171 protein-coding genes, 2 tRNA genes, 1 other RNA gene and 1 pseudogene (2 of these 175 only partly in view) are annotated in these 230,686 nt (G+C 40.8%); 78 read left to right on the top strand and 97 right to left on the bottom strand.

From position 1 onward, the window contains the following. Together HG267_RS01330 and HG267_RS01325 are read left to right on the top strand one after the other, a co-directional pair. Positions 1 to 164, top strand: the 3' portion of a protein-coding gene (locus HG267_RS01330) for a hypothetical protein (protein ID WP_045869735.1). Its footprint begins 109 nt before the window's first position; the window shows 164 of its 273 coding nt (coding positions 110–273); the start codon falls outside the window, past its left edge; its stop codon occupies positions 162 to 164. A 359-nt stretch (positions 165 to 523) separates the two neighbouring features. Then, positions 524 to 1,405, top strand: a complete 882-nt coding sequence (locus HG267_RS01325; RefSeq protein ID WP_045869734.1) for a phosphodiester glycosidase family protein — start codon at positions 524 to 526, stop codon at positions 1,403 to 1,405. Positions 1,406 to 1,868: 463 nt separating this feature from the next. Here the strand turns inward: HG267_RS01325 and HG267_RS01320 are convergent. Beyond that, positions 1,869 to 1,941: transfer RNA gene (locus HG267_RS01320), tRNA-His, on the bottom strand. Between the two features lie 118 nt (positions 1,942 to 2,059). Here HG267_RS01320 and HG267_RS01315 point away from each other — a divergent pair. From HG267_RS01315 to cobA, 4 genes are all read left to right on the top strand, one after another. After that, positions 2,060 to 2,440: a DUF4359 domain-containing protein gene (locus HG267_RS01315; RefSeq protein ID WP_045869733.1), complete on the top strand. Its 381-nt coding sequence runs from the start codon at positions 2,060 to 2,062 to the stop codon at positions 2,438 to 2,440. Between the two features lie 179 nt (positions 2,441 to 2,619). Continuing rightward, positions 2,620 to 4,035, top strand: a complete 1,416-nt coding sequence (locus HG267_RS01310; protein WP_052335145.1) for a serine/threonine-protein kinase — start codon at positions 2,620 to 2,622, stop codon at positions 4,033 to 4,035. 99 nt (positions 4,036 to 4,134) lie between these two features. Continuing rightward, positions 4,135 to 4,857, top strand: coding sequence for a sirohydrochlorin chelatase (locus HG267_RS01305; protein WP_045869732.1), 723 nt, complete (start codon positions 4,135 to 4,137; stop codon positions 4,855 to 4,857). Beyond that, the gene (gene cobA / locus HG267_RS01300) at positions 4,854 to 5,636 is read left to right on the top strand and encodes a uroporphyrinogen-III C-methyltransferase (RefSeq protein WP_045869731.1); all 783 of its coding nucleotides are present in this window, start codon (positions 4,854 to 4,856) and stop codon (positions 5,634 to 5,636) included. Before HG267_RS01305 ends, cobA begins: the two co-directional genes overlap by 4 nt. A 418-nt stretch (positions 5,637 to 6,054) precedes the next feature. Here the strand turns inward: cobA and HG267_RS01295 are convergent, their stop codons facing one another. From HG267_RS01295 to HG267_RS01275, 5 genes are all read right to left on the bottom strand, one after another. Further along, entirely contained in the window at positions 6,055 to 6,741 is a 687-nt protein-coding gene (locus tag HG267_RS01295; protein ID WP_045869730.1) for a hypothetical protein, read from the bottom strand. A 235-nt stretch (positions 6,742 to 6,976) separates the two neighbouring features. Further along, on the bottom strand, positions 6,977 to 7,102 hold the full coding sequence (locus HG267_RS01290) for a hypothetical protein (RefSeq protein ID WP_255325182.1): 126 nt from the start codon (positions 7,100 to 7,102) through the stop codon (positions 6,977 to 6,979). A 6-nt stretch (positions 7,103 to 7,108) separates the two neighbouring features. Next, positions 7,109 to 9,139: a heavy metal translocating P-type ATPase gene (locus HG267_RS01285; protein WP_045869729.1), complete on the bottom strand. Its 2,031-nt coding sequence runs from the start codon at positions 9,137 to 9,139 to the stop codon at positions 7,109 to 7,111. Positions 9,140 to 10,044: 905 nt separating this feature from the next. Further along, positions 10,045 to 11,190 (bottom strand): hypothetical protein, encoded by a 1,146-nt coding sequence (locus tag HG267_RS01280; RefSeq protein ID WP_228045722.1) that lies wholly within the window; start codon positions 11,188 to 11,190, stop codon positions 10,045 to 10,047. A gap of 103 nt (positions 11,191 to 11,293) precedes the next feature. Then, positions 11,294 to 11,488 (bottom strand): CbtB-domain containing protein, encoded by a 195-nt coding sequence (locus HG267_RS01275; protein WP_228045723.1) that lies wholly within the window; start codon positions 11,486 to 11,488, stop codon positions 11,294 to 11,296. Between the two features lie 716 nt (positions 11,489 to 12,204). Between HG267_RS01275 and HG267_RS01270 the strand changes: the two genes are divergently transcribed. Continuing rightward, complete coding sequence (locus HG267_RS01270; RefSeq protein ID WP_045870096.1) at positions 12,205 to 12,870, top strand: NIL domain-containing protein; 666 nt, start codon at positions 12,205 to 12,207, stop codon at positions 12,868 to 12,870. Between the two features lie 19 nt (positions 12,871 to 12,889). Then, positions 12,890 to 13,228 (top strand): NIL domain-containing protein, encoded by a 339-nt coding sequence (locus HG267_RS01265; protein ID WP_045869727.1) that lies wholly within the window; start codon positions 12,890 to 12,892, stop codon positions 13,226 to 13,228. Positions 13,229 to 13,345: 117 nt separating this feature from the next. Here the strand turns inward: HG267_RS01265 and HG267_RS01260 are convergent, their stop codons facing one another. Further along, on the bottom strand, positions 13,346 to 13,933 hold the full coding sequence (locus HG267_RS01260) for a Crp/Fnr family transcriptional regulator (protein ID WP_045869726.1): 588 nt from the start codon (positions 13,931 to 13,933) through the stop codon (positions 13,346 to 13,348). A 381-nt stretch (positions 13,934 to 14,314) separates the two neighbouring features. Between HG267_RS01260 and HG267_RS01255 the strand changes: the two genes are divergently transcribed. Next, a complete protein-coding gene (locus tag HG267_RS01255) occupies positions 14,315 to 18,319 on the top strand; it encodes a hypothetical protein (RefSeq protein ID WP_045869725.1) in 4,005 nt (1,334 codons plus the stop codon). A 539-nt stretch (positions 18,320 to 18,858) separates the two neighbouring features. Here HG267_RS01255 and HG267_RS01250 read toward each other — a convergent pair. Continuing rightward, positions 18,859 to 19,287: a fasciclin domain-containing protein gene (locus HG267_RS01250; protein WP_045869724.1), complete on the bottom strand. Its 429-nt coding sequence runs from the start codon at positions 19,285 to 19,287 to the stop codon at positions 18,859 to 18,861. A 241-nt stretch (positions 19,288 to 19,528) separates the two neighbouring features. Here HG267_RS01250 and HG267_RS01245 point away from each other — a divergent pair, with 241 nt between their 5' ends. The 4 genes from HG267_RS01245 (at position 19,529) to HG267_RS01230 (ending at position 21,046) form a co-directional block, all read left to right on the top strand. Then, a complete protein-coding gene (locus tag HG267_RS01245; RefSeq protein ID WP_045869723.1) occupies positions 19,529 to 19,765 on the top strand; it encodes a DNA-directed RNA polymerase subunit omega in 237 nt (78 codons plus the stop codon). A gap of 180 nt (positions 19,766 to 19,945) precedes the next feature. After that, the gene (locus HG267_RS01240) at positions 19,946 to 20,437 is read left to right on the top strand and encodes a hypothetical protein (RefSeq protein ID WP_045869722.1); all 492 of its coding nucleotides are present in this window, start codon (positions 19,946 to 19,948) and stop codon (positions 20,435 to 20,437) included. A gap of 119 nt (positions 20,438 to 20,556) precedes the next feature. Next, positions 20,557 to 20,922, top strand: coding sequence for a DUF1818 family protein (locus tag HG267_RS01235; RefSeq protein ID WP_045869721.1), 366 nt, complete (start codon positions 20,557 to 20,559; stop codon positions 20,920 to 20,922). A gap of 50 nt (positions 20,923 to 20,972) precedes the next feature. Further along, positions 20,973 to 21,046 (top strand) — tRNA-Pro (locus tag HG267_RS01230). A 271-nt stretch (positions 21,047 to 21,317) separates the two neighbouring features. On the opposite strand, the gene HG267_RS01225 is transcribed toward HG267_RS01230, so the two are convergent. The 4 genes from HG267_RS01225 to HG267_RS01210 all read right to left on the bottom strand — a co-directional run bounded on the left by HG267_RS01225 (position 21,318) and on the right by HG267_RS01210 (position 25,847). Next, complete coding sequence (locus HG267_RS01225) at positions 21,318 to 22,544, bottom strand: bifunctional cobalt-precorrin-7 (C(5))-methyltransferase/cobalt-precorrin-6B (C(15))-methyltransferase (protein ID WP_045869720.1); 1,227 nt, start codon at positions 22,542 to 22,544, stop codon at positions 21,318 to 21,320. Between the two features lie 21 nt (positions 22,545 to 22,565). Continuing rightward, a complete protein-coding gene (locus tag HG267_RS01220; protein WP_045869719.1) occupies positions 22,566 to 23,345 on the bottom strand; it encodes a class I SAM-dependent methyltransferase in 780 nt (259 codons plus the stop codon). A 477-nt stretch (positions 23,346 to 23,822) separates the two neighbouring features. Next, the gene (gene ilvC, locus HG267_RS01215; RefSeq protein ID WP_045867362.1) at positions 23,823 to 24,818 is read right to left on the bottom strand and encodes a ketol-acid reductoisomerase; all 996 of its coding nucleotides are present in this window, start codon (positions 24,816 to 24,818) and stop codon (positions 23,823 to 23,825) included. 162 nt (positions 24,819 to 24,980) lie between these two features. Then, positions 24,981 to 25,847 (bottom strand): aldo/keto reductase, encoded by an 867-nt coding sequence (locus tag HG267_RS01210; protein WP_045867363.1) that lies wholly within the window; start codon positions 25,845 to 25,847, stop codon positions 24,981 to 24,983. Positions 25,848 to 26,450: 603 nt separating this feature from the next. Here HG267_RS01210 and HG267_RS01205 point away from each other — a divergent pair. From HG267_RS01205 to HG267_RS01190, 4 genes are all read left to right on the top strand, one after another. Further along, the gene (locus tag HG267_RS01205) at positions 26,451 to 26,732 is read left to right on the top strand and encodes a CTB family bacteriocin (protein ID WP_045867364.1); all 282 of its coding nucleotides are present in this window, start codon (positions 26,451 to 26,453) and stop codon (positions 26,730 to 26,732) included. Positions 26,733 to 26,826: 94 nt separating this feature from the next. Beyond that, positions 26,827 to 27,924, top strand: coding sequence for a cyclic nucleotide-binding domain-containing protein (locus HG267_RS01200; protein ID WP_045867365.1), 1,098 nt, complete (start codon positions 26,827 to 26,829; stop codon positions 27,922 to 27,924). Between the two features lie 187 nt (positions 27,925 to 28,111). Continuing rightward, entirely contained in the window at positions 28,112 to 29,563 is a 1,452-nt protein-coding gene (locus HG267_RS01195; protein ID WP_045867366.1) for an NHLP bacteriocin system secretion protein, read from the top strand. Positions 29,564 to 30,206: 643 nt separating this feature from the next. Further along, a complete protein-coding gene (locus tag HG267_RS01190) occupies positions 30,207 to 30,335 on the top strand; it encodes a hypothetical protein (RefSeq protein ID WP_255325122.1) in 129 nt (42 codons plus the stop codon). Between the two features lie 52 nt (positions 30,336 to 30,387). On the opposite strand, the gene HG267_RS01185 is transcribed toward HG267_RS01190, so the two are convergent. The 3 genes from HG267_RS01185 to HG267_RS01175 form a co-directional block, all read right to left on the bottom strand. Next, positions 30,388 to 32,028: a caspase, EACC1-associated type gene (locus HG267_RS01185; protein WP_228045570.1), complete on the bottom strand. Its 1,641-nt coding sequence runs from the start codon at positions 32,026 to 32,028 to the stop codon at positions 30,388 to 30,390. Between the two features lie 8 nt (positions 32,029 to 32,036). Continuing rightward, positions 32,037 to 32,429, bottom strand: a complete 393-nt coding sequence (locus tag HG267_RS01180; RefSeq protein WP_045867368.1) for a hypothetical protein — start codon at positions 32,427 to 32,429, stop codon at positions 32,037 to 32,039. 378 nt (positions 32,430 to 32,807) lie between these two features. After that, positions 32,808 to 33,029 carry a BrnA antitoxin family protein gene (locus HG267_RS01175; RefSeq protein WP_045867369.1) on the bottom strand — a complete coding sequence of 74 codons (222 nt, stop codon included), beginning with the start codon at positions 33,027 to 33,029 and terminating at the stop codon, positions 32,808 to 32,810. 161 nt (positions 33,030 to 33,190) lie between these two features. On the opposite strand from HG267_RS01175, the gene HG267_RS01170 reads away from it, so the two are divergent. Together HG267_RS01170 and HG267_RS01165 are read left to right on the top strand one after the other, a co-directional pair. Further along, complete coding sequence (locus HG267_RS01170) at positions 33,191 to 33,850, top strand: leucine-rich repeat domain-containing protein (protein WP_052335018.1); 660 nt, start codon at positions 33,191 to 33,193, stop codon at positions 33,848 to 33,850. 163 nt (positions 33,851 to 34,013) lie between these two features. Continuing rightward, positions 34,014 to 38,141 (top strand): COR domain-containing protein, encoded by a 4,128-nt coding sequence (locus HG267_RS01165; RefSeq protein ID WP_081583858.1) that lies wholly within the window; start codon positions 34,014 to 34,016, stop codon positions 38,139 to 38,141. Positions 38,142 to 38,407: 266 nt separating this feature from the next. Here the strand turns inward: HG267_RS01165 and HG267_RS01160 are convergent, their stop codons facing one another. Both HG267_RS01160 and HG267_RS01155 read right to left on the bottom strand, forming a co-directional pair. Further along, positions 38,408 to 38,737 (bottom strand): hypothetical protein, encoded by a 330-nt coding sequence (locus HG267_RS01160; RefSeq protein WP_045867370.1) that lies wholly within the window; start codon positions 38,735 to 38,737, stop codon positions 38,408 to 38,410. 189 nt (positions 38,738 to 38,926) lie between these two features. Continuing rightward, entirely contained in the window at positions 38,927 to 39,328 is a 402-nt protein-coding gene (locus HG267_RS01155; protein WP_045867371.1) for a fasciclin domain-containing protein, read from the bottom strand. A gap of 171 nt (positions 39,329 to 39,499) precedes the next feature. Here HG267_RS01155 and HG267_RS01150 point away from each other — a divergent pair, with 171 nt between their 5' ends. After that, positions 39,500 to 40,435 (top strand): putative 2-dehydropantoate 2-reductase, encoded by a 936-nt coding sequence (locus HG267_RS01150; RefSeq protein WP_045867372.1) that lies wholly within the window; start codon positions 39,500 to 39,502, stop codon positions 40,433 to 40,435. Positions 40,436 to 40,558: 123 nt separating this feature from the next. Here the strand turns inward: HG267_RS01150 and HG267_RS01145 are convergent, their stop codons facing one another. The 3 genes from HG267_RS01145 to treZ all read right to left on the bottom strand — a co-directional run bounded on the left by HG267_RS01145 (position 40,559) and on the right by treZ (position 47,217). Then, the gene (locus HG267_RS01145) at positions 40,559 to 42,079 is read right to left on the bottom strand and encodes a trehalase family glycosidase (RefSeq protein WP_045867373.1); all 1,521 of its coding nucleotides are present in this window, start codon (positions 42,077 to 42,079) and stop codon (positions 40,559 to 40,561) included. Positions 42,080 to 42,360: 281 nt separating this feature from the next. Further along, positions 42,361 to 45,156, bottom strand: coding sequence for a malto-oligosyltrehalose synthase (gene treY / locus HG267_RS01140; RefSeq protein WP_045867374.1), 2,796 nt, complete (start codon positions 45,154 to 45,156; stop codon positions 42,361 to 42,363). A gap of 210 nt (positions 45,157 to 45,366) precedes the next feature. Next, the gene (gene treZ, locus HG267_RS01135; protein ID WP_045867375.1) at positions 45,367 to 47,217 is read right to left on the bottom strand and encodes a malto-oligosyltrehalose trehalohydrolase; all 1,851 of its coding nucleotides are present in this window, start codon (positions 47,215 to 47,217) and stop codon (positions 45,367 to 45,369) included. A 384-nt stretch (positions 47,218 to 47,601) separates the two neighbouring features. Between treZ and HG267_RS01130 the strand changes: the two genes are divergently transcribed. Together HG267_RS01130 and HG267_RS01125 are read left to right on the top strand one after the other, a co-directional pair. Next, complete coding sequence (locus tag HG267_RS01130; protein WP_045867376.1) at positions 47,602 to 48,486, top strand: DUF4351 domain-containing protein; 885 nt, start codon at positions 47,602 to 47,604, stop codon at positions 48,484 to 48,486. 50 nt (positions 48,487 to 48,536) lie between these two features. Then, positions 48,537 to 48,743, top strand: coding sequence for a DUF4351 domain-containing protein (locus HG267_RS01125; protein ID WP_052335019.1), 207 nt, complete (start codon positions 48,537 to 48,539; stop codon positions 48,741 to 48,743). 45 nt (positions 48,744 to 48,788) lie between these two features. Here HG267_RS01125 and HG267_RS01120 read toward each other — a convergent pair whose 3' ends face one another. Then, positions 48,789 to 49,577 (bottom strand): SDR family oxidoreductase, encoded by a 789-nt coding sequence (locus HG267_RS01120; RefSeq protein WP_045867377.1) that lies wholly within the window; start codon positions 49,575 to 49,577, stop codon positions 48,789 to 48,791. A gap of 214 nt (positions 49,578 to 49,791) precedes the next feature. Next, the gene (locus HG267_RS01115) at positions 49,792 to 51,279 is read right to left on the bottom strand and encodes an NB-ARC domain-containing protein (RefSeq protein WP_045867378.1); all 1,488 of its coding nucleotides are present in this window, start codon (positions 51,277 to 51,279) and stop codon (positions 49,792 to 49,794) included. 452 nt (positions 51,280 to 51,731) lie between these two features. Between HG267_RS01115 and HG267_RS01110 the strand changes: the two genes are divergently transcribed. Further along, on the top strand, positions 51,732 to 52,055 hold the full coding sequence (locus HG267_RS01110; protein ID WP_045867379.1) for a hypothetical protein: 324 nt from the start codon (positions 51,732 to 51,734) through the stop codon (positions 52,053 to 52,055). Positions 52,056 to 52,478: 423 nt separating this feature from the next. Here the strand turns inward: HG267_RS01110 and HG267_RS01105 are convergent, their stop codons facing one another. Together HG267_RS01105 and HG267_RS01100 are read right to left on the bottom strand one after the other, a co-directional pair. Next, positions 52,479 to 54,110 (bottom strand): cyclic peptide export ABC transporter, encoded by a 1,632-nt coding sequence (locus tag HG267_RS01105; protein WP_045867380.1) that lies wholly within the window; start codon positions 54,108 to 54,110, stop codon positions 52,479 to 52,481. A gap of 277 nt (positions 54,111 to 54,387) precedes the next feature. Beyond that, entirely contained in the window at positions 54,388 to 54,525 is a 138-nt protein-coding gene (locus HG267_RS01100; RefSeq protein WP_210403051.1) for a hypothetical protein, read from the bottom strand. Between the two features lie 8 nt (positions 54,526 to 54,533). On the opposite strand from HG267_RS01100, the gene HG267_RS01095 reads away from it, so the two are divergent. Together HG267_RS01095 and HG267_RS01090 are read left to right on the top strand one after the other, a co-directional pair. Then, positions 54,534 to 56,111, top strand: coding sequence for a glycoside hydrolase family 10 protein (locus HG267_RS01095; protein WP_081583918.1), 1,578 nt, complete (start codon positions 54,534 to 54,536; stop codon positions 56,109 to 56,111). 99 nt (positions 56,112 to 56,210) lie between these two features. Beyond that, on the top strand, positions 56,211 to 57,704 hold the full coding sequence (locus tag HG267_RS01090; protein WP_045867381.1) for a bifunctional metallophosphatase/5'-nucleotidase: 1,494 nt from the start codon (positions 56,211 to 56,213) through the stop codon (positions 57,702 to 57,704). Between the two features lie 155 nt (positions 57,705 to 57,859). Here the strand turns inward: HG267_RS01090 and HG267_RS01085 are convergent, their stop codons facing one another. Continuing rightward, on the bottom strand, positions 57,860 to 59,671 hold the full coding sequence (locus tag HG267_RS01085; protein WP_045867382.1) for a bifunctional serine/threonine-protein kinase/formylglycine-generating enzyme family protein: 1,812 nt from the start codon (positions 59,669 to 59,671) through the stop codon (positions 57,860 to 57,862). Positions 59,672 to 59,856: 185 nt separating this feature from the next. Between HG267_RS01085 and HG267_RS01080 the strand changes: the two genes are divergently transcribed. The 10 genes from HG267_RS01080 to HG267_RS01035 all read left to right on the top strand — a co-directional run bounded on the left by HG267_RS01080 (position 59,857) and on the right by HG267_RS01035 (position 69,627). Beyond that, a complete protein-coding gene (locus tag HG267_RS01080; protein ID WP_045867383.1) occupies positions 59,857 to 60,240 on the top strand; it encodes an Mpo1-like protein in 384 nt (127 codons plus the stop codon). 23 nt (positions 60,241 to 60,263) lie between these two features. Beyond that, positions 60,264 to 61,286 carry an aromatic ring-hydroxylating oxygenase subunit alpha gene (locus HG267_RS01075; protein WP_045867384.1) on the top strand — a complete coding sequence of 341 codons (1,023 nt, stop codon included), beginning with the start codon at positions 60,264 to 60,266 and terminating at the stop codon, positions 61,284 to 61,286. A 277-nt stretch (positions 61,287 to 61,563) separates the two neighbouring features. Beyond that, positions 61,564 to 62,304 carry a hypothetical protein gene (locus HG267_RS01070; RefSeq protein WP_045867385.1) on the top strand — a complete coding sequence of 247 codons (741 nt, stop codon included), beginning with the start codon at positions 61,564 to 61,566 and terminating at the stop codon, positions 62,302 to 62,304. Between the two features lie 25 nt (positions 62,305 to 62,329). Next, on the top strand, positions 62,330 to 64,030 hold the full coding sequence (locus tag HG267_RS01065; RefSeq protein WP_045867386.1) for a SulP family inorganic anion transporter: 1,701 nt from the start codon (positions 62,330 to 62,332) through the stop codon (positions 64,028 to 64,030). Positions 64,031 to 64,159: 129 nt separating this feature from the next. Next, positions 64,160 to 65,167, top strand: a complete 1,008-nt coding sequence (locus tag HG267_RS01060) for an aromatic ring-hydroxylating oxygenase subunit alpha (RefSeq protein ID WP_045867387.1) — start codon at positions 64,160 to 64,162, stop codon at positions 65,165 to 65,167. Positions 65,168 to 65,205: 38 nt separating this feature from the next. Next, on the top strand, positions 65,206 to 66,114 hold the full coding sequence (locus HG267_RS01055; RefSeq protein WP_045867388.1) for a hypothetical protein: 909 nt from the start codon (positions 65,206 to 65,208) through the stop codon (positions 66,112 to 66,114). 63 nt (positions 66,115 to 66,177) lie between these two features. Next, the gene (locus tag HG267_RS01050; RefSeq protein WP_045867389.1) at positions 66,178 to 67,353 is read left to right on the top strand and encodes a hypothetical protein; all 1,176 of its coding nucleotides are present in this window, start codon (positions 66,178 to 66,180) and stop codon (positions 67,351 to 67,353) included. A 91-nt stretch (positions 67,354 to 67,444) separates the two neighbouring features. Continuing rightward, positions 67,445 to 67,636, top strand: coding sequence for a hypothetical protein (locus HG267_RS01045; RefSeq protein ID WP_045867390.1), 192 nt, complete (start codon positions 67,445 to 67,447; stop codon positions 67,634 to 67,636). Between the two features lie 154 nt (positions 67,637 to 67,790). Continuing rightward, positions 67,791 to 68,075: a 2Fe-2S iron-sulfur cluster-binding protein gene (locus tag HG267_RS01040; protein ID WP_045867391.1), complete on the top strand. Its 285-nt coding sequence runs from the start codon at positions 67,791 to 67,793 to the stop codon at positions 68,073 to 68,075. Positions 68,076 to 68,505: 430 nt separating this feature from the next. Then, complete coding sequence (locus HG267_RS01035; RefSeq protein WP_045868758.1) at positions 68,506 to 69,627, top strand: fatty acid desaturase; 1,122 nt, start codon at positions 68,506 to 68,508, stop codon at positions 69,625 to 69,627. 703 nt (positions 69,628 to 70,330) lie between these two features. Here the strand turns inward: HG267_RS01035 and HG267_RS01030 are convergent. The 3 genes from HG267_RS01030 to HG267_RS01020 form a co-directional block, all read right to left on the bottom strand. Next, on the bottom strand, positions 70,331 to 75,706 hold the full coding sequence (locus HG267_RS01030; RefSeq protein WP_045867392.1) for a type I polyketide synthase: 5,376 nt from the start codon (positions 75,704 to 75,706) through the stop codon (positions 70,331 to 70,333). 224 nt (positions 75,707 to 75,930) lie between these two features. After that, a complete protein-coding gene (locus tag HG267_RS01025) occupies positions 75,931 to 81,288 on the bottom strand; it encodes an aminotransferase class V-fold PLP-dependent enzyme (protein ID WP_210403052.1) in 5,358 nt (1,785 codons plus the stop codon). Between the two features lie 258 nt (positions 81,289 to 81,546). Beyond that, entirely contained in the window at positions 81,547 to 81,693 is a 147-nt protein-coding gene (locus HG267_RS01020; protein WP_210403053.1) for a helix-turn-helix domain-containing protein, read from the bottom strand. A 246-nt stretch (positions 81,694 to 81,939) separates the two neighbouring features. Here HG267_RS01020 and HG267_RS01015 point away from each other — a divergent pair, with 246 nt between their 5' ends. Beyond that, positions 81,940 to 82,143 (top strand): hypothetical protein, encoded by a 204-nt coding sequence (locus HG267_RS01015; RefSeq protein ID WP_045867393.1) that lies wholly within the window; start codon positions 81,940 to 81,942, stop codon positions 82,141 to 82,143. Between the two features lie 342 nt (positions 82,144 to 82,485). On the opposite strand, the gene HG267_RS01010 is transcribed toward HG267_RS01015, so the two are convergent. The 7 genes from HG267_RS01010 to HG267_RS00980 all read right to left on the bottom strand — a co-directional run bounded on the left by HG267_RS01010 (position 82,486) and on the right by HG267_RS00980 (position 90,416). Continuing rightward, positions 82,486 to 83,925 (bottom strand): serine/threonine protein kinase, encoded by a 1,440-nt coding sequence (locus HG267_RS01010; RefSeq protein WP_045867394.1) that lies wholly within the window; start codon positions 83,923 to 83,925, stop codon positions 82,486 to 82,488. 17 nt (positions 83,926 to 83,942) lie between these two features. Beyond that, positions 83,943 to 85,673: a protein kinase domain-containing protein gene (locus HG267_RS01005; RefSeq protein ID WP_063749800.1), complete on the bottom strand. Its 1,731-nt coding sequence runs from the start codon at positions 85,671 to 85,673 to the stop codon at positions 83,943 to 83,945. 342 nt (positions 85,674 to 86,015) lie between these two features. Beyond that, the gene (locus HG267_RS01000; protein WP_045867395.1) at positions 86,016 to 87,242 is read right to left on the bottom strand and encodes a DUF1501 domain-containing protein; all 1,227 of its coding nucleotides are present in this window, start codon (positions 87,240 to 87,242) and stop codon (positions 86,016 to 86,018) included. A 210-nt stretch (positions 87,243 to 87,452) separates the two neighbouring features. Beyond that, a complete protein-coding gene (locus HG267_RS00995; RefSeq protein ID WP_052335103.1) occupies positions 87,453 to 88,979 on the bottom strand; it encodes a DUF1800 domain-containing protein in 1,527 nt (508 codons plus the stop codon). 37 nt (positions 88,980 to 89,016) lie between these two features. Continuing rightward, positions 89,017 to 89,463, bottom strand: coding sequence for a Spy/CpxP family protein refolding chaperone (locus HG267_RS00990; RefSeq protein WP_045867396.1), 447 nt, complete (start codon positions 89,461 to 89,463; stop codon positions 89,017 to 89,019). Positions 89,464 to 89,490: 27 nt separating this feature from the next. Then, positions 89,491 to 89,835 (bottom strand): hypothetical protein, encoded by a 345-nt coding sequence (locus HG267_RS00985; protein WP_045867397.1) that lies wholly within the window; start codon positions 89,833 to 89,835, stop codon positions 89,491 to 89,493. Then, entirely contained in the window at positions 89,832 to 90,416 is a 585-nt protein-coding gene (locus HG267_RS00980) for a sigma-70 family RNA polymerase sigma factor (RefSeq protein ID WP_235622998.1), read from the bottom strand. The genes HG267_RS00985 and HG267_RS00980 overlap by 4 nt, the downstream gene beginning before the upstream one ends. A gap of 458 nt (positions 90,417 to 90,874) precedes the next feature. Between HG267_RS00980 and HG267_RS00975 the strand changes: the two genes are divergently transcribed. The 4 genes from HG267_RS00975 to HG267_RS00960 all read left to right on the top strand — a co-directional run bounded on the left by HG267_RS00975 (position 90,875) and on the right by HG267_RS00960 (position 95,258). Then, positions 90,875 to 91,579 carry a hypothetical protein gene (locus HG267_RS00975; protein ID WP_228045100.1) on the top strand — a complete coding sequence of 235 codons (705 nt, stop codon included), beginning with the start codon at positions 90,875 to 90,877 and terminating at the stop codon, positions 91,577 to 91,579. A gap of 91 nt (positions 91,580 to 91,670) precedes the next feature. Further along, positions 91,671 to 92,342 (top strand): response regulator transcription factor, encoded by a 672-nt coding sequence (locus HG267_RS00970; protein ID WP_369792162.1) that lies wholly within the window; start codon positions 91,671 to 91,673, stop codon positions 92,340 to 92,342. A 39-nt stretch (positions 92,343 to 92,381) separates the two neighbouring features. After that, positions 92,382 to 94,256 (top strand): CHASE2 domain-containing protein, encoded by a 1,875-nt coding sequence (locus HG267_RS00965; protein WP_045867400.1) that lies wholly within the window; start codon positions 92,382 to 92,384, stop codon positions 94,254 to 94,256. Positions 94,257 to 94,517: 261 nt separating this feature from the next. After that, positions 94,518 to 95,258, top strand: a complete 741-nt coding sequence (locus HG267_RS00960) for a DUF928 domain-containing protein (protein ID WP_045867401.1) — start codon at positions 94,518 to 94,520, stop codon at positions 95,256 to 95,258. Positions 95,259 to 95,290: 32 nt separating this feature from the next. Here the strand turns inward: HG267_RS00960 and HG267_RS00955 are convergent, their stop codons facing one another. Then, a complete protein-coding gene (locus tag HG267_RS00955) occupies positions 95,291 to 98,092 on the bottom strand; it encodes a CHAT domain-containing protein (protein WP_063749802.1) in 2,802 nt (933 codons plus the stop codon). Between the two features lie 281 nt (positions 98,093 to 98,373). On the opposite strand from HG267_RS00955, the gene HG267_RS00950 reads away from it, so the two are divergent. After that, entirely contained in the window at positions 98,374 to 103,347 is a 4,974-nt protein-coding gene (locus HG267_RS00950) for a filamentous hemagglutinin N-terminal domain-containing protein (protein ID WP_168160919.1), read from the top strand. Between the two features lie 13 nt (positions 103,348 to 103,360). On the opposite strand, the gene HG267_RS00945 is transcribed toward HG267_RS00950, so the two are convergent. After that, on the bottom strand, positions 103,361 to 104,911 hold the full coding sequence (locus HG267_RS00945) for an ATP-binding protein (protein WP_045867404.1): 1,551 nt from the start codon (positions 104,909 to 104,911) through the stop codon (positions 103,361 to 103,363). A 176-nt stretch (positions 104,912 to 105,087) separates the two neighbouring features. Here HG267_RS00945 and HG267_RS00940 point away from each other — a divergent pair, with 176 nt between their 5' ends. Both HG267_RS00940 and HG267_RS00935 read left to right on the top strand, forming a co-directional pair. Then, on the top strand, positions 105,088 to 108,513 hold the full coding sequence (locus HG267_RS00940) for a filamentous hemagglutinin N-terminal domain-containing protein (protein ID WP_052335021.1): 3,426 nt from the start codon (positions 105,088 to 105,090) through the stop codon (positions 108,511 to 108,513). Continuing rightward, a complete protein-coding gene (locus HG267_RS00935; protein WP_045867405.1) occupies positions 108,507 to 110,273 on the top strand; it encodes a ShlB/FhaC/HecB family hemolysin secretion/activation protein in 1,767 nt (588 codons plus the stop codon). The genes HG267_RS00940 and HG267_RS00935 overlap by 7 nt, the downstream gene beginning before the upstream one ends. Here the strand turns inward: HG267_RS00935 and HG267_RS00930 are convergent. From HG267_RS00930 to HG267_RS00875, 12 genes and pseudogenes are all read right to left on the bottom strand, one after another. Continuing rightward, positions 110,255 to 110,932 (bottom strand): hypothetical protein, encoded by a 678-nt coding sequence (locus tag HG267_RS00930; protein WP_045867406.1) that lies wholly within the window; start codon positions 110,930 to 110,932, stop codon positions 110,255 to 110,257. The two genes, HG267_RS00935 and HG267_RS00930, sit on opposite strands and share 19 nt — an antisense overlap. Before the next feature lie 100 nt (positions 110,933 to 111,032). After that, the gene (locus HG267_RS00925) at positions 111,033 to 111,911 is read right to left on the bottom strand and encodes a calcium-binding protein (protein WP_052335022.1); all 879 of its coding nucleotides are present in this window, start codon (positions 111,909 to 111,911) and stop codon (positions 111,033 to 111,035) included. Between the two features lie 261 nt (positions 111,912 to 112,172). Then, complete coding sequence (locus HG267_RS00920; protein WP_045867407.1) at positions 112,173 to 112,664, bottom strand: hypothetical protein; 492 nt, start codon at positions 112,662 to 112,664, stop codon at positions 112,173 to 112,175. Between the two features lie 130 nt (positions 112,665 to 112,794). Further along, positions 112,795 to 113,283, bottom strand: a complete 489-nt coding sequence (locus HG267_RS00915; protein WP_045867408.1) for a hypothetical protein — start codon at positions 113,281 to 113,283, stop codon at positions 112,795 to 112,797. An 884-nt stretch (positions 113,284 to 114,167) separates the two neighbouring features. Next, positions 114,168 to 116,882, bottom strand: a complete 2,715-nt coding sequence (locus tag HG267_RS00910) for a filamentous hemagglutinin N-terminal domain-containing protein (RefSeq protein WP_045867409.1) — start codon at positions 116,880 to 116,882, stop codon at positions 114,168 to 114,170. 64 nt (positions 116,883 to 116,946) lie between these two features. After that, positions 116,947 to 119,442: a filamentous hemagglutinin N-terminal domain-containing protein gene (locus HG267_RS00905; RefSeq protein WP_045867410.1), complete on the bottom strand. Its 2,496-nt coding sequence runs from the start codon at positions 119,440 to 119,442 to the stop codon at positions 116,947 to 116,949. Positions 119,443 to 119,506: 64 nt separating this feature from the next. Then, a complete protein-coding gene (locus tag HG267_RS00900) occupies positions 119,507 to 121,894 on the bottom strand; it encodes a filamentous hemagglutinin N-terminal domain-containing protein (RefSeq protein ID WP_045867411.1) in 2,388 nt (795 codons plus the stop codon). Positions 121,895 to 121,985: 91 nt separating this feature from the next. Next, positions 121,986 to 124,433 (bottom strand): beta strand repeat-containing protein, encoded by a 2,448-nt coding sequence (locus tag HG267_RS00895; protein WP_045867412.1) that lies wholly within the window; start codon positions 124,431 to 124,433, stop codon positions 121,986 to 121,988. A 64-nt stretch (positions 124,434 to 124,497) separates the two neighbouring features. Beyond that, positions 124,498 to 127,185 carry a filamentous hemagglutinin N-terminal domain-containing protein gene (locus tag HG267_RS00890; RefSeq protein ID WP_045867413.1) on the bottom strand — a complete coding sequence of 896 codons (2,688 nt, stop codon included), beginning with the start codon at positions 127,183 to 127,185 and terminating at the stop codon, positions 124,498 to 124,500. A 64-nt stretch (positions 127,186 to 127,249) separates the two neighbouring features. Then, positions 127,250 to 129,757 carry a beta strand repeat-containing protein gene (locus HG267_RS00885; protein WP_045867414.1) on the bottom strand — a complete coding sequence of 836 codons (2,508 nt, stop codon included), beginning with the start codon at positions 129,755 to 129,757 and terminating at the stop codon, positions 127,250 to 127,252. A gap of 93 nt (positions 129,758 to 129,850) precedes the next feature. Further along, positions 129,851 to 130,212, bottom strand: a pseudogene (locus HG267_RS00880) (S-layer family protein); the annotation flags it as partial. A 432-nt stretch (positions 130,213 to 130,644) separates the two neighbouring features. Further along, positions 130,645 to 132,411: a ShlB/FhaC/HecB family hemolysin secretion/activation protein gene (locus HG267_RS00875; RefSeq protein WP_096621627.1), complete on the bottom strand. Its 1,767-nt coding sequence runs from the start codon at positions 132,409 to 132,411 to the stop codon at positions 130,645 to 130,647. A gap of 794 nt (positions 132,412 to 133,205) precedes the next feature. On the opposite strand from HG267_RS00875, the gene ssrA reads away from it, so the two are divergent. Then, positions 133,206 to 133,594, top strand: a transfer-messenger RNA (tmRNA) gene (gene ssrA / locus HG267_RS00870). 285 nt (positions 133,595 to 133,879) lie between these two features. Here ssrA and HG267_RS00865 read toward each other — a convergent pair. Continuing rightward, on the bottom strand, positions 133,880 to 135,094 hold the full coding sequence (locus HG267_RS00865) for a hybrid sensor histidine kinase/response regulator (protein ID WP_045867418.1): 1,215 nt from the start codon (positions 135,092 to 135,094) through the stop codon (positions 133,880 to 133,882). An 893-nt stretch (positions 135,095 to 135,987) separates the two neighbouring features. Here HG267_RS00865 and HG267_RS00860 point away from each other — a divergent pair. From HG267_RS00860 to HG267_RS00845, 4 genes are all read left to right on the top strand, one after another. Continuing rightward, on the top strand, positions 135,988 to 138,540 hold the full coding sequence (locus HG267_RS00860; protein WP_096621630.1) for a CHAT domain-containing protein: 2,553 nt from the start codon (positions 135,988 to 135,990) through the stop codon (positions 138,538 to 138,540). Between the two features lie 294 nt (positions 138,541 to 138,834). Then, on the top strand, positions 138,835 to 139,947 hold the full coding sequence (locus HG267_RS00855; protein WP_045867420.1) for a DUF928 domain-containing protein: 1,113 nt from the start codon (positions 138,835 to 138,837) through the stop codon (positions 139,945 to 139,947). Between the two features lie 215 nt (positions 139,948 to 140,162). Further along, complete coding sequence (locus HG267_RS00850) at positions 140,163 to 142,943, top strand: CHASE2 domain-containing protein (protein ID WP_045867421.1); 2,781 nt, start codon at positions 140,163 to 140,165, stop codon at positions 142,941 to 142,943. Beyond that, a complete protein-coding gene (locus HG267_RS00845; RefSeq protein WP_045867422.1) occupies positions 142,940 to 144,241 on the top strand; it encodes a response regulator in 1,302 nt (433 codons plus the stop codon). The genes HG267_RS00850 and HG267_RS00845 overlap by 4 nt, the downstream gene beginning before the upstream one ends. A 122-nt stretch (positions 144,242 to 144,363) precedes the next feature. Here HG267_RS00845 and hypB read toward each other — a convergent pair whose 3' ends face one another. The 10 genes from hypB to HG267_RS00795 form a co-directional block, all read right to left on the bottom strand. Then, entirely contained in the window at positions 144,364 to 145,221 is an 858-nt protein-coding gene (gene hypB / locus HG267_RS00840; RefSeq protein ID WP_096621633.1) for a hydrogenase nickel incorporation protein HypB, read from the bottom strand. Continuing rightward, on the bottom strand, positions 145,212 to 145,553 hold the full coding sequence (gene hypA / locus HG267_RS00835) for a hydrogenase maturation nickel metallochaperone HypA (RefSeq protein ID WP_045867424.1): 342 nt from the start codon (positions 145,551 to 145,553) through the stop codon (positions 145,212 to 145,214). The genes hypB and hypA overlap by 10 nt, the downstream gene beginning before the upstream one ends. A 121-nt stretch (positions 145,554 to 145,674) precedes the next feature. Next, entirely contained in the window at positions 145,675 to 146,778 is a 1,104-nt protein-coding gene (hypE, locus tag HG267_RS00830) for a hydrogenase expression/formation protein HypE (protein ID WP_045867425.1), read from the bottom strand. A 98-nt stretch (positions 146,779 to 146,876) separates the two neighbouring features. Continuing rightward, positions 146,877 to 147,287 (bottom strand): hypothetical protein, encoded by a 411-nt coding sequence (locus HG267_RS00825; RefSeq protein WP_045867426.1) that lies wholly within the window; start codon positions 147,285 to 147,287, stop codon positions 146,877 to 146,879. Positions 147,288 to 147,352: 65 nt separating this feature from the next. Next, complete coding sequence (locus HG267_RS00820) at positions 147,353 to 147,568, bottom strand: tautomerase family protein (protein WP_045867427.1); 216 nt, start codon at positions 147,566 to 147,568, stop codon at positions 147,353 to 147,355. A gap of 266 nt (positions 147,569 to 147,834) precedes the next feature. After that, positions 147,835 to 149,016, bottom strand: a complete 1,182-nt coding sequence (hypD, locus tag HG267_RS00815; RefSeq protein ID WP_045867428.1) for a hydrogenase formation protein HypD — start codon at positions 149,014 to 149,016, stop codon at positions 147,835 to 147,837. 55 nt (positions 149,017 to 149,071) lie between these two features. Next, positions 149,072 to 149,332 (bottom strand): HypC/HybG/HupF family hydrogenase formation chaperone, encoded by a 261-nt coding sequence (locus tag HG267_RS00810; protein ID WP_045867429.1) that lies wholly within the window; start codon positions 149,330 to 149,332, stop codon positions 149,072 to 149,074. A 184-nt stretch (positions 149,333 to 149,516) separates the two neighbouring features. Then, entirely contained in the window at positions 149,517 to 152,048 is a 2,532-nt protein-coding gene (gene hypF / locus HG267_RS00805; protein ID WP_096621635.1) for a carbamoyltransferase HypF, read from the bottom strand. Further along, on the bottom strand, positions 152,038 to 153,255 hold the full coding sequence (locus HG267_RS00800; protein ID WP_081583863.1) for a hypothetical protein: 1,218 nt from the start codon (positions 153,253 to 153,255) through the stop codon (positions 152,038 to 152,040). Before HG267_RS00800 ends, hypF begins: the two co-directional genes overlap by 11 nt. Before the next feature lie 655 nt (positions 153,256 to 153,910). Then, positions 153,911 to 154,900, bottom strand: a complete 990-nt coding sequence (locus HG267_RS00795) for a hypothetical protein (RefSeq protein WP_045867431.1) — start codon at positions 154,898 to 154,900, stop codon at positions 153,911 to 153,913. A 925-nt stretch (positions 154,901 to 155,825) separates the two neighbouring features. Here HG267_RS00795 and HG267_RS00790 point away from each other — a divergent pair. Next, positions 155,826 to 156,398: a Rid family hydrolase gene (locus HG267_RS00790; RefSeq protein ID WP_045867432.1), complete on the top strand. Its 573-nt coding sequence runs from the start codon at positions 155,826 to 155,828 to the stop codon at positions 156,396 to 156,398. Between the two features lie 98 nt (positions 156,399 to 156,496). Here HG267_RS00790 and HG267_RS00785 read toward each other — a convergent pair whose 3' ends face one another. Continuing rightward, positions 156,497 to 157,375, bottom strand: a complete 879-nt coding sequence (locus HG267_RS00785; protein WP_045867433.1) for a DUF72 domain-containing protein — start codon at positions 157,373 to 157,375, stop codon at positions 156,497 to 156,499. 171 nt (positions 157,376 to 157,546) lie between these two features. Further along, positions 157,547 to 159,019: an ATP-binding protein gene (locus HG267_RS00780; protein ID WP_235622999.1), complete on the bottom strand. Its 1,473-nt coding sequence runs from the start codon at positions 159,017 to 159,019 to the stop codon at positions 157,547 to 157,549. Positions 159,020 to 159,369: 350 nt separating this feature from the next. On the opposite strand from HG267_RS00780, the gene HG267_RS00775 reads away from it, so the two are divergent. Continuing rightward, on the top strand, positions 159,370 to 160,725 hold the full coding sequence (locus tag HG267_RS00775) for a UDP-N-acetylmuramoyl-tripeptide--D-alanyl-D-alanine ligase (RefSeq protein WP_045867434.1): 1,356 nt from the start codon (positions 159,370 to 159,372) through the stop codon (positions 160,723 to 160,725). A gap of 86 nt (positions 160,726 to 160,811) precedes the next feature. Here HG267_RS00775 and HG267_RS00770 read toward each other — a convergent pair whose 3' ends face one another. Together HG267_RS00770 and HG267_RS00765 are read right to left on the bottom strand one after the other, a co-directional pair. Then, a complete protein-coding gene (locus HG267_RS00770) occupies positions 160,812 to 160,940 on the bottom strand; it encodes a hypothetical protein (RefSeq protein ID WP_255325123.1) in 129 nt (42 codons plus the stop codon). A 136-nt stretch (positions 160,941 to 161,076) separates the two neighbouring features. Next, a complete protein-coding gene (locus HG267_RS00765; RefSeq protein ID WP_045867435.1) occupies positions 161,077 to 161,454 on the bottom strand; it encodes a hypothetical protein in 378 nt (125 codons plus the stop codon). Positions 161,455 to 161,933: 479 nt separating this feature from the next. Between HG267_RS00765 and HG267_RS00760 the strand changes: the two genes are divergently transcribed. Then, complete coding sequence (locus tag HG267_RS00760; RefSeq protein ID WP_045867436.1) at positions 161,934 to 163,841, top strand: chloride channel protein; 1,908 nt, start codon at positions 161,934 to 161,936, stop codon at positions 163,839 to 163,841. A gap of 265 nt (positions 163,842 to 164,106) precedes the next feature. Here HG267_RS00760 and HG267_RS00755 read toward each other — a convergent pair whose 3' ends face one another. Further along, positions 164,107 to 164,520, bottom strand: coding sequence for an AbrB family transcriptional regulator (locus HG267_RS00755; RefSeq protein WP_045867437.1), 414 nt, complete (start codon positions 164,518 to 164,520; stop codon positions 164,107 to 164,109). 404 nt (positions 164,521 to 164,924) lie between these two features. Between HG267_RS00755 and HG267_RS00750 the strand changes: the two genes are divergently transcribed. The 3 genes from HG267_RS00750 (at position 164,925) to pyrR (ending at position 167,143) form a co-directional block, all read left to right on the top strand. Continuing rightward, complete coding sequence (locus tag HG267_RS00750) at positions 164,925 to 165,368, top strand: Rrf2 family transcriptional regulator (protein WP_045867438.1); 444 nt, start codon at positions 164,925 to 164,927, stop codon at positions 165,366 to 165,368. Between the two features lie 115 nt (positions 165,369 to 165,483). Continuing rightward, positions 165,484 to 166,455 carry an adenosylcobinamide-phosphate synthase CbiB gene (gene cbiB, locus HG267_RS00745; RefSeq protein WP_045867439.1) on the top strand — a complete coding sequence of 324 codons (972 nt, stop codon included), beginning with the start codon at positions 165,484 to 165,486 and terminating at the stop codon, positions 166,453 to 166,455. A 145-nt stretch (positions 166,456 to 166,600) separates the two neighbouring features. Beyond that, positions 166,601 to 167,143, top strand: coding sequence for a bifunctional pyr operon transcriptional regulator/uracil phosphoribosyltransferase PyrR (gene pyrR, locus HG267_RS00740; RefSeq protein WP_194007909.1), 543 nt, complete (start codon positions 166,601 to 166,603; stop codon positions 167,141 to 167,143). A 133-nt stretch (positions 167,144 to 167,276) separates the two neighbouring features. Here pyrR and HG267_RS00735 read toward each other — a convergent pair whose 3' ends face one another. From HG267_RS00735 to petB, 6 genes are all read right to left on the bottom strand, one after another. Beyond that, complete coding sequence (locus HG267_RS00735) at positions 167,277 to 167,492, bottom strand: hypothetical protein (protein WP_155538895.1); 216 nt, start codon at positions 167,490 to 167,492, stop codon at positions 167,277 to 167,279. A 187-nt stretch (positions 167,493 to 167,679) separates the two neighbouring features. Then, complete coding sequence (locus HG267_RS00730; RefSeq protein ID WP_045867440.1) at positions 167,680 to 168,048, bottom strand: hypothetical protein; 369 nt, start codon at positions 168,046 to 168,048, stop codon at positions 167,680 to 167,682. A gap of 168 nt (positions 168,049 to 168,216) precedes the next feature. After that, positions 168,217 to 169,359 carry a glycosyltransferase gene (locus tag HG267_RS00725; protein ID WP_194007908.1) on the bottom strand — a complete coding sequence of 381 codons (1,143 nt, stop codon included), beginning with the start codon at positions 169,357 to 169,359 and terminating at the stop codon, positions 168,217 to 168,219. Between the two features lie 267 nt (positions 169,360 to 169,626). After that, positions 169,627 to 170,070 (bottom strand): ATP-binding protein, encoded by a 444-nt coding sequence (locus HG267_RS00720; protein ID WP_045867442.1) that lies wholly within the window; start codon positions 170,068 to 170,070, stop codon positions 169,627 to 169,629. A 327-nt stretch (positions 170,071 to 170,397) separates the two neighbouring features. Then, a complete protein-coding gene (gene petD / locus HG267_RS00715) occupies positions 170,398 to 170,880 on the bottom strand; it encodes a cytochrome b6-f complex subunit IV (RefSeq protein ID WP_045867443.1) in 483 nt (160 codons plus the stop codon). A 352-nt stretch (positions 170,881 to 171,232) separates the two neighbouring features. Further along, on the bottom strand, positions 171,233 to 171,880 hold the full coding sequence (gene petB, locus HG267_RS00710; RefSeq protein ID WP_045867444.1) for a cytochrome b6: 648 nt from the start codon (positions 171,878 to 171,880) through the stop codon (positions 171,233 to 171,235). 410 nt (positions 171,881 to 172,290) lie between these two features. Between petB and ctpA the strand changes: the two genes are divergently transcribed. After that, entirely contained in the window at positions 172,291 to 173,547 is a 1,257-nt protein-coding gene (gene ctpA / locus HG267_RS00705; RefSeq protein WP_045867445.1) for a carboxyl-terminal processing protease CtpA, read from the top strand. 188 nt (positions 173,548 to 173,735) lie between these two features. Then, positions 173,736 to 174,758: a transposase gene (locus tag HG267_RS00700; RefSeq protein ID WP_081583864.1), complete on the top strand. Its 1,023-nt coding sequence runs from the start codon at positions 173,736 to 173,738 to the stop codon at positions 174,756 to 174,758. Between the two features lie 137 nt (positions 174,759 to 174,895). Here HG267_RS00700 and HG267_RS00695 read toward each other — a convergent pair whose 3' ends face one another. Continuing rightward, on the bottom strand, positions 174,896 to 175,609 hold the full coding sequence (locus HG267_RS00695) for an MBL fold metallo-hydrolase (RefSeq protein ID WP_045867446.1): 714 nt from the start codon (positions 175,607 to 175,609) through the stop codon (positions 174,896 to 174,898). 195 nt (positions 175,610 to 175,804) lie between these two features. On the opposite strand from HG267_RS00695, the gene HG267_RS00690 reads away from it, so the two are divergent. Beyond that, positions 175,805 to 177,283: a site-2 protease family protein gene (locus HG267_RS00690; RefSeq protein WP_045868770.1), complete on the top strand. Its 1,479-nt coding sequence runs from the start codon at positions 175,805 to 175,807 to the stop codon at positions 177,281 to 177,283. Between the two features lie 142 nt (positions 177,284 to 177,425). Here the strand turns inward: HG267_RS00690 and HG267_RS00685 are convergent, their stop codons facing one another. Continuing rightward, the gene (locus HG267_RS00685) at positions 177,426 to 178,775 is read right to left on the bottom strand and encodes an FAD-binding oxidoreductase (RefSeq protein ID WP_045867447.1); all 1,350 of its coding nucleotides are present in this window, start codon (positions 178,773 to 178,775) and stop codon (positions 177,426 to 177,428) included. Between the two features lie 195 nt (positions 178,776 to 178,970). On the opposite strand from HG267_RS00685, the gene HG267_RS00680 reads away from it, so the two are divergent. Together HG267_RS00680 and HG267_RS00675 are read left to right on the top strand one after the other, a co-directional pair. Beyond that, entirely contained in the window at positions 178,971 to 179,210 is a 240-nt protein-coding gene (locus tag HG267_RS00680; RefSeq protein WP_045867448.1) for a hypothetical protein, read from the top strand. Positions 179,211 to 179,501: 291 nt separating this feature from the next. After that, positions 179,502 to 179,609, top strand: a complete 108-nt coding sequence (locus tag HG267_RS00675) for a type II toxin-antitoxin system RelE family toxin (protein WP_081583920.1) — start codon at positions 179,502 to 179,504, stop codon at positions 179,607 to 179,609. Positions 179,610 to 179,636: 27 nt separating this feature from the next. Here HG267_RS00675 and HG267_RS00670 read toward each other — a convergent pair whose 3' ends face one another. From HG267_RS00670 to HG267_RS00620, 11 genes are all read right to left on the bottom strand, one after another. After that, entirely contained in the window at positions 179,637 to 180,731 is a 1,095-nt protein-coding gene (locus HG267_RS00670; RefSeq protein WP_045867450.1) for an AAA family ATPase, read from the bottom strand. A gap of 30 nt (positions 180,732 to 180,761) precedes the next feature. Next, positions 180,762 to 181,148, bottom strand: a complete 387-nt coding sequence (locus tag HG267_RS00665) for a hypothetical protein (RefSeq protein WP_045867451.1) — start codon at positions 181,146 to 181,148, stop codon at positions 180,762 to 180,764. A gap of 139 nt (positions 181,149 to 181,287) precedes the next feature. After that, positions 181,288 to 183,771, bottom strand: a complete 2,484-nt coding sequence (locus HG267_RS00660; protein ID WP_045867452.1) for a WD40 repeat domain-containing protein — start codon at positions 183,769 to 183,771, stop codon at positions 181,288 to 181,290. 1 nt (position 183,772) lies between these two features. After that, positions 183,773 to 185,338 (bottom strand): NACHT domain-containing protein, encoded by a 1,566-nt coding sequence (locus HG267_RS00655; RefSeq protein WP_045867453.1) that lies wholly within the window; start codon positions 185,336 to 185,338, stop codon positions 183,773 to 183,775. Positions 185,339 to 185,848: 510 nt separating this feature from the next. Further along, positions 185,849 to 186,655, bottom strand: a complete 807-nt coding sequence (locus tag HG267_RS00650; RefSeq protein WP_045867454.1) for an ABC transporter permease — start codon at positions 186,653 to 186,655, stop codon at positions 185,849 to 185,851. Positions 186,656 to 186,791: 136 nt separating this feature from the next. Next, complete coding sequence (locus tag HG267_RS00645; RefSeq protein WP_045867455.1) at positions 186,792 to 187,565, bottom strand: ABC transporter ATP-binding protein; 774 nt, start codon at positions 187,563 to 187,565, stop codon at positions 186,792 to 186,794. A gap of 256 nt (positions 187,566 to 187,821) precedes the next feature. After that, complete coding sequence (locus HG267_RS00640) at positions 187,822 to 188,025, bottom strand: hypothetical protein (protein ID WP_045867456.1); 204 nt, start codon at positions 188,023 to 188,025, stop codon at positions 187,822 to 187,824. A gap of 116 nt (positions 188,026 to 188,141) precedes the next feature. Next, positions 188,142 to 188,876 carry an amino acid ABC transporter ATP-binding protein gene (locus HG267_RS00635; protein WP_045867457.1) on the bottom strand — a complete coding sequence of 245 codons (735 nt, stop codon included), beginning with the start codon at positions 188,874 to 188,876 and terminating at the stop codon, positions 188,142 to 188,144. Continuing rightward, complete coding sequence (locus HG267_RS00630) at positions 188,869 to 190,368, bottom strand: ABC transporter permease subunit (protein WP_096621637.1); 1,500 nt, start codon at positions 190,366 to 190,368, stop codon at positions 188,869 to 188,871. The genes HG267_RS00635 and HG267_RS00630 overlap by 8 nt, the downstream gene beginning before the upstream one ends. Positions 190,369 to 190,447: 79 nt before the next feature. Next, positions 190,448 to 191,512 (bottom strand): ABC transporter substrate-binding protein, encoded by a 1,065-nt coding sequence (locus HG267_RS00625; protein WP_045867458.1) that lies wholly within the window; start codon positions 191,510 to 191,512, stop codon positions 190,448 to 190,450. A gap of 34 nt (positions 191,513 to 191,546) precedes the next feature. Then, complete coding sequence (locus HG267_RS00620; RefSeq protein ID WP_045867459.1) at positions 191,547 to 192,017, bottom strand: tetratricopeptide repeat protein; 471 nt, start codon at positions 192,015 to 192,017, stop codon at positions 191,547 to 191,549. A gap of 293 nt (positions 192,018 to 192,310) precedes the next feature. On the opposite strand from HG267_RS00620, the gene HG267_RS00615 reads away from it, so the two are divergent. The 3 genes from HG267_RS00615 to upp all read left to right on the top strand — a co-directional run bounded on the left by HG267_RS00615 (position 192,311) and on the right by upp (position 195,633). After that, on the top strand, positions 192,311 to 193,570 hold the full coding sequence (locus HG267_RS00615; RefSeq protein WP_045867460.1) for a GTP cyclohydrolase II: 1,260 nt from the start codon (positions 192,311 to 192,313) through the stop codon (positions 193,568 to 193,570). 53 nt (positions 193,571 to 193,623) lie between these two features. Beyond that, positions 193,624 to 194,877 carry a URC4/urg3 family protein gene (locus tag HG267_RS00610; RefSeq protein ID WP_045867461.1) on the top strand — a complete coding sequence of 418 codons (1,254 nt, stop codon included), beginning with the start codon at positions 193,624 to 193,626 and terminating at the stop codon, positions 194,875 to 194,877. Positions 194,878 to 194,997: 120 nt separating this feature from the next. After that, complete coding sequence (gene upp, locus HG267_RS00605) at positions 194,998 to 195,633, top strand: uracil phosphoribosyltransferase (protein WP_045867462.1); 636 nt, start codon at positions 194,998 to 195,000, stop codon at positions 195,631 to 195,633. Positions 195,634 to 195,708: 75 nt separating this feature from the next. Here upp and HG267_RS00600 read toward each other — a convergent pair whose 3' ends face one another. The 3 genes from HG267_RS00600 to trmB all read right to left on the bottom strand — a co-directional run bounded on the left by HG267_RS00600 (position 195,709) and on the right by trmB (position 198,946). Continuing rightward, on the bottom strand, positions 195,709 to 196,647 hold the full coding sequence (locus tag HG267_RS00600) for an ABC transporter permease (protein WP_045867463.1): 939 nt from the start codon (positions 196,645 to 196,647) through the stop codon (positions 195,709 to 195,711). A 60-nt stretch (positions 196,648 to 196,707) separates the two neighbouring features. Further along, complete coding sequence (locus tag HG267_RS00595) at positions 196,708 to 197,757, bottom strand: ABC transporter permease (RefSeq protein ID WP_045868772.1); 1,050 nt, start codon at positions 197,755 to 197,757, stop codon at positions 196,708 to 196,710. 535 nt (positions 197,758 to 198,292) lie between these two features. Further along, on the bottom strand, positions 198,293 to 198,946 hold the full coding sequence (gene trmB, locus HG267_RS00590) for a tRNA (guanosine(46)-N7)-methyltransferase TrmB (protein ID WP_045867464.1): 654 nt from the start codon (positions 198,944 to 198,946) through the stop codon (positions 198,293 to 198,295). Positions 198,947 to 199,682: 736 nt separating this feature from the next. On the opposite strand from trmB, the gene HG267_RS00585 reads away from it, so the two are divergent. Further along, complete coding sequence (locus HG267_RS00585) at positions 199,683 to 200,789, top strand: metallophosphoesterase family protein (RefSeq protein ID WP_045867465.1); 1,107 nt, start codon at positions 199,683 to 199,685, stop codon at positions 200,787 to 200,789. Between the two features lie 164 nt (positions 200,790 to 200,953). On the opposite strand, the gene HG267_RS00580 is transcribed toward HG267_RS00585, so the two are convergent. Next, positions 200,954 to 202,168: an FIST N-terminal domain-containing protein gene (locus HG267_RS00580; RefSeq protein WP_045868773.1), complete on the bottom strand. Its 1,215-nt coding sequence runs from the start codon at positions 202,166 to 202,168 to the stop codon at positions 200,954 to 200,956. Positions 202,169 to 202,550: 382 nt separating this feature from the next. Here HG267_RS00580 and HG267_RS00575 point away from each other — a divergent pair, with 382 nt between their 5' ends. The 5 genes from HG267_RS00575 (at position 202,551) to guaA (ending at position 207,572) form a co-directional block, all read left to right on the top strand. Continuing rightward, the gene (locus HG267_RS00575) at positions 202,551 to 202,772 is read left to right on the top strand and encodes a Calvin cycle protein CP12 (RefSeq protein WP_045867466.1); all 222 of its coding nucleotides are present in this window, start codon (positions 202,551 to 202,553) and stop codon (positions 202,770 to 202,772) included. Between the two features lie 428 nt (positions 202,773 to 203,200). Beyond that, complete coding sequence (locus HG267_RS00570) at positions 203,201 to 203,797, top strand: DUF3177 family protein (RefSeq protein WP_045867467.1); 597 nt, start codon at positions 203,201 to 203,203, stop codon at positions 203,795 to 203,797. A gap of 206 nt (positions 203,798 to 204,003) precedes the next feature. Beyond that, positions 204,004 to 204,303, top strand: coding sequence for a hypothetical protein (locus HG267_RS00565; protein WP_045867468.1), 300 nt, complete (start codon positions 204,004 to 204,006; stop codon positions 204,301 to 204,303). A 307-nt stretch (positions 204,304 to 204,610) separates the two neighbouring features. Continuing rightward, positions 204,611 to 205,723 (top strand): cobalt-precorrin-5B (C(1))-methyltransferase CbiD, encoded by a 1,113-nt coding sequence (gene cbiD / locus HG267_RS00560; protein WP_194007837.1) that lies wholly within the window; start codon positions 204,611 to 204,613, stop codon positions 205,721 to 205,723. A 226-nt stretch (positions 205,724 to 205,949) separates the two neighbouring features. Next, entirely contained in the window at positions 205,950 to 207,572 is a 1,623-nt protein-coding gene (gene guaA / locus HG267_RS00555) for a glutamine-hydrolyzing GMP synthase (RefSeq protein ID WP_045867470.1), read from the top strand. 153 nt (positions 207,573 to 207,725) lie between these two features. Here guaA and HG267_RS00550 read toward each other — a convergent pair whose 3' ends face one another. Beyond that, a complete protein-coding gene (locus HG267_RS00550; protein ID WP_045867471.1) occupies positions 207,726 to 208,631 on the bottom strand; it encodes a cation diffusion facilitator family transporter in 906 nt (301 codons plus the stop codon). A gap of 637 nt (positions 208,632 to 209,268) precedes the next feature. Then, the gene (locus HG267_RS00545; RefSeq protein WP_045867473.1) at positions 209,269 to 209,796 is read right to left on the bottom strand and encodes an SH3 domain-containing protein; all 528 of its coding nucleotides are present in this window, start codon (positions 209,794 to 209,796) and stop codon (positions 209,269 to 209,271) included. Between the two features lie 470 nt (positions 209,797 to 210,266). Here HG267_RS00545 and HG267_RS00540 point away from each other — a divergent pair, with 470 nt between their 5' ends. Further along, positions 210,267 to 211,148: a TauD/TfdA family dioxygenase gene (locus HG267_RS00540; protein ID WP_045867474.1), complete on the top strand. Its 882-nt coding sequence runs from the start codon at positions 210,267 to 210,269 to the stop codon at positions 211,146 to 211,148. 172 nt (positions 211,149 to 211,320) lie between these two features. After that, entirely contained in the window at positions 211,321 to 212,487 is a 1,167-nt protein-coding gene (locus tag HG267_RS00535) for a pyridoxal phosphate-dependent aminotransferase (protein ID WP_045867475.1), read from the top strand. Between the two features lie 112 nt (positions 212,488 to 212,599). On the opposite strand, the gene HG267_RS00530 is transcribed toward HG267_RS00535, so the two are convergent. The 3 genes from HG267_RS00530 to HG267_RS00520 all read right to left on the bottom strand — a co-directional run bounded on the left by HG267_RS00530 (position 212,600) and on the right by HG267_RS00520 (position 215,238). Beyond that, positions 212,600 to 213,787, bottom strand: a complete 1,188-nt coding sequence (locus tag HG267_RS00530; RefSeq protein WP_071989325.1) for a glycosyltransferase — start codon at positions 213,785 to 213,787, stop codon at positions 212,600 to 212,602. 201 nt (positions 213,788 to 213,988) lie between these two features. After that, entirely contained in the window at positions 213,989 to 214,555 is a 567-nt protein-coding gene (locus tag HG267_RS00525) for a Uma2 family endonuclease (RefSeq protein WP_045867477.1), read from the bottom strand. 113 nt (positions 214,556 to 214,668) lie between these two features. Beyond that, a complete protein-coding gene (locus HG267_RS00520) occupies positions 214,669 to 215,238 on the bottom strand; it encodes a pentapeptide repeat-containing protein (RefSeq protein WP_045867478.1) in 570 nt (189 codons plus the stop codon). Positions 215,239 to 216,566: 1,328 nt separating this feature from the next. On the opposite strand from HG267_RS00520, the gene HG267_RS00515 reads away from it, so the two are divergent. The 5 genes from HG267_RS00515 to HG267_RS00495 all read left to right on the top strand — a co-directional run bounded on the left by HG267_RS00515 (position 216,567) and on the right by HG267_RS00495 (position 223,942). Then, complete coding sequence (locus tag HG267_RS00515; RefSeq protein ID WP_045868774.1) at positions 216,567 to 217,853, top strand: proton extrusion protein PcxA; 1,287 nt, start codon at positions 216,567 to 216,569, stop codon at positions 217,851 to 217,853. A 600-nt stretch (positions 217,854 to 218,453) separates the two neighbouring features. Next, positions 218,454 to 218,732 carry a GlsB/YeaQ/YmgE family stress response membrane protein gene (locus HG267_RS00510; protein WP_045867479.1) on the top strand — a complete coding sequence of 93 codons (279 nt, stop codon included), beginning with the start codon at positions 218,454 to 218,456 and terminating at the stop codon, positions 218,730 to 218,732. 308 nt (positions 218,733 to 219,040) lie between these two features. Further along, on the top strand, positions 219,041 to 219,730 hold the full coding sequence (locus tag HG267_RS00505) for a manganese catalase family protein (RefSeq protein ID WP_045867480.1): 690 nt from the start codon (positions 219,041 to 219,043) through the stop codon (positions 219,728 to 219,730). A gap of 238 nt (positions 219,731 to 219,968) precedes the next feature. Beyond that, a complete protein-coding gene (locus HG267_RS00500) occupies positions 219,969 to 220,697 on the top strand; it encodes a DUF3891 family protein (protein ID WP_045867481.1) in 729 nt (242 codons plus the stop codon). Positions 220,698 to 220,777: 80 nt separating this feature from the next. Further along, entirely contained in the window at positions 220,778 to 223,942 is a 3,165-nt protein-coding gene (locus HG267_RS00495; RefSeq protein WP_045867482.1) for a GAF domain-containing protein, read from the top strand. A 111-nt stretch (positions 223,943 to 224,053) separates the two neighbouring features. Here HG267_RS00495 and HG267_RS00490 read toward each other — a convergent pair whose 3' ends face one another. Continuing rightward, on the bottom strand, positions 224,054 to 224,962 hold the full coding sequence (locus tag HG267_RS00490; protein WP_045867483.1) for an aspartoacylase: 909 nt from the start codon (positions 224,960 to 224,962) through the stop codon (positions 224,054 to 224,056). Between the two features lie 140 nt (positions 224,963 to 225,102). On the opposite strand from HG267_RS00490, the gene HG267_RS00485 reads away from it, so the two are divergent. After that, positions 225,103 to 225,990, top strand: a complete 888-nt coding sequence (locus tag HG267_RS00485; RefSeq protein ID WP_045867484.1) for a LysR substrate-binding domain-containing protein — start codon at positions 225,103 to 225,105, stop codon at positions 225,988 to 225,990. A gap of 278 nt (positions 225,991 to 226,268) precedes the next feature. Here HG267_RS00485 and HG267_RS00480 read toward each other — a convergent pair whose 3' ends face one another. Then, positions 226,269 to 226,598 (bottom strand): hypothetical protein, encoded by a 330-nt coding sequence (locus tag HG267_RS00480; protein ID WP_045867485.1) that lies wholly within the window; start codon positions 226,596 to 226,598, stop codon positions 226,269 to 226,271. Positions 226,599 to 226,836: 238 nt separating this feature from the next. Further along, entirely contained in the window at positions 226,837 to 227,853 is a 1,017-nt protein-coding gene (locus HG267_RS00475) for a metal ABC transporter substrate-binding protein (protein WP_045867486.1), read from the bottom strand. A gap of 300 nt (positions 227,854 to 228,153) precedes the next feature. Between HG267_RS00475 and HG267_RS00470 the strand changes: the two genes are divergently transcribed. After that, entirely contained in the window at positions 228,154 to 228,894 is a 741-nt protein-coding gene (locus tag HG267_RS00470; RefSeq protein WP_369792163.1) for a metal ABC transporter ATP-binding protein, read from the top strand. A gap of 88 nt (positions 228,895 to 228,982) precedes the next feature. Continuing rightward, positions 228,983 to 229,840, top strand: coding sequence for a metal ABC transporter permease (locus HG267_RS00465; protein ID WP_045867488.1), 858 nt, complete (start codon positions 228,983 to 228,985; stop codon positions 229,838 to 229,840). A 382-nt stretch (positions 229,841 to 230,222) separates the two neighbouring features. Here HG267_RS00465 and HG267_RS00460 read toward each other — a convergent pair whose 3' ends face one another. Beyond that, on the bottom strand, positions 230,223 to 230,686 hold the 3' portion of the coding sequence (locus HG267_RS00460) for a hypothetical protein (RefSeq protein ID WP_045867489.1). Its footprint extends 40 nt past the window's final position; the window shows 464 of its 504 coding nt (coding positions 41–504); its start codon lies off the right edge, out of view; its stop codon occupies positions 230,223 to 230,225.

Here is a 230,686-nt window from a genome sequence, read left to right as displayed (position 1 = left end):
CTTTTTGCCCTAGTCCTAAGCTTTATCGGTCAGAACGGGTGGCTTTAGCCAAAGCTGCACAATTATATGATTGGATAGCGGAGCATGAGCAAGAAATTAGTGAAGGAGATTGCTACTGCTCAACTTTGAAGCTCATGCTGTGGTATCAACCTAAAGCCTCATAGCTATCTAGCATCAAGCAGAGCTATTTAGTAAGTGCGATCGCCTTTATTGTAACGCTACATGAATCAACCTCTGGTGCGATCGCCTAGATTACTTTTGACACGCAACTATCATTAACATTCAATCGTCTAGTAGTCTACCAAAGTCTTTTTGACAGGCGGGAAAAAGGTGAAGGGGAAAAGGGTAAAGGCTTAAACCCTTCCCCTTTGAACCTTTTCCCTTTACCCAATCGACACCTGTCAATATTGGTGTGTTGAACTACTAGAGAGATGCAATCTAGCCGTAACAAGATGTTGCGTGTCTTTGCTGATCATATTCAAGTCATTAAAATTAAACTGATCATAAGGATTAGGGTAGACAAGTGAAAAAAATCTGGCTGCTGGGTTTGACACTAGTGAGCTTTGGCATACCGCTATTATTTAAGTTGCATTCTTCTATATCGGTAGTCCCAACCGTTCCATCCTCACCACCAAAAACCATCCGCTACGAGCAGCGTACCCTACCGCAAAGTATAGTTCATATCCTGTCAATTCCCACTGATAGCCGATTTGTCGTTACCCCTGCAATATCGCCCAAAGTAGCGACTGTCCAACAATTTGCCCAGCAGTATCAAGCAAAGGCAATCTTGAATGCAGGCTTTTTCGATCCAGTTAACCAAAAATCTACATCATATATAGTTATTTCTGGTCGTGAAGTAGCCAACCCCAAAGATAATGAACGGTTGGTGAACAATCCCAACTTAAAACCCTACCTCAGTAAAATTTTCAATCGCGCAGAATTTCGCCGCTATCAATGCGGAGATACAGTCACTTACGATATTGTCTTGCACAATGAATCACCTTTAGCTGGGTGTCAGTTAGTCGATGCTGTAGGTGGTGGGCCAGGACTCTTACCAGAAATTACTTCTGAACCAGAAGGCTTTGTAGATAAAAGCAATGGACGAGATGCAATTGGTACTAATCAACCCAGTTCTAGAAGCGCTGTAGGGATTACTGAGGATGGCAATATTGTGTTAGTTATGGTAGCTCAAAAGCCAAACGTCCGTCTGGCTAAATCTGGGATGACTTTACCAGAATTGGCAGATTTCATGAAAAACTTTGGTGTGAAAAAAGCCATGAACCTAGATGGCGGAAGTTCGTCTTCACTTTATTACAATGGCAAAACTGTTTACGGGAAGCTAAATATTGTGAGAAAGCCTATTCAGCGACCTGTAAAGTCAGTTTTATTGGTTCAGGAGAATTAAGTAAATCGGTGGGAATAAATCAAACTATGTTCAGCAACATAATAAAATTGAACTTCAATCCTTATTTGAGGGCTAATACTAAATCAAATAATGTTTGCGACACATCAATATTCTAGAGGTCAAGGCAGTGCCTTGACCCTACAATCTGTCACATTCTTTTTTCAAATTGCTATAAAGTCCTGAAGCAAAATAAAAAATTTTACTTATAAATAGTGCGAATATTATAATTTAAATTAATATTATAAGCAGATTCTGATATCTTCTATGCTGATTAAGTTATGAATGGTAAATTATTGCTAGACATTTAAGGGTTTGAGCCTAGCTTCTCCTGAAGGATGCTCGCATTCACTCATGTAAGGATGAAAATGCTTTTTCTTGAATACCTAGTTAAGCTTATTAGTATTGAGAAAAACAATATTTCTCTAACTAATTGGCGAGAATAAAAACACTTGTAACTGAAGAGGGCGAACGATGGGACTCGAACCCACGGATGGTGGTACCACAAACCACTGCCTTAACCACTTGGCTACGCTCGCCATTAACTATCTGAGTATAGCACTCTTTTTACTATTTAGTCCAGAAAATTTTTATTTTCGGAACGGACTCAGTTAATTTCCAGTCTGATGACTCACACAAATCATAGCTGAAGACAACATGAAGCCGATTACGATTATTACATATTTAGCTGCTGCCGCACTAGCAGCCTTGGGCATAGCAATGTCTAGCACCAATCCTAACCAGACGCAATATGAAGACTATGCATCAGAGAGGTTGTCACAATATTTAAAAACGGATGTTTGTAAGAAAACACAAGGAATATTGCAAAATTTAATCAATTTCAATTGCGAAAAAACGGTAGATTCATTTAACCCTCAAATGCGGGGAATTATTGCGGGAACTACACAAAGGCAAGATTTTCTGCTTTTTAGCATTTACCGTACAAATTTAAAACTAAATTCGGTTATCCCTTCTTACAGTTTTGAGACAGTGGGAGCGTTTAATAGCTTTTACACCTACTCTGCACAACAGCAATGAGGAGAGTCAAAAGTCGTCGGAGAGACGCGATTCATCGCGTCTGTACAAAAGCCAAAAGAAGCAGCGATTTAGCGGCTTCCGGTTGGGGATATTGTTTTATGTCCGTCCTCAATAGGGAATAAGTAGGTATTAGTTGGGAATACTGCATAATGTAGACCCAGGCAAAGCTCTACTTTGTAATGAAACTCTGTCCTAATATTGGCTGTTTGTATGCTTATAATTCTGACACAGCAAGGTTTTGTATCAAATGTGGTAAACCACTATTGCTTAAAGACCGCTATCACTTGCTGCAATTGATTGGACGTGGTGGTTTTGGCATCACCTTTTTAGCTGTAGACGAACATCTTCCAGAAAAACCCAAGTACGTTATTAAACAATTTTGTTTTCCAGAAAACAGCGGGAAAGGCTTTGATAAGGCTGTGGAATTATTTCGCCAGGAAGCAGTACGCCTGAGTGAGTTGCAGCATCCCCAAATCCCCCAATTGTTGGATTATTTTGAACATGAAAATCAACTTTACTTGGTGGAAGAATGGATTGCAGGACAAACGTTAGCACAGGAATTGCAACAGCAAGGGGTTTTTAGCGAAACCCAAATTTGGGAACTGCTGAAAGACTTGTTACCAGTGTTGCAATTCATTCATGTCCGACAAGTGATCCACCGTGATATTAAGCCAGAAAATATTATGCGTAGAGCATCGCTGGCAGGTAAAGGGAAGGATTTAGTTTTAATTGACTTTGGAGTCGCCAAACAGATTACAGCCACAGCTTTGCTCTATACAGGTACTACGGTAGGAAGCCCAGGTTATATGGCTCCTGAACAAATGCGGGGTAAAGCATTACCAGCTAGCGACCTTTACAGCTTAGGCGTGAGTTGTATTTACTTATTAACGGGAATTTCTCCCTTTGATTTATTTGATGACACAAGCGATCGCTGGATATGGCGCGATTATGCACCTAATAAAGGTAAAATCAATACTCGTCTGGGTAATATTCTCGATAAACTGCTGCAAAATGCCCTTCCCCAACGCTATAAAACTGCTGCTGAAGCGCTGCAAGCGCTAAATTCGGCTATAAAACTTGAGTCTTCCCAACCTGTACTGAAAAAGCCAGCTTCTAGCTTAAATTCTGAGGTAGGAGTTGATTACAGTCAATTAAGCGACTTATTAGCAGCAAAACAATGGCAATCTGCCGATAAACTAACTTGGGCGTTGATGTGTGAAGCACTCAACAAGCCGAGTGGTAGTTATCTGTTTACTAGTGATATTGAGAATTTGCCTTGTGAAGATTTACAAATAATTGACGAATTGTGGGTGAAGTACAGCCAAGGGCTTTTTGGGTTCAGCGTTCAGAAGCAAATTTACGAAAGCGTTGATGGTGACTATGGTCAGTTTTGCGCTGCTATTGGCTGGAATCTACCCCGCGCTACTTCTCCGATTCAGCAATTAACGTTTCGCTTGTCAGCACCACCAGGACATCTCCCCTCTCACATTTGGGCTGGCGGTACTCAAGTAGGGCGACAGATTAGTGCTTTAGTTGAAAAATTGGCACAATGTTACTGTTACTTCGTTCATTTTAACTCTGTAAAAGGGAATTAAGACTTACGCAACTTGTAATCTTGGCAATTCAAATGATTTTTGACTCTTGACTATTTATTAAGATAGTTAAGATAACTACTCAAATTTTTACCTTTGCCCATGCCATCTGCGTATCTGTTGGTATCTCACGGAAGTCGTGATCCGCGTCCAGAAATTGCTATGCAGCAGTTGGCGGGGTTGATGCGTGACAAGCTACGAAGCAGCTACAACCAAGAACCTCTGTTAGATATAGGTTACTTAGAACTCAGCCTGGAACCTTTGCATGAGCAGATTAAAAAATTTGGTGAAAAGGCTTTGGTGGCTGGTTGCGATCGCATCAATATATTACCTATATTTCTGTTGCCGGGAGTTCATGTCATGAAAGATATTCCCGATGAAATTGCTTTGGCTCAACAGGCTTTGGGTCAACATATCAAGATTGAGCTAAAACCATATTTAGGTAGTAACCCCAACTTACAAACTTTACTCGCTAAACAAATAGCTGAAAAAAAGACAGCTGCATGGATTTTATTAGCGCATGGAAGTCGCCGTCCTAATTCTTTAGAGCCTGTGGAAGCAATGGCGCAAAATTTGGCAGCAATTACAGCTTATTGGGCTGTAGCTCCTAGTTTAGAATCGCGGGTGAAAGATTTGATTGCTGTGAGCAAGTGGGAGATTGCGATTTTGCCATATTTTTTATTCGCTGGTGGCATAACTGATGCGATCGCGCAATCAATAGAAACGCTAAAATTACAGTTTCCTCTGGTAAATTTTCACTTGGCCCAACCCCTAGGAGCCAGTACAGAATTAGCCGAGCTAATTGGGGATTTAATAGATAGATGAACCGCACAGCAATACAACAGGAGAGCAAGTTTTTGGGCAAGGTTTATTTAGTAGGTGCGGGGCCAGGAGATCCTGGACTGATGACACTCAAAGGCAAGGGTTTACTAGAATGTGCCGATGTTGTCATCTATGATGCTTTGGTAAGTCCAGCAATTTTGGAGATGATTAACCCCCAAGCAGAAAAAATTAATGCAGGTAAGCGGATGGGGAGACATTCTTTGTTGCAAGAAGTTACCACCCAACTGCTAATTGAAAAAGCACAAGATAATGCGATTGTGGTGCGGCTGAAAGGGGGCGATCCGTTTATTTTCGGTCGTGGCGGCGAAGAAATGGCGGAATTGGTAGGCGCTGGGATTGATGTGGAAGTTGTGCCAGGAATTACATCGGGTATTGCGGCTCCAGCCTATGCAGGTATTCCGTTAACGCATCGCTTGTATAGTTCTTCAGTAACCTTTGTTACTGGACATGAGTCAGCAGGTAAGTATCGACCCGCAGTCAATTGGAGTGCGATCGCTCACGGTTCGGAAACTATAGTAATTTATATGGGGATTCACAATCTGCCCTATATTATTGAACAGTTGACTGGGGCTGGTTTGAGTTTAGATATACCAATCGCCTTAGTGCGTTGGGGTACGCGACCAGAGCAGGAAGAATTAATTGGTACAATTGCCACAATAATTGAGCAAGTCGAAAAAACTGGATTTGAAGCACCTGCGATCGCAGTTATTGGCTCTGTGGTGAATTTGCACGATATTCTCTCCGGTTGTCGTCCACTTTGATAGTTGGTAGGGTAGAATCTTGCTGACAATTTAGCGTTGATTTGTCACTTATTAAAGAAGCCAGAAGAATTGGGGGATTCTCCCCCAAACCCCCGATTGGGTGACGGTTGCGTCCCCCAAACCCCCTCCAAAATTATTGTTCTGTTTTTTTGTTTAGTAACTAGTACAAGTCGGCGTAAATAGCGCAAAGTTGGCGGTGTCGGTTTCCGTCCCGCCAAACTTTGTAAGAGAAACAGACCATCTGTAATTGCTAAAAGGCTTGTGGTATAAGTATTCTTTCTTTTGACTTTTGACTTTTGACTTTTGACTTTTGACTTTTGACTTTTGACTTTTGACTTTTGCCTTTTGCCTTTTGCCTTGTTGTACTAGTTTTTTAGTTTTGTTATCAATATAATTTTCTTAACTGAACTGTATTTACTTAGAATGACTCCTGCTCTGGATTCAACACAACAATGATTTGCGATATATGTATTCCTAAAGGTTTCCAGTGAGGGTTGCTAGCAGAAAGAGTTTGATCGCCTAATACTGCTTGGTAATCGTTTGGGTATTTCTCGTAAGCATTGGAAGCAGTATCTACGCGGAAGAAAATTTTGCCTTGATAGCGAGATAATCGGCTAGTTTCTAAGAAAATCGCGCCACCATAATCCCAACCTAACCCGGAGAGTTTGAAGTCGCCTAGTTTTTTGCGTAACTCACTTAAAGGAGTACCAGTACCTAAACCTTCGGGTGTTTTCCAAGCAGAACCGAGATCGCGTACATCTAGGGGTTTGGTACGAATTTTATCACTCCACACTACCAGAAATGAGCGCTCTTTACCGAGGTTTACTTGAGTAGCAGCAAAACTACCAATCCCTTCCGGGCCAGATATAGTTTTATCAATTAAACGTGATGCACCATACAATTTGACTAAATCTTGTTTGGTGGTTTTACGCGTTACAAAACCCACCCTTTCCCCAGGAATAATTAAATTGTCTGCGGCTTTTTTGGCTTGAGCAACGGTAACTGACTGATGGCTTGTCTGGGGTACTGCAAATACTGGGTTGAGTGAATAGCTGAGTACTAAAGCTAAAGTCGTTGTAGCGATACGTGTGATGGAGGATTTCATAGATTCTACGCTGGAAGCTGAGAAATAAACAGACGCGATCGCTCGCGCCTGTGCTGAAGTTAGGAGTGTTCAATGAACATAGTTTCGCTTCATTGCTTTTTTGTTCTACAAGTTCTCAGCTGTTAATTCCAGATTTGTCATTGGTCATTTGTCATTTGTCATTTGTCATTTGTCATTTGTCATTTGTCATTTGTCATTTGTCATTTGTCATTTGTCATTTGTCATTTGTCATTTGTCATTTGTCATTTGTCATTTGGTAATTGGTAATTGGTAATTGGTATTCTCCCCCAGTCCCCAGTCCCCAGTCCCCAATCCCTAATCCCCAGTCCCCAATCCCTAATCCCCAATCCCCAATCCCCATTACCCCTTATCCCCAGAGGGGGCCCCGAGTTCCCCAGTCCCCAGTCCCCATCACCCTAGTCGCGTTAAAAATCGCCAGCAGTGCGACACCAACATCGGCGAAAACGGCTTCCCACATTGTTGCTATTCCAAAAATACCTAAGCCAATAAATATGCTTTTGATTCCTAGGGCGAAAATGATATTTTGCCAGACGATGCTGCGGGTTTTTCGGGAAATTTGAATCGCTTCGGCGACTTTTGCGGGACTATCCGTCATAATCACAATATCAGCAGTTTCTATCGCCGCATCTGAGCCTAAGCCACCCATTGCAATACCAACATCGGCTCTCGCAATTACTGGCGCGTCATTGATGCCATCACCAACAAAGGCGACTGTATGATGTTTGGGGGTGGTGCTAAGTAACTTTTCAAGGGCGCTGACTTTTTCTTCTGGTAATAACTCGGCTTCGTAGGAATCTATACCCAGTTGTTGAGCAATTTGGGAAGCGATCGCTTGATTATCTCCTGTCAACATCACGGTTTTGCGGACACCGATGCGTTTGAGTGCTTGAATAGCTTCTTTTGCGTCGGATTTCAATTCGTCTGCGATCGCAATATACCCTGCATATATATGATTAACCGCTAGATGAATGACTGTGCCTTCAGTATTGCAAACATCATGAGCAATATTCTCGCGATGTAAGAGGCGATCGCTTCCTGCTAGCACTAACTGATTCTCTACTTTGGCGCTAATTCCATAACCAGCGATTTCTTGATAATCTTCCACACTCGATGCATCGATTTTTCCCTGATACGCCTCCCGAATCGATTGGGCGATGGGATGGTTGGAATGTGATTCTATTTTGGCAGCTAATTCTAGCAATTCTTGCTGATTTCTACCGTTTTGGGTAATAATATCTACTACTTTAAATACTCCTTGAGTTAACGTCCCAGTTTTATCAAATACAACTGTATCAACTGTTGTCAAAGTATCTAAAAAAGTCGAGCCTTTCACCAAAATTCCACGTTTAGCAGCGCCACCTATACCCCCAAAGTAGCCTAGAGGAATACTAATCACTAATCCACAAGGGCAGGAAATTACTAATAAGATTAAACCGCGATAAACCCATTCAGCAGATGTGGCACCATTTAAAAACAAAGGTGGCAATAATGCCACTGCTAAGGAAGTGAAAACTACTACTGGGGTATAGTATCTCGCAAACTTAGTAATAAACTTCTCAGTTGCTGCTTTTTTGCTTCTAGCATTTTGTACTAAGTTTAAAATCTTAGCAATAGAAGACTCATCAAATAACTTGGTAACTTTAATTGTCAGGACACCCATTTTATTGAGCATTCCCGCCAAAACTGTTTCACCAATCCTTACCGTTCGCGGTACAGATTCGCCAGTTAAAGCAGAGGTATCAACCTGGGAATTACCATCGATAATCTCACCATCTAAGGGAATCTTTTCTCCTGGCTTGACTACAATAATTTCACCGATATTTACTGTCTCTGGCGATACTTTCTGGAGTTCACCACCTATTTGCACATTGGCATAATCTGGACGTATTTCTAATAAAGCTTTAATCGAATTACGGGAACGGTTAACGGCAATGTCTTGAAACAACTCACCAATTTTATAAAACAACATTACCCCCACCGCTTCGGGTAACTTATGAATGGCGATCGCTCCCAATGTTGCTACCGTCATCAAAAATGTTTCATCAAATACCCTACCGCGAATTATATTCCTACCTGCCGTTTTGAGTACACTCCAGCCACTTAATAAATACGCAGGAATGAAAAGTAGATATTCACCTATAGAGTAGAATGTATTGTGTAATTGACCTTCAAAAATTACACCAGGTATATACAAACCTAAAATCAAAACTAACGGAAATATCTCATTTTTGAGATTAAATTCTCCACCATGATCGTGATGATGGTCATGGTTATGATTCTCATCATGTTCGTGAGTATGATTATGATGATGATTCTCATGAGTATCATGTCCGCAATTACAGCAATGGTCAGATTCTGAATGTATTTCCCGCTTCATTTCGCTGCCAATTAGTAATTTATTAGATATATGAGCTATCGTTCAAATGTAATAAAAAAAATGAGTTTTTACAAGTTACTAATTTAAGAATGAGAATCTATATCAATCTATGTAGTAGTTGCAAAATTATTGATTAAGGTAGGGAATAAGAAAGATGAAACTATAAATGTACTTTTGCTTTCAAAAATTAAATATGAATGCTACAGAGAAATCCGATTTGATTTATGAAAAAATCTCAGTAACGCATTACAAGCGCTGATGCGTTACGCTATCGATAACGCATCCTACATGAACTAATACTAATGTGAAAAAAGAATGCGACGGATTGTAGGGGCAAGGCAGTGCCCATACGTGTCAACTTAAGCTTAAAGCTATATAGGGCTGGCGTTGTACAAAAACTTTCGCCCTCATCCCCTAACCCCTTCTCCTGGGCAGGGCCGTTTCATTCGTAAGGATATGTATTTTGTCAATATGATTGGCGATAAATATTAGGACAAAAGTCATAAATTATTGACCATTTTGATGCCTAATATTCAATGCCAAGCTTATTTTTCATCTCCTGAACCCTTGCATTTTCAGGGCTTTTAGGGAATGAAACAGCCCTGCTTCTCCTGGGGGAGAAGGGGAATTAAATCTCTTGCTCCCCTCTCCCGCCGGGAGAGGGGTTGGGGGTGAGGGCGAAAACCTAGCTACAAAGCGGGTTTCACGTTAAGTTGACACCAATGGGCACTGCCATGCCCTCTATAATAAATATATTGATGTGTCGCAAACATTATTTGTATTGGTATTTTTTTGAAAATAGTTTTGTATAAAAATTCTGGTTGATAAAAAAACCCTACAATTCAGCTTGTAGGGTAGGCAAGGACTTTAGTCCTTAATTTAAAGCTCTAATTTCCCCAGAAAAACTAGGAAACTGATGTTAAAGAATTACCCCGTAGTCCTAATCCTACTAACAACCCCGCAATCACGAAAGCTGTCATATAGGCTAGACTAATAAACCGCACTGATAACGGTGGTGCAACTCCTTCCACGTCTATGTCTTTTTGCACTGTAAACGGTGTAAATTGGCGCGAAGCATTGGGTTTGGGAGCAACTTGTACCTCTAATTTATGAGGTGCGCCATCAAAAAATCCTTGTTCCCAAGCAAATTTTCCTGTGGTATCGGGAACAGCTTGGTAAGCAAAATTAACCCAACCATCTTCCAGCATGGTTGTTTTGATATTTAGGATTACGTCTTGAACAGGCTGATTGGTTTTTTCGTCAATGACTTGTACCTGTAAAGCCGCAGGTTTACCTACTGTGGCGCTAGTATCGCCTAATAATTGTGCTTGTAAACCCTGTTGCCGAGCAATCCCAGCACTATCAGTTTCAACTACGCTTTTTGATGCATGATGATCGTGATGATGTGCGTGTGTTGAACTCTCTGACTGGGCAACTTCTGCACTAATGTTAACGAATAATAGAGCTGCGATCGCAACTACAATTGCACCACTCAATAATAATCGCACGCGCTCAGGGGCAATTTCGGTAGGTGTGACAGCTTGGGAACCGCCAATTACCCAACCGCCAGCTAACCCAACTATCAACAACACTACAGCCAGAATCGCAAAATTGCGGTATTTTACCCAATTCTCTTTTACTGATAAAGTCAGAGTTTGTGCAATTGGGTTAAAAGCGTTGGCTACCACAGGGGTAACATTTACCTTGAATTGGTAATTTCCGCGAATTGGTAGTATTTCTTGTAATTCCAACTGCCCTTGAGGAGCTATTGTTTCTATATCAAGCAGCTTGGTTCCCTCAACTATCGGGAAATCTGTTGTGAACCAAGGGTTATGGGGTGGCGTAACAATTTCCAGATGAAATTTAGCATTCTCTAAAGCTTTACCTTTAGCATCTACTGCTTGCAATGCTAATTTAACTGGAGATTGGGATGTACTGGCTTCGGCTTCAAACGGTATAATTTGGTTGTCTGGCGCGGGGCTAATTAGTCTGACAGTAGGTTGGGGTGACTGAGAGAAGCCCACAAAACTATAAAAAACTACACTCATCATACAAATAATACTGATGAGTGTATAAAGCTTAAATTTTGACATTCTAAGTGCGAATAATCAATTATGAATTAACTTGAAGATTCCAAAACAGTTGCTAAGTGTTTTAGTGACAAGGAACCAGCAAAGTATGGTGACGGGGACTGTGTACGCGATCGTGAATTGCTGGATAGGTTGTAAAATAAACAGTCCACAGCGTCAACGCGCACAAGGAAACATAAAGTGTTGCTTGTACAGGCTTGGATAAAGTCAAGCTAGCTGTCTTTTGCAACACTGAAGAATGAGTCTGAGTTTTCATCATATACCTCGCATAAATCTAGAACAAATGCATCGGTAGATATTTTGGCTGGGCTTGCTTTAGCAACTGCTTTGTTAGTGAACTTCAAAATTCATACCTTATTTTTCCCATTACCTTTAGTGCTTGTTATCCACTAAAACCGATGTTTGCGTAATTTACACAATATCCTAGTTTTTCCTCGCCTGTCACTTTGTATATTTCTGTGAAAGCATCGACTTGAAAAGCAAAAATGCTTATCTTTATTTATTGGCAATACATTTTAGGACTAACGCCCTTCTCATATTTTTCTCACAAAGTCATCAATTCTCAACAAACTCAGCACTCTTGTACCCATTCCCAAAACTTGTCGGTTAAGGGGAAAAAGGGGAATGGGAAAAGGGAAAGAAAAAACCTTTAACCCTTAACCTTTCACCTTTTCCCCAAAACCAATTTTGATTTCAAAACGCTTAATCCAGTAGTATTCTCCCCAATCCCCAAACAATACGCGAATCTACGCATTGCCTTTTTGTAATTTTTGTGGGATTCTCCTTTACATATCTATTTAATACAGTAACTTGATAGAATTAGTGTAGTTTATTTGCAGCCTAGAAGAGGAGAATCTAAATGAGACTCATATCCAGTCTGGAAAATTTGGGGAAAGTACAGATTTTTGGCTATAAGTGTTTCCTCTGTGTTGCATTCTGGTTCAAAAACCCAATGAATATGGGGGGATTGAGCTAATGTCTGCAAATAAAATCAGAAAATCCGCACCAATTCACAGTAGAATTTCCGTACCTGCTCAGTATCAAAGACAGCCTGTTATTTCGCGGTTAGTATCTCGTTATGGTATAACAGTAAACATCGTAGCTGCATCATTAGTATCTGGTAGTGAAAGCGATGGCTGGTTTGATTTAGAATTTTTGGGAAATCCTGAGCAAATCACTAATAGCCTGTCTTACCTCCAAGAATTGGGAGTGGGTTTAGTAGAACTAGCAATTGCAAATCATATTCAATTTCACCAACAATCTCAAGCGTTCCCAAAAGCTGTTAACAAGCTAACGCGCAAAGAATTAGAAACATTTAAAAATCAGTGGGCGACAGAATGCCAAAAATGGCTTTCTCATGGACAAACTAATAGACTACACATACAATTGTGTATTTTAAAAAGCTATTACAAAAAACCGATAATTTCTCAACTAGTGTCTCGGTTTGGATTAACAGTTAATATCACTAGTGCTTTTCTCAATCCCTCTGTGGAAGATGACGGATGGTTTGACTTGGATTTGTGGGGGGAAACAAAACAAATCCATTCTAGCCTGCGTTATTTAAAAAAACTGGGACTACCAATTTGGCCTGATTGGTCTGGTACAGTGCAGAATAAAACTTTAGAACCAATAGTTTTTTAATTTACTAATTTAGTATCCCATGACCACATTCCATCAAATTCAAGTTAAAACAACACCCAGATTTCCTTCGGTTCCATCTTTCTCTGAAAAAAGTCAGATTACTAAAGTTCGTGTGTGCATATATATTCCTAATTCCTATCTGGAAGAACCTGTAATTTCTCGCTTAATTTCTCATCATGGTTTAGTTGTGAACATCATTAGCGCCTTTCTGGGAAGCACAACAGGAGGGGAAGGACGCTTTGATTTAGAAATTCGCGGAACCTTGTCACAAATTTCTAGCGGTTTAAATTACCTCGAATCTCTAAATCTAAAAATTGTCGGTAAGCCTAATGTAGATGGGGATAGTTGGAGTTATTGATGTTAGGGATTGGGGACTGGGGAACTCGGGGCCCCTCTGGGGATAAGGGGTAATGGGGATTGGGGGACAAGATGAAATATTCCTATGACCAATTATCCATTACCCATTACCAAATACCTAAATTTCATAATACCAAATGTCTTCTTGCTTTAATATGATACGATGTAAAGACAGGCGATTAATTAATCCTTCTTGCTCAAATTGCCCTAAAACGCGTGTGATGGTGACACGCGTTGAACCTAATATTTCTGCAAGGTCTTCGTGAGTAAGACGCATATCAATTAAACGTCCCTTGTCAACTTCCGAGCCGAATCTTTTAGATAACCATGCTAATAATTTAATCAGCATCGTATCTACTTTTTTATAGCTACGAATCACCATCAACTCTTCCGCTTGTTGAATGTGAGCTAATAAAATATCTGTAGGTTGGTGCCATTCTTCTAACAGTAAAATTTTTGCTTCTACTTTAGTGAGACACTCCATTTGATAGGGGTCTAACTTAGATAAACTTTTCCCTACTATATCCCCTGGCCCCCACAATCCTAAAGCAACTGTAGTACCATCTTCTAAATAGGTAAACGTGCGAACAAAGCCTGTTTCAATTTTCCACAAAACCCCTGGATGTTCTGGTAAAAATGACCTGCGAGTAAAAATCTGCTTAGTGTTTTTACTTGGTTGAGTAGTAACAATTTGTGAGAGAGCCATTAGTAAATATATTACTGTTATTCGATAGATTAACTGTAGTATACATATATCAGGTTCTTTGCGACTAGAGGTATTACACTCATCTAGATTTTTTTGCTGCAATTGAAAGGTTGAAGAACTAGATCCAACCTACTTTTTAAATTGGAAAATACACTTAACTTCACAGTAAATCGCCGGGAAACTCCGAACTGTGGGTGTGTAGGGTGAGATCCAAGCTATTTTAGGCGGTGGGACAGATAACTCTTTACTATGCCCCATGCCCTATCCCCTATGCCCTTTTGATGGTATAAGATTATGTCGGCTGAATAAGTGTCACAGTTAGCGCATAATTATACTTTCATCTATCGAATATTTAAGTATATACTGATACGGCTGCGACTTATGTTACCCGATCGCCCGATTAAATTTGAAGTCAGGCTGCCATCTTCCCATCCTCAGCTACTAGAAGGGCTAGATATATGGTTGCGCTTGGGTTTGATATCTCATGCCAAAGTGAGGCAGATTTGCGAAGAGAATTTGGTTTGTCCGGTGGTGTTGCAACCGCAAGCGGCTGTAACAATTTCCGATCCGGTGCAACAGTTACCTGTAGATATGTTACAGACTGCATCTGTAAAATCTAGCAGTCGCACACAACCAGAACCGAAGTCAGCTAAACCTAACTTTGTAACCACAATGTTACAGTCCTTAGGGGAAGAATTGAGTGTACGCTGGCTGCTGTTTTTAGGGGTGTTTTTGGTGGTGGTATCCTCTGGGGTACTCGCAGCCAGCCAGTGGGAGAAGTTTCCCGCTTCTGGACAGTATGGGGTTTTATTCGCTTATACCTTAAGCTTTTGGGGTTTCAGCTTTTGGGCGGCGAAGCAAAATAACCTGAGATTGACTGCACAAACATTGCTGCTGGTGACGCTGTTATTAGTGCCGGTGAATTTTTGGGCAATGGACAGCTTCAAATTGTGGCACAATCCTTTGGACTGGATTACAGTTGCGATCGCAGCACCTACGTTAACAGTCATTACGGTTTTACTTTGCAATAATCGGCTATTTTTTACTAATTTACGCACTGATAAATTATTACTGCTCAATATTCTTGGGTTATCGTTCCTACATTGGGGCTGGAAAATCCCCGGCTTTCCTTTAGTTGCTGTGTATGCGGCGATGGTAGGAACAACTATTATTACTGTTTATTACAATCTTCACCGACAGCCTCAATCCTCAGAAACTCCACCAACTGAAAGCAGTAGCCGCATCAGCTTCGGTATTAATTTACCTGCTGCTGTCATTGTTTATGCCCTATTAATGCTATTAATGCGGGCAATTTTTATTGTCCAGGTAGATGTCACCAAACTCGGTTTAGCCATTGGTATTTGCGGCTGGTTAATGACTTGGCTAGCTATGAGAGAGGCAGGAGGCAGGAGGCAGGAGGCAGGGGGACAAGGAGAAATAGGTAATTCCCCAATCACCAATCCCCAATCCCCATTACCCCTTATCCCCAGAGGGGGCCCCGAGTTCCCCAATCCCCAATCCCACCTCATCTGGCAACAACTCGGCAGCGTGCTACTATTACTGGGCTGGTTGGTGGCGGTGGTTAATTATCCTTGGCAAGCAATAGCTGTGAGTGGCTTGGGTTTGCAGTTTGTCGGTAGCAGATTGCAGAGATATAGCTTACAGGGTGACTTAGCGGCAGTTTTTGTTATTGGCTTACAGACGATTTGGCTGGGTTGGCGATTATTACCGTCGAGTATACAACAATCAGTGATCGCATTTGGTACGCAACTGACTAATTCTCAAAATGAACCTTGGGCGTTGCTGGGAGTGGTTTACTTTCCCTACCTGCTGTTGATGGTGGCGCTGACGGAAGGTTTTTATCGTCGCCAAAAGCAGGAATTGGCGCAATTTGGAGATGCGCTGACGCTGATTTTGGGAACTGGTTTAACAGCGCTGACTTTATTTAATCCGGTATTGCGATCGCTGAATTTGCTATTCTCGACGATGACGCTGGGTTTTGTTACCAAGCAACGTTTACAGCGAGACTCAGAAATCAGGGCTTTTTCTCCCTTGATTTACATGACTCATGTCATGGGAGTATTTACATTTTGCTCAATCATTGATTGGCTGTTACCAAGTTTGGGTAGGGAAGTTTGGGCAACTATTTTATTAGTTGTGATGGTAGCAGAGTGGGGATTGAGTCTCGGTGATGGGCGCTGGCGACAGAGTGCATGGCATATTGGATTAGTTCTAGCCTTTGTCAGTTTCGTTTTATTTTGGGCAAATGCAGAATCATCTTGGTTGGGTGTAGTTCAAAGTTATCACCATTGGGGAGTTCTTTGGCTAGTTACACCTTTAACTCTCACAGGAATTGCTAGCCGCACCAGTGGAACACGCCGCAGAATTAATAGTGGTTTGAGTATCTTGAGTTTAGGAATTGCTCAGTTACTGACTTTACAACTACCGGGAACGCGCTTAGTTGGTTTGGCTGTGGCGGCGGTGTTGATGTTGGCGAATACCCGCTATTTGCAATATGAAATCTCCGCCGGGATAAATATCGGCTTTGGGCTGAGTTTTATCGGTGTGCTGCTGTGGGAAGGTATACCAGGATTACCACATCTTAGCCTTGCAGGTTGGTTTTTTGTCGGTGCGATCGCAATTTTAAGTTTATGGTTAGGGCGGACTGTTTTACTTCGCCAAAATCAGCCCTTAGCAACCATGTATGCTGATGCTGGGGATAAATGGGCGATCGCATTTTCTGTTTTAGAATTGTTTTTACTTACCGTACATTCCCTGACTGTTTATCAACGAATTAATACCCCTGGAGTTTTCTATTTAGCAGCTATTACCATCACCTTAGGAGCTATTACCTATCGCAGTTGGCGGGAACCGACAAACTGGGGATTTTATGGGATTGGTTGGTGTGTGGAATTGTTGATTGCCGAATTACTCGGTTTTTGGGGACGTTCGACTGTTAATATGGCGATCGCCAATATCGCTTTAGGTTTAATCACCCAATTGTTAGGGGAATGGTGGCGACGACGCTATCAAGGAGAGAATCTCAAAGTTAGTCTGCATCTTCTGCCCTTGATGTACGCTGCTTTAAGTGTACTTTTACGCTTAGATACTTTTGAAGATTGGACAGGCTTGTGTTCTCTCGGTGTGGCTTTAATTGTGATTGGTGTCGGGCGACGCAGCGAAAGCTTCAAACCCCTGCTGTATTTGGGAATTATTGGTGTTTCAATTTCCGCCTATGAACTGCTGTTTTATCAAATGTCACAGGCGAAAGGCGGCGGTTATGGCGATGGCTTAATTGCGATGGCGATGCTGGGTACTAGTATCATGTACGCATATCATATTTTATCGCCTTGGTTAGGAGATTACTTACACCTGACGCGCCCACAAATTAAAAGTATTGCTCATCTGCACTGGGCTTGGAGTAGTTGTTTATTAATTGCGGCCATTGGTGCGCCCATCGTTGTTAATCGCCTGGTAGGATTAGGCACAGGCATTGTTTTGATTCAGTATGCCATTTTTGAAGGACGGCAAATGTCTGCTACACGCCAGATTCTGGGTGACATTACCATAGCCGAGATGTGGGTTTACCTGGGATTATTAGAAGTAGCCGCCATCAGAATTTATTGGCGTGAAACCGCAATTGGACAATTATTAGCAGGGCCTTTAGTACCGTGGAAAGGTGCGATCGCTTGCGTAATTGCCTACTTCCTCTATATATTACCCTGGGAGAATTGGGGATGGTCAAAACGACCTTGGCAACGGGCGGCGTACATTATACCTTTGGTAATTTTAGCGGAAACCTACTTAAATGTTTACCCAATTACTTTAGTTATTACAGCTGGATTTTATGTTTTCCTAGCCGTAGTTGGCAATAACATAAGGTTTACATATATCAGCGTAGTGTTGATAGATTGGGCATTATTTCGCTGGTTTGCTGACTTACATTTAAATGATCCTTTGTGGTATGTCACAATCATTGGATTATCAATACTATATATTGCTCAAATAGATCCTCTATTCCAGCGAACAGAATATAAAGACGCGCGCCACAGTTTAAGAATGTTAGGAAGTGGATTAATTTGTGGTTGGGCAATTATCTTTAATCAAGATACCGCCTTAATACCAGGAATCTTCAGCCTAATTACAATTTTCGCGGGCTTAGGTTTAAGGATACGCGCCTTTCTCTACGTTGGTACAGCCGGGTTTTTAATTACTAGTATTTACCAATTAGTAATTTTCAGCTTACGTTATCCATTTTTAAAATGGGTTGTCGGCTTATTCGTGGGAATTGTGCTAATTTCCATTGCGGCTAACTTTGAAACTCGCCGCGCTCAAATTAGTTCTTTATTGCGAAATACCAATGATGAATTTCATGACTGGGAATAAGGAATTAATTCGTAATACCCTGCGGGAAGCGCAAAGCGCTACGTAATTCGTAATTAAGAGAGTAGAGCGCCTATGATATTTTTCAAGGAGTGCGATCGCTTTTTCGGTGTTGATGGGAAAATCACATCAATATATTATCAGTAGGGGCACGGCATCCACAGACTTACGGTGAAATCGATAGATTATTGGTGCCGTGCCCAGCATCCACAGATTTTCGGCGAAATCGATAGATTATCGGTGCCGTGCCCAGCATCCACAGATTTTCGGTGAAATCGATAGATTATCGGTGCCGTGCCCAGCATCCACAGATTTTCGGTGAAATCGATAGATTATTGGTGCCGTGCCCAGCATCCACAGATTTTCGGTGAAATCGATAGATTATTGGTGCCGTGCCCAGCATCCACAGATTTTCGGCGAAATCGATAGATTATCGGTGCCGTGCCCAGCATCCACAGATTTTCGCTAAAATCGATAGATTATCGGTGCTGTGCCCATACAATGTGGTTGGTGAAAAGTGCGATCGCTTTTTTGGTTTGCAGTTACGAACTCGTCCCACCTGCAACCATTGCGGGAATTAACACCGCATCAATCACATGAATCACGCCATTGTCAGCCAGAATATCAGTTTGCAGAACATGGGCATCATTGACTTTAATTGCACCATGATCTGACTCAATTGCTAAAATTGAACCCTCAAAAGTTTCTGCTTCCTCAATTTGTACCAAATCATCAGATCTAACATCCCCAGAAGCAACATGATAAGTCACAATTTTCTTGAGCTTAGGGATATCTTGCAGCAGCGCGTCTAAAGTTCCCTCAGGCAGTTTAGCAAAGGCATCGTCAGTAGGTGCAAAAATCGTCAAAGAACCAGGACTTTTGAGAACATCTGTAAGTCCCACAGCGTCAACAGCCTTTACCAAAGTTTTGAAATTTCCTGCATTAATCGCAGCTTCTAAAAGATCCGCCATGAGGTTTAGTTACTTTCTTAACTTAGTTTTATAACCTACTTATAAAATGACCAAGCGCTCTCAACCTCTATCAAGAGAGAGGTTACCAACAATTGCATACCCTACAGCAGATTAATCAGTACTGCTAAACTGGGGAATGACATACAAAGGATGAAGGATCAAGGGTAAAGGATGAAAAAGTTGCATTTCATACTTCATACTTCCACCTTCAGACTTCAGATCACCCCAAAAACCACTGACTATGCTTAAGCGTTCCAAGTTCGAGACAACCCAGTCTCAGATTATGCACCGTGCTGAGGATTTGATTAGTGCAGCCTCAAATCGGTACCGCATTACAGTTCAGGTGGCAAACCGTGCCAAGCGCCGCCGTTATGAAGACTTTGAAAATGCAGAAGATGCAATGATGAAACCAGTACTCCGGGCAATTATTGAAATGTCCGATGAACTGACTCAGCCAGAGATTATTGGGGAAATATAGGGATGGGGAATGGGGATTGGGGACTGGGGACTGGGGACTGGGGAAGGGGAAAGGGATAAAAAGCTTTTCCAATGCCCCATGCCCTATGCCCTATGCCCTATGCCCTATGCCCTATGCCCTATGCCCCATGCCCCTGCCCTTTTCCAAATTATAATTTTGCAGCTTAATTCAATATTCAATATGAAGTACTGGACACTGCCAATAGCTTTTATGGTCGTGGGTTTAATTTTATTGGGTTCGGGGGTAGATAATGCAAAATATACAAATATTATCGGTGTCCAACCTGCGATCGCACAGCGAATCAGCCCTAGTGAAGTATGGCAGGTAGTCTATCAACAGTTACCCGATTTTCCCAAAGAAAATCAGTATATCAGTAAAGAAACAGGGAAAGTTGCGGAAAATAATACTTTAGCAGGGCGCTTAATTCGTTATCACATTTACGTCAAAGAACGCACCCCCAATTACCGCCTAGATTGGAAGCTGACTTTGGCTGATTATCTCAATGCCAATGAAACTATGTATGATGTGACATATCCCGGTTTTGATGTGTTGCGAGAAAATCCTATAGAAGGCGATCGCAAAGCTATTTCTAAGCTTACCCGCAGCCAGCGCAATGCCTTAGTACAAGTATTGACCAACATATTTAGTACTAATTCACCAAATACGCCATAATTTTGGATTGTGAATTAATTTACCTAAAACAGCAATTTATCTCACGCCTTACCTGACGGTTGCTGTAGGTAGTTCATTCTACAATCCAAAATCCAAAATCCAAAATCCAAAATTCCCTGATGGAACGAGTCATCAAAAGCGGATCTGGTTGGCGTATTGGCTGGAATCCTCATGCACCTGAATATAAAGGCCTAGTAGGTACAGATGATTGGGCGATTGAGTTAACCGAAGCCGAGTTAAACGATTTCTGCCGTCTTTTCGCCCAGCTAGCCGACACCATGAAGTACATGGCAGCAGAATTGATGGATGAAGAAAAAATTGCTTGTGAAGCCGAAAGCGATTTATTATGGTTGGAGGTTGAAGGCTATCCTCACGCCTACAGTCTGCGCTTCATCCTGAATACAGGACGCTGTGTAGAAGGTAGCTGGGATAATTCGGCTGTTCCTGGTCTATTGCAAGCTGCTGGGATGCTCAAAGTTTTTTGAATTTTACCCTTGATTATCCTGAAGCTTCTTGCTAATATAGTAATTCTGACCGGGGCGTAGCGCAGCTTGGTAGCGCGCCACTTTGGGGTAGTGGAGGTCGTGGGTTCGAATCCCGCCGCTCCGATTGATAAAATCCCTAATCCGCTAGTCTTTGAAGAAGATTAGCGGCTTTTTTCATAGCAAGGGTTAACTCACTCCATACCAATTCCGTACCAACACAGAAAGAATATACAGCAAATTCGATGTTTATGAGGTACAGCAACTAATTGAAAAAAGTAGTGAGTAATAAGTAGTGAGTAATAAGTAAATTTCCTACTCATTATTCATAACTCATAACTCATAACTCATAACTCATAACTCATGATGTACTTCACAGACTTCAAAAGTGCTGTAAATTATTGATTTATAGCAGGAGATTTTATTGCTATCCATTGAGTAACAGGTGCCATTCCTCGCCAGCCTAAAAATTTACCAATTGGTTCGGCACGTTGTATGGCAATGCGGGTGAAGTTGCCACCCACTTTTTCATACCATTTAAATAAAGTTTGTTCGCCTTCAATAGTGACGACATTTGCCACTAATCTACCACCTGGTTTGAGTACTGACCAACAAATATCAAATAAATTATCTGCTGTTACACCACCACCGATAAAAATAGCATCAGGTTGAGGTAAATCTTGCAGTGAATTTGGTGCTTTTCCAGCGATAATTTGCAGACTTGGGACTCCTAAAGCGGCTGCATTATCAGCAATGTATTGCAGTCTAGTTGAGTTTTGTTCAATAGCGATCGCTCGACATCGCGGATGAGTCCGCATCCATTCTATAGAAATTGAACCACAACCAGCGCCTACATCCCACAGCAGTTCTCCTGGTATTGGCGCTAGGGTAGCTAGGGTAATCGCCCTGACTTCATGTTTAGTTAATTGTCCATCGTGATGATAAGCGTTATCTGGTAATCCTGGGATTCTGGGCAAAGATAGAACCCCAGAATCAGCAACACAATCAACTGCGATCGCATTTAAAGCGGCGATGTCTGTTTCATTCCAAGATGCTGCGGTACTTTCTACAATTCGTTCTTGTGTACCACCCATCCTTTCTAAGACCGTAATTTTACTGTCACCATAGCCCCGTTGTGTCAAAATTTTTGCCACAATCCCGGGTGTGTCTTTACCTGCACTCAAAATTAGTAGCCGCGCCCCAGAATAAATATAAGACTGAATCAGCGCAGGTGGACGACCGCACAAACTGATGGTTTCTACTTCTGTTAATGACCATCCTAATCTGCCACAGGCGAGGCTGAAAGCTGAAGGTGCGGGAATAATCGTGATTTCGGAGAGAGGAATTTGTTTTGTTAAGGTAACACCAATCCCGTAACACATGGGATCGCCGCTAGCGAGGACACATACAACTTGGCCGCGATGTTGGATAATTTCGGCTACTGAGTTGCTAATGGGGGAAGCCCAGGTAATTTTCTGGCGTTGATCGTTGCTAGGAAGCATTGCTAAATGGCGATCGCCTCCTACTATTATTTCAGCTCGATCCACTAGGGAACGGGCGATCGCACTTAATCCTGGTAATCCATCTTCACCAATACCAACAATCGCCAGCCATTTACCTACCATTTTCGCTAATAAATAGATAATTTAGACTTTAATAGCTACAATCCGAATTCTGCGGTAGTCTGCTGTCCAATTTCCTTGTTGATATAGTGTCGGACGCAAAGTATCTTCTACTTGCTGAATTACTTGTGCCTGTTGTGCAGCAGACATTCCCACAAAGAAAGTACTAGCAAACATTTTAATCCAGTTGGCTAGACCTGCTTCTTTGTCGGCTAACATAGTTGGGCGAGGATATAAGTTAGCATAAATTACCTCAAACCCTTGCTTTTCTAAGAGAGTAGCATACTCAGCAATACTGGGATAATACCAAGGATTCCTGGTTTGTGGTTCGGGAATTGCCATCGCTGTGATGGCGCTATTCAAAGCTGAGACAATTGCCTGTACATTCCCCTTACCGCCAAATTCTGCCACAAACCGTCCCCCTGGTTTGAGGGCTTGATATATGGAAGCGATCGCTAAATCTGCTTGTTTTACCCAATGTAAAACCGCGTTAGAAAACACCGCATCTAAAGGCTGTTCAACTTGAAAGTTTGTCGCATCAGCAATATCAAAGTGCAGATGAGGATAGTTGTTTCTAGCCTTCTCAATCATCTCAGGTGCATTATCAATTCCCCATACTTTAGCCCCAGCTTGGGCAATTTTTGCTGTTAATTGTCCTGTACCACAGCCGAGATCCAAAATTGCTTCCCCAGATTGAGGATTGAGTAATTTTAACAAGTCTTCGCCATACTGCCAGACAAAGGCGTGTTTATCTTGGTAAAGGGCAGTATTCCAATCATGATTGGGTACGGAAATATTCGTCATACAGCAGATTGTCAGTGGTGATGCACGTGATGCTGTGAGCGGAAGAGGCAGGGGGAAAAGGAGCAGGTGAGCCAGCGCGGTCTTGGGGGTTTCCCCCATGAGTGACTGGCGAATCCGTTCGACGAAGTCGTTCCCGAAGGGTAGGAGAGCAGGGGGCGCAAGCTGTTTCTCCCAACGCGAGTGCGAAGCGGCACATGGGTCATTGGTGTCAACTTAACGTGAAACCCTCTTGGTTGCAAGGTTTCGCCCTCACCCCCAGCCCCTCTCCCACCAGGAGAGGGGAGCAAGAGATTCAATTCCCCTTCTCCCTGAGGGAGAAGGGGTTAGGGGATGAGGGCGCGAGGTATTTGTACAACGCCTGCCCTATATAGCTTTTAGCTTAAGTTGACACCAATGCACATGGGTTCAAGCCCCGTCCCAGTCTTCCCCCTTGCCCCCTGCTCTCTTGTTGACCTATTCGGTTGATGATTGAGGGAATTACACTTTTTTCAGCCAGCTAAACATGGCACGTAAATCTTTACCCACTTCTTCAATGCGGTGTTCGGCTTCTTGACGACGCATAGCGGTAAAGCCTGGTTTGCCAGATTGATTTTCTAACACAAATTCCCGCGCAAATTGACCGGATTGAATTTCGCTGAGAATCTTCCGCATTTCAGCCTTGGTTTGGTCATTTACAACCCGAGGGCCACGGGTGTAATCGCCATATTCCGCAGTATTAGAAATACTGTCGCGCATTTTGGCTAAACCACCTTCTACAACTAAGTCAACAATGAGTTTGACTTCGTGCAGACATTCAAAATAAGCTAATTCTGGCTGATAACCAGCTTCTACTAAAGTTTCAAATCCGGCTTTGATTAAAGCACTCAAGCCACCGCACAATACTGCTTGTTCGCCGAACAAATCAGTTTCGGTTTCTTCACGGAAAGTTGTTTCTAAAACACCCGCACGAGTACCACCAATACCTCTAGCGTATGCTAAAGCGCGATCGCGTGCCCGACCACTAGCATCTTGATAAACAGCAAACAGAGCTGGTACGCCTTGTCCTTGTTCATAAGTCCGACGGACTAAATGTCCTGGCCCTTTAGGTGCAACCATAACCACATCTACATTTGCAGGTGGTACAACTTGCCCAAAGTGAATATTAAAACCGTGAGCAAAAGCGATGACGTTACCTTCTTCTAAATTTGGCTCAATTTCGTTTTTGTAAACTGACTTCTGCACTTCATCAGGCAACAAAATCATGATAAAGTCAGCAGCATTCGCAGCATCCGCGACATTTTTGACTGTTAATCCAGCCGCTTCCGCCTTGGCAGCTGATTTACTGCCCGGATATAGCCCTACAATTACGTCTAAACCACTATCTTTCAAATTAAGGGCGTGAGCATGACCTTGGGAACCGTAACCAATAATTGCAATGGTTTTCCCCGCCAAAAGGTCTAAATTGGCATCTTCGTCATAGTACATCCGGGCCATAGCGCATCTCCTGTCAGCAAGCATCATTAATTGGCAGGCTTTTGATTTTACCTCAAATTAGGTACATATTGGGAAGGGGGAAAAGGGGAAAGGGGAAGGGGGAAAAGGGAAATTATTATTACCAATTACCAATTACCAATGCCCAATGCCCTATGCCCATAATTACGTTTCTTGGTCAATTTTTTGGACTTCTTCTGCGGATAGTTTGACATTGATAGCGCTTACCGAATCTTCTATGCTGGCAATTTTGCTAGCGCCGGGGATGGGTAGGATTGCGGGGGATTTGGCACGCAGCCAGGCTAGGACAATACAATAAACTGATACACCTTTAGCTTGAGCTAATTTGGCGATCGCAGGAATATCTTGCAAGTTTTGATGGCGACGACTACCACCAAAGGGACTCCAAGGTAAAAAGGTTAATCCTTCCTGTTCGCAATACTCCAGCACACCATCACGTTCGGGTTGTCGTTCCCAAGGATTATATTGATTTTGCACGGAGACAACATCAACTAAATCCCGGGCTTGCTGAATTTGTTCGACAGAAAAATTAGAAACTCCCACAAACCGAATTAAACCAGCTGCTACCGCTTCCTTAACTGGTGCGAGGGATTCTGCAATTGTGTACTTGGGATCGGGGGCGTGATATTGCCACAGATCTATTGGTTTATCACCACCTAAAGCCTGAAAACTTTCACGAATAGTTTCCCGTAAATGTTTAGGGTTCCCGTTGCGTATCCAGTTACCATTAGGACGCATCAAACCGCCCTTGGTGGCGACAACCACTTGGCTAACATCGCCGTTATAACTGCTGAGTGCTTTGTTAATCAGTCTTTCGTTGTGGTGCTTATCTGCCTCATCTAAGCAGTAAGAGTCAGCCGTATCAATGAATGTGATACCCAAATCCAAAGCGCGATGGATAACTGCGATTGATTCAGATTCAGCAGGGCGATTCGATATCGACATTGGCATACCACCCAAGCCGATCGCACTCACGGAAATACCCGTTTTTCCTAGCTGTTTAGTTTCCATGCTTCTTACTCTTGTTTGCAGTGCTGTGAAGTAGGGGGGCGATGAGGGTAAAGGGGAATGGGAAAAGGGGGAAAGGGGAAGGGGAAAAGGGGGAAAGGAAGAACCTTTAGCCCGATGCTTGCCGCTTTTCCTATACAAAAATTTATATATTTCACCTTAATCGCGCCTACTTAAACTATTTAGTAGCGATTCACAGCGGTTTTGACAATTCATCTTTAGTCTTGTTAAGCGCGAGTGATATTACATAAGCTCTATCACAAGACTGATGTAAACTTCTAAGTAGTGAGCAATAAGTGCCGAATGTTGAGTTGCAACAGACGCGATTAATCGCGTCTGTACAAGAGTGCTAAGTTCTGAGTCAAAAATAAAAATTAAGTTCATCCCATTCTGTTAAAGAGTGGGTATAGGGCATGGGGCATTGGGCATTGGGCATAAGTAATGGGTAATGGGTAATTGGTAATGGGTAATTGGTAATAATAATTTCCCCCCCTTCCCCTTTTCCCCTTTTCCCCTTTTCCCCTTTTCCCCCTTCCCCTCAACTTCTGCATAAGTTCTCACTCTTCAGAGATATGTAATTACAGCAGCGATGCAGAGGAAAAAACAATGTCTAATGAACAAGATATAAATAACGCTCCTATTGAATTAACAGACGAAGAACTCGACGAAGTGTCGGGTGGGATTGATATTTTTATATCAGGCGCGACTTTTGAGCAAAGAAATGTCTTCTCTGCTCGTCGCGGTTCCCGTCGGCGTGGGGGTAATTCCATTTATCAATCTTCTTCTATATCTTCTTCTGCATTTCAATTGATTGGTTTGGGCTTTGGCTCCGTTGGTGATGCCATGAGCTTTCTCCAAGGGTTTTCCAAACTCTTTGGTAGAAGATAACGCTATGAGGGAGACAAATTTGTCTCCCCTTTATTAATTAATCACATTTAAAAGTCTAATTGCCCTGGAATCCCTGGAGTGTGGAGAATATTCAATGACAGAGGTGTTACTTAAAGAACTTAGTAATGAAGATATAGATTGGATGTTGACGGCTGGTAAGCAAGTGGAATTAGAGCCTGGAACCGTTCTGATTCAGCAAGGTCAACCTCTAGAAGCGCTGCATATTCTGCTAGATGGTGCATTGCTAGTTACTCTAGCACAAGCTGATAAAAATCCTTTGGGTCGCGCTTTTGCAGCTTTGGAAGGCGGAACTTTATCAGGGCGGGAAATTGCGCGGTTATCTAATGGGGAGATGGTAGGGGAAATTCCCTTTGTGGAAACCTACTTACCAGCTACTACCGTTAGCGCTACCAGCAAATCTTTAGTGTTGACGATTCCCAGAACTCGCCTCCTCTCCAAACTAGAGCAAGACTTGAGTTTTGCAGCGCATCTTTACCGTGCAAGTGCGGTGCTTTTGGCAAATCGCCTAGAGCAAATGATTAATCAACTGGGAAATAGCACAGTAGTTTTAAGCCAACCGCAACTCAGAGAAGCGTTGATTGTGTTTGCAGAGTTACACGATCGCGATTTGGATTGGTTAATTACAGCCGGAAAAGTCGAACAATTTCCCGCTAATTACGTATTAATTCGTAGTGGTAGACCTATAGAAGCGTTATATATTTTACTAGATGGGTCTGTGACTTTAAATGCCGCAGAAACAGAGTATAACCCCTTATCACAAGCTTTTTCTAATTTAGAAGATAGTGAAAATCAAGTATTTGAAAAGGAATTTGGGCGCTTATGGCGCGGTGATATCCTAGGTGAGACTCCGTTTATCGAAGTGCAACCATCAGCAGTAACAGTGAAGACATTAGAGGATTCACGGGTATTAACTATTCCTCGCTGGCGGTTATCTGCAAAATTATTGCATGATGTCGGCTTCGCATCTCGATTTTACCGAGTTTTGGCAATTTTATTAGCCGACAAACAACAAGCGATCGCACAACGCCTCGGATATGGGCGAGTAACCTACAGTAGCGGTCAATCTCTAGAAGAATCTTACAGCAATGAACTCTCTACCAATTCTCTAGGACAGGTAGCCCTAGCCGGCGCAAGATTTGAATGGATGCTCAAACGCATTGGAATTGAGTAATTTAGTAGGTCGGCGTAATTCAATATAACTGGCAAGGGCTGTTATTTGTCATTAGTCATTAGTCATTAGTCATTTGTCATTTGTCATTGGTAAAAGAATTTCTCCCCTTGCTTCCCAATCCCCAATCCCCAGTCCCCAATCCCCAATCCCCAATCCCCAATCCCCCCATCATCAAAGGATAAATAAAATGGTTCCCCAGCAAGAAACACAGAAAAATAATATGTTCCGCAAAGAAGCTTTAGAAAAGGTAGCTTCTCCCGAACAATTAGACCAACTAATTCAGGTTACTAACCCTAAACGCTGGTTTTCTTTGGTCGCGCTGGGTTCTTTGGTGGCGGCGGGTCTTGCTTGGAGTATACTCGGACGCATCCCCATTATTGTTACAGGTCGTGGTGTATTAGTTTATCCCAGTAAAGTTGTCACAGTCCAAGCTGCGAACTCTGGACGGATTCAATCTTTAAATGTGCAAGTGGGAGATAAAGTTAAAAAAGGTCAAGTTCTCGCCACAATTGATCAAACAGAATTACGCAAACAATTGCAGCTATCTTACGAGAAACTAGCACAACTGCGATCGCAAGACCAAACCGCAAATAATGCCCAACAAGAACGTTTTGGCTTAGAACAAAATGCCAACCAGCGCCAACGAGAAGCCTTACAGCAGAGTTTGCAAACAGTACAATCCTTAACCCCAGTATTGCGGGAAAAAGGCTTAGAAGTAATTAAACGCGATCGCCAAACTCTTAAACAACGCTTAGACACCTTACGGGAACTACAACCCACACTGAAAAAACGCTGGGAAGACCGTCAAGGACTGTTCAGAGAAGGGGCTGTGCCTCAAGATACAGTACTACAAGCCCGTCAAGAATATATTAACGCCCAAGCCCAAATTAATGAGGCAGAATCGCAGTTAAATCAACTAGATGAGAAAGAAGCCAGCGCCCAACGGGACTATCTTAATAATCTCAATCAAGCCAACGAATTGCAAGCGCAAATCAAAGCCTTAGATAGCCGTCAAGCTAGCCAAAAAGAACAAGATATTAATACCAATACCAACCGTAGAAAGGAAATTCAAGAAACTCAACGCCTAATTGCTCAATTAGAATTACAGTTACAACACAGCACTCAAATTGTTAGTGACTTTAGCGGCACAGTTTTAGAAGTTACCGCTAAACCCGGACAACTATTAGAAGCAGGTGCCGGAATTGGTACAATTGCTGCCCAAGAATCAAATGCTAAGTTAGTTAACGTTGCCTTTTTACCTGTGAGTGAAGGTAAGAAAATTAAACCAGGAATGCCTTTGCAAATCACACCTTCCACAGTCAAACGCGAAGAAGTAGGTGGGATTCAAGGAAAAGTTACCAACGTCTCTGCATTCCCCATCACCCAACAAGGTGCAGCTAGTTTAATCGGCAATCCAGATATTGTCACTAGCATTATCTCCCAAGGGCCACAACTGGCTGTATTTACAGAAATGGAGCAAGATTCTTCAACTTCTAGCGGTTATCGTTGGTCATCATCCAAAGGGCCAGATCAAAAAATCACCCCTGGAACTACCAGTTCTGTGCGGATTACAGTAGAAAATCGTGCCCCAATTACCTTTGTTCTCCCCATTCTCAAAACTTGGACAGGCTTAAATTAAAATTCAACCCTTGTAGAGACGCGATTCATCGCGTCTGTATTCAAAAGTCGAATCGCCCTCATCCCCTAACCCCTTCTCCCGCAGGAGAAGGGGAACTAAATCTCTTGCTCCCCTCTCCTGGTGGGAGAGGGGCTGGGGGTGAGGGCGAAACCTTGCACAAGAGCGGGTTTCAAGTTAAGTTGACACCACTGGGCACTGCCATGCCCTTACAATTATCTGTACTCAACAACTTGCAATCTGCTGTATTAAAATAACACTGCCTACATAGGCGATCGCTTCAACATTAAGCCTTAATGGTCGAGGTTTAGTTCTTAATGGTCAAGGTTTAGTTCTTAATGGTCAAGGTTTAGTTCTTAATGGTCAAGGTTTAGTTCTTAATGGTCAAGGTTTAGTTCTTAATGGTCAAGGTTTAGTTCTTAATGGTCAAGGTTTTGTTCTTAATGTTGTAAGGTTGAGGACTAAAGTTTGTTAGCAATGCCAAAAGTAGGCTACATCTACGCATTTTCATGTAGAGTTAAGAGCGATCGCACTTGACAACAGTTTTCGCATATTTAAACCACATCTATCGTAGGGGCACGGCATCCACAGACTTTCGGTTACACAAATATCTTATCGATGCCGTGCCCCTACCAGGTAATTAATCTTGGCGACTTTACCTTGGTATAAGCAAAAAGTAACTGAAGATACTGAGGTGCATGAGGTAGCAGAAATATTTATTCAGGCAAACTGCTATCAGCCCACAGTGCCAGGTATCGGAATTCGAGAAGGTTGATTCTACCGTGCATAAGGGGCTTGTAAAAAATCTTTATAAATCTCTGAAAGCCTTAAATGTTAGACTTTACAAGTCTTGACGCACACACCACCTCCATGCGAGAGAAGAGACTCTGACGCACAAATTGCAGATGGCTACCATAATTAATTATGGGGAGGTGTCCCCTGGGAGATGAGGTATTAAAAGTAGGATCTATATATTTGGAAGTAAATACTTCTTTCTTCCATCCAACAAGAATTTTAAGCTTTTCCCAGGCTTCTCTATAATTTTGGCCATCTAACTTACCGCCAACACTAAAGTAAATTTCCTTCTGTACACTGAAGCCAAAGTGACCATCACTGTATTTCACCCACAAACTGTCAATTGTGCGTAAGTCAGCGCCAGGGAAATTTAAGAGTGCGTCTTGGGTAAACGTGCCCTTTTCTGTTCTTTCTATAGCCTGAAGCATCACCCTACAGGTTTCTATATCGGCTTCCTTCCATTTCCCTGCGGCTAGCAAGTCGCGTAGTTTGGTATAGTCTACGCCTTTTTCTGAACTGAGGTCATCTTCGGTTGTTGGCGGTTCCAAGGTAATGTTTTTTGCCGTTTTTTCCTCCCCGCTTTTCTGAATCTGAGGCGTTGGGGGTGCGATAACTCTTGTCTCAATTTGTTCAATATCCTCATCTCTGAGTTGCAAAAGTTGCTGTAGCCGCTTCAACTCTTGCCTTGTATACTGACTCAGCGTACCTTCATCCTCAACCGCCTCAATTAGCGCTTCTGCGTATTCCTGTAGATTTTCTTGATACTTGCGGTAAGGTTCTAAAACTTCATTTTCAATTTGATCTGCTACCTCAACTGACAAACCCAATTCATTTTGCCTACGCTTGAGAATGCGGCGACCTATAAGCGAAATCTTACCATCTCTTACACATCGCCCTACTTCCTTACGGTACTCCAATTGCGGATCGCCTATGGGAGCTTTCGCTAACTTTATTTTAAAACCCTCTTTTACAGCATAAATTTCTGGCTTCATTGCCGGCGCTGCTTCCTGCACCTTTTTTCGCGCATATTCATGCAGTTCATCTACAGAAATCATGCCATCGTTATCGGTGTCAGCTGCACCTTTCTCAATTCCTTCTACAATGTAGCGGGTGTAAACCGATAAGTCTGCTCCTTCTTGTTCAAAAGAATATTGAGTAGCCGTGGAAGAAGTAAGTACCACCCGTCCTTCTCCTCCCAGTTGGTTTTTAATATCTACAGTATTATCGTCTTTCGCCTTCATTCCTTCAGCAAAAGCACCGCTAAAGCAACAGTCAAGAATAATTACCTGTCGCCGAGAACGGCTATTTTCCATCATCCCATGTATGAGGCTGGCAGCAGTGGCGGTAGTTTGAATGAGTCCGCTTTTGTGGTTTTTACGGGTTTGGCTAGTTGCTAAATATAATCTGCCAGCTTCATCTTTAATCCCGTGTCCAGAGAAATACAGTAATACTAAATCATCCTTTTCACGACCAGAAAACAAAGTTTCAATAGCTTCTTCCATTACCTGGCGTTGGGGATTTTCCAACACTGTAATATCAGCATCGGCAAAATCACCCATTTCTGAGTGCTGTAAGACTCGCTGCATTGCTTTCACATCTTGCACAGCGCCAGGTAAAGCATTTAACCCTGGTTGGTACTCACTAATTCCAATCAGCAATGCTAGCTTTGCCATCTACCTATCTACACCTTTGTAATTTCTTGTATAGCATTTACTGCTGCTTCTAACTCTTGACGGCTGCTGGCTTTGACTTTAACTTTCTTGCTTTCACCGCTTTCTTTGGTCAATTCTAGTTCTATTTCAATAGGTTTGTTACCTAAACGGTCAGTGAGAAAACCCCAAACTTGCTTGACGCTTTCCGATTTCACTAAAGCAACCAATTTACCTACAACATAGCCTGTGATTGATTTACTTCCCACTGGCGCATCGATTTTAGCTTCTCGGTTAACTTCTTCTACCTCATCAAGTTCTTTCATTTGACTCAGAAGCCTTTCGACTTCTTGGTCTTTTTCCTCTTCGTCTAAATCCGGGTCAATAAAGGTAATTGTCAGCTTAATATCTGATATGTCTGCCATAGTGAGTATTTGGTGATTTTGAATACCAAGATTTAAGATAATGTATTTTTACTGAGAATTAAGCCCAGTTTACTGTAAATACATCAAGACTCAGGTTGATAATTCCGTAAATCGGCAGCAAGTAGTGGCGTGGAAACATATTAGCTGTGTCAGTCCCCTAGTAGTCTGCCAAAGTTTTTTTGACAGGCGGGGGAAAGGCTAAGGGGAAAAGGGTAAAGGTTTAGAACCCTTCCCCTTTGCCCTTTTCCCTTTCCCCAATCTACACCGCACCAGCAAAAATTTCAGTTGTCGCGCAGCGCAACGCACCGTCAAAGATTAAAAGCGATAACTTCGTTAAGCTCCGCTAACGCATTACCAATGAAGAAATACACTCAGGTATTATGCGGATTTTTGATCGGCGCTACTTTCAATGTGACGACGCAAAACAGCGTTGATGAGAGTTTTATATTCTGAGCCTTGAGCTTGAAACCAAGCTATTACATCTGGGTCTAATTGAATCAAATTTTTAGCTTGAGCCGCCGGAATTCGCAATGTTGCTTTTTCAAAAAATTCATCAGTTAATGGCGGAATATCTGAATAATCAATGTCGTCATCTAACATGGACTCTAACGCACTTCTTAACGAAGGCTATAAACGAAAATAGAGAAAGGTTAAGCATTAACTTGACACGGACAAAAAATGCTGTGCTATTTTTTACATAAAAATTGCCGTAATTTAGAATATTTTGCTACTATTTGGCTAATAGTTCAGCGATTTCGCTAATGACCGAGAAAGAACTGCTACAGGTAATTGAAAAAGCTGTAATAGAAGGTGTAACAAAATTAGACCTTTCACGTAAAAATTTAACGGCTTTACCGCCTGAAATTGGTAAGCTGGTCAACTTGCGATCGCTCGGCCTCAGCAATAATCAACTGAGCAGTCTGCCAGTGCAATTTGGACAACTGCTCAACTTGCAAACTCTCAACCTCAGCAATAATCAACTGAGCAGTCTACCAAGTGAATTTGGTCAACTGCTCAACTTGGAATATCTCAACCTCAGGGATAATCAACTGAGCAATCTACCAGCGGAATTTGGACAACTGCTCAACTTGCAATCCCTCGGCCTCGACAGTAATCAACTGAGCAGTCTGCCTGCGGAATTCGGAAAACTGCTCAACTTGCGATGGCTTGACCTCAGCAATAATCAACTAAGCACTCTGCCTGCGGAATTTGGACAACTGCTCAACTTGCAATCCCTCAAACTCAGCAATAATCAACTAAGCACTCTGCCTGAGGAAATCAGGAACTTAGCAAATCTGATCAAGCTAGATCTGCGGAGAAATCCAGTCCCCATTCCACCTGAGATTTTAGGGAGCGACAATTTATCAGAAGATCCAGGTGATGTAAATGAAATCCTCGATTTTTATTTTCGGTCAAAGTAAGTAAATTTGGGAAAACACAAAGTAGGGTGTGTTGTCGTTCAGCCCAACGCACCATCGAAATATTAAAATAGGTACGAGCAATGCTGTGACATTATTTACAGAATAATTGCAGTAATTTAGAATAATTTGATATTATTTGGCTAATAGTTCAGCAATTTGGCTCATGACCGAGGCAAAACTGCTACAGGTAATTAAACAAGCCTCAATAGAAGGCGTAACAGAACTTGACCTCTCTGGTAACAATTTGACGGTCTTACCGCCTGAAATTGGCAAGCTGACTCAACTAAAAAAGTTAATTCTCGGCAACTACAGAATTGGGGACAACCTAAGTGCTTTACCTGTAGAAATTGGATTGCTCAATCAACGTGAAGAACGTCAAATTATTGATAATCGCTTAACCAGTCTGCTTAGGGAAATTAGACAACGGGTAAACTTGCAATCGCTCTACCTGGGCAGTCATCAACTTAGCAGTCTACCACCGGAAATTGGACAACTAGTCAACTTGCAATCGCTCTACCTGGGCAGTCATCAACTTAGCAGTCTGCCAAGTGAAATTGGACAACTAGTCAACTTGCAATCGCTCTACCTGGGCAATAATCAACTCAGCAGTCTGCCAAGTGAAATTGGACAACTAGTCAACTTGCAATCGCTCTACCTGGGCAATAATCAACTCAGCAGTCTACCACCGGAAATTGGACAACTAGTCAACTTGCAATCGCTCTACCTGGGCAATAATCAACTCAGCAGTCTGCCAAGTGAAATTGGACAACTAGTCAACTTGCAATCGCTCTACCTGGGCAATAATCAACTCAGCAGTCTACCACCGGAAATTGGACAACTGCTCAACTTAGACTTGCTCGACTTGAGCATTAATCAACTCAGCAGTCTGCCAAGTGAAATTGGACAACTAGTCAACTTGCAATCGCTCTACCTGGGCAGTAATCAATTCAGCAGTCTACTACCGGAAATTGGACAACTGCTCAACTTGCAAACGCTCGACCTCAACATTAATCAACTCAGCAGTCTGCCACTGGAAATTGGACAACTGCTCAACTTAGATTTGCTCGAACTGGGCAATAATCAACTCAGCAGTCTGCCAAGTGAAATTGGACAACTAGTCAAATTGCGATCGCTTTCCCTGGGCAATAATCAACTCAGCAGTCTGCCAAGTGAAATTGGACAACTAGTCAAATTGCGATCGCTCTACCTGGGCAATAATCAACTCAGCAGTCTACCACCGGAAATTGGACAACTAGTCAACTTGCAATCGCTCTACCTGGGCAATAATCAACTCAGCAGTCTACCACCGGAAATTGGACAACTAGTCAACTTGCAATCGCTCTCCCTGGGCAGCAATCAACTCAGCAGTCTACCACCGGAAATTGGACAACTGCTCAACTTGCAATCGCTCTACCTGGGCAGCAATCAACTCAGCAGTCTACCACCGGAAATTGGACAACTGGTCAACTTGCGATCGCTCTACCTAAGCAGCAATCAACTCAGCAGTCTGCCACTGGAAATTGGACAACTGGTCAACTTGCAATCGCTCTACCTGAGAAGTAATCAATTCAGCAGTCTGCCACCGGAAATTGGACAACTAGTCAATCTGCAAACCCTAGAACTCGAAGACAACGAATTAATAACACTTCCGCCAGAAATCCGAGAAAATGGATTAAGAGCAATTCTTAACTTTTATAAACAACAACTAGAACAAGAAAGTGAAGACCTCTACGAAGCAAAATTCTTGATTATTGGCGAAGGAGGAGCAGGTAAAACTTCTTTAGCTAAGAAAATAAAAAATGAAAGTTACGAACTCCAGCAGGATGAAAAATCAACTGAAGGCATTGAGGTAATCCGGTGGGACTTCATACAGCCTAATGGTAAAGACTTTCGTGTTAATATTTGGGACTTTGGCGGTCAAGAAATCTACCATCAAACCCATCAGTTTTTCCTCACCAAACGTTCTCTCTATGCTTTAGTTGCTGATACTCGCAAAGAAAACACAGACTTTTACTGGTGGCTGAAAGTCGTTGAACTCTTAAGTGAAAATAGCCCAGTTATCATCATAAAAAATGAAAAACAAGACCGTCAATGCGAAGTTAATGAGCGCCAATTGCGTGGAGAATTCACTAATTTAAAAGAAGCTCTGTCCAGCAACTTAGCCACTAATCGCGGTTTACTAGAGATTAAACAAGCTATTCAAAACTATATCAGCAGACTTCCCCATGTCGGCACACATCTGCCAAAACTCTGGGTAAAAGTCCGTTCTGCTTTAGAAAATGACTCCGGCAACTACATTAGCTTTTACGAATACAAAAACCTTTGCCGAGATAATAATTTAACTGACGATAAATATCAGCTGGATCTGAGTCGCTATCTGCACGACCTCGGTGTTTGCCTACACTTTCAAGACGATTCTACACTGAAACACTATGTCATCCTCAAACCAGAATGGGCAACTACTGCTGTCTACAAAGTGTTAGACAATAAAAACGTTAAGCAAAATCTGGGACGTTTCACCCAGGAAAATCTTCAAGATATTTGGCAAGATAGGCAATATGCTGATATGCAAGATGAACTGCTGCAATTAATGATGCGGTTCAAACTTTGCTACCCAATTCCTAATAGTCCCAACAATTATATTGCCCCGCAACTACTCGATATTGACCAACCTGAATATAGTTGGGACGAAACTAATAACCTAATTTTGCGCTATGAATACAAGTTTATGCCCAAGGGTATTATTACCCGCTTTATTGTAGAAACACACCCTTGGATTGAAAAACAAAAAATCGTTTGGCGAAGCGGTGTTGTCCTCAACAAAGACCAAACTCGCGCAGAAGTGATTGAAAATTATCACCAAAGAGAAATTAAAATCCGTGTAGTAGGAAATCGTAAAAAAGAATTGCTAGCTGTTGTTACTCATGAATTAGATAAAATCCATCAATCTTTTGAGCGTTTGCAGTATGATACTCTTGTTCCTTGTAATTGCAACCAGTGTGAAGGAAGCCCAACACCTCATTCCTATCCATTAGAAAATTTGTATAAGCGCTTAAAAGCTGGTCGCTATCAAATTGAGTGCGAAAACAGCTATGAAATGGTCGATGTCCGCAGGTTAATTGATGATGTTAATTTGCCACCTGTGGAAGCAGAACATCAATTTAATCCCCAAGTTGCACCACTACAAAAAGAACTATCTAAAGCAAAAGTTGAATCATTACAAAATCAAGCGATGATTAATTATCATGATTTTCAAATATTAGTAACAGCAGACCGCAAAATTCGCGCTTCCTCAGAACAAGGTGACGAGTGGGGCGAATTGCGATTAGAAATGAATAAAATTAAGCTGTCATTAAAACTGCTGGAGTCCCGTCAAACAGATAGCGATTTGCTCAAAGCATTAGGCGGCGAACTCTACCAAGCACTATTCCCCACTAAGATTCACGGAAGATTACAAGCGACAATCGCAGGCGCACAGGCGAATAATTACGAGGTACGCTTACGCCTAGTATTTGAATCTCCCGAATTAGCCGCCCTCCCTTGGGAATTTCTCTATGATGAGGCTACTAACACTTTCCTGGCAAACAATACTCAAACTGTACTTTCGCGTTATGTTGACGTTCCCCTACAAAAGCGCGAACTCAAAGCCGCAAGTCAACCGCTTAAAGTGCTGCTAGTCATCTCCAGCCCAAGTAACTTACCGCCATTAGATGTTGCTGGAGAAGAACGCCTCATCCGTGATGCACTGGCAAAGCACATAGATGCAGGCACAATTGAGTTAGATGTGCTACATCAAGCAACCAGAAGTAATATCTCTCAAAAGCTACGCGAAAAGCCTTACAATGTTTTCCATTTCATTGGTCATGGTAAATTTGAGAACAACAAAGGCTGTATTGCCTTAGTAGATACCGATGGCAAATATAAATTATTAGATGATGAGGGTTTTGCCAACTTCTTCTTAGGTAACCGCAGCTTAGGTTTAGCTGTACTAAATTCCTGTCAAGGTGCGGCTGTATCTTCCAATCAAGCATTTGCAGGTATCGCACCCAACCTAGTACGCCGAGGCATCCCTGCTGTAGTTGCTATGCAATACGAAATCCTCGACACTACAGCCAAGTTGTTTGCTGATGAATTTTATCGCACTCTTGCTCTAGGCTGGCCTGTAGATGCAGCGATACAAACCACCCGCAACGCTATTTCAATGGAAGTCGGCTTAGATAAACCTGACTTTGCAACACCAGTGCTTTATATGCGCGCCAAGGATGGAATTATTTTGGCTAAAGAAGTATGAAGTGTAAAGGCTAAAAGATAAAAAAGAAACTCTACATACAAAGTATTTCACGTAAATTAATTACACGCGTAGGGGCACGGCATTGCCCATTGGTGTCAAATTAAGCTAAAAGCGATATAGGGCGGGCGTTGTACAAATACCTCGCGCCCTCATCCCCTAACCCCTTCTCCCGCAGGAGAAGGGGAACTAAATCTCTGGCTCCCTTCTCCCCGTGGGAGAGGGGCTGGGGGTGAGGGCGAAACTACTGAAGATTTACTTTTCAGACTTCATCCTTGGAACTTCAGCCTTTTCACCCAGTGTCTTTGCCAAAGAATCGTGGCTAAGTTAATGAATAAACAAGTCATCGCCAGACATAACAAGATATAAGTTGGCAGCATCACTACACCAACTTCAAACCAAGTATATACGTGCCATACCATGATTAAAGCAAAAATGCTAGCAATTCCCGCCGATTGCCATACTTGATGTGATGGGCGATGAATTACCGTCAAGATAATTGTCAAGATTGTAGCTAATAGGTTTGCAGGGACAAGAAACGCACAAATACTGACGCAGTTGGCGCGAGAGAACTCAGCTAAGGTGTGGAAATCGAGCATCAAGTTGTTGGGATAATGTTCGCTTATACTAACAAATTTAATATATTTCAAAATAATTGAACTAACCTTAGCATGATATGAGAGTGAAGGAATCAATTGTGTAACATAATTTAAATTAATTACAGTATTTAAAAATGTTAATCAAATCATGAATTATTTTGATGGTGGGTAATCCCCACCATCACCAAATCATCCCATCAAAATTACTGTATCAATGACGTGAATTACACCATTATCAGCTTCGATATCGGCTGCTAAAACTGTGGCGTTTTTCACTTCAAATCCGTCAGAACAATCAATTTTAATCGGTGAACCTTCCACAGAAGTAACTGTTCCAAGTTTTGCTAAGTCAGCCTGCATCAGCTTTCCAGGCACTACATGAAATTTTAAAATCCTTGTTAACTGAGGAATATTTTGCACTAGAGTTTGAATAGTTCCTGCTGGTAACTTAGCAAAAGCATCATCAGTAGGAGCAAACACAGTAAACGGCCCAGGACTTTTTAATGTCTCTACTAAACCAGCAGCTTGTACAGCAGTTACTAAGGTTTTAAACGCGTCATTGCTAACGGCAATATCTACAATATCAGCCATTTATTTATCCTATATTTGTGTATGTCATCATAAAGGATAGTAAACCATTTTTAAGTTTTATTACACAAGCTGAGTAAAAAATTAGGTGCAATTATATAACACTTACACGCGAGTGTATTCTTGTTAGGTATCTCTTGATGATCAGCATAGAAAAATATCATTGTAGGTAAAATGTCCGAGCGTAGTTACGCCATTTTAGGCACTGGTGCATTAGGTGGTTTTTATGGTGCCAAGCTGCAAAAAGCTGGTTTAGATGTCCACTTTTTGCTGAGAAGTGATTATGAATATGTCAGTAAATCGGGTTTGGTGGTGGAATCAATTGATGGTGATTTCACCCTGACTCAAGTCAATGCCTACGATGATGTCGCCAAAATGCCACAATGCGATGTGGTGGTGGTGTCGCTGAAAACTACACAAAACCATTTACTACCGCAGATGTTACCGCCCGTGGTTAAGGAGAATGGGGTGGTGTTGGTGTTGCAAAATGGATTGGCGGTAGAAGAGGAAGTTGCTCAGATAGTTGATAATGTGACTATTATTGGTGGGTTGTGTTTTCTCTGTTCCAACAAAGTTGCAGATGGACATATCCGTCACCTGGACTATGGACAAATTACCTTGGGAGAATATGCTGCTAACTACAATCCGATGGGGATGACACCCAGGATGCAGCAAATAGCTGATGACTTTACTAATGCAGGTATCGCTATAGAGTTAACTGAAGACTTATTACTGGGGCGATGGAAAAAACTGGTGTGGAATATTCCCTATAATGGGTTGTCTGTAATTCTCAACGCCAGAACTGATGAGTTAATGGCGAATATGCACACCCGTGAGTTAGTTGAACAGGTGATGTATGAAGTTAGCGCTGGGGCGAAGACGGGGGGGAGGGTGATTGCTGAGAGTTTTATTCAAACTATGTTGGATTATACGGTGAAGATGAAGCCTTACCGTACCAGCATGAAGATTGATTATGATGAACGTCGCCCTTTGGAAGTGGAAGCGATTTTTGGGAATCCGTTACGGAAGGCGCAAGCCGCAGGGGTGGATTTACGGTTGATTCGGTGTTTGTATCAGCAGTTGAAGTTTTTGGATAGGGGGAATGGGTAATGGGGATTGGGGATTGGGGATTGGGGTAAAGCACCTGGGATGATTGGTGGTGCGTTGCGCTGCGCGACAACACACCCTACGGTTATACTTTTGACTGTTGACTGTTGACTGTTGACTGTTGACTCACCTCAAGGTTGCGAGGAGTTCGAGTACTACACCGTTTGTCCAGCCGAAGCCGACTTCGTTGGAACTGTAGCCAAAGCAGATTTCGTCGGAAACGTTGGCGGAACAGCGTTCTACGTCGTATTTTTCGACTAGGCTACCGCGACGCTCAAATTCTTTAATTACCATAGCTAAGAATTTGCGGGCGATGCGATCGCCTTCTTGATGATAGCCGTAACGGTGCAATCCTTGGACAGCAATTAATGTTAAGGGTGCCCAGCCAAAGGGTGCATCCCATTGGTTACCTGTAACGCGGGTGCTGGTAAATAATCCGCCTGGGGCTTCAAAGATGGAGAGATTTTCAACGACGCGTTTGGCTTGTGCGTCGGAAGCGACTCCCACCCACAGGGGATAAAAGGTGGTAGCAAATTCGTATTTGCGGCGTGTTTGAGTTTGAAAGTGATAGTCGAGATAAAGTCCCTGGGGTTCATCCCAAAGACATTGATCGATGCGATCGCGTCTGACTTCTGCGCGATCGCGCCATTGTTGGGCTAGTTGTTCGTTACCGAGAATATCATTGATTTGCGCCAAGTCTTGTTCCATTTGGTAAAGCAAGCTGTTGAGGCAGACGGGCGCATAATGGATAATATCAATACTAAAGGGGCCAAAGCGATTGCTGATATCAAAGCCAGATTCGCGCATGGTGCGATCGCCTTTGTAAAACAGATTGCTTAATTCGTCTGTTTCTCGGTCATAGTAAAGGCTGACATCATAATCTTCGATTTCAAATTTTTGGTAGTATTCTTTGACGCGTTCGTAGTGGTTTTTTCCTTCCTCATCGCGTTCGGAGAATAATACTTCTGGTGCTGGGCCTTCGCCTAAAGCATAATATCTGGATAACCCTGTGGCAGGGTTGAGGTGGGGCGGGACTACCCAGTAATAGTAAAATTGCTCTAATAGCGGTACTGTTGACCTCAGCCATTCTTCATCTTGGCTATGCTGAAACATTGCCAAAACCATGAGGCTGAGGACGGGGGGTTGCGATCGCGACAGCATATAAGTACGGTTGGCATTAAGGATTGTGCCGTAATGCTGTACTTGGTAAAGTAACTGATCAACTTGACTTTGGGCTAAATCCAATTCGCCATCACGTAATAAACCTAGCAAAATAAAGTAACTGTCCCAGCCGTACATTTCGTTAAAACGTCCGCCTGGAACAACGTAATCGCCGGGGAGATATAGCAATCCATGTTCTCGGATGGCTTCGGCTTCGGGGGGTAGGGTGCGAATTTCGATTTGGCGGACATCTTCTTTAGATAGCGATCGCTCTAAGACGGACTGAACATTGGGACAATCTTCTCTAGGGGAAATGTAGATAATCCAAGGGCTATCGGGTTTATGTTCTAGTTTGGCATCTTTGGCAGATTGCAGTAAATGTGAGTGCGATCGCCTTAGGGTTTTCCAGGTTTTTTTGATATATGTTCTGACAGCTTCAATTTGTTTGCTGGTAAATGGGGATTGGGTGGAAGTTTGAGGTGTCATAAGCAATTTATGGAAAATTTTTTCTCACGCAGAGGCGCGGAGGCGAATGGAAGAATTAAGCGCTAATGTTTGCGACAAATAAATTCTTTGTAGGGGCACGGCACCAGTAAGATAATTTGATACGCCACAAGATTGTGGATGCCGTGCCCATCTGTCGCATAATGGTATAAAAAATATTTCTCTGTGTTCTCTGCGCCTCTGTGGTTTTAATCAGGATGGGTTTAGTAATGCGAAACGTTTACAGTAACACTCATTACTCATTACTCATTACTCATTACTCATTACTCATTACTCACTAACAAAGCTACGGGAAAATGCGCCAGTGCTGCGCCGATAGATAATGTTCCTGTCGCTTCTAGGGATTGCTGAGTTAGCAGGTTTTTCCAGGTGGCGGAGGTTCCTTTAGGTAATTGCAGATGTGTATCTTGCCATACCGATTCGCCTAAGGGATATTCCTCAGGTTGAATAAGGCTGGTGAAAAAGCGTGGGGCGATCGCGATCGCTGTTTGATTTCCCTGCTGTCTGGCAAAGGCGATAATATGATCGGCATGGGTTCCCTGGATTTCTAAGGGGAGATATTCACCGTCTTGGAATAGTTGCAGGTAATCGATTCTGGCTTTTAGGGCTTGTACTGTTAAAAAGAGTTTGATTCTCCCATCGGTTTTGGCGGTGAGTAATTCCGCAATTAAGCCCAGAATGTCGGTTTTGATTTGCTGTTTGATGTCGCTTAAATAACTCTGGCGTTGTTCAAAATCTACGGGGCGACGGTTATCGGGATCTACTAAGCTGAGTTCCCAAAGTTCGGTTCCTTGGTAAAAGTCGGGTACGCCAGGGGCAACAATTTTTAGTAGAGTTTGAGAAAGGGAGTTGAAGATACCATAGTTGGCAATGCGCTGTTGAAATTCGCGGAAATCTGTGAGGAAGTCTTGGGAGATAGATGGATCTAGAACTTTCTCCACAAATGATGTACAAGCCTCTTCATACTCGCTATCGGGACGCAACCATGCTGTATGTACTTTGGCTTCCCGAATCGATTTAATGATGTATTCTTTCACCCTTTCTCCAAAGGTTGAATATTCATGTTCCGCGAAGGGAAACGCCCCGACTAAGGTTTGATAGAGAAAATATTCGTCATTGCGATCGGGCATAGTTGCATTTTTGCGCTTGCTTTTATGCCCTTGATTCATGCTACTCCACTTGTTAACTCGCTGTTCCCACTCATCAGGAATTTCTGACAGCACATTTAACCTAGCGCGCACATCTTCACCCCGCTTGGTGTCGTGGGTGGCGGTGGTGTTCATAGTATGGGGCCAAGTTTGTTGGTGCTTGTGGTTAAAATTATGGAATTCGCCCAGAGAAATACCAAAATGACTGGGATTTCCGCCGACTTCATTGAGGGAGATAAAGCAGTTGTAGGAATATAATGTGGTGTCTTCTACGCCTTTCGCCATCAAAGGCCCGGTGTATTGCTGCATCCGCATGACAAAATATAGCCATTGTTCCCGTTCTGTTTGCGTGAGGGAGTCATCAAACTCCAGTAGCATCAGCTTTTCAATGAAGTCCATTTCATGCTGTAACAAAGGCGCTTGGACTTTGGCTTGGCGAATTACTTCCTCAATGTAGGCGCGATCGCCTTCTTGAATGCCGTCAGGTGTAATATAGGTGCGGTAAATAGGGAAGAGAGTGAGAATTTCTGCGATCGCTCTTTTTAAGCCGTTGACTGTAAAATCATTGCCAAAGCGATATTTGCTGGAAATATTCTTTAACAAAATCGCTAAATTATCAACGTCTCCTGCTAAATTCTTTTCTAGAATCAGGTGCTTATTCTTGTTGACAAGGGATGCATAATCTACTTTATTACCGATAAATTTCTGATAAATTTGCTCAAATTCTGACTCGTTTGCTGATTGACAGAATACGCCATTGATATAGTTTAAAAAGTCATAACCAGATGTACCTGCAATTCTCCAGTTTTCTGGCAAATCTTCTGTGAGTTCCAAGATTTTTTCAACAGTGATATAGACATCACCCATTTTTTCTTGCAGTCTTTCTAAATATTGGCTGGGGTTATAAAGTCCGTCAATATGGTCAATGCGTAAGCCTGTAAATTTGCCTTCTGCTACTAACTTTTGAATTAAGCTATGGGTGTTATTAAAAACCCGCAGTTCTTCAACTTTCACCGAAATCAGTTCATTGACGGTAAAGAAGCGACGATAGTTCATTTCTTCCGCGCCAACTTTCCAAAAAGCGAGGCGATAAAATTGCTCTTTGAGGATGTCATCGAGCAAATTAAAGCTTTCGGAATTACCTGGTTCGCCGTTGAATGTTTTCAGGTTATCGTCAATGAACTCGCGGATATCATCGTTAGTAGTATATAGTTCCCAAACTAAACCTTTAATAAAGGCGATTTGGTCTTGACGCTGTTTACCAGCCACCTCAGAAGGGACGTTTTTCAGAATGTAGAGAATCCCTAATAATTTAATAAAATCGGGATGATTGCGTCCTAAAGTCCGGGTAAGTCTGCCCAGATTATAAGTGAGGAATTTGGTGTAAGATTCTAACCGCAGGGGCAATTTTAAACTGTAATAATTAACAGTTAACCCGTTTTGTTCATATTGCAATTGAATGTCTCCCTTTTCTAGGGAAACACCATAAAAGTCTCCCAGCAAAGGTGCGAGTATGCGCTGTTCGCGATCGCCAAAGGGTACATTCCAGCATAAATCGAAGTAGTCGGTATAGCTGGAATCTGGGCCATGTTCTAATACATCCATTAAGTAGGCGTTTTCGCTACTATAAGCCATGTGGTTAGGTACAATGTCTTGTAACCATCCCATACCAAGGGATTGGAGTTCGCTGACTAAGGCTTCAAAGGATTCTGTACTACCTAATTCGGGATTAAGTTGAGCAGCATCTACTACATCATAGCCATGCGTACTACCGGATCTAGCTTTGAAGATAGGGGAGGCGTATAAATCGGAGATACCTAAATCAGCCAAGTAAGCTGCGATCGCTTTGGCGTTGTCAAAGTTAAATTGCGATGTAAATTGAATTCGATATGTAGCTTTAGGAATTCGCATAATATTGACTTGTAAATAGTGTTGACTGTTGACGGATGACTGTTGACTGGGAAGAGAGATTTTTATGCGTGCTGGTGTACGCAGTTCATGATGACTGTTGTTTGAATTGATAAATTTGAATTAGATTATGTCTTTGCGTCTTTGCGCCTTGGCGTGAGATTTCTTTTAAACGAACCACAGAGACGCAGAGAACACAGAGAAGAAGAGAAATTAAGACTCTAATTCATACAGCACTAAACTGTGAGGTTGCAGTTGCAATTCTTGTCCTACAGCTAAATTATTCGGTGCTGGTGAACCAGGGCCAGACCATAATGTATCGGCTGAGTCTAATTTTTTATGAGCAGTGCTTTCAATTGGTAAAGTTAATGTTATGGGAGATTGATTAAAATTCATGGCAAATATTACTTGATTGGCTTCACTCCAACGCCGCACTATCACTAATTGTTTCTCTTCATTGCTAGTTGCTTCGATGCAATTGCGGTCTTTTTTCAAAAGTGCGGGATGGGTTTTGCGCCAATTAATTAACTCACGATGCCAATCTAATAAAACCTTGTGCTTACCTTCGTTACGTAATTGCCAGTTGAGTTTACAATTCAAAAATGTTTCTGCTGATTCTGGATCTGGTGGATCTTCATCATAGTGAAACGCTGCAAATTCTTGTTTACGCCCTGCCCTGACTGCTTGAATTAAATCAGGGTCGGAGTGACTCACAAAATACATGAAAGGTGCAGTTTCGCCGTATTCTTCACCCATGAATAATAAAGGTAAGTAAGGCGATAGCAGCACAGCACCAGCAGCTAATTTTAATCCTTCAAAAGAAATGCGATTCCACAGGCGATCGCCCTTCATTTGATTGCCGATTTGGTCGTGATTTTGGATGCAAACGGAAAATTGAAATGGCGGGCGATCGCGGCAGGGAATACCATGAAATCGTTTACGATGGGGCGCGTATAGCCAATCGTAGACGAAGGTATCTTGGTAAGCTTTGGCTAGTTGAGCGCATTCACCATAATCTTGATAATATCCTTGGCGATCGCCTGTTAACAATGCGTGTAATGCGTGGTGAAAGTCATCACTCCACTGTGCATCCAGCCCATAACCACCCAATTCTGGTGGGCGGATGATTTGGGGATTATTTAAGTCACTTTCGGCAATTAAATAGCGTTTGCAATTAGCATTCTGGCAAAAGTGATGTACTGCTTCCGCTAATTCCCACAGAAAATGTTTTGCGCCTAAATCGTAAATCGCCTGAATTGCATCCAGCCGCAAAGCATCAATATGAAATTCTCCCAACCAATACAGCGCATTTTGGATGAAATAGTGACGCACACCTTGACTGTGGGCATCATCGAAATTCATTGCATTGCCCCAAGGGGTTTTATAGGTTTTAGTAAAATAAGGCGCAAATTGACCCATATAGTTACCTTCTGGGCCAAAGTGGTTATAAACCACATCCAGCACTACCGCAATCCCATGTTGATGACAAGCATTCACCAGTTCCTTTAAATCGGCTGGTGTACCGTAGGAATTTTGCACAGCAAAAGGGTAAACGCCATCATAACCCCAGTTCCGGTATGCTAAATCCGGTTGAATATGGGTATCGCCGGGGAACTGGGCAATAGGCATAAGTTCAATAGCGTTAATTCCCACTTCTCTAAGTTCCGCCAACCGGGGAATAATCGCTTTAAAAGTACCTTCCGGTGTAAATGTGCCTACGTGAAGTTCATAGAAAATCATCGCTTCTAAAGGCACACCAGTCCAGTTGTCATCTGTCCAATTAAACTGCGGATCGATTACCTGCGAGGGGCCGTGAACTCCTTCGGGTTGATAGTGTGATGCAGGATCGGCAAAAGCATTTTCGCCATCCAAAACATAGCGATAAAGCGTATCAGGATAGACATCATTTATTTTGATTTGCCAGTATCCCGCTTCTATATGAGGTTTGAGCGGAATTATTTGTTCTTGTGGTGATAAAATTTGCAGCGCCACGCTATTTAGTGTAGGCGACCAAACTGTAAACTCACACTCTCCGTTACCCAAGTAGTTAGCACCAGTCCTCACGCAGTATCCTCCCGTTAGATAATGTGTGCCGAATTGTGGCTTGACTTTTGGTTATGCCAATTCTGCAAAATCTAGGAACAGATTTAATGTTTAGAAAATCATATTTAATCTGACTTTCTAAATTACAAAATAGGAATTGGTAAGCAAAAAATCCTGCCAGATAGCATCATGGATTGTCTAGCAGAGAATTTACCAGCACCCACAGGCGGATTTTTTTCAGCCGAAAAGCTTGTCTATTCACCTATATAGAGAATATTCATGAAAAAAACTCTATCGAATTGAGTAATTTGCTCAAATTACTTGATATTGGCTGGCAAATCAAGAATCAGTACCCATGAGAAAATGCAATTATGAGCATCTCTAGATGAGTACAGCAATATTCACATGATTGATCACGACCGTTTATTTAAAGAACTAATTTCTACATTCTTTCTCGAATTTTTAGAATTATTCTTTCCCCAGGTAATGGCTTATCTAGAACCTGAATCATTAAAATTTCTAGACAAAGAAGTATTTACCGATGTTACTGCTGGCGAACAATACGAAGCCGATTTAGTAGCACAAATCAGATTCCGAGAACAAGAGACATTTTTTCTCGTCCATATCGAAAACCAATCCTACCCCCAAGCTGATTTTGGGCGGAGAATGTTTCGATATTTTGCGCGCTTATTTGAAAAGCACGCATTACCTGTATATCCCATCGTTATATTTTCTTACGACACCCCACGCACACCCCAAACGAATATTTACCGTGTCGAGTTTCCCGACAAAACAGTTTTAGAATTTAACTATGGGGTAGTTCAACTCAATCAATTAAACTGGCGTGACTTTTTACAACAAGAAAACCCCGTAGCCAGCGCCCTCATGGCTAAAATGAATATAGCACCCTCAGAACGTCCCCGAGTCAAGTCTGAATGCTTGCGTTTGTTAGCAACTTTACGACTTGATCCAGCCAGAATGAAAATGATTTCTGGCTTTGTTGATACTTATCTCAAGTTAAACGCAGCAGAACAAGAGATTTTTAAAACTGAGATTGCTAAATTTGAACCAGTCAAACAAGAGGTAGTTATGGAAATTGTTACTAGTTGGCAATTAGAAGGCAAACAGGAAATAATTATACGTCAACTAAACCGGAAAGTTGGTGCGATCACACCGAAATTACAAGAAAAGATTCTCGAATTACCTAATACCCAATTAGAAGATTTAGGCGAAGCGTTGTTAGATTTTAATAGTCAAGAAGATTTAGTAAATTGGTTGCAGGCAGTGTGAGGGTAAAATCAAGTCAACTAAAACTGAATCAGCAAAACACGAGTTAAGTTATGGAAATTGTTACTAGTTGGCAATTAGAAGGCAAACAGGAAATAATTATGCGCCAACTTAACCGGAAAGTAGGTGCGATCGCACTGGAATTGCAAGAAAAAATTCTCCAATTACCTAATACCCAATTAGAAGATTTAGGCGAAGCTTTGTTAGATTTTACTAGCCAAGAGGATTTAGTCAATTGGTTGCAGGGATTGTCAGAGTAAAATAATTGGCGATCGCACTCACTAAATTGTTCCCAAAAACGAAATTCAAGTGGGGTTAATTCGCTTTGCTATCCAATAAAATAATGATGGTAAATATCTTTTAAAATACACCATCAAAATATCAGCACCGCCAATATAAACTTCTTGCTGCTGGCGATAAATACTTTTGATAATTTTTTGCGCGCAAATCTCAGCCGTCATCCCTTTTGCTTGCCCTTCATCCATTTGCTGATGTAAACTGCCATCAGCAGTTAAAGCATTTGATGAAATATTAGTTTTAATTCGCCCAGGACAAACTATAGTAATAAAAATATTATTTTCTGGTTTTAATTCTATCTGTAATGTTTCAAACCATCCATGTAGCGCGTGTTTTGAGGCTGCATAGGCTGAACGTAGCGGAAAGCCAAATTTTCCTACGAGGCTGGAAGTCACCGCAATTTGTCCGCCACCTTGTTTAATCATATATGGCAGAACTTTTTTAGTTATATTAATCGTGCCAAAATAGTTGACTTCCATAATTTTTCTGTCAACTATTTCCTGAGTATCAACAGCTAAAGAACGTTGGCTAATACCTGCATTATTTACTAATATATCTACTTTGCCATAATGATTTATAGCTGTATTAACTGCATTTTCTACGGCTATATTATTGGTAATATCCAAGGGAATAATTAAACATTCGCTCTTGATTTGCTGTTTAACTCTTTGTAATTCCGTTTCTTTTCTTGAGGAAATAATTAGCTTTGCACCTTGATTAGCAAATTGGTAAGCTAATGCTTCCCCAATCCCAGAAGATGCGCCAGTAATCCAAACAACTTTATCTAAAAAAAGCATTTTCAAAATTATAAACTACGAATTATAGCCTTTCTTATACCAATTTTAAAAAAGAATGCGACAGATGCGTAGGTTGGGTTAAACGGAGTGAAACCCAACATATACAAGGCGTTGGGGTGTTGGGTTTCGTTCCTCAACCCAACCTACATTTGCAGCGATCATTCTTCAAATTGGTATTAATCTATTGAATTACAAATAAATTTATCTGCGTCCATCAACTTTTGAATAGCAATGCGGTGAGATTACAAGCAATGTAACCAATCGCCCAAGGAGATTTATCCTTCAACAGCAATAGTACCTGATTTAGGGTTTCTGGTAGAGTCGCACCATACAACCGCCAAAGATTTTCTCGCAGTTGATGCAAAATGCGATCGCCTACAATATCATCACTACCAGGACGCAGTAACCAATGGGTTCGCAAAAGCTTAAAATGATGAATCTCAAGAGTCTGCGCTACCTGTTGCATCTCTTTTGCAGCCTGTTCTACCAATTCATCGGTGACGATTTTCATTACTAAGGGTTGCAAGGTAAATGAGGCTTCTCCCATACCCACCCATTTTTCTAAAAGCGATCGCCTTTCTAATGCCATAATTGCTTCTAACACCATCGCTGGATCGATGGATATCAGCAGATGAGTTTGTAAACGCGAGAATGATACAGGTTCTTGCCAAATAGCTAGCCAATAGAGAATATCTTGTTGTAATTCCGATAATTGCTGGAATTGTTGTTTCAAGATAAAACGTAAGCGATCGCCAATTACTAGGGTATTCTGACTCAAAAATGCCGTAATATTCCCTGCAAACACAGACTCAATTAATGAGGTGACAAGTTTCAGCGCTAGAGGATTTCCGCGATAAAGTTGAATTAACGCTGAGATTCCCAGTTGTTTAGTGGTAAAGCCTCTAGATTGCAATAGTTCTAAAGCCTCAGTTTTTGGTAAACCCTTGAGGCTTACACAGCTAACTGTTTGATTGTTGATTTCAATCGCGCTTGGTTGTTCGCGACTGGTAATCAGGATGCAACTTTGATGGCGATCGCGGCTAATTTTTTGGATAAATTGAGTATATTCTGGCGGCGACAAAACCCCATCTAAGCCATCGAGGATTAGCAGACAGCGACGTTTGTGCAAGTGGTGTAAAAGTTGTGCTGTTCCTTGCTGAATATCATGAATAACAGTTTCCTCAAAGTTATGCACCAGCGCATCCAGCAAAGAGATTAGGGAAGGTACAGTAGAAAGCGATCGCCAAATTAAACAATCAAATTTTGACTGCATCCAATCCGCCAAAGCCAACGCCAAAGCAGTTTTACCAATCCCCGCAATTCCAACAATAGTAACTACTTTACAACCAGCTAAAATCCATTGTTCTAGCTGCTGCAATTCCTGATTGCGTCCATAAAAGCTTTCTACATCAGGTGCATCATGCCAATCAATGTAAGGATTAGAGAAGTCTGCAATAACTTCCAATTCTAGCCCAGAAGCATCTGCGATCGCTTCCCAATCGGTAATCCCCACAGCTTCGCAAATAGCAATGAAAATTTCGCGTTGAATGCGATCGCCTTGCCAAAATCGACGTAAAGTAGCTCTAGAAGTATGGGCATCTTGCCACCATCGCGCCGTACTGGTTTTCGTCCATCCTAGACGTTGGCGCGCCTTGTCTACAATTGTTAATCCTGCTGTCGATGCCCTCAGTGAGTTTGACATACAATTTTTATATAATGTCCGATAAATTACAGTGTTTTTTAAGTAAATAAAACAGATAGCTAGAGTAAAACAATATTTGTTTCCCTACAATCGACGATAAGCTTTACCTAGCAAACTTGCAATTTGCTGTATAAAAACTCAACTCACAAGCAGATGCAGTTTCCAAGTCATGGCGGCACTGTGTCCTGTTTCTCTCCACCAATAAAGTAATAAAGTTTACCGCCGACATTTTATAAATTTGTATTCAAGACTTTAAATTTAAATATCCGGACTCAAATCTTTAGTAAGAGAAAATTATTTTGTGATAATTTCTTCAATATTGTGTTGTTGAATTCGTTGATGAATTAACCCATTAGCAGGAGGTTATCCAGCAGTAAATCATTTTATTTTAGTAATGGTCAGACCAATACAACATGGTTTGAACTAGCATTTATGGTAGAGAGGTATAAATCATGTTGAACTTGATATTTACCCGCTTTTTAAAAGTAACAGCCTTGGGTTTTTCCACAGCTTTTTTATTAGCAGGTCAAAATGCTGTTAATGCTCAACAAATTCCTAGTTTAACGCCACAACAAGCGCAACATTTATCTCGTGACTTAGTACCATCAAGTTCCGAGCAATTTTTTAGACAAGGGCAATATTTGATGGAGAGAGAAATTCAAAATCTCCAAACAAGACAACTTGAACAGAAGGAACCTGTACTCAAGATAAACTCGATACAGCAGATTAAAAAAGACAATCTACCTAGCAAAAACCCTAATACATTACCCAATTGATAATTAGGATTCTTGCGAGTAAAATTGCCCATAACTTTTAGTATTTGTATAGTAGAGTAGCACTTACTCAAGTAAACGTTGTTGCCCAGATCCCCGACTTTTTGAAAAAGTCGGGGATCTAAATCTCGCTAAAATACTTGATATTCATTGGAAGTCGGCGGGAAACTCCATCCCCTTGTGGGTGGAGAGGGATAGCCGCCCGCCGACTTGGGGCATTGGGCATTGGGCATTGGGAACTCTTACCCATGCCCCATTACCCCTTATCCCCAGAGGGGGCCCCGAGTTCCCCATTCCCGATGCCCTAAAACTCCATCCCCTTGTGGGTGGAGTTTTTCATTTGTAGGGTGCGTTAGCCTTTGGCGTAACGCACCTGTGTATTTCATCAATCAAATACTATTTTTATAACAAAATGCCAGCGAGTGATTATTTACCATATTCATGGTCATACTCAATTTTACCGTAGTCTAACTTGATGACCCGATCCGCTAAATGGAAATAGCGATCGTCGTGGCTAATTGCAATCACCGTTTTACCTTTAGCTCGCAATTCTGCTAATAGCTGAGTGTAAAATATTTCTTTGAATAATGGGTCTTGGTCTGCTGCCCATTCATCAAATAGATAAATTGGTCTATCTTCTAATAAAGCTGTGAGTAAAGCTAACCTTTTACGCTGTCCTTGAGAAAGAGAAGTGGTAGAAAGTTTGCCATTTTCTACTTTTACTTTATGGTCAAGTTGCAGTTGCTTCAAGTATTTTGTAGCTTGAATATCTAAATCAGGATTTTCTATGCCTAAAAGTTCATCAAATAAATAGAAATCAGAAAACACTACAGAAAAATGCTGGCGATACCATTCTCGATTTTGTTCGTTAATTGGCTCACCATCTAATAAAATCTCTCCTTTTTCAGGGATGTAGAGTCCAGTAATCAGCTTTGCCAGAGTCGATTTACCGCTACCATTACCGCCTACAATAAATACCAATTCTTGCGGAGACAATTTTAAATCAATAGGGCCAAGAATAAAGCTACTATCTTCTTGCTCGGTGTAATATGTATGGCTAATTCCCTTCAGTTTTAGAGTCTGCCAAGTAGATTTAAACTTGGGCGGTACTGTTGTCGATACTTCCGCACGACTAGCTAAAGATAAACCCAGAGATTCTATCTTTTGCAAAGCGACATTAGCTTTGCTGATTTGGGGCAGATTGTTGATAATATTATCCATTGGCAACATCAAATAAGTAAAGGTCAAGATGAAGCCAGAGAGAGTTTGTGGACTAATAGTTAGTAGTTTAGGTAATGCAAACAGTAAAAAACCGATCGCAAAAAAGAACAGCAACTTTCCCCAGCTTGTAGTGGTAGCAAATAGGGTAAGTCCTTGGACATTGTGATTGCGGAAATTATCGGCTGTGGTTTGGAGGTTTTTGGTTAAAAATATTTGACGGCGTTGATAATTAAGTTTAAGTTCCTTAACTCCCCCAGTGATGGTGCCTAAATGCTTAAATAAAACATCTTGATCCTCACGTGCTAACGCCAGCAATTTCTCGCCTTTATTCAACAACCATTGGCAGCTGCCTACACCTACCAGCATCAAAACAATAACGGAGAACAGTACAATCCAAGATAGCCAAGTAATATATACCAGACAACCCAAAACCATTGAAATATCAATGCAGAGGAAAGGAATGATATACACCGCATTCGCTACAGCTTGTACATCCTCTGTGAGAGTTGCTAATAGTCGAGGATTGCCTAAATGTTCTAAATGGCTTAACTCCGAACCCAGTATTTGACGGCTTAAACCCATCCGTAATTGCAAGATGGCATTTTGTGAGAGGCGAACCAACATCACCTGAGAAATGATACTGGTAACTAATGCAATTATGGACAAACCAACAAAGCCCCAAGCTATAACTGTTAGGGGTGACGAGGTACCGGGATTAGCAGCAGAACTAATGAGGGCAATTAATCCCGCACTACTACCACCACTCAGGAATCCAGTAACGATCGCGATCGCAACAAGTCCCCATGAAGAACGTAAAAGAAAATAAATCAGATTCATGAAATATAATTACCGATTGCTGGCTAGCGCTCTCCAGGGGTAAGAAAGAAATGGATATTGTTAACCCTTTATTATTCCATTCTATAAACAGAATTTATCAGTTTTTCAGGCACAGCAATAGTTTCAGGGAACAAGATCTGCCTGCTACTTGTCAAACGAATGGTTCATAAAATAAGGTCGTCATGGGGAATGGGGACTGGAGACTGGGGACTGGGGACTGGGGACTGGGGACTGGGTAATGGGTAATGGGTAATGGGTAATAGGTAATTGGGTTTTGCTATTTCTCCCTCATCCCCCTCATCCCCCTCATCCCCCTCATCTCCCTCATCCCCCTCATCTCCCTCATCCCCCTCATCCCCCTCACCTCCCTCATCTCCCTCATCCGCCCGACTTGCTTCTCCTCACCAACTCCCAATGATCAAAATGTTTCGCTTGTTATTCCGTAAAAAACTACGTTCCTGCTATTTAATAGCAATTTTTATTACTACATTACTACTGACAGTTACGCCCGCAGTCTATTCCGCAGAAACCTTTCCCCCAATACAATCTCAGGCTCTCCCTCCTCAACCGACACGAGAGTTTCGGGGTGCATGGATTGCGACAGTCGCTAATATTGATTGGCCTTCCAGACCAGGATTAACATCATCACAGCAGCAAGCAGAACTTACTGCTATGCTCGATCGCGCTGCTTCTTTAAAATTGAATGCGGTAATTTTGCAGGTACGCCCGGCTGCTGATGCTTTGTATGCTTCTGCTTATGAACCTTGGTCGGAATTTTTGACCGGAGAAATGGGTAAAGCACCATCACCCAATTACGACCCCCTAGCTTTTGCCGTTAATGAAGCACACAAGCGCGGCATAGAATTACACGCTTGGTTTAATCCCTACCGCGCCCGTCACGGTCAATCAAAATCAGCAGTAGCGGCTAACCATGTTAGTAAAGCGCATCCCGATTGGGTGAAGAAGTATGGTAGATATCTTTGGTTAGATCCAGGTGAGCCAGAAGTTCAAGACTATACTGTCAATGTGGTGATGGATGTCGTCAAGCGCTACGACATAGACGGAGTCCATCTTGACGATTATTTTTATCCTTATCCCGAACAAGATAGTCGTAGACGGACAATAGATTTTCCTGATGCACCCAGTTGGCAGAAATACCAGCAAACTGGAGGGAAACTCAGCCGTGATGACTGGAGACGGGACAACATTAACAAATTGGTGCAGCATCTCTATCAAGCAATTAAACAAGAAAAACCTTGGGTGAAGTTTGGTATTAGTCCTTTTGGGATTTGGCGACCAGGTTACCCAGCGCAGACAAAGAGTGCTAATGGTGGCGGGCCTTTCGATGCGTACAATCAGATATATGCTGATTCTCGTCAATGGTTAATCAATGGCTGGTTAGATTACTTTTCGCCCCAGTTATATTGGAAAATTGACAAGGCGCAACAAAGTTATCCGATGTTGCTTGATTGGTGGATTCAGCAGAACCAACTAGGAAGACATATTTGGCCGGGTAATTATACTAGTCGTGTAGGCGATCGCAGTTCAGCTGCTTGGCCAGCTAATGAAATTATCTCTCAAATTAAGTCAACGCGTAATTCTGCAGGCTCAACAGGCAACATTCACTATAGTATGAAGCCGATCATGCAAAATCGCGATCGCATCTCCAATCTACTAGAAAAGGAAGCTTACTCAACACCTGCGCTGATTCCCGCTTCTCCTTGGTTAGATAAGACCCAACCTGCTCAACCTATACTCAACGTTGAGCGCGATGCAACAGGTAAAATCAATAAACTGACTTGGCAATCTCCAGCACCGGAAAAAGCTTGGTTGTGGGTAATGCAAACCAAAACTGGCAATCAGTGGAATACAACCATCCTTCCCGGCTCGCAAACTTCCTACTTATTCAACAGTGCTAATTCTCCCACCAAGATTGATAGCGTCGCCATTTCCGCAGTCAATCGCTACGGTACTCAGGGACAACCAGCTATTGGGGGTTAGGGATTGGGGATTGGGGACTCTTGTACAGACGCGATTCATCGCGTCTCCTCAACTCATGTAAAATCAATTCCGTAGATTCAAAGTGATTACCAGCTAAATATGAGACTAATCCCGAAGGGATGCAGCATTGTTTTCCAGCTATTGGCAATGGTAGCTTTAGCTACTCCAGCATTAGCAGAAATTGTGAATATTAACCTGCTGCAACTAAATGACATCTATGAAATCACTCCAGTAGAAGGGGGAACTCGTGGCGGGTTGGCGCGTGTGGCGACACTACGTCAACAACTTTACAACGCCAACCCTCGTACATACACGGTGTTAGCAGGAGATGCATTTAGCCCTTCGGCTTTAGGAACAGCGAAAATTAATGGTGTACCGCTAGCCGGTCAGCAAATGGTAGCGGTGATGAATGCTGTCGGCTTTGACTATGCGACTTTTGGTAATCATGAATTTGACTTACCAGAACAGCTTTTCTATCAAAGACTGCAAGAATCTCGCTTTCGCTGGGTATCGAGTAATGTATCAGATAGCAAAGGACAGCCTTTCAAAAGTGTACCTCGTGCCATCGTCTTGAATGTGAAAGGCGATCGCGGTGCTGTAGTCAGGGTAGGTTTAATTGGTCTTACCTTGAATAGTAATCCGGCTAAGTACGTTAGTTACACAGATCCCATTGCAACAGCTAAACAGCAAGTCAAGGAACTGAAAGGGAAAGCGGATATTATAGTTGCCATTACCCATTTGCCCTATAGCAGCGATATCCAACTAGCCGAAGCTGTACCAGAAATTGATATTATTCTAGGTGGTCACGAGCATGAAAATATCCAGGCATGGCGGGGTCGAGATTTAACACCGATTTTTAAAGCTGATGCTAATGCTCGTACCGTTTACGTTCACCAATTGACTTACGATACTGTTAAAAAAAGTTTGGCTGTTAACTCCCGGCTAGTACCCATTACCGAAAAAATTCCTGATGAACCAAAAACAGCAAAGGTAGTCAGAGAATGGCTAGAAAAAGGTTATCAAGCATTCCGCGCCAATGGTTTTAATCCAGATGAGCAAATTGCAAAACTTTCATTTGCTTTAGATGGTTTAGAATCTAGCATCCGCAATAAATCCACTCAGTTAACAGATTTAATTGCGGCGGCGATGTTGAAAGAATTACCCGATGCCGATTTAGCTGTATTTAATGGTGGTTCAATTCGGATTGATGATGTGATTCCACCAGGCCCAATTACTCAATATGATGTGATTCGCATACTACCTTTTGGCGGTAAAGTTGTGGCGATAGAGATAAATGGAGCGCTGTTAAAAAAGGTATTGGATCAAGGACAACTTAATAAAGGTACTGGTGGCTATTTGCAAATAGCCAAAGTTACTCAAGAAGCCAATTCAGGAAATTGGTTAATTAATAATCAACCACTTGATGTTAAAAGAACTTATAAAGTTGCTACTACTGAGTTTTTAATTAGTGGTAAAGAAATAGGATTAGATTTTTTAAATTTGCAACAGCCAGGTATTAAGTTAATTGCCCAAAAGCGAGATATTCGTTTTGCTGTAATTGACCAAATGAAGAGTCATGTATATGCTAAATAGATAGTAAAATGACTGGATTAATTAAGTAAATTGACGAGAAAATTTCAATGTATATAAACAAATATAAGTTTAAAGTAGGGTGTGTTATGCCTTAGGCTAACGCACCTGGAGCCGTTTATATTGTCTCGGTGCGTTGCGCTGCGCGACAACACACCCTACATACTTAATGCGATACGAAAACCAATGTATAGGTTAAAGTTATCTGCTCTGATTTTACTGCGATTAGCACTACGGCAATAACCTGGAACGTTGTACCACGAACCACCGCGCAGTAATCGATAATTATTATCTCCACTACTTAGCCAAGCACTACCATCAGTGGGCGCACCTTGGTAATTTTCATGATAATCATCTTGGCACCATTCCCATACATTACCGTGCATATCATATAAACCAAAGGCATTGGGTGCAAAACTACCCACTCGCGTTGTCTGCTGGCGATATTGGCCTTTTTGCCCTGAAGCATATGCATAATTGCCGTCGTAGTTGGCTAAGTTACTAGTAATAGCTTCACCAAAATAAAAAGGTGTAGTAGTTCCAGCACGACACGCATATTCCCATTCAGCTTCACTGGGTAGTCGATAAATACGTCCTGTTTTCTGGCTTAATTTTTGACAAAATTTTACTGCATCATACCAACTTACGTTTTCTACAGGCCGGTTTGCGCCATTACTAGCAAATTTTGAAGGTTTAAGATCCATAATTACTTGATACTGTACTTGGGTGACTTCATATTTACCTATAAAGAACTCAATAACTTTAACTTCATGCTGTGGTTTTTCACTATTTTCTCCTTCTCCTTGTGATGAACCCATCATGAATGTACCACTAGGAATAGATACCATTTCTAAAGTCACTCGGTTTCCTAAGTCTTCTACAAAAAATTTTGCACTACAATGCTGACGGCTAATTTCTTTACCTTTTATGTTTACTGTTATGGTATGAAATTTAAAGGTTTTTAGCTGTGAAGGATGAATTGTTGGGTTAGTATTAGCAGGTAAAGATTGATGTTGTAGAATTGTTTTAATTAATGATGCAACTTTAGCCTTGTTAAAATTCAAATGTTGTAAAACTTCTACTGCCGATTGATATCTTTCCCTTGCCAAGTGTTTAAGTAACTTGTCGAGAATTTGTCCTAACTCATCACTTATCGTTACACATTTTTCTTGTAACCTTTCGCGCCATAACCATTGAGCATTATAAGCATCATAAAGGCGATCGCAGAGATTTCCATTTGCATCTTGTGTAGCCAAACATTGAGTTAACAAACGCGCACAAGTTGCACCCAAGGCATATAAATCACTGGCTGGTGAAGCAAATCCTGCCATTTGCTCACTTGGCGCATAACCGATAGTATAAATTCCGGTGGCTTTTTTTGCTAAACTCGTTTGGGTGACTTGTTGTGCACCACCAAAGTCAATCAACACGAGTTTGCCATCTTTTTGACGGCGCATGATATTTTCTGGTTTAATATCTCGATGAATGACGTTGCGATCGTGGATAAATTGCAGAACTGGTAATAAATCAGCTAAAAGTTGCTGAATTTGTTCTTCGCTAAAGGCTTGTTGGTGTAGTTCTGCTAATAAATTCTGTCCTTGAATAAATTCTTGTACTAAATATAAGCTTGAGCCTTGTTCAAAATAAGCTAATAATCTAGGAATTTGAGGGTGATTTTCTCCCAATTCAAACAGACGTTTTGCTTCTTGCTTAAATAATTCTGCTGCTTTAGTTAATGCGGCGGTTCCCGATACTTGAGGAAAGAATTGTTTGATAACACAAGCATCATCAAATCTACCTGTATCTTCTGCGGCGTAAGTCTTGCCAAACCCGCCTTCACCTAATAGTTTTAAGACGCGGTAGCGGTTTCCCAGTAGCTTACCAAAGTTGCTGTGTCCGCAACTCATGCAAAACTTGTTACTATCAGGGTTAAAGGGATTTGAGCAATGAAGATTTTGACAGATTTGCATAATTTGGGATTATTAAGGTTTTCTGCTTTATAATTCCCAAAGTTCATGCAGAAAATTGCCGATTTTTTTGAACGCAAATAAAATTCATTTCAAGATGCTATAGAATCCTCACGCCTCTAGATTTATCTATGGAGTCAATCCAAAATCCAAAATTGTTTGACCTTGTCGCAATATAGGAAGCCAAGTTGAGAAATCGAATTAATAATCAAATACTGGATCATCCTTTTACAGATTATTGGGATATTTTTGTTCTCAAACATCAGTATCCTCTTAATATAGCTTTCCATATCGTAGGTATATTCTTTTTCTACGGATTGCTATTTTCTGCTTGGCATCTGCAAAACTTATGGTTACTCTTGGGCTTACCATTAACTCAGTTAATTGGCTTAACTGGACATTTCTTATTTGAGCGTAGCCATATAGATTTACAAGATGCAGTGTTTTCTTGGCGCGCTTCTTACTGTTTAGGTAAAATGCTACTGAGGGTACTCATGGGTAAATATCAAGATGATATTCGCCAACGGCAAGAAATATTGAATAATTATCAATCATCTAAAGATGAAGTATGAAGTAAAAATATAAATAAATAATTATGCAAATATTTAATAATTGGAATATAGTTGCTAAGGGTTGGTATATTGCCTGCCCTAGTAAAGAATTAGCCCAAAAACAAGCCAAATCTGTAGAAATTTGTGGTCAAAGAATTACCATATTTCGTGGTGAAGATGGACAAGTGCGTGCTTTGGATGCTTATTGTCCACATTTGGGAACAGATTTAGGGATTGGACAAGTTGACGGTAATTGGATTCGTTGCGCGTTTCATCATTGGGGATTTGATGAAACAGGAATTTGTCAAAATATTCCTTGCCAATCAGAGATTCCGAATCAGGCGAAAGTACAAGCTTATGCAACAATAGAAAAGTATGGTTTTATCTGGGTTTATCCTGATGCTGTAGCGCCAGAAGGTGTGGCTGATTTTGATGAATTAAAGGGTCAAGAAATTGTTGCACAACCTGATACAGCATTTGAGAGAAGCTGTCATCACCATATTTGTATGATGAATGGGATTGATGCTCAACATTTAAAAACAATTCATCATTTAGATATCAAAATGGATTTGTCGCTACATCGTAGCGAATTAGGTACACAAATTGACTTTTCAATGCGGGGAAAATTTCCCGAAACCACCTGGAGAGAAAGGTTAGGTAACAAATTTCTGGGTTCTACCTATGAGTATTCAATGCGTTATGCTAATGGGTGCATTGGGTTGTTAACAATGATGAAAAATGTGCGGCTATTTCCGCCGTTGCACATGATATATGCTTATACTCCCATAGCACCTGGTAGAACGCGTATCCAACCTATTTATGTAACTGCAAAACGTCAAGGATTTGTGGGATATTTGCTGAGTAGATTTTTGCTATTTTGTACTCGCTTGGCTTACTATATGCTCAGAGATGAAGACGGTAAGATTTACGATAATATTCGCTTTAATCCTAAATTACTTTTGAGTATCGATCAGCCATTGGCTCAATATATGGAATATGTTAACCAACTAGAACCTTCTCGCTGGTCAAAATCTGGGGTAAATTCAAAAGTTAAAATTCAAAATTAAATCAATAAAATTAAATCGTAGGGTGTGTTATGCCATAGGCTAACGCACCATATTTTATGGTGTTCTATAAAGCGCTTTAATGATGTTTTTAGTGACAAATTATATCGAAAATATACATTTAACACATATTACTGATACTTCCGATTTTAATTCATAATTCATAATCTAATCAATAACCATTTGAAAATCTGTCACATTAGTATGTAACTTTAGCAACCAACTAGTTAAAGTGTTAATTGATAGCTTGTATCTAATTATTTTTAAGTAATTACCGATAATGAAGAGTTCGCTGGTTCCTATTCAAAATTTGCATCTAAGCGATCGCATTGCTATGTATGCGCTGCTAGATAATCATTTTAAAGGTGTAACCTGGGATGGCTTTCAGGCTGATTTAGAGCGCAAAAACTGGGTGTTGTTATTGCGGGATGACATCACCCATACCCTGAAAGGCTTTTCAACTCTGATGTTGAGCCAGACGACTTTTGCAGGAGAGCAAATTAGTGTAATTTATTCTGGCGATACGATTGTCGATCCTAGTGCTTGGTCGAGTACAACGCTACCGCGTTCCTGGATCAATGCTGTGAATTTTCTGCGCCAACACTATGTAGAAAATAAGTTATACTGGCTGCTAATTTGTTCTGGCTTTCGTACTTACCGCTTTCTCCCGACTTTTTGGCAAGAGTTTTACCCCCGCCACAATATCATCACACCTACTCATATCACTAACCTGATGGGGAGTTTGGGACAGCAATATTATGGTGATTCTTATCAACAAGCCAGTGGTATTGTTCGCTTCCAAAATCCGCAAATTCTGCGCGAGAATTTAATTGAAATTCCTATAGGAAGACAGACTAACCCCCATATCCAGTTTTTTGAACAAAAAAACCCAGATTATCGCCAAGGGGATGAATTGGTGTGTTTAACTGAAATCAGTTATGACAATCTTACTCGTGCTGGACAAAGAATGTGGCATTCGGAAGCGTTGTTAGAATTTATCCAGGATTCGGTTCTGATTTAAAATCTATGCGTCTATCAACTTGCCTATGAAAGTTAAAAATGAAGAGATAGTAATAGCTAAGACTGTAGAAGCACCACAATTTTTTGATGTTAGTCGCTTGTTGAGTAACCTGCGGGGCGATTTGGCGGGAGGATTGACGGCTGCTGTGGTAGCCTTACCTTTAGCTTTAGCCTTTGCGGTGGCTAGTGGTGTGGAACCAAAGGCGGGACTTTACACTGCTATTGTGGCAGGAATTGTCGCAGCAATTTTTGGCGGTTCACCAGTACAAATTACAGGCCCTACAGGTGCAATGGCTGTAATTTTGGTGGGAATTGTCGCCAAGTACGGATTAGAAAAAGTTTGGATTGCTGGGGTAATGGCTGGAATCATCCAGATTGCTTTAGGAATCGCCAAACTGGGACAATTGGTTAAATTTATTCCCTATCCAGTAACGGCTGGTTTTACTAATGGGATTGCCGTTATTATTTTTTGTGGTCAATTAAATAATTTCTTTGGGTTAAAATTACCACGCCAAGAACATTTTTTACCAGGACTTTGGCAAACTTTAACTCATGTAGAAGCGTTAAATTGGGCAGCAGTTTTATTAGCAATGCTGGTAATTGCAACAAATCTTTTATGGCCCAAGATTAATACGACAATACCCGGTTCGTTGATGGGGTTGGTGTTAGCAACTGCGATCGCATCTTATTTGCATCTTGATGTTCCCACTATTGGAGCCATCCCGCAAGCTTTACCGATGCTGCAAGGTATTCCCCACTGGAATGATTTTGGCTTAATTCGCGAACTGATTAATCCAGCTTTGGCTTTAGCCGCACTGGGTAGTATTGAATCCTTGCTGTCAGCAGTCGTGGCTGATGGGATGACGGTGAGCGAAAAACACAACAGCGATCGCGAATTAATTGGTCAAGGTTTAGCCAATATCATTATTCCATTTTTCGGTGGCATTCCCGCCACAGGTGCGATCGCGCGAACTGCGGTTAACGTCCGTTCTGGTGGTAAAACCCGGTTATCTGGGGTAATTCACGGCGTTGCTTTAGCGCTGATTGTGTTAACTTTAGCACCCCTCGCAGCGCAGATTCCCTTAGCAGCGTTGGCGGGGATTTTGATGGTAGTTAGTCTGCGGATGATTGAGTGGGAAGCGATTGGCTTACTGCTACGCGCTACCTACTCCGACTTTGCGGTGATGATTCTCACCTGGCTAGTCACAATATTATTTGATTTGGTTCTGGCTGTAGAAGTGGGATTGATTGCAGCTGGCGCATTATTTATCAAGCGGATGAGCGATTTAAGCTTGGCGAAAATCCCAGAAACAGAAGTATTTCCCCCAGGGATTCCTTTAGAATTAAGCAAAGAAATAGCGGTTTATCGTGTAGATGGGCCTGTATTTTTTGGTGCTGCGGAAAGGTTTGTTACCTTCCTCAGAGAGCAACCAGAAGTGAAGTATTTAATTTTGCGGTTGCGGTTTGTACCGAATATGGACACAACTGGTTTGGTAGCTTTAGAGGATATTTATCACGACTTAGAAAGGCATAATTGTCGTTTAATTCTCACAGGTTTACAGCCACAGGTTCAACAGTTATTAGAACGTTCGGGATTGTTACAAACAATTGGGTTATCTAATTGCTTTGAAACAACTACAGATGCTATTTACTCTATTACTCCTCAATCTTCTCAATCTGTAGCGGCTAATTTAAAATCTCCAGAGTTGTTGGAATTAAATGATTGAAATTAACTGTCGATAAACACCGATTCATTGAGTGTAGATAGTTAAATCGTAGGGTGCGTTACGGCGAAGCCTAACGCACCACCAATAAATTATTTTAAATAATATATATTTTCTAATTCAAATCATTATATGCATTCTACTAGCCCAACCTCTATTTTTAACAATCCGCAACTATTTGTTGAGGGATGGTATTGGGCATTACCATCAAAAAAATTAAAGATTGGCAAGGTAAAAGCTGTAAAATTATTGGGTAGAAATCTCGCAATTTATCGCGGAGCTAGTGGACAAGTAATAGCGGTGGATGCTTATTGTCCACACATGGGCGCACATTTCGCAGAAGGGAAAGTAGAAGGTGAAGGAATTCGCTGCTTTTTTCATAATTGGAAATACGATGAGCGCGGAATTTGTGTAGAGGTTCCTTCACTAGGAAAACCCTTACCTGTATGTATTAAAACTTGGTCAACAGCAGAAAAATATGGCATGATTTGGGTTTGGGTGGGAGAAGATAAGCCAAGTAAATTACCTTTTGTACCGGAACTAGAAAATGTAGAATGCGACTATATATTAGGGACTCATTTTATAAAAAACTGCCATCCCAATGTTTTATTAATTAATGCAATTGATGCTCATCATTTCAATACAGTACACAATCTACCTTTAGAGATTGTCTTTGATTCCCAAAACCTCAACTCTCATGCGATTAACTTCAGCAATACTACCAGAGGAGGCGATGATTCCTGGTTAATTCGCCTGATTCGTCCTCTATATCGCAATCAAGTTACATATAGTATGTGCTATTGGTACGGCAGCACTGGGACTGTCACACTGGGGCCAGATTTTCTACATTTCTATATTATCTTTGCTTTGCGAATGTTAGAAGATGGCACAACAGAAGGGCAAACAATCTTAGTAACTCGTAAACGCAGTGGGTTTTTAGGATGGAGTCTAAATCGTATATTGTTGTGGTTAACGCAGCAGGTTGGTAATTACTTTGCTAAAGGTGATACCCAAGTATTTCAAACTATTAAATTTGATTTAAAAACACCCATTAAAGCAGACCAGTCAATTCTACAATTTATTCAGCATGTCAATCAGCAAAAGGCTTTAAGCTGGGGGAATTGGGAAAATAATTCATAATTCGTAATTCGTAATTCGTAATTTACTAGATAAATAATATGGATTTGTCATATAAAATTGCTGGACTCGATTTACCATATATAAATTCTGATGATAAATTGCGGCGAATATTAACAGCAGCATTACCTAATCAAAGTGATAATACTTCACAGCCACAATTAGATTATTGGGATGCGGAATTTTTTAATTTGCATCAAGTCCAAATTTTTCAACAAGCGAGTTTAGATGAACAATCTGCCATACTTCAGCTTACCAATCGCAGCCTGTTAGCAGAATCTTATTTCATTGAGAAAGCAGGCGTTGGGTATATGGCAAAAATGGTATTGTTAGCCGAAACAGTGGAAGAACGAATACTATATGCACTTTTTAGTGCTGATGAGGCTACTCACCTCAGCCAAATCACTAATTTTTTACCAGAAATTGCATCTACTAATAGCAACGATCCATTTTTGAACTTATTAGCAGAAGTAGTGGAAAGTGCAGACAAAACAGTATTGTTGTTTGTGCTGCAAGTAGTTTTAGAAGGATGGGGATTAAGCCATTATCGCCGCTTGTCTAAAGAGTGTCATTATCCCATTTTAAGCGAACTTTTCTCAAGCTTTCTCCAAGCAGAATCTCGCCATCATGGTACAGGAACAATGCTATTTAACCGCAATCCTGTTTCACCAACAAGCAAAGCAACTGCAATCGATATATTAGCCAGCTTTCTATCTATGGTACAACTCGGGCCGCAAAGCGTTCTATCAGCCATTGAGCAAGTAAAAGGACACCTGACGCGATCGCAAAAAATCCAAATCCTCGAACAACTTGATACCCAAACCCACAGTGGAACCAGATTAGAAATATTGCGATCGCTCATGCGCGGCGCATCCGCAGCAGCCATTGTACAAGCTTTAGACGAACGCGGCGCATTTTCACCACTCCCACCTCATCAATGCGTCTATTAAACCTCTCACTCTTCTTTTCGTGAGCCTGATTAATACTTATCATCACAGTGCAAAAACTTTTGTATGCAAAATACTATTCCCAAACTATCAGACAATCCAACCACTTATCGTAAATTACAAATTAATCATACCCGCAACAAACAGCAAGACCATACTGCTTTAATGGATGAAGCAACGGCTAACTTTCGCTATGAAGATTGCCAAAACGAATATTGGAATCCCGAAGAATTTTCTCTACTCTACGGTACAGTTTTATGGGAACAATCTAGCCCACATCAGCGTATAATTTTAAATCAACTTTACTGGGTAGCATACTATTCGCAAATAGTCTCAGCCGAAATTGCTACTATATATTTTAATCAAACTAGTGCAGCCGGACTTTATGCTCACGAAGATTTCCGCTTAATCTGCGATACTTTAGATTTAGAATCATCCCAAGAAAGAGCGCATATCAACGCTTTTCGTACAATTGCTAAACAGGTTGAGCAAGCATTATTTGGAGAACTCATCTTTACTTACCCCATGCGCGGCCCGTTTACAGAAACGATGGTTTATGCTGACACAAACGCCCTCAAAATTTGGTGGAAAAAAATCCAACTACAATACTTTGGATTGATTTCTGCAAATAATATCTTTTTAGCTTGTCAGTATTTCACAGTCCGAGGAGTGCGGACACTAAATGGCAAATTAGTCCAGCATAAACTCAGCAATTATTATCAAAAATATCCTCATCCTGAAACTGCGCCTATTCCTGCAAAAATCTCTTATTACCACTTTCTCGATGAAAGCTTTCATTTTAATAGTTCGACAATTATATCTCACGATGTTATTACCTGCCTCCCTCCACCAACGGCATTTGAGAGCCTAGTTGCTAATTTAGGATTGCTTGGCTGTCAGCGCGATCACTTTCACTTTTCGGCGGCGATTAACGGTATTTTCTGGTACGATCCGGCACTGTATGACAAGATTTATAAATTGTTGCGATCGCCAATTTTTTCTATGAGCAATATTGATGCTAAAGAAATGATGCGTCGCTGTTTTACCGAAGAATCGGAAGGCTTACATTGCAGTTTTTTAACCCATCAAGAAGCGATGGCATCTTATAGAGTATATGTAGAAAAGCTCGATTATCTTTGGCAACAGAATCGAGAAATGTCAATTATGGGAGCTAATTCTCTGGCTCGATATCTAGCAACTCAAAAAAGTGCTTTTCAAAAGTTTAAAACTTATCAAAATTGAAATAAATCTTAATCTATATATTTGATAAAACAAAAGTTATCTACATAGCTTTTGTCAGAATATATCAGTGGACATGCAAGAGGTACATATCATGCACAAAGAATATATGGAGATTCTAGAAACATTACTTGATAAATTGACATTATCTGCAATTTTAGAAATGTTAGAGCGCTTATGCCACAAAAAAGCAGAAAATTTGAGAACTCATTGGCAAGACGAACATTCAGCAAAGCTGTGGGAGAAAGCTGCTAGGCAAATAGAACAGATAAATGTTGATGTTTGATTAAACAATAAAGCCAAGTAAATAAAAGAGATTGGGCATTGCTAAGATTCGTAGTACCTACAAAATGCGAATTATGTGCCTAATCTTTCTTATTTAAAGGACAGTGGCGAACCTTTCCTTGAAAAAATCTTCGATTTATTGATTGTTTATATATATGTCTGACCTTTGTAAGATATCCTTTCCGAGAACTGATTACCCTCCCCTGACTCTGCAACGTCATCAAAATTTATCTGAACATCTGACGATTCAGAATTCACCTGTATTGTTTGGTTGTCGAACTGGTATTTGTGGAACTTGCTTAGTTGAGGTGATTGGTGATATTCCTCCTCCTCAACCCGATGAACAGGAAATGTTGGAAACATTAGCTCCTAATTATCCAAATGCACGATTAGCTTGCCAAATAGACATGACAGCGAATGTAGAGATTAAGAGGGCTTAAATAAAGAATGAATAAGCTAGGCGGATATACTCCTGTACCTCACCTGCTTCCTGTGCTGCTCGACTGAAACGGAGGTTTTTGTAGTAATCCCTCTTTTATCACTTTCGGGAGAAAATAATCTGGAATGCTTACAGCATAAGACTTTTACCAAAAAACCATGATTTTAGCCATTGTGTTAGAAAATAAACGCTCAATTGCCCGTTATATCTACAGTTCAAAATTTGGCTTTGATTTTTCTTTTCCCAGAGTGACAAAACAGGGTTATTCTTGAAGCTCTTTTCTATGCAGCCTCAATGTAAATTGATATTAACTTTTCTTCTGATGAAGTCCAAAGCGCTTTTGAAGCTTCAGGATGGGATCTGTGATATTGTTCTGCATTGAATCTGCAATGTTCAATTTTGCACTAGCCGCTAGGAGAAAGTTTTATTTAATGGAAACCGCAGTGAAAAAGTCAGATTTTGTCCTGACTCCTTACATGAACAGCAGCGATTTGCGGGCAACTTATCAAATCCTGAATACGGTTGTGCCTTATGTATTTTTATGGTTTTTAGCACACAAAGCAGCAGCTATTTGTGTTTGGTTGCTTGTGCCTACTATAGTCTTGATGACGCTGTTTTCAGCGCGTTGTTTTTCTTTAATGCATGATTGTGGACACTATTCACTGTTTCGTTCAAAAAGGGTTAATCAAATTATCGGTTTTATTCTGGGGGTAATCAACGCGATCCCTCAATATCAGTGGTCAAGAGGACATGCCTATCACCACAAAACCAACGGTGATTGGCAACGCTATCGCGGCCCTAGTGCATTACTCTCTACTGAGGAGTTTGCTCGTCTGAGCCCATCTGCCCAAAGGCGTTATGAACTACTGAGGCACCCATTGATGATCTTTCCAGGAGGTTTTTTCTATGTCGCGATTAAGCCAAGACTCGCCCTGATTGCAGGAACATATGATTTTATCACTCATCTACTGACTTGCTTGCAGCAAGATCCTTCTATGGATTTACCTCGAATCATCTCCTCTCATAAGTCTAGAAATTGGTACACTGCGGCTGAGTTTTGGCATCTGTTGTTCAACAACATTTGTGTAGTCGGCAGCTGGATTTTTCTGGGGTATTTACTGGGATTTGGTTTTTTCGTGAGCGTTTACTCAATCACGCTAACTTGTGCTGGGGCCATCCTCATCTGCGTCTTCTTTGTTCAGCACAACTTTGATGGCTCTTACGCCCACAAAACTGAAGGGTGGGACTATCTCGAAGGAGCAATTAAGGGCAGCAGTTATCTGGAGTTACCCGCCGTTTTAAAGTGGTTTTCCGCCGATATCGGCTACCATAACATTCATCATCTTTGTGACAGAATCCCCAATTACAACCTCCAAGCTTGCCACAATCAAAATATTCACCTGCTTAGGAGTGCAAAAAGGCTGCGAATGGTAGATATTCCTGATTGCTTCAAATACATTCTGTGGGATTGCCCCTCCAATCGCCTTACATCGATAGCATCGTTTCGTCAAGCTGCACAATCCATCGACCTAGAGAGAGCCAACCAGGCGTGAAAAAGCTCTTGAGCAGAGGAGAAAAACCACGCCACTTGCGGGTGGGGTTTCTACCAAGGAAGCGAGGAAGCTATCGTCCACAAGAGGCGTTAGCGTAGCGGGACGAAGTACGGCTTTGAACCTTATCTTTTTCGTAAACAATACCGTTGTTTCAAACGACGGGAGCATCCCAATTTGGCAAAAATAAAAAAATAAAGATTATTCGCGAGTAAATATCGCGAATAATCTGGGGCTTCAATCAAGTAGTTCTTCTGACTTTTGCTGGGAGCAACGCGATTTTTTGAAGTTGGATAAAAAACGAGCGTTCACGTAGTGTGCCGTAGGTATTGCTAAAATATCCAGTTATACCAATTCAAAAAATGTTTGCGACAGATAGATAGGGCATCCACTCCGGAAATCATAGCCAGTCACACTAAGCAGCAATATCTGGGGTCAGTTGGGCAAGAAGTTGAGCAACTTGAGCGCGTAAATTCTCTAAGTTATCGAAAAGTTCCCATTTTAAATCTTGCTTAAGATACTCCCAAACTCGCTCTATAGGATTAAGTTATGGAGAATAAACTGTTTGGAGATAGTTGAGTGTGGTTCTCTTAAAAGGACTCGATTGAATACGAAATCTTCAAAAAATACGAGCGAGCATTAGTTATTTCAGATCATTTGAGCATACCGTATTTCTCCTTACGTGCTAATTTTACTGAATAGCATTTTAATACGGTGATGCCAAGTAGTATCGTAGCTTTTGAGCGAAAACTTCAACATGAGGCGGATACATCATCGTCATGTGATTTCCGGGTACTTCTTCGGTTACTATTTCTGCTAACTCTAACCAATCTTTTTCAGGATGGTAAGGAGTAAAACCATCATCATCTTCAGCAATAAAGAAAATTACTTTTCCTTGATAAGTAGTTGGAACATAATTGTTTCCCAATCGCATCAGTGAAATAAACAGATCGAGAAAATTGCGAAACATGGTTAAATCGCCTTGTGGCACCATAGACTTAGCGATGCGCGATCGCTCCCAAAAATATCGTAATTGCTCATTAGGTTCAAGATTTTGTAAAATCTTTAAGGAAATTCCTTCATCTGACTTTTTGTCCATATCCAACCAGTATGCCATTATTTCTAAGTCTGAGTTGATATGTGTTGGTAGTTCACCACTGATAGGCGTATCAAACAAGGTTAGTAATTCAATTTTTTCCCCTTCTTTTGTCAGTTGTTGTGCCATTTCATAAGCAATAATACCTCCTAAGGACATTCCGCCAATATAATAGGGTCCTTTTGGTTGAATTGTCCGCACTGCGTCAACATAGTGGGTAGCCATTTCCTCAATAGTGTTAAAAGTTCGAGGTTTACTATCCACTTCGGGTACTTGTATTCCGTAAACAGGCTGCTCAGGATCGAGATGATTAGCCAAATCTCGGAAAACAAAAGCTGTCCCGCCAACAGGATGGACTAAGAATAAGGGTTTTTTCAGATCGCTGCCACTATGGAATTTAATTAAGCAGGAAGGAAGTTCTTTTTGTAAAGCTGGAGATGATGGTGAAACTAACTCAGCCAATCCTTCGATAGTGGCAGCATTTAACAAGGAATTTAAGGAAAGCTTGACGTTCAATTTCTTGTTTAATTTAGCAATAAGTTGTATTGCAACGAGGGAATCACCACCTAAATCAAAGAAATTATCGTGCATCCCTATTTTGTCAATGCCTAGCATTTCTTGCCAGACTTGGGTAATAATTTGGTCAATCTGACTTTGTGGAGATTGAGATACTTGATTGTGTCCAGTAGTTAGATTTGAAGATTCGGCTGAATCGTTAGATTCTACTACTAAAAGAATTTCTTTAATTCTGGGTAGAAACTCATAAGTTGATACTGCAACTTGAGATAATCCACTTTGACTAATGCGATTAAAAACCTCTATTCCTTCTTGGGGAAGAATGGCTAGGTCAAAATTAATGATGTCGCTAGATTTGTTTTTTCTTAAGTCTACTGTGTTCACAGCCATACCGACTTCCTGCCAAGTATCCCAGTTGATGCTGGTAGTTAGTCTGTCCTGGGCAGTTTGATATTGAGCATAAGCATCTAAGAAAGCGTTGGCTGCTGTATAGTCTACCTGTCCAAAGTTACCGATGATAGATGTTATGGATGAGCAGAGAATGACAAAATCAAGTTGAGAATTTTTAAAGATGGTATCTATTACTACTGTTCCTTGAACTTTAGGCGCAAGAACCTGATCGGTGATTTCTCTGGTTTTCATCTGGATGATACCACCACCAGGAAGACCAGCAGCATGGATAACTCCATTAATTTTACCAAAGTGATTTTGAGCAGTAGCGATCGCTCTCTCCATTTGTTGTAGATTAGCTACATCAGCTTTCACTACTAAAACTTCAGCCCCGAGTGCTTCTAATTCCTGCACTTTCCTAATTTTGTCACTGGTGCTATCTGCTGCATCATGTTCAGCTAACCATTGTGGCCACTGCTCACGCTCTGGTAAAGCTGTACGTCCGGTTAAAATTAGTTTAGCTTGGACTGTTTTCGCTAAATTCGTTGCCAGTACCAGTCCAATTCCTCCTGTTCCTCCGGTAATCAGATAAATACCTTTAGCTTTAAATTGGGGTGTTTGTGAAGAAGATGGCAATTGTGCAGCTTCAAAAGTTTGTATCCAGCGATGATTCCCCCGATAGGCAATGATATTATCTGCGGATTTTTTGGGTATTTCACTCAGTAATTGTGCAATTAACTTTTGTTCACTATTACTACCACCAGGAGGCAATACCACATCTACACTAGTACAGTGAATATGAGGATATTCTTGAGAAATGACGCGAACAGGCCCGATGATAGTTGCTTTTTCTGGGCAAAGTATTTCTTCGCCATTGACATTTTGTAAATGATTAGAAATAACTAACATTTTCATCTCATCAGTTACATTTTTTTCTCCCAATGCCTGAGCGAGATAAATAAGACTATAAAATCCTAAATTTTGCTGTTTTTCTACTGATTCAATAGTGAAAGATACTTGACTATTAGCTGTTACATTCCACAGATGTAGTACAGCTTGAGGCGTTTTTTTTATTCTGACAAGTTCTTGAATCAAGGCTTGATAATCTTGGGATTCAGAGGGATTAATACTGTAGAGATGACTATCTAACTGATTAAATTTTTCCCCAATTGCTACCTGAATTACTTCTATTTTCTGACTTTCTAATTTTGCAACTAATTGAGAACTCAACCCACATTCATCAACAAATACAAGTATGGGTGATTGAGACGAGGTTAATTGTTGAGAATTAGCAACTTTAATAGACTGTTTCCATGTAGGAACATAGAACCAATCTGCAATATCTGGTTTTTTCTCTTTATCTCGTTGAGGTTCTGTGCTTTGTTTTGAGGGTTCAATCCAATAACGTTTGCGTTCAAAGGGATAGGTAGGTAAGGGAACACGATAATTTTCCCGTTCTCCATAAAATACTGACCAATTAACTTCTAACCCAGCTAACCACATTTGACCCAGATTATTGAGGATGAAACTAACATCAGAGTATTCATCTTGAGGATGACGAACTGAAGTGAGGCTAATTTGCTCTTTTGGTTTATCTGGATGGCGTTTGGCTAAGGTGCTTAATGTGCGTCCTGGGCCTACTTCTAATAAAATTTGGTCTGGGTTATCAAAGAATTGTTTTACCCCATCAGCAAAGCGCACTGCTTGACGCAAATGTTGAGCATAATAGCTGGGGTTAGTAGCTTCTTCAACTGTTATCCAAGTTCCAGTTACATTGGAAACAAAAGGAATTGTAGGAGCGTTGAGGCGAATTTGTTTTACCTTTTCTGTAAAAGGTTCTAAAATATCTTCCATCATTTGCGAATGGAAGGCGTGAGAAGTATGCAGTAAACGACCTTCGATGCCTTTTTCTTCTAACTGTTTGGCAAATGCTTCTATGGCTAGTGTTGTTCCTGAAACGACGCAATTAGAAGGGCTATTAATAACAGCAATTTGGAGAGAAGTTTCCTCTAATAGTGGTTGTACTTCGTCTTCAGGTAGGGGAACGGCTAACATTGAACCTGATGGCATTGACTGCATTAGTTGCCCCCGTATGGTAACTAAGCTCAAAGCATCTTCTAAGCTGAAGATTCCGGCTAATGTTGCTGCCACATATTCTCCAACACTATGACCAATCATGGCTACGGGTTTTATTCCCCAGTGCATCCATAATTGAGCTAAGGCGTATTCAATGATAAATAATGCTGGTTGGGTAATTGCAGTTTGTGTTAGTTTCTCTGTAGCAATTTCGATTTGGTCTTCATGGGGATAGAGAATGTCTCGTAAGTCAAAGTCTAAATGAGATTTCAGAAGCTCACAGCACCGATCAACTTGTTCTTGGAAATAGACTTCAGTTTTATAAAGTTCCTTTGCCATATTGACATACTGCGAACCTTGTCCTGAAAACATGAATACCACAGAGCGAGATTTGACATCTCCAGAATTGGTTAAAACTTGTTTTGGCGCAAGATTATTTAAAGTATTAACAGCTTCTTTGCCATCAGCAACAACAGCAATACGCCGATAATTAAAAGCTGTGCGTCCTACAGTTAAGGTATAAGCAACATCCGCTAAATTAACTTCGGGATGCTGTTTTAAATGATTAGCTAAATTGATAGTTACATTGTCTAAAGCTGAAGGAGTCTTCGCAGAAAGCAAGAGTAATTGCTGCTTTTCCTTACCTTGATTGGGGGGAGTTAAGGGAGGTTGTTCCCATTCTTCTAATACTACATGAGCATTAGTACCACCAAAGCCAAAAGAACTCACACCTGCACGACGAGGACTGTCGTTTCTTTCCCATTCCGTCAACTTGGTATTAACGTAAAATGGACTGTTTTCAAAATCAATCTCAGGATTAGGCTTTTGAAAATGAAGACTAGGAGGAATCTGTTGATGTTTCAGTGCCAAAACAGTTTTAATCAAACCAGCAATTCCTGCTGCTGAAACTATATGTCCAATATTTGTCTTCACCGAACCAATGGCACAATACCCTTTCTTCTCGGTATTGGCTCGAAAAGCTTGAGTGAGAGCCGCAATTTCAATAGGGTCACCTAAAGGCGTTCCAGTACCATGTGCTTCAATATAAGTAATTGTTTCTGGATCAATATCTGCTACTTCCTGAGCTTCGGTAATAACTGCTGCTTGACCATCAACACTAGGAGCAGTGAAGCTAACTTTAAAACTACCATCATTATTAATAGCAGAACCTTTAATAACGGCATGAATATAGTCTCCATCAGCTAATGCCTCTGTTAACATTTTGAGGACAACAATACCAACGCCATCGCCAAAAATTGTTCCTTTTCCTTCGGCATCAAAAGCACGGCAATGTCCATCGGGGGATAACATTAACCCTTCTTGATATAAATATCCTATTTTTTGAGGGACTAAAACTGAAACGGCACCTGCTAGAGCAATGTCACATTCACCATTTAACAAACTTTGACAGGCTGTATGAACAGCAACAAGAGAAGTAGAACAGGCAGTTTGTACATTAACAGCCGGCCCTTTTAAGTTCAATTTGTAAGCAACTCTTGTGGTTAAAAAATCTGTCCCATTTCCAATTGCTACTGGTATGTATTGAACTGAATCCCATAAACGACCTGCATTAAACTCTTTATTATTGATGTTGTTGAGTAAGTATGTACTTATTCCTGAGCCACCATAAATCCCAATAGAAAAGTCATCTGTTGTTTTATAGCCGGCATTTTCTAACGCTTCCCAGGCACATTCTAGAAATATTCTCTGTTGCGGATCAATTATTGTAGATTCTCTGGCACTATAACCAAAGAAAGAGGCATCAAAATTTTCAACATCAGGTAAAACTGGAGCAGCTTTGACATAGTTAGTGTCATTTAATAGGCTGGTTTCTACTCCTACTGAACGCAATTCTTCATCAGACAAAAAAGAAATTGACTCTACTCCATTCCGCAGATTTTGCCAAAATTCTGTTACATTTTTGGCTCCAGGAAAACGTCCTGCCATGCCAATAATGGCAATTGCTGATTTATTAGTGGAATCCGATAGATTAAATGCAATCATGTTGATACTTTCCTAGAATTACAATCAATTTTTTTGTTAATTGGTTGCGGCTTTTTCAGAATTAAAATTGTCTCCTCAAAATATCCACACTCTTGTTAGAGATTTCTAAATAAAAAAATATCCCAAAATTTGTTGTGGTGCAGATATCTTGCCTGCACCACAAGATTGGGCAGGATGCCCATCTCACAAGATTGGATTATCTTTTTTGTGGAATTCTCTTAATGTTAATCATGGTTTTTGCGTCTTTGGCGCTGTTGATCGTTTTCCTCTCGACGGTTGAGACGTTTTGAAGCCCGTTCTTTGCTCGTATTAGACTTAGAAACTAAACTCTGAACTTGACCTTGATTTAAGGAGGGACTGAGATGTTCGGCTAAACTATGAATTGTGGGAAATTGAAATAATTGAACAATTGAGATTTTTTGCTCTAATGCTTCTAACAATTTCTGACTTACTTGAGCCATCAATAAGGAGTGACCTCCTAAATCAAAGAAATTGTCGTGAATTCCTACCTTGTCAATTTGAAGAGTATCTTGCCAAACTCTAGCAATTATATTTTCGATTTCATTTTGAGGTTTGACATAAGCCGTTTCTATTTGCGATCGCCCAATTTCAGGTGCAGGTAAAGCACGGCGATCAACTTTGCCGTTAGGAGTTAGGGGCATTGCTTCCAACAGGACAAAAGAGGAAGGCAGCATATAGTCGGGGAGTTTGGTCTTCAGGAAAGAAAGCAGGTTGCGTGTGATTGTACGCTGTAAAATTTTCAACAATTCCTGCTTTTCTAAAAGATGCTTCACACTTTGACGAATCTGTTGAAGTTGGGGCGCTGTGAGTTGAAAGGAGATCCCTGCTTGTGGACTACGCCACCATATAACGATTCCTGTCAGGGAAGAATTTTCTTCCTCACCAGGCAATCTTAGATTCAGGGTAATCTGCTGTCCTGAAGAAATTTCTGGTGGGTTAGCAGAAGTGAAAGTTAAACCAACACCATTTTGTGAGATATCTTCAGTCTGAATTGCCCAGGTTTGATCATCAAAAACCAAAGACCCCTCAGTCTGATAAGGTAGGCGATCGGGAATTATTTTAGAAACAAAATAGGCAACTAAACGTTTATCCCCTGGAATATCTTCTCTGGCTATGACCACTGCTTCTTCCACATCAGGATGTTGATGAAGTACCGCTTCAATTTCTTCGAGTTCGATGCGGAAACCACGAATTTTCACTTGGTGATCAATACGCCCTACAAATTCAATATTTCCATTCGGCAGCCAGCGGGCAAGATCCCCAGTCCTGAACAATCTTTCTTCTGCTGCTGTTTTACTGTTGTTGTTGCTTTTCGTAAACTGGTTAAGGATAAACTTTTGCTGCGTTAACTCAGGTAGATTTAAATACCCTGCCGCTACCCCATCTCCGCCTACATATAGTTCACCTGTGATACCTTGCGGCTGAGGATTACCATACTTGTCCAGGATATAAATTTGCGTGTTTGCAATCGGTTTTCCTATGGAAACTATATTTTTTTGCAGATATTCTTCTATGTCTGCAAAAAAATCAGCTTTTGGAGCCGCTGCTAACTGCAGATGTATTGTTTTTAGGAGTGCGGCAGCTTCCGTATCGCTTGAGCCAATTCTTTTTACCGGAATATTTTTTAGATCATCAAATTTTTCTTGACTTTTTGCTTCAATTTGATTTGCAATTCTTAGTTGATCCTCAAGAACACTGTGTAAGTCTGCGGCGGTGGTATTCGGATTACATAAAACCGCCCGAAATACAACAATTTCTTGAGCTTTACCAGAAGAAGTGTCCATCAGAATGGTCTTAGATACAAAGGTTTGTCCTTGTTCAAATTGTTCTCTTTGTATCTGTGTATTGAGTTGATTGATTCTGTGGATATCGTCATCGAGTAAGGCTTTTTGTAGGGCTTTGGTTCTTAAATCTTCGGGAATGTAGCGATAATTAACAATATTCAACACTGGTTCCATTATGAGTTCAAATGGTTCTAATAGTTGAATAAGTCTGGCAAAATATTGCGCCTTCTCTATGCTATTGTCAATCAGAATTTCATATCCTCTTTTACCGATAATATGAAGTGCTCCGTGTAAGCATAACGACAGTGCCGAACGTGACCCCTCAATCGTGAATCGTCCCATATCGAAAGTATCTCGCTGAGACTGATAACGGGCTGTGGTTTCGGCAAATCTTAACATTTGCGGATCTTTAAACAGACAAACACTAATCCCCTGCGGTAGGTATAACTGTTTATGCCCACAAATAGTTATAGAATCAGCTTTGTTGATGCCTTTCAATTTTCCTTTATGTTTTTCAGAAAATATCGTTGCACCACCCCAAGCAGCATCCACATGAAAATGAATACCGAATTCCCGAGCAATATCGGCTAGTTCAGATAATGGATCAATTTCACCAGTTTCTGTTGTGCCAGCAATACCTACGATTGCCAGGATGTAAAGCTTATTTCTCCTACATTCGTAAATTTTTTCTTTGAGATGATTAATATCTAGCTTGGCGTTATCATTACTGTCAATGAAAATAATATTGTCTGTCCCCAGACCCAACATTGAACCTGCTTTATTAAAAGAGTAATGCATCAGCCGAGAGCCAATGATAACGATATCGTTATATCCTTTCTGATGCAAAACCTTGTAAAGACTTTCTGTTGATAAATCATCGGAATTTTCTTGCCTTAATAATCTGGAATTTCTTGCACACAATAATGCAGTAATATTGGCAGTGGTTCCACCAGTTGTGATAATTCCTAGATTTCGACTTTTATGTTGAATATTTTCTTGATAAAATTCATCTGAAAAGCGATAGAGCAGGCGATGCAATATAGCGATCGCTTCCCGCTCCAAAAATATTAAAGATTTTGATGTCTCAATTTTAACCAAATTTTGGTTCAATCGCGAAATCATCTTACTCATATCATGCATAAAATCGGGCAAGGCAGATGTCATATGCCCAATAAATGTAGGAGTCCCCGTATTGATCGTATATGGAAGCACCTCTTGGGAAAATTTATCGTAATAGTCGTCAACTGTTAAAGGCTGCAACGGTAACTCACTCCGTTGAAACTTTGTCGCTAGTATTTCTGGACTCACGCCAGGCTTCGTAAAAGGCTGTTGTTGAACCCCAAACACTGAGTTTTTGGTTGCACCATGAACAACTTCAGGTTTAAAATATTGCAGTATTCTTTGGCGCGTCTCCCACGGATTGACTTCAAAGCAGGTAACATCAGCAGCAACTTCTGAAGAGCCGTAAAGATTGAACAACCTAGCAGAGTTGATTTTCTGGTGAAATGCTTTAGCTAAGGTTAAAGGCAGGGCTTCACCACTGCAAAAGACATATTTGAGGTATCGAAGTTGTGTGAGTTGTTGAGGCGTATTTTCTAGCATCGCTTTGAGCAGCGATGGCACGAGCACAATTCTAGTAATTTTTTGCTCACTTAACAGGCTCATTAGTTGGGGAATGTCTGCTCGGATGTGATTTGGCACAATCACGAGTGGAATCCCTTTCAGAAGAGGAGAAAATATTTCTGCTACATGATCGACGAAATTAATGGAGGTTTTCTGTACACAAATCTCATCTGCCGCAAATGGTAGGGTTTCCCACATCCAATGCAAACGATTGATAATGCCACGAATTTTGCCGAGGACAGCTTTGGGTTTTCCAGTAGAACCGGACGTATAGATTGCGTATGCTAGGTCATCCAGTATGGTTTTATTTTCCAGATTTTCAACACTTTCCCTACCAATGGCATCCCTATCCCTGTCCAGATAGACTATATGGGCGTGTTGAGGGGGAATATTTACGGTCAGATTGCCCTGAATCAACAGTACCTTAACATTCGCATCTGCCAACATATAACTCAACCGTTCTTGAGGATATTCCGGGTCTAATGGCACATAAGCACCACCAGCTTTGAGTATCCCCAGCAGTCCTACGACCAGATCTATAGAAGGCTGTAAACAAATACCTACCAGCACCTCTTGTTTCACACCCAGGCTTTGCAAGTAATGTGCTAGTTGGTTTGCTTTTTGATTTAACTGCCGATACGTTAACATCTGGTTTTCAAACATCACCGCTACAGCATCTGGTGTTTTCTCTGTTTGATCTTCAAACAACTGATGAATACATTTATCTGCGGCATAATCACACTTAGTATCATTCCATTCCACCAACAATTGATGACATTGTGAATCAGTCAGCAAAGGTAATTTTGTCAGATATTGATCTGGATTAACAACAATTGCTTGCAGCAAACATTCAAAATGTCCCAGCCATCGCTTGATTGTTTCTGGAGCAAACAAATCAGTGTTATAAAAACAATCTAATACCAACTCATCTTCTGTTTCTATGACATTACAATGAAGATCGTAATTAGTAAAACTGAACGGTTGAGGGAATAAACTGGTCTTTAATTCAAAGAACTGTGCTTTAAGAGGTTGGTCTAAATTAAATGTTGTTGTGACAAGAGGGGAGCTACGGTTGAAATTCAGTTTGTTGATTAATTTGGCAAAAGGATAATCTTGATGTTCGTAAGCATCTGACAATTTCTTGTTGATAGTTTTGAGATAATCTGAAAATTTTGGCTCTCCAACAATATGGCTACGTATAAGTAATGTGTTTGAACAGTAGCCCACAAGATTCTCACTACCTTTAAGCGATCGCCCTGCCGTAGGAATACCTACCAAAATGTCATCTTGATCTGTCAGTCGATGTAACAGCACCGTGTATGCTGAGAACAGTATCATAAACAAGGTATAACCTTTTTCCTGACTAACCTTTTTGATTTGAGAACAAAGGTTAGCATCTAGCTTGACAGTTTCTTTACTACCGTTATAGGTCTTGATGGAAGGACGAGTCCAGTCAGTTGGTATATCTAAAACAGGGATTGATTCAGCAAATTGTTCCAACCAGTAAGATTCATGGCCTACCATATCTTCAGTGTTGAAAGCTTGAGTTTGCAACTCTATGTATTCCCTGAATTGCAAAGGTGAATCGAGTGTGCAATCAATACCCTGACACTCTGATGAATACAAAGCGCTTAATTCTTGTAAAATTAAACTCACTGACCAATCATCAATAATAATGTGATGAGTAGTCATCACCAGAAAATGCAACTGTTCTTCTAGCCGGAGAAGATAAAAACGGAAAAGAGGCCCCTGAGTAAAATCAAAAGGTTCCCGGCTCTGTTTACGAAGCCATTCAGCTACTTTTGAATCACGTTCAACAAGACCAATGTTGGAGAAATCGACTAAAGGAACATCTACCTTTAAAGAAGGCTGGATTCGCTGAGAATCGTCTTCTTGGCTGATAGTGGTTCGCATAGCCTCATGGCGATTTACAACTTTCTGGATTGCCCGCTCCATCGCTGAGAAATTCAACAAACCATGCAATTGCAAGCTAATAGATTTATTGTATTTAATAGAACCTTCGGTTCCTAGTTGGCACAAAATCCACAGTTGCTTTTGTGCTTCACTTAAAGGGATAATTTCAGATGTTGCAACGATCTGATCACATCTCTTTATTTGAGACTGAGAGATTTCACTTAACTTTTGGGTATCCATATAGAAGCTTTCTTGTTTAGGAACGTTGATTAAATAACCTGCAATTCTAATTGTTGTTGTGGTTGAGCTAAGTAAAGTGACAATCAAAGATTACATTGGACACAACCTCAATTTGGTTCTACTCAGGCAGCAGAGCGGTGGAGCGACCTGATGCCCTCTGAGGGTGACAACCTACTGATAAAGCTTGCTGCATAAGGGATAGGGCATAGAAACTACGCTGAAAATAGAACCGTTTATGGGGTTTGAGCGCAATCAGACTCAGAACCTAATCTGCCCATAATTCCATCCCGTAACGCCCAGAGATGCTGCAAACTGTTCTTGTGTTAGTCCGGTCAAGATACGGAGTTCACGAATGAGCTTACCAACTTCTGGTTGATTTATTACCAAAGGTTTTTTAGCCGTCATCTAGTTCATAGTTCATCACATGGCGTAACAGGTGTTATATATTATTTGCTACATCTTATTCACGGAAAAGCTGACTGGTAATCCGTTGATATACGAAACTCGTAAAAAAGACTCTCTTTTTATCGAAAAAATCAATCGCGTATTACACAGAAGGAGGGATTTCTCAGGTGATATTTTTTCATGTAATCTCTACTTGTCTAATTACTATGCAAAAGACGATGACACGATGACCTGCATAATCAATTAATGCACAACTTGCGTGGGGTTGAGGATAGTGAAGTAATAAAATATTTATTGGGATATCAAAATCAACAAGTAGCTGATGTTATGACAGCTTATGTCAAGCATGTCAAACAACACTTTTTGAACGCAATTAATCATTTTAAATTGGCTTACAAAAAAGAGAAGTTGCTTAAAAGGCTTCAAGAAATAGCAGATTCTCTGATTTGATTGAAAGACAGAATAGGGAGAAGAATGCATAGCTTGCAGCCTTTGGCATCGCCTCCATAAAATTCAAGCGAGGAAAAAATAGTAATACTGCGGTACTTGTACTAAGAGTAAGAGCGATGCCAAAGGTGGCAAGCTATGTACCCCCTTAGTTTGGGAATCCTAGTAATAAAATATGGGGTGATGGGGCCGCTCTCTGGAAGAGGATGTTTGAAAAGTTCCAAGTTGGACAGTAACAAATTAAATGGCGTTGAAACAAATAGAAGAACAGAGCGATAAGCCTGACGGTAAGACCATCTTGCTTAAAATTACACATATCTTGGCTAAATAGCAAAGAGGGTTAATTCAAGATAATTTATCTAAAAATGCCCTAATTTCCCAAACTATCCATTTTTTTTCAGATGTGCTTAATAATGAAGCAAAGCGATATTTTCGGAGTGTTTGATTAAATACTGAAACCGTAATTGGCTGCATCGGTTTGGCAATAATATCCTTAATGTCTAATACATACTCATGACAATTTTGAAAAGACCAAACTAATAACCACCGCTTTAAGTAAAATCCATTTTGGTTAATTTTAATTCTAGTTTTTGAGATGGGACTGAGTACATAATCGGCAATCCTTGGCAAAAGCAAGAATAAATATATGTAGAAGAAAAGGCAGATAAAAAGAAATCCAAATAGATTAAAAACAGATAAGTATTCAAAAATTAATACCCAGAAAGTGAGTAAAAATAATCCATTTCCTAGCAAGAGAATAATAGGAATCAACCAACTAGTATAGTGACGTAATTGCTCGGGAGGAATTTCTATAGTTAATTCTGCTTCGGTTTTATGGAAGATAATAGAACTGTTTTTTGGTCGCTGGGATCTTGTTAAAGACAAATGGGATATAACATCTGGAATCTGTTTTTCTCCTCGCAATACAGCTAAGGCTAAATTGGCTGAGAGAAATCTGTCATCACTGACTGGCTCCAGGATAATGTCCAACCAGTTAGCAAAATCTGGGGAAATGCGAACATGGGGACGGAAATCTATTTTGAGATGGCGCTGTGGTAAATCTGCTGGGGATTTTCCAGTCAGCAAGAAAAGTAGTGTAGTTCCCAAGCCATATAAATCTGTTGCTAACACAGCTTGTCCGCGAAACTGTTCAGGAGCCATATAGCCATAGGTTCCTACTACTGTGCTGCCACCTGTGACTGTATTGTGATAGGTATCTTGTACTGCACCAAAATCTACTAAAAATATATCTCCCTGATCTTTTGCTGTTGGGGAAAAGTTGAGGATAATATTCTGAGGCTTAATATCGCGGTGAATAACTGGGGGTTTGAGGGATTGTAAGTAAATCAGAATTTCTAAAACTTGTATGGCGATGTGTCGAACTTGCTTTTCTTGGGGTTTCCAACCATTTTCTATTAATGTGGCTAGAGATTTACCTGGCGCAAGTTGTTGAGCAATATAAAAGAATCTGTCAGAGCCTGTGTCTACTTGAAAATAATCTAGATAGCGAGGAATTGCTAGATGATAGAGTTGGGAGAGAATTTTTGCTTCTCTTTCAAACAATTCTATTTTTTTCCAGTCACTCATCCGCCGGAATGACAAAGCTTTCAGCGCCACGCGATGGTCGCTTTGCGAACCGGCGTTCGCGTAGCGTCTCGCAGAGAAGCCATCGCCACTCTCTAAATCTTCGGCTGCATACGTAATACCTACCCCACCTTGTCCCAAAATTTCTAAGATGCGGTAGCGTTGTTGAATTATGTCTCCTGGTTGATGTATTAATTCCATAGATGCTTGATTTCTGGTTACTCCTTCGCGCCGTTCTTTTTCAAAATGTCGGCGATCGCCTGATTCTCTGAAGAGAGTTTTTTATCTTTTGGATCGCCAATATACTTTTTAGAGATCAATTGCAATGGTGTGTTACCATCTTTATCCTCAGCGTTGACATTTGCGCCCTGTTTCAGCAATTGTTCGATAGTTGTTGTTTCGTAACTGTAACTTAATACTGCTTGATGCAGTGGAGTTCTGCCTTGATTATCTGTGGCGTTGATATTCACTCCCCCTTTAATTAGCTGTTGGATAAGTTGAGGGTCTGTGTTAACTCTGCCATAGACTGACTGATTAGTTTTAGATATGGCTAAATGTAGTAAAGTTGCACCACTGCGATCGCGCTGATTGATATCTCCACCTGATTTGAGCAGTAGTTTGATGATTTGCAGTTGGGAGTTTTGCACTGCTAATTGTAGAGGGGTTTTACCTTCTTGATTCTGGAGGTTAATATCTGCACCTTTAGCAATTAACATTTCGGCTATTTGGTAGTTATCTCTCGGAATATATGGATTGAATGGATCAAGAAATAGTAGGTGTAAGGGTGTATTACCCTGACGATCTGGAAGTTTCACATCCGCACCTTGAGTGATTAAAAATTTCGTTCCCTCAAGGTTATAACGACGAATTGTGCATACTAACAAAGACATCCGCTCATTGTCACCATTCGGCGATGACTCCATCACTAAAGCATTGGCATTATGTACTTGGTGATAATAGTCTTTGATAGTATCAATATTTTCACATATATTAGAAAGTGGTATAATTCCAAACATACCCAAGATTAGCCATTTGTGAGCATTCAGCAGAGCGATCGCCATTGTCGATGTAGCAATAGTTGCTCCTACTCCAGCGATGGTTTTCCAAGATATAGGAGTGCTGGCCTTAGCAGCGATCGCCTGCTCACCACTTAAAGCTGCTAAAGCTTCAACAGCAGAACTAAAACGTTCTTCCACATCCGGCTCTAACATTTTCTCTAACCAGTCAGCAAATTCATCACTAATCTGCACATGGTGACGAAAGTCAATCTTCAGCCGTTCCATTGGCAAATCAGCCGGAGAACGGTGCGTTAGTAAGAAAAGTATCGTTGCTCCCAAACCATACAAATCAGTAGCAGGTACAGCTTGCCCCCGAAACTGCTCTGGAGCCATATAACCATATGTTCCTACTACCGTACTACCACGCATAAAGGTATTATAATAGGTATTCTGTACTGCACCAAAATCTACTAAGTAAACCTTTCCATCATCACGGCGGATAATATTTTGGGGTTTGATGTCCCGATGGATCACAACGGGATTGAGGGAGTGGAGATAGACGAGAATTTCTAAGATTTGCGTGGCTATATATCTAACTTCTTCTTCTGTAGTGCGCCAACCATCAGCAATTAAGGCTGCTAAAGATTTTCCTGGCGCTTGTGCTTGGACTATGTAGAAACAATGCTCTAATGTAGTCTCTGTGTGAAAATAGCCTAGATAACTGGGAATTGCCTGATGATGGAGTTGTGCGAGAATTTTCGCCTCTCGTTCAAACAACTCCATCAGCTTCCAATCATTCAACCGATGCAGTGATAAGGCTTTCAATGCTACCAACTGATGGCTATCTGTATCAAGAGCTAAGTATGTAGTACCGCTACCACCTTCCCCCAAAATTTTGATGATACGGTATCGCTCGGCAACAATATCTTCTGGTTGATGCAGCAGTTCCATAGGATTTACACAGTTGGCATAGCGGTGTTGATGATTTATGCTACACCTTGGGTTGAGTAAATTCCAGTAGCTTGCGTCCAGCTTGACCGAAGAGATTTTAGATTTTAGATTTTAGATTAAATCTAAAATCTAAAATCTAAAATCCAAAATTGTCTCGGTCATCACCTTCACTCCAGGTTTACCCAAACTGCCCATTTTTTCCAGTAGGCTTTGTACAATTTCCATATAGCTATCGTAAGGAGTGCTTGTTTCTTCTAATCAGCACCCTAATGGATCGATAGCTTTCTTGTCGATTGGTTCAACTCAAAACTGTCCGGAGTATTGACATATGAACTCCACCTGTTAAATCAAGATGATTTTCTGATCTGGGATATAACTAGGGAAAACATGATTTAGTGTTGTTTGATCAAGCTGTAAGTGACGTTGTAAAACCCCAGAAATTACATCTCGAAAATCGGTAGCGATCGCTAAGTCTCTATTCTGGTAAAGTTGGGCTGTTGCTAATCCAGGCCATTCACCATAAACTTTACCACCGCGCACTTTGCCACCCATCACCCACATTACATTCCCATGTCCGTGATCGGTGCCACCGTTACCATTTTCTTGTACTGTGCGGCCAAATTCAGACATCACTAAAATTGCTGTATTTTGGTAAATTGGCCCTAGGGTTTTTACCATCACAGCTAAACCCTCTGCTAATTTTTTCAATCTTTGGGCTAATTGTCCTTGACTACCACCTTGATTCACATGGGTATCCCAACCACCCACAGCCATAAACCCTAACTCAACTTGAGAATCTTTAACCATCAGTTGGGCTAACCGTTGAGCATTTCTAGCAAAAGCATCTGGTAATGGCGCGCCATTATTTGCCATCTTCATTTCCGCATCCAAATCTTTCATGATGGCTTGATGCGCCATCCGTCCTTCTTGATAAGTTTGGCTTAAACGATCATGACCGCCATAAAGTCTGTCAAATGCTGCACCTATCTGTGGGCGATCTAGTAACAGAGAATTATTTCCTCTTCTCCCTGATGGTAAACTGGCTACCGACATTTGACCATGCAAAATCTGTGGAATTGTTTCTCCGACATTCACTGCTTGGATGGGTGTTTTGTGGGAAATAGTAGCTAATAAACGATTCATCCAACCATCCCCAGTCTTCTTTGTCCCAGGAATGCCGCTTTCCATATAATATTGAGCATCAAAGTGGGAGCGGGTGGGATCGGGAGAACCACAAGCATGGACAAATGCCAGATTACCCTGTTCCCAGAGAGGCATCAAGGAACTTAAGGCTGGATGTAAGCCAAAATTTCCATCTAAATCTAGAACTCCTCCTGGTTTTCCTGGTTGGGGGATAGCAATTTTTGGTCTTGCTTGATAATAAGCTGTCTCTGAGTAGGGAACCACCACGCTTAAGCCATCAACTGCGCCACGGAGAAAAATCACAATCAAGCGTTTTTGATTGTTATTCTTGCTAGCAGATCTAGCAACCCAAGCATTAGTTCCTATGGCGGCTATGGCTGAGGCGGAAAACATTCCTGCTTGCAAGAGAAAGTTGCGTCTTTTCATATAATTTTGGTTTTGTGGATTAAGCACCAAGTTCTGAGGTAGAAGATTTCTGTTTGAAACGAGAATTGTCGAGTTCTGAGGTGGAAGTTTTGGGTTCCGAACTGCAATTGTCGAGTTATTAAGACTGTGAAATCAGTCAGTAAAGATAATCTTTGTACATCTAACTCACAAAATTGTCCTTAAGTCTCCTGCAAGCTTGAGATTTTGAGATTAACGACGCATAAATTCCGGACTACCTAAGATTAAAGCTGCGTGGAGTTGTCGCGGACTAGAGGCGATCGCACTTTGGGTTTGAGGAGATAAAGAATTACCTAATGTACTCGTGAGTTGTAAGCTATCTATGGGAGATGGTTTGACCTTAGCTACTGGCAGAGTTACTCCTGAGACATTGTTACCTACATTTATCGGAGTTGGTAAACTTGAGAGCGGTAATCTACCACTAGCGATCGCAGTGGCAAAGTTAAGACGGCGAGTCATTGCATCAGGATTCAACCATGCTGTTTCTGTGTTTTTATAGCCATCTGGAGTTGGACAACCATAAACAGGCATATCTAACTGTTGAAGTAAATTAAATATTGGTTTTGTGTTGTTAACTTCCACCCCTGTAGCTCGCACTGCAGAGATAGCATACTGATAGGGTGTTTTAAACTTGGCATTAAAGTTTTTACTGTCCCAAAATTCAGAACTGTGAAATAAAGTATCGAGGACATCGCGAATATTTCCATCAGTAGCAAGATAGCGCTGTGTTAGACGATCTACTAAAGTTGTGGGTGGGCGATCGCTGACAAAATACTGAGCTAGTTCGTAGCTAAGATGACGGGCTGTAGCGGGGCTACGCGCTAAAATATCTAAGGCTTGTTCTCCTTCTGCTTCACCACCGCCTTTAATAGTGGTTTTGAGAAAAACTTTGTCGCTAGAATCGTGGCGTTTGGGGTCAAAGTAAAATCCAAAACTATGACTATTTTGCTGATTGGGACGAGCAATTCCCCAACCCGTCAAAATCTTTGCCAAAGCGATCACATCTTGCTGGGTATAGCCACCATCTACGCCGAGAGTGTGTAATTCCATTAACTCACGGGCATAGTTCTCATTTAAACCCTGAAATCTACCACGAGCGCCAGGGCTATGAGGGGCAGTATTTTGCCAATTATCTAGATAATACAGCATAGCCGGATGATGTGCGGTTGCACCTAACAAGTCACGGAAGCGCCCCAGCGCATAGGGTCTAATGGCTTGCTGTTCGTAGGCTCCTACTAAAAGGCGAGTGCGTCCCTTGGCAGCATCCACATTAAAATGGTTGTACCAAAAGTCCACCATGACTTCTTGCAGTTGTCTAGGACTATTAGTCGCCCGTAATAATCTGGCTTGAATTGCTTCTTGAAGCACACCTCTGGCTTTTTGTTGTGCAGCTTTCTTGATTTCTGGGCTGGATTTTGGCGTGGTTACACCATCAGCCAATAGTTGCATTGGCTTTAAGCTGAGAGTTTTTAGTTGTGCTAGTTGATTTTCCAGACTGGATGATTCCGGGATACTTTCAGGTGAAAGTTGCTCTTTAATATAGCGTTCTACACCAATAGACTCTACCCGTTGCACATCTCCAGGGCGAGGCCCAAAACTCAAGCGGTTAATTATATGTAAAACTTTGGGATCAACAGATTGTGGCGCTGCATTACTAGGCGTAACCCCAACGAGTAAAATTAACAGCGACATCACAAAGAATCTTGGTTTTGCAGTCATAGGACTATTTTTAATTAATTGCAAGATAAAAGAATTGTTATTTTGACTTGTATAAATGTTCAGCAAACTTCTGTCTTTGCTCTACAGTTAAAATCTCGCGAATTGCCAAGGTATTTTCAAACTGAGCATCAGCTAGTTGTTGCTTGAGGACTTTCAGTTGGTTGTATTTTGTTAGCACTTGTTGTTTAGAGGCTGTTCCTGCCAATAAATTGCGTAATTCTTGCTGCGCTTGCTGCACCGCTTGTCTTTTGGGCTTAATTTGACTTTGGGATTGACTCCGAATTTGCTTCATTTGTTGGACTTGTGCAGATGTTAAATTCAACTCCTGAAGCCAACCTGATTGGGGACGACGCGGTTTTGATAAATTTGTAGAATTTTGAGCTAAATTTTCTCCGAAAAATGAACCCCTTGCTTGAGCAAAAGCACTAGCACCACTAAGTGCAATAATTATCGCTGTAATCAGAGACAAACGACGTAAAGACATAGAATTTATCTCCTAAAATTCCCTAAATTAATCAGAACTATAATCTGTAAAATGCCATACGTAACTGCCTGTATGTTCGCTGACTGTACCTTGCCAATTACTGTCAATGAAAGCTTCTAAATTTGCTAGTTCTGCTGCACTTGGTTTAGCCGGTGCTAAAACTTTGTAGCTAACTACAGCAGCTAATAAGGAAGCCGCGATCGCAGGCGGAACTAACCACAGTCTTGGCAAACGGCGTTGAGGTTGGACTGCAAAAGTTTGCACCTGTTGTAATATTTGCTGTTCTAAATCAGGCGTAGCTGGGGGGACTGGCGGACGATGCTGACGCAGAAAATTCACCAGATTTTGCTCATCATCAGGAAATTGGGTCATAGTTGCACTCCTTGTTGTTGCAGAAATTGGCGCATAGCCGCACGAGCATGAAACAGACGAGACTTCACGGTTCCTATGGGAATAGAAAGGATTTCTGCTATCTCTTTTTGTGGCACTTCCTCTAAGTCATGCAACACTAGTATTGTGCGATGGTCAAAACTTAAGTTAATTAACCCTTGTTGCACCAAGTCTTGATAATGCAAAGCCATCAAATCTGGAGCTTCTTGTTGGCTTGGAGTATTTACCGTCAGCGCTTGTAATTGAGTCCGTCTTTTAACTTCCGCTTGTCGCTGATCGCAAGCTAAATTCCAAGCAATGCGATATAGCCAAGTCGAGAATTTTGCTGTTTGGCGAAATTTGGGCAATCCTTTCCAAGCTCTAACAAATACCTCCTGCACTAAATCATCTAGGCTAGATGGTTCACATTGAGACAAAATCGACCTCACCCGTTGCTGATGGCGACGATAAAGTAGCCCGTAGCTTTGGATCTCACCTTGCAAGCACTGCTTTACCAGATCGCTATCAGGTTCGCTTGTGGAGTTGCTGGGAAATTGCCCATTATTTGAAAGCTTGATTGGCACAACTAACACCTGAGGCGCTCTCCTCCATCCGTTTTTAGCTTGTATTTATTAGACCGGATGGTAAAGCAAAAGGTTCAATAACTCGCTGAATCTTTTATTGCTTAACACGAGCAGGTTGATCGCCGTGACCTGGAGCAAGTTTACCAATGGCAAACAAATAACGGTAGAGACTGCTTGGCGCTGGGAATGGGAAAGAGTTCTTAACTATGCAAGTAGTTGAGAGTATTCCTTGCAGGATTTGCCTTAAAGACTTCCAATTTCAAAATGGCACTTTTGTGCCAATAACTTGGTGATTTTTTGCAAACTATTAACGGCTCAGTAAGAGTAAACTATTAAATCCTTGTAATTAGATGACAGGTTGAGCAACATGCAATATTCCAAGTAGCGGCTAGACTATAATCCACAGTACCAACTATGACCAACCTAAAATCAAGTCCTAAACTTCATCCAGATAAATAATGTCTTTTATATTGATATCTATAGTTGGAATTACTGTAATTTCAATTTTACTGTGGTTGCTCGCATCCAACTACAGAACTCAAAGAGCATTAAGGTGGTGGCATAGTAGGCAATTAGCAAGGATGCGTCAGGAAGGAGAAGCTATCCGTAATGGAGTGCTACAAAATACATTTGTTCTGCGTCGGCATTTGGAGTCTCCTTTACCTACTAGTTTTGAGAGTCAGCATAAATTAAACACACACTATTTAGAAAATATCGAAAAATTCCATTATTCCATTAAAGAACTAAGTGACTATTTATATCCTGCTTATGTTGATGAGAGTTTACCTTTAGCAATTCGGCATGTGCTAGATACCTGGAATAAGCGCTTTCCCGGCTTAAATATAGAGTGCGAGCTACCAAATGAATGGCGCGAGGAATCGAGCGATCGCAGTCAAGTAATTTTGATAGGACTAGAGGAATTACTTGTTTGGAGCGTATCGAATAATTCAAATAATTTTTCTCTATTCGTCAGTTTAAGACCACAAGGAAACTGGAACGAATTGATGATTAAATTTATAGATTTAGATGTATCTAAATCTACTTTGACCGCAGCTACTACAGATGATTTACTTCACCTCTGCCGTGCTTTGAAATTTTGGCTATCCGGTAAGTGTTCTCGCTACCGACAACATCAGGCAGAAATTTGGTACTTGCGTTGGTAATGTCTTAAATGAGACTCTAAAAAAGAATAAATTTGGTAATTTGACGCTTTGATTGAAAAATCGTCATTTTCTGTAGCTTATTAGGTGATTAATGATGTCCAAGGCAATTCCCGTAAAAAATTTGACATTTTTGGTGGTTGATGATCAAGAGTTAGCGTTATACGCAACAATCAATGTCTTGAAACCGCAGTATCCAAATGCAGAGATTATCGAAGCTCACACTGCACAAGAAGCACTCAACCTGATAGTAAATAATTTGCCCGACTTGGCTATTGTTGATTTGTCAATGCCAGAGACAGCAGGCGAATCGGCCCGAACTGATGCGGGAATTCAGCTATTGCGGACGTTAATGGAGAAGTATCGCAGTCTCAATATTGTAGTGCAAAGTGCCTATCCTCGCTCTTTAATTCGTTTAAAACCTTTAATTAGCAGTCATGAAGGAGGGTTTACCGTTGCAGATAAAAGTTTATCAATGAAGGAGATGTTAACTAAGGTCGATTGGGCACTTAATGGTGTAATTTATACTCCCAAGGAAATGCGTGTAGTGATAGAGGTAAAACCGGAATGGTTGGAGATGTTGGAGTTGGCTTTTAATAAGGGGTTACAAGATAAGGAGATTGCCAAACAAATGCAGATTGCAGAACGCACAGTCCGTCACTACTGGAAAAATGTTCAGGATGTTTTGGAAGTTTACCCAAATGAAGGTCAAAATCTACGGATTCAAACAGAAATTCGGGCAAGGGAAGAAGGTTTAATAGATTAATTTTTGGCTGCGAATTAAGGTCATTTTATATTCAGAAATATGAGTTTAAGACGTATTGGTGTATTACCGGGAATTGTAGCAATTGGTTTTGTCATAGCAGCACGAATGCTAGGTTCATTGCAATCATTGGAACTGGCTGCATACGATACGTTTATGCGTTTGCGTCCAAATGAACCTATAGATGAAAGAATTTTGATTGTTGGAATTAACGAAGAGGATATTCAAAAATTAAAAAAATATCCAGTTCCCGATGGAGAAATTGCTAAGTTATTACGAACATTACAAAGTTATCAACCTGCTGCGGTTGGGCTAGATATTTATAGAGATATACCTGTTGAACCAGGACATAAGGAATTAGCTAGCGTCTTTAAAGAGATGAAAAATTTGGTTGGTGTGGAAAAGATTTTGCATGATATTGTAAATCCTCCTTTGAATTTACCACAAGATCAAGTAGGATTTGTCGATGCTCCTGTTGATAGAAGCGGTACACAAAGACGTACTTTATTGGCTGCACCAAATCATAAAAATGAATGGCGACTTTCTTTATCGCTTAAATTAGCAGATATTTATTTGAAAACAAAAGGGATTGAATTGAAAGAAGAGGAAACTCCGAGTAAAGAATACATTATGAAGTTTAATTCCACGAAAATTCCGTCATTATTACCAAATTCTGGTAGCTATATTTCTGAGGATAATGGTGGATATCAGACACTAATAAATTTTCGCAGTAATCATAAACCTTTTCGCATAGTTTCCCTTGGAGACATCAACAATCGAAAAGTGAATCATAGTTGGATTCACAATAAAATAGTACTAATTGGTATTACTACTTCTAGTGTCAAGGATTATATTTTTTCTAATACTATAAAAAATCAAGATAATTCATTGATTTACGGCATCGAAATACATGCTCATGTCACTAGTCAACTTATAAGTGCAGTTTTAAACAAAAGACCTTTCATCAACTATTGGAATGAGATTTGGGAATATATTTGGATAATTACTTGGGGATGCTTGAGTATTACCTTAGGGCGAAAATTACGTTCTCCATTAATACTTATTTTTTATGTATTTATCACAATTATTACTTTCATAATAGCGTGTTATTTGTTAATATTTAAAGGCTTGTGGGTTCCATTTGTTCCACCATTTTTGATATTGACTGTTAATGGTTTTGCTACAGTATTAGCAGCAATTGATAGAAATGAAGCAAGTTTACGAGTACAGATTCAGGAACGTCAACTAGTGATTAATACGGTTGAGAAAACATTTAATATTATCCATAATGGCCCACTACAAACTATTGCTCGAATGCTTAGGCAAGCCGAAGATAATCAAGAAATATCTACAGACATATTTTTATCAGAACTGGGTAAACTTAATCAAGAATTGCGAAGTGTTTATAGATTAGTTAAGCAAGAAAGCTTTATGGGGGGCAATCGTTTTTATCTCAATCAACAAAAAGAAGTTGATTTAAAAAAATCTCTTCATGAAGTCCTTAATGAAGTGTATATTGATGTTTTTGATAGAGATTTTCCCTACTTTGCTGCAATTAAATTTAATGTAGTAAGTTTTAAACCTCTTGATGAAAAAAACTTGACTCTCGAACTCAGACATAGTATTTGTCGTTTTCTAGAAGAAGCACTATGTAATGTTGGTAAATACGCGATAAATGCTACGAAGGTAGAGATTATTTGTGATTGCAAGCAGGGGAAAAATATAATAAGAGTTACAGACAACGGTTTAGGACTTGATGGAGTTACTAACTCATCTCATCAAGGATTTGGAACCCAGCAAGCAATGACTTTAGCTAAACAGTTGGGTGGAAAATTTGAACGTGTTGCTAATTCTCCAAAAGGAACAATTTGCCAACTTACTTGGTCATCAAAAAAAATCTGGCTGTGGAAATGGTAGAGGAGTAATAATTCATTCTGGGGATGTCTATCGTAGTATGAATCTCTTGCCTAGTACAATAAGAGATTGATTTAAGATTAACTAATTTTTGTAATTGGCATTTTCATGCCAAAGATGTTGCATTTTCTCGTCATTAATTAGGAAGAAATATCTAATTACTTATAAATGCTTTAGTTGTATTCTATTTAGAAGTACATAATGTGTCATCATTCTTAACTACAAGCCGCGATGAATAAAAATTATTTATCCAAAAAATATTGGATGACTAAACTAGCATTATCTTTGTTTCTCCTATGTTTTTTCTTCCTGACAAGTATAGTATTTGCAAATACTACAAAAGGGCCGACATACCCTACTCGTCCACAAAATCCAACTATCGGAAATGGAAATAGAGGAGGATGTAATGCTGATACAACAGCAACCCTAACAGTCCTTAATTCTATTTATGGAAAAACCGTTTCTACTCAACCAGTATTTTCTTGGTTTGTACCTGATACTCAACCATACCCGATGGAATTGTATCTTTATGAATATAGTGAAAAGGGTAAAGGGAAAGAGATTTTCGAGCAAATTCCTTTACAAAGCAAATCAGGAATTATGAATTATCTTTTTCCAAAAGAGAAGGGTAGTTTATCTATTGGGAAAAAATATATTTGGCAAATAGCGTTTCTGTGTGACAATAAGAACCCAATTAAAAATGTAATTGCAGAAGCAGTTTTTGAGGTTATCAATATTCCAATCAGCTTAAAAATTCAACTCAATCAGGCAAAAAGTAATAGAGAGAGAGCAGAATTATATGCTAAATTTGGTTTTTGGTATGATGCTCTAGCCGAAATAGATGATGACCATAAAAATAGAGAATTTAAATTAAATTTGTTAGAAAAAATCACACAGTCTGAAATCCAAGGAGCAAATAGTTTACAGGGTATTAGCAAGAAAGAACTAGAAGATCAAGCTAAACGACTTCAATTAGTTATCGATGTAGAAAAACAGAAGCGATAATAATTTTTGATTTTTGATTATTCTAGGAAACATTACAGCCAGTTACCAATCATTACAAAAGGAGACCAATACCGTGGATGATTAAATGTGTTGGCATTTTCATCCACAATAAACTTTATTAGTACAGTTTGCAATGCTTTTGCTTTACTAACCTTAGGACTACGAAGTAATTCATCATAAAAACCTACAGCTACTTGTCCTGCGATCCCATCATTAATCATCCAAAGAGAAGCTAAAGCGCTTTTTGCTCCCGCTTGTACTGCAACACCTCCTAATCCTAAAGTAGAACGATTATCTCCTGTGGCTGTTTCACAAGCCGTCAAAGTTAATAATTCTAACAGTTCGGTATTACGAGCAAATCTACGAATTATTTTATCTAATTCGTTGAAGGTAATTTTATTGTTATCTCCCGTAACGATAAAAGTGTCTTCTGGTCTAATACCAAATTGCCCATGAGTTGCTATATGAATAATAGGGTAAGAATCTCTCTTGAGTTCTTCTTCCAAGTTGTCATATGTAAATTTAGGGTCTAACAATTGTTTTCCCGATATCTTCTTTCTAATTTCTTCTACTTCTTCGACTACATTAGAAAGTGCCTTAAATCGTTGACCATTTACCTCAGCTTCTTGGCTTAAACCTAAAGCTAGTACCCGTAAATTTCGACGATTCATTGGTTCTGCTTTAGTCAAAGTCAAACTAGGGATTGTCGCAATGGCATATCGCTGAATTAAAAACTGCTTACCGTCATGAAGTGCTGCCATCGGCACATTTCGTAAAACACCATCTTGGATAAAGACTAAAGTGTCAATATGATTTTCATGATTTTCTTGCTGTAAGAATTTAAATTTGCCAATCATCCAATCGTAAATGTTTTTAGCAAATTTATTATTAAACTCACCTCTGCCTGTTAAATTTTGTATATTAATACGAAATTGATCAATTTCCTTTTCAACTTCTTCACGTTTTTTGGGATACCATCCCAAACTACTTGTACCATCTGGAAGGGTTAAAATTATTGCTGTCTTATCTTCTAAAATAAAGGTACTAATAAAAGCTGTATTCTTCAAATTTTTCTGGGATTCAACAATAAATTTATTTACAAAATTCTCTGCTGAAATATCCTGCAAGTTATTTCTACTTTGATTGAAAGCTGGAAAATTACAATCATCACCAAAATAGTTTTGTAATTCCGCTAATTTTAAAGAATCAATAGTCTTAAGAATAGAACTGAAATCACTTTTATCGTCTTTAGGCTCAATAGATTTACCTGATGCTTCAACTGATGTCTCCAAGCTGAGTTTCATTGCAACTAAATCGCGGTAAATTGGCTCGATACTATCTCGGAAGTCAAATTGAATATCTCGATTTGCTGTTAAAATATCAGCACGGGTGCTTCCTTCTAATGTATTAATTGCTCGCTCGTAAGCTTTAATTGCTTCTTCTGTCTGGTTTTGCGCCTTAAGAATACGTCCAATTTGCCACTCCCACAAATACAAGCTATCTGGAGACTTTGCAGTTTCTGCTGCGACTCTGGCTTTTTCGGTAAATGCGATCGCACTTCCATATTCTTGACGACATTCGTACATATAACCCTTTTCTCCTAATGCAAATGACTCCGCACGACTATCTTTCAGGCTTTGGGCAATATTAATAGCATCATCGAGTAGTTCTTCAGCTTGCTTATCAAAATTTGATGCTATACATTTTCTCGCTGTTGATTTTTGCAAATTGATTAAATTGATGGTCGTATATACTCGTTCTCGATTTCGGGGTAAATCTTTTAAGATATTATTCCCTTGCTCTAATAATTTTTTAATTTCTTGGGAAGGATTAATTTTATTAAGTGTGTTATCAGTATCTAGAATTTCTTTAAATTCTTCTTGTTCTAAAGTTTTGTATAGATGACCTAAGCTTTCTATTGCTTTAATTTCAGATTTTTTATCTGATTGAATTTGAGCATTTGTCAGGCTTTGCTGTAAATGAATATGTGCTTTTTTTATTTCTTCCTTGGCATATTGTTTAAATTTGGAAGTATCATTAAAGCTTCCGACTGGACTCAAAGCACGACGGTAGTTTAATAAAGCTTTTTGTAAATAAGTGTTACCTAGACTATTGTTGAGTGAAGTAAAATAAACAGGATTTTTCTTTTCTTTTTCTTTTGCTTTCTTTAAACCAGATTCAAGATAGTAAATTGCCTTTTCGTAATCGTCTGTTCCTGTTAGTCGATAGGCATCACCTAAAGTACCTAAAATAGCTATTTCTAAACTAGTGTCTTGGGCAAATTGCAAAATACTATTTTTTGTACAGTTCTCATTATTATCTTTTTGTTTCTTCTTGTCCTCATTATTATCATTTTCTTCAGGATTACACAAAAGCGCGATCGCCTTTTTTGGTTGTCCGATACTGCTGTATACTTGCGCTAACTCAGTTGTGGCGCTAGCGATTTTTTCTTCTCTGTGCTGACTGCTTTGAAGTTTTCGATATAAGCTAATAACTTGCTCCCAATTGGTAATTGCTGCTTCTGTGTGACCGATTTGTGGATATGCTCTCGCTAAATTTTCTCGCACAATAGCTTCGCTAACAGGGTTTTGATGGTTTTTGTAGAATTTTAGCGCTTCGTTCCAAAAGTCGATCGCTTGTTGAAAATTTCCTAAACGATAACTATCGATACCTTTTTGAACTAGTTGACTTGAGTTACTATTTTGTGCTGTTGCGACTTCCCCTAGTTGCACCTGTAAATTTGTGGATGATAACTGACCCAACCATAGAGAAAGAGTAAAGCCGATTCCGCAGAATAATGCTATCAATCTATGTTTCTGATATCGGCTTGACACGGGTTAACTCCTGTAGCTGATTGTGGTTTGAAAATTCTGTGCAGAGATAAAATATACACACCTCACAGAAGGCTTTAATTCAATAGACTACCAAAAAGCTTGTCACTAGAAAATCATGAATCCTTAGCTACTGAGTTATCAAAAAAGATGACGTAAGTAAAATTAGATATTCTAGTGTTTTACAGAGTACACACATGATAATCTGAGAAATGGAATCAGTATAAATACAGGTTGAGCGATCGCGCTTTGCTCTAGAGCTTTGAGTCGTGGGAGTGGGGAAAGTGAAAAAACTAGGCAGGGGTAGAAAAGTTAAGCGATCGCATTGTAGTGCAAAAAAAGCATCGCCTACTTCGGTTTTGTTGGGATGCTTGGGTGCGTTAGCGAAGCTTTCCTGGGGAATCGCACAGTTTACCGTTGGAATTGCCGCTTTCATCAGTCCAGCTTTGGCTCAAAGTAACATAGTACCGGATAATACATTGGGTTTTGAGGCTTCTGGGGTAATCTTCAACTTTAACGGCACTCCTAACGAGGTTATTGACGGTGGAGCGCAACGGGGACAGAATTTATTCCACAGTTTCCGAGAGTTTAATGTTGGCGAAAATCGAGGTGCTTATTTCCAGGTTTTCGATCCAAACATTCAGAATATTTTGGCACGGGTAACGGGAAGCAATCGCTCGGAGATTTTAGGTACTTTGGGGACTATTCAAATAATTGATAGCAATTTTTTCCGTACCAACGCCAACTTATTTTTGATGAATCCCAATGGTATTGTGTTTGGGGAAAATGCTCGTCTAGATGTCGATGCTTCGTTTGTGGCGACAACCGCTAACGGGATTCAATTTGGAAATCAAGGAAGTTTTAGTGCGACAAATCCCCAGACACCTGGGGTATTAACTATTAACCCATCGGCTTTGTTTTTTAATCAGATTAATCAAATTGGGACGATAGAAAATCGAGGATTATTACGAGTTCCCAACGGTGCAAGTTTATTACTTGTAGGTGGTGAAGTTCGTTTAGATGGAGGTATTTTAGCGGCGTTTGGTGGAAGGGTAGAGTTAGGTGGATTAGCTGATGCAGGGAGTGTAGGCGTAGATTTTGCTAGCCAAGGATTAAAATTACAATTTCCAGAACTAGGGCAAAAAGCGGATGTTTCTCTGGTTAATACTTCGATAATTGATGTTTCGGCTAACGGTGGTGGAGATATAGCAATCAACGCTCGAAATTTAAATATTTTGACAGATAGCCACATTTTTGCAGGAATTGATGGTGGTTTTGGTTCAGTAAATACTCAGGCTGGTGATATCACTATAAATGCTTCAGATACTGTTAGGATTGAATCTGATAGTTCTATCCGCAGTGATGTTAGTCCAGATGAAACGGGTAATGGCGGCAATATAAACATCAAATCTACCTCGTTGTTTGTACTGGGCGGTTCAAGTTTAATAAGTAGAACCTCTGGAATTGGAAATGCTGGTAACATCAACATAAATGCTCTAGATCGCATTGTATTTAGTGGTGATGACACGACTGTTGATAGTGGTGTGCGGCTAACTGGTAGGGGTAAGGGAGGCAATATTAGCATTTCCACTAATACCTTGGAAATGTTGGATGGCGCTCAATTAATTACTCCTGTACTTGGTGTTGGAGATGGAGGAAATATTGTAATTGAGGCTAGCGATCGCGTTTCTCTCACGGGTAATAAGGCAACAAATTTTAGCAATACAGCCATCTTTAGTAGCTTGGGTGGAAATGATAATTCACAAGCAGAGGGTAAGGGAGGTGATATTCGCATCTCTACCAATATTCTTGAACTATCTAATGATGCCCAAATGAGTTCTAGTACGTTTGGTATTGGCGATGCAGGCAATATCATAATAGAGGCACGCGATCGCGCAACATTTAAGGGTGATGACACCGTTGTTGCTAGTCGTGTGGAACGAACTGGTAGAGGCAAGGGAGGGGATATCCGTATCTCTACTAACATATTGGAATTATTTGATGATGCAACCTTCAATGCTAGTACCCTTAATTTCGGGGATGCAGGCAATATTTTGATTGAAGCAGGAGATAGAGCTTTTTTTGATAATGCATATATTTTCAACAGTGTATGGGGAGCAGCAATGGGAAAGGGTGGAGATATTAGCATTAATACAGGAAACCTTTTTCTCACAAATGGAGCAGCACTCTCTACCATTACATATGGCAAAGGTGACTCAGGAAATATAACGATTGAAGCTAAAGATAACGTCTCTTTGAATAAAGGTGGGTCTTTACTTAGTCAAGTGAGTGAAAATGCTTTAGGCAAGGGAGGAAATATTAATATTTATACTAATTCTCTTTTGTTGAATGCAGTACGATTAAATGCTAGTACATCAGGGACAGGTGATGCAGGAAATATTACTATTGATGCACGAGATACTGTATCAGCAGATACAGCAATTATTTCTAGCAACGTAGAGAAAACAGGCATTGGTAAGGGAGGAGACATTAATATTTCCTCTGCTTCTTTTAGTCTCGTGGATTATGCAATTTTCTTTGCTAGTACTCTAGGAAATGGTAATGCAGGTGACGTTTTAATTAATGCGCGTGAAGCAACTTCAATAGATACAGGGTATATTTTTACCAGTGTTGAAACGGGAGCTTTTGGGGAGGGAGGAGATATTAAAATCTCTACAGATAGGCTTTCTTTGACAAATGGAGGAACTTTAGCATCTAGAACTGATGGAACGGGGAAAGCTGGAAATATTATTCTTGAAGCAAAAAATAACGTTTTGCTAGATGGCATCAACCCTAATGACAAAAATTTCATAACAGCCATTTCTACTAGCGTTGAAGAAAATGGCATTGGGCAAGGGGGGAAAATTCATATTGCCACAGGTACATTTTCTTTAACAAATGGAGCGCAATTAATTGCTGTTACTGGAGGACAAGGTGATGCAGGTAATGTTCAGATTAGCACTTCAGATGCTGTGAATATAGCTGGTAGTACGGCTGCATCTGGTCGTTCTAGCGCAATTTTGACTTTTACTGAGTCTGATAATTCAGGGGGCAATATAACTGTTGACACTTCAGCTTTCCGTATTTCAGAGGGAGCAGTTTTAGATAGTCGCACAACGGCTGCTGGACGTGGGGGTAACATTACCATAAATACTAATTCTTTGGAAGCTATTAGCGGCGGGCAATTGCAGGCAAGTACTGACGGCAGTGGACAAGCAGGTGAAATAACTATCAACGCCAATGCTAACATCACTATTTCAGGTAGTGACCCAATTTTTTCCGAACGTGCAGCTTTAATACCCGAAATTAACTGGCGGTACAATCCCAACAGTGGGTTTTACAATCGCTCCATTGGCTCAGGTATTGCGGGTGACATCGAAGTAAATTCAGCTTCTTTATCTGTATTTAATGGAGGGCAAATTCAAGCTAGTACATTTGGAGAAGGAAAAGCAGGTAACGTGTGGATTAATTCTCGCGATCGCATCACGATGGATGGGGTAAGTGTAAATGAAAATGGGTTATCTCCTAGCGGTATTTTTAGTGAGATATTCAATCCTCAAGTATTGGGTAAAGGTGGCAATATTACAATTGAAACTGACTCACTTAAGCTGACTAATGGCGCTCAATTAAGAGCCTCTACCTGGGGTGTTGGAGATGCAGGCGATATAACTATCAATGCAAAAAATGGAGTATCTATTGCTGGAACTAGTCAGAATGGTAACTTGTTAAGTGGAGTTTTGAGTACTGTTCAATTAGCTGGGCAGGGTAACGGTGGTGATATTAATATTCAAGCAGGCTCATTGTCAGTAACTGGTGGTGCCCAACTTCAGACAGGTACTAGAAATAGAGGTGATGCAGGAAATATCTTTATCAATACTCGCGATTTTGTTTTGTTTGACGGCACAAGCTCAACAGGACAAATTCCTAGTTCCGCCTTTAGTAGTGTAGAACAAGGAGCAGTAGGTAAGGGAGGTAATATTGAGATTAACACAGGTCATCTTTTCGTTGATAATCGCGCACAGTTGATTACAAGTAATAATGGTGGAAAAGGTAACGGTGGAAATATTCGTGTTGATGCAGCATTACTATCTCTTACAGGTAATTCTCAACTCAGAGCTAGTACTCAAGGGGAAGGAGATGCAGGCAATATTTTTATCAGTACCCGCGATCGCACTTCATTGGATGATGGAGCAATTATCTCAAATATTGTTGGAACAGTTTCTAGTCCTGGGCGTTTTGGTAACGGTAAGGGTGGACTAATTCGTATTGATACTGGTTCGCTATCAGTAGCTAATGGCAGTCAGCTTCAAGCTAGTACTTTTGGTACAGGTGATGCTGGTGATATTATTATTAATGCTCATGAGAACATATCCTTTGACGGCTTTATAAGTTTGCAAAATAGCATATTGAATAGTGCAGCTTTCAGTATTATTGCAGACAATAGTACCGGGAATGGAGGTAATATTCGTGTTAATACAGCGTATCTAGCCATTACCAATGGAGGATTATTTAGTACTACAGCTTTTGGGCAAGGTAAGGCAGGTAGCATTAATATTAATGTTGATAAAACTTTAAATCTTACAAATGGTAATATTCTGACTTTCTCCAGACAATCATCAGGAGGAAGTGTTAATGTTAATGCTGAAAATATTCGCTTTTTCGGAGACAGTAACATCTCTACCTCCGTTGTTAGCGGTGCTGGTGGTGGTGGTGATATTAAACTTACGGCAGACTCTATTCTCGCTTTTGGGGACAGTGACATTTTCGCTTTTGCTCAAGATGGGAAAGGCGGTAACATCACCTTTGATACACCAGCTTTCTTTGGACAAAATTATCGTCCCGCAACTCCTGGTACTAATCCACTGACTTTAGAAGAAAATAACCGAGTAGATATCAACGCTAGCGGTGCTGTATCTGGTGTAATTGTCCTACCTGATACAAGTTTCGTACAAAACAACCTTGGCAAACTCCCCCAAACTGCCATCGATACCAATGCCCTCATCGCTAATAGTTGCATAGCCCGCAGAAATCAACAACAAAACGGTTCCTTCTTCATCACCGGTTCCGGTGGTGTACCTGTACGTCCTGGTGATGCTCCGCTTCCTTCCTATTCCACTGGAGATGTGCAACCAATCCCAGCAGAATCAACAACATTACCTACACAAACACGACCCTGGCAAATTGGCGATCGCATTATCGAACCAACTGGAGTATACGAACTGCCAAATGGGAAACTTGTACTTGGTAAAGAATGTTAATTGTATACCCCAACTAAGCCCTAACAATAGTCACAGAACGCCCATTTTTTGTAGTTGTGACTTCAGTTGTTAATCGTTCTTCGATGGGTAAAGCCTTGGCACGTAAATCGAAAATAATTAACCAACCAAAATTTACCCCCAACCTTGCCAAATAGGAATCTAACTGTTCAATACCTGATTCCATTGGTTCTCTTCTTTTATCCCGCCAAGCTTTTAACTCGATTCCTAGAGTAATCTTGCCATATCTCAGACATAAATCCATGCGATCGCGTCCAATGGCATATTCCCTTTCTAGGGTTCCACCCCCATTCACCACCCGATGTAAAAATGCCATTAGTACCAAATGGGGAGCAATCTCATGGTAAGAAGCGCTACCAAGTAACGGTTCCCCATGTTGTCGCCAAAACGCTAAAAATGCCTGTAATAGCTTATCCGTATCTAACTCACCTGACTGAGTTAACCAAGTAGGTGCTATTTGAGGCAAAGAAGCCATCAGTGTTACTGTTAATACTCTAGGTAAAACCTCCCGATAAATTGGATTAGCGATCGCCAGTCCTCCCAAAGCGTGCATTTTACATAAGCCCAGGTCAATGACAAATTGGATATCATCATTTGGCACATCCCCTAGTTCTAAACCTGCAAGTATAGGCTCAATAATTGCCTTAACTCTCGCTTGGGGCAGTCTTTCGGCAAGGGAATCAAGATGGGTATCTTGCCTTTTAATTAGTATTTCTTTGGCTGCGTGAACATGTTCAGGTGTAATTGCTACATTTACATCAGTCACCATCTCTTCGACAATTTCTTTAGCAAGGGCATTTACCAACCAAGGTTGTCCCTGCGTCAAATCAAATGCTGTTGTGATCGCCTCAGGGGTAAAAACTTGTCCCGTGTCTTCGGTATGTTGTTGGTATAATTGTTCAACTTCACTGGTATTAAAATCTCTCAAGGTGAGGGAGCGGACTTTGATATTAAAGGGGCTTGCTGTATTTAATCTATTACTTTCACCAGAAGCAACCTTATAATCTCGCACATCGCGCAAACCGACTAACCCAACAGATAAAGGAAAGTTTTTTGGACGTTCGGGATAACCATCACGTAACTGCCGCAAAATTGAAATTAGGGCTTTATCCTGCAAAGAGTCGATTTCATCAATAAATATTACTAGAGGTCGGGGTGAAGTTTGCGCCCATGCCTGCAAGCTAGCTCGAATCCTTTGTCCTGCATCCTCAAACTTCCAAGCAGGTGGTTGTAATTCTTGGGGTAAACGGATTGCGATCGCATCATTCCACGCACCAAGAATTGCTAATTCGGCTGTTCCAGGATCATCACTAAATGGAGCGCCAACTTCCACAGATACCATGACTGCCGCATAGCTGCCGCTTCCTGTAAGTTGTTTTGCCAAAGCCAGCATTGCCGTGGTTTTACCCGTTTGGCGAGGAGCATGGATGACAAAATAGCTTTCTTGGGCAATTAGTCGCTCCAAAGAAGGCAACCTCACAGTTGGCGGTAGCATGTAGTGAATGTCGGCTTTACAAGGGCCTGCGGTGTTAAACCAACGAGGCATAGGGACTTGATGACTATTGTTGAGATGTCCTTAGTGTAGCGCTTCAAGTTGCAGCTATTTTTAATCGCTTATTTTCTTTTCTGCAATCTACTTACGTGATATTGTGAGGAAGAGAATCAGTGTAAATACTAGTTTTATTATTAAATTTAAAACTTTTATGTGTGGGAAAAGGAAGAGTGCAAAAATTGGGCTGGAGTGGGAAAGTGTGGCAGTTCCTTGAAATTTCGCCTGCTTCGCTTCTGTTGGGATGCAGAGGTGCAATATTGCAGAGATATAAAACTCTGTTGCTTGCATCAATTATCTTTTCCCCATTTACAGGTTCCCAATGCCCAGTTTTGGCTCAAAGTAATTTAGTCCCGGATAATACACTTGGTTCTGAGTCTTCTAGGGTAATCTTCAACTTTGACGGCACTCCTAACGAGGTGATTGGAGGTGGAGCGCAACGGGGACAGAATTTATTTCACAGTTTTCGAGAATTGAATGTTGGTGAAAATCGAGGTGCTTACTTTCTTGTTTTCGATCCAAACATTCAGAATATTTTGGCACGGGTAACGGGAAGCAATCGCTCGGATATTTTGGGTATTTTAGGGACTATTCAAGTAATTGATGGTAATTTTTTCCGTTCTAATGCCAACCTATTTTTGATGAACCCCAATGGTATTGTGTTTGGAGAAAATGCTCGTCTAGATGTCGATGCTTCGTTTGTGGCGACTACTGCCAACGGGATTCAATTTGGCGCTCAAGGAAATTTTAGTGCGACAAATCCCCAAACACCAGGGGTGTTAACTGTTAACCCATCGGCTTTATTCTTTAATCAGATTAATCAAAATGCAGCGATTCAAAACAATGCTAGCTTATCAGTTCCTGAAGGTAAGAGTTTGCTGTTGGTAGGTGGGAACGTCAATATTAATGGTAAAGTATTGTTTGCTCCTGGTGGACGAGTTGAGTTGGGAGGTTTGACGGAAAAGGGGAATATTGAAATTCAAACAGACGGTAATATTTTCAGTTTGACTTTCCCTTCTCAAGTGCAGCGCGGTAATCTGTCGCTAAATAATAGCGCTCAGATAAATGTGGTTTCGGCTGAAGGAGGTAGTATTGCTTTCAATTCCCGAAATATAAATATTTTAGCAGGAAGTCAGATTTTAGCTGGAAGTAATGATTCTTTAAATACTCGTGAAATTGTTGCAGGTGACATTAACCTCAATGCGACAGAAGCGATCAAAGTTGAACAAAACAGCTTTATAGGAAATTTTGTTGCCTCCGCTAAGGGAGGTGATATTAATATCAACGCAAACACCTTCTCTATATTTGGAAGCATTGTATCTGCCATAACATTTGGAGAAGGGAATGGAGGAAATTTAACAATTAATATCCAAGATTTTCTCATGGGTGATGGTGCAAGAGTTAGTGCAGACACCTTCAGTATAGGTAATAGTGGAAATTTAAATGTTAATGCCTCTAATAGTGTCAAAGTAATTGGTGTAACAGGTAACAATATTCGCAGTACTTTGGCAAGTCAAGCAGTTGAAGGTTCAGATGGAAATGCAGGAACTTTAACAATTAATACTAAAGACTTGTTTGTGCAAGATGGGGCGCAAATAAGTGCTGGTACATTTGCTGCGGGCAATGGAGGGCAATTAACTATAAATGCTAGCAACAGCGTGCAAGTACTTGGTTCATCTGGCTTGTTTGCTGCTGCTGAAAAAAATTCAACAGGTAATTCGGGAAACTTAACGATTACGACTAAAACATTACTATTAAGCGATAACGCACGAGTTAGTGTAGCTATGCGTGGTGTTGGGAAAGCAGGAAATTTAAATATTAATGCTCAAAATTTATTAGTAAATAATGGGGGGCAGATATCTGCTGGTCTTTTTGGGTCTGGAAGCGGAGGAAATTTGATTGTAAATGCCGAGGAAGTGCAATTAATTGGACGCTCTGATGATGGTCGTTTTGGTAGTGGTTTATTTACTAGTGCTGACCCTGATTCAATTGGTAGTGCAGGAGATTTGACAATTAACACCCAAAATTTACTTGTGCGGGATGGAGCGCTGATTGGGGCTGACACATTTGGTAGAGGGAACGGAGGTAATTTAACTGTAAATGCCTCCGGCAAAGTTGAATTAATTGGTACATCTGATGATGGTCGTTTTGGTAGCGGCTTATTTGCTCAACAGAAAGAAACGGGTGGAATTGGAAATGCAGGAAACTTGAAAGTTAACACCCAAAATTTAATAGTTCGAGATGGCGCGCAAGTAAGCACTGCTACATTTGGTGCTGGTAGAGGAGGTAATTTAACTATCAATGCCTCAGGAAAAGTCCAATTGATTGGTAGGAGTTCAGACAATAGTTCCCCTAGTGGTTTAAATTCTGCTGCTGCACAAGGTTCCACTGGTGATGCGGGTGATTTGACAATTAATGCCCAAGATTTATTTATACGTGATGGAGCAGAGGTAATTACTGCAACAAGAGGTGCAGGCAACGGAGGAAATTTAACTATCAATGCTCCTGGTAAAGTCGAACTTATTGGTAGGTCTACTGAGAATATTTATGGCTCTGCTTTGAGGACTTCTGTAGGCCCGAGTGCAAAGGGGAATGCAGGTAACTTGATCATTAACACTAACGATTTATTTGTACGGAATGGTTCACAAATAAGTGTTGGGGTACTTGGAGCAGGCAAAGGAGGAAATTTGATTGTAAATGCGATGAGGAAGGTAGAAATCACAGAAGAATCTACCAATAATTTTTTTTCTAGTGGATTGTTTGGTCAAACAGAGCCAGGTACTACCGGAGATGCTGGCGATTTGACAATTAACACCCCTGAGTTACTGATAGAAAATGGTGCTGGTATATCCGTACAAAGTTTTGGAACAGGCAATGCAGGTATTTTGAATATTAATGCAGCCTCTATACGCCTAAATAATAATGCTCTGATCACTGCTAACACCCGGAGTGTTAACAAAACTCCAAACAGAGAACAAGCAACAATCAACCTTAACACAGAAAATTTACTTCTCCGTCGCAACAGCAATATCACCACCAATGCTCAAGGTGAAAATGTCATTGGTGGCAACATTAACATCAATACACAATCTTTAATTGCCTTAGAAAACAGCGACATCAGTGCTAATTCTACTGACTTTCGCGGTGGGCGTGTTTCCATAACTGCGCGAACTATCTTTGGTACCCAAGCCCGCAACACCCGAACTTCAGAAAGTGACATCACAGCAACAGGTGCAACACCTGAACTGATTGGTACAACTGAAGTTAACACCCCGGATAATAGTTCGATCCAAAACAACCTTGGCAAGCTGCCCCAAACCGCCATCGACACTAATGCTCTCATCGCTAATAGTTGCATAGCTCGCAGAAATCAACAACAAAACGGTTCATTCTTCATCACAGGTTCCGGTGGTGTAGCTGTACGTCCCGGTGATGCTCCGCTTCCTTCCTATTCCACTGGAGATGTGCAACCAATCCCAGCAGAATCAACAACATTACCAACACAAACACGACCCTGGCAAATTGGCGATCGCGTTGTCGAACCAACTGGAGTATACGAACTGCCAAATGGGAAGCTTGTACTTGGTAAAGAATGTTGATTTTCTATAAAGGAGATACAAAAGCGGTGCAACAGGTGCTTCAAAAAATAATGATTTCGGTGTTGGCGATCGCCGCTTTTAATCCAATTTCTCTCACCGCAACAGCCCAATCAACTCCCCCTGCTGGTGTCAATATTCCGCCAAATATTCCCGAACAAATCGAAACTATTCCCAAAAACCCTGAACCTCTTCCCCCAGCAGAAATTCCTTCTCCTGCTCCCACTTTTCCACTGCAAACACCTTCTAATGAACAACTCCCTCAACAACCCTCTCCCACAACTCGGAAGTTTTGTGTTAAGCAAATAAATATTTTGGGTAATACTGTTCTCAACAATAGAATTGCGGAAATAAAGTCAAAATATATAAAGTGTGAAGTTACCTTTGATAATTTAATTGAGTTGCGGACTAGAATTACCCAGCTTTACTTTGACAACGGTTACGTCACTTCGGGAGCGTTTATTTCCCCCGATAATAACAACAATTTGGCAAATGGTATAGTCACAATTCAAGTAGTAGAAGGACAATTAGAAGGTATTGAAATAAAGGGATTAACCCGCTTACAAGAAGGATATGTGCGGAGTCGCTTGGAACTCGCTACCAAAGCACCATTAAACAAAAAACGCCTTGAAGAAGCATTACAACTATTACAAATTGACCCCTTACTAGAACAAGTCAATGCCGTATTAACAGCAGGACGCGCCCCTGGTTTAAACATTTTACAAGTACGTTTAAAAGAAGCTCCTGCTTTTAATGGTGGTATTATTATTGCTAACAATCAATCCCCTAGTGTCGGCTCAATTCAAGGTAGCGTTTATACCAGTTACAACAACCCATTAGGTATAGGAGATAAATTCACTGCTGAATACGGTTTAACTGATGGATTAAACTTATATAGTTTAGGCTATAGCTTACCAGTAAATGCCCGTAATGGTTCTCTGAGCTTTCGCTATAGCAACAATAACAGCAAAATTATTGAATCCGACTTTGAAGAGTTAGGTATCCGTAGCGACTCTGAGAGTTTTTCGGTTGCTTTTCGTCAACCTGTTATGCAAAAAGTAGAAAGCGAATTAGGTTTGGGTATTGGTTTTGATGTCCGTCGCAGTCAAACTTACATACTTGATGATATTCCTTTTTCCTTCTCTGAGGGGCCAGAAGATGGTAAATCAAGAGTTGCGGTAATTCGATTTACCCAGGATTGGGTAAAAAGAGATGCTACCAGAGTTTTAGCAGCGCGATCGCAATTTAGTTGGGGTATCGATGCATTTAACGCAACTATCAACGATTCAGGAACAGATGGACGTTTCTTTTCTTGGTTGGGACAGTTTCAGTGGGTACAGCAATTATCTCCCAGAACCTTAATGCTTGCCCGTCTCAACACTCAATTAACTCCAAATTCACTGTTATCCCTAGAAAAGCTGAGTCTTGGTGGTGTGGATACAGTGAGGGGATATCGCCAAAACCAACTGGTATCAGATAATGGAGTGTTAGCATCAATAGAATTTCGCTTTCCCCTCAGCAATCAATTAAAAACAGTTCAATTAACGCCTTTTTTGGAAATTGGTGGTGGATGGAACAACCGCGCTGAAAATCCCGATCCTGGTATAATTGCTAGTCTTGGTACAGGTTTGCGCTGGCAAGTTACACCTGATTTAAATCTGAGTTTAGATTATGGAATTCCTTTAATTGCAGTCAAAGATAAGGGGAATTCGCTGCAAGATAACGGATTATATTTCTCTTTTAATTACCAACCATTCCGATAAAAATTATATCTTCTTGGGGATAAATTTACCAAGTGAATTAACACTAAACCTGTAATAATTCCATTTACAATTCCCATTGTCGCTCCAGCGATCGCTAAATTGAAAAAACTTACCTTAGCTATAGTTTTAAATCCCAAAAATAAACTTACAGCATAAGCGAAAGCATTACCATTAATCAACAAAACTACTTCTTTTATACCTAATCTTAGACATTTCTTTATGGCTAAACCTTGAGCTAAACCCATCACTGTCCCCATAGTAGCACCGAGCCACAATAACCTGAGAAATAGCAATGAAGTTGGTAATACCTCAGTAGTCAAAGCTAATTCTAAGGCTGTTATCACACTTACCACTAACAAAAATATCCAGCCGATAAAGGCTCCAACTGTTGTTGCAATTAACCAATAGATGAAATTAGGAATATAGGGACGCAAAACAAAATATTGAGCAACTCCTAATACAATACCTCTAATTAAACCGATGACAATTAAAATCTCATTACCATTCACATCTTCAAACATTGTGACTGCATTATTTACTATCGCAATCAAAGTGAAATTGAAAATCTCTGCAATTACATTTGCAATTACCCATCTTTCCCATAAAATGAACCCATGTCTGCGGTGAAAGTTTCGGGGTGTGGGTCTGATACTTTGCATGGTTACCTCTCTCACAAAGCTAATTATTACTACCCACATTTCCCGAAAACTCTTATTAAAAGGGTTTTGGGTAAAATTTATTCCTTGAAGCAGCTAAAATTTAAGCACCCAAAAATACACCCAAACTTTGACCAGAAGCGATTGTGAAAGTCCCAACTGGTAAACTTGCAGCAAAGGTACTACGGACATCTGCAACTAAATCAAAAACAGACCCTCTAGCAACAAATAAGTCAAACCCAGCAGCATCTGGTCTAGCAAAATAAGTTTCACCGATTCCTAACTGAATCACATCTCCCCTGGATAAATCGGAAATTTGAGCATAATCTGCATTACCAGCAAAACCATAGTAAGACCCACTGCGATCGCCTAAAATAAATGCATCATTATTGCTACCGCCAACCAAAACATCAAATTCTCCTTTTCCTCGCGAAAATTGATTGCTACCTAACAAAATGTCATTACCAGCATCACCTACCACCAAATCATTACCAGCAGAACCAATTAAAAGGTCATTACCACCAGCACCAAAGAGTGAATCATTACCAGCAAAGCCATCAATCGTATTATTGAAATTATTACCAATGACTTGATCTCGATTAGCAGTTCCCAACACATTGGTAAAATTCACAACTTGAAAATTCAAGGAGCCAATTGTTGGGATATTATTCACAGTAAGTCTATTTTGACCTAAATCAACATTTAATGATGCTCCTCCCGAACCACTAGCAGCATTAATTGTATTACCTTGAACATTAGGAGCAATAATTCTTTCAACATTTAATATTTGGTCAGTTCCAAAACTGCCTTTACCAATACCACCACGAGGGAAAAGTGAAATGGCTTGTCTAAAATTACTATAATCAACAGTATCAAAACCATTACCACCAATAATGACATCATTTCCTGGCGAAGAAACGAAAATATCATTACCTACAGAACCCAAAAGTCTATCATTATTTTGAGTACCAAAAATTGTCATTTATTTGCCTCCAATCGCAATAGTTTAGTAGGTGCAAAACATTGTTATCAGAAATTGGGCAACATTAGATAGCGGCTCACAGCTATTCAAAAAAGCTTTCCGCAGATTTAAAAGATTTAATTTTTATCTAAAACTTAAAATGAATGAAATCTTTTCATCTAATGTTGCGTAATTTCCACATACATTAATATTCAGCTAGTGCTCTTACTTTTGTTCACAGGTATTAACTACCAGAAGCACTTAGACAGATATATATAGAAGTTACTTAATTACTTCTAAATCTACATGAGAGCATCGTTCCATTCTGTCACAAGTATAAAATATTGGCCCATCAGGAGTAATAGAAAACAAAAAATTGTCAGGAGAATAGTCATTAGCCCTTTCAGAATTTTTGTCATATACAGGGTTAGAACCTATTAAAAATAAACCTATAGGTATTGACTTGAGTGTCATGTTTTGTCTAACAACTTCTGTTTTACCTGTATTAGTACTGTAATATCTAGTTTTCATCAACCCGCTATAGCCATTCATCACCAAAGTGCTTTCATAAACAATTCCATCAACACTGTAGGTCAGTTTGAATGTTCCATAAATTGGAGATTTAGCATCTGTTATTTGCGAGTTAACTTGAGCAATTTTATATGATGAAGATGGTTTTTCGGAATTATTTCTTGCATCTACAGACTCAATTCCAAATAATCCAGTCACACTAATTAATAGAATCCCTAGAGTAGCAGTTGTCTTGAATTTCATACTCTTGATTATCCAAAATACTAGATTGTCAGAAATGATGAATTAATGAGTAATGGTGTAATAACTTTGGGTTTTAGATTTTAGAACTTATATACATCCCCATATCTAAATCCCAAAACTTTATTCGCTATTAGAATTTGTAACCAACACCAACCTTCCAAAGTGTTCCACCTCCATTAGTGAAATAAGTTCCATCACCATAGAGAACAACATTTTGGCTAATAGCTCCCTCTGCACCAGCCTGTACTACAGCACCAGTCCCCAAAGAAATAGAAGAATTACCATCACTTATAGAAACCGCAGAACCACCAATACCTGCGTAAATATTTGCGTTTTTACCAATACCTAAATCATAGGTAACAGTTGGTACTACTAACGTTGCACATAAACCACTATCACAAGCACCAGTAACAGTAGTTCGTATCGAAACAGGATTTAAATCGATACGTCCCGTTACAGCTGCTGCTGCACCATTTCCATCAGCATTAACACCGATACCTACATAACTACCGCGCATTCCTTCTTCGGCATTAGCTGGAGAAGTTTTAATTAATATGGGAGCAGATGCGATCGCACAAACAGCACTTATCGTCACCACAGAGTTCAAGAAGTGTCGCATAATAACCTCTATTCAACTAAGTTCTTAATTTTTTTCAGCTTTAGGAAATACAAACTCAAACAGCGATATCATTACTTTTTGGCTGTAGGACTTGATGTTTGAGCCATCAGTGCTTTCACTGACATTTCTATAATAGAGACATAATTATTGAGATAAAATAACCCTATCTACCAGTCTTTTGGCACGAAGAGTTATAAGTAATGGCACAAAACTGCAATCAAGATAAATAACCCTGGCCATAGGTCAGCAGTATTGCTTCATTTACTCTTTAAGCGGATACCACCGCATCATTTCCCACACTTCCACCGCATCAAGAGAAGGCGTATACACGAATCTGCCAGACATTGCAATCGCAATTCTCTGCTTGAAGTGCGGAATGTAGGTTTAATTTATAAAATCTCAAAAGCTTCTCAAAACAACAACACCCAAGCTACTACTTGCTTAGTGATTTCCTCTTTTTGATCTTACAAACGGGGCTACAACCATCATTTACATACTCGCTATGTAATAACAATTTAGTTGTAATATCCCCCTCTTTACTAAATTGAGGAAATGTCAGCTTTCGAGTTGGGTGTTGTTGTTAGTTGGCGATACAGACTATCTAACAGCGTTTTTACCTCTTAACTAACTGGACTTGGTTAACTTGGCTGTTATATTCGCCGAGTGAAGCTCTATTAGCTTCATGTTTTTAAAATATCACGCTTCAATTCTGATAGATTCTGTCTGAAACTAAACTTTACTTTTAAAAATATTTCCATTTATAAATGGCAACAATTCTTTTTGAAAAATCCAAGAGTTGTAACTGCGTGAAATCCAGATAATTTGAACGACTCTGCGCTTCTACCCTTAGCTAGAGAAACTCTATGAAACTTTAACAGCGTAAATTAACTCTGGGGAAGCGCTGCACAAGTTAATTGTGGTTGTATCTTGCTAGGAGATGTTGCTGCGACTAGCTCAATTTGACCTTGGGCGTTACGATGCCAAGATGTAGCTTGTACAAGTACCTTGGGAGGTTGGGAAATTTGGGCTTGTAGTGGCTTTGTGTTGTGGAATGCAGAGATATCACGCAGATCAATCCAAGTGCGATCGCTCCTCACCTCCTGTGTAGGATTTTGTGGTACACCACCCCTTCCCGTGACAACAAAACTACTACCAGTATTAGCAGCACAGCCTGTAGCAATTTGCTGTGATGGAACGCTGAGATTTGCTGGTAGTTCAACTAACCCAGAATTGGGGTCAACACCGATAGTATTGACTTGAACAGTACCATTGACACCAAATTGAGAACTGGCACTAATATCACTGTCTGGGGTAAGTTGGTCGCGTAACTTCAATCCAAAAATACCTTGAGTTGTGATTTGAATATTGCCACCACTTCCCAAGAAGGCATTCGCTGAAATATCACTGTTTTCCTCGGATACAGCGACAATCGACCCAGCATTGATATTAATGTTGCCACCTGTGGAAGTCCCAAGAGCATTAGTAACGATATTACTACCGTGCCGTAATAGCAACACATCATTGGCAGTGAGGTTGATGTTACCTTGACCCCCTCCATTTACCTCAGAACGCAGACTTCCCTCATTGTCCAGGAAGATGTTATTAGCAGTAATATTTAGGTTGCCTGCATCGCCACTGCCTGTATTACTCACAGTTAGTTCCGCATTATCTCTGACACGCACTGCATCTGATGTGATATTTACAGACCCCGCAGCAAAACTAGTTGTTGAAGATGCAGTAATCGCACTGGGTAAAATTCTACCATCTGCTAAGGGTTGAGAGATACCCTCTACCGTAATGTTTTTGAATTGCAGATTGATACTGCCCGCAGCACCATTGCCATCTGTGGATGAGGTAATTTGTCCGCCATTGAACACACGCAGGTTATCTGCTGTGAGATTAATGCTGCCCCCTTGACCCGCAGCACCCTTGCCGAGAGAAGCAGTAATACCAGTGATGTCTCCACCAAAACCATCGATCAAGGGATTGCTAACTTGTATTTCCCTTGCTCGAATGTCAATACTTCCAGCCGTGCCCTGCGCTCCCGGTCTTGGGCCAAAGAACGCATTACTGGCACTTGCTAATGCACTGGTAATCGTGCCACCATTAGCTAGAATTAGGGTTCCTGTGTCAATTATAATCCGACCACCTTGCCCTTTTGCTCCAGCTGCGATTGAGGCGAGAACAGCACTGGTTATGCCAGCGTTAGGGTTAGCCCCCCGAATTTCTAAACTTTCCCCTGCCCGAATAGAGACTTCTCCTCCAGAGCCATTTCCCCCCAATATACCGCTACTGACACGACTACCATCAAATAGGCTAACTCTTTGGGCTTCAATACTCATCTTTCCACTTTGATTGTTGCTGCCATTCGTGATTAAAGTACCAATCGAACTGACAATAGGTAGAGAAAAAGGTGTTTCATACCCGACTAAATTAACATCAGTAGCCCGAATATTAATATCTCCAGCGATAGAGTTGTTACCGGATGTTGTCGATTGAATCCATGCGCCATTGGCTAACTTTAAGTGTTGGGTTTCAATGGTTATGTTTCCTGCACGTCCAGTTGTTGGCGGTCTTGGTGGCGCAAGAAAAACAAATTGCTTACCTACTGATGTATTGACACCAGAAAGGAGAAGTTGTCTTGGATTAGAAACTCCCAAAAGATTGACAAATTCCGTAGTTTGAATAGTTATACCTTTTCCCTGTCCAGCCGAGGTCGTAGAACTAATATTCGACCCATCCTGTAATGTTAGACCTCGCCCCCGGATATTAATTGCACCTCCATTTATACCATCTGTATCAATAGATGAAGATTGTTGCAAATTGATATTGCCCCAGGTGATATTATTTGAATCAGAAGCTAGTTGCCATTTATTATTGTTTATGGCAATTTCCCCATTCTGTAATGCCCATAATTCAATATATCCATCAGAGGCACGGATGTTTGCTTGAGCTAGATTAATATCACTGCCTATAAGGGCAAAAGTTTGACCTGGTTTTACTTGCAGTCCATTAGCGTTAGTAGTTGCACCTTGTACTGCGATTGCACCTGCTGTTGTTCCCATTTGCAATCCGATCGGCACACTCATAGTTAATAATGGCGGTACAGATGGATCGGTAGTACTAAACTCCGTCCCATCCGCAAACTTAATACTACTTGCCGTCGTTCCTACAAATGAACCACTAATATCCAATTTGGCATTTTGTCCAAATGCAATGCCGTTGGGGTTAATCAAAAATAAACTAACTGGATTATTGCTATTGAGGGTGCGAATCAACCCATCAATATTGGAAACATTACTACCTGTGACGCGACTAAATATGGTTGTAATATTTGGTGTATTGGTTAAATCAAAGGTGGTGCTACCACCTGTCGGCACAGAGAAATTACTGAAACTATGAAATAAATTATTTCCTTTATCAATCCCATTGAGAATCGTAAAATCATTACCATTGGTATTGACAATAGTGTTGGTTGTGCCATCCGATGTCACCTGAGCCAAGGCTAGTGATGATATGCCTGAAGTGAAAAATCCCGTGGTCAATGCTGTTAACAACAATTGAAACCAAAAGTTTGATTCTTTGTAGATAATTCTCATCACCAATACCTAGATTGAACTCGTTAAAGTTAACGTTCCCGGAAAGGTATGAAAAATAACATGATTAAATTTGGGGAACAGCAGCACAAGTTAATGATGGCTGCACTTGACTCAGAGAGTTATTTGCAACAAGCTCAATTTTGCCCATTGCGTTCCGTCGCCAGCCAGTGGCTTGGACAAGTGTTGCTGGAGATTTTAGTATTTGTACTTTTACTGGTTGTGTTGTTTGGAACGCAGAGATATCACGAGTATCTGACCAAGTGCGATCGCTCCTTATTTCCTGTGTGGGATTTTGCGGTACACCACCCCTTCCTGTGGCAACAAAACTACTACCAGTATTTGCAGAACAACCACTAGCAATTTGTTGAGATGAATCGGTAACATTGGCTGGCAATTCTACTAAACCAGAATTGGGGTCAACACCAAAATTATTAATATCTACTGTACCATTTACCCCAAATTGAGAACTAGCAGTAATATCGCTTTCACTTGTCAATTGGTTGCGATATTTTATTCCAAAAATACCTTGAGTAGTAATATCAATATTACCTCCCTGACCTTTAACAGCATTGGCAATAATGTCACTATTTTCTAATCCCACAATCACAGGTGAGTTAACCGACAAATTACCACCATTACCTGTACCCTTAGAAGTGGCAGAAATCCAGCTATCGTGACGCATCAGCAGGTCATTTTGCAGATTCAAGTGAATATTTCCCCCGTTACCAGAGGCAGTTGATGCAGAGATACTACCTTGGTTGTCCAGAAAAATTGCGTTGGCGTTAATCTGTAAATCTCCCGCTTTACCTGGTCCATCATTTTTCACCGTTACTAATGCGCCATCAGTAACCCGTAATGATGGTGTGTTAATCGTCAAAGCACCTGCATCACCCGTGGGAATCGCTGGTAGCCCATAAAGGAGTTGAAAAACAAGGTCGAGTATTTCAGAGGAGGAAGCAATGCGACTCGATGTGATTGATTCAGCTGCACGACCACTTACCTCGATAAAATCTGAAGCATTAATCATCACACTTCCGGCTGCACCCTGACTGAGAGTGCTAGATCCCAGAAATCCTCCATCTCGAATAATTAATCTGGATGTGTTCACCACAGTGCTATTTACATTACCTATAAAAAATGTTGACGAAGTAATTAAGCTGGATAATTTTGAAATAGGGTTAATGCCAAAGATTTCGATCAGGTCTTTGGCATTAACCCCTACCCTTCCACTTTGTCCAAATCCTACAGTAGTAGAAGCAATACCACCCCCATTTCTTATTCTGAGGTTACTCGTAGAAATAAGAATATCGCCTGCATTACTGGAGCTAGTAGTAATTGTGGCAATCGAGGAGGGCATCGCCGGATTACCAAGGACAAAACCATTCAAGTCTATCAAGCCTTCAACATTGATGCTAATATTACCACTCACTCCTTCGGTAAACGCCCTATTCCAAATTGCTCCGCCATCTTCCAGGGAGAGTTGATTAGCTCCAATCAAAATATCTCCGGGTGAACCTGTTCCCAAGTTATCAATTTTGATTATGCTGCCTAGTCTTTGGTCTGAGGTATTGCCTGTTAAACTCAAAGACTCTGTGGCGCGGATAGTAATTCCTTGTGATTTTTCCCCCAAGTTTTGCAGCACAACGGCTGAACCTGTGCTCAAGTTGATGTTTTTTCCTTGGATTTGAATTGAGCCATTGCTACCACTGGCATCTAGGAGAGATTGTTGGGCTAGATGAATATCATTAAATTTCTCGACTTGGGAATAATCTCCTACCCATCTTGTCAAACTGGGCGTAAGTCCTACTTGCCCCTGTTGCACGCTGCTTACTTCTAGATGTCCACCTCCTTTAGTTGCGACAATTCCACCAGAGAAATTTACCTCATTACCTATGAGTGCTAAGGTATTGCCTGCCAAAACTTGTAAACCTGTAGGATTCTGACTGGGATCTAAGGGTGTAAAGACATCACCTGTTATCCGATGCCCTAAGCCCTCGACAGCAATCCCCCCCGAATTTTGACCCATTTGCAAACCCACAGGTACACTCATTGTCAGCAAAGGTTTATCTGCACTTGGAACAGCACTAAATTCTGCCCCATCCGCAAATTTAATACTATTCGCTGTGGTTCCCACAAAGGAACCGCCAATATTTAAACTGGCATTTGGCCCGAATACAATGCCATTAGGATTCATCAAAAATAAACTGACTGGGTTATTGCTACTGAGCGTCCGAATTAACCCATCTATATTAGAAATATTACCGCCTGTGACTCGACTAAATATCGTTGTAATATTTGGTGTATTGGTTAAATCAAAGGTTGCACTGCCACCTGTTGGCACAGATAAATTACTGAAACTGTGAAATAAATTATTACCTTTATCTATGCCATTGAGAATCGTAAAATCATTACCATTGGTATTGACAATTGTGTTAGTTGTGCCATCCGATGTCACCTGAGCCAAAGCTATTGATGATATGCCTGAAGTGAAAAATCCCGTGGTCAATGCTGTTAACAACAATTGAAACCAAAAATTTGATTCTTTGTAGATAATTATCATCACCAATACCTAGATTGAACTCGTTAAAGTTAACGTTCCCGGAAAGGTATGAAAAATAACATGATTAAATTTTAGGAACAGCAGCACAGGTTAATGATGGTTGCACGTGACTGAGAGAGTTATTTGCAACCAGCTCAATTTTGCCCATTGCGTTACGTCGCCAGCCAGTGGCTTGTACTAGAACTTCTGGGGATTTTGGTATTTGGGCTTGTGCTGGTTTTGTTGTATGGAATGCAGAGATATCACGAGCATCAGACCAAGTGCGATCGCTCCTCACCTCCTGTGTGGGATTTTGCGGTATTCCCCCTCTTCCTGTGGCGACAAAACTACTACCAGTATTGGCATCACAACCACGGGCAATTTGTTGCGCTGAATCGGTGATATTTGCTGGTAGTTTGATTAAGCCGGAATTGGGATCGACACCAATATTATTCACTTCAACTATGCCATTAATGCCAAATTGCGAACTGGCAGTAATGTCGTTTTCTGATGTGAGTTGAGAACGGTATTCTAGACCGAAAATGCCTTGAGTAGCAATGTGAATATTGCCGCCTTTACCTTGAATAGCATTAGCGATAATATCACTATTTTCTAAGCCGACAATGATGGGTGAATTAATCGTGATATTACCACCATCACCAATGGCATTAGATGTAGCATTAATCGCACTGTTATGGCGCATCAATAGAGTGTTGGCATTGACAGCAATATTGCCACCTTCTCCTACTTGTGTGACAGCAGTAATCGCACCTTGAGTATCTAATAATAAATAATTGGCATTGATTTTTACAGTTCCAGCATTACCTTGACCATCATTTCTGACATTAATTAATCCATGATTAGCAACTTTCAATTGCTGAGTTGTAATTTGGACATCTCCACTATTTCCAGTTAAAACTCTTGATGAACCAGCTTGTTGAACTGTTGATGAACCGATAAAACTGGGAATTAAAAATGATTCTATGGGCTTACCAACAACTTCTATTGATTCTGAGGCATTGAGAGTGACATTTCCGGCTTTTCCACTAGCGTAAGAAGAAGCTTCTACTCTTGCTCCACTTTGCACTGATAATCTAGCTGTATTCACAATCAGGTTGCCAGAATTACCAGCAGCAAGGGTTGAAGAACTCAGGGAACTAGGAGCAAAAGTTGTGGAGGCGGTTTCAACTCCAGCCAATTCAATAGATTCTGTGGCCTGAATTGCCACATTTCCTGCTGCACCTGTTCCAATGGTGGAGGTTGTGACTACAGAACCATCCATAATTACCAAGCGATTCGCAACTACGCTCACATCTCCACCCTTTCCCGACAAAAAAGTCAGACCAGAAATACCACTACGATTAGTTGGTATCTTTCCTACTCCTGCTACTTGAATATTGCCAGAGGCATTAACAGTAATATTGCCTCCACCTACAGAATTACTAATGTTACTGGTCAGGATAATACCACCATTATTAGCAATCAAGTCTTGTGTAAATATTTCAATATTGCTCACCATCCCAGTAAAGATCGCTCCAGATCGAATGGCACTGGTAGTACTGCCACTGGGATTATCGCCAGTGACTGTTAGTAGCTTCGAGGCATGAACGGAAATCTTGCCTGGAGTTTGAGCATTTGTAATGTTTTGAATTGAGACGCGAGAACCCCCACTCAAAGAGACATCAGCTCCCCATAGATGAATTTCACCATTACCACCTGTTGAAATTAGAGCTTGGTTAGATAAGTCTAGATTCCGAAAAATAGGAACATCTTGATAACCTAAACTCCAGCCTAGATTATTAGGAGTAAGGCTAACATTCCCCACATCAACTGCACCTAACTCAATTCTTCCTTGAGGAATGGAAAGATTACGACTGTCTACAAATATATCTCCTCCTATCAGGGCTAAAGTTTTTCCTGTCGGTACTTGAAATTGAGTAGCAGATGCTTGAACTTGAATGGCACGAGGATTTTGCCCAAACTGCAAACCGATAGGGACATTGATGCTTAACAAAGGTGTTGCTGTCGGATTGGTAGCACTAAACTCTACTCCATCCAGAAACTTAATACTGTTGGCTGTTGTACCAACAAACGAGCCACCAATATTTAACTGGGCATTAGCTCCAAAAATAATCCCAGATGGGTTGAGCAAAAATAAATTGGCACTTCCCTTGGCGCTGATTGAACCATTAATTGTAGAAATATTACCGCCAGTCACTCGATTAAAAATATTTGCGACATTAAGATCATTGTCAAATGATGCAGAGCCATTGTTAGGAATAGAAAATTGGCTAAAGCTATGAAATAAGTTATTACCAACACGAGTGCCGTTGGTGATGGTATAGTTATTAATCCCACTTACAAAGGTGTTGAGAGTGCTGTCTGGAGTTACTTGTGCGTGAACATCACTGTTGGATATAGCCAATATGCAGATTGCACCCAGGAAGCTAAACTCAGAAAAATTTATTTTCATCAACTTGTTTGTGATTATCTACTTTGTATATAGTCTTCCCAAAGTAAATTTTGCTATTAGGTTAGCTGTGTAATGTTATAGTTATTTATTTTTAGCTTTTGTTAAGGCCAGCACAAGTTAATGATGATTGTAAATTCACAGAAGATTTATCGGCAATTAATTCAATTTTGCCCATTGCGTTACGTCGCCAGCCAGTTGCTGGCACAAGAATTTGTGGTGTTATAGGTATTTGGACTTGTGCTGGTTGTGTGGTGTGGAATGCAGAGATGTCACGGATGTCTGACCAAGTGCGATCGCTCCTCACATCTTGATTTGGATTTTGTGGTACACCACCTCGTCCTGTGGCGATAAAACTACTACCAGTATAAGTATTACAACCTGTAGCAATTTGCTGAGATGAATCGGTGACATTTCCAGGTAATTGCACTAAACCCGAATTAGGATCAACACTGATATTATTCACTTCGACTATACCATTGACTCCAAACTCGGAACTAGCAGTAATATCATTTTCTGATGTCAGTTGCGAACGGTATTCTAAACCAATAATTCCCTGAGTGGTGATGTTAATATTACCGCCTTTACCTTGGAAAGCATTAGCTGTAATATCGCTGTTTTCTAAGCCGAAAACGATGGGTGAATTAATGGTAATATTGCCGCCGTTACCATTACCTTGTGCTGTGGAAGTAATTTGGCTTTGATCGCGCAATAGTAGCAAATCTCCTACTTGCAAACTGATATCACCACCATTACCTGATTCGGTTTGCGCCTGAATTAAAGCTTGATTTTGCAATTGGATCTGATCGGCAATAATTTTCAGATTTCCGGCATTCCCAGTACCTTGACTAGTAACTGTGACTGTTCCACCATCTGCAAGTGTAAGTTTTGGTGTCGTAATACTGACACTCCCTGCATTTGCTGTGAGGATATCTGGTAAACCAAAGACTTGACGTAATTCCGGACTGAAACGCACAACAGCAGAGCGAATATTACTGTTATTACTACTACCACGACCACTAATAGCGATCGCCTCACTCGCATTGATTTGGATATTGGCACCATTACCGACAAATAATGCAGATGAACCAATTATTCCACTATTTAATATTTGCAAGTTACTAGTATCTAATCTTACATCTTTGGCATTGCCATCGGCAAAGGCAGTTATACCAATAAAACTAGAAAGCCCAAAAGGGTTTTCACCGATAACGGTGGTATTTTGATTGCGAACCATCACTTGACCACTGGAGCCACTACCTAATATCACTGATGATAATGTAGCTCCCCCAGAGATGAGTAAATTATTCCCATTAGCCAAGATATCTCCAGCAGATCCTTTTCCAAAAGTGGTAGTGATAATGGCTGTCGCGCCAGTAGGATTGAGGGGTGAAAACCCGGATACCTCTATATCTGCTGCTTGAATCTGGATGTTACCACCGTTAGCATTTCCATAAGTTGAAGTACTTATTGCTGAACCTTCTTGGAGTGTCAAACGGGGAGTAATAATACTGAGATTTGCGCTTTCTCCGGTTCCCAAAGCTTCCGCATTAATCCAACTACGAATTTTCGCATTGGGTGTAGTACCAATAATAGCGATCGCGTCTGATGCTTGCACGTTAATATTTCCACTCTTAAGATTGCCGTAATTCTCAGATAGAATCAACGAACCATCGGTAATTTTGATATTTCTTCCCTGGAGTTGAACTGCACCGGAGTTAAACCCACTCACATCTAATAGCGATTTTTGTGTTAGTTGAATATCAGCAAAACTTTGTCCCTGCTCATACTCTAATTTATAACCCTGTGTAGTCGGTACTAAACTAACTAATCCTGCACCTCCCAGACTCCCTAATTCTATTTGACCTGTTGCCGCACTCAGAGTAGCACCATCCAATGAGATATTTCCACCCACCAATGCTAAGGTTTTTCCCGACTGTACTTGTAATTTTGTGGAGCTAGGATTATTAATTACAGGTGAAAAACTATCAGTTGCATCTAGGCTATGTCCTGTACCTTGGACTTGTATCGATGCGGGATGAATACCCATTTGTAACCCAATGGGTACAGTCATTGTTAATAATGGTTTAGTGGTAAAATCTACAGCACTAAATTCTGTCCCATCAGCAAATTTAATACTATTGGCAGTTGTCCCGACAAAGGAACCACCAATATTTAAGCTGGCATTTGGCCCAAAAATCATCCCTGATGGGTTGAGTAAGAATAAATTAGCACTACCCTTGGCACTAATTAAACCATCTATGTGAGAAATATTACTACCACTCACCCGACTAAAAATATTTTGAATATCAGTAGCATTGTCAAATGATGCCGAACTGCCTGTAGAGATAGAGAATTGGCTAAAGCTGTGAAATAAATTGTTGCCGACACGAGTCCCCTCAGTAATGTGGTAATTACTACTACCATTCACAACAGTGCCGAGACTGCCATCGGGTGTGACTTGAGCATAAACACTATTGTTGCAAACAGCAGATATGCAGATTGTACTCAGAATCCCAAACCCAATAAATGTTAATTTCATTCACCAATTTCTGATTTTGATTGTGTATTTATTGTTCCCCCTTTGCTAAGTGCTGTAACGGTAATTAATTTTGAGGTATGGCAGCACAGGTTAATGTTGTTTGTACCTGAGTTGGTGATTGATTAGCAACTAGCTCAATTTTGCCGTTGGCGTTGCGTCGCCAGCCAGTTGCTTGCACAAGAACTTGTGATGTTGTATGTATTTGGGCTTGCGCTGGTTGTGTGGTGTGGAATACAGATATATCACGAGTATCAGACCAAGCGCGATCGCTCCTCAATTCCTGTGTAGGATTTTCTGGTACACCACCCCTTCCTGTAGCGACAAAACTACTACCAGTATTTGCAGAACAACCTGTAGCTATTTGCTGCGATGGATCGGTAATATTTGTAGGTAATTCCACTAACCCAGAATTGGGGTCAACCCCAACAGTATTTACCTGCACAGTGCCACTCAATCCAAATTGCGAACTGGCAGTGATGTCACTATTGGGTGTAAGTTGGTTTTGAAATTGCAACCCAAAGATGCTTTGAGTGGTGATTTGGATATTACCACCACTTCCTAGTACAGCATTAGCCGAGATATCGCTGTTTTCAGTCGGCACAGCAACAATTGACCCCGCATTGATATTAATATTGCCACCAGTGGAATTACCAAAGGCATTAGTAATGATGTTACTACCATGCCTTAACAGCAGAACATTATTAGCATTCAGATAGATGTTACCCTGACCGCCTCCATGCACCTCAGAACGCAAACTTGCTTCATTGTCGAGAAAGATTTGATTGGCATTAATATTGAGGTTGCCTGCATCACCGCTACCTGTATTACTCACAGTGATTTCCGCATTATCCCTGACACGCACTGCATCTGATGTGATATTTACAGACCCAGCAGCAAAGCTATTATCAGAAGCAGCAGCGATCGCACTGTTGAGATAGCTACCATTAATTAAGTTTTGGGAAGTTCCTTGTACGTCAAGATTTTTCACTTGTAGGTTAACACTACCAGCATTTCCCTGACCTTGGCTGGAGGAAGTAATCTGTCCACCATTGAACACACGTAAGCTGTCTGCTGTTAGCTGAATATTTCCACTCTGACCGATCGCATTCTTAGCTACTGCAACGTTGATACCACTCACTGTCAGACTAATACTATCGATTATTGGGTCGCTGACTTCTACATTATTTGCTTGAATTGCGATATTCCCAGCCTTACCACTTCCTGATAAAGCACTAGAGATAGTTCCACCCTTGGACAAAGCCAAATGCCCAGTATTGATAGAAATACTACCACCTTGACCCTCTGCAAAAGGTTGAATCGAACTGATAACAGCACCATTAAGTCCACTAGGTGTTACTCCAGAAATTTCCAAACTCTCAGCAGATTTAATTGAGATGTCGCCAGACTTTCCGGTGGTAATGAATCCGAAACTGACTAAATCTGTGCTTATTCTACCTCCATTCAGCAAGCGGACTCGATCAGCTTCAATAGTGATATTGCCGCTGTTATTCCTATTACCACCATTAACCAAGGTGGTAATAGCACTAGGACGAAACAAAGCAATACCAAAGTCAGCATTGACAAATGGATTGTATCCATTCACTTCCACATCCTTGGCAAGAATATTAATATTTCCAGTGCTAGCATCGTTAATTGTTTTAAAAGTAAAAGTGGCAGTCAAAGGATCGAGAGCTAAGATATTGCAGAGGGACTGCAACCAAGCTCCATTCGCAATTCGCAAACGCTCGGTCTTTATTGTAATATCTCCTGCCTTTGCCCCACTTTCCAATGGGCTAGTAGATAATCCAGGTAAATCGTAATTCTCTGGGCTAGATAGTCCCAACAAATCTACAAATTCCGTGGTTTTGACATTTATACCCTCTCCTTGACCAAATTTTCCTGTACCGGAAGAAATTGTTGAACCATCCTTGAGTGTTAAACCTCGTCCGTGAATGTTAATTGCTCCTCCATTCAACCCAGTGGTATCCAGAAGCGAAGATTGGCTGAGTGTAACTGTTCCCCAATCGGCAGAAATAGGGCTAGTTAATTGCAATTTAGCTTGATTGCTCAATCCAACTTCCCCATTCCGCAAAGCCCATAATTCAAATCTTCCATCTGGATTGCTGAAACTGGCGGAATTAATATCAATCTCGCTACCAACTAATGCAACTGTTTGAGCTTTAAATGTTTGCAAAGGACGGAAAAAGATATTATTTGCTGGTATTCCCTGAGCTTTTATCGCTCCAGCATTAGCTCCTAGTTGTAGCCCCACAGGTATGCTCATTGTTAATAGAGGTTTTGTGGTGGTATCAATAGCGCTAAACTCTATACCATCGGCAAATTTAATACTATTGGCAGTTGTCCCGACAAAGGAACCACCGATATTTAAGCTGGCATTTGGCCCAAAAATCATCCCTGATGGGTTGAGTAAGAATAAATTAGCACTACCCTTGGCACTAATTAAACCATCTATGTGAGAAATATTACTACCACTCACCCGACTAAAAATATTTTGAATATCAGTAGCATTGTCAAATGATGCCGAACTGCCTGTAGAGATAGAGAATTGGCTAAAGCTGTGAAATAAATTGTTGCCGACACGAGTCCCCTCAGTAATGTGGTAATTACTACTACCATTCACAACAGTGCCGAGACTGCCATCGGGTGTGACTTGAGCATAAACACTATTGTTGCAAACAGCAGATATGCAGATTGTACTCAGAATCCCAAACCCAATAAATGTTAATTTCATTCACCAATTTCTGATTTTGATTGTGTATTTATTGTTCCCCCTTTGCTAAATGTTGTAACTGTAATTAATTTTGAGGTATGGCAGCACAGGTTAAGGCTGGTTGCATCTGGGTCGGAGATTGATTAGCAACTAGCTCAATTTTGCCTTTGGCGTTGCGTCGCCAGCCAGTTGCTTGCACAAGAACTTGTGGTGTTGTAGGTATTTGGGCTTGTGCTGGTTGTGTGGTGTGGAATGCAGAGATGTCACGGATGTCTGACCAAGGGCGATCACTCCTCACTTCTTGCGTCGGATTTTGCGGTATTCCACCCCTTCCCGTAGCGACAAAACTACTACCAGTATTTGCAGAACACCCTGTAGCAATTTGCTGTGATGGGTCGGTAATATTTGCGGGTAATTCCACTAAGCCTGAATTGGGGTCAACACCAAAATTGTTAATATCAACTGTACCGTTGATGCCAAATTGAGAACTAGCTGTGATATCGTTTTCTGATGTTAGTTGAGGACGATATTGCAGTCCAAAAACGCTTTGGGTAGTGATGTTGATATTACCGCCATTACCTTTGATTGCATTAGCAACGATATCGCTATTTTCTAAACCGAGGATCACAGCAGAATTAATAGTCATATTGCCACCGTTGCCAATGCCACCTGCATTCGTCACAATCGAACTACCATGACGCATAATCAAGTTATTTGACTGAATAAAAATATTACCACCTTCACCTTGAAAAGTTTCTGCTGTCAAGATACCACCATTATTAAGCCGGATTGAACCTGCATTAATTTCTAGTTTTCCGGCATTGCCAACACCTTGATGATCAACGCCAACAATTGCGCCATCGGTAATCTGCAAGTTTTGGGTATTGATGGTCAGAGTGCCTGTATTACCTGTAATTACATCTGGTAAGCCAAATAGTTGCCGAATAGGTGGTGCAAGCAATTCTGCCCTAGCACCTATGCGGCTAGGAAGACCGGAAAGACGACCTTTGCCGCTGACTTCTATAGTGTCTGAAACATTGATATTTACATCTCCTGCATTGCCGCTATTTACAGTTGAGTTAACTATACCTCCTCCATCTCGCAACTTCAGTTTAGGAGTATTAATAGTTAAATGACCGGCATTTGCTTGGCTGAATGTACCCACAACTATGACGCTGTCAGCCAAATTTTGTGAATTTTCGCCGCTAATTTCAATGGAATCGCTGGCATTAATCGTAGTATTACCTCCGATACCATTTCCCCAAGGAGAATTGCCAATTACAGCACCATTTAAAACCTGCAATCTTTTGGTAATAATTCCAACATCACCACTTTTCCCAGAACCTCTGGTAATTGTGTTTATAGAACTAGCAAATCCGCTAACTGGTGATAATCCCTCAAGCTGAAGTAAATCTTGAATATCTACAAAGATATTACTTCCCGACCCTGCACCAAAATTGATTCCATGAAGAGAACCGCCATCCTGCAGTAATAGTTTTGCGGCAGAAACAAAAATATTACCTCCTCCACCATCGCCAAAGTTATCAGCACGCAACAGAGTTTGGGGAAATTCAGCAGTGCCAATTCCCCGTAATGTTAATGATTCACTGGCATTAACGCTAATATCGCCAGCATTACCACTTCCTTGATTAATTAATAGTGCAGCAGAAGCATCATTCAAGGTAATATTTCGACCTTGAAAGTGAATCGAACCTGCAGGATTACCACTAGCATCAGCTAGAGATTGATGCAAAAGCTGAATATTACCAAATTGCTGAAGATTACTATAATCAAAACTCCAGTTAGAAGTCGAAGTGTTGAAATTCACTATACCATTAATAGCGCTACCGAGTTCAATATGTCCAGAAGGTGCATTTAATACGCCTCCATCTAAATTTATATCTCCACCTATTAATGCCAAATTATTATTAGTTTTAACACCTAATCCTACGGGATTTTTACTAGTATCTGGAGAAGAAATTAAAGGGTGAATAAAGAACTTCAAAAGATGTCCTGTATTCTGGACATTAATGGCACCGGGATTACTGCCCATCTGTAAACCTACAGGTACACTCATAGTCAGCAAAGGAGTTGTATTTGGGTTAACAGCGCTAAATTCTGTGCCATCAGCAAACTTAATACTATTGGCTGTTGTACCGACAAATGAACCACCAATATTCAATACCGCATCTTTACCAAACATAATTCCCGCCGGATTGATTAAAAATAAACTGACGGAGTTATTATTCTTGATGGTACTAATCAATCCATTAATATCAGAAGCTTTTCCACTAGTCACTCGACTAAATATATTAGTAATATTTGGTGTATTTGTTAAATCAAAAGTCGCTGAACCGTCTTTAGGAACTGAGAAATTACTAAAACTATGAAATAAATTATTACCCTTTTCTATACCATTAAGAATAGTAAAATTATTTCCAATTTGCTGAACAGATGTATTAGTAGTATCATCAGATATCACCTGAGCATTAGCAAAGTTGTTTCCTAAAGAAATCATTCCTAATGGCAGCAATATGACACTTCTTGTCAATAGGCTATTAAGCAAACCTAAGCTCGTAAACATTGTTTGCATCCTTCAATTTGCGCTGATATGCATTTAATATTCCCGAATCTGTATCATCATGAACATTAATGATTGAAAAATGCTATGTTCTCTATAGGAAAATTAAATGCTAGGAAGCGCAGCACAGGTTAATGATGGTTGCACCTGAGTAGGAGATTGATGAGCAACTAGCTCGATTTTGCCTTGGGCGTTACGATGCCAAGATGTAGCTTCGGTTAAAACTGCTGGTAATTTGGGTGCGTGAGTAATTCTCTCACCGATGTTTCGATATGCAGAGATATCACGAATATCAGACCAAGTGCGATCGCTCCTCAATTCCTGTGTAGGATTTTGTGGTAAACCACCCCTTCCAGTGGCGACAAAACTACTACCTTGATTTTCCGCACAGCCTGTAGCAATTTCTTGAGACGAGTCAGTAATATTGCTGGCAGTTCAATTAAACCAGAATTGGGATCAACACCGACAGTAAGCTATTCTGCTTTTAAGTTGCACAATCCCTCATGAGGGCTGTTGACCGTTGACCGTTGACAGTCAACCGTTAACAGTTAACAGCCTTCTTGAGTAGTTATGCAATTTAGGCGCGCATTAGCTTATTGATAGGTTATTTCCCCTCTGGGTACCGTTGATGATGGTAAAGTTATTGTTACTTTGGGAGACTTTGGTATTAAGTGTTTCGTCAGGCATCACCTGGGCGTTAGTAACATTGCTGTAGAGAAGCGTAGCACCCACAACTATTCCACTGTTCAATATGTTCTTTAGCCAGCCCAATTGCATAGAAGTTGTTTTCCTTTTGTCGTTCACTCTTGATAGCCCACAGTTCAAATAGACTTAATAAATTAAGTCCACATACCCAACAATGAGCGAGTGCTATATTCAAAGGTTGTATCTCGCTTTTATCAAAATGGCGAATATTGCACTGAGAAGTACAAACCATTTTCTTGGAGACTACGCTTTTCCCCTTCTACAGATGTCAAAGGAATACCCCAATCTATACGGGCTGAGAAGTTATTGTTTTGCTTCCATAGCAGCCCTACACCAGTCCCCACCAAAGTACTTGGAGATGGATCGCTACCCTTAACATTCCAACCTTTACCCACATCAATGAAAGGTGTCAGCTGTAATACTCCCCCCATTTTTGGGGCACGCAAAATCGGTAATCGAAATTCTGCTGAGAATAACATGCCATTATCTGTAAGCAATGTATCTTGGCGATAGCCACGTACACTTAATTGTCCACCCAAACCAAATTGCTCTAGAGGTACGAGAGAATCTGCTGCTAGTTGTAAATCGCCCCTTGCTAAAAATAGGGTGTCTGGTGCCAATTGTCGTACCCATTGCGCCTGTCCTCGCCAAGAGAAAAAGCGGCTATCTGGTTCGTTATCGTTAACATTGGCACCAAACCAATCTACACCCAAACTAAATTGCGATCGCGCTGCAAAAACTTGGCTGGTAGTACGTTGGGTATATTCCTGAAAAAAGCGAAAGGCAGAAATATTGGTTCTTCCTTGAGCATCTGCACCAGGTGAAAGTTTAAATGGCCCAATATTATCGATACCTAACTCAGTTTGACTTTCTTGGCGCGAGAACGACACACCCACCGCTAATTCCTGGGAAGGTTTTTGTATTAATGGTTGTCGATAGCCAAATTCGTAAGATGTGGTATTCGATTGAATATCAAGAACGCTGAATGGTTCTTCAATTACTCTGTTCCAACCTTTGTTGAAGCCGAAAGAAAGTGTGCCATTATGGGCATTAATTGGGAGGGTGTAATTCAAATTAACTGTATTACTACCATCGGTATTAGCGTATCCGATACTGAGAGTGTCGCCTAAACCGAGTAAATTGGCTTCTTGTAGATCCACACCCCGACGGAAACTACCTACACTAGGCGATCGCCCATTATCTAGAGATGCTGTGAGGCTGAAGGTGTCGGCTTCTTGAACTTCGACTTGTAATATATTGCTTCCCGGAGTTACCCCCATCTGTAACTCAGCTGAGAGATTTTGAATGCGCGGATCGAGGCGGAGTAGTTGCAACTTTTCGATTAAGCGCGGCACATTCAAGGGAGTTCCTGCACCAAGTCGAATGCGATCGCGAATGTATTGACTACGCAATCGGCGATTACCAGTAATCTTGATTTCTTGGACGCTACCTTCGATCACCTGAATTTTGATTACCCCAGCTTCTACTGTTTGCGGTGTAATCAATGCGCCTGTAGTGACATAACCGTTATCGCTGTACAGCTTGGTAATCGCATCTTTGATTTGTAACAACTCTGCAAAACTGAGTTCTTTACCCACAAAAGGATCTGTAATCGTGGCAAACTGTTCTGCTTTGAAAACTGTACTCCCTAAAACTTCAATGCGCTCTACTCGAAACTTAGCATTAAGATCGTCTTGCCAGGGAGTTGACTGATTTGGTAATTGTGGCGGAGGTAGTATGGGATTGGTTTTTGGTGGCTGCGGTAGCACATCCGCAGGTAATGGTGTCACCGGAACTTCTTCTACTCTCCCAGGTGGTAAGGTTTGAGGATTAGCTGTTTGGGCATAGGTATTTTGACAGTTACCCAAAACTGCTGCTAAAACAAAGCTGAAACTTAGAGGCTTTAATAAAAAATTGGATCTGAATATTTGTTGGCTGAAAAAAACACATTTATTCTGCATAAGATTTTGTAATAATTTTTACCTTTGTTTCTTTACCTCCTTGAACAATGCTTGAATCGTCATGTATAAGTTAGCGATCAAAGCTTAACAAGTCCATTTCCCAACACTAAAATAAGTAATATCTAAAGACGCTGCAGATTGTTTCTGTATCCAACTGACCAGAACGCCAAATTCACGAATGGGGACTGGGGAATAGGGAAGTAAATCAGGAGAGGAGGACAAACAATTCAAAATTATGGCGAATAGCCATTACCTCTTGAATATTGACAAAATATTTTCATGCGCCCTGATTAAACCTGAGCGCGTACCCAAGCTTTAATGACTAATTAATGTACCTATTTATATATGTCTGGTCATATCATACTGATGCTCAAGCGCATTAGTAAGCCGAAATTATACTGTAATTTCGTATCTGAATAGCAAAAAACTACGTATTTTCCGAATGCTGAATTTCCCATTGCAACAGATAAAAGCCGCTTTAATAAAGTGTTGCTAATTGAAATCGTTAAAAAAAAGAAAAATAAAATGTTATAAATTATACAATAAATATATGATTGCAGCGCCCTCATAAACTACATATTTATTTCTTAGGTACTTCCAGAAAATAAATTATCCAATGTACTCCGAGAATATATTCTTTGTCCCCCCTGCTTATTGAGACGTGATTAATCGCATCTCTGTCCCGCAAGTCCCTGAGCAGGTGGGGTGTTGCCTGTGAAGCTGGTGCTCAGAAAATTATTGGTCTTAACACACATTTCCCAAAGTGCGTATTATAATTGAAGTATGAAGAACATGGGTCCGTCACGGTTTCGACAGGTTGGCGAACGCTGCTCTGTGATTCAGGTCGAGAGTGAGTCTCCTCTCGCAAATCCAAGGCTCAAAACAAAAGTAAATGCGAACAATATCGTAAAATTTGCTCGTAAGGAAGCCCTAGTTGCTGCCTAATAGCCTCTTATAGGTCCGAGCGTCTTTAGTCCGACTCCGTTAAGGGCTAGAGACCAACCCCAACGGATGCTCTAGCAAGTATTCTCTGGTTGACTTGCTAGCTAAGACTTAATCAGAGCATCCTACGTTCGGGATAATGAACGATTCCCGCCTTGAGGGTCAGATAGGCTAAACCTGTGAATGAGCGGAGGGTCAATACCCAATTTGGACAGCAGTTCGACTCTGCTCGGATCCACTACAAATATTGAACAAGTCCACCTGATAATTTAATATCTAGGTGGATTTTGTTTTTAGCCTCAAGACATGGTTAGTCCCTAAGGTAAATGGTTGGTTCTTCCTTACCTGTTATGCCAAATTATTAGTTAAACATGAAAAATAACTGTCAATGGCTGTCATTGCTTCTAGTACTCTTAGGCTACTATTTGCTACGCAACGCTAATATGTAGTATATAGTAGATATTAGTAAGTATTTGAAGTCTATTGACGGTTTATAACTTAGTTTGGTTTATTTTCATCGATTTATTTAGCTCAGTAAAGGAACTTCAATAGTAAAGCAACTTCCCTTCCCAACCTCGCTATGAACCCAAATATTACCGCCATGTTGTTCGACAATTTGCTTGACTAAAACTAGCCCTAATCCACTACCTTCATATTGACGGCTCAAACCGCTATCCAATTGCACAAAAGGTTGAAAAAGTTTATCAATATCTTCTGGGGCTATGCCAATGCCAGTATCTGCTATGGATATGACCAGCCAAGCATGATGATTTTGCGTAGGGTCAATATATTTAATTTCTGTTTTATAAACTGATGTGGGAACAGATTCAACTGTTAGTGTAACCTGACCACCCTGAGGAGTAAATTTAACGGCATTACTCAGTAAATATATTATTGATTGAGCTATACGTTGTTTATCAATCGTAATTTTCTTTAAATTCGGCTGAATTTCTGCAAGTAATTGAATATCTTTCTTTACCGCTTTTTGACTAATTATAGCGATAACATGGTTACAAATTTCTTCAATATTAACTGATGTGAGTTCCAGTTCTATTGTGCCTCTTTCGATTCTGGATACATCAAGAATATCGTTGATTAAAGCCAGCAGATTTTCTCCACTCTGTTCAATAGTTAATAGTGCTTGTTTTTGTGGCTCGTTGATAGTACCAAAAATTTCATCTTTTAACCCTTCTGTCATACCCAATATGGCATTAAGAGGAGTACGCAGTTCATGACTCATCACCGAAAGAAAATTACTTTTTGCTCGGTTAGCAATTTCTGCCTGATCTTTAGCTTTAATCAGTTCAGCCGTGCGTTCTTGGACAAGTTCTTCCAATTCCACCTGTAATGAATACAAAGAAACATGGGTTTTTACTCTTGCTAATACTTCTTTTTCTTGGAAGGGTTTACAAATGTAATCGACTGCTCCTAACTCTAAAGCTTGAACCTTACTGCTAGTATCAGATAAAGCCGTCATAAAGATAATGGGAATTTTCTCAGTACCAGAATTAGCCTTCAACCTCCGACAAGTTTCAAATCCATCGATTCCCGGCATCATCACATCTAGCATGATTAAATATGGGTGAGCATATCCTGCCTGTTCAATAGCTGATTCTCCATCTGTGGCCATTAATGTTTTCCAGCCACATCCGTTTATCATTTCTGATAACACTTTCAAATTATGAGGATTATCATCTACTAAAAGAATATGCTTTAATTTGGCAGAACTATTTTCTATCATTTTTAATCCCTTGGCAAATATAGTTGCTAGCTTTCCTCTGCTGTAGGTAACAAAAGCAAGTTATACATGTCTTTTGATAATTGATTTAAATTATTTGCAGACTCTAGTACAAGAAGGCTGTATCTCTACGGGGAAGCAAGCTACGCGTAGCGTCTCTCTCCGCAGGAGAAGTATGAAGGCTAAAGTATGAAAGAAAGAGGTATATGAAGTAGTTCTTTGAGGCATTTAGAATAATAGCCTAATTTACGCCCTGTTATGCTACAATGCCTCCATGATTGGCTTATATTTACCAAAATACGCAATAATTCACCTGTTAAACCATAGTTTTTGCTTATTTATTAGCTTTTAAACTGCTTTTACTTGCATACCCTGATTTTTGGTTAATGACTCAATTTATCAATAATGTAGTGCTGTTACAAGCGATATTATTTTGGGAAATATACATTCAGAGTCAGTTCACTCAATATTAGGTGATCACAATAAATTATATGCACATAAAAAAGTTTCAGGCACAGTTTTTGGGTAGGCATACACCCCATTAAGTATTGCGCTACATCTTTGCTTTAAATAACAGATTTTTTATCAAATGCTTGTACTGAATCGGCTCTTTAATAGGTGTAATTAGAGACTGACTGATGAAAGCAACTGTTGTTTGGTTAGGTTTGGTAAATATAGCGGTTCTGCCATTGAGTGCAATTTGACAAATGACAGTCCTCTCCTATCAGAGACGCTACAAGTAGCTTATTTCCCCAAAAAGGTACACCAGTGCTCTTGCCTTTTCCATAATTCACTAAACAACCAGCATTAAAAGCTGAAATTGATAGATTGCATCATCAGTTGGGCAATATTTAAGAAAGTGCTGTGACTAATTTTTAACCTATGAGTAATGAGTTATGACTTTTTTCATCACACAACGTCGTTATCTATATATCAGTCTGAGTCTTCTGAGTTTGTGTTTAGCTGTAACTATCACACCTGCTAGAGCATCTGTGGAAGTATCTACAAATCCTATTTTCAACGCTTCAACATCTACCAATCAGCTAGAAGAGGGACGAAACCTCTATCGCTCAGGGCAATTTACAGAAGCAGTTAAAGTTTGGCAAACAGCAGCACAGCAATATCACACTCAAGGAGATCGCCTCAATGAAGCCTTGAGTTTAAGTTATGTCTCACTGGCACAACAGGAACTTAATCAATGGCCAGCCGCCAGTCAATCTATTGAGGAAAGTGTCAAGCTTTTACAAAAACTTTCACCCCCTGCTGATGCAATTGTCTGGGCGCAAATACTCAATACTAGAGGAAATTTGCAACTACACACTGGTAAAGCCGAAGTTGCTCTGGAAAGTTGGCAACAAGCTCAAAAATTTTATGAGCAAGCAGGCGACCAGATGGGCAATTTGGGTAGTCAAATCAACCAAGCACAGGCTTTACAAAGTTTAGGATTTTATCGCCGTTCTAAACAGCAGTTAGAGGCGCTCACGCAAAAACTGGCAGCAATGCCAGATTCAGAAGTCAAAGTGAGTGGGTTGCGATCGCTTGGTTTAGCGCTGCAAATGATTGGCGATTCTGGCAAGAGTCAACAGATATTAGAGCAAAGTTTAGCAGCCGCCAATAAAATTGGTGCTACACCTCATTTAAGTTCTATTTTGTTGAATTTGGGTAAAACTGCCGTAGACTTACAAGATCCGGATGCGGCATTAGATTACTTTGAACAGGCACAAAAAATCACTGCTAATCCAGGCGATCAATTACAAGCGCATCTAGCTCTGTTTAAACTTTTCATTGACTACGACAAGCTGGAACTAGCTGCTCCTTTAGCACCGCAAATACAACAACAACTGGCAGAACTGCCTACCAGCCATACCTCCCTCTACGCAGCCATCAATTTTGTTGCTACCCTCAATCGCTTAGAAAATCCTGAGCAAATCGTACCTCTCAAGGATTTGGGTCAACTGATGGCCGTGACAGTTAAGTCTGCACAGCAGCTGCAAGATACACAAGCAGAAGCTTACGCACTGCATCAATGGGGAAAACTTTATAGTCGGACACAGCAGTTAGCGCAGGCCAAAGAATTAGCGCAGAAATCCCTCAATATTGCCCGCCAACTCGAAGCCGAGGATATCATTGCTCAATCAGCTTGGCAGGTGGGTAAGTTGTATAAACAACAAGGCGATCGCCCAAAAGCAATTAAAGCTTATAGTGAAGCAGTTAAGGCTTTAAAGGCACTGCGGGGCGATTTGGTGGCTATTAATCCAGATGTCCAGTTTTCTTTTCGCGAGAGTGTCGAGCCTGTTTACCGGGAACTGGTAGGTTTACTGTTAGACGAGCAACCAACTCAAACAGAACTCATGCAAGCCCGTGAGTTAATCGAATCTCTACAAATTGCCGAATTAGATAACTTTTTCCGCGAAGCCTGTTTAGATAGAGCTAAACAGATTGACCAGGTTGACCCCACAGCAACGGTGGTTTATCCGATTATTTTGCCTGATCGCCTAGCAGTTATTCTCTCTCAAACTGGGCATCCACTGCGTTATTATGTGACACACAAATCTCAAGGGGAAATTGAGCAAACTCTCGACAAATTATTAGTTGGCTTTAACCCTGTCTCCGATTCTAAAGAACGCGATCGCGTTTCTCAACAGATTTACGATTGGCTAATTCGCCCAGCAGAAGCAGACCAAGCTTTCAAAGATACTAAGACATTGGTATTTGTGCTGGATGGTCACTTACGTAATATTCCGATGGCAGCTTTATATGATGGTAAGCAATACCTCATCGAAAAGTATGCTGTGGCCCTTTCACCGGGAATGCAATTAATAGCCGCGCGATCGCTCCAACAAAATCATATTGATGCGATCGTTGGTGGTATCAGTGAATCTCGTAGTGGCTTTAGCGCTTTGCCGGCTGTGGAATCAGAAGTGAGGCAAATCTCTAAGACAGTACCTTCTTCGATGTTGCTCAATCAGCAATTCACCGGTCAAGCTCTTGCGGATCGTGTCAAATCTAGTAGTGCTGATGTTGTCCATTTAGCAACCCACGGACAATTTAGTTCCCGCCTAGAAGATACTTTCTTACTTACTTGGGATGGAGAAGTTAATGTCAGAGAGTTGTCCGAACTCCTAAAAAATCGAGGTAACGAGCCATCGAAAGCGATTGAGTTGCTCGTATTGAGTGCCTGTGATACAGCCACTGGTGATGATCGCGCTGTGCTGGGATTAGCAGGATTAGCTGTCAAGTCTGGTGCCCGTTCCACTATCGCCACCCTCTGGCCAGTTAAAGATAAGGCAGCTGCTATGCTGATGACTCGCTTCTACGATCAACTACGACAACCCAACATCACTAAAGCCGAAGCACTGCGACAAGCCCAAATCAACCTAATTCGCCAAACTGATTTTGTCGATCCGTTCTTTTGGTCTGCTTTTGTTTTAGTCGGCAGTTGGCAGTAAGTATTACTCAAGTATAAGTACTGTTTTAATAGTAAATTATTGAACGTAAAATATCAGTACTTAGAACTCGTCAATCAAGTGTTTTTCTCAGTGATATCACTGTCTATCTTTTTGGGATATAAGTGTGATATTTATCAAAAATTAGCTGGAAATTATCAGAGAATAAGGAAAATAAGCATATACTAAAACTGTGTATTCCGCTTAAAAAAGTTGTGATTAGATTAATAACACAAGTTTACTTATCAAGTCGGAATAGAGTATTAAATATCACGCCTTGTAAACGAGGTAAAGATAATGAAACGTCAATATTTAGCTAGTACATTAAGCGTCGTCGCTTTGATGGCTAGTACCACATGGTCAAGTGCTTATGCGTTGACATTTACCCCACCTCCAAACAATGGTGCGCCTAGCCAAGCCACAGGAGGGGCTTCTCGTGGTAGTTTATTTACTCCTCCTGCTTCGGGAAAGGGTGCACCTAGCCAAGCCACAGGAGGAGCTTCTCGTGGTAGTTTATTTATTCCTCCTGCTTCGGGAAAGGGTACACCCAGACAAGCTACAGGAGGGGCTTCTCGTGGTAGTTTATTTACTCCTACCTCGGGAAAAGGTACACCCAGACAAGCCACAGGAGGAGCTTCTCGCGGTAGTTTATTTACTCCTACCTCGGGAAAAGGTACACCCAGACAAGCCACAGGAGGGGCTTCTCGCGGTGACCTGTTTACACCAGTTGCGGGGAAAGGTACACCACGACAAGCGAGTGGGGGTGCTTCTCGCGGCGACTTGTTTACACCGGTTGCTGGGAAAGGTACACCACAACAAGCAGCAGGCGGCGCTTCTCGCGTTGGTACATACGAATTAAATCCTTCAACAGTAGCAGCAACAGGGCCAGCAGCGCTGATTGCACTCCTACCTGAAAGCTTTTATGGCACAACATTGTCAGAACATCCGACAATTCTGGTCTATATTCCAGCTTCCAATGCTGCAGAAGCCGTATTCAGTCTCAAGGATGAAGCGGGCAATACGCAGCATCAAATGACTGTTCCTGTTGCGGGTAAATCTGGAGTAATTGCTGTGCAATTGCCTACAGATGCACCTGCTTTAGCCGTGAACAAAAATTACCATTGGTTTTTGGCGCTGAAAATAAATGGAGAACTCAGTCCCAGTACACCTTACGTCGATGGTTGGATTCAACGCATCCAGCCCAATGCAGAATTAGCAACGGCAATGCAGGATCAAGACGCTTTGAAACGGGCGACAGCTTTGGGTAAAAACGGGGTTTGGTATGACTGTGTGGCCACACTTGCTATGTTACACACCGATCAACCAACTAATGTCAGCCTCAGCAAGCAATGGGAAGAACTCCTCTCATCAGTCAGCTTGAAAGAGTTGGCCACGGTTCGGTTAAATTAATTTTCAGTATTTCGTAGCCAGTGCTGCTGGCTACGAAATTATTTATCCTGAAATTGAAAATGGGTAATGGGTATGTGGAATAAGGCTTTTAGTGAAATGGTATGAAAGAATTTTTGAATTACAAATTACGTATTTGCTTCTTACCGGAGGCGCGTCTTACGAATTAGTAATTATTAATTATATTGACTGCAATAAATTAACTGTGTGGCCCAAATATGTGGCACAAATTCAAGGCTTTTATTCAACAAACTCGTAGCATTTTAATTATTACACCCAGCGTTGCCCTAACGGTTATATTTGGGCAGTCTTTGGGACTTTTTAATTTGCCAGAATGGAAAATCCGCGATGAATGGTTTCGTGAGTCATCCCAAGACAAGATAGCTGACGAAATTGTGATTGTGACAATCGATGAGCAAGATATTCAATCGGTACGGAAATGGCCAATTCCAGATTGGGCATTAGCTGAATTACTAGATAAAATTCGTGCACAAAAACCTAGAGCTATTGGCTTGGATCTCTATCGAGATTTACCGGAAGGCACTGGCAATGAACAACTAGTAAAAGTTTTTAGTAGTACTCCTAATTTAATTGGAGTAGAGAAAATCACAGGTGAGCGTGTTCAACCTCCACCAGAATTAAAAAAACGCGATCAAGTGGGATTAGCTGATTTGGTATTGGATGGCGATCGCTTTGTCCGCCGTGCCCTTTTAACAGCTGAAGATCCCAAAGAAAAAGGTACTCTTAAAGCTGGGATGGCAACCTTAGTAGCACTTAAGTACTTAGAAGCTGATGGTATTAGTTTAGAAAGTATTGACCCCAAACAACAAAAGTTTCAATTGGGTCAGGAAACCTACGTACCTCTAAAAAATCAAGAAGCAGGTTATGCTGATGATGATTTAGGCGGCTATCAAATTCTACTTAACTGGCATGGTTCCGAAACTGCATTTCATACAGTGAAGATGCGGAATGTTTTAGCTGGGCGAATTCCGGCAAACTTCATGCGCGATCGCATGGTGTTTATTGGCTCAGTTGCATCTAGTACTAATGATTTTTTCAGCACACCTTTTTCCTCTGGGTTATCTGCTCAAAAACCGACTCCAGGTGTAGTGATCCATGCCAATATTGCTCACCAATTAGTACGAGGGGCAAAAACTGGTCGAACCACTCTCCACGGTATTTCTGGGATTTCTACATCAATTTGGATTGTTTTTTGGGCTTTGCTGGGTTCAACTGGTAGTTGGTTAGTAGCAAGTACTCGTACTGGGTGGCGGGTTCCTGGTGGTAAAATGCTGTGGGCAACTTTAGGCACCAGTGGGCTGTGTTTGGGTGGTACTTACGGTGCATTTCTGTACGGGATCGTAATTCCAGTAACACCCGCTTTAGCCGCCTTTATTAGTAGCGTGATTGCTACAACAAATGCCTATAAACAACAAAAATTAGAACAAACAAATCGCCAACTAGAAATTGCTAACGATCAACTCTTGGACTATTCCAAAACCCTAGAGACAAAAGTTGAAGAACGTACTCAAGAACTACTAGAAGCCAAGCAAGCGGCTGATACTGCTAACCAAGCAAAGAGTGAGTTTTTGGCAAATATGAGTCACGAGTTACGTACGCCGCTCAATGGCATCTTAGGTTTTGCCCAGGTACTAGAAGGCTCGCCCAACTTAACAGCAAAAAACCTCGAAGGAGTCCGGATCATCCATCAATGCGGCTCACATTTACTGATGCTGATCAATGACATTCTCGACCTTTCCAAGATTGAAGCCCGAAAATTGGAATTGGTAACGACTAATGTGCATTTATCGAGCTTCTTACATAGCGTTACCGAGATTTGTGGTATTCGAGCACAGCAAAAAAAGATAGCATTTAATATTTTAATTAGCGATCGCCTACCATCTGTAATACAAGCCGATGAAAAACGCTTGCGCCAATTATTAATAAATTTGCTGGGTAATGCCATCAAATTCACAGATACTGGTGGTGTGACCTTCAAAGTAGAATTACTAGAAGCTGAGAATCAGGAAAATACTCAAACACCAAATCCCAAAATTCGCTTCCAAATTGAAGATACAGGTATTGGGATGCCACACGATCAAATCGAGAAAATCTTTTTGCCTTTTGAGCAAGTCGGTAAAGGCGGACAGCGATCTGATGGTACTGGCTTAGGATTGGCGATTAGCCAAAGGATTGCGGCATTGATGGGGAGCGAAATTCAAGTGCAGAGCCACCTGGGTGAAGGTAGCGTATTTTGGCTAGATTTGGCAGTATCAGTACCACTTTCCCATGACTGGCATACAGACTCAATCTCTCCCACGCAGCAGAAAATTAGCGGCATTCAGGGTAGTGCGCCTCAGATTCTCATTGTTGATGATGATGAAAATCACCGTGCGTTATTAATTAATTTATTACAACAAATTGGTTGTCGAATTTTAGAAGCCAGCGAAGGCAAACAAGGGTTAGCATTAGCCAAAGAATACATTCCGGATGTGATTTTGCTTGATTTAGCTATGCCCAATATGGATGGTTTTGAGTTGATGGTACATCTACAATCGCAGCCACAAACTCGTTCGATTCCGATTATTGTTTCGAGTGCCAATGTATTTGAAGAAAATCGTCAGCGCAGTTTAGAGGCTGGCGCAACAGCATTTGTACCCAAACCCCTGCAAGTTGAGGAACTATTGAATGCCTTGCGTTCGGTGTTGAAAGTGGAATGGATTTATGCCCAACCTGCACCGCAACAGTCATCTGCGCCACTTGAGCAGCCATTAGAGAGCGAATTTGTTTTACCATCGCAAGATATTTTACAACATATGTATCATTTGGCAATGATGGGAGATATTCCGGCGATTGAGGGAATTATAGAAGAGTTAGTAGAGCAAAACAGCCAATACAGTAATCTTGCGAACGAGTTGAAACAACTTACTGCTACTTTCCAAACGGGTAAAATCCGTAAATTACTTAAATCATTTATCACCACGGAGTCACGTCAATGATGACTGATCCTCTTTCAAAGTCAATGCATATCTTATTAGTGGATGACAATCCCAACAATCTCAAGGTGCTATCAGAAGCGATTCAGGGACATGGTTGGAAAGCACTCATGGCCACAGATGGCGAATCTGCGATCGAACAAACAGAATATGCCCATCCGGATCTCATTCTCTTAGATGTGATGATGCCAGGTATAGATGGGTTTGAGACTTGTCGAAGATTAAAAGCCAATCCTATAACTAAAAATACACCTATTATTTTCATGACAGCTTTATCTGAAACTACAGATAAAGTCAAAGGATTAGAAATTGGGGCTGTTGACTACATTACCAAACCTTTTCAACAAGAAGAAGTCATTGCCCGATTAAAGCTACACCTCAAAATCTCCTATCTAACTCGGACATTAGAACAACGGGTGCAAGAACGCACCGCTGAATTAAGCCAGTCTATACAAAGGTTGCAACAAACTCAACTGCAACTCATTCAAAGCGAGAAAATGTCCACCTTAGGACAACTAGTTGCAGGTATTGGTCATGAGATTAATAACCCAGTTGGTTTTCTTGACGGCAATACTGCTCATATCAAGGGATATGTCAACCATTTGCTGCGGTTGATATATCTTTATCAAGAGAAGCTACCAGATCCCGATCCAGAAATTGAAGATTTAGTTGAGGAAATCGACTTTGAGTATATTACTGAGGATCTCCCCAAATTGTTAACATCAATGTCTCAGGGAATTTCTCGCCTAAAAGATATCAGCTTGTCTTTGAGAACCTTTGCCCGTGCTGATATGTCATCCAAGGTAGAGTATCAAATTCATGAAGGTATTGATAGCACTTTAATGCTGTTGAAACATCGCCTCAAAGATAGTGGCGATCGCCCTCGAATTCATACTATCACTGAATACGGTGAATTACCCCCAATCAGTTGCTATCCAGGACAACTGAATCAGGTGTTTATGAATATCATTGCCAATGCCATTGATGCCTTTGATGAATACTATCACAACCACTCTCATCAAGCACCACTAAATGAACAAAATACTCTAACTATTACAACATCAGTTGATCCTCAGCAGCAAAGCGTCACAATTTGCATCCAGGATAATGGCCCCGGTATGCCTCCAGAAGTGCAAGCTAGAGTTTTTGAGCCATCATTTACCACCAAACCTGTGGGTAAAGGTACTGGATTAGGTTTAGCGATTAGCTACCAAATTATTGTTGATAAACATAATGGACAAATTAGATGCTTCTCAATGCCTGGAGAAGGAACTAAATTCGTTATTATCTTGCCTATTTAACAGGCTATTAAATAATTTTAAAAAACTTATTTTTATATTAATTTTTGAATTCAATTAACTCAAACGATAAAATTTATTTTAGTATGCGTTAGCGTCAGCTTAACGCATCACATTTATAGCAATTACCCCATCACAGGTAAGCTAACTTTTTTTGATAACCAATCATACCAAGTTTCTAACCCAGCACCTGTAGTAGAAGAAACTTGAAAAATCTGAATTTCTGGGTTAACTTGACGTGCATATTCTAGACATTTTTGCACATCAAATTGTACATAAGGCAATAAATCGATTTTAGTGAGAATCATCACCTCACTAGCGCGGAACATATGCGGATATTTAATTGGTTTATCTTCTCCTTCAGTTACAGAGAGAATGACAACTTTTGCCTGTTCGCCTAAATCAAATAATGCTGGACAAACTAAGTTACCCACATTCTCAATCATCACCACTGAGTTTAAAGGTGGGTTGAGTTGTTGTAAACCCCTTTCAATCATCGAAGCATCTAAATGACAGCCTGTACCTGTGTTAATTTGCACAACTTTACAGCCAGTTTCTTGAATTTTTTTGGCATCATTAGTTGTTTCTTGATCGCCTTCAATGACGCTGATAGTTAATTTAGATTTTAAATCATTAATAGTGCGAGTTAATAAAGTTGTTTTACCAGCACCAGGAGAACTCATTAAATTTAATGCCAGAATATTTCGCCCTTTAAACCAGCCCCGATTTTGAGCAGCTAAGAGGTTATTCTTTGCTAAAATATCTTGTTCTAAACTAATTGTTGTACCATGCATTTTGGCATGAATCTGCGATGCTTCTTGATGATGGTCGTGACTATGGGAATGGGTAATTACAGTACCATCTGGTAAGGTATGAGTGTGATTGCCATCATCATGATGATGGTGATGATGATTTACTTCACCTGTAGCTAAATTAGTTACTTTGCTTTCTGCATCGTCAGAACAACCGCAAGTTACACACATATTTCCTCTATTTCTATTTCCTTAATTTTTAATTCTTCACCAGTTATTAAATTTAATTGCACGCTACCACATTCACAAACACCAAAGGGTTTGTCTAAAGCAATTTTGTTGCCACATTGACGACATTCTGCTAAACCAGGAATTTCTCTAATTTCTAATTTTGCACTTTCTAAAACTGTACCTTGAGCGCAAATATCAAAACAAAACCGAATGGCATCAGGCATAATGGCTGATAGCTTGCCAATTTCTAATGCGACTCTTTGAACTTTTTTACCTTGGGCGTGTTCTGTGACTATGGCAACAATATTTTGTGTAATTCCGAGTTCGTGCATAGATTTATGAGGGAAATTTATAACCGCCGATGAACGCGGATTAACACAGATAATTATTGATGTTAATTTGCGATTTTTTGAGATAATTTATAGGAATGATATCAAACATGGTTAGTAATAATTAACAAATTCTGGGTAATTGGTCGCCTACTAACATATCAACAATTCGTTCGGCATTGAAAAGAGTTTTTAATAAAACTACACCTTCAGGTGAAGGGATAGCTTCACCAAGAATGGCAGCCTCTTTACCAGCCGGGTGAGATTTCATGGCTGCTAGAACTGCTTCTGCTTTTTGTTTGGGTACTACTACTACTAACTTACCTTCGTTGGCAAGATACAAGGGATCTAAACCGAGAAGTTCACAAACGCCTTTGACTTCTTCCCTAACTGGAATAGATTGTTCGTAGAGGCGGATTCCTACATCTGAACTGAGGGCAAATTCGTTTAAAACTGTGGCTAAACCACCACGAGTTGCATCTCGCATGGCATGAACTTCTGGGCAAACATTGAGGATGGTTTCTACTAAACTATGCAATGGTTGACAGTCACTTTCAATATTAGTATCTAATGCTAATTCACCACGGGCAATTAAAATTGCTGCACCATGATTGCCTAATTCGCCATTGATAATGATGGCATCTCCTGGCTGAATTTTATGGGCAGAAATTTCAATTCCGGGAGGAATAATGCCAATACCAGCAGTATTAATAAATAGTTTATCGGCAGCACCGCGATGTACAACTTTGGTGTCACCAGTCACAATTTGAATACCCGCTTGATTAGCGGCTGCTTTCATACTGGTAACTACACGGCGTAAAGTTTCTATTGGTAAGCCTTCTTCTAAAATTACGCTACAAGTAAGATATAAAGGTTTTGCACCACTCACGGCTAAATCATTAATTGTGCCATTGATGGCTAATTCTCCAATATCGCTACCTGGAAAAAATAAGGGATCTACAACATAGGAATCAGTAGTAAAAGCTAATCTGTCTCCCTGTTGCATGAGACTGGCTAAGTTAAAACTAGCTTGGTCTTCTAGTTGGGAGAGAATGGGGTTATCAAAACTTTGGACAAAAATATCATCAATTAAATCGCGCATGGCTTTACCACCACTACCATGTGCGAGGGTAATATGAGTATCTCGCACTTTAGGCTGGCGACGGCGAATTTTTTCGATTTTTTGAAATAGGGGATTTTGTGCTGAGTTGGTTGGTAAAACTTCCATATCGAATTTTTCTAATTTATTTTTTTAGCTAAGGCGGTGCGTTGCGCTATGCGACAACACACCCTACTTTTTGAAATTATTGGTAATAGTTTTAATGATTATGTAGCTTGCTTACCTTCTTTTAGCAATAATTGTGACCAAGCAACAAAAGCTAGTAGAGGAATTGTAGCTACCGTTTCAAATAAGATTAAAGTATTCATTTTTATGGACAGTTCCCACATCGGGGTAATTATGTATTGTCCTAAAGTTAACTGACTCATGATTATATAAATGTACAAACATAAGTAAGCAGAATTGAAAGACCTCTTAATATATTGGTAATAGCCAGCTAAACCTAAAGGTGTCATGACCAACCAACAAGAATCTGTGATTTTAGGTGTGAACCAAGATGGTTCCGGATATTGATTGAAGAAAATAATATTGTCGCTGTAATGCAAAATGGAGGCAACAATATTAATGCCTACTAAACAAAGTAGCCATATTTGACGTTGTTGATTATCGTTGTTCATGAAAATTCCCCTCTATGCGATCGCTATTAATGGGGGCAAAATATTTAGTAGTTATGCCCTCTATTTTATCTGCCCGTTTCTGCGTGTCTACCGCTATGTTTATCAGAGTGTAATTGACCACCAACAGCCCAATTTTCTCTTTCAAATTCATCAATATGAACGGTGATCCACTCTGGTTTAGTACCTAAAGCTGAAACCAGGGCATCAGTGACGGCTTGTACTAGTTTGCGCTTTTTTTCAATTGAGTGACCTTTGGCAATTTGAACTGTAACAAATGGCATAAGTTTATTTTTCCTCGAGTTGGATTACTTAGGAATTACAACAGTGTTCGCCGCAATTAATCACATCTTTTGATATTATTGATAGATGCAAAGCAGAATCCAAAAATCGTCAATAAATGGGCATTGGGCATTGGGCATTGAAGATTGATTTTTATTGTTCCTTGTAAGCGCTTTTTATAGAGTCTCTTGCATACTGCAAAGCAGAACCCGAAGGGTAGACGCAAAGAAGAAGGTAGACAAGAAGTCTAATTTCTAGCTCTTAACCTCTAACTAACAGTCCCACAAGCGGGGAGAGGTTCTTGAGATATGTTGACCTTGGGTGTTTCTAGGTTGGTTTTCTTGGCAATGGTGGAGAGTCTGCCATATTTATAGTAAGCCGCACAGGCACCTTCGGAAGATACCATGCAAGTACCAATTGGTGTTTCTGGGGTGCAAGCTGTACCAAAAACTTTACATTGCCAAGGTTTCAATACGCCTTTGAGGATTTCTCCACATTGGCAAGCTTTATGGTCGGCAACTTTCTGGTTAGGAATGCTAAATTTCTGTTCAGCATCGAATTGTGCGTATTCGGGGCGAATTTGTAAGCCAGAATAAGGAATGTCACCTAAGCCACGCCATTCAAAAGTTTCTCGCGCCATAAACACTTGGTTAATAGCTTTGAGGGCGATTTGATTGCCGGCTGGCTGTACAATGCGGTTGTATTGGTTTTCGACTTCGCAACGATTTTCTAATAGCTGTTGTAACAGCATCCAAATCGATTGCAGGATGTCTAGGGGTTCAAAGCCGGAGACAACTATGGGTTTATGGTATTGTTGGGCAATAAATTGATAAGGGTCAGTCCCAATTACCATGCTGACATGGCCAGGGCCGACAAAGCCATCGAGTTGCAAATCGGGGTTATCTAGTAATGCTTGCAAGGCGGGGATCACGAGGACGTGATTGCAAAACATACTAAAATTGCTGATATTTTCGGCTGCTGCTTGCAGGATGGTGAAGGCGGTACTGGGGGCTGTGGTTTCAAAGCCTAAGCCGAAAAATACGACTTCTTTGTTGGGGTTTTCTTTAGCAATTTTTAAGCTATCTAGAGGCGAGTACACCATGCGAATATCTGCGCCTGTGGCTTTGGCTTGCAGCAAGCTGGTGGTGGAACCGGGGACTCGCATAGCATCGCCAAAGGTGGTGAAGATAACGTGAGAATTTTGGGAAATTGCGATCGCATCATCTAATCTACCTCTAGGCATGACGCATACTGGACAACCAGGCCCATGAATTAATTCGATGGTATCAGGCAAGATGTCTTCTATCCCATACTTAAATATAGAATGGGTATGCCCGCCACAGATTTCCATGATTTTGATGGGTTTATCTAACTGCTGGCTTAATTTGGCAATTTCGCGGTATAAGCCTTCGGCTTTGGCTGGTTCGCGGAATTCATCAACGTATTTCATCTGAAGATTTGAGATGGGGATTTTGGATTAATTTGAATATGTTTTTGAGCAAGGATTATGCACTAACTTCTGCTTGCGCTGCTGCTAGTTCTTGCAATAATTGTAATGTTTCTGCTGCTTCTGCTTCGTTAATTCGATTCATCGCAAAGCCTACATGAACTAATACCCAATCGCCGATGCAAGCTTCTGGGGGATGTTGTTCATCGACAATGCAAGAAATATTTACTTGTCGCTTCACACCACCAACATTGACAATGGCCAGCTTATGATTAACGTCGGAGATTTCAACAATTTGACCGGGGATTCCCAAACACATTTTTATTTTCCTTTGGCAGTGTTATGCAGTTAATTTGTCAATCAGTTGGGCAGATTATCATTTGTCATTAATCATTTGGATGGATTTAGGGCAAATGACTAATAACGAATTACAATCTTTAGAAGAATAACGACAGAGATAATATAAGAGAAATTTCTGCAAGGTGTCAGTTTATTAAGGATAATTAAGCGCTTAACTGTGCAGCTGCAATTACAGCTTGACCTAAAGATATACCACCATCGTTGACTGGAACTAAGCTATGAGTTAGGACTGTGATTCCCAATGTTTGTAAATCCCTAGTAACTTGCTCTAATAAAATACAGTTTTGAAATACGCCTCCTGTTAAGACGACCTGATTAATCACATGTTCTTGCGTCAGATATTTAACCATTTGGGCAATTGTTTTGGCTAGACTCTGATGAAATTTTGTCGCTATTATTCCTTGGGATATCTGATTTTGCAAGTCTTTGAGCAAGGCTGACCACATAGGGCTAGGGTCTATACAGTAAATATTATCGAAAAAGCTAAAATTAAACGGATAATTTGGATTTTCTTTAGGATGATTTAAGCTATGCTCATCAATTAAGGCTTCCATTGCGATCGCAGCTTGTCCTTCATAGCTACATTCTTCCCGACAAATCCCAAGCGCCGCCGCTACAGCATCAAACAATCTACCCGCTGAAGAAGCTTGAGGCGAATTAATGCCTTTTTCTATTAACTGATTTAGTACCTTGAGGGGCTTTTCTTCCAAAAATTTTAAGATTTCTAAATCGCCATAGTTTTTTTTGAGATTTTCCCAACTATCGGCGGCTATGAGATGGGCATAAGTGTTACGCCAAGGCTGATATATGGCTTGTGCGCCACCAATCATCGCTATAGGTTTCAATGCTGCTAATCGCTGAAATTTGCGGTAATCTGCTAACAGAAATTCTCCGCCCCAAAGTGTACCATCTTCGCCATAACCCAAGCCATCTAAGGCAATACCTAAAACTGGAGAAGCATCAAGAGGAAGGCCATTTTCTGCCATACAAGCAGCAATATGGGCGTGATGATGCTGGATTGGGTAAATTGGTAAATGGTTAGCTGCTGCTAATTCTTTTCCTAGTTTGGTTGAAAGATATTCTGGGTGTTTATCAATCGCAATTACTTCTGGTTGATGTTCAAATAAATTTAAGTACAAATTTAATGTATCTTGATAGGCATCAAAAGCCGCAGCATTTTCTAAATCTCCTAAATGTTGCGAGAGAATTGCTTGCCCTTCCCGCAGTAAACAAAAGGTATTTTTTAACTCGCTACCCATTGCTAAAATCTGCGGAATATTATCAAATCCTGGGGGTAAATTAATTGGTGCTGGCGCATAGCCTCTAGCGCGACGAATGATTTGCAATTTCTCGCCTACAACCCTCACCACCGAATCATCAGCTCGGTTCACAATCTCTCGATTATGTAACAGAAAATAATCGGCGATTTTGCTTAATTTCTCTTTTGCTACTTCATTATCAATACATTGCGGTTCATCCGATAAATTGCCACTAGTTAACACAATCGGACGATTCATCCGCTTCAAAATCAGGTGATGTAACGGCGTATAAGGTAACATAAACCCAAGGCGATTTTGCCCTGGTGCGACTGAAGGCGCAATGGAATTTTGGATTTTGCGAAAAGTTGCGTGCGGGGGTTCCCCCCCGTTGAGCAAACTTTTCAAGACGGATTTTGGATTTTGGATTGAAGATTTTTGATTTAGTTTCTGTTCCCCAATCCCTAATCCCCAGGAGTTATTTAATTTTGAATTTTGAATTTTGAATTTTGAATTGATTTGTCCCCAGTCCCCAATCCCCAATCCCTTTCTCCGCAACAAAACAATAGGCGCAGCAGGACTCCTTAATAACTCTTGTTCTTGCGGGCTGATGGTGCAATATTGGGCAATAATGTCGATATCCCTAGCCATTAAAGCAAAGGGTTTGTGATAGCGGTTTTTACGCTGACGCAGTTTTTGGACTGTGGCTTCTTGAGTAGCATCACAAGCTAAATGAATCCCGCTTAAGCCTTTAATGGCGACAATTTCACCTTTTTGCAACAGAGTACAAACGGCATCCACATCATCTAACATGGAGAACATAGAAGCGGTAACTGATTTACCATCCGCACGTTCTAACCAAGCAGTAGGGCCGCAGATATGGCAAGCTACAGGTTGGGCGTGAAAGCGGCGATTTTCGATATCGTGGTATTCCTGTTCACATTGGGGACACATGGTAAATGCAGACATACTGGTGTTGCATCTGTCATAGGGAATGGCGCGAATAATACTTAATCTGGGGCCGCAATGGGTACAGTTGGTAAAGGGGTAGCGAAAATAGCGGCTAAAAGGGTCAAAAATTTCTTGTTGACATTGGGGACAAATCGCCGCGTCAGGAGAGATGGCTGTTTTAACTTTATTAGTAACACTATGGGCGATCGCAAAATCATCAAAATGCAATTCTTCTATCAGCGGCGTTCTGATGATTTCTGCAATTTTTGCTAAAGGTGGGCATTCTTGCTGTAATTTGGCGATAAATTCTGCTAAGGCTGCTTCGCTACCAGATAGGCGAATCAACACACCTTGTCCATCATTACAAACATCTCCCCGCAAACCGCAAGCTTTGGCAATCCGATAAACGGTAGGGCGAAAACCTACACCCTGAACAGTACCACGAACTCTAATTTCTTCAGTCGCCATAATTAAACCGCCACAGCAAAATTCGGTTATTTCCAGAATCAGCTATTACCGCAGTTTGACCACAAATCTTGATACCGTAACACCAATTTAAACTTTCTCTTGTTGGTAATCCAAAATCTCGATTTTCACCTTTATTTTTAAAATTAGCTTGCCCAGCCAAGGCATCTGCTGCCGCACCTTGCAGTGATAGGATTGATTCTGGCTTTTGCCATCCTAGCAAGCGAGAGTTAGCGGTATCTGCAACTAATAACCAATCACCAGCCGCATCCACTCCATAGGGCATACTTAAACTACTGGCACTGGGAAAATAAACTCCCTGATTCATCTCGACATTATTAAAGTCTTTTTGTCCCAAGACTACGGCACAAGGAGTATTATTTTCTGTGGGCATTCCTTGCCAAATCATCACCCGATTATTACCTGCATCGCTGACAACTAAATTGTCTCCCCAAAAGGTCATATCATGACACCAGCGCATACTCACAGCAGTGGGAGAAGCGCCACAATTTTCATTACGAGATATCATATCTGGTTGCCCCAACACTAAATCGGCTGGTTGACCATTTTCTGTAGGTAATTGCTGCCAAATTAGCAGCCGGCGATTGCCAGTATCAGCTACAAATAGCTTACCTTGATGATATAAAATCCCATAGGGCCAGTGCATCGTATTTGCATCTGGTGATTGACTACCTCGATTAGGTTCATTGTCGGTAAAATTAGCTTGTCCTAACACCAAATCTGCTGGAACATTATTATCTTCTGGCAAATTTTTCCAAATTAAAACTCGGTGATTCCAAGCATCAGCAACAGCTAATCCAGAACCGCAGCGACAAATCCCCGTGGGGACGCTAACAGTTGCCCTTCCTGGTGTTCCTTTCGCATTTTGTCCTTCATGGTAAAAGTCTGGTTGTCCAATTACCCAATCAGCACTTTGATTATCTGTAGTTGGTAAATTTCGCCATCCTAATAATCGATGATGTCCTGTATCAGATACCCATAATGGCCCGGTTTCTGAGATTAAACAAGCAGCACGAGGGCCAAACATTGTCATGGGACTCGGTGCTAAAGGCATGACGAAGTTTTCTGTTTCTAGATTTGCACCTAAAATCACTTCTGCACCTGCAAGTGACAAAGGTAATTTTGGTGCAATTCCTGTGGCTTCTGACGGTAATGAAGGGTTAGGAGTAATATTAATCGAGTTGTACATTAACCGCAGATGAATGCTGATAGTTCTTGACAAAATATTAACTCGTAATACCTACCTCGGGAGAGAAGCAAGCTACGTAATTAATAATTCGTAATTCGTAATTCGTAATTACATTTGTAATACCAATTTGAAAAAAGAATGTGACAGATTGTAGGGGCAAGGCAATGCCTTGTCCTCTAGAATAGATTGATATGTTACCAACATTATTTGAATTGGTATAACAGGGTAAACAATTAGAGAACTCCACAGAATGATTGATCCAAAAGCTGTCATTGCGAGCGAAACGGAGTGTAGTGAAGCAATCCCAATATTTTGCGGTTGCTTCATTTAGCTTCGCTACATTCGCAATGACAATTGGGCATTTCTTTTTCTGGAGGTCTCTTACAAATCATTTTGTCATTTGTATTTTCTCATCAAAAACTTAGCCCTACTGTATCAGCACTAGCAACTTTGCTCTCATATGCAAATTTGCGTTTTGGTGTGAACATTTGCAACTACTCTACCCTTTAGCTTACTGAAGCATCAGGGTAGAGAAATGATTAATCAGTGAGAAAGCATTTAGACAAATCCAAACAATAAATTATTTCGCTTCAAGTCGTGACAGTCAACAGTCAACACTCAACAATAGCGATAGAATTTTATTACTTGCCAGTCCCTAATTATCAAGTTTCTCCTGTTGTAGTTTTAGTTCTATTTCCAGTTCTTGCAGGGCTTGGGCTACAACTTGTGCTTGTTCTAATTGTTGATACTCTGTGAATATTTCCCAAGCTTCTTGATAGTAAGCACGCGCTTTTAATAAATTTTGAGGATTTCCTTTTTCTGGTTTTTCAAGGTCATCCGGTAGATTAAACAAGGCGTTAGCTTTGTTAGAAATTGTGTTAGCGTATTCTAACGGTGTATCATGAGAATTACGCACTTTTAATGCTTCATCGTAAGCTGCGATCGCTCTTAAATTATTCTCTACAGGATGGGTACTTTGGAGATATTGCAAAGCATTACCTAAATTATTTTGCAACATCGCGTATTCTCTGGGATTTTCAATTAGGTTTATCTGCTTGAGTGCTGCTTCAAATGTTTGTACAGCTAAACCTTCACACAATTGCTTTTGTTCCATTCCCGTAGAAATTGACAGGTAAGCAATGGCAATATTATTGTGTAAAATTGCGTATTCTTCTGGGTATTTCTCGGAATTAAATACCCGCAATGCATCTTGATAAGCTTTAATGCTATCGGCAATTTGGGCTAAATTAAAAGGCACTAGAGATTGCAACACTAGCCCTAAATTCATCTGTGCTTCCGCTATTTCTTCTTTAGAGGCTAATTGTTGCAAAATTGGTAGTGCTTCTGTATAAGCTGCTTTTGCTTGTAGTAGTAATTCTGTCCCTTCATCAGGAATTGATTTCAAAGCACCAGCTATACCCACCTTAGCCCTAGCTTTTAGTAGCGGATAATCATCCCCACACATTTCGCAAGCTCGTTTATACAGATCAACTGTACTCCATAAATCTTGAGGAGTTTTAGGTTTTTTCTGTAAACCATGTGCCAGTTCAATCAACATTTCGATTTTCTCTTGTGTCGTTGCTGACTCCGATGCAATAGCTGCGATCGCGGCCTTAACTGTTGAATCTGTAATGCTTGGGGTCATCTCAACACGATTGCAATGATGGGTGTACACATAGTTGCAAGTATTTTGTCCTAGAGATGGTCAGTGTAGCTACAATTTATCTCATCGGCTAATTTGCTTCAACTTTAAAGTACTTTACTGCCTCAATTCTCCAAATCACAAGCTTATTTTAATCAAAATATACACAATTTAATTCTTAATTTATATCTTGCGATTATACTGATGCATACGCTACATGATCTTAGTAAATTGATATTAAATGATTATCTGTATTGTTTGATGCAATTGCACAGATTGACAACTAAATAGATTAAATAAATATTATTTATTGAGATATGTTGAGATGTTTATGGACATGGATTGGCTGCGGCGATTCCTTCAATTTTGGTGCATATTATGTTGCGATCGCACCACAATTTTTGGTGTTAATAATACAATACATTTCAGTTAAGTAGTTCGGCGAAATTAAAGATAACTAGCTGAGGCTGTCATTCTGACAAAGTTCTGACTTGGTATTCGCGTAGCGTCTCCGTCAAAAGAGGCAATACGGTCTTCTCCTAAGGGGAGAGAGGTTTCCCCCATGAGCAATTGCCGAAAGGGTTTGCCGACTTGTGGCGACTGCAGTCGAGAAATAATACTTCTTGATCAAATCCCCTATCTTGCAAAGTTCAGTTCGCCAGCTTCCGGCCAACTGAACTTTGCGCTTTATTTATGGGGATTATCTTTTTACTTTTTATTTTTTACTGCTTAATATCCGATTATCCTTTACTATTAGCGAGTTTCATTTTATGCTTAATATGTAATAGTTTTTTCGTAGGTAAGTACGCTTGATTAACGCAATATGTAAAGTTTTGAAGAAGAAAAATTAAAGCTTTTTCAATTTATATTGCTGAATATTGTTATGTTCAATTGCAAACTTACTGAATTACTTATTTAAGGAGCTTTAATGACTCAGCGTATTACCAGTGCTGTCAATTCATTAGTAAATAAACTATCGCGACGCAATGCACTTTTGTGGATTGGTGGTGCAGGATTAGGCACCACCTTTGTAGCAGGAACACAAACTGAAGTGAATGCTCGTGAAAACCAAGATGTGAAACTGGTAAATCCACCAACCCTATATAATGCACCCCAAAATGGCTATAGCCATATAGCTGTTACACCAGCAAGAGCAAAAACGGTTTATATTTCTGGTCAATTTGGTTCAGATTTGCAAGGCAATGTGATTTCTGATGATTATGAAGAGCAGTTGGTACGGGCTTTTCAGAACCTCCGCTTTGCCTTACAAGCGGTGGGTGCCAAACCAGAACATGTAGCTAAAACTACTGTGCTTATAGTTAATCACACCCAAGAGAAATTGATACCGTTAGGACGTGAAATTGCTAATTTGTGGGGGAATAAACCACCAGCAAACACCCTCATCCCTGTTCCTAGGCTTGCACTTGATCGGATGTTATTTGAAATAGATGCTTATGCCGTAATTCCAGAAAAACCAGAGAGCGGAATGTTCCCGTTTTAATACCATTTTGAAAAAAGAAGGCGACAGATGGGTAGGGGCACGGCACCTGTAAAATATTTGATATATCAAAAGATTGTAGATGCCTTGCCCCTACAGCATTACAAATCCCATAAACTGAGCTGATTGGGTGGGCGATCGAGGTTATTCCAAGGTAGGGGAGGAACTGCTACACCATTCTGTTCTAGTAAATTTTGGAAGTGACGGGCTGTGCTGGGCGATCGCTCTTCTATAGGACAATGAACAAAGAAATAAATCTGCACTCCCGCCTGTAACCACTGTTGAATCTGCGTTACCCATTCTTCCATAAACGGCTGATTTACAGGTAAATTTGGATGCGAAATAAAGCGAATGAGGGTAAAAGGTGCTGTGACGCTAAATTGTACTGGTAATTTCGGTTTGCGTCGTTCTGAATTGAGCTGAGGATCATCATCTCCAGTGTAGATGGGGCGCGAGTCTAACAGTACTCTACCAACATTGAGCTTTTCTAACAGCGCCGTCAAATTACTAGCATGAGGTTCCTTAAACCAATCTGGATGGCGAACTTCTAGCGCTAGGGGTGCAACTGTACGTGGCCAAGCTTCTAAAAAAGTAGTCAAATCTTCTATTAATATAGGTGCGTAACTTGGCGGTAATTGAGCAAATATTGGGCCAAGACGCTTACCCAAAGGACGCATTCCTTCCAAAAATTGTAAAGCCGCAGGGATATATGGTTGCAACAAACCTTGATGGGTAATATCACGTGGTAATTTTAAACAAAATTCAAAACCTGGGGGTGTTTCCGTCGCCCAGCGAGTGACAGTTTCCTGGTTAGGAATAGCGTAGAAAGTAGTATTTCCCTCTACAGTAGTGAAGCGGCGACTGTAGAGAGACAGAAACTCAGCTGTGCGAGTACCTGAAGGATAGAGTTCACCCACCCATCCTTTATATGCCCAAACAGCACAACCAATCAGAAATTTTACAGGTTTGTCATTTGTCATTTGTCATTGGGTAATAGGTAATTGGTAATAGGTAATTGGTAATAAACATTTATCTCCCTTATCCCCCTCATCTCCCTTATCCTCCTCATTTCCCCAGTCCCCAATCCCCATTACCCCTTATCCCCAGAGGGGGCCCCGAGTTCCCCAGTCCCCAATCCCCATTACCCAATCTCAAGCAATCGGGAGACAAATAGTAAATTGCGTTTTCCCTGGTTGGGAATAGACTGTAATGCTTCCTTGATGGCGGATTTCGACGATGCGGCGTACTACTTCTAAGCCTAAGCCGGAACCCTTACCAACAGGCTTAGTTGTGAAAAATGGCTCGAAAATTCGTGATTTAATCTCTTGAGGAATACCCGATCCGGAGTCTGTAATTTGGATTTCTACGCGATCGCTATAGGGAGTTGTCACAATTTCTAATATGCCTTTTTCGTTCATGGCATCAATGGCGTTATCAATCAAATTTGTCCACACTTGATTTAATTCGCTGCCATAAGCCCAAATTTTAGGAATATCAGGACTATACGACCTGCGAATTTCTACGCCATTTTTTATTTTGTATGAGAATAATCGTAAAGTATCTTCTAAACCTTCATGTATATCAACTAATTGTCTTGCACCCTGATCTAAATGGGAATAAGACTTCATTGACTGCACCAGTTCCGCAATCCTTTCTGCACCACGTAAGCCACTGCTAATCATAGACATAACTTCAAAGGAAAGGGCTAACCAACGCAAGCCCATAGTGCCCATTTCTGTTTGATCATCTTGCCAGCGTGCAGTTAATTCTTCTAGTGTGGTAATTTCGATACCCCCTTCAGCTAGCGGCCCTGCAAGTTTCCAAGCATCCTCAACACCATAATCTTCTAACCAATCAAGCAATTCATCTTCGCGATCGCTCAATTTCATCGGATCAATCCGCTTGTGGGTAATGCTCTCATAGCCCTCATCTCGGGCTTTAATCCATTGTGCGGTATGTTCTGCATCAACTTGGTGCTGTCCATACACCAGATTCATGCGTTGCAGTTCTAATAATGCCGGGGTGATATCCCGCAAAGCACGAACCAATGCGGCGGCTGGATTATTCAGTTCGTGGGCTAATCCTGCGGCTAGTGTGCCTAACGCTGCCATTTTTTCCCGATTGCGGATGAAGGATTCTAATCCACGCGATCGCTTGGCGACGGTTTTAAAAATCACCTGCTCAAAGTTGCGACACTCATGCAGCAATGTCAGGAAATCTTCACTTGATAGTTGATACAGATGACAGTCAGTCAGGGCGCGTACTGTAACTGGGTTAGGATCGCCTGTCAAGATGGGAATTTCCCCAAAAAAGCTAGGTGCGTCGTGCTGTCCGATGGGCATTTCCATCCCATCACTGCGCCTTGTCAATCCCATTCGCCCAGACAACATAATAAAAAAGCCACGTGCAGGATCGCCTTCGGATACTAAAATTTCATCAGTACTGAGGTCAAGTATTTGAGAGCGATCGCATATCCAATCCAGACGATTCTGTGGCAAAGTTTGAAATAGTTCCAGAGTCAGCAGATCTTCTATACAAAGCATAATTCCGCTACCTTTCGCTAATATTTCTGGAAAGCGGCGGAGAAATAGCAGCCCCGCCGCTTGGGGTTTGTGGCGGGACACCGAAACTTCTTCCCCTCCTGGTGGAGTTTTTCATTAATCAATGCACACACGGAGTCACAGCCTTCCGACAGAATAGTATCATTTTTTCGGATGTGGTCATGGGTAATGAGTAATTGGGGTTTGTCATTCGTCATTTGTCATTTGCTGTTTGTTATTCCCCAATCCCCATTACCCCTTATCCCCAGAGGGGGCCCCGAGTTCCCCAATCCCCAATCCCCAATCCCCAATCCCCATTACCCCTTATCCCCAGAGGGGGCCCCGAGTTCCCAATCCCCAAAAATATTTGTCACCTTCAGACTTTTTGCTACTAAAATTTCAATAATTTATTCTTGGGGACAATTTTTACTTTTATGCCTTGTTCTGCCACTTTAAATCAACTGGTTGAAATTCTTTTAGCCCAGCCTGTCAACTTATCAGCAGCCGCTTTAACACAATTAGGCAGCAGTATCCAAACAGACACTCGGCTGATTAAGCCAGGTGAAGTGTTTGTGGCTTTGCGAGGTGAAAAGTTTGATGGGCACGAGTTTGTTGCTACGGCGATCGCTAAAGGTGCGATCGCGGCTATTGTTGATTTTGATTATGAAAATCCTGGGTTTCCGGTATTACAGGTCAAAAATACTCTAGAAGCCTATCAAAAAATTGCTCGTTGGTGGCGCGATCGCTGGCAAATTCCGGTGATTGGGGTAACTGGTTCTGTGGGTAAAACTACAACAAAGGAACTCATTGCTGCAGTTTTGGCGACAAAGGGACGTGTACACAAGACTTATGGGAATTTTAATAACGAAATTGGTGTGCCGAAAACTCTCCTAGAACTTAGCCCAGAACATGATTACGCTGTGATTGAAATGGCGATGCGGGGTAAAGGACAGATTGCCGAATTAACCCACATCGCCAATCCCACAATTGGAGTGATTACCAATGTCGGCACAGCACATATTGAATTACTCGGTTCCGAAGCGGCGATCGCTCAGGCCAAATGTGAATTATTAGCCGAAATGCCTAAGGATAGCGTTGCTATTCTCAACCAAGATAATCCGCTCTTAATTTCGACATCTGCCAAAGTTTGGCAAGGAAAAGTCATCACCTACGGCTTATCTGGCGGCGATATTTCTGGCGAAATAATTGATCATGAAACACTGGCAATAGAAGATATTCAGCTACCTCTACCCCTCCCTGGTCGTCACAATGTTACAAATTTCTTGGCAGCTTTAGCCGTAGCTAGAGTAGTAGGAATTGATTGGGCATCTTTACAAGCGGGTGTAAATGTAGATATGCCCACAGGGCGATCGCAGCGATTTGCCTTACCCAATGACGTGGTAATCTTAGATGAAACTTACAATGCCGCACCGGAAGCTATGTTAGCAGCGCTGCAATTATTAGCAGACACACCCGGAAAGCGCAAAATTGCAGTTTTAGGTGCAATGAAAGAATTAGGAGAGCGATCGCCACAACTACACCAGCGAGTAGGTGAGGCAGTGCAAAAGTTGAAATTAGACGGCTTATTAGTCTTAGTCGATGGACAAGATGCCGAAGCGATCGCCAAAAGCGCCGAAGGCATTCCCTCTGAATGCTTTACCAGCCATGCGGAATTAGTAGCCAGATTAAAGACATTTGTCCAAGAAGGCGATCGGTTATTATTCAAAGCTGCCCATTCCGTCGGACTAGATCGAGTTGTCAATCAATTGCGTGCGGAATTCGCCAATTGAAACTTGTAGTCATCCCAGCAATGGATAACAGGTAATAAAGAATTGCTAATGGCTAAAGGTGCAAATTAGTCATTAGCTTTTTACTTTTAAAGATGAGCATCGGGCATGGGGCATGGGGCATGGGGCATGGGGCATTGGTAATTGGTGTTTGGTGTTGGGTGTTTGTGATTTCCCCTCATTTCCCCTATCCCCAGTCCCCAGTCCCTAGTCCCCAATCCCCAATCCCCAACCTCCTACCAAAATGAAACCGTATACTCCCAAGCTGGGGTAGCATACGGTGTGATTAATGTTATACTTGATTTTCTGATTACCAGAAGTTTATAATAGTATAATTTATACCAGTAAATAAGCTTACTGAATTTTTTTATCCATTTTCTCTATTTGGGGAAAGTTTTCCTGTTCGCTATTTGTATTTTGCTGAGTAATAGCAAGCATACTTAAGAGAATGATACCTCCCACAGCCATTGCTACTACAGGACGCTTTAGGAAGACGAAATCTCGGATAATTCTCGCTAAAGGGCTGCTTTGGCGGCGTAGTGACGAAGAGATCATCATCTGTTTCAGCGTAAACGGATCGCGGACGTAATGACCGCTTTGGCAAACTACAAGTTTTTCTTGGCAATAAGGACAACTAAACAAGCCAATGCACGTCTTGATTTTTTTCGGCGTGGCATTTCTTTGGCAAATTGGACAAGTAACATAATGATTATCAAAAGTGTGTATATTCATTTAGTACTACCGCCTAGTCCATTGACTCGCTCTATAAACAATAGTTATATTGAATTCCCGATCAATACTTAGTAGACTCACGCTTGTGAACTGACATCAGTCATTAATCATACATATAGTGTACTTCTTACTCAGGATGGTTATTATAGTCGCACCACGAGTATAGCTAGATTTAGTAAAAGATGACTTCTCATTACTGTCTAACCTGGCTTAAACACCAAGTCCATATCTAGCGTATTTTTTTCCTGAGAAGGAGTTCTGACTGAATAGCACTGCACCACCGCTAGTTGACCATTAAATAATAATTCTGTCCTATTTAACCATTCTCCTCATCAAAATTTTGCACAGTGAAATTTTTTTAACTAAAAATTTGTAAATTAACCTGATCGAGCATACTTGTCTGGTTGCTAAATCATGGCTCACAATGAGAAGTAACAGATAAAAATTTAAATTTTTTCTTACATTTACCTGGCCGCTCAATGACTCTCTTGCCTCCTACTGAACTGAGGAAGGTAACGGAAACACCTGCCTTTCCTTCTGTGACTACTCGCTTGGCTCACTTAATTAACCGTTTTCAACCATCCATAGAAACCGTGGTGCTACTTTTAGCAGTATTAATTGGTAGCGGTACGGGTATGGGTGTAGTGACCTTTCACTATTTAATCCAGCTAATTCACGATTTGATGCTGGAAAATTTTATGGGCACTATTGGGGTCTGGGGTGCTTGGACTTTAGCTTGTGTTCCCACAGTTGGCGGCTTGATTGTTGGTTTGATGCGCTGGCGCACTCAAGATTTTGGCCCTGGACTTTCATCTTTGATTGCAGCTTCTCAGGGCAAAGAAATTCGGCAGCCATTACGTCCAGTCACCAAAATGTTAGCAGCATCTGTGTCTTTGGGGAGTGGTGCTTCGTTGGGGCCTGAGGGGCCGAGTGTAGAAATTGGTGCCAATTTTGGGATGTTATTGTCTCTAGTTTTACAAGTATCCCAAGAGCAACAGCGTTTGCTTTTGAGCGCTGGTGCAGCGGCTGGTTTAGCAGCCGGCTTTAATGCTCCCATTGCAGGAGTGTTTTTTGCTTTAGAAGTGGTGATGGGCGCTACATCTTTTGCCACCTCTGCTGTCAGTGTGGTGTTGTTAGCCGCAGTGGTAGCAGCGTTAATTGCTCAAATTGGTTTAGGCGCACAACCTGCTTTTGCTTTACCTGTATATCAAGTCCGCAGTCCTTTTTTAGAGTTGCCAATTTATTTAGGTTTAGGCTTAGGAGCAAGTTTAGTTTCCCTAACTTATACAGAATCAATGCGGTTAGCAAAAGCCTGTTTTGCTGGGCGCATTCCCATGTTGGGCTTTGTAGGAAGAATTCCTAAGCCCATACATCCAATTATTGGTGGGGTAATTGTCGGCGTAGTAGCTATATATTTTCCCCAAATTTTGGGCATTGGTTATGGCACTGTCCAGGCCATGCTGCAAGATGTGGAGTTTTCTCTACCTTTATTAATGATACTTTTAGTCATCAAATTGCTGATGACGGCAATTTCTGCTGGTAGTGGTTTTGTCGGTGGTGTATTTGCTCCCGCGATGTTTCTGGGTGCTTCTTTTGGTTCAGCTTATGCCAAAATTGTCGCTGCGATCGCTCCTACAATTGGCGCACAAATGGCTGCACCTCCCGCTTATGCAATGGTAGGAATGGCCGCAGTTCTAGCTGCTAGTGTCAGAGCGCCCTTAACATCAATTATTATGCTATTTGAATTAACCCGCGATTACCGGATTGTTTTACCTTTAATGGCGGCGGTGGGTTTAAGTGTTTGGTTAATAGAACGAATCAAGCCAAATTTTAATTCTAATTCTAATCTGCAACAAATCGGTCTTTCGGAATTAAAAGATGAGAAGACAGATATGTTGCAGGAAATTTTAGTAGAAGATGCCATGCTAACTTGTCCGAAAAAGTTGCCGACAAAGTTAGGAGTATTAGAAGCCGCAAAGGAGATGCTGCGCGATCGCTGCTCTAGTGCTTTAGTAATTGATGAACTTGAGCAATTAGTTGGTATTATCTCTCTAGAAGATATTAACCGTAACCTCCGCCTTTGGCAAAATTACCAGAATTTGCCAACTGAAATTCAGAGTAATTTATCTAGCCAAACTCTTTTCGATATTTGTACCACTGAAATTCTTTATGCTTGGAGGGATGAACCCTTATCTGAAGCTTTAGACCGCATGGCGCTTCGAGGTTTGCATCAGTTACCAGTGGTAGCAAGAGACAACCATGAGCGCATTTTAGGTCTACTAGAAAGGGAGCAAATTGCCTTAACCTGTAATTTAACAGTCACAGGTAAGGCACTGCACCAATGTTTAGCAATGATGTCTACAACAGATGTAGTTATTAATCATTAATTGACATACTCACCGACCTGAAGGTGCGGTGATTCTTGACGGCTCACAGCAACCAGCTACCGAAGTAGTCTTATGGTCGATCCCCGTCCGTTTAAGGTCGTGCCGATGCCCTATGCCGACCATTTCTATATTCTGTCAATAGAAGGCTGAAGTGAGAAGTATAAAGTATGAGGTATATTTGTTTAGGCTACCCTACTCTAAGTCGCAGCCAGACAAGTATTCAGCCTTCAGCCTTCTTCCTTGACTCTTGATGTTAACTATATTATTAAGCAGTAGCTTCTATAGCTTCCAGGTCTTCCCTATCTTCTGGATCTACCTGTCTCAGACGAATGTGCTTTTTACCTAAAGTGATGAGAAACTCATCGCCTGGTTTAAGATTCATTTGTTTTGTGTAGGCGGAACCTATCAGCAAGTTCCCATTTGATTGCACACTAATTCTATAGCTGGCGCTACGTCCACCACGACCATTAGCACTAGGAGAGCTATCTAATTGAATGCCTTCAGCATCAATTAAGGCATTCAAGAACTTCATCATATTGACGCGCTCTATACCATTTTTGGTAACGGTATAGTAGCCGCACTTCTTAGCCTTCTCTTCTTTGCTCTCGTTCTCTAGCTCTTTAACTTTTTTGAGCAGATCTTCACCAACTAGGGGTTCAATTTTTTTCTGTTTAGCCATCAACTTAGGTCGAAAACGAATGTTTGAAGTGTTTGAATCGATTTTATTTTAGCTGACATTGAGCTAGTAGGAACAGAATCCTTTAGTTTTTATTTCAGCCTTGCCAAGTATATTACATTCATAGGCAAAATTGTTACTTGATTTCTAAATATTGCTAAAACAATTTATTTTCTAGAATGGTGTCTATACTGATAACTATATATATAGTTTCTGAATTACTGGTAGACTATAGTTGTTTAAGTTTTCTAAAGTAGCGCAAAAAAAACTTGTCTACTTGTCAATATGGATAATTGGGGTACAGAATGATAAGCAAAACTGATCCTTAGTCATTAGTCATTAGTCAATGGTCATGAAAAAACAACTGACAACTGACAACTGACAACTGACAAATCAAAAAATCCAGCATGAAACTAACAACGAGAGGACATTATAGTGTGAAAGCGATGCTCGATTTAAGTTTACAGCCAGCTTATGGGCCTGTATCTGTAAGAGCCATTGCTAAACGCCAAGATATTCCTGCTCCTTATCTAGAAAAATTATTAATAGAAATGCGTCGTGCTGGTTTAGTAAAATCAATTCGCGGCAGCATTGGTGGATACCAATTGGCAAGAGAGCCTGCCAAAATATCTATAGGACAAATTTTAGAATCTGTAGGTGAAACGATTACTTATTTGCCTAACCATACTCCAACATCAGCACAAGCTGAAGATTGGGTAACATTTTCTCTTTGGCAGAGACTTAACCAAAAGCTGAAAGAAGCTTTATATAGTATTACCCTAGCTGATCTTTATTACGATGCTCGGAGTTGGCAGGCTTCTTTGGGAGAAGAAGCTAATTTTGTAGTTTAGTCAACAGTCAAAAGTCTATATTCCAGAGCCACAATACCAGAGTCAGAATATTTATGCTTGACCCTTGAGTAGAGACGCGATTAATCACGTCTCTCCAACTTTTGACTCTTGACCAATGACTCACAACATTTATATCTTGATTTTTGCTGCATTTTTAGATTATCTAATTGGCGATCCTTGGGGTTGGCCTCATCCAGTGCAAGTAATGGGGTGGGTAATTTCTCACCTTTCCAAACTGTCTCTGAAATATTGTCATGATTCTCTAACACAAAGAATTGCGGGAATTTTCCTCTGCATCTTTTTAATAATTGGTAGCGGACTTGTTGGCTGGTTAATCATTCAAAGTGCTAAGTGGTTGCATCCACTGTTGGCAATTGCTTTAGAAAGTATTCTTTTAGCTAGTTGTTTTGCTGGCAGAAGTTTGAGAACCGCATCTGTTACTGTCTTAAAACCTTTAACCGGAGGAAATTTAGCAGAGGCTCGTGATATTTTAAGTAATTACGTTGGCCGCGATACTAAAAATCTTTCCGAAGCAGAAATTTTGCGCGCCATTCTAGAAACGGTAACTGAGAATGCTACTGATGGGGTGATGGCTCCGCTATTTTTTGCAATTGTGGGAGGATTCATTCCCTTTGTAGGATCTGTGCCTTTAGCTCTAGCATATAAAGCCAGTAGTACTCTAGATTCAATGGTGGGCTATAAGGAAGCACCATACACTTATTTAGGTTGGTTTAGTGCGCGGTTAGAAGATTACCTGACATGGGTTCCTTGCCGCTTAACAGTAATCACATTGGCGTTATTATCAGGGAAACCTTTATATGTTTGGCGGATTTGTAGCCGAGATGCAATTATCGATCCAAGTCCCAATTCTGGCTGGAGTGAATGCGCCTATGCAGCAATTTTAGGCGTACAGGTAGGCGGGACAAATTGGTATCACGGCGTAGCTAAACACAAACCATTGCTGGGAGATAACATTCATCCCATCACTCCCAAAAGTATTGAATCGGCTTTGCAATTAACTAGATATTGCTTTTTACTGTGGATAGGGGTTGCGATCGCTCTATTCTTTCTACTGCTAAACAGGTAATGATGAATATGGGGCATTGGGCATTGGGCATTGGGCATTTGTCATCTGTGGTTTCCCCCCTGCTCCCTACTCCCTGCCCCCTTGCCTTATTATCTCCTCTTGCCTCAAATGTCTGGTATCATGCATTACTCAGGGGTATCGGTCTATGGTTATGTCTGTAAAAGTAGTTGAAATTCTCTCATCAGAAGAACTTCGTCGGACTGTAAATCGTCTTGCTTCTCAAATTGTGGAGAGGACGCGTGATTTATCTGAGCTAGTACTCTTAGGTATTTATACCAGGGGTGTATTTTTAGCAGAATTATTGGCACGTCAGATTGAGACATTGGAAGGTGTATCTGTAGAAGTGGGAGCATTGGATATTACGTTTTATCGAGATGATCTTGACCAAATTGGGTTACGAACTCCAGCCAAAACTGATATTCCTTTTGACCTCACAGGTAAAACAGTTGTGCTTGTAGATGATGTCATTTTTAAAGGTAGGACAATTCGTGCTGCTTTAAATGCAGTCAATGAGTACGGTAGACCGGAGGTAATTCGTTTAGCTGTTTTGGTAGATAGGGGCCATCGTGAAGTTCCCATCCACCCAGATTTTATTGGTAAGCAGCTACCTACTGCTAAAGAGGAGATTGTCAAAGTTTATTTCCAAGATTCGGATGGAAAAGATGCTGTAGAGTTAATTGCAAATTAGTTATCAGTCAAGGGTTAAGGTAAGGCAAAACAATAAATTATCCAATCTTTAACTACACTTCGTTAATGCAAAATTTTTGAGATGATTGGCGGTGCGTTAGGCTTTACCTAACGCACATTTGTATCTGAAGAACTTAATTACACCGATACCACGATGCGATCGCATCGTGCAACCAAGCATTGCTGATTACACCAGATAACCACATCTGGTATGGCAAAGTCTGTTGTGATGGCTGAATAGCAAATGCGGATTTAGCAATTGAAAACTTACAACAATTCGCCAATGGTGTTGAGAAATGGCAAAAAATGACTGTGATTTCGATAACATTAGGGACGACAGACGCTTTCAAATTGTGGTAATGGATGATATGTAGCTTTTCTCATCCAGATGAACTACCAATTTCTCAACGTTTAACTTTTCTTTCTCTGTGCTTGGTAGTGAATGACCTTTGAAAACACTCTGCGTCCCTTGGCGCTGACTTTGTGTGACTCTGCGTTAAAAAACTCTACGACAAAATACACTCAATCAACAACAGCTTAATCTTCAATTGATTTTGCTGGAACTTCCACCGCTGTGACATCAATTGTGCCATCAGGGGTAAACCTACGAAAATGACCACTTTGCACTAACAACTGCTCTCCACAGTTAGGACATTGTAACTGGCTGTTATTTAAACCTGTAAATTCATATCGACATACAGGACATTGATCAACAACCAAGTTACGTTGTAGCCACCAGCGAAACCCAAAGAATGCAATTACGGGTGCCAATAGCAACAACCCAACAATAAACAGTATCGAATTAACCAACCAACCCAGGCCTAAGGATGCTAGCAACCAAGTAACTGCTAACACAGTGAGCCAAGGGCGAAGATTTTCAAGCAAAGGAAAAGATTTAAGGCTCATTTTTAAAATGTCATGTTGCTCTATTTCTAGGATAGCGAGTTTGGGGATGAGGATGATGAGGCGGATGAGGGGGATGAGGAAGCTGGGGAGAAATAATTAATGACAAACCCCAAACACCCAATTACCAATTACTCATTACTATGCCCAATGCCCCATGCCCCATTCCCATTAAATTAACTCTTGTAACCGCTTTTGCAAAGCATTCATCCCAAAAAGTGCGATCGCTTGTTGTCGTAGCCAATCGCCATCACAACGTTGGTCATGGCCTGTGAGTATTTCTATACAAGCTGCGGCTACAGCATTGGGATCGCGGTGGGGAACTCGCCAGCCGAGTTGTCCATCCTGTAAGGGGTCTGCTGAACCATCATCATCGCCAGATAGTACGGGTACACCACAAGCCATTGCTTCTAAATAAACAATGCCAAAGCCTTCTTGGGAAGGCATAATGTAGGCATTAGCCAGGCGGTAATGTGCTATTAGTTCTTCTGTGGGAACGAAACCTGCAAAAATTACGCGATCGCTGACACCTAAATCTTGTGCAAGTTGCGCTAATCTTGGTTGATCGTCGCCACGCCCAATGACTAAATATTTAACTTCTGGGAACACCTCAAGGATTTGCGGTAAGGCGCGAATTGTGACATCAACGCCTTTGTAAATATCGCCCGACCATAGCCGCGCTACAGTCATTAACACTCTGGCATCATTTAAACCATACTTGGCAATCAGTTCTGGTTGCTTTTCACCTGGTGTAAATTTATTCCCATCAATTGCACAAGGCAGTATTTTTACTATATTAGGGTCGATAAAATTAGCCGCACAGCTGCGATCGCGACTGTAACGGCTAATTGTCCAAATCCCTGATGCCGATGTGAGTGCGTGACGTTCCTTACTATTAAGCGGTTCCCAAACTTCTTTACCGTAAGTGAGGACAGTGTAAGGAATTCCTAAAGGTTGGCAAAGAGTTTGTATCAGTTTTGTTAACAGGATGTGACCACAAAAAACATGCTGGGGACGATGTAATAATAAACACTTCAGCAAGGCAGCTGTCATTTTCAATCTGCCGAATTGGGGAGAGTTACTTTGAAAACCATAAAATTTTAAATTTTCCGATTCCCAGAGATTTGAGACATTTGGCCTATCTCGCAGTACAAATACTTCTGCTTTGTAGCCTGGACTCAATCTCTGATAGGCGTGAAAAATATCCTTGACATAGGACTGAATCCCACCTTCGTGTACAAAAATTTCTAAGAACACGAATACATGGTTGGTTTTTTGGGGAAATTTATGAGTTAAATTAAGATTTTCGCCCACTGTACCTGTGCAATTACGTATGTTTATGGCTCATCCAGTTGTAACATATACCACATTTGTTTAGGTTAAACCTCACAGGAAAGCATAAATTCCAAGCACAGAGGTGTTTTTGGGCATATTCTGTTAAGTTGCTAAAATTATGCACCCTGAAATTTACATTCAGGGTGCTTTGGCTGGATTTTCACGTTTGTTGTTCTAGCTTGTCAAATTCCCATTAATTAATAATTTGTACTAGATGGCAATGACAAATTATTAATTAAGAATTCTTTAATGCTGACCATCTAGAGAATATTTAACGATCAGCAAACAATTTCTGTTTTCTGTAGCGCGTTCGTAGACAACACGGTCAGCCAAGCGTCTCAGAAGGAACCATCCGTATCCTCCTACTTGAAGAGTACCTGGCTCTGGCTCGGCGATCGCATCGGGATTAAAAGGTTTGCCATAATCCCAAATTCTCATTTCCAATCTGTCAATCCACAAGCTGACTTCAATATCTATGCCTGTTTCTGGTGGTAAAGCAGAATGAGCATGACGCACTGCGTTAGTGAAGCCTTCTGCTAATGCTAAGTTCAGGCGATAAAGCTGAGTTTCTGACCAGCCAAGTTGATACAAATGTTGCCGACAAAATTTCTCAAACCATTGTTGCACGTGGTTGAGGAGCTTGAGATCGCTCTTCACCGTCAGATGGTCTTGCTGCATGGTGCTAAGCATTGACCTTGACTTAAATATAAGTAAGTGATCGGTAGGTAACAAATGCGTCTCTTTATGGTATTTGTGAGATTTCTGATTTTGGAATAGCTATTAAGTCCAAAACTAAATATCCACGATGCAACCTGGATGAGGAAAAGTGCTGAGTCATAGAAGTGCAGATTTAAGGAAACCTTATCTCTAACTTCTCGCTGAGTGCTGAATGCTGAGTAATAGCTCACGACTTAAGTCTTCCTAAGTACTAAGTACCTAGTTTATCAAAACTCATTACTCAAAATTCATTACCCATGACTCAGCACTCATCAAAGAGTACTGTTTTTTCTGACTGAATTAGAACAATCCTAAGGTCAAGGATTTATCTAATGGTAAAGCAGCACCAATACCTAGCCACAGAGTTACAAGTGTTCCAAATAGGAAAACTGTGGTTGCAACTGGACGACGGAAGGGATTTTGGAACTTATTGACGCTCTCGATAAAAGGAACGAGGATAAGTCCTAGGGGTACTGAAGCCATTGCTAATACTCCTAACAGTTTGTTAGGAAGCGATCGCAAAATTTGGAATACAGGGTATAAGTACCACTCAGGTAAAATTTCCAATGGTGTCGCAAAAGGATTCGCTGGTTCACCGTTCATTGCTGGATCTAGTACTGCTAGAGCCACAATACAAGCGAAAGATCCCATGATAACGATGGGAAAGACGTAAAGTAGGTCATTAGGCCAAGCTGGTTCACCATAGTAGTTATGGCCCATGCCTTTGGCGAGTTTGGCTCTGAGGATAGGATCGCTCAGATCGGGTTTTTTCTGTGTTGACATTTTTAAATATGCTCTCCTGCTTAAGTTGAGTTAAAGCATTGGTAAAAGCCTTGAGCTATCAGGTAAACCTCAACAGCAGCCAGATGCCAGTAGGGTTTTACAGCTTTCAGCTTCTGATATCAAGTTTTTGTTGTTCTTGTTCATCAGTTTAAAACAAACAACTCTAGCTTGAAAGCTGTGGGGTAGGGGATAGGGTAAGGATTCAAGGTTGAGGTTTAAGTAATAGCTTCAATTACTGAGTCCTGAGTTATGAGTCAAAATCTGAGCTTCCATGACCAATTACCCATTACCCATTACCCCTTTCCCCATTTTGAAACTGAATGCAGTTTAGCTGTTAGCGTTTTGGCTGAAATTACAAGGGCCCAGAAATGCCTTGTTTGCGGATCATCAAGAAGTGGAACAGCATGAAGACCGCAATCAACCACGGCAGAACGAATGTGTGGGCGCTGTAGTAGCGGGTCAGGGTCGCTTGGCCGACGCTAGAACCACCACGTAGCAAGTCAGAAATCAGCACACCAACTACAGGAATTGCTTCGGGAACGCCGCTCACGATTTTCACAGCCCAGTATCCCACTTGATCCCAAGGTAGTGAGTAGCCTGTCACGCCAAAAGAAACTGTGATTACGGCTAGGATCACACCACTTACCCAGGTTAATTCGCGGGGCTTTTTGAAACCACCAGTCAGGTAAACCCGAAAGACGTGCAAAATCATCATCAACACCATCATGCTGGCAGACCAGCGGTGAATGGAGCGAATTAGCCAGCCGAAGTTTACTTCTGTCATGATGTACTGCACTGAGGAATAAGCCTCAGCTACAGTTGGCTTGTAGTAGAACGTCATGGCAAATCCAGTCGCAAACTGGATGAGAAAGCAAACCAGGGTAATGCCACCTAAGCAGTAGAAGATGTTGACATGGGGAGGAACGTACTTGCTTGTGACATCATCAGCGAGTGCTTGAATTTCCAAGCGTTCCTCAAACCAGTCGTAAACGTTGGCCATACAATCTCAAGTTCCTAAAAAATCGGTTGCGGTTGATCAATCTACGAAGTTCTAAGCGGAGGAAGCCTCCGCTCAGACTTCTCTCCCAATTAACAATTTTGGGATTTTAGCAAAGAGGATTTTAGTCGTTTGCTTTTAAGGCTTCAGAGTGATAAGACTTTTAATAAACTTAACACTCTGTAAACATGTGATGTATTGCGTTTTTGGGGCAAACCAACACGACAAATTATGGACACAAAGTAGATCTTATCGTGTGTTGAGTGGGATATACGCTAATCAGCTGACTTAACAACTTGATTAAGACTAATGCACCACTTCTATAAAAAAAGTAACATAATCGAGAGATAGATTTCATCAAAAACAAAGCAACTGGGCAGTTCTAGGCAATTTGGGTTGAGGTGGAATTCAACATGGGCTTGTTCATGGACAAAAAGATTTGGCGACGCGGATTATCATTGCTAATGGCAGTTTGGTTGGCACTAGGCACATTTATCCAACCAGCTGGGGCTTTAACTGAGGAACAAAAATTAATATCGGAAGTTTGGCGAATTGTCAATCGTAATTATTTAGATGAAACGTTTAATCATCAAAATTGGGCGACGGTGCGGCAAAAAGCTTTGGAGAAACCGCTAAAAAATCAGGAAGCAGCTTATGCAGCAGTTCAGAATATGCTCAAAAGCTTGGACGACCCCTTTACCCGCTTTTTAGACCCAGAACAGTATCGTAGTTTACAGGTCAATACTTCTGGAGAACTTACAGGGGTGGGCTTGCAAATTGCCTTAGACCCCAAAACTGGGAAGTTGGAAGTGGTAGCACCAATCGCGGGTTCGCCGGCAGATAAAGCGGGAATTCAGCCACGCGATCGCATTATTAAAATCGAAGGCATTTCTACAGAAAATCTTACATTGGACGAAGCCGCAGCGAAAATGCGCGGGCCGATTGGCAGCCTCGTGACATTATTAATCGAGCGAGACGGGACACAAGAGCAGGAAATTAGGGTAGTGCGCGATCGCATTGCTTTAAATCCTGTAATCTCAGACTTGCGCGTTACCCCACAAGGTACGCCCATTGGCTATTTACGTCTGAATCAGTTTAATGCCAATGCCTCAATGGAACTGGCACACGCCATTAATAGTTTAGAAAAAAAGGGCGCGGCTGCCTACATTCTCGATTTACGCAATAATCCCGGTGGGCTACTGCAAGCGGGAATTGAAATTGCCCGCCTGTGGTTAGACTCTGGCACCATCGTCTACACCGTCAATCGCCAAGGCATCCAAGGCAGTTTTGAGGCATTTGGCCCCGCACTCACATCAGACCCATTAGTTATTCTAGTCAATCAAGGAACTGCCAGTGCCAGCGAAATCCTCGCCGGCGCGCTCCAAGATAACGGTCGTGCCACATTAGTTGGCGAAACCACCTTTGGTAAAGGCTTAATTCAATCCTTGTTTGAGTTATCCGATGGTTCCGGCTTGGCAGTCACAATCGCGAAGTACGAAACCCCCCAACATCGAGATATTAATAAATTAGGTATAAAACCAGACAAAGTCATTCCCTTAGACACAATTACCCGCGACCAAATTGGCACAGAAGCCGATCCACAATATCAAGCAGCAGTAGAATTGTTGACGAATAATCCTGTAGTTGTGGGGATGGGGAATAGGGAATAGGGCATGGGGCATGGGGCATGGGGTATGGGGCATGGGGCATGGGTAATGGGTAATAGGACTAACGCATTGACAGAATGATAAAATAATGCGTTAAGAAAAAAGTGTTGTCTACAAATAGGTATCGGACAATCAGAGAAATCAGTAAACTCTCAACAGCACAATGCAATCTGGAACATTACACTCTATTTTTGTTATCGGAACCGAAGCATGGAGGATGCAGTAGGTTAGCAGAAATATTGGGGAATGTTTCACATGATAGTGTGAACCGTTTTTTGTTGAGGGAGAGATACGCTCCCTATGATTTGTTCAGTACGGTAAAGACTATTATTAACTTGACAGGAGGGATTTTAAGTGTAGACGACACAGTCATAGAAAAACTGTACAGTAATCCAAAATATGCAGAATTAATCGGTTATTTTTGGTCAGGTAAATATCATAAAAGTATCAAAGGGATAAATTTAATTACGCTGTATTACAGCGACATACATGGAAGCTCAGTACCAATAAATTACAGAATATACGATAAAAAGGAGGGGAAAACGAAGAACGATTATTTCCAAGAGATGCTAATTGAAGTAATTGATTGGGGTGTAAAACCAAGGCTAGTAACAGGAGATAGTTGGTACTCAGGAGTAGAAAACTTAAAATTTTTAAGAAACCAGAAATTGGGTTTTCTATTTGGGGTTGAGAAAAATAGAACTGTCTCTAATGAACCAGGAAAGTATTGCCAAGTAAGTGGTTTAGAGATTCCTGATGAAGGGTTGGTAACTCATCTGAGAGAATTTGGATTTATCAAATTGTTTAGGAAAGTCTTCAAAAAAGAAGACTCTAGACATTATATATTGTATCTACCAGATGCTGAAGCTCTTCAGCAAATAACTCGCAGTGAATTTGTGACAATTCATGATACTCATTGGGGAATAGAAAGTTTTCACAGAGCAATAAAACAAGTATGTGGAATTTGTCGATTTATGGTGAGCCAGTGCGTTGGGCGGGTCTCCCGACTTGAAGCAACTGGCGAACCCGTAAGGGTTAGAGATAGCCATGCAATTAAAACACACATATTTTGCTCACTTCAAGCATTTGTTCGTTTAGAGCTAATGCGGTCTGAAAACATCATTTCTAATTGGTATGAATTACAAAGAAACTTGTTTACTTTAGTTGTGCGTGATTATATTGTGGACAATCTCACCAATACTTGTGCTGCCTAGTACACATCAATAATATTTTTTGTCAATGCGTAAGTCCTAGGTAATAATAATTTCCCTTTTTTTCCTTTTCCCCTTTCCCCTTTTCCCCCTCATACCCAATCCCCAGTCCCCAATCCCCAGTCCCTAATCCCCAGTCCCTAATCCCCAGTCCCTAAATCCAAAGCCGCAAGACTCTGATAAGCTTGAGCGATCGCACCTTTGCCTCTCAAGAAACCAATATTCGCGCCAGGGCAGATGTACTGTAGGGTTTCTGGTGTCAAGCGTTCTAATAAATTTTGAAGACTTTTAATTTGCCTTGGCCAGTGAAAGGTTTTGGCTGTCCGTAATAATACTGGCTCACCCTTGAGATTGGGAACTATGTGACGACCGGAAAATAAGACTCCACCGAATTGATTGTAGTAAAGGCAAGATGAGCCAGGAGAATGGCCTGGTGTCCAAATTACTTGGGCGGTTGCATCTAACGTTAGTTCCCGCCCAAAGCTGGTGACGGTTAATCCTGGTAATAAATAAGCTTCTTGCTCTTGAATGACAACCTCGCAGCCTAAAGCTTGCTGGATTTCTGCTGTCTTCCCAATAGCACCACGGTGGGTGATGACTAGCCAACGTACGCCGCCATGCGATCGCAAGAAATCTAAATTTGTTGGCTCGAAAGCAGGACAATCAATCAGGATATTACTTTCATTTCTTACAATAAAATAAGAGGTTCCCCCTAATGTGTCCCGATTGGGCGGAAATGCAAAAATATTTTGCGCGAAGTCCGAGCGGAGGTTTCCTCCGAGTAGAACTTCGTCAGAGAGCACAGCCCTTGGTGGCTTAACTGTATGATTTGGCTGTTGGGGTAAGGGGCACATAAGAAAAAACCGAAATTGAGGAGTTGTCTAATCATTTGGTTACAGAGTTCAACATCTTGAAGCCAGCAGCTTAAGAGTGAACAATTGCTGTTAACCGTTGAAGAAAAAATAGGGGTTTTTATAGTCTGGCTAGTAGTGAAGGCTGTGGTGCTAACGCTACAGGTGGGACGTTTTTTCAAAATCACTGAAGAGCAAATGACATTTTGGTTTCTCCTTCTACTGGGACTAGCTACTTATCTGATGGTGCAGCGTGTCGTCGCCCATAGCACCCGGACACCTGTCTGGTTATTATGGTTGGTTTTAATGACACCAGCATTTTTGTTGACCGGATGGACGCTAATGTATGGTACGAAACAAGCGCCACCCTCATCACTGATTCTCTGGTCATCGATCATCTGCGTTCTGTTATACTGGCTGTTATTTCAATGGGGACGGCGAACACCTATAGATAAACAGACGGAACCCCAAGCCATTGAATCACAATCGGTTATTAATCCTACCGCAGAACCTGCAAAAGTGCGTCCCATCGAGCCAACGGAAGAAACCCAGCTGCGAAATTGTTTTCCCTGGTCTACTTACTACATTCAAAACATTGAATACCGACCCCAAGCTGTCATCTGTAGGGGTCAATTGCGAACGACACCAAGCCAAGCCTACCAACAAATTAAGTCTAATATCGAAGCCCAATTTGGCGATCGCTTTTTGTTGATATTCCAAGAAGGGATAAATAGCAAACCTTTCTTTGTCTTGGTTCCCAATACTCAGGCGGCTAAATCTGTAAATTCTGCTAAGGGCGAACAAATAACGCGCCCAGGATTAGCATTGTTGCTTTTAGTAGCTACCTTGGTTACTACTACCTTAATAGGGACAAGAATTGCTGGTGTAGATGTAAAAGCGCTACAAGCTGACCCTAATATGTTTCTTCAGGGATTGCCTTATGCTTTTGCATTAATGACAATTTTGGGCATCCATGAACTAGGACATTATCTAACAGCTAGGTATTACAAAATCCGCTCCACACTGCCTTATTTTATTCCTGTGCCTTTTTTCTTAGGCACATTTGGCGCATTTATTCAGATGCGGAGTCCTATACCTAATCGCAAAGCTTTATTTGATGTCAGTATTGCAGGCCCAATTGCGGGTTTTATTGCCACCTTACCAATATTAATTTGGGGTTTAGCACATTCTGAGATAGTTCCTCTCACGGAAAAAACCAGTATCTTAAATCCTGATGCCCTCAATCCCAAATACTCCATTTTATTAGCGCTACTGTCGAAATTAGCACTAGGAAATGCCTTAAACGCACAATCAGCAATTGACTTACATCCTGTTGCAGTCGCAGGCTTTTTAGGGTTAATTGTCACCGCCTTAAATTTGATGCCAGTTGGACAGTTAGATGGTGGTCATATTGTTCATGCTATTTTTGGGCAAAGAACTGCGATCGCAATTGGTCAAACAGCTCGTTTATTGTTGTTACTGCTGTCTTTAATCCAATCTGAATATTTATTCTGGGCAATTATTTTATGGCTCATCCCCTTAATTGATGAACCTGCACTTAATGATGTCACCGACCTAGATAATGGGCGTGACATATTAGGTTTAATATCAATGGCTTTGTTAGTCATAATTGTCTTGCCACTCCCCCAATTAATGGCGAATTTGTTGCAGATTTAAGAGTGGAATAATGCTTAATTAAGCAAACATATTTGCAAAATTCGCTGCTCATAACCCCGGCTTCTTCAAGAAGCCGGGGTTCTAAATATTGCCAAATTCAGTAAACTTCTAAACTATATTTTTCAAATTTTGTAATTACGAATTACGAATTACTATGAAATTCCAAAACTTTGCTTTTACCAGGATTCATTAATCCATAGGGGTCAACCATTTCTTTAAATTTTAGCTGTTCGGGGTCAATGACTTTTCTGCCGCCATCTTCAATAATATATGTGTGAGGATTGGCAATCATTACACCCTGCGCTTCGTGGTAGCGGATAATTTCATTAAGACGTTCTTCTGTGGTGTAACGAACAAGTTGTAAAGCACCAGCAATCACAGCACCTCTGACGCGGAAAAATTCTAAATGCATCATCACTTCATCACCAAAATGATGATACATATGCTCAACTAATTGCAAACTCGTATCGGGTGGAAAGATACTTTGTAAATAGGTAATTGAAGTATCTACAGTGCGGGCGTGTAATGTTGTGTGGTTCCAAGTAAATTCGGCTAAATGAGTGCCTTTAGCTGCATCTTGCGCGGGTTTTTGATAAGTAATTTCTCCGCCATATTGTTGGACTAATCCTGGTAAAAATTCTAAACTCGGTTCAGCAACCATTAAAAATGCCGGGTGCTTACCTTGGGGAATGTATTCATGTAAAGCATGGAAATATTGGGGAATAGGTGATGCAAATATACTAATTAATTTCTTCATCATGCCATCAGCAATCCCCAGGGCATAGCCAAACTTCGCTGCTGTCATGAAGTCATCAAAGGTAACAATTACTTCCGCCCAAGGATAAGCTGGGGCTAAGGGAAGTTCTAATTGGGTGATGATGCCATTAATACCCCAAGCATGATTTACCTTTTGCACATCATTGCCGCGTAATTCGATGATACGGGGTTCATCTTCTAAAGTTACCACTCGCAGACCTAAAAGATTACCGCGATCGCCTAATAATCCATATTGAATTGAGCCAATTCCCCCACTTCCCCCAGCAATAAAGCCGCCAATGGTGGCTGTACGGTAGGTTGAGGGAGCCATTCGCATTTCCCAGCCAATTTCTCGCGCTTTTTTATCTAAAGCTGCCAATTTCACCCCAGCTTCTACCCGCGCTACTGCTGGTTTTACCCAGAGGATTTCGTGCATTTTGGTCATATCGAGAATTACACCGCCATGCATCGGTACGCATTGGCCGTAATTTCCTGTACCTGCACCCCGGACGGTTACAGGGATGCGGTGTTTGGCGCAGGTTGCAGCCACCTTAATCACTTCGGCTTCGTTGGCGGGACGGACGACGATATCACCGACTTTTCCGGCTAATTTGGGGACAAGAACGGGGCTAAAGGTGTGATAGTCCTGGGATAATTTGGCGACTTGGGCGGGGTCGGTGATAGTTTCGATATCTGCAAAAGCCGCAGTTAGGGTATCTAAATTGAGAGTTGTCATTAGTATTTTCTTTAAAGTAGCAAATTTACTTTTATTCTCACGCAAAGAAGAGGACACTTGCGTGGGCGGGTTTCCCGACTTGAGCAAAGTGTCCGTTGCAAAGACGCAAAGCGGGTTCTCGCTAGGTAGGCGCGAAGATGATTGAGGGCTAATTTAAAATTAAATTCAGGAGTTCAGTTGAGAAGATGTAGAAAAATGAAGACCGAACAAGAACGCGAACAGTTAATCAAAGAAATTAATGTACTGTTAAATCAAGCTTATGACAGTACCTTAGATGAAATTTATGTACTACTACAAAAAATTGAGGATGAAGAAGACGAAAATGATTTAAAAGCCTATCATGCTGCTAAAAGTGACGTGGAAAATAATAGTTTGATCGCATGGGAGGAGATTAAACAGGAAATCGCTAATGAAAGGAACAAGAATGTAGCGTGATTTACGAAGTTAAATTTACCAAGAGTGCGAGAAAAGCGTTCCTGAAACTATCTCCTGAATTGCAAGACCGGATACAGATAAAAATAGATAGCTTGGCAATAGAACCACGCCCTAACGGAGTGAAGAAATTAAAAGGCGCAGATAATTCATATCGAATTCAATACTTGTCGGTTAAGGGGAAAAGGGGAAGGGGAAAAGGGGCAATAAAAAACCTTTAACCCTTACCCTTTCACCTTTTCCCCCAACCAAATTAAAAGTTGAAAATCCTTAACCGAGCAGTATTGATATCGAATTAGAGTAGGTGATTACCGCATTATCTACGAAATTTATGATGATGTTTTATTGGTAACTGTTGTGGAAATTGGACATCGCCGCAACGTATATAAAGATGAAAGCTGATCAGAAATAAGAATTTAAAAATTAATTTTAAGTTTCCAGTTTATTGGCTAACCATTTACAGAAATTTGTATGATAAAAGCTGTAATATTCTGCACCTGATATTTGCTGATGGGTTAAAAACTCAAACCAATTTTCTAACACTTCCTCTATATCAAATTCATCTGCATTGAGAATTTCGGCAATTGCTTCTACAGAGATGGGCTGCTGTTGCTGAACTAAAACTTTCAACACAGATTGGCTAAATTCCTCATCTTGATTTGCAGCCTTCATTTTTTGCCAATGCTGTTGATAATATGCTTCTAAACCAGGCGGGATTTGATTGTATTGCCAAGATTCTGGATAGAAACCCTCAGAGATAGCAGCTAAAATTTGGCTGATATACATAAAATTATTTTCTGATTTAGCAGCAAGGCTGGTGCAGAATTCTTGCTCGTTGATTTGATGATGATTTCGCCAAGGTTTTATGTCTTCATGATTTAAATATTGTTGAATATATGTTTGGATATCTTGCTGATTTGATTCTGAGTGGTCTGCTAAATTAAGAATATGGGATGGTGTTTCAATTAATAAACCCGATTTCTCTCTCAAAAAAGGTCGGCGGGTGAGGAGGAAATAAACCCCATCTGGGAGATAGCGGGGAAGATAAAATAAATTTGTACCAGGAGATTGACTATTGCGGTCAATGCGGTCTAATCCATCAATAGTAATGATGAGTTTTTGCTGAGGTTCTAACTCATCGCTGATTTGCTGAATTAACTGATGTAGAGATGTGATGTTGAAAGTCTCTACAGGTAAGTTATCAATAGCAAAAATCTCTATCAGTTGGGTGCAAATATTGCTAATAAATTCCTCAGCGCGATTTTTACCCTCAAGTTCAACGTTGTAATAGACAACATGAGGATTATCTGTGGCATATTTGGCGAGAATTGCACTTTTACCGCTACCGGGTGGGCCTGTGATGGTGAAGTAACCCTGGCGATAACGGTGAAGAAATTCATGAATCGCCGTAAATACAAATTCACGACCGATAAAATTATGGCTTTTGGCTTGAATAATTGGCTCAAACTCTGTGGGATGTCCTCTGGAATTGATTGTATTGGGTGGTTTGGGTGGTGAGTTCATAATTATTATGGTGTAGCTGATCAATATAACCTAAACAACTTTCGGTTGTGATTGTTGGTTTAGTTGCAGATACTCAATAATCAATAAGCGCAGGTAATCTAACATTTGCAAATAGGCTTTAATTTGTCTGTATGCTTGAAGATTAGCAAAATAAAACTGAGCAATCACTGAAATATCAAATATTCGCATATTTTGCAATTTATCCATAGCCTGTTGTGTATTTTCAATTCGACCTCGCGCTTGGATTTGACTGGCGTAACCTCTGATATCTACTGTTAATAGTTCGATTTCTTCTAAAAGTGTAAATTCTTCTTCAGAGCTAGCATAGAAAGCAGCAATTTCTTGGCGTTCTTGTTTAGTATTGCGGTAATTAATACTTAACTGCTCTAGTAATTGAATAATGTAATTCCTTTTCATTTCTGGGCTTTGAGTATTTTGTCAATTAAAGCCTTCCCCAATGTTAATATTAGCGTCAACAAAATCCTTGGTCAGTCAGATGCTGCATAATTTCTTAATTACGAATTACGTTAGCAAAGCGGGGCCAGCCCATTACAAATTAAGAATTACTAACCGTTTTCTCAACCCGCAAAAAATGCACCCTTCCTGATTGTTCCCCTGCCACAATTGTCACGCCATCAGGTGCAACTGCACAGCAAGAGATGTAACTTTCTCCCGTAAAAGTGGCAATGACCTTCATAGTTGCCAGATTCCACACTTTGATAGTGTTGTCATTAGATGCAGAAATCACCTGTTGCCCATTCGGGGTAACGGCGACGGCATTTACCGAAGAGTTATGACCCTTAAGAGTGAATAGTTCTTTTCCATCTGCCAGATTCCATACTTTGAGGGTGTTGTCATCTGAGGCAGAAATTACCTGTTGCCCATTCGGGGTGACGGTGACAGTTTTTACTGAAGAATAATGACCTTTGAGGGTGAATAGTTCTTTTCCATCTGCCAGATTCCATACTTTGAGGGTTTTGTTATGGAAGGCAAAAATCACCTGTTGCCCATTCGGGGTGACGGTGACGGCATTTACTGAAGAGTTATGACCCTTAAGAGTGAATAGTTCTTTTCCATCTGCCAGATTCCATACTTTGAGGGTGTTGTCATCTGAGGCAGAAATCACCTGTTGCCCATTCGGGGTGACGGCGACGGTTTTTATCGAAGAATAATGACCCTTGAGGGTAAATAGTTCTTTTCCATCTGCTAGATTCCAAACTTTGAGGGTTTTGTTATGGAAGGCAGAAATCACCTGTTGTCCATTGGGGGTGATGGCGACGGCACTTACTGAATTACTATGACCCTTAAGGGTGAATAGTTCCTCTCTAGTTGCCAGATTCCAGACTTTGAGGGTTTTGTCACCGGATGTGGAAATCACTTGTTGCCCATTGGGGGTGATGGCGACGGTTTTGACCGCAGAATTATGACCCTTGAGGATGAATAGTTCCTCCCCCGTTCCCAGATTCCAGATTTTGAGAGTTTTGTCATGGGAGGCAGAAATCACCTGCTGTCCATTGGGAGTAATAGCGACGGCATTTACTAAAGAATTATGACCATTGAGGGTGAATACTTCTTCCCCCATTCCCAGATTCCAGACTTTGAGAGTTTTGTCATGGGAGGCAGAAATCACTTGTTGCCCATCGGGGGTAACAGCGACAGTTTTGACCGCAGAATAATGGCCTTTAAGGGTGAATAGTTCCTCCCCGGTTACCAGATTCCAGACTTTGAGAGTTTGGTCATCTGAGACAGAAATCACTCGTTGCCCATTGGGGGTGATTGTAACAGCATTTACCGAAAAATAATGTCCATTGAGGGTGAATAGTTCCTCCCCAGTTACCAGATTCCAGACTTTGAGAGTTTTGTCATGGGAGGCAGAAATTACCTGTTGCCCATTGGGGGTAATTGTAACTGCATTTACCCAAGAATAATGACCCTTAAGGGTGAATAGTTCCTCCCCAGTTACCAGATTCCATACTTTGAGGGTTTTGTCATGGGAGGCAGAAATTACCTGTTGCCCATTGGGGGTGATGGCGACGACATTTACTGAAGAGTTATGACCCTTGAGGGTGAATAATTCCTCCCCAGTTGCCAAATTCCAGACTTTGAGGGTTTTGTCATCTGAGGTAGAAATCACCTGTTGTCCATTGGGGGTGACAGCGACGGTTTTGACCGCAGAATGATGACCCTTAAGGGTGAATAATTCCTCCCCAGTTGCTAGATTCCAGACTTTGAGAGTTTTGTCATCTGAGGCAGAAATCACCTGCTGTCCATTGGGGGTGACGGCGACAGTATTTACCCACTGATGATGACCCTTGAGGGTGAATAGTTCCTCCCCAGTTGCCAAATTCCAGACTTTGAGGGTTTTGTCATCTGAGGCAGAAATCACCTGTTGTCCATTGGGAGTGATGGCGACAGCATTTACCGAAAAATAATGACCCTTGAGAGTGAATATTTCCTCCCCGGTTGCCAAATTCCAGACTTTGAGGGTCTTGTCATGAGAAGCAGAAATCACCTGTTGCCCATTGGAGGTGATGGCAACGGAACTTACTGAGTTAGTATGACCCTTAAGGGTACGAAGTAAGCGTCCGCCTGGTGGCGTTAAGCTAAGAGTCAAGGGACATAGCCAAGGAGTAGTTGTCTTTTGCTTAATTTGTGCCAAAAATAAGCGAATGTCATTGGGCATTTTTTGATGTAGTAACCGTCCGTGCAATTGACTTGCTAATTGCTGCTTATCTGTGACTAAAATATGGGCTGATAGTCTCAATGCACCTTGAATTAATTTGAGACATCTGACTTTCTCAGAGTTGTATTTTGAATAATTTAATGTCTCTTCACGATCAATCAAATCATAGTCTTCAATTAGTCGTTGCATCCCAAACTCAGGATGGTGAAGCTTCGCCACCAAAAAATCAAAATCAGTCAGGGTCTGGTAATACTTCTCTAAATTTTCCGACTTCACCAAGTTGGGTACTAAACTACCCAAGTAAGCACGTTGAAAAGCGGGACTTTGTGCCGCTAACTTGTCAGCAAATTCTCCCATCTCAAGCCATCTTCCTTACAAGGTAGTCAGCAATGCGTTGATTAATCTCTTGAAATGGCTTCCGTTTAGGGTTTAGCTCCCGTTTTGCTTTTAAAAAGTCTAAAAAACTAGCATGATAGATGCTGTAGCAGATTTCTCCTTCTAAATATTGCAACTTCAAATACTCAACCAACTCATATAAAACTGATTGCACATCATATTCATCCTGTTCGGTAATTGCCGCTATCATTTCACAAGGAATTGGTGTACCAATCTCCACTAAAATAAACAGAATAAATACCTTTATTTCTTGGGGTTTTTCATCTATCCCCATGCGCTGCCAATGGACTTGATAATAATCTTGCAGACCAGCGGGTAATTGCTTTAAACTCAGGTCATCATAGTCACCTTTAGCAATTCCTGGCAAAACATAGCGCAGATACATGAAATTGTTTTCACTCTTATTTGCTACCTGCTCAACAAAATCGTCATCAGAAATATTGCGGTTTTGAATCCATTGCTTAATTGCATTTTTATAGTCTGGATCGTCATTTAAAAAGAACCGAATATACTCCTTGATATCTTCACGACTCAAGTTAACATACTGACTTCGCCTTAAATCTAGCTCCTCCATCGGGACATCTGGAGCATACAAGTGTTTTGTCTCTATAGTATATGGTCTTCTAGTCAGCAGAAAATAGACACGTTCTGGTAGCGCCGTTGGTAAATCTAAAAGATTCCCCCCTGGTTTTTGTTCCACTTCATCCAGCGCATCAACTACAATTACCAGACTTTCACTAACGGTCATTTTTCTGCTAACTTGTTCTAGTAATTCCGCTAAATTAGCATTGTCCACATTTTGCAACTGGTAACGCTTAATTAATTGTTTGCGAATACTTTCAAGAAATAGAGCCGGTCGATTGCGTCCCTCGGAGCGAATATTAAAATAGCATGGTGATTTATTGTCCCAAACGTATTTAGCCGCGATGGCACTTTTCCCCATCCCTGCATCACCCACCACTGTAAAGTAACCACTGCGATTTTTATCACAAAATTGCTTAAATGTGTCAAAAACAAACTGACGACCGCAAAATGAGCGAACTTTTTCTTTAATTAATGACTTAAATTCCCTGGGATACTCATCTAAATTCCATTCTGGGAAGGGTTCAAAATCTTTAGCTTTGCTTTTTTTAGCAACATTAATAAATATTTCTCCAAACTCCTCTAACTCCGAGCTCAATTCAATTCTCAACAATCGGATATCAAATTCTAAATCCGTTCCCTGCAAAAACTTTTCTACTTCCTTGACAAAACCTAAAGGATTATTGGCAGTATAAGCACTCCAAAAGGCTTTTTTAATCTTTGTTTCCCTAAAAAGATTCAGCATGGCTTCCGGCTTACCAACACCATACTCAATTAAAGAGTAGACATAAACACCGTCAATATCTTTGGGTGGTTGTGCTGGGTCAAAATTAAATTGTTTTAAAAGTCTGACTACAGTTTCATTGCGTTGAGCTTGATTAATTACTAGAGAAGCCGCAGGTTTAGCAAGACTCTTCAGTGCTTTCACTACAATATCAATACTCATATTCGCTAAGGGTGGAGATAATTGTTACACCTTTAAGGTATCTTAGCGAAAAATCACAGAAATTAGCCCTTGTAAAGCTATATTACAGCAATAGCTAGCTCTTACTTCTTCCTCTGCGTTCTCTGTGTTCTCTACAGTTCGATTTTACAGAGATATTTTTGTCTCACGCAGAGGCGCAAAGGCGCAGAGAATAACAATAGAGGTGTTGCAATAGTGACATTTCGACTGACAAACACCAAACTTCAGCCTCTGAACCGCAATGTTCTCGCTGGAAACCGAAACATTCTCGTTTCAAACCTGAACATTCTCGTTTAGAACCCGAACATTCTCATTTCAACCCAGAACATTCTCGTTTCAAACCAGAACATTCTCATTTCAACCCAGAACGTTCTCGTTTCAACCCAGAACGTTCTCGTTTCAACCCAGAACATTCTCGTTTCAAACCAGAATATTCTCATTTCAACTCAGAACGTTCTCGTTTTAAACCTGAAGCATCAAATATCAGAGGTGTTAATCCTCTTGTTCAACTGCGCTTTCGTGCCATTTACGTAAGATAAAGTCCGATAAAGCACTCAAGCTGACGAAAATTAACACACCCAACCCCGTAGTCAAGAATAATGCGGCGAACATTCGCGGAATTTGCAGGTTATAGCTGGAAATGAGAATGCGATAGGCGATACCGGATTTTTCCCCTCCAGTTCCCGCGACAAATTCCGCGACAACTGCGCCAATTAAAGCTAAACCACCGCTAATTTTTAACCCACCTAAGAAGTATGGCATAGCACTGGGTAAGCGGAGATACAGCAGGGTTTGCCAACGAGAAGCTTTGTAGAGTTGAAATAAGTTAAGTAAATTGCGGTCTACACTGTTGAGTCCCAAAGTAGTATTAGAGACGATGGGGAAAAAGGCGACAATCCAGGCGCAAACTACTAAGGCGGCGAAGGTGTTGTTTTTGAGCCAGAGAATAATTAAAGGTGCGATCGCAACTATGGGCGTTGTCTGTAAAATAACTGCATAGGGAAAGAAACTGCGCTCAATCCATTTGCTTTGGGTAAACAATATTGCTATCAATAACCCAGAAATTGCAGCCGCAACAAAGGCGACAATGGTTATTTGTAGAGTAATTAATAAGGATGAGAACAACTCATTCCAATCACTAATTAAGGTTTGCAATACTAAGATGGGGCTAGGGAGAATATAGGGCGGTAATTGTGTAATTCGCACGAATATATCCCACAATAGCAACGCGAAAATCCCCACTAATACGGGTGCAAAAATATCAGGTGATAGTAATTTGGGGCGACGTTTAAATAGCATCCTTTTCTAAATAAGGCTTTTAATTAAAGATAACTCGTTAGGGGTGTCATTTGTCTTTAGTCATTTGTCATTTGTGAAGGTTTTAGGTTTATTGAAATTTCGTGATGCGGTTTATTTCTTTACTTTTTTTATTTATTCAAAATGCCACCTTTGGGGAATAATTCATCGCTATTTCTAGAGATTGGGAAACCTGGCGACAATATTCGTTATACAAAGATGAGGTACGAAATTCCTCGCTACGGGGGTAAGGTGCAGTAATTTCAATATCTGCAATCATCCGTCCGGGGTTTGTCCCCATCACTACTACCCGATTTGATAAATACACTGCTTCGTATATATTATGGGTGACAAAAACCACTGTCCAATGGTGTTGATACCATAAATCTAGTAAGTCACTGTTGAGTTTACTGCGGGTGATTTCATCTAAAGCCCCAAAGGGTTCATCCATTAAGAGAATATTTGGTTGCGTCACTAAAGCCCGCGCAATTGATACTCGCATTTTCATCCCCCCAGATAACTCACGGGGGTAACTACGCTCAGATTTTTCTAATCCTACTAATGCCAATGTTTGCTGCACTAAACTATTAGCATCTTTTTGAGAAATTCCCGCTAGCTTTAACGGTAGGCGGACATTTTCTTTCACATTAGCCCAAGGCATCAGTGCTGCATCTTGAAACACAAAGGCGAGTTTGCGTGCTTGGGGAGACAAACCCCAGTCAATAGTACCAGAACTGATGCGCCCTAGTCCGGCAATTAATTTGAGGACTGTACTTTTACCACACCCAGAAGGGCCGACGATGCTGATAAATTGTGATTCTGGGATAGTTAAATTTAAGTCTTGCAGCGCCACTGTGCCATTTTTGTAGACTTTGCTAATGTGGCTGAGTTGAATAGCGGGAGGGTTATTCATTAGAAACAGGTAGAGAATAGCCTGCGATCGCATTAATTATCGTAAACCCTATTGCCACTCTCAAGCATTTCTCAACCTTTATTTTTCTTCACTCTGTGTCCTCTGTGTCTCTGCGGTTGATTTACAAGCACAAATTTATCCGCATTTATCTACGTTTATCCTCTTCCATTCCTGCGGAACGCTACGCGAACGGCGGTTAATTTTTTATTCTTGTACCTCATCAATATGCTGAATCGTTATAACGCAACCTATTTATTTAATCATCAGGAAATTGCCAAGAAGAAATACTTTCAACATCTTGGCTATTGCATTGAGTACAAGTAGCATCAAATCTTGAATCCATCCATTCATAACCACAAGCACGACAATGACAGAAAATATTATTGCGGTTGGCATCTTTTAATCCTTGATACCATTGCTGTAGTTCTTCAGCCTTTTCAAAAGGAGAATTATCAGACATTTAGATAAGCCTTGAAAACTAAGTAAATCGGTAAAAATCAACCAAACTCTTACCAATGACAAATGACTAAGAACAAATGACAGCCCTAGCCAATTATCTTTAACCCACCGCCCAACTTACAACATTTTTTCTAAGAATTGCTTCGCGCGATCGCACTGTGGATTCTGGAAAAATTCACCAGGGGTAGTGTCTTCTGCTAAAATACCTTGGTCGAGAAACATAATCCGACTGGCTACTTCTCTAGCAAACCCCATTTCGTGGGTAACTATCGCCATTGTGATTCCGGTTTGCGCTAAGTTTTGCATCACTTGTAGCACGTCTTTGACCATTTCCGGGTCTAATGCAGAGGTGGGTTCATCAAAGAGAATCATCTCCGGTTCCATTGCTAAAGCACGGGCTATGGCAACTCTTTGTTTCTGTCCCCCTGATAATTTAGATGGGTACACATCTGCTTTTGCTTCTAAGCCGACTTTTGTGAGTAACTCTAGCGCTTTATTTTCGGCTATTTTTTTATCTACTTTTTTCACTTTAATTGGCGCATAGGTGACATTTTGCATCACTGTCATGTGGGGAAATAAATTAAAGTGTTGAAACACCATCACCAATTGTTGCCGAACTTGTCCGATATTGATTTGAGGATGAGTTATTTCTTGATTATGAAAATAAATTTTACCTTTGCTGGGACGTTCCAGCAAATTCATGCAACGTAAAAATGTAGATTTACCTGAACCAGAAGGGCCGAGAATCGCTACAACTTCACCTTGGTGAATTTCTGTGGAGATATTTTTGAGTACGTCGAGTTTACCGAAGGATTTACACAAAAATTCTGTCCGAATTAAGACGTTACTCACTTTGTCTTAACCTCCTTTCTAAAACCGATGCACCAAAGGTTAAACCCATGACTAAAGCATAGTAAATAAACCCTGCAAACAGTAGCGGCTCAAAGTAAATATATTTATTTGCACCGACAATTTGAGCGCTGCGTAAGATTTCTACTACTCCAATTGTCGAGACTAAAGCTGAGTCTTTCAATAGTCCAATAGTTTCATTTACCAAAGCCGGGAGAATGTTTTTTAAGGCTTGGGGTAAGATAATGTCCCACATCATCAAGCCATAAGGAACACCCATAGACATCGCCGCTTCCGTTTGTCCTTTATCTACCGCTTGAATTCCCCCACGGATGGTTTCGGACATATAAGCGCCAGAGTTGAGGGTAAAGGTTAGCACTCCTGCTGTTAAAGCTGAGATGTCATAGCCTGTTAGTTGGGGTGTGGCATAGTAAACTAACGCTAACTGTAATAGTAATGGTGTACCGCGAAATATAGAGGTATAGGCGTTAGCTAGCCAAGTCAGGGGTTTGATTCCCGTAATTTTGCAAAGAGAGAGAATTGTCCCCCAAATTAACCCTAGAAATACTGAGAATAGAGTAAACAATAACGTTAGGGGAATACCTTTGAGGATAAAAGGTATTTCGGGGATGATTCTCGTAAAGTCTAAATTCAAACCACCTTTAGCTGGTGCTGAAGAGACGTTAGTAGCGGCGGTAGTTTGGGAGAACCATTTAGTTACTAATTGCTTGAGTTCGCCTTTTTGCTGCATTTGTTGCAAAGCTTGGTTAAAAGGCTGTACCAAAGGAGAACTTTTCGGAAAAGCGATCGCCGAACCACTGGCTTCTTCAGAAGGAATGACGTTAAACTCTAACTCTGGGTTGGCTTGGGCAAATCCCCTCGCTACAGTATCTTCCACAATGGCAGCATCAATTCGCCCAGATTTAATTTCTTGAATGGCTTCTGGTACTTTATTAAGTTGTTTTAGCTGAATTCCGGTAACTTTCTCAGCTATTTTTTTAGCATTTTGCTCTTGAATAGTCCCCAACTGTACCCCTACTTTCTTCCCCGCTAAGTCTTGGGGTTGCTGAAGATTGCTAGTTTTCGGGGCGACAATGGTATCTTTAGCTTCGTAATAAATAATCGAGAAATCAACATTTTTCTTGCGTTCTGGGGTGGGAGTCATCCCCGCCATCACAAAATCAGCGCGATTGGCTTGGAGTGCAGGGATTAAGCCATTAAAATCGGATTCCATTACCTGGAGTTTAAACCCCAGTTTTTGCGCCAGATTTTTAGCAATATCAATATCAAAGCCAACAATTTGGCGATCGCCTCCTTGAGTATCATAGAACTCATAAGGGGGATAATCTGGCGAAGTAATCAATGTCAGTGTATCTTTGCCTACAGATGAAGCTGCGTTGAGAGAATAGCTTTGACCTGTGACAATACTTATGACAACCATTGCTGCAAACAGCAAGGTTAATATTTTTCGTTTAGGGTATGGGGCATTGGGCATGGGAGATTGAGTATTTCTTACCTTGTCCCCCTCTGCTCCCCTGCTTCCTCTGCTCCCTCTGCTTCCTCATCCCAGTCCCTCAAACTTTGTAATACTCTACACCTTTATTGACAAATTGCAGGGTAAATGAGTCTTGATACTTAACATTCGACTGGGTAATTCCAGATAGCACCATGTTGTCAAATACTAATTTCCACCTAGCCTCACTCATCGCCCCAATTCCAAGTTTTTCTGCAGTATCAGAAATTACAATTCCATATTCTTTGAGTTTGGTAAGACTATAAGCCAACTGCTCATCTGTCATTTCTGGATTCGCTTTCTTGATTAAATCATTACCAGGTTGAGGATTTTCTAAGTAACTATACCAGCCCTTAATTGAGGCATCAACAAAGCGTGTTACCAAGTCGGGATTTTTGTCTACTAATTCTCTCTTGGTCTCAATTGTAGTTGCGTATGTGGGATAACCATAATCTGCTAGTAAAAACACTATCGGTTTAAAACCACCTTGCTTTTCAACCGCGAATGGTTCTGAAGTGATATATCCTTGTTGCGCTGAGGTTTTGTCAGCCAAAAAGGGAGCAGGATTGAAGTTGTAAGGGCGTTTTTGTGCGTCGGTAAAACCATACTTAGCTTTTAGCAGTGGCCAATAAGTAACGTTTGCAGCAGCGGATACATAAATCGGTTTGCCTTTGAGGTCGGCAAGGGTTTTAATTGCTGTGTTGGGATGGGTAATGATACATTGAGGGTCTTTTTGAAAAATTGCTGCTACGGTAATTTTGGGAATGCTTTGTGCTACTGCATTGATAGCATCAATACCAAAACCCATGAAAAAATCTACTGCACCACCCATCAATAACTGGGTACCACTAGGTACTTGCGGGCCACCCATTTTAATGGTGACATCAAGACCGTGATTTTTGTAAATTCCAGTTGCGATCGCCTGATAAAATCCGCCGTGTTCTGCTTGTGCTAACCAATTTGTACCAAAGGTTACTTTATCTAACCCAGAAGTTGTCATTTTTTCAGAGTTGCTATTAGCACAGGCACTCACGATGCTACTACCTATACATAAGGAAGCATACTGAAGAAATTGGCGGCGATTCAGGTTATCAAATGTTGCTGATGCGGATGGCGGCTGATTCATGGGATAAAATAAGGCCTCTATTTACTGGGGTGTTTTAGCTGATTCTGAATGTACATTCCAGAATTAACTTTTGGTTCACCAGTGAATAGGGTTGAATGGCTAAAGCACGCTGAAAAGCTTGAATTGCTTCAACATATTTACCTAAAGCTGCATAACATAAGCCCATACCGTGGAGTGCGCCAAAATGTACAGGATTGAGATTCACAACCATCTGACAATCTGCTAAGGACTTTTGATAATTACCCATGCTGTAGTAAAGAAAAGCACGACGATTCCAAGCTTCAGCAAAATCTGGTTGTTCGTTAATTAATCTTGTTAGCACTTCTTCAGCTTCAGTAGTTTCCCCAGCATCCAATAATTTCTGGCTGTGGTCAATTTTCTCCAGCCCATAAATGCCTTTTTGTTGAAACCAGATGCGCCAGATTTTCTTAGTCGCTTGTTCCCGGACTGTAGCATCTGAATTTTTCAAATCTTCAAGTAAAGAGCTGATAGATAAAGAATCCATAAATTCGGTCTAGGTAAATGTATGTATATATCAACTGTCGCACAAAAATCCCTACTTAAACATATTTAAAGTCATCTTTAAATTCTCTTAATTAGAGTTACAAAATTAACGTTTTCAGTGTTACATTTTTTATGTATTCAGTAATACTATTGGTACTGGTTTTTAGCGTAAAATTTATAGATAATTAGTCATTAGGACATCATAAATTTAAAAATAGCAGCTGACTTTTGGTAGTTGACAAAACAAGTTAACTAACAGTTGATAAAAACATCACAAAAAAAACCAAGTAATCTATGCCAAAGCCAAATAGTGTTTCCAGGCATATTGTTCTCACATCCCATCCCAATAGTTTTGGCCCCAAACCAAACCCCATTCATTGGGGCGCAGCCGAGCCGATGGAACGTGGCCCGATTATCGCCACTTTGACCAAGCAAGCGCACCGAAATGTGATTGGCACCCATTCCGGTAGTTATGCTGTCTATCGTGCTTTAGCGGTGGCTAGCGGGGCTTTACAGTCAGATCATCGCGCCGATTTGACTAACACCTCGCCAGTTACTCATATTGGCCCCCATCCCAGTTGGGCTGATCCTGATAAAATTGTGTCCCTAGACCCCTTTGGGGCGGTAGCTAGTGAGGTATTTGCCTCTTATTACGCCCAAGGTTATGACATCCGCCCCACAATTGCGATTACTCAGGCTCATATTAATATGCCGGAGCTGCAAGAAGCGGTAGATAAGGGACGCTTGCAGGTGGATGGCAAAATTATGAAACCAGGCGGTGATTTGGTCGTTACCAAGGCGGCGATTGAGCCAGTTTGGTATTTACCAGGAATTGCCAAGCGGTTTAGCATTCAAGAAACAGATTTACGCCGCGCTTTATTTGAACAAACTGGGGGGATGTTCCCCGAATTGGTGACACGTTCTGATTTAGAAGTATTTTTACCCCCAATTGGCGGTGTCACAGTTTACATTGTCGGTGATTTAGCTGCGATCGCAGATCCCAATAAACCGCTAGCTGTGCGGGTACATGATGAATGTAACGGTTCTGATGTCTTTGGTTCCGATATCTGTACCTGTCGCCCTTATTTAGTACATGGGATTGAAGTCTGCGTCCAAACTGCACAGGAAGGCGGCGTGGGTGTAATTGTCTACTGCCGTAAAGAAGGACGTGCTTTAGGAGAAGTTACCAAATTCTTAGTTTACAACGCCAGGAAGCGACAAGAAGGAGGCGATCGCGCTGATGCTTACTTTGCCCGTACAGAATGCGTGGCGGGTGTGCAAGATATGCGCTTCCAAGAATTGATGCCCGATGTGTTGCATTGGTTGGGTATTACCCGCATTGACCGCATGGTATCAATGAGTAATATGAAGTACAACGCCATCACCCAAGCGGGGATTGAAATTGTCGAACGGGTACCCATCCCAGAGGATTTGATTCCCCAAGATGCACGGGTGGAAATTGAGGCGAAGAAGGCGGCTGGCTACTACACCACAGGTGATGTGTTAGATGCGGAAAGTTTAGGTGAGGTGAAGGGGCGAGATTTGGAAGGATAAAGTATCAAGGATGAAGGATAAAACTTCATCCTTACTCTTGCAGGAGGTGAAGAGTGGATAGACGAACCGCGAAGGCGCGAAGTACACAAAGAGAAGAGGGGGAAGAAGAGATTGTGAGATATCTTCGTTCTCCGGAGGCGATTCGAGAAAGATGTGGGCAATTATTTTCTTGGGTATGTGAGGGGAACTCAGAGAATTTTGCTTGCGATTTGACGCAGTTGGGAAAGGTTGCGGATTATGTGATTGAGGTAATCCGCACAGAATACCCAAATTTAGATATTCCCTTTCACAGCCGTTGGCGACATTTTGAAGTTGGGGGTGTAAGGCGAGTCGCGAATTTAGATCCTCAGTTGGTGGGATTATCTCCTGCTGATAAAGTGGCGGCTAAGTTTGATTTGGCGATTGTGAGTGTGCTGCTAGATGCTGGTGCTGGGGATAAATGGCATTATGATGAGCTGGAAACTGGCTTAAGATTAGGTCGTTCGGAAGGCTTGGCTGTGGCTAGTTTCCGGATGTTTTGTGAAGGCAATTTTGCACTTAATAGCTTACCCCAGGCTGATGCTTATCGCTTACAAAGATTAACTGAAGCAGAACTAGCAACTGGATTCCAAGCCAATGCGGAAAATCCCTTAGTGGGAATTACCGGAAGATTGAATTTATTACAAAAGTTAGGAAAAGTCATAGTTACTTTCCCCCATTTATTTGGATATCACAATCCTCGTCCGGGGAATTTAGTTAATTATCTCTTGGGTAAGTCAGAAAATCGACAGTTAGCTGCTACTACTGTATTAGATGCAATCCTAGAAGGGCTGAGTGATATTTGGCCGGGAAGATTAGAGATAGCTGGGGTAAATTTAGGTGATGTTTGGCAACATCCAGCTATTAATGATGATGGATTAGTGCCTTTTCATAAGCTGTCTCAGTGGTTGACATATTCTTTATTGGAACCGCTACAAGAACTGGGTATAACAATTACTGGTTTAGATCAACTCACTGGTTTACCAGAATATCGCAATGGGGGTTTATGCGTTGATTTGGGATTAATTACTGTGAAAAATCCTGAGATTTTCCGCACTTCTCACTCCGTAGCATCAGAAATTATCGTTGAATGGCGCGCTTTGACAGTGATTCTTCTAGATTTGATTGCGGCGACAGTACGCGACAAGTTGGGTATGAGTAGCGAAGAACTCCCATTAGTCAAAATCCTCCAAGGGGGAACTTGGACAGCCGGACGCAAAATTGCTGCTGAACTCAGAACAGGTGGGATACCCCCCATACAAATAGAAAGTGATGGCACGGTATTCTAGGGGACTGGGGACTGGGGACTGGGGATGAGGGAGATGAGGGGGATGAGGGGGAACAAACACCCAACATCTAATTACCAATTACCCATTACCAATTACCCATTACCAAATGACAAATGACAAATGACAAATCAAGTTACGTTAATTGAACATCCATTGATTCAGCACAAACTAACACTGATGCGGCGGGCGGAGACGAGTACAACGAAGTTTCGTAACCTCGTTAAAGAAGTTAGTTTGTTGTTGGCTTATGAGGTAACGCGGGATTTACCTGTGAAATATGAAGAGATTCAAACGCCTCTCGCCGCGATGAATGCGCCTGTGCTTGCACCAGATAAAAAGCTAGTGTTAGTTTCCATTATGCGGGCGGGACAGGGGATTTTAGATGGGATGTTGGAGTTAATTCCTTCAGCTAGGGTGGGACACGTGGGTTTATATCGTGACCCAAAAACACTGATTCCTGTGGAGTATTATTTTAAGGTTCCCCATGATGTCGAACACCGAGATATGATTGTTGTCGATCCGATGTTAGCAACCGGTAATTCGGCGGTGGCGGCGGTGGAACGCTTGAAATCAACGAATCCGTTATCGATTAAGTTTGTCTGCTTATTGGCTGCACCGGAAGGGATTAAGCATTTTTGTGAGGTACATCCAGATGTGCCTTTATATACGGCTGCTATCGATGACTATTTGGATGAGCATGGCTATATTATCCCCGGTTTAGGAGATGCAGGCGATCGCTTGTTTGGCACAAGATAAGGAAAATGCCCTATGCCCTATGCCCCATGCCCCATGCCCCATGCCCCATGCCCCATGCCCCATGCCCCATGATAATTAATCTGAATGGCGATTTTCTCCAAAGTAAGCAGTACCTAATGCTTTGGGTGGTGTTGATTTCCCGGCTAATCCTACCAATGCGAATAAAGCGATCGCATAAGGTAACATGACTAAAAATTGGTAAGGTATATTTGCCCCTAATGCTTGAATTCGCAGTTGCAAAGCTTCCGTAGCCCCAAATAGCAAACAAGCCAAAGCACTACCTAGAGGATGCCATCTGCCAAAAATTAAAGCTGCGATCGCAATAAATCCTTTACCTGCACTCATCCCCTCGGCAAAAAATCTCACTTGTACCAAGGTTAAATAAGCACCTCCCAAACTAGCAAGGCAACCGCTAATGAATACAGCAAGATAACGTACCCTTGTTACCAAAATTCCAGCAGTATCAGCAGCTTGCGGCGATTCTCCCACAGCCCGTAATGTCAGCCCAAAGCTGGTTTGAAATAATATATATGTTGTGAAAATAACTAATATTAATAGTGAATATACTAAAATATCTTGCTGAAATAACAAAGCCCCGATCACGGGAAGATTCGCCAAACCAGGAGTAATTATCGCCCCAATTCCCGGTAATTGCTGTGTACTACTACCGCCAAATACCAGCCTTCCTAGAAATGATGTTAACCCGGCGGCGACAAGATTAATTGCTAGTCCAGAGACTAATTGATCAACCCGCAAAGTTACACATAAAAAGGCGTGGAGTAACCCTACCAATCCGCCAGCAATCACAGATGCGATGACACCCAGCCAAGGATTTCCACTGTAGAAAGTAGCAACAGCACTAGTAAAAGCCCCAGTTAATAACATACCTTCCAAAGCGATATTTAACACCCCTGAGCGTTCCGAATACAATCCCCCTAAAGCAGCAAATCCCAAGGGTACAGCTAGACGCACAGTCGCAACCAAGTAATCAGAGAAAAAATTGAGATTATTCATAGAGCTATTTTTAAACGCCAAGGTTCACTGAGGAAAGCGTAAAGCAGAGTTTTCTTGGCGTTACTCTGCGTTAACCTTAGCGTGACTCTGCGTTTTTACTCTGATTGCCCTTTCCACCGCCAAACTAATCGCAATAAACAATACCGCTAAACCCTGAATAGCGTACACCACAGTTACCGGCACACCTGCACTCCGTTGCATGACATTCGCACCACTACGCAGCGCCGCAAAAAATAGCGAAGTTAACACTACACCGACCACACTACCACGACTGAGAAATGCGATCGCAATGGCATCAAATCCATAACCTGGCGAAACTTGTTCAAATAGCCGATATTTCAACCCCATTACTTCACAACTACCAGCCAAACCCGCTAAACCTCCCGCTAAAGCCATCACTAACATAATGGTACGTTCTACCGACATTTGAGCATAACGGGCGGCGATGGGGTTAAATCCCACTGCGGTAATTTGGTATCCTAAAGGCGATCGCCCTAACAACACCCACAATATTACTGCGGCAAGTAAAGCTAATAAAATCCCTGCATGGGCGAGGCTTTGTGGTAGTATAATCGCTAGACGGGCGGTCTTGGCTATTAATGGCGAGTAAGGACTAGGCGCGCCTGGTGCCATTAAGGGATTCTGTACGAGGTAACTAACTAAATTTACGGCAATGTAATTTAGTAATAACGTAGTGATTACCTCATTTACTCCCCGTAAAGCTTTGAGATAACCAGGAATCCAACCCCAAACCGCACCAAATAAAAATCCGGCGAACATTGCTAGAGGAATATGAATTACAGCAGGTAATCCCTGCACATATAATCCAATTAAAGTACTTCCCAACGCACCTAAGTAAATTTGTCCTTCACCACCGATATTAAATTGTCCAGCTCGTAATGCTACCAATACCCCCAAGCTGGTGAACAATAGCGGTGTCATTTTGGTGAGGGTGTTACCAAAACCAAAGTAGCTGGAAAGAGATTCTTGGAATAAAGCTGTGTACGCAGTGAGGGGATTTGCCCCAGCTAGGAGGATGAGGATAGCACCGACGAGTAGAGCAGATGTAATAGCAATTAGCGGTGATAGGATTGGGAGCAGAAATTTCATGCGATTATTTGCGATCGTTTTGTCATCTTTGCCAACCCTCAGCTTCAGAAATGAGTATAAAATAATATCTCGATTAGAAACCATGAAAAAACTTTTGCTATGAATACCTCAACAGCGAAGTTTTGCCATGACTAGCAATACTATTCCTCACAAGAGTGATTGCTCTAAATTTATACAGAGTATTGTATCCCCATTTGCGTTATAGAGGTTATTGATGAATGTTAGGGATGTGAAATTACAAGTTAGCCACTCATGGGAAAAGGTAACAACCAAACATGAAAAATTCTCTTCTCTAGCGTCTCGTTTCTAGTCTCTATATCCTATTTTTAAGCTAGTATGAGAAACCTATATTACTGCTCTAGGTTTCTAGTCAGCTATAATGTAACAAATTAAATGTCAGCCAACTTATTAATTTTTTAAAAAGTCTATAGTAAATCAAAAATATTTTTACAACCTATTTTATGTAAAGGATTCTAGTTTTCATGTAATCTAAAATCCCCCACTATTTAACGCTTATTTATAGCCGATTATGGTATTAGGAATTTGTTGTTACTTCTCTTTTGATAAATAAAGCCCGATAAACAGGCTCACCTTTGTTTTGAGTAGCTGTTTCTCGTTCTGTAGCTACGGGTAGAGGATTTTCTGTCAGCCATTCTTCAGCACTCAATTTCTGAAATGCTGGATTTTCGGCAAAAATATTCCGCATTTCTATTGCTAAAAACTCTATATCTGATTGCAAAAATACAACCCCGCCAACAGCCAAATAATTCGCTAACTCTGCCACTAATTCTGGTTGCACTATTCGCCGTTTCGCATGGCGAGTTTTAAACCAAGGATCGGGAAATTGAATTGTGACACGTTGTAAGATACCTGGTGGCAAGACAGATAAAAGTGGCTGTAAAGATTTATTTACATTGCAAAATAAATAATGGAGATTTGTTAATCCTAAATCTGTAGATAAATGATTTGCCTCTACCACTAAGGGTTCTCGAATTTCTAAACCGAGAAAATTCCACTCAGGTTCTATTTTTGCCATATTCAACAAAAACCTTCCCCTAGCACAGCCAATATCTAAATGTAATGGTTGGTAAGGCTGGGTATATACTTTGTCCCAATCAAGAGTACTGATTGCTTTTTGATACCTTTGGGCAAGGGGATTAACATGTTGACGTACTCGCACAGCGGCCAAAATAGATTCTCCTTCACACGATGATCTCAAACAACAAGGCTGTAATTGCCTGATTGTAATTAGCAATTAACCAATATTTTATCTTAAACAAGAATACTCGAGAAAAGAGCAACGTCAATTTGTTGAAAAATTTGTTTGCTCTTTATCATCTATATTTGAATAGCTCTAACATTATGAATGGCCGATGCCAGACAATCTACTTTATATTTCATTGATATAATTGCCTCATCAGCTAAAAAATCAATAAAGATTTAGCAAAATATCGGGATTGGTGATTAGTAAACATCAAAAAAAACAGCGGACAGCATTGGCTGCATCTATAACATAATTAAAAGTATTTCTTCTATCGGAGAATTTTTTACTATAGACTTCACAGAGATACGAACTACTGGCTGTAAGACTTTCATCAGTAACACTCATCAACTATATTCACAAAGACTGATGAAAAGTTTGATCCTTGGTGTCTACTCTACTCTAATAACTACCACAAGCGACGTAAAACCACCTTGAAGGGTTCCACAACAACCCTAAATCTGCAAAAATGGTTCTGGTAAAATCAGTCTGTTGAATAGCATATATGCCTGATTTTTAAGATAAATCTCATGCAGTTATCGGCAACGATTAATGTGTAGAAATGTTAAGGCTTGACGCTTCAAAGCAGGTTAACAAAGCACAAGTTATACTCTTGGGAAAAGGCTTGTTTTAAACCCTAATTTTATAAACTATCGTGAAATCAATGGCTCTAAATTTTCGGTTTGCCATAGTTAGCGATTTACATATCGCACTAACCCACACAATTTGGGATCATCCCAGCCGCTTTCATCTAGTGGAAGTTAGCATCCCTGCTTTTGAAAGCATATTAGAACATTTAACACAGCTCGACTTAGATTTTCTCTTAATCCCAGGAGACTTAACGCAACATGGCGAACCAGAAAACCATGCTTGGTTACAACAACGTTTAGCTAAGTTACCTTTTCCTGCCTATGTTGTACCTGGAAATCACGATGTTCCTGTGTTGATGGCTGATGAACAATCGATCGCCTTTGCTGATTTTCCCTACTACTACCGCAAGTTTGGTTATGACAATCCCCAGCAACCTTATTACACAACTGAGTTGCTACCTGGAGTCAGACTAATTGGCTTAAATTCTAATACTTTTAACGAACAAGGTCAGCAAATAGGGCGTTTAGATGATCAACAGTTCCAGTGGTTAGAAGAAGTACTAGCAAAAGTCAAAGATGAATTAGTTTTGGTGATGGTGCATCACAATGTAGTTGAGCATCTACCCGATCAATTACGCCATCCGATGGCAAATCGCTATATGTTGGAAAATGCCAGAGAATTAGTGCAATTGCTCAAACGCTACAACGTAAATTTAGTATTTACTGGGCATTTACACGTACAGGATGTTGCTTGCTCTGAAGGTGTATATGATATTACCACTGGTTCTTTAGTTAGCTATCCTCATCCCTATCGTACATTAGAGTACCATCGTGATAATTACGGTAGACAATGGTTACAAATTTTATCTCATAGAGTGGAAGCAGTACCAGATTTTCCCAATTTGCAACAATTATCTAAAGAGTGGATGGGCGATCGCTCTTTTCCCTTCCTCATCAAGTTACTAACTTTACCACCCTTAAACCTGCCCATTGACCAGGCAAAAGAACTAGCTCCTAGTTTACGAGACTTTTGGGCAACTATTGCCGATGGCGATGCTTTATTAGACTTTCCCCAGTTCCCCCACAAAGTCCGCCACTACATTCAAAAATACGGTGCGATCGCTAATAGTGGTACTCCTACTCTGATTGATAACAACAGCACAATTTTGTTGCCGAGGTGAGGAGTTGGGGATTGGGGACTGGGGACTGGGGATAAGGGAGATGAGGGGGATGAGGGAGATGAGGGGGATGAGGGGGATGAGGGAGACAAGGGGAGAAATTCCCATTACCAATTACCAATTACCAATTACCCCATGCCCAATGCCCAATGCCCCATGCCCCTATTTTAAATATCCAACGCCCGACAAATCCCAAATACTGAGGTGTAACCATGTAGGAAGGTGCTACCGGCAACGGGGCCGATTTCGCCGTTACAGAAAAAACCACCTACAGGGATATCTTTGATGTAGCGTCGAAATAACTCAGAATCAAAGTTGGGTTTGCCATATAGTCCTTCACCGCGTCCTACGCAAGCAAACATTAAAGCGGCGGTGGCTGAGGCTTCATCAGGATGTTGGCTTTGATACTGTTCTAGGAGAAATTCTAAATCGGTGGCAGAAGTTTCAGCATCACGTAGGTGAAATTGTAGCCTTTGACCCGGACGCACGCGATCGCCAATTGCGATCGCACCAGCTGAAGGATCTACTCCCAAAATCCCGCGAATTAAAAAGTCTCCCTGCTGCAAAGAAGGCTTAAACCCATCCATTGCTACACCGACAAACAAAGAATGTTGTGCTAACATTCGTTCTGTTTCGGTGAGGTTGGCAATCACTTCCCGCAATACTACTAGCGGCACTTGCTCATCTAGTTCCAAAATAATATTGCGTTCGGCTTTCGTTACCTGCATTGGTTCGCCAATGGGCCGACATCCTTGCGCCACAATGGTTTCTAGCACAATATTGCCACTCAAAGCCAATCCTACTGTACCTTCTCGATAGAGGCGATCGTTACAAAATAACGCCAAGCGACCACTCATACCCCCAGCACTAGCCTGTCCGCCAATGGTTACCGATCCCGGATAAGCAAAATCTAGCCCTTGTAGTAAATCGTTGATTCCTGATGAAAAGGAACCAGATAGCAAAATAAATTGCGGTGTCGGTGAAGGTGGGACACCAATTAAATCGATCCAAGCATCTGGTGAACTATCCAAATCTGGCAATTCTTCTGCCACAACGTGAAAGACTTGCAAATCCACCCCTGGTAAATGTGCCAAAGTCAAACTTAAAGCTGCTTCCGCTTCTAGTTCTTGGGTTTGTCCCATGTCTGTAGTGCCAATTACCCCACCACCACTGCAACCAATTAGCACAGGTACAGAAAGTTTCTCTGCTAGCAAAGGCAAAAGTCGGGAATACTCACTACCAAACGCCGACGAAATAAATACCAGCCCCAGATCCGGAGGCGCTGTTAACGACGAGACAGCCCTTTCTACCACCTCTGTGATTGCTGCTTCCAAAGAAGGACGGGTTGATAGGGCGTTTGCCCACTGCATTTGGTCTGCCATGAGTTTTAGGCTTTTTTCTCTCGTTGGGCTGGTTTTTTTGAGTTTTGTTCCTGGATATAATTTCATCCGACAAGAATTGAAGGCAATTAAATTTATCTCGCTTCAATGACCTGTCTATTCCAGAAAGCTAGGGTTGCTATTCCCTATTAGATTTATGCAATCTATTGTATGATTATACTTTTGTAGTACTGGCTATACAAAATCTTAAAAGATAAATATAGGTTTAGTATATCTGCCAGCGTTTATTGTATTAGTTATAGATCACCAAACTAAAACACTAACTTAACAGCTCAGTGGTTAGAATGGTGAAGTTAGCACAAAAAACTGCCATTTTTGACATTTTTCTATACTGGTATTAACACCACACAACGAGACTAAAGCTATGAGCGACATTCAAGAAAAAATCCAAGAAGAAGTAGAACAAGCCCGTACTGTCTGTGACATCTCAGGTAGCAATTCTGCCGAATGTGCCGCAGCTTGGGATGCAGTCGAAGAATTACAAGCTGAAGCTTCTCACCAACGTCAAAATAAACAAAAAAATTCTTTAGAACAGTACTGTGACGACAATCCAGAAGCAGCAGAATGCCGTCTTTATGATGACTAAAAAGTGAGTTGCTAAATTTTTTTCCTCTGACAGACAAGCAACCAAGACCTATTTACGGTTATCTTGTACCTTTACGCCAACCCCTGCCTAATGTTACGCCACTTGATATTTAATCATCCTGAAATTAAGGATAATTAGGGATTGATAGTGAGGCGTAGCAATTAAGAAGTTTTGTTCCTCAGCAAAAACTTCTACTAAAAATTAGGGATTTATGGGGGTGTAGCTGCCTTTAATCTTCAGGTATGTGTTAAAACTCTGCCGAAGATAGCTACAGGCTAGTGCAAGATAAAAGTTAAGGATCTTTGAGTTGCTTGTTTTTTTATTAGCTATCATGTGACAGTTATTAGCTAGTTAATAACTTATTAGATATCCTCAATATGGGTCATGATTCTTAGTTATGGTGTTGGATTTATATTCTGGTAAAAAATATGGGAAATAATGTTTGGTTTCGCCCGTTTGTTTGGTTAGATTTCAGATTAGCGTTGACTTTTATGGTAATTATTCCGCTAATTCTGTTAATTTGGGCATTTGTGCAGAAAGCAGAAGGAATACAACGCCTATTAACGATTTACTGGCGAGTATCGAGTATATTAGCGGTTACTGTTTACTTAATGATTGGGGGATTTGGGGTTAGTTTTCTCTCAGGATTGATGGGTCGCATTTTGATCCCTATTTCATTATGGTTTTGGGTAGACCTCAATGATGAAATCGAGTATCAAGCCAGTGGAGCGTTAAAATTAGTTTTTACCTCTTGGCGTTGGGCAATGACAATTTATGGTATTCTCGGCACGATCGCCTTGATTCCTTTTTTGGGTTGTGCTTTTTCCGAGGCTACCTTCAAAAGTCCATATTGTCGCGTTTGGTTAGAAGCCCCATCACTCTTTAAAGAATATTTCCATGCTAATAGTAAACCTGCGTTCCTCGGCTTTTTGGGGATCATGGGCTTAGTCTTTTATGTTCTCTACTTAAGCTACTTTGTATTAGTTAAGCTAGGTAAACAAGGCCGTTCCGCTACACAACAGTAATTACAGAAAGCATCAAGGATGAAGGAAAATATACATATACAGCAGATTCGATGTGTATGAGGTACAGCAAGTAATTGAAAAAAGTAATGAGTAATAAGTAATGAGTAATAAGTAAATTTCCTACTCATTACTCATCACTCATGATGTACCTCACCTACTTCAAAAGTGCTGTATAGTTCACTTTCATCCTTGAGCCGTCAGACTAGATGAAAAATTCCATTGGCAAGCGATTGGAACAATATACTGTTAAACGACCTCAAGAAGTCTTACTTGTAACGGTGGAAGTTGACAACGAGGAAGACCAAATTGCTATATTTAAAGGCTTTTCTAGTTCCTTAATGCGCCCAACTGCGTTTGATCCTGATATTCCTGTGCTACCAGACGACGCTAAAATTATCAGTATTGATCGAGTGGCTAACCCTTACAATCCAGAGTCGCCTCGTTATATTCAACAAGGCCTATCCTGGGAAGATATGCAAGCTGTATTATTAAAAGTAGGAATTTAATTTACAATTCGTAAATATTCATTCACAAGTCGTTACGTTTGGGGTTTGCATCCCTAAGCGTAACGCCACTGTCTCTATTTGATTGGGAAATTGCACCCAACCTATCTAAGAGAGATAGTGCAAACTTGGACTCGCTATTGCTGTAAGCTATTCTGCTTTTAAGTTGCACAATTAATCGTGAGGACTGTTGACGGTTGACCGTTGACAGTTAACAGCCCTGATTTAGTAGTTATGCAATTTAGACGCGCATTAGCTTAACTACGAATTACGAATTACGAATTCATAACTATTGTTGACTTTCCCCATGATCCGTTCTGGATATACTCTTCCCGTCTTTGCTTGTGCTTCTGCCGTTGCAGCTTTACATTGGTTACGTCATCATCAACCTGTCAATGTAGTAGCAGTAGATTTAATTGAACCAGCGCAAATCACTGAAATCCCCATTGAACAGGTAGCCGGATTATCAGACAACATGGCTTTGGCAATTACCCGCAGCGATCCGGGTGATAATCTCGATCTGACTAAAAATACTCCGATTTGGGCATTGGTGGAATGGCACCAAGGAGAAGGGGAGACGGTAATAATTAAAGGAGGAGAAGGAATTGGGAAGCAGTTAAATGCTGATGGTAAAGCGGCGATTTATGGTTACGCGCAGAAACTCTTGCAAGAGAACTTAAGCCGACTGTTAGCACCAGAAGAAAAAATTACAGTCACAATCATTTTACCTGCTGGGCGATCGCTTGCTGCTCGTACTTCTAACTCGGCTTTTGGGGTAGTGGAAGGACTTTCGCTATTGGGAACTACAGGAATTTCCCAACCTTTAAGTTCTCCTGAACAACTGACAGCTTTTTTGGCAGATTTACAAAAGAAAGCCAGTCAATTTGACAGTTTGGTATTTTGTATTGGCGAGAATGGCTTAGATATAGCACGCCAAATCGGTATAAATCCCGAACAGCTAGTAAAAACAGCTAACTGGATTGGGCCAATGTTAGTGGAAGCTGATAATTTGGGTGTTAAAGAAATCTTATTGTTTGGGTATCATGGAAAACTCATGAAATTGGCAGGAGGGATTTTTCATACCCATCATCATCTTGCTGATGGACGCAGAGAAATTCTCAGTACCTACTGTAGTTTAGCTGGATTGTCGCAGCCAGATATACAAACAATTTTTGCTAGCCCAACTGCAGAAGCTGCACTAACTCACCTCCGTCATCTAGATACGACAACAGGAAGTGATTGGGTAAATCAAGTTTACAGCGCGATCGCAGAGGCTATCGACTCCCGTTCCCAAGAATATATCCGCAGTCACAGCAGTAGAGATACATCAGCTACAGCCTGTGGTTCGGTACTTTTTGATCGCGATCGCAAAATTATCGTAAAGAGCAAAACTGCTTGTATGTTATCCGGAAAATTATGTTAACTTAATATGAATAATCATTAATAATCCAAATAAATAGCTTTTTCGGTATCAACTCTAGGGTATTTTTTTCTTTTTAATACCAAGCCTTATCGGCTAAACAGACGCGCTTAAACAGCGGGCCTGTGATGGATTTATTTACCATTACACGAAACCTGGAACGGGCAGAAATAATGGTAGTTCTTAGACTACAGAGCGACTTACTCCTAACAGACACACTCTCGCCATCATGAATACAGCGGTGACTCTACTCACAGAACAAGCACCCCAATCTACTGAAACCTGGGGACAGCTTAATCGCCAAATAATTGTAATTTTAGACTTCGGCTCACAATATTCGGAGCTAATTGCCCGTCGCATCCGTGAGACGCAAGTATACTCCGAAGTTCTGTCCTATCGTACTTCAGCTGAACAATTACGGCAACTCAATCCGAAAGGAATTATTCTGTCTGGTGGCCCAAGTTCAGTTTATGGAGAGAATGCACCCCATTGTGACCCAGAAATTTGGAATTTAGGTGTTCCCATTTTGGGAGTCTGCTATGGAATGCAATTGATGGTAAACCAGCTAGGTGGGTTAGTAGAAAAGGCTGATCGCGGTGAGTATGGTAAGGCATCATTATATATAGATGATCCCACAGATTTACTAACTAATGTGGACGAAGGCACCACAATGTGGATGAGTCATGGCGACTCAGTCACAAAAATGCCTCCAGGATTTGAACTTTTAGCCCATACAGACAATACTCCTTGTGCAGCGATTGCTGACCACGAAAGAAAACTGTATGGTGTACAGTTCCATCCAGAAGTAGTGCATTCTTTGGGTGGATTGGCATTAATTCGCAACTTTGTTTACCATATCTGCGACTGCGAACCTACCTGGACTACAGCCGCTTTTGTAGAAGAAGCTGTACGCGAAATTCGCGCCAGAGTTGGTGATAAGCGAGTGCTGTTAGCGCTTTCTGGTGGGGTTGATTCTTCTACCTTGGCTTTCTTATTACATAAAGCCATTGGCGATCAACTCACTTGTGTGTTTATCGATCAAGGCTTTATGCGGAAGTATGAGCCAGAAAGATTAGTGAAGCTATTCCAAGAGCAATTTCATATTCCTGTAGAGTATGTTAACGCACGCGATCGCTTCCTCAACATGATGGAAGGTGTCACCGATCCCGAAGAAAAGCGTCGCCGCATCGGCCATGAATTTATTCGCGTATTTGAAGAAACATCCAAACGCCTTGGTCACTTTGATTATTTAGCTCAAGGTACCCTGTATCCTGACGTAATTGAATCGGCTGATACCAACGTCGATCCCCAAACTGGCGAACGAGTAGCCGTCAAAATTAAGAGTCATCATAATGTTGGCGGATTACCCAAAGATTTACGCTTCAAACTAGTAGAACCATTGCGGAAACTCTTTAAAGATGAAGTTCGCAAAGTTGGGCGTTCTATTGGTTTACCGGAAGAAATCGTGCAACGCCAACCTTTCCCTGGCCCTGGTTTGGCAATTCGGATTCTCGGTGAAGTGACAGCCGAAAGATTAAATATCTTGCGCGATGCTGATTTAATTGTGCGGCAAGAAATTAATCAACGTGGTTTGTACAATCAAGTTTGGCAAGCATTCGCAGTGTTGCTACCAATTCGTAGTGTCGGCGTGATGGGCGATAAACGTACCTACGCTTACCCCATCGTCTTACGGATTGTCACCAGCGAAGATGGGATGACAGCAGATTGGGCGCGGATACCTTACGATATTTTAGAAGTAATTTCTAACCGCATTGTTAATGAAGTGAAAGGTGTCAACCGAGTAGTGTATGACATCACCTCCAAGCCGCCTGGAACCATCGAGTGGGAATAAGTCAGTACTGAGTACTGAGTTGGAGAGACGCGATTAATCGCGTCTGTACAAGAGTGATGAGTTTGTAGCTGTTTCAACTACAAACTCATCATTTTGTTTTGGGAAATTTATCAGCGTTTATCTGCGTGTATCGGCGGCTAATTTTCTCTACATTCATCCCTTCACTTCTGATTCAAAAGTAATTGTCTCAGATTGGTAAGCTGGAGGTTCGACATGGATGAGAATTCTTACCGGACGGAAACGTTCTTCTAGTAGCCTTTCTACTTCTTCGGTAATGCGGTGGGCGGTTTCTACATCTGTAGCATCGACAATTAAATGCATTTCCATAAAGACTTGACGGCCGAGAACTCCACGAGAAGCAATGTCATGACAATTAATGACTCCCGGAACCGAAAGCGCGATCGCATGGATTGCTTCTGGTGCGATCGCCATTTCATCTACTAAGGAAGGTAAATTATCTTTTAAAACTGACCAACCACTCCAAAAAACTAACAAAGCAACAGGAAAAGCTAAGACTACATCTAGCCATTGGTAACCTAACCACACGCCAATCAAACCGCCAATCACAGTAATGGTTACCCACACATCACTCATGGTATGTGTAGCATCAGCAATTAAAATTGGACTACCTACTCGCTTCCCTTCATTGCGTTCGTAGAAAGTCACAAAAATATTCACACCTAGCACAATTAGTAATAACCATAATTCTGCTGCTGAGATGGTTACAGGTTGACCACCTTTGAGAATTCTCTCAACTGCGCCTTGGAGAATTTCAAAACAAGCAATTCCTAAAAAAGCAGAAATTCCCAAAGCACCGACAGCTTCAAATTTTTGGTGTCCATAGGGATGTTCGCGATCGGGTTTTGGAGAAGAAAACTTACTAGTAACCAAGCCTAAAACATTGTTGGCGCTATCAGTAACACTATGTAAAGCATCAGCTAATAAGCTTAAAGAGCCTGTAGAGTAACCCACTACTGCTTTTAATGCCATCACAAACAGGTTTAGCAGTAGGGTAATAATTAAAACCTTTCGCACCACTGCGCGGTTATCGTACGTCATAAATAATTTTTACATCAGATTCTACGTTTTATCATTAAAACTTAAAACACAAGTAATAAGTATCAAACTATTACCCAGTAAGAAATACATCTCTCTACAGACTAAATTTTTTTATTTATTTTATTGAGATTATTTATAATTAAGATTTGCCAAAAGCTTGATATTTATGATGATTTTTTATTTGTTTAATAGCTAATAATTGGCATCTAAAAATTTTTATATTTTTTCTTCTATGACTTTTTGAGTAGTCAAGCAATGTTGGATTTTGGATGAGCCCGACTAGTACCGCAAGGCGGAATTCAAAATTCAAAATTCAAAATTCAAAATTAAGACAGAGTAAGCGTTTTGCGGATTTTGAATGGTCTGTTTATTTACGCCTTGTTGTACTAGTCGCTGATGGTAGGGTCATACCACAATACAGTTTGATTGATTTGTCAGTTGTGGAACCAGCTAGCTCAATTGGGGGAGAATCCCCCAAACCCCCTCCAAAATTATTGTTTTTGTTGTCAATTTATTTTGTAACTGAACTGTATTGGGTTATGTCGTTGCAAAAATGCCAATCAATTTATAAATTTGGCAGGTTAGCTAAGATTCTCGACTTGTTCAAAAAGTCGAGAATCTGATTTTCGCTCAGGTATTAAGAACAACTGGTCAAAGCTGCTCCACATTGGTCTTCTCTTACCAACCAACCGTTAACACCTTTATATTGCACCAGCGCCCAGCCTCCCTGACAGCCTAATAATTTGACGCTGGTGTTAGGTGGAACTCTGACTATGACTTTACTTTTGGCACTAGTTTTGGCGTACAGCTTCACGCCTTTAGTACCGTAACCTCTGGTTGATAAGCCTAACTTGGGCAAAGATACCCAACCAGTTCCTTTAAAACCGCTACTAGCATTGGTAATCTTGGCCCAATTTCCTAATACAGCCACAACCTGAACAGTTTCATTAACAGGCACTTGTCCTAAAATTTTATTGTTGGTGCTGGTTCCACTCCGCACGTTTAATGTTTGCCCATCTGAAACATCAACATAGGCAAATAAATTACACTTTGTCGGATTTTTTGATTTAGCTAAGGCTATTTGATCAGCTATGCCAGTATTGATAGCTATAGTAGTACACATAAGTGCTAAACCTGTAGCTAGCTTCAAGACTTGATTTTTCACTTTATTTATCCTCATCTGCTTCGGTTTGAGAGGATGTCTGAAAACCTTTTGGTCTTGTATTCAAGACTTGTAGATCCTCCTAAATCCCCTTAGCAAGGGGGACTTGAGATGCTTCACCCTTTTTTAAGGGGAGCTAGCGTCATAGGCGGGTTTCCCGACTTGAGATGACTGGCGTGGGCTAGGGGGAATCAGTCGTAATATTTCATACTTCTCAGACATCCTCTGAAGACACCAATATTAATACGGGTGTCCTATGAATAGCTCATATCTTAACTGATAAATTTCAGATGTAATTAACGACTACAAACCTTAAATTAGAGTTAATTTCGCTAACTTTAATTTATATGAATTCTCCTTACTTCTTCACCAGCAAGTGCAATAAGCTAGTTAACTTTGAGCAAACCAATTCTGTCAAAAGCATAGTTTTTAGAGAAAATCAAGAATAAGTTACTCAACTTTGGTTAATTATTATGAACATCAAAATCCAACCAATCTCAAACAGCATGGGTCAACAAATTATTAATACTGGCAATCATAGTATTGGGGAATTATCACGGGAGGAAATTATTAGTTTATTTAAAGAGTATGGAGCCTTGCTGTTTAGAGGATTTGCAAATAATGTCGAAATTTTTAAAGAATTTAGCAACTCATTAAGTACTGATTTTATGGATTATGCTGGCGGAGTATTTCAGCGCCGCATTATTAATGGCGATAAGACAGTTTTAAGCGTTAACAATTTTAAATCGGCGATTAAATTGCATGGTGAGATGTATTATCAAAAGCATATCCCACTGATGTTGTGGTTTTTCTGCGCTCATCCAGCATCAGCAAAGGGAGAAACAACAATATGTGATGGCAGACAATTCTATAATGAGCTGAGTAGCGCTACCAAAGATTTATTTAGCAAAAATCATATCAAGTTTACTGCCCATCTATCTGAAGCAGAATGGCAGAAACAATACAAAACTGAAGATGTGAATCAAGTAGCAGCAATATGTGAACTTAATGATACGCGTTTAACTATTTACCAAGATAATTCAATATTAACTGAGTATATTCGTCCAGCAATTATACCGAGTAGCTGCGGCAAATATCAGGTATTTATTAATAGCCTATTACCCGGTAAACATTTATATCCAGAACGGCTAAGATTTGCCGATGATTCAGATATCTCCGATACAGTTATGTCTGAACTTAATGAAATAGCTGAGAGATTAACTACGGAAATTTCTTGGCAAAAAGGCGATATTTTAATGATTGATAATACAAGAATTCTTCATGGTAGAAGAGCTTTTGATGATGAGAGGCGAGATGTTTATATCAGGCTATGTGCCCCAGCTTTTTCAATCTAAAGTCAAGCGCTGCGATAAATTAGCATCTTGGTAAAAATATTTACCGACTAAACTATCAACAAAATGATCAAATTTGTCAAATAGACCAGCTAAGGAATATTGAAAAGTCAATTCTCGATCAAGATTGTGGGATATTGTTAAATAGGTTAGAGATTCGCCAAATAAATTAAGAATGAAGCTGGCAGCAAGAGTAAGTCAGGTAACACCCTCTTTAACCTTAGCGATCGCAGCTAAAGCTAAGGCAATGAAAGCAGAGGGTGTGGACGTTTGTAGTTTTAGCGCTGGAGAACCAGATTTTGACACTCCAGCCCATATCAAAGCAGCAGCAGCAAAGGCTTTGGATGAAGGCAAGACCAAATATGGCCCAGCCGCTGGAGAACCAAAGTTAAGGGAAGCGATCGCCCGTAAGCTGAAAGCTGATAATGGTCTAGATTATAAAGCAGAAAATGTTATCGTCACCAATGGCGGTAAGCATTCTCTCTACAATTTGATTGTGGCTTTAATCGATCCAGGTGATGAAGTCATTATCCCGGCTCCCTACTGGTTAAGTTATCCCGAAATGGTAACTTTGGTAGGTGGAGTTCCGGTAATTGTCCCCACAGATGCTTCGACGGGTTATAAAATTACGCCGGAACAACTCCGCAAGTCGATTACGCCCAAAACAAAGTTATTTGTCCTCAACTCTCCATCTAACCCCACCGGGATGGTGTACACGCCAGCAGAAATTAAAGCACTGGCGGAAGTAGTAGTTGATGCAGATATCTTTGTTGTCTCTGACGAGATTTACGAAAAAATTCTCTACGACGGTGCGGAACATATCAGCATTGGTTCTTTAGGGAAGGAAATTTTTGCCCGTACCTTAATCAGTAACGGCTTTGCCAAAGCTTACTCGATGACAGGGTGGCGACTTGGCTATTTAGCGGGGCCAGTGGAAATCATCAAAGCCGCAAGCACCATTCAAGGGCATAGTACATCTAACGTTTGTACCTTTGCTCAATATGGGGCGATCGCAGCTTTAGAAAGTTCCCAAGACTGCGTAGAAGAAATGCGCCAAGCCTTCGCCAAACGGCGACAGGTAATGTTAGACAGACTCAACGCCATTCCCGGATTGAGTTGTCCCAAACCTGACGGTGCTTTTTATCTTTTCCCCGACATCAGCAAAACTGGTCTAAAATCCCTAGAATTCTGTGATGCACTCATTGAAGAACATCAAGTTGCAGTAATTCCCGGTATTGCCTTTGGTGCTGATAAGAACATTCGCCTTTCCTACGCCACTGACATGGCCACCATTGAAAAGGGAATGGATAGATTGGAGAAGTTTGTACGGAGTCGGATTTAGGAATGGGGACTGGGTAATGGAGAATGGGAAATGGGGAATGGGAAATGGGGAATGGGGAATAATAATTTCTCCTTGTTCCCTTTACCCTTTACCCCTTACCCTTTACCCCTACTCAAATCAACCCCATCTCTTGCAAACCCTGGCGGAGTCTCTTGGCTTCTTCAGGGTTATGCTGTTGGTGTAGGGCGATCGCATTTTTAAATGCTGTGACGCTGGCTTGAACATTGCCTACTTTGAGCTGTACTACTCCTAAATTTTGATAAGCTTCGGCATAGCTGGGGTTTAACTTGATGGCTTTTTGGTAACAGGCGATCGCATCTGTAAATAAACCTAAAGCTTTAAATGTCATTCCTAAGTTGTAATGTCCGCTAGCAAAATTCGGGTCAATTTTTAAAGTGGTTTCGTAAGCTTTCCTGGCATTTTTTAAATCTCCTGCTGCTTTGAGTAAATTACCCAAATTGTTATATGCTCCCAATTTTAAAATTGGATAAATTGGTAATTTGATTGCAGCTTGATAGTGGGCGCTAGCTTGTTGAGGATTTTGTAAGCGATTGTAGGCAATGCCTAAATGATAATGGAGTTCGTATAAAATTTCGTAGTTTTCTTCACTTGTCCTTACGCCTCTTTTGAGTAATTCTATACCTTCTTTAATTTTGCCAGTTTCTACATACAAGGCTCCCAACTTACTACAAACGTAAGGATCTTCAGGATGAGCTTTGAAAAACTCTTCCATTGCGGCTTGGGCTTTGGCGTGTTTATTACCTTGGGCGATCGCAGTTTTTTGATATCCTTTATGTAAAATTGCTACTCCTTGTAAATAACCAATTTGCCAGTGTGGTTCTTTCTTGATAATTTCTGATACACTATCATCAACTAAGGCATGATAAGGACGGGAAAACTGAATATCTGGATGTTTACGAAAAAGTCTAGAAACTAAAGAATAAGGGGACTGTTCTGCGCCTACTTCATGTCGCACAAGGTTGATTAATAAATATTCTTCACTTTGAATTGCTGAGTGAATTTGCGGTACAATTTCTGGAGTTAGTGTCTCATCTGCATCTAACACTAAAATCCAATCGCCTGTGACATATTTTAAAGCTTCATTGCGCGCGATACTAAAGTTATTGTTCCATTGAAAATGATGTACTTTAGCACCATGTGCTTTAGCGATTTCTGGAGTGCGATCGCTAGAACCTGTATCTAAAACTACAATTTCATCAACGACATTTTTCACACTGCTGAGGCATTTAGGCAGTGTTGCTGCTTCATTTTTGACGATCATGCACAGGCTCAAATTCATAATTCAAATTACAGCAGTCTAATGATTTCAGAATTCTGACATATCTTGCTAGCGACTGTGTAATTTTGAGTGCCTGTTTGTCATTTGTTATTTGTCAATTGTCATTTGGTAGTTGGTAATTGGAATTTTTCCCCTTGTCTCCCTGCCTTTTACCTTTTCCCAGTCCCCAGTCCCTAGTTCCCAATCCCCAGTCCCTAATTTCTACACGAATAGTCGTGCTACAGGACAAACAAAATTTGGCAGCAGAGGTGAAGACAGTTCGTCTGTTGTCAGTAATGTTGCTACTAATTTGAGAACAGCTTTTTCTCGGCGATACACCTCAACCTGTTGTAATTGCCAATTCAAAATCCAATATTCTTGCACTCCTCTAGAACCATATAATTTTAGTTTTACTTCGCGGTCTCTTCGTTCGTTCTCTGTTCCAGAAGAAAGAACTTCTACAACTAATTCTGGTGCGCCTGTTAAATGTCCTTGACTATCAAGTAAAATTGCTAGGCGTTCTTTGCTGATCCAAACCACATCAGGAATTACATTATCTGCATCGGTGAAAATAATCCCTGGAGTAGGGACAGCCTCACCAAGCCCGGTTGAGATTGACCAAGTTCTTAATTCTGCACAAATATTTGCAGTGGCTTTTTGATGTCCCCAATGCGGTGCCCTGGTCACAAATAATTCTCCATCAATAATTTCGTAGCGATTGCCGTTATCTGGCAACAACTCTAAGTCCGCGCTTGTCCAATGTACCCTTTCATCAATGGTTTGGCTCATACGAACCCCGTAGAAATTACTACTATTATAATGATGGCGCGATCGCGCTTTTGTCACTCATAGCAAACAGCGATCGCTTATATCTAGTGTGACAAAATATTAAGTTGGCATTTTTATAAATGAATGAAACCATCAGGCATGATAGTTCCTGTCAAAAATGTTTCGCTCATATCTGTAGCATAGAGATTTGCTCCGGTTAAGTTTGCTTCACTCAAGTTTGCTTCACTTAAATCGGCTCCTGTTAAATCCGCCCACTGCAAATCTGCTTTCCACATCCTCACTCCACCCATTTTGGCTCCACTTAAATTAGCACCTTGTAAGTTGGCTGCACTCAGTGATGCCATGTGCAAATTAGCATCACACAAGTCTGCATCATTGAGAGACGCGCCACTGAGATCCGATTCATTTAAATTTGCAGTTGTCAGTGCAGCTTGGCGTAAATCAGCACCACTGAGAATGACTTCTGATAAATTCGCTCTATGTAGTTTCGCTCCTCTAAGATTCGCCTGGCTTAAATTAGCTCCACTCAAAGATGCACCTGAGAGGTTAGCGCCACTTAGGTTAACTCTGCCAAAATCTACACCACCTAAATTAGCTCCCCGCAGATCTGCTTCTGGTAATTCTATGCCGTGAAAGCTTCTTTCTCCGGCTGCATACCTAGCTAGAAGTTCTTTAACATCCATGATTTTCGGTTTTCAGTAATTTAATGGGAACACTTAGTTTATTAGCGAAAAATCTTGTATTTTAACCACTACCATAAGGTTAAATTACGTAGCATAATTCACTTCATTATTGTTACCAAAAGAGTTGGAAAATTTTAGTTACCAGAGAAAATAAAACTAATCTGTTTAATTATTTTACAGCCAGAAATCATGCCTGAATATTGACATTTTGCAGAGAAACACTAACTTAATATTGCTTAATCAAACAACAATTAGCTTGTCTATTGATTTAAGCAATACCAGCATTCTGCTAAATAATAGTTAATCAAAATTAACCAAAAATCACCTATTTCGGTAATCAGATTTGCTAGGCGGGTATATGCAATTAAATGAATAATAGCATTTTGCAATGGTCATAGAATAACTATGGAGAAGATAATACTAAATTATGATGATAGCTATTATGTAATTGCAATATTCTGTAAAAGATGCCAATATTAGTCTCTTAAATATACCAATTTATTAAATCGACTTGACAAGTAATCTTATTTTTGTAAGCATCTGCAACTTGATGATACAGGATATTTTAAATTAGCAAATCTTACGTACTAGCATTAACTTTACTGACGCTGAATACATCTATGTCATAGTATTGACACAGTATTCACACAGAATATACATAAGATTGTAATACAAATTTAATAGGTGTAAAAGCTCACAAAAAACTCAGGTGCTATTGATTGCTAAGTCACAAATGCAAATAAATTAGTTATAAGCATCTATCTGAAGATAGGGCTATTGATGTTAAGTGGAGAATATGAGTAAAATTCTAACTACTTAGAAAGGTAGCATTGTATTTTGGCAAATACTGAGATAGAAACCATCTGTAGTTTTTGTGAAGCCAGGTACAGTTTATATCCTGATATGTCTATTATTCGTTCTTTTTCAATGCAATTATTTTTACTTATCAAACTGAATTCTTATATCATAAAATCAGCTATTGTTAATGCTGGCAATAATATTCAATTATCTATCTTCACACCAACCGCTAACAGGTGTAAACTCATAACAAATAGTTTATGTAATCTACCAAAAGCTACTAGTACAACAAGGCAAAAGTAAAAAGTGAGCCAGTGCGGTGGACGGGTTCCCCGGCATAAAGCAACTGGCGAACTCCGTAGGAGTAAAAAGTAAAAAGAAAGAATAGTTATAGCACAAGTCTTTTAGCAATTACAGATGGTCTGTTGATTTACGCCGACTTGTACTAGCAACATTTTACCGCAATTATTGATTAATATAGTTGGTAGCTAATCTTAGTACCTTGACTCAATATATAGAAAATGTCTGCAATGAAATCCTCGTTTATTACCAAAAATGCAGGTTTATTACGCCAAAAAATTAGAGATTATATCCTAACAGTACGGCAATGGTTCGTTTCGACACCAGAAAGGGCACTTTTAGAAGCTTACGAAGCTGCTCAGATAATTAGAAATATTGAAGTTGAGCATTTTGGCGGTCAAAAAATTTCTAATTCTTCAGGGAATTATACTGCAAATGTAATGTCTTATTGGGAAGGGTACTTAAATAAAAATTTAACTATTATCAATATCAAAATAGCAGAGTTCCGCGTCAGCCGTTCAATGTTGGAGATGGCTAATAGTAGAATTTTAGAAAAGCTGCAATTTATTGATGATGTTATAGCTAAGTATACTCCTAGAACTGAACAAATTAATATTAGTGATATTGTCAAAAGTTCTGAGCCACTGACTATTGATAATAATATAGCAACTCAACCAGTAAAACCATCTAATAATAGAGTTAATCAAGTTCCTAATTTAAACCAAAAGACAGGAGTATTGCCCAGGTCTTTTGGCAGGACAATTAACAAAATAAAAACTGATTTATCGCCTCAAGCAGAAGCAGAATTTATTAGAAATTATCAGCGTTCTAGAAATAGAACTAGAACTGCATTGAGATTTTTTCTAATTTTAATTCTTGTGCCTCTATTAACCCAACATTTCTCCAAACAGCTATTTATAAATCCTCTAGTTGAAAGAGCTAGAGGAGAACGCACTACTCAGATTTTTATCAACTCTGACATGGAAGAAAAAGCTTTACATGAATTAAAGAGTTTTGAAAGTAAACTTAAATTTGAGAGTTTATTACAGGAAGCACCTGCACTTTCGCCTGAGGGAATCAGAGAGAAAATTCAAGAAAAAGCGATTGAGATAGCAGAGGAATTTAACCATGAAAGTAATAGCGCTATCAGTAATGTATTTGCTGATTTAATTTCACTCGTTGCTTTTGCTATTGTAGTTGCTACAAGCAAAAGAGAAATTGCCATTGTTAAGTCTTTTATCGACGATATTGTTTATGGACTTAGTGATAGTGCTAAGGCTTTTTTAATTATTTTGTTTACCGATATATTTGTCGGATTTCACTCACCACATGGCTGGGAAGTTCTGCTAGAAGGCTTTGCAGAACATTTAGGATTACCAGCCAATGAAAGTGCAATATATTTATTTATTGCTACATTTCCAGTAATTTTGGATACGATATTTAAATACTGGATATTCCGATATCTAAGCCGCTTATCGCCTTCTGCACTAGCTACGATGAAAGAAATGAATGAGTAGGATCAATGCAAAATTCAAAATTAAGCAACTGTGACAGAATATATTAGCTTAACATCCTATGAATATTTGATGATGAATTGGTGCGTCGCTATACGACAACATACCCTACAGACAAAACACTATACATTAGATAAATGAACTGAGAATAATTAGGATTTTAAAAATCATTTAGATGTAATTAAATTTTATTACTGCTGTAATGATTAAAAAATCAGGTATTTATCTTAGAGGAGATTTGTCAAGCAGTCCAACATCTTTTTCGGTACGTTAGCGATAGCGTAACGCACCCTACTTTATAAATCATCTCTTATTTAAAGCATCTATATAAAGATAGAGATAGAGCTTATCTCTAAAGATATAAATATATTCAGAACTGATTTTTTGATTTGATAGAAAGCTTTAATGAAAGTATATTTAATGCTGAAAAATAAAATTTGATATTGCTCGGAGAAAATTATCATATATAAAATCAGAAATTATTGAAAAATATATCAATTTATATCTATCTTTCGGTTGTGGCTTTTCCTTCAAGTGGTAGAAACATTGTTGAGTTTTTCTGGATAAATTGAATTTAAACCAGATGACTTCTGTGAGGAACTCATGAATATTATTGCTTGGGTAATATTAGGACTTCTAGCTGGTGCGATCGCAAAAGCAATTTATCCAGGTTATCAGGGTGGCGGAATTCTTTCGACAATGGTATTAGGTATTGTCGGCGCTTTCATTGGTGGTAGTCTGTACACACTTTTGCAAACAGGAACTCTACAACTTACCGCTGCTGGTACTGGTTTCAGTCTTACAGGTCTATTTATAGCTGTAATTGGTGCAATTATTGCTATTTATTTATGGGGACTATTGAGCAGAAGCAGTAGAGTCTAATTAAAATCCTCAGGACAATGATTCTTGTGATTTTCTAGTCTGAGGCGTAATCTAAATTCGTTACGAAATTACGAAGGATTTTCAACTCGGAATTTGGTTTGGATCAAAGGTGAAAGGGTAAGGTTTAAAGGTTTTTTATTGCCTTTTTCCCCCTTCCTCTTGTACCCTTAACCGACAAATATTGGGGGGCAATCTAGATTTTAAGGTGTGAGTCTGTAGCGTTATTTTAGGAATTTGTATCAGTGGTAGCTGGTAATAATTCTAAATCAATCCATTGACCAAATAATTGTTTCAGGAAGCAGGAAAAAATGTTTTTTCATAAAAAAGAACCGATTCATGTAGTAAACGTTAGCGATTCTAATCCTAGGTTTGCTCAATTACTTCTAGAACAGTTTGGTGGAGCAACAGGAGAACTTACAGCTGCACTACAATACTGGGTGCAATCTTTTCATGTCGAAAATGCTGGCATTAAAGATATGCTTCAAGATATTGCAATTGAAGAGTTTAGCCATTTAGAAATGGTAGGTAAACTCATCGAAGCTCATACTAAAAATACCGATCAAACCGAGGCTTATAAAAGTACTCTCTTTGCGATTCGGGGAATTGGCCCGCACTTTTTAGATAGTCAAGGTAGTGCTTGGACTGCAAATTACATCAATGAAGGTGGAGATGTCGTGCGTGATTTGCGAGCTAATATTGCAGCTGAAGCTGGAGCACGTCAGACTTACGAAGAGTTGATTAAGCTAGCGACAGATGATGGTACTAAACAAACTTTAGTACATCTATTAACCAGAGAAATTTCTCATACGCAAATGTTTATGAAAGCGTTAGATTCTCTGGGTAAATTGACAGATCCCTTATTTGGGAATATTCAACCAGATGAAACTGTTGCTCTCTACTACAACCTATCTACAAATGGTAGTCAAGATGAGCGTGGCCCTTGGAATTCTGAGCCAACATTCAAATACATTGCCGATCCTCTGCAAAAGCATTCCTAATTAACTGATATCAATTCTTGATGAAGCTGCATAGATTGAGAACCCACCTTTTTTAAGGGTGGAAGCAAAAAACATCTATCAAAGTTACCCTTAAAAAGAGGAATTTAGAGAGATATAAATATGTGCAACTTCACATGAAATTGGTATGAGTTATGAGCATTATATGAGCCAGTTAGAAGTAAATTCGCTGGCTCATTTTTCCGGAAAAATTACAATTAAGTATATGGAGAATTGACTGGTGATTGTTAATGCTACACAAAATGGTTGGGAAGTAATCTATCATCGTGCTCATGCATTATTAGCAGCGCAATTAGCCGGACAATGGCGACGTAAAAATGCTCCTGCAAGATTATATGAAACCCTAGCTGCAATTTCCCATCATGATGATTTAGAAAAAGAGTGGGAAGAGAATATTTTGACAGAAAGTGGTGCGCCACTAGACTTTACTCTCAGTACAGAGACTGATATCAAAAAAATTGCTAATCTTGTCAAAAATGCGCGTTATCGGGGAAGATGGGTAGCTTTATTAATTTCTAAGCATATAAGTCGCTTACATGGAGCAAAACGCGGTGAATCTCCTGAAATAGACAAATTTTTGGATGAACAATTGGAAAACCAGGAACTTTGGCGTAAGGAATTAGGAATTGACAAACAAGAAGTAGATGCTGCTTATGCATTTATGCAATGGTGCGACCGCTTATCTTTAATTCTCTGTCAGCAAGAACTCCCGGCTGATGAACGCTGGTTAGAAATTAGCAAGGGGCCTGACGAACAGCGTTATGACATTATGCAACGCAGCGATAATTTGGTAACTGTCAATCCCTGGCCTTTTGAAGATGAGAAATTTACAGTCAATATAGAAGCTTGCGACTTATCACAGTTGAAGTTCAAAAGTAGCGCCGAACTGTCCCAAGCACTCCAGGAAGCGCCAATCAAAATATTGGAATGGACTTTTGTCAAGCACTAACAAAAAAAAATCCAATTTATTTAATATTTGATTTACCCAAGGGAACAATGAAACTAAGCATTTCATTTTCCCTTAAATCTATGACATCAAATGATGATGAAGCATCTCAAGCCTTGCAAGAATGTCAACACCAGTTACAGCTTGCTGTTCAGTATCAAAAAATCTTAGCAAGAATTCTTGCCAAGAGTCGGGCATCAGTGAATTTAGAATCTCTGTGTTCGAGTTCTTGTCAAGATATTTGTCGGCAATTGAAGATTGAACGAGTGGCAATCTATCGTTTTAACCCTGACTGGAGTGGCAGTTTTATTAATCGTTTAAGCTTTGCAGAATCACCCTGGAATACACTGGATGCTTTTGGACAAGATTTGGTTTGGGGAGATTCCCATTTACAAGAAACTCAGGGGGGGCGATATCGAAAAAATGAGCCGTTTGCTGTTGATGACATTTACGAAGCAGGATACTCTCGTTGTCATATTGAAGTCTTAGAACAATTTCAAATTCGCGCCTATGCGATCGCCCCGATTTTTGTAGGTGCAAAACTGTGGGGATTGCTGGCTGCTTATCAACACTCTGCGCCCCGCAAATGGCATTCTAGCGAAGTAGAATTCCTCGCCCAAGCTGGCACCTATTTTGGTGTAGCAATGCAGCAGGCAGAAATTCTTGAACAAACCAAACAACGCACCACCGAACTGCAAGATGCGATCGCGCGTCAACGAGCATTAATAGAAGTGGTGGGCAATATTCGCTCTTCTCTGGATATCGAAATAATTTTAGATACTACTTGTCAGGAATTATGCAAACTTTTGAAGTTAGAGCGGGCAGCAATTTATCGCTTTAATCCAGATTGGAGTGGTGAATTTGTCAGCCAATTTGGGATGCTAGAATCGCAGTCGAATAGAATTAATGCTTTTGGCAGAAATCTCGTTTGGGAAGATACTCACCTGCAAGAAACCAAAGGTGGACGCTACCGCAATAACGAAAGTTTTGCCGTTAACGATATTTACCAAGCTGGACATTCACGCTGTCACATCGATATTCTCGAACAATTTAAGATTCGCGCCTATGTTTTAGCACCGATTTTCCTAGGTTCAAAACTTTGGGGATTGATAGCAGCCTATCAACACTCTGCACCGCGTCAATGGGTAGATTACGAAATTGAATTCCTCGGGCAGGTAGGGGCACAATTAGGAGTAGCAATTCAGCAAGCCGAGAATTTGATTCAATCAAAACAACAAACGGCGGCGTTTCAAGATGCGATCGCACGTCAACGGGGGTTAACTGAAGTAGTCAGCAAAATTCGCTCTTCTCTAGATATTGATTTAATCCTCAGAACCACTTGTCAAGAAGTGTGTAAACTCCTCAAAGTTGAACGTGTCGGTGTTTATCGCTTTAATCCTGACTGGAGTGGCGAATTTGTCAGTCATTTTGGCATGGTGGGCGCACAGTGGGACAGTATCAATCCTTTTGGCAAAAATTTAGTTTGGGAAGATACTCATCTGCAAGAAACCAAAGGTGGACGCTATCGCAACAACGAAAATTTCGCTGTTAACGACATTTACCAAGCCGGACATTCACGCTGTCACCTCGATATCTTAGAGCAGTTTAAAATTCGTGCCTATGTGTTGACTCCCATTTTTGTGGGGCGCAATCTGTGGGGATTGCTGGCGGCTTACCAACATTCTGCGCCTCGTAACTGGGATAGCGTAGAAGTTGAATTTTTGGCACAGGTTGCGAGCCAACTAGGAGTAGCCTTACAAAATTCGCAAATGATCGTTCAAGTTCAAACTCGTGCCGATGAAATGCACAAATCGGCAGAACAGCGACGAATTTTATTTGATTTGGTGGTGAAAATTCGGGAATCGCTGGATTTGGAAACCATCTTGAAAACCACAGTCCAAGAAATTAGGCGATCGCTTACTGTAGATCGTGTAGGTGTGTTTCGCTTTGATCCTGATGTCAATTTTTGCAGTGGGGAATTTATTGCTGAAGACGTGTTACCTCGGTTCGATGCTGCTCTGGCTGTGAAGGTGCAAGATTATAGTTTCGCCGATCAGTATGCAGCGCAATATCAGCAAGGGAAAGTGCAAGTGATCTCTGATGTCAACCGTGCAGGCTCCAAAATCCCTCATTTTGATATAGTTGAGCGATTTCAAGTTAAAGCACAGATTGTTGTGCCATTAATGGAAGGAGATGAGCTATGGGGCTTGTTGTGCATTCATCAATGCACCCATGCACGTAACTGGCAAGAAACAGAATTAGAATTTGTCACTCAAGTAGCAGCACAACTCAGCGTCGCTTTGCGTCAAGCCAACTTGTTCCAACAATCAAGTTTGCTGGGTCAAACCCGTGAAGAAGCAAATCAACTTGCTCAGACCCTCAACGAGTTACGTACTGCTCAAATGCAAATTATCCACGCCGAAAAAATGGCCAGCTTAGGGCAATTGGTAGCGGGAGTTGCTCATGAGATTAACAACCCAATTAATTTCATTCACGGTAACTTAGAACACGCCGATCAATATACCCAAGAATTGCTGCGCTGTGTGCAGCTTTATCGAGAACATCATCCCTATGCGGCACCAGAGATTCAAGAATTTTGGCACAAAGCCGAGATTGAGTTTTTATTCGACGACTTACCGAAATTATTCCAGTCCATGCAGGTAGGTACTAATCGCATTCGGGAAATTGTCACATCTTTGCGTAATTTCTCGCGCTTGGATGAAGCTGACTTTAAGTCCGCAAATATTCATGAGGGAATTGACAGTACATTGATGATTTTGCAAAACCGCTTGAAGTCTTCAGCTGGTAACCCGATTATTCATATTACTAAAGACTACGATCGCTTACCGCTAATCGAATGTTATCCCGGTCAATTAAATCAAGTATTTATGAATTTGCTCTCTAATGCCATTGATGCCTTAGAAGAACGCAACGCCCAAGCTACTCCAGAAGCGATCGCCACTAACCCCAGTGAAATCAAAATTTCTACCTCAATGCTGAATAAAGACTGGGTTGCCATTCGCATTGCTGATAATGGTCTTGGCATCGATCAACAGGTACTTTCTCGGCTGTTCGATCCATTTTTTACTACAAAAGTTGTTGGTAAAGGCACAGGTTTAGGTCTTTCTATTAGCTATCAAATTGTCACAGATAAACATAATGGCAAGATATATTGTCAATCTGAACCAGGTAAAGGCTCAGAATTTGTGGTAGAACTGCCAATTCATCAAGCGACACATAAAAAATAGTAATTAGGGCGGTGCAATTAAAGATAGTTGGTAAGGGATGTCATTAGTCATTTGTCATTGGTCATTCGTATTGACCCTTGACTCTTGACTCTTGACTCTTATGCCAGAGAATCACTGTGCCAGTTGCGTAAGTCCTATTTTTATTTCTAAATCCCTTTTTTCAGTGATACACATTGCAATTCCCTTTTCGTAATAAGCTGCCTCATTAATAAAAACTGGATAGACGATTGAGTCACCTTCATAGGGAATTTCTTGACCATCAAAGGTTAAAAAAATCGGCTCTCCCGGATGCAGTGGTTGATAATCTCTAAATTGCAATCGCGGATGAATCATTGCCTGAATTTCGCCCAATTGATTTCGGGGATAGTCTATTGTTCCGAGGTTGTGATAAGCGGTGAGGGGGTCATTTACGAGAGGAGCTTTTCCCTGATTGTAATCTGCTAAATAATCTAAAATCGTATGAACAATTGCTTCAGTTTCCTGAAATAAAGCAGCATCCAAAACACCTTGAGCAACTGCGCCAACTTCCAGGGTACAGCCAAATTGACAAATTGAATCGAGATGAGACCTTTCTTGATTTTTGGTTGTGGAATAAAGTACTCTAACTTTGGGATTTATTGATGCAAGATGAGCCGCTAATTGAATATTTAATAAATTCTCATTACCTAAAATAATAGACAGTCCCATATTGGCAGTAGAACTGTGTAAATCGATGACAAAATCTGCTTGCTGGCTACCTGCAAAACCAAAGGTTTGATAAATTACCTTAGCGCGTTGGGCTTCATAACTAGACAAATGAGGATTTTCTAAATCTTGCGGGAGGAAACAGCGATTGAGGTCAGTGTCAGTATAGCGTCTGCCAATTGCATGGGCTTTAGGATTAGCAATTAGTGTCAGGGTTTCAAAACTTGAGCGCTGAATTAAATCAGGCGATCGCTCAAATTTTTTCACTAAATAAATTCCCGTAAGTTCATTTCCGTGCGTTCCACCAACAATCACAACACGTTTGATTTGACTCATATTTATAGCAGTCGCCCTGATAACCTGATCTCAATTTTGCACAATAGCCCTTTTTGTGACTATAAGCGAAAGCAACTATATTTAAGATACTTTTTTAACAACTAAAGTATATTTTAAAAATATAGTAGTTCTGGCAAGCAATGGAACTTCGACATTTACGGTACTTTATTGCTGTGGCTGAAGAAAAGAACTTTAGCTATGCAGCGCAACGTTTACATATTGCACAACCTCCCCTCAGTCAGCAGATTAGCGCCCTGGAAGCAGAAATTGGTGTCAAACTCTTCGATCGCAAAAAACGTCCCCTGCAACTCACATCTGCGGGACAAGTATTTTTAGCAGAAGCCAGGTTAGTTTTAACTCAAGTTGAACATGCAATTATTCAAACACAGCGCGCCAGTCGCGGTGAAATTGGTGAATTGGTAGTAGGTACAAATAGTTCTATTGCCAATAGCCTGCTTCCTGATATGCTGCGAATATTCCGCGATCGCTTTCCCTATGTCAAGCTGGTATTACGGGAACTCACAGCAGCACAGCAAATTCAAGAACTACACAATCGCCGTCTAGATATCGCTTTTGATCGCTTACTCAATTCCTATCAACAGAATACTGAGTTGTGTTATTTACCGATTGGGCGCGAGTCTTTGGTGATTGCATTACCAAAAACACATCCTCTCGCTTCTCAGCCAGAAATCCCTCTGCAAGACTTGGCACATGAACCTTTTGTGTTACCTTCTACAGAATTAGTTCCTTCCTATACTGAGATTATTCACCTTTGTGAACAAGCTGGTTTTTTCCCCAATGTCGTTCAAGAAGCCACCTGGATGATTACAGTTCTCAGCTTAGTTGCAGGTGGGGTGGGAGTAGCACTTTTACCCAGCAATGTCCAAAATCTTCAGCGCCAAGGTGTTGTTTATAAACCTATCCAAGGCGCAAATCTCACTAGAGAGATTGTAGTTCTGTGGCGACAAGAAGATACTTCACCCGTTTTGCACGAGTTTCTCAAAGTAATTCAAGAATTAACAAATTGAAAAACTCCATCCCCTTGTGGATGGAGTTTTTGGTTATAGGGAATGGGGCATAGGGCATGGGAAAGATGTTGCTGTGTCCCGCCACAACTCCAAGGTAATACCAATTTTAAAAAATAATGTGACAGATTGTAGGGGCAAGGCATTGCCTTTTCCTCTAGAATATATTGATAAAAATTATTTGAATTTGTATTAATATTTCCAAGAATAAACACTCTTTAGGGGCGCAGTTGTGCGCCCCTAACTATCCACTTCATTTAGTAGAAAAAGCTATTAAATTACTACCACCAAATGCGATTGCCGTTTTCATCAACTCGTGCTTGACGAATTACATCAGAAATTTCTTCAGCGTCTTTCACATGGTGAAGTGCTTTCTTCTCACCATTTGGTTCATCAACAACAAAGTATGTAGGGACTGTAATGTGATCGCCTGTAATATCTGGCGAATCTACAGCAACTTGTTTAGCCTTCTCTTCTACTGACTGTGGTTCGTCAGCAATTCTATCTCCGGGATTGGCTGTTAAGTTTCTTTCTTTGACATTTGGCTCATCTTGAGAATGCCAATCTTCACTTACAGGTTGTCTAATTTGCTCGTTTGATTCATTAGTCATAACTATTGCGGTGATTTAAAACTAGGCATTTACTAACATCAATTTAAAGAATAAAATGCCGTAAGAGTTCTTTCTCTAGAGAGAGTTTGAGAATATTAATTAAAGACAGATGTCTTAAGTTATATATTCATGGCAATATTTATGAAAAACTTCTTGCTTAAGAAATAGTTAATATTAATTTTTTTCTCAGAAGTATGGTGTGTTATTGCTGAGAATGCAACATTTATCACTGCTGAATTTATTTTTTAGGTTGAAAAGGCGTATATTTACCACCTAAAGCTTCGACAATCGTGCGGGTATTGGCTGTCATCATTTTGATATATGTATCGCCTTCACTCCCCTTTGCACCGATGGAGTCGGAATAAAGTTGACGTGGGGCGAGGTTGACTTTAGCTTCTTCGGCTACAGTTTTAATTAAGGCAGGATTGATAGTTGTTTCCGCAAAAATGGCATTAACGCCGATTTTCTTAATTGACTCCACTAATCGCTGTACAGTTTGGGCGCTTGGTTGTTCTTCAGTGCTGATACCGATTAGTGTACCTGCGATCGCAATTTTATAAGCTTGTCCATAATATTGAAAAGCATCATGGGTAGTAACAAGTTTGCGCTTATCTGGGGGAATGGTTTGGATTTGCTGATTAATCCAACTATGCAACTGCTTTAATTCATTGCTAAGTTGGGTGGCATTCTCAGTAAATTCTGCTTTATCTTCGGGCGATAACTCAATTAAACCATCCCGAATTGCATTTACCATTGCGATCGCATTTTCTGCACTACCCCACACATGAGGATCGGGAACGGTTTCACCTTTACCTTTATCTAACTGCAAAGGTTTAACAACTTCTCCCACCGCTAACCGCTTCACACCTCCACCCGCAGCATTCATTAACTTAATTAATCCGGGTTCTAGGTTGTAACCGTTATATAAAATCAAATTCGCTTTTTCCATTACCCGGCTATCTGCTGGTACTGGTTCATAAACGTGAGGATCTGTACCAGGCTTGAGAATTCCTCTTACTTGAATTTCATCGCCGCCAATCTCTTCAGTTAAATCAGCAATGATAGTGCTAGTTGCTACAACTTGCGGTTTCCCATCACTCTGAGAATTACTACCGCTATCCGACTGGCTACAACCAAATAAAGCCAAAGGTAGAAGTATTGCCAAGCATATCTGCGAAAGAATGTATGTGGATTGGGAAAAGGGAGAAGGGGTAATGGGTAATGGGTAATTGGGTGTTTGGTGTTTCTTCCTCATCTCCCTCATCTTCCTCATCACCCCCATGACGGCAGTTGCTACAACGGAGGAGACCTCCGCAACGCACTGCCTCCCCAATGCCCCATGCCCCATGCCCATCTCTTTCTTAAGTATTAGTTTCATTTATCTACAACATTACTTCTATCTATAGATTTTTTCATATTTCTCTCATTTTTATAGTAAGCTCAAGAAATAAAATATGAAAGCACAGTTATGAGAAGTGTTTCTTTTTACAAAAAATTCAGTTTAGCACCGAGAGAATTCTGGGGAAGTCCTACACAAGTTATACAAAACCATGAAATGAAATCTACAGAAGGAATTTATATCTCCCATTTAGGGGTACACTACCGCACGCAAGAAGCATTGCGCGACGTTAATTGCATCATTGAACCAGGTAAACTCACAGGTATTTTTGGCCCGAATGGTGCTGGTAAAAGTACTTTAATGAAGGCGATATTGGGCTTGGTCGCGAAAAGTAGCGGTAATGCTTTATACCAGAATAAACCCTTGATGCAGCAACTAGAGAAAGTTGCTTATGTACCCCAGCGTAGCCAAATTGATTGGACTTACCCGGCGACAGTTTGGGATGTGGTGATGATGGGAAGGGTAAAAAAAACGGGATGGTTGCGTAGTTTTTCCGCAGTTAGCCGTCAGGTAGCAAATAATGCCTTAGAAAGAGTGGGGATGAAAAATTATTGCGATCGCCCCATCGGAGAACTCTCCGGAGGACAGCAGCAGCGAGTATTTTTAGCCCGTGCTTTAGCCCAGCAAGCAGAAATTTTCTGTTTTGATGAACCATTAGTAGGTATCGATCAAAAGACTCAAACAGTAATTTTTGAAGTCTTTCATGAACTCGCAAACGCAGGCAAAATCGTTTTAGTAGTCAACCACGATTTAGGCGAATCTATCACCCACTTTGATGATTTAATATTATTAAACCGAGAATTAATAGCCACAGGTTCAAGACAGCAAGTACTCACCGAAGAAAACTTACAAAGTGCCTATGGTGGAAAAGTGATGTACTTTTCTGATGCAGCTTAAATTGTCATTGGTAATGGGTAATTGGTAATGGGTTATCAGACAAACAACTAATGACAAATGACAAATGACAAATGACAAATAACAAACTATGTTCCAAGCATTAATTGAGCCATTGCAATATGGCTTTATGCAGCGATCGCTGGTGATTGCAATATTAGTCGGGTTGTTGTGTGCTGTCGTTGGTAGCTACTTGATGGTACAACGATTGGCACTGCTGGGAGATGCGATTAGTCACTCAGTTTTACCAGGACTAGCGATCGCCTTTATGGTGGGAGGTAATATTTTTGTTGGGGCTTTTATTGCTGGCGTTGTGAGTACAATGGCGATCGCACTTATTAGAACGCGATCGCCAATCAAAGAAGATGCGGCAATGGGCATAGTTTTCTCAGCATTTTTTGCCCTTGGTATTACCTTAATTACTGTTATTCAAAAAGATAATAAAATTGACCTGAATCACTTTTTATTCGGCAATATTCTGGGTGTAACTATTGATGAAGTAAGAGACACCGCCATCATTGCAGCGATTGTTTTATTAGTTGTAGTTTTACTCTACAAAGAACTGTTATTTTACACCTTCGACCCTTTAGGCGCACAAGCTGCAGGTTTACCAGTTAATCGGCTGAACTTTGGATTAATGCTGCTAATTGCCTTAACAATTGTCGCTAGTATGAAAGCGGTAGGTGTAATTCTTGTCCTTTCACTATTAATTACCCCTGGTGCGACAGCTTATTTATTAGTGAAACGCCTCAACCAAGTAATGATTTTAGGTGCAGTTATTGGCGTAATTTCTAGTACTAGCGGCATGTATTTGAGCTACTTTTATAATTTACCCTCAGGCCCCGCGATTGTATTAGTAGTATCGGGATTATTTGTCTTAGCATTATTATTTAGTCCGCGACACGGGATATTTGCACCGCAACAGAAAAAGGAAATTGTCGAGAAGTAAATCTAGTGAATGCAAGATGTTCAAATCCCCGACTTTTTGGAAAAGTCGGGGATTTATACCAATTCAAATAAATATATTCTAGATGGCACAGCGTGCCGTGCCCCTACAATCTGCTGCATTCTTTTTTCCAATTGGTATTACCCAACAAAAAACCGAACAATAATTTTGGAGGGGGTTTGGGGGACGCAACCGTCACCCAATCGGGGGTTTGGGGGAGAATCCCCCAATTCTTCTAGCTTCTTTAATCAGTGATACAAAATCAAAAAATGTTCGCGACGCATCAATATATTCCAGAGGGTACGGCGTGCCGTGCCCCTACAATCTGTCGCATTCTTTTTTCCAATTGGTATTATTTGTTCGTGAGGTGATCGCATTCATCAAGTTATTGATTATATAACCCAAAAGATGACTTAACTTCCCATACATCTTTTATTCTTTCCAGATAAACTATGCTGCCATACTGAGGAGGCCCGGCGGGACAATGGGCGTATATTTGAATTAATGCTTGGGAAAAATCAACAGAAAACCCTGGTCGAGTCAACCAATAAAAAACAGACCACCGATAATCATAATTATTACAAAGTTGCTGACACTGTTGTTCAGAAATGAGCGTGAGTTGATCGTTAATCAGCAATGGACTCAATAAGCTAGATTGATGATTGCTCATTACCCAATCGTCATAAGTCTCTTTTTTGACATTGTAAGAACTCTCAAAAAATGAGCCGCAGGGTGAAAGTTGCAAAAACTTGATGTTGTCCCAGGGAATAACTTCTCCCTTAGCTGTTGGAGAAAAAATCACAGTAGAGGTTGCAATCAGGTATGCTCCCGCCATCCTGTAATTTTGAA

The organism is Tolypothrix sp. PCC 7601, assembly GCF_025677855.1.
In the GTDB taxonomy this organism is placed as follows: Bacteria; Cyanobacteriota; Cyanobacteriia; order Cyanobacteriales; family Nostocaceae; genus Aulosira; species Aulosira diplosiphon.
Note: the sequence above shows the minus strand (reverse complement) of the source record. Positions and strands in the feature narration are given on the sequence as shown.

Excerpts from the sequence above, each read along its gene's own strand:
- HG267_RS01315 (WP_045869733.1), top strand. The coding sequence starts at position 2,060 with ATGAAGCCGATTACGATTATTACATATTTAGCTGCTGCCGCACTAGCA.
- HG267_RS01310 (WP_052335145.1), top strand. The coding sequence starts at position 2,620 with ATGAAACTCTGTCCTAATATTGGCTGTTTGTATGCTTATAATTCTGAC.
- HG267_RS01305 (WP_045869732.1), top strand. The coding sequence starts at position 4,135 with ATGCCATCTGCGTATCTGTTGGTATCTCACGGAAGTCGTGATCCGCGT.
- cobA (WP_045869731.1), top strand. The coding sequence starts at position 4,854 with ATGAACCGCACAGCAATACAACAGGAGAGCAAGTTTTTGGGCAAGGTT.
- HG267_RS01295 (WP_045869730.1), bottom strand. The coding sequence starts at position 6,741 with ATGAAATCCTCCATCACACGTATCGCTACAACGACTTTAGCTTTAGTA.
- HG267_RS01290 (WP_255325182.1), bottom strand. The coding sequence starts at position 7,102 with ATGGGGATTGGGGATTGGGGATTAGGGATTGGGGACTGGGGATTAGGG.
- HG267_RS01285 (WP_045869729.1), bottom strand. The coding sequence starts at position 9,139 with ATGAAGCGGGAAATACATTCAGAATCTGACCATTGCTGTAATTGCGGA.
- HG267_RS01280 (WP_228045722.1), bottom strand. The coding sequence starts at position 11,190 with ATGATGAGTGTAGTTTTTTATAGTTTTGTGGGCTTCTCTCAGTCACCC.
- HG267_RS01275 (WP_228045723.1), bottom strand. The coding sequence starts at position 11,488 with ATGATGAAAACTCAGACTCATTCTTCAGTGTTGCAAAAGACAGCTAGC.
- HG267_RS01270 (WP_045870096.1), top strand. The coding sequence starts at position 12,205 with ATGTCTGCAAATAAAATCAGAAAATCCGCACCAATTCACAGTAGAATT.
- HG267_RS01265 (WP_045869727.1), top strand. The coding sequence starts at position 12,890 with ATGACCACATTCCATCAAATTCAAGTTAAAACAACACCCAGATTTCCT.
- HG267_RS01260 (WP_045869726.1), bottom strand. The coding sequence starts at position 13,933 with ATGGCTCTCTCACAAATTGTTACTACTCAACCAAGTAAAAACACTAAG.
- HG267_RS01255 (WP_045869725.1), top strand. The coding sequence starts at position 14,315 with ATGTTACCCGATCGCCCGATTAAATTTGAAGTCAGGCTGCCATCTTCC.
- HG267_RS01250 (WP_045869724.1), bottom strand. The coding sequence starts at position 19,287 with ATGGCGGATCTTTTAGAAGCTGCGATTAATGCAGGAAATTTCAAAACT.
- HG267_RS01245 (WP_045869723.1), top strand. The coding sequence starts at position 19,529 with ATGCTTAAGCGTTCCAAGTTCGAGACAACCCAGTCTCAGATTATGCAC.
- HG267_RS01240 (WP_045869722.1), top strand. The coding sequence starts at position 19,946 with ATGAAGTACTGGACACTGCCAATAGCTTTTATGGTCGTGGGTTTAATT.
- HG267_RS01235 (WP_045869721.1), top strand. The coding sequence starts at position 20,557 with ATGGAACGAGTCATCAAAAGCGGATCTGGTTGGCGTATTGGCTGGAAT.
- HG267_RS01225 (WP_045869720.1), bottom strand. The coding sequence starts at position 22,544 with ATGGTAGGTAAATGGCTGGCGATTGTTGGTATTGGTGAAGATGGATTA.
- HG267_RS01220 (WP_045869719.1), bottom strand. The coding sequence starts at position 23,345 with ATGACGAATATTTCCGTACCCAATCATGATTGGAATACTGCCCTTTAC.
- ilvC (WP_045867362.1), bottom strand. The coding sequence starts at position 24,818 with ATGGCCCGGATGTACTATGACGAAGATGCCAATTTAGACCTTTTGGCG.
- HG267_RS01210 (WP_045867363.1), bottom strand. The coding sequence starts at position 25,847 with ATGGAAACTAAACAGCTAGGAAAAACGGGTATTTCCGTGAGTGCGATC.
- HG267_RS01205 (WP_045867364.1), top strand. The coding sequence starts at position 26,451 with ATGTCTAATGAACAAGATATAAATAACGCTCCTATTGAATTAACAGAC.
- HG267_RS01200 (WP_045867365.1), top strand. The coding sequence starts at position 26,827 with ATGACAGAGGTGTTACTTAAAGAACTTAGTAATGAAGATATAGATTGG.
- HG267_RS01195 (WP_045867366.1), top strand. The coding sequence starts at position 28,112 with ATGGTTCCCCAGCAAGAAACACAGAAAAATAATATGTTCCGCAAAGAA.
- HG267_RS01185 (WP_228045570.1), bottom strand. The coding sequence starts at position 32,028 with ATGGCAAAGCTAGCATTGCTGATTGGAATTAGTGAGTACCAACCAGGG.
- HG267_RS01180 (WP_045867368.1), bottom strand. The coding sequence starts at position 32,429 with ATGGCAGACATATCAGATATTAAGCTGACAATTACCTTTATTGACCCG.
- HG267_RS01175 (WP_045867369.1), bottom strand. The coding sequence starts at position 33,029 with ATGTTAGATGACGACATTGATTATTCAGATATTCCGCCATTAACTGAT.
- HG267_RS01170 (WP_052335018.1), top strand. The coding sequence starts at position 33,191 with ATGACCGAGAAAGAACTGCTACAGGTAATTGAAAAAGCTGTAATAGAA.
- HG267_RS01165 (WP_081583858.1), top strand. The coding sequence starts at position 34,014 with ATGACCGAGGCAAAACTGCTACAGGTAATTAAACAAGCCTCAATAGAA.
- HG267_RS01160 (WP_045867370.1), bottom strand. The coding sequence starts at position 38,737 with ATGCTCGATTTCCACACCTTAGCTGAGTTCTCTCGCGCCAACTGCGTC.
- HG267_RS01155 (WP_045867371.1), bottom strand. The coding sequence starts at position 39,328 with ATGGCTGATATTGTAGATATTGCCGTTAGCAATGACGCGTTTAAAACC.
- HG267_RS01150 (WP_045867372.1), top strand. The coding sequence starts at position 39,500 with ATGTCCGAGCGTAGTTACGCCATTTTAGGCACTGGTGCATTAGGTGGT.
- HG267_RS01145 (WP_045867373.1), bottom strand. The coding sequence starts at position 42,079 with ATGACACCTCAAACTTCCACCCAATCCCCATTTACCAGCAAACAAATT.
- treY (WP_045867374.1), bottom strand. The coding sequence starts at position 45,156 with ATGCGAATTCCTAAAGCTACATATCGAATTCAATTTACATCGCAATTT.
- HG267_RS01130 (WP_045867376.1), top strand. The coding sequence starts at position 47,602 with ATGATTGATCACGACCGTTTATTTAAAGAACTAATTTCTACATTCTTT.
- HG267_RS01125 (WP_052335019.1), top strand. The coding sequence starts at position 48,537 with ATGGAAATTGTTACTAGTTGGCAATTAGAAGGCAAACAGGAAATAATT.
- HG267_RS01120 (WP_045867377.1), bottom strand. The coding sequence starts at position 49,577 with ATGCTTTTTTTAGATAAAGTTGTTTGGATTACTGGCGCATCTTCTGGG.
- HG267_RS01115 (WP_045867378.1), bottom strand. The coding sequence starts at position 51,279 with ATGTCAAACTCACTGAGGGCATCGACAGCAGGATTAACAATTGTAGAC.
- HG267_RS01110 (WP_045867379.1), top strand. The coding sequence starts at position 51,732 with ATGTTGAACTTGATATTTACCCGCTTTTTAAAAGTAACAGCCTTGGGT.
- HG267_RS01105 (WP_045867380.1), bottom strand. The coding sequence starts at position 54,110 with ATGAATCTGATTTATTTTCTTTTACGTTCTTCATGGGGACTTGTTGCG.
- HG267_RS01095 (WP_081583918.1), top strand. The coding sequence starts at position 54,534 with ATGTTTCGCTTGTTATTCCGTAAAAAACTACGTTCCTGCTATTTAATA.
- HG267_RS01090 (WP_045867381.1), top strand. The coding sequence starts at position 56,211 with ATGAGACTAATCCCGAAGGGATGCAGCATTGTTTTCCAGCTATTGGCA.
- HG267_RS01085 (WP_045867382.1), bottom strand. The coding sequence starts at position 59,671 with ATGCAAATCTGTCAAAATCTTCATTGCTCAAATCCCTTTAACCCTGAT.
- HG267_RS01075 (WP_045867384.1), top strand. The coding sequence starts at position 60,264 with ATGCAAATATTTAATAATTGGAATATAGTTGCTAAGGGTTGGTATATT.
- HG267_RS01070 (WP_045867385.1), top strand. The coding sequence starts at position 61,564 with ATGAAGAGTTCGCTGGTTCCTATTCAAAATTTGCATCTAAGCGATCGC.
- HG267_RS01065 (WP_045867386.1), top strand. The coding sequence starts at position 62,330 with ATGAAAGTTAAAAATGAAGAGATAGTAATAGCTAAGACTGTAGAAGCA.
- HG267_RS01060 (WP_045867387.1), top strand. The coding sequence starts at position 64,160 with ATGCATTCTACTAGCCCAACCTCTATTTTTAACAATCCGCAACTATTT.
- HG267_RS01055 (WP_045867388.1), top strand. The coding sequence starts at position 65,206 with ATGGATTTGTCATATAAAATTGCTGGACTCGATTTACCATATATAAAT.
- HG267_RS01050 (WP_045867389.1), top strand. The coding sequence starts at position 66,178 with ATGCAAAATACTATTCCCAAACTATCAGACAATCCAACCACTTATCGT.
- HG267_RS01045 (WP_045867390.1), top strand. The coding sequence starts at position 67,445 with ATGCACAAAGAATATATGGAGATTCTAGAAACATTACTTGATAAATTG.
- HG267_RS01040 (WP_045867391.1), top strand. The coding sequence starts at position 67,791 with ATGTCTGACCTTTGTAAGATATCCTTTCCGAGAACTGATTACCCTCCC.
- HG267_RS01035 (WP_045868758.1), top strand. The coding sequence starts at position 68,506 with ATGGAAACCGCAGTGAAAAAGTCAGATTTTGTCCTGACTCCTTACATG.
- HG267_RS01030 (WP_045867392.1), bottom strand. The coding sequence starts at position 75,706 with ATGATTGCATTTAATCTATCGGATTCCACTAATAAATCAGCAATTGCC.
- HG267_RS01025 (WP_210403052.1), bottom strand. The coding sequence starts at position 81,288 with ATGGATACCCAAAAGTTAAGTGAAATCTCTCAGTCTCAAATAAAGAGA.
- HG267_RS01020 (WP_210403053.1), bottom strand. The coding sequence starts at position 81,693 with ATGACGGCTAAAAAACCTTTGGTAATAAATCAACCAGAAGTTGGTAAG.
- HG267_RS01015 (WP_045867393.1), top strand. The coding sequence starts at position 81,940 with ATGCACAACTTGCGTGGGGTTGAGGATAGTGAAGTAATAAAATATTTA.
- HG267_RS01010 (WP_045867394.1), bottom strand. The coding sequence starts at position 83,925 with ATGGAATTAATACATCAACCAGGAGACATAATTCAACAACGCTACCGC.
- HG267_RS01005 (WP_063749800.1), bottom strand. The coding sequence starts at position 85,673 with ATGGAACTGCTGCATCAACCAGAAGATATTGTTGCCGAGCGATACCGT.
- HG267_RS01000 (WP_045867395.1), bottom strand. The coding sequence starts at position 87,242 with ATGAAAAGACGCAACTTTCTCTTGCAAGCAGGAATGTTTTCCGCCTCA.
- HG267_RS00995 (WP_052335103.1), bottom strand. The coding sequence starts at position 88,979 with ATGACTGCAAAACCAAGATTCTTTGTGATGTCGCTGTTAATTTTACTC.
- HG267_RS00990 (WP_045867396.1), bottom strand. The coding sequence starts at position 89,463 with ATGTCTTTACGTCGTTTGTCTCTGATTACAGCGATAATTATTGCACTT.
- HG267_RS00985 (WP_045867397.1), bottom strand. The coding sequence starts at position 89,835 with ATGACCCAATTTCCTGATGATGAGCAAAATCTGGTGAATTTTCTGCGT.
- HG267_RS00975 (WP_228045100.1), top strand. The coding sequence starts at position 90,875 with ATGTCTTTTATATTGATATCTATAGTTGGAATTACTGTAATTTCAATT.
- HG267_RS00970 (WP_369792162.1), top strand. The coding sequence starts at position 91,671 with ATGATGTCCAAGGCAATTCCCGTAAAAAATTTGACATTTTTGGTGGTT.
- HG267_RS00965 (WP_045867400.1), top strand. The coding sequence starts at position 92,382 with ATGAGTTTAAGACGTATTGGTGTATTACCGGGAATTGTAGCAATTGGT.
- HG267_RS00960 (WP_045867401.1), top strand. The coding sequence starts at position 94,518 with ATGACTAAACTAGCATTATCTTTGTTTCTCCTATGTTTTTTCTTCCTG.
- HG267_RS00945 (WP_045867404.1), bottom strand. The coding sequence starts at position 104,911 with ATGCCTCGTTGGTTTAACACCGCAGGCCCTTGTAAAGCCGACATTCAC.
- HG267_RS00935 (WP_045867405.1), top strand. The coding sequence starts at position 108,507 with ATGTTGATTTTCTATAAAGGAGATACAAAAGCGGTGCAACAGGTGCTT.
- HG267_RS00930 (WP_045867406.1), bottom strand. The coding sequence starts at position 110,932 with ATGCAAAGTATCAGACCCACACCCCGAAACTTTCACCGCAGACATGGG.
- HG267_RS00925 (WP_052335022.1), bottom strand. The coding sequence starts at position 111,911 with ATGACAATTTTTGGTACTCAAAATAATGATAGACTTTTGGGTTCTGTA.
- HG267_RS00920 (WP_045867407.1), bottom strand. The coding sequence starts at position 112,664 with ATGAAATTCAAGACAACTGCTACTCTAGGGATTCTATTAATTAGTGTG.
- HG267_RS00915 (WP_045867408.1), bottom strand. The coding sequence starts at position 113,283 with ATGCGACACTTCTTGAACTCTGTGGTGACGATAAGTGCTGTTTGTGCG.
- HG267_RS00910 (WP_045867409.1), bottom strand. The coding sequence starts at position 116,882 with ATGAGAATTATCTACAAAGAATCAAACTTTTGGTTTCAATTGTTGTTA.
- HG267_RS00905 (WP_045867410.1), bottom strand. The coding sequence starts at position 119,442 with ATGATAATTATCTACAAAGAATCAAATTTTTGGTTTCAATTGTTGTTA.
- HG267_RS00900 (WP_045867411.1), bottom strand. The coding sequence starts at position 121,894 with ATGAAAATAAATTTTTCTGAGTTTAGCTTCCTGGGTGCAATCTGCATA.
- HG267_RS00895 (WP_045867412.1), bottom strand. The coding sequence starts at position 124,433 with ATGAAATTAACATTTATTGGGTTTGGGATTCTGAGTACAATCTGCATA.
- HG267_RS00890 (WP_045867413.1), bottom strand. The coding sequence starts at position 127,185 with ATGAAATTAACATTTATTGGGTTTGGGATTCTGAGTACAATCTGCATA.
- HG267_RS00885 (WP_045867414.1), bottom strand. The coding sequence starts at position 129,757 with ATGCAAACAATGTTTACGAGCTTAGGTTTGCTTAATAGCCTATTGACA.
- HG267_RS00875 (WP_096621627.1), bottom strand. The coding sequence starts at position 132,411 with ATGCAGAATAAATGTGTTTTTTTCAGCCAACAAATATTCAGATCCAAT.
- HG267_RS00865 (WP_045867418.1), bottom strand. The coding sequence starts at position 135,094 with ATGATAGAAAATAGTTCTGCCAAATTAAAGCATATTCTTTTAGTAGAT.
- HG267_RS00860 (WP_096621630.1), top strand. The coding sequence starts at position 135,988 with ATGACTTTTTTCATCACACAACGTCGTTATCTATATATCAGTCTGAGT.
- HG267_RS00855 (WP_045867420.1), top strand. The coding sequence starts at position 138,835 with ATGAAACGTCAATATTTAGCTAGTACATTAAGCGTCGTCGCTTTGATG.
- HG267_RS00850 (WP_045867421.1), top strand. The coding sequence starts at position 140,163 with ATGTGGCACAAATTCAAGGCTTTTATTCAACAAACTCGTAGCATTTTA.
- HG267_RS00845 (WP_045867422.1), top strand. The coding sequence starts at position 142,940 with ATGATGACTGATCCTCTTTCAAAGTCAATGCATATCTTATTAGTGGAT.
- hypB (WP_096621633.1), bottom strand. The coding sequence starts at position 145,221 with ATGTGTGTAACTTGCGGTTGTTCTGACGATGCAGAAAGCAAAGTAACT.
- hypA (WP_045867424.1), bottom strand. The coding sequence starts at position 145,553 with ATGCACGAACTCGGAATTACACAAAATATTGTTGCCATAGTCACAGAA.
- hypE (WP_045867425.1), bottom strand. The coding sequence starts at position 146,778 with ATGGAAGTTTTACCAACCAACTCAGCACAAAATCCCCTATTTCAAAAA.
- HG267_RS00825 (WP_045867426.1), bottom strand. The coding sequence starts at position 147,287 with ATGAACAACGATAATCAACAACGTCAAATATGGCTACTTTGTTTAGTA.
- HG267_RS00820 (WP_045867427.1), bottom strand. The coding sequence starts at position 147,568 with ATGCCATTTGTTACAGTTCAAATTGCCAAAGGTCACTCAATTGAAAAA.
- hypD (WP_045867428.1), bottom strand. The coding sequence starts at position 149,016 with ATGAAATACGTTGATGAATTCCGCGAACCAGCCAAAGCCGAAGGCTTA.
- HG267_RS00810 (WP_045867429.1), bottom strand. The coding sequence starts at position 149,332 with ATGTGTTTGGGAATCCCCGGTCAAATTGTTGAAATCTCCGACGTTAAT.
- hypF (WP_096621635.1), bottom strand. The coding sequence starts at position 152,048 with ATGGCGACTGAAGAAATTAGAGTTCGTGGTACTGTTCAGGGTGTAGGT.
- HG267_RS00800 (WP_081583863.1), bottom strand. The coding sequence starts at position 153,255 with ATGTACAACTCGATTAATATTACTCCTAACCCTTCATTACCGTCAGAA.
- HG267_RS00795 (WP_045867431.1), bottom strand. The coding sequence starts at position 154,900 with ATGACCCCAAGCATTACAGATTCAACAGTTAAGGCCGCGATCGCAGCT.
- HG267_RS00790 (WP_045867432.1), top strand. The coding sequence starts at position 155,826 with ATGACTCAGCGTATTACCAGTGCTGTCAATTCATTAGTAAATAAACTA.
- HG267_RS00785 (WP_045867433.1), bottom strand. The coding sequence starts at position 157,375 with ATGACAAATGACAAACCTGTAAAATTTCTGATTGGTTGTGCTGTTTGG.
- HG267_RS00775 (WP_045867434.1), top strand. The coding sequence starts at position 159,370 with ATGCCTTGTTCTGCCACTTTAAATCAACTGGTTGAAATTCTTTTAGCC.
- HG267_RS00765 (WP_045867435.1), bottom strand. The coding sequence starts at position 161,454 with ATGAATATACACACTTTTGATAATCATTATGTTACTTGTCCAATTTGC.
- HG267_RS00760 (WP_045867436.1), top strand. The coding sequence starts at position 161,934 with ATGACTCTCTTGCCTCCTACTGAACTGAGGAAGGTAACGGAAACACCT.
- HG267_RS00755 (WP_045867437.1), bottom strand. The coding sequence starts at position 164,520 with ATGGCTAAACAGAAAAAAATTGAACCCCTAGTTGGTGAAGATCTGCTC.
- HG267_RS00750 (WP_045867438.1), top strand. The coding sequence starts at position 164,925 with ATGAAACTAACAACGAGAGGACATTATAGTGTGAAAGCGATGCTCGAT.
- cbiB (WP_045867439.1), top strand. The coding sequence starts at position 165,484 with ATGACTCACAACATTTATATCTTGATTTTTGCTGCATTTTTAGATTAT.
- pyrR (WP_194007909.1), top strand. The coding sequence starts at position 166,601 with ATGGTTATGTCTGTAAAAGTAGTTGAAATTCTCTCATCAGAAGAACTT.
- HG267_RS00730 (WP_045867440.1), bottom strand. The coding sequence starts at position 168,048 with ATGAGCCTTAAATCTTTTCCTTTGCTTGAAAATCTTCGCCCTTGGCTC.
- HG267_RS00720 (WP_045867442.1), bottom strand. The coding sequence starts at position 170,070 with ATGCTTAGCACCATGCAGCAAGACCATCTGACGGTGAAGAGCGATCTC.
- petD (WP_045867443.1), bottom strand. The coding sequence starts at position 170,880 with ATGTCAACACAGAAAAAACCCGATCTGAGCGATCCTATCCTCAGAGCC.
- petB (WP_045867444.1), bottom strand. The coding sequence starts at position 171,880 with ATGGCCAACGTTTACGACTGGTTTGAGGAACGCTTGGAAATTCAAGCA.
- ctpA (WP_045867445.1), top strand. The coding sequence starts at position 172,291 with ATGGGCTTGTTCATGGACAAAAAGATTTGGCGACGCGGATTATCATTG.
- HG267_RS00695 (WP_045867446.1), bottom strand. The coding sequence starts at position 175,609 with ATGTGCCCCTTACCCCAACAGCCAAATCATACAGTTAAGCCACCAAGG.
- HG267_RS00690 (WP_045868770.1), top strand. The coding sequence starts at position 175,805 with ATGACATTTTGGTTTCTCCTTCTACTGGGACTAGCTACTTATCTGATG.
- HG267_RS00685 (WP_045867447.1), bottom strand. The coding sequence starts at position 178,775 with ATGACAACTCTCAATTTAGATACCCTAACTGCGGCTTTTGCAGATATC.
- HG267_RS00680 (WP_045867448.1), top strand. The coding sequence starts at position 178,971 with ATGAAGACCGAACAAGAACGCGAACAGTTAATCAAAGAAATTAATGTA.
- HG267_RS00670 (WP_045867450.1), bottom strand. The coding sequence starts at position 180,731 with ATGAACTCACCACCCAAACCACCCAATACAATCAATTCCAGAGGACAT.
- HG267_RS00665 (WP_045867451.1), bottom strand. The coding sequence starts at position 181,148 with ATGAAAAGGAATTACATTATTCAATTACTAGAGCAGTTAAGTATTAAT.
- HG267_RS00660 (WP_045867452.1), bottom strand. The coding sequence starts at position 183,771 with ATGGGAGAATTTGCTGACAAGTTAGCGGCACAAAGTCCCGCTTTTCAA.
- HG267_RS00655 (WP_045867453.1), bottom strand. The coding sequence starts at position 185,338 with ATGAGTATTGATATTGTAGTGAAAGCACTGAAGAGTCTTGCTAAACCT.
- HG267_RS00650 (WP_045867454.1), bottom strand. The coding sequence starts at position 186,655 with ATGCTATTTAAACGTCGCCCCAAATTACTATCACCTGATATTTTTGCA.
- HG267_RS00645 (WP_045867455.1), bottom strand. The coding sequence starts at position 187,565 with ATGAATAACCCTCCCGCTATTCAACTCAGCCACATTAGCAAAGTCTAC.
- HG267_RS00640 (WP_045867456.1), bottom strand. The coding sequence starts at position 188,025 with ATGTCTGATAATTCTCCTTTTGAAAAGGCTGAAGAACTACAGCAATGG.
- HG267_RS00630 (WP_096621637.1), bottom strand. The coding sequence starts at position 190,368 with ATGCCCAATGCCCCATACCCTAAACGAAAAATATTAACCTTGCTGTTT.
- HG267_RS00625 (WP_045867458.1), bottom strand. The coding sequence starts at position 191,512 with ATGAATCAGCCGCCATCCGCATCAGCAACATTTGATAACCTGAATCGC.
- HG267_RS00620 (WP_045867459.1), bottom strand. The coding sequence starts at position 192,017 with ATGGATTCTTTATCTATCAGCTCTTTACTTGAAGATTTGAAAAATTCA.
- HG267_RS00615 (WP_045867460.1), top strand. The coding sequence starts at position 192,311 with ATGCCAAAGCCAAATAGTGTTTCCAGGCATATTGTTCTCACATCCCAT.
- upp (WP_045867462.1), top strand. The coding sequence starts at position 194,998 with ATGACAAATCAAGTTACGTTAATTGAACATCCATTGATTCAGCACAAA.
- HG267_RS00600 (WP_045867463.1), bottom strand. The coding sequence starts at position 196,647 with ATGAATAATCTCAATTTTTTCTCTGATTACTTGGTTGCGACTGTGCGT.
- HG267_RS00595 (WP_045868772.1), bottom strand. The coding sequence starts at position 197,757 with ATGAAATTTCTGCTCCCAATCCTATCACCGCTAATTGCTATTACATCT.
- HG267_RS00585 (WP_045867465.1), top strand. The coding sequence starts at position 199,683 with ATGGCTCTAAATTTTCGGTTTGCCATAGTTAGCGATTTACATATCGCA.
- HG267_RS00580 (WP_045868773.1), bottom strand. The coding sequence starts at position 202,168 with ATGGCAGACCAAATGCAGTGGGCAAACGCCCTATCAACCCGTCCTTCT.
- HG267_RS00575 (WP_045867466.1), top strand. The coding sequence starts at position 202,551 with ATGAGCGACATTCAAGAAAAAATCCAAGAAGAAGTAGAACAAGCCCGT.
- HG267_RS00570 (WP_045867467.1), top strand. The coding sequence starts at position 203,201 with ATGGGAAATAATGTTTGGTTTCGCCCGTTTGTTTGGTTAGATTTCAGA.
- HG267_RS00565 (WP_045867468.1), top strand. The coding sequence starts at position 204,004 with ATGAAAAATTCCATTGGCAAGCGATTGGAACAATATACTGTTAAACGA.
- guaA (WP_045867470.1), top strand. The coding sequence starts at position 205,950 with ATGAATACAGCGGTGACTCTACTCACAGAACAAGCACCCCAATCTACT.
- HG267_RS00550 (WP_045867471.1), bottom strand. The coding sequence starts at position 208,631 with ATGACGTACGATAACCGCGCAGTGGTGCGAAAGGTTTTAATTATTACC.
- HG267_RS00540 (WP_045867474.1), top strand. The coding sequence starts at position 210,267 with ATGAACATCAAAATCCAACCAATCTCAAACAGCATGGGTCAACAAATT.
- HG267_RS00535 (WP_045867475.1), top strand. The coding sequence starts at position 211,321 with ATGAAGCTGGCAGCAAGAGTAAGTCAGGTAACACCCTCTTTAACCTTA.
- HG267_RS00530 (WP_071989325.1), bottom strand. The coding sequence starts at position 213,787 with ATGAATTTGAGCCTGTGCATGATCGTCAAAAATGAAGCAGCAACACTG.
- HG267_RS00525 (WP_045867477.1), bottom strand. The coding sequence starts at position 214,555 with ATGAGCCAAACCATTGATGAAAGGGTACATTGGACAAGCGCGGACTTA.
- HG267_RS00520 (WP_045867478.1), bottom strand. The coding sequence starts at position 215,238 with ATGGATGTTAAAGAACTTCTAGCTAGGTATGCAGCCGGAGAAAGAAGC.
- HG267_RS00515 (WP_045868774.1), top strand. The coding sequence starts at position 216,567 with ATGAAATCCTCGTTTATTACCAAAAATGCAGGTTTATTACGCCAAAAA.
- HG267_RS00510 (WP_045867479.1), top strand. The coding sequence starts at position 218,454 with ATGAATATTATTGCTTGGGTAATATTAGGACTTCTAGCTGGTGCGATC.
- HG267_RS00505 (WP_045867480.1), top strand. The coding sequence starts at position 219,041 with ATGTTTTTTCATAAAAAAGAACCGATTCATGTAGTAAACGTTAGCGAT.
- HG267_RS00495 (WP_045867482.1), top strand. The coding sequence starts at position 220,778 with ATGACATCAAATGATGATGAAGCATCTCAAGCCTTGCAAGAATGTCAA.
- HG267_RS00490 (WP_045867483.1), bottom strand. The coding sequence starts at position 224,962 with ATGAGTCAAATCAAACGTGTTGTGATTGTTGGTGGAACGCACGGAAAT.
- HG267_RS00485 (WP_045867484.1), top strand. The coding sequence starts at position 225,103 with ATGGAACTTCGACATTTACGGTACTTTATTGCTGTGGCTGAAGAAAAG.
- HG267_RS00480 (WP_045867485.1), bottom strand. The coding sequence starts at position 226,598 with ATGACTAATGAATCAAACGAGCAAATTAGACAACCTGTAAGTGAAGAT.
- HG267_RS00475 (WP_045867486.1), bottom strand. The coding sequence starts at position 227,853 with ATGAGGAAGAAACACCAAACACCCAATTACCCATTACCCATTACCCCT.
- HG267_RS00470 (WP_369792163.1), top strand. The coding sequence starts at position 228,154 with ATGAAATCTACAGAAGGAATTTATATCTCCCATTTAGGGGTACACTAC.
- HG267_RS00465 (WP_045867488.1), top strand. The coding sequence starts at position 228,983 with ATGTTCCAAGCATTAATTGAGCCATTGCAATATGGCTTTATGCAGCGA.